Below are 216,090 nucleotides of genomic sequence, written 5' to 3'. Positions count from 1 at the left end.
CTGGTCAGGATGTGTGTCGCACGCCAGTTGCTTTCGACGACGCGTCCCTCGGTGCCGTCGCTGAGAAGGATCCAGTCGCCGATGATGTATGGCCGGCCGAGTGTCAGAGCGATGCCGGAGAAGACATCAGCGAGCGTGTTCTGCAGCGCCAGGCCGAGAATGATGGCGACCACGCCCGAGGTCGCGACGAGGGTTCCGATCGGCACGCCGAAGACGAAGGCCAGAACCGACAGGGCCATGCCGATATAGACGACGCCGATGACCAGATCCTGGAGCAGGCGGGCCTCTCGCGGACTGCCCTCCAGCACCAGATAGAGCCTGATAAAACCGATGACGGCCCATGCCAGATGGATCCACCAGAGGGTTTTTGCGACGATGACGAGCAGGGCCCGCGGGTCCTCGGACTCATATCCTTGAAACCGGTGGGGTTCGATGCCGCTGCCGACGAGGATCAGCGTCATCACTGCAAAGAAGAGGATCTGCACCACCAGCCGCGTCGTCGGCCGATGACGGGAGAGCAGATGCCAGACGACGATACCGGCGAACCCGACTGTTATCAGGGATATCAGAGGTTTGCCGAAGAGGGCGTCGTCAATCATCTCTCTGTCTCCGGGTGCTGGCCGCACATGATTCAGCATCTCGGCCGCCCGCGCAAGCATCAGGCCCGTGCGGGCGGTATCGCATCGTGGGTTGAAAGTGTTACAGCGTCCTTTGCGCGTCTGAAAGACGCGCGGCGCTGTAATGCGGATCGTCACTTCTTGAGCGGATAGGTCAGCTCTTTCTGGTTGGTCTCGACGACGAAGACGGCGAGCAGGCGGGCGGGCTTGGTCTCGCTGCCGTTGGCGCTGACGCCATGACGGTCGCCCGGCATTTCGGAGAAGCTCTCTCCGGCATGATAGACCTTGACCGGGCCGTCATTGACCTGGCTGCGGATCGCTCCTTCGAGCACGGTGGCATAGATGAAGGCGGTGTCGGGATGGGTGTGGCCTTCGGAGAAGCCGCCCGGGCCGTATTCGACCAGCACGCCTTTGATGCTCTTACCCGGCACGTTCGGAAGCTCGTGCTCATAGACGAGTGTCACCTTCGCAGACTCGCTGCTGTCATGGGCGCTGACGCCGGTGGCAGCCGGAAAGGCGAGGGCGGCGGCGAGGAAAAATGTTCTGATCATCGGTATCTCCATGGTTGCTGGGTCGGGGGAAGACGCGCCCGAGCGGTCGCGTCTCGAGGGCACGTCAGTCATGTCGGCTGGATGGACTTTGCGAACCACTGCTCGAAGGTAATCGAGCCGAGCCGCGGGTTGTTGTCGGAAACGAGCGACTGATCATTCAGTCTTGCGCCGAAATATCTCGCCTCGACATCAGCCTCGGTGGTGCGCGGGTCTTTCATGGCCTTCAGATAGCGGGCGACGAGCTCGCTGAGGCGCGCCCGTTCCGGACCCGCGATCTCGAGCGTCGCGTTGGCGGGAGCAGAGAGGGCCACGTCCGCCATGGCGTCCGCCACGTCGTCGGAAGCAATCGGCTGCACATAGGCCGGCGACAGGTGGACCGTCTGGCCGACCGTTCCCGATCGGGCGATGCCACCGAGGAATTCCATGAACTGCGTCGAATGGACGATGGTGTAGGGAATGCCCGATGCCTTGATCAGTTTTTCCTGGGCAAGCTTGCCGCGGAAATAGCCGCTTTCCTGCAGACGCTCGGTGCCGACGACGGAGAGGGCGATATGGTGCTTGACGCCGGCGAGTTTTTCGGCGGCGAGAAGATTGCGGCCCGAGGTCTCGAAAAATTCGAACACGGCCTTATCCTCGAAGGACGGCGAATTGGCGAGGTCGAGCACGACTTCGGTGCCCGAGAGCGCCTCCGCCAGTCCTTCTCCCGTGATCGTGTTGACGCCGGAGTTCGGCGAGGCGGCAATCACGTCATGGCCGCGTTTGCGCAGGCGTTCGACAGTCTTCGAACCGATTAGGCCGGTTCCGCCGATGACAACGATTTTCATAATGGATCTCCGTTCGCTGCCGTGGTACGGCAGCGTCAAAGGTGAATCTTCTCAATGAATTGCGCGGTTTAGTTCAGGCCAGCCTTATCGAGGCCGTAGGCCTTGTCGGCCGTGCCGGGCACGGTCTTGAAGCCGACATTGACGCGGTTCCAGGCGTTGATCGCCATGACGACGAAAGTCAGATCCGAGATCTCCTTCTCGGAAAGCTGGCCGCGCACCCGTTCGTAAATCTCGTCGGGAATGCCGCCCTCGGGAAGCTTCGTCAGTGCTTCGGTCCAGGCAAGGGCTGCACGCTCGCGGGGGATGAACAGGTTCGATTCCCGCCAGATGGCGACGTGGTAGAGCCGCAGTTCCGTCTCGCCGAGGATCTTGGCCTGCTTCACATGCATATCCAGGCAAAAGCCGCATCCATTGATCTGCGAAGCGCGGACCTCGACGAGGGCCTGCAGCTTCTCGTCGATCACGCTGCTCTTCAGCGCCATGCTGAATTCCATGAATTTCTTGAAAAGCTCGGGGGACTGTTGGGCGTAGTTCAGTCGCTGGGTCATGTGCCTCTCCTTTAATTAAGGATATTAAATATCCTTATGGATAGAAGATATCCTTAATTGCTGGACTGTAAAGCCATTCTCGCTTAGTCTGGCTGCATAAAGCCTATGCGCAAAAGTATGAGGGACAGGGGATGGATATCGTTTCGGCATTGCGGACCTTTCAGCGCGTTGTGGAGACGGGTTCGTTTTCGGCGGCGGCGCACGATCTCGACGTGACGCAGCCGGCGGTCTCGCGACAGGTTGCAGCCCTCGAGGGCCATTTCAACACCCGCCTCCTGCATCGCACGACGAGCGGCCTGTCGCTGACGGCAGAGGGGGAGCGGATGCTGCCGATGGCGCTGCGGATTCTCGAAGCGGTTGAGGAGCTCGGCGATGCGGCCGGATCTGACGGAACCACGGCCTCGGGAAAGGTCAGGCTCAGCGTTCCAGCACCACTCGGCCTCTATCTCAGCGAGCGGCTCGGCGATCTTCTCGCCGCCCATCCGAAGCTCTCGGTCGAACTCATCTTCAGGGAGCAGGGCTCGGATATGATCGAGGAGCGCCTGGATCTCGAAGTGCGCTTGGGCCAGGTCGCCGACAGCAGCCTCGTCTGCCGGCGGATCGGCTGGACGACCGCCTTCCTCGTTGCATCTCCCGCCTATCTCGCACGCAGGGCGGCTCCCCGCGCACCGAAGGAGATCAAGGACCATGAATGCCTGTGCTACAACAGGGCAGGCGAGGCCAATACCTGGTCCTTCTCGAACGGTTCGGAAGACATATCGGTCCGGATCTCGCCGCGGCTGACCGCCTGCAATGCCGTCGCCATTCACCGGGCAGCCCTTGCCGGCGCGGGTCTTGCGGTGCTTTCGCACATCATCGCGATGCCCGATATCGCCGCCGGCCGGCTGGTCCCCGTGATGAAGGATTTCCAGCCGAGCCGGCTGCCGGTTACCGTCGTCTATCCCTCGCGGCGCAACATGCCGCTGCGCGTCAAGACGGTTCTGGATTTTCTCACCGGAGCTATGGGGCAGGACCCGTCGATGTGCGCCAGCGGCGCGGACCGGCAGTGGAACTGATGATCGTCCGGCCGGGCGATTTGCCGTTTTCCGCCTTGCCTAAATCCCGCGAATCCTGCCAAGTCCTGCGATCATGCAATTTGCGCCGCAACAAGATGAAGCCCTGAAGGCTGTTTCGAAATGGCTGAAGGAAGGGCGCTCGCCGCTCTTTCGCCTGTTCGGCTACGCCGGAACGGGAAAGACGACGCTTGCCAAGCATTTTGCCGAAAATGTCGACGGCGACGTGCTGTTTGCCGCATTCACCGGCAAGGCGGCGCAGGTGCTGCGCTCGCGCGGCGCCTCCAACGCCCGGACGATCCATTCGCTGATCTATCGGCCGCGCGGCGAGGAGGCCGTGGAAGACGAGGAAACAGGCAAGACCTCGATCGCGCCGATGTTTTCGATCAACCGGCAAAGCCCGGTCGCCAAGGCGGCGCTGATCATCGTCGACGAATGCTCGATGGTGGACGAGGCGCTCGGCAAGGATCTGATGAGCTTCGGCACGCCGATCCTGGTGCTCGGCGATCCCGGCCAGCTGCCGCCGGTCACAGGCGGCGGCTACTTCACCAATCAGGATCCGGACTACCTGCTCACCGATATCCACCGGCAGGCGCGCGACAATCCGATCATCAAGCTCGCCATGCAGGTGCGCGAAGGCAATGAGGTGATGTACGGCGATTACGGCACGGCCAAGGTGATCTCGAAGAACGAGGTGACGCAGCAGCTGGTGCTCGATGCCGATCAGGTGCTCGTCGGCACCAATCGCACGCGGCGGCGCTACAATCAGCGCCTGCGTGAGTTGAAAGGCTTCAATGCCGATTATCCGCAGACCGGCGACAAGCTCGTCTGCCTGCGGAACGATCCGGCCAAGGGCCTGCTCAACGGTTCGCTCTGGCAGGTGATGACCTCGTCCAAGGAAACGACGAAGCCCGGCATCAATCTGCTCGTCCGCCCTGAGGATGACGACATGGACCGGGGAGCGGCCAAGATCAAACTGCTGAAGCAGGCCTTTGAGGATGTCGAGGGCGAGATTCCCTGGAACACCCGCAAACGCTACGACGAGTTCGACTTCGGCTACGCGCTGACCGTTCACAAGGCGCAGGGTTCGCAATGGAACGATGTCGTGCTCTTCGACGAGAGCTGGGCGTTTCGCGATACCCGGGAACGCTGGCTCTATACAGCAATCACGCGCGCGGCAGAGACGCTGACGATCGTCCGCTGATCTCGATCACACTCGTGATCCCAGTCGCACCCGCGCGAGGTCTCATTCGCCATCTGGAGTGGTGTGGAAGAAACGGTGGCGGCCGTATCTTGGGCGGATGGTACTAAGCCTGCACGATGCCGAGCAGAACTGCCTTGGCGATGGCCTGGAAGCGGTTGTTGGCGCGGAATTTCAGGATGATTCCGGCCTCCAGGTCACGGGTTTCGTCATGCTTCAGGTCGAGCGCCCGGGCGATGCGCTGGGTGGAATAACCCTCGGCCATCAGTTCCAGGCAACGCCGCTCCTGTGCGGTCAGGCTTGCACTGTCCTGATTGTCGTTTAACGGCGGCTCCTCGATGCTGCCGTCGTAGTCCAGGAGGTCGCCGACCTGCTGGAGCTGGCGGTGCAGCGTCGACATCTCTGCCGTCAGTTCGCGCTTGCGCACCTGCAGGGCCTCGCGGAACATTGCCTCGGCCGTCTCCTGCGAATCAGCGTTGCGGAGTTCGCCCATCAGTTCCTGGATGACGGCGATCGGCATACCTGTATCGCGGCAGACCGTGATCACGGCCATGCGCATCACATCGTCCTGGCCGTAGACCCGCATCAGGCCGATGCGGTTGGCTGAAATCAACCCTTTCTCTTCATAGAAATGCAGTGTCCTGTGTGTGACGCCGAATGCGTTTGCCATGTCGGCAATAGGCACCGGGCCATCAGGTAGATCCGGCGGCAGCGCGGCTGAAGGCAGGAACCGATATCTCGATCGGGCCTCCGAAGCGATACCGGCGGTGGCAAACAGGCGTTTGGAACCGTCTGGCATGAACCCTCCTGGGGCATGTTGTTGCACCTCATGCGGCTTTGCCAGTTGCTTCCCATGCGCGGCGAGTGGGGTTTCCTCTAGGCGTTCTTCTCATTGGGAAAGAAGCAGTACGCGGCGTACTCTACGCAATACGATCTCCACGTTATGCGTGAACGATCTTTTTTATAAGTGCTAAAAATAATCTCTTTTAAATGGGATAGCAACTTTACCGGCATATTTTGCCGGGTCCTTGGGTGTGTTGCACAAAAACCTGTGCTGCACTGCGGGATCTCGCGGTTCTCTTCAAAGGTGACGGGATTTACTATCTGCGGTACGCGTGCGGCAAATGCTCAGCGTAATTTCGGTGCCCATCAGCGATTGGCATCGCATCCATTTGTGAATCTCGTTGGCCATCGCGGAGCACTTGGCTTAAAAGCAGGCCTCCCATTTCCGTGACCGATGGATCTCGCCATGCCCGCCAAGCTCTCCGTGAACCTCAACGCCGTCGCGATGCTGCGCAACCGGCGCGACCTGCCCTGGCCGAGCGTCGAAGCGCTCGGGCGTATCGCGCTGAAATCCGGTGCGAGCGGGCTGACGGTGCATCCGCGCCCCGACCAGCGGCACATCCGCTTTTCCGACCTGCCTGTGATCCGCAACCTGATCGACGACGAATTCCCCAAGACCGAGTTCAATATCGAGGGTTATCCCACAGAGGAATTCTTCGAACTCTGCGCCGGCGCGGCACCCGAGCAGGTGACGCTGGTGCCTGACGATCCCGCCCAGGCGACCTCCGATCACGGCTGGGATTTCCGCAAGCACCAGGCGTTCCTGACCGATGCCGTCGCGCGGCTGAAGACGATGGGATGCCGGGTGTCGCTGTTTGCCGATGGTGACGGGGACGCACAGGCGGTTGAGATCGCCAAGGCGGTCGGCGCCGATCGGATCGAACTCTATACCGGCCCCTATGGCGGTTGCTTCGACGCACCGGAGCGGGCAGGCCCGATCCTTGAAGCGCTTGGACGGACGGCGGATGCGGCCCTTGAAATCGGCCTCGCCGTCAATGCCGGCCACGATCTGACGGTCGAAAACCTGCCGGCGCTGGTCAGGCGCATTCCCCAGCTTGCCGAGGTCTCGATCGGTCATGGGTTGACCGCCGATGCGCTGGAATACGGCATGGCGGAAACGGTGCGGCGCTTCTGCCGGGCTTGCGGGCAGGTGGTTTGAGGAAGGTCGTTTTCTTCAACGCTTTGACTGGAAGCGGGTTATTACGTTTTGGGCCCTGAGTCAGACAGTGCGTCTTGAAGGAAGAGTCTCCCGCGCCCAAGGACTTGGGCGCGCTGGATTCCTATGACAGGCACAGGAATGAGGATGGGAGAGGTAGCGCTTCCCATCAACCGTTGTCTCAATGTCGACGGGAAATTTTGGCGAAGGCGTTTAATTCACCCTCCCTCATTCCTGTGCCTGTCACAGGAATCCAGCCACGGCGCGGCTGCGCCGTGAGCGACTCATCTGACCTGATGAGGGATCCAGAATCGGAGTTCGCTCATCCCTGCGACTAGCGCAGGGACACAGCGAAAGGCTTCAATGCGCAGCATTGCCTGAAGTCGTCAGCGCCGCCTTGTGCTCCACGAAGAAATCCTTCAGCGGCTGCGGCTGTTTGCCGGTCAGCTTGGTGAAGTCTTCGGTGACGATGTCGAACTTGCCGGCGCGGGTGTTGGCGTCGGCAGAGACCAGCATGTCAGCGACAAAACCGGGGAGGCCGGCGCCGCGCATGCCCTGACCGAGCTGCTCATCATTGACGTCGACGACCGCGAGCGGCTTGCCGGCGACGTCGGAGACGATGGCGGCGATCTGCCGGTTGTTCAGCGATTGCGCGCCGGTCAGCGTATAGGTGGCGCTCTCGGATGTGCCGGAGGCAAGGGCTGCGGCGATCGCCAACGCGCAGTCGTCACGCGAGATGGTGGAGATCTTTCCGTCGCCGGTGGCGCTGTACCATTTGCCGCCCTGCAGATTGTGCGGCATCCCGTGCAGATAGTTGTCGTGGTACCAGGCATCGCGGATGATCGTATGGGCGATGCCGCTTGACTTGATGGCGTTTTCGCTGCCGAGATGATCGGGCGCGAAGGTGACGAGCGAATTGTCCGGCGCCGGCATCGAGGTGTAGGCGATGTGCTTGACGCCTGCTTTGACTGCCACCGCGATGGCACCCTGGTGCTGGGCAAGGCGCTTGCCGGGGGTGTCGAGCGCATCGGTGCTGATGATCAGCAACCGGTCGACGCCGGCGAAAGCCTCCTCCAGACCAGCCGCGTCATCGAAATCGGCCTTGCGGGTGACCACCCCCTTTTTTTCGAGTTCGGAGAGCTTTTCGGGGCTGCGGGTTGCCGCAACGATGCTGCCGGGAGCGACCTTGTAGGTCTCGATGAGGTGATGGATGACACGCTGTCCGAGCTGCCCAGCAGCGCCGGTGACCAGGATGGTTTCGCTCATACGTCGTTTCCTTCTGTGTTGTGCTGGTGGTCTCAAAAAGAGAGTAACACTAGAATAGGAATTGACTTGACGGTGTAAAGGAGGCAGTTTTTCGGCTGTACGTTACCAAAAGGGAACCAGCAGATGAGCGGTGCAGTCCTCAGTTTGAAGAACAGGATGCCGGGGACGCGGCGCGAGATCGATCTTGCCGGCCTCGATTTCGGCAACTGCCCGGTCAGGGACATGATGCAGCAGATCGGCGGCAAATGGTCGACGCTGCTCCTCGATGTGCTGGCGGATCGGCCTTATCGGTTCGGCGAGCTGCGGCGGATGATCCCTGATATTTCGCAGCGCATGCTGACGCAGACGCTGCGCGACCTGCAGAGGGACGGTTACATCCACCGCGAGGTGTTCCCGACCAAGCCGCCGAGTGTGGAATATTCGATGACCGAACTCGGCCGCTCGCTTTACCAGACGCTGGCGCAACTGTTGAACTGGGCGGAAGCAAACCATGATGCCGTTCGCGCCGCCCGTTCGCATTTCGATTCCGTCAGCGGCTAGTACCGTTGATAAAAGCGAATTTGGCGTTTCTGGAAACGGAAACAGCGATTATTTGGTTGGCCGCATAAACAGAGCGCGGAATAATTCCTCCGATCGTCGCAAACCTTCGTCGCTCAGAACCACAGACTTGGCCTTGCCTGCGGGATTTGCAATCAGACCTTTCTGATGCAAACGGTCCATCACGCCCCAGTCAAAACCCTTCCAGGCGCGGTCTCCGTCATACAGCGTCAGCCACAACAATGCGAGCACAGCATCGTCGATTTTCTCTTCGTCTATCTCCATGCCGGAATCCCATGCAAAAAGGCGAAAATTCTGCAGCTCTCAAACGGACGAATACGCTGCCTCCTGGAGGAGGGCATCCAAAAGTTGGCTCTGTCAAGGTCTTAGGTGTTCGATCCTGCATTCTGATGGCGCCTTACTTGCCGCGCCCTTCCGTCAGGAACAGCAGGAAGGCCAGCGCCGGGAAGCAGAAACCGATCCAGGCCGTCATCGTCCAGCCGCCGGTCGCGTAGGCCCAGCCGCCGAGTGCTGAGCCCAGCGCGCCGCCGGCAAAGAAGGTCGCCATGAACAGGCCGTTGAGCCGGCTGCGGTGTTCCGGGTTCAGCGCATAGATGGCGCGCTGGCCGCAGACGAGATTGGTCGTCACGCCGAAATCGAGAAGGATCGCCGCTGCCGTCAAGAGCAGCAAAGCGCCAAGCGAGCCGTCGCTAGCGAAATGGCCAATCAGGAAGGCAGCCATGCCGAGCAGCATGGCAAGCGTCGAGGCGATCTTCGTCATACCGCGATCGGCAAGCCGGCCGGCAATCGGCGAGGCGATGGCGCCGGCAGCACCTGCGAGGGCGAAGAGGGCGATGCCGTTCTGCGTCAGGCCGAAGGCGGGACTTGCGAGCAGCAGCGGCGTCGTCGTCCAGAACAGGCTGAAGGCGCCGAACATGCCGGCCTGATAGAGCGCCCGGCGCTGCAGCACCCGCGAGGTCAGTGCCAGGTGGCCCATGGAGGCGAGCAGTTCGCCGTAGCGTAGCCTGGTCGTCGGCCGGCGGACCGGCAGGTTAGCGCGGAGCACGACGGCGAGCACGAGCATGACGCCAGCAGTGACGTAGTAGACCACATGCCAGGAAGAGGCCTCGGCGACGAAGCTTGCGAAGGGGCGGGCGAGCATGATGCCGCAGAGCAGGCCGCTCATGACGTTGCCGACGACCTGGCCACGGGTGGCATCAGGCGCCATGTTGGCGGCAAAGGGAACCAGGACCTGAACTGCGACCGATGAAAGACCGATAGAGAGCGAGGCGACGAGGAAGGTTGTGGGCGTCGAAGACAGCGCCGCGCCGATGAGCGCGACGGCGGAGACGGCGATCAGCATCAACACCAGACGGCGGTTTTCGGTGAGGTCGCCGAGCGGCACGATCAGCAGCAGGCCGAGGCCGTAGCCGATCTGCGTCAGTGTGACGATCAGGCCGGTGGCGGCAGGCGTGAAGCCGAGATCGGCGCTGATCGGGCCGGCGAGCGGCTGGCCGTAATAGAGATTGGCGGCCACCAGCCCGCAGGCGGCGGCGAAAAGGAAGGTGAGCCAGGGAGATAGCGCCCTGGGAATGGCCTCGTCCGGCGTGGTGGCTGAAATGCTCATCAGAAGCTCCGGTATTCAAAGATTGAAAGAATTGAATGCAAAAAAGCTGGCTGCGGCCACCCGATCCTTGACCGATGCCGGTATTTCTCTCGTCCACGGTGCGGACTTTTCAGGTCACGAGCTTCATCGCGGCCTCGGCCGCGGACAGCATCTCTTCCCTGCTGCGTCCTGTTTTGCCGATGACGCGTAGGCCCTTGGTAAAGCAGAGGAAGGCGAGGGCGGCGGTATCCGGGTCTACCGTCTTCGGAATGGTGCCGTCTGCCTGGCCGATGCGGATAAGATCAGCCATCAGCTTTTCGTCCGCGGCAAAGGCAGTCACGACGTGGGCAGCGGCTTCCTCGTCGAGTAGGGCGAAGTCGTTGGCGCCGCCAACGACGAGACAGCCTTTGCGGCCGGCTTCGCCATAGGAGAGCTCGGTATAATACATCACCATCTCGAAGACCTTCTCGCGACCGGTCTTCGCAGACGCGATCATCGCTTCCAGCCGCCGTCGGCCGAGTTTTCTATAATGGGCGAAAGCAGCGAGGAAGATCCCGCGCTTGTCCTTGAATGCCTTGTAGATGCTCCCCGAAGCAAGGCCCATTGCTTCGGTCAATTCGCTGATGGCGGCGGCGTGGTAGCCGCGTTCGGAAAAGACGCGCAGCGCCGCATCGAGTGCTGCGTCCATATCGAACTCGCGCGGACGGCCGCGGCTGCGGGTCTTTGCTTCGGATGTAAGGGTGGCGTCGGTCATGGCGCCCTAATTAGGGAATGACCGTTTCCAAATCAAGTGAAATTTCTGCGACGCAACAAATTCAGAGATCGAGCACCCAGTTCTGGCCGTTCGCCTCGGGGCCGAACATGCGATGTCTCTCCTCGGAGACAAGGCGGAATCCTGTCTTGACGTAGATGGCGCGGGCGGTCTCCAGCATGTCGTTGGTCCAGAGCGAGAGTTCGCGATAACCCTTCTCTCTGGAGAAGCGGATGCATTCGTCGACCAGCAGTTTGCCGAACCCGAGGCCGCGGGCTGATTTGTCGACATAGAGCAGGCGGAGCTTGGCGATGCCGTCGCCGCCATTGGTGACGAGGACGGAGCCGACATTGACGCCGCCGCGTTCGGCGATCCAGCAATATTCCTTGGCCGGATCGAAATTGGCGAGGAATTTTCCGGCGACCTCGGCGACCAGCGCCTCGAAGCGCAGGTCCCAGCCATATTCCTCGGCATAGAAGCGGCCCTGGCTCTGAACGATCCAGCCGATATCGCCGGCGCGGTGGGCGCGGATGATGGCCGGTGCGGGCTTTGCCGCCGGGTCGAGCAGGGCGCGGATCGTGTGCATGGCGGAGACCGCTGCCTCCGGTTCGCCAGTCGCCAAGCGATCGAAACGGGCGGCGATCTGCGCATTGGAGCGTCGGCCGAGTTCCTCGAACGTCTCTCGTCCCCGATCGGTGACAATGATGACCTGGCTGCGAAGATCTGCCGGATCGGGGCTGGTTTCGATCAGCCCTTCCGCGCGGAAACGCTTGAGGATGCGGCTGAGATAGGCCGGGTCGAGCTGCAGGTCGCGGGCAAGCGCTACAGCGCTGATGCCCTCATGCGAGCCGACCTCGAAGAGGATGCGGGCATCGGTCAGCGTGAAGGGCGTGTCGAGATAGGCCTTGTTCAGCAGGCCGAGGAAGTTCGTATAGAAGCGGTTGAAATCGCGGGCGGTTTCGATGAGGGCGATATCGGGCATGGCAAAGATCTCCAGATGGAGATCTTTGCCAGTTTGTTGACAAACCTCGCTCTTTACTCGGCGTCATCCTCGGCCTTTGTGCCGAGGATCTGCTGCACCGGTTGCAGATGTTCGGGACAAGCCCGAGCATGACGAAAGAGGAGTTGGCCGACGTTGTCAGCAGTCCGGCAAAGCTCTCCAGATGGAAATCTTGTCCTGCATTTAGTGGACTGAGTCAACTAACGTGGCAATATCAGGCGGCTTCCTCTTCTGCTGCCTCGTCCATTCCCAGCGCGAAATCGACCGCCGCCCGCGCATGGATCGCTGTGGTGTCGAAGCCCGGCAGCGGCAGCTGGTTGGGGTCGAGGATCAGGCAGATCTCGGTGCAGCCGAGGATGATGCTATCGGCGCCGTTGTCGATGGCGCGTGATATTACCGCCATCAGCTTGTCGCGCGAGCTGTCCAGCACCTTGCCGGCGCAGAGTTCGTCGAAGATGATGTCGTGCACGGTGGTTCGGTCGCCGGCATCGGGAACCATGATGTCGAGGCCGAGGCTCTTCATGCGGTCGCTATAGAAGCCGTGCTCCATCGTGTAGCGGGTAGCAAGCAGCAGCGGGCGCTTCCGGCCGGCCGCATGCAGCGATTTCGCCGTCTCGTCGATGATGTGGATCAGCGGCACGGAGATCTTCTCCGCGACCTTGTCGGCGATCAGATGCATGGTGTTGGTGCAGATCAGGATGCAGCCGGCGCCGGCGATCTGCAGGCGCAGAGCCACGTCGGCGAGGCGACGGGCAGCCATATCCCAGTCGCCGGCCTTCTGAAGCGCGACGATCTCCTCGAAATTGACAGAATGCAGGATGAGTTCGGCCGAGGCGAGGCCACCCTTGCGGTCACGCACCATCTCGTTGACGACACGGTAATAGACCGCCGAACTTTCGAAACTCATGCCGCCGATAAGGCCGATCGTTTCCATTTCTTCATGCTCTCCATGCTTCTGAACTTTCGAAAATGATGTCGCAATCCCGACGCGACGTGTTTGCTTTGTTTGTCCCTCGCGTCCTATAAGTGATAGGATTTTGCGTCATTTTATGGAATCCTGCAAAAAAGACGCGAGAGGTATATGTTCGACACATGCTTGATGATCGCGACAGACGCATCCTAGACATGCTGCAGAAGGATGCGGGCATATCCGTGACCGATCTTGCCGAGCGCGTGGCACTTTCGATATCGGCCTGCTCGCGGCGTATCCAGCGGCTTGAGGAGAGCGGCCATATCGCCCGGCGCATCGTCGTGCTCGACCGGGAAAAGATGGGCGTGCCGACGACGGTCTTCGCGCTGGTCAAGACGGCGCACCATTCCGACGAATGGACGGAGACCTTCCGCCGGATCATCAGCGACATTCCGGAGATCGTCGAAGCGCACCGGCTGACCGGCAACCACGATTATATCCTGAAGATCGTGCTGCCGCGCGTCGAGCATTACGATGTGATCTACAAGCAGATCGTGCGCAAGATCGAACTCTTCGACGTCTCGGCCTCGATCTCGATGGAGCTTCTGAAAGGCGGCACGGCAATTCCCGTTGGGTATGCCGATTGAGCCAGCTCCACCGACCGGGATGCAGGGGAGCTATGCCGAAACGGCAGTTGCAACCATCGCGGCGAAGGCCACATTGGCTTTGAGCGAAATGGCGCAAAAGGGGTAGGTCATGAGCGATCATCATGTCGTCGTTGTCGGCGGCGGTTTCGGCGGGCTGCAGCTCGTCAACGGCTTGAGATGTGCCGGCGTCAAGATCACGCTGGTCGACCGGCGCAATCACCATCTCTTCCAGCCGCTGCTCTATCAGGTGGCGACCACCATTCTCTCCACCTCCGAGATCGCCTGGCCGATCCGGCGCCTCTATGCCGACCGGCCTGACGTAACGGTGCTGCTCGGCGAGGTCACGGGCGTCGATAGTGGCGCCAAGACGGTTTCCCTACGCAACGGCATGACTCTCAGTTATGACACGCTGGTGCTGGCGACCGGGGCGACGCATGCTTATTTCGGCCATGACGAATGGGAGCCGGTGGCGCCGGGCCTGAAGACGCTGGAGGACGCGACGACGATCCGCCGGCGCCTGCTGCTCGCCTTCGAGAAGGCGGAAATGGAGAGCGATCCTGCCGTGCGCGACGCGCTGCTGACCTTCACTATCGTCGGGGCCGGGCCGACCGGCGTCGAGTTGGCCGGCATCATTGCCGAGCTCGCGCATTTCACGCTGCCCAAGGAGTTCCGCAACATCGACACGCGCAAGACCCGCGTCGTGCTGGTCGAGGCCGGCCCGCGGGTGTTGCCGACCTTCGCCGAGGAGCTTTCGGCCTATGCGCAGAAGGCGCTGGAGAAGCTCGGGGTCGAGATCCATCTCGGCAAGCCGGTGACCGAATGCAACGCCGACGGCGTGAAGATCGGCGAGACCTTCGTTGCCAGCCGGACGATCGTCTGGGCAGCCGGCGTCACCGCCTCGCCGGCGGCAAGGTGGCTCGGCGTTGCGGCGGACCGAGCGGGCCGCGTCGTGGTCGAGAAGGATCTGAGCGCGCCGGGGCTGCCCGAGGTCTTCGTCGTCGGCGATACCGCATCGGTCATGCGCGAGACCGGCAAGCCGGTGCCAGGCATTGCGCCCGCCGCCAAGCAGCAGGGCGGATACGTCGCCAAGGTGATCCGCGGCCGCATATCCGGCAAACCGGCGCCGGCGCCCTTCCGCTACTGGCATCAGGGCAGCTTGGCGACGATCGGCAAGAGCGCTGCGATCATCGATTTCGGCCGGATCAAGCTGAAGGGCTGGCTCGCCTGGTGGATCTGGGGTCTTGCCCATATCTACTTCCTGATCGGCACCCGCTCGCGCTTCTCCGTCGCCTGGAGCTGGCTGTGGATCTATCTGAGCGGCCAGCACAGCGCCCGGCTGATCACCCAGCGCGAGACGATGCGGGAGGAGGGGTAGGCTCTTCTCGGTCCACCAGAGCCTAAGCCTCGAAGCAGCGATATAGGCAAACTTGACATATCTTCGGATCCGCCTTTAGGATTTGCCCGGCGGCTTCCGGATACCACCGGGGGTTACGCATCCAGCCGTAGCTACAGCGAGTAGAGGTTCCAATGCGCCGATTCACTTCTCACGAAAATCACATTCGAAATTCTGAGAAGTTGGTGGTTCATGCGCACTTTGAATCTGGGCATCCTCGCCCACGTGGATGCAGGCAAGACTAGCCTTACTGAAAGACTGCTTTTTGACGCCGGCGTCATCGACAAGCTTGGCAGCGTCGATACCGGCAATACACAGACGGACACTCTCGAGCTCGAACGGCAACGCGGCATCACGATCAGAGCCGCGGTGGTGTCGTTCACCATCGGCGACAGGATCGTCAATCTCATCGACACGCCCGGTCATCCGGATTTCATCGCCGAGGTCGAGCGGGTGCTCGGATTGCTGGATGCCGCGGTCGTCGTCGTTTCGGCGGTCGAAGGTGTGCAGGCCCAGACACGGGTGCTGGTGCGGGCGCTGCGGCGGCTTGGCGTTCCCTTCATCTTCTTCGTCAACAAGGTCGATCGTCTCGGTGCGCAACTTGAGGACGTGCTGAAGGCTATTGCCAGCCAATTGCTCGTTCGCCCCATCGCCATGTCTTCCGTCATCGATGCCGGCAGCAGGCTTGCCAGGGTGGAGGCTTTGGCTCCCGGATGCGAACCGCTTTTCACGCCGCTCTGCGAAGCTCTCGCGGAGAACGACGAGGCGCTGCTGGACGATTACGTCTTGGCGCCCGATCGCCTGACGGCGGATAGGCTTGGACGCTGCCTGAGCGATCAGGTCGCGAGCGGCCTGGTGCATCCAGTCTTTGCAGGTGCGGCAACGACCGGCGTCGGCGTGTCGGCCCTGACATCGGCCATTGCGACGATATTGCCCGGCCGGCGCCTCGATGCGGACGGGCCGATTGCCGGAACAATCTTCAAGATCGAACGCGGCTGGGGCGGTGAAAAGCTCGCCTATATGTATCTGACGTCAGGCACAGTCCGGCTGCGGCAACATCTGGATTTGCCCAAAGGCCCGGAAAGAGTGACGGCGATCGAGGTTTTCGGGGCCGGCCGGGTTCATGGCGCCGCAATCTTTTGCGCCGGGCAGATCGCGCGCGTAAGCGGCCTTGCCGGCGCTCGCATCGGGGATGTGGTGGGCACCGACCTGCTCGCGGGCGGGCAGGCGCAGTTTGCCCCGCCCAGCCTCGAAACCCGCGTCCTTGCCCGGCGGCCCTCCGACAAGGCGGCCCTCTGGCTGGCGCTGAACCAGATGGGCGAGCAGGATCCGTTGATCAATCTGCGCCGGAACGATGATGCCGACGAAATCTTCGTATCGCTCTATGGCGAGGTGCAGAAGGAAGTCGTTCAATCGACCCTGCTGACGGATTTCGGTCTCGAGGCTGGGTTCGAGGAAAGCACGGTCATTTTGGTGGAAAGGCTTATGGGAACCGGGGAAGGCCTGCAGATCCTCTTCAAGGAGCCCAATCCATTTCTCGCCACCGTCGGTCTACGCGTCGAACCGCGTCCAGAAGGGGCAGGCAACAGCTTTGCACTTGATGTGGAGGTGGGCCAGATGCCCGCCAGCTTTTACAGGGCAGTCGAAGAAACCGTGTTCGAAACGCTGAAACAGGGCGTTTTCGGCTGGCAGGTCATCGATTGCCACGTCGCGATGACGGCAGCCCGGCACAGCTCGCCTGCAAGCACCGCCGCCGATTTCCGGCAGCTGACGCCTTGGGTGCTGGCAGATTCACTGTCGGCCGCACAAACCGTCCTATGCGAACCGATCGACCGCTTTCATCTCGAAGCGCCCGCGGAGAGCTTGAGCGGCTTGCTGACCCTGCTTGCGAAATCTGCCGCGACGATGACGGGTTCCGTGATTGCCGACGGCATGGCCTGGGTGGAAGGCACCATGGCGTCCGCGATGATCCAGAGCGTCCAGCAGCAATTGCCGGGCCTGACGAGCGGGGCGGGGACCATGGAAACCTCTTTCGACCATCATGCCCCGATGGCCGGCCCGCCACGTTCGCGCCAGCGTTCAGGCCCCGATCCGTTCAAACCAGTCGAATATCTGCTGCGGCTGCAGTCCACGAGAGCCTCAGCATGAGGACGGATGGAGGATGCCGTTATCAAAAAGGCGGCTCTCGCGAGCCGCCTCTCATTTTCTCAAGCTGCCAGCGAGGCGATGTCGATGACGAAGCGGTAGCGGACGTCGCTTTTCAGGACGCGTTCATAGGCTTCGTTGACCTGCTGGATGTTGATCTTCTCGATCTCGGAGACGATGTTGTGCTCGCCGCAGAAGTCGAGCATTTCCTGGGTTTCCTTGATCGAGCCGATCATCGAGCCGGAAATGCTCTTACGGCCGGGGATGACCGAGAATGCATGCACGGGGATCGGGTTTTCCGGCGCGCCGACCACCACGAAGGAACCGTCCACCTTCAGGAGGCCGAGATAGGCGTTCCAGTCGATCTCGGCGCTGACGGTGCAGATGATCAGGTCGAAAGTGCCGGCGAGTTTCGTGAAGGTTTCCGGGTCGTTGGTGGCGTAATATTCCTTGGCGCCGAGCTTCAGCCCATCTTCCTTCTTGGAAAGGCTCTGGGAGAGAACGGTGATATCGGCGCCCATGGCGGCGCCGAGCTTGACGCCCATATGGCCGAGACCGCCCATGCCGACGATCGCGACCTTCTTGCCGGGGCCGGCATTCCAGTGGCGCAGCGGCGAGTAAAGTGTGATGCCGGCGCAGAGCAGCGGCGCGGAGGCGTCGAGCGGCAGATTGTCCGGAATGGACATGACATAGCCTTCCCTAACGACGATCGAGTCGGAATAGCCGCCCTGGGTCCGTGTCTTGCGGTCGGCTTCGAAGTCGTTGTAGGTGCCGGCGAGCCCCGGCATATACTGTTCGCGATCGATGTCGCGCTCGGCGCAGCCGATGCAGGAATCGACGAAGCAGCCGACGCCGACGCGATCCCCGACCTTGAATTTGGTCACATCGGAACCGACAGCCGAGACGATGCCGGCGATCTCATGGCCCGGCACGATCGGATAGACGGCGTTCTTCCATTCGTTGCGGACAGTGTGGATGTCCGAATGGCAGATGCCGGCAAACTTGATGTCGATAACGACGTCATCGGGGTTCGGGTTGCGGCGTTCGAAGGTGAAAGGGGTCAACGGCTTGGAAGCGTCGGTCGCGGCGTAGCCTCTTGCAATAGGCATGGGAACCATCCTTTTCGATTGTGGTGGGGGTTGAAAGAGATGGTGGACTATTGCCCGGAACTGCGTCAGAGGGTTAGAGCGATCCTCTCAGCTTTTTGCACGATCCTGCAAAAGTGAGGCGTCGGCCTGTTTGCGAAATGGCCAGGGCACTCTAGATAAGAGCGGTATCGCTGGCGTCAGACAGTTGACAGAAAGAGTTACCGCATGACCTTGCCCTTCAGCCCCTATCAGGAGATTGTCGATATCGCGATGCGCTTCGCGGCTGGTGACGGCGAGTTCGCGACTGATATCGGCAATCTTCACATCAGCCGTCGGTCCAAGCCCAGCGATCCGCTGCACAGCAGCTACCGGCCCTGTTTTGCCTTTGTGCTGCAGGGAGCCAAGAGCCTGCGCCTCGGCACGGAACTTATCAGCTACGGGACCGGGGACTACCTGCTGACCTCGCTCGACCTGCCTGTCGCCTGGCGCGTCACGGAGGCGAGCCCTGAGGTTCCGCATCTCTGCCTGGGACTGGCAATCGACTCGGAAAAGCTGCTGGAGTTGCTCAGCCGCATCGATATTCCGAGCCCGGCCGCCCATACTGACGGGCAGCGCGGGATGGCGGTGAACGTCGCTCCGCCGGAGCTCCTGGATGCTGCCGTCCGCCTGCTGCGCTTGCTCGATCGTCCAGGCGACATTCCTGCCATGGCGCCGCTGATCGAACAGGAAATCCTCTACCGGGTGCTGACCGGGCCGGATGGCGCGCGGCTGATCAACATCGCCACTGCAGACAGCCACAGCAACAGGGTCGCGCGCGCCGTCGCATGGCTGAAGGAGAATTTCGCGCGGCCATTGCGCATCGAAGACCTTGCCGACCGCGTCAGCATGAGCGTGTCGTCCTTCCATCATCACTTCAAGTCGGTCACGGCGATGACGCCGGTGCAGTATCAGAAGCAGCTTCGCCTGCACGAGGCGCGCCGTCTGATGCTCGTGGAGCGGCTCGATGCGGGCACGGCCGGTCACCGCGTCGGCTATCAAAGCCCGTCGCAGTTCAGCCGCGAATATAGCCGCCTTTACGGCGCCTCGCCGGCCCGCGATATCGACGGCGCCCGCGAGGTCATGGCGGCGGAATAGTCGGCCTTGCGACGGGCAGCCAATCGTTAAAGGATGTTTGACCTTTCGTCGCTAGTCTGGTGCCAAACATCAAGCAGGCACCGACGTCAGCATGACGCAAGTACCCATTCTTTCCATCGTCGCGCCTTGTCACAACGAGGAAGAAGGGCTGCGCGAGTTCTGTCGCCGCGCTGCCGCTGCTGCGAATAGCGTTGCCGGCGATGCCTTCGAGCTCATTCTCGTCGATGACGGCTCGTCCGACCGTACCTGGGAGATCATTTCGGATCTGGCGGCTGATGTGCCGCAGGTGCTCGGTGTTCGTCTTCTGCGTAATCACGGCCACCAGCTGGCATCGACGGCGGGTCTTGCCGCGTCGCGGGGCGAGCGCGTGCTTTTGATCGATGCCGATCTTCAGGATCCCCCAGAGCTGCTTTTGATGATGATGCCGATCATGGAGCGCGGCGCCGACGTCGTTTACGGTCAGCGCACGCGCCGCCAGGGCGAAACCTGGTTTAAACTCGCCTCCGCTTCGCTTTTCTATCGGGCTCTCTCCAAGCTAGCTTCTGTGACCATCCCGCGCGATACCGGTGATTTCCGGCTGATGCGGCGCCGCGTCGTCGATATCCTGCTGGCGATGCCGGAGCGCGATCGCTTCATCCGCGGCATGGTCAGCTGGATCGGCGGCAGGCAGGTAGGGCTCCCCTACGAGCGTGACGCCCGTTTTGCCGGCACGACGAAGTATCCGTTGCGCAAGATGATCAATTTCGCTCTCGATGCGATCACCAGCTTTTCAACGACACCGCTGCGCATCAGCACTTGGCTTGGCATGATGAGTGCGGGCGTCGCGATCGTGTTGCTCGTCTACACCTTCGTTCGCTGGCTGCAGGGCGAGACGGTCACCGGTTGGTCGTCGATCATGGCCGCCGTCAGCGCCTTCAGCGCCATCCAGCTGATCTGCATCGGCATCATCGGCGAGTATCTCGGTCGTCTGGTACAAGAGAGCAAGAAGCGGCCGATGTTCATGGTCGAGACGATCGCGCGCGGCAGTGAACAGGCAGAATTGTCGATCGCTTTCTCGGAGATGAGCGCCAGCGACAAGCGCACGGCGCTGGATGCGGCCTTTGCATCCGAAGAGCCGCCGCGCTCGCAAAAGAACGGCCGGATCGGATAATGGAGCGGATTGCCGCGCCTGCTGTGGCCGCAGCCGGGCCTGAGGTATCGATCGCCAGGCAGGATTCCACCGTTGCGATCGTCGCATTCGTCGGACTTGCCGCGGCTTTGGTCCTCCTGTTTCCCTTTCCGCCGGTTCTCGATTACGCCAATCACTACGCCCGTATATGGCTCCTTTCGGGCGGGATCGGCGAGCAGCCGTTTCCTGAGATCTATGCGGTCGACTGGAACCGCACCTTCACCAATGTCGGGATCGACGTTCTGGCCACCTGGCTGGGGCCGCTTGTCGGCGCCGACAGGCTTGCGCGGGCTTTGCTTTTCCTGGCGATCGTGCTGCCGCCACTCGGGGCAATCGGCCTGCACCGCGCGCTTTTCGGTGGTCGGCATCACTGGCAGACCGCCATGCTGTCGCTTAGCTGGTGCGCCACCATGATCGGCGGCTTCATCAACTTCCAAATCGGCCTCGGCATGGCCTTGTTCTTCGCCTGTGTCGATCTGCGGCTGCAGCGCAGAAATCCCGCCCTGGTTTTTGTCTGGCGGCTCGCCGCCGCGCTGCTGCTCACAGTGATGCACATCTTCGCGCTTGGCTTCTATATGGCGATCGTCTGCGGCCTCGAATTTTCCTGGCGCATCGATATCGTGCGATCGAAGGTGGGCCTGATGAGGCTCGCCGGCCGGTTGGTGCTGGCGTTTGGCGCCTGCGTCTTGCCGCCGCTCGCGCTTTACCTTCACACGGCAGCTTTGCCCAACGCCGGTGGCGACGGCCTTGGCCTTGTCTGGAACGACGGCGTCGTCCTGATCGTCATGAATCTGCTCTCCGCCATCACGACCTATGTCCCGGTAGTGGATGTCGTGCTGGTTCTGCCGCTGATCCTCATCTGCACACGCGCCATACGCGCGGGCGACATCCGCATCCATGCGGGGCTTGCCGTCGCCGCCTGCGGCCTGCTGCTTCTGTCCTGTGTTTCGCCCCGCCACATGCTCGGCACCGGATGGATCAGTTGGCGCTTTCCGATCATGACGGCGCTCGTCGCCATGGCGATGGTGAGCCCGTTAGACAATCTCACGCGCCGGCATGCGCTGCTGCTAGCGCTCGTCATCAATTTCGCGGTCTTCGGCCGCACCGGCTGGGTCGGCTGGAACTGGTGGCTGGCACAGAAGGATGTTGCTGCCGTCGAGGCTGTGCTTAAAAAGGCGCCGGCCGGTGCCGCCGTTCTGCCTCTGGGACATGAACCCGAGACAGTGAGCGGTCTTGCCCACTCCAACCGGCATTTTGCCTGGGGGCTGGATACTTTCCGGCACCTGCCGACGCTTGCCGTGCCCTTCTCGCATGCTTTCGTGCCGACGCTCTTCACGGCAAAAGGCAAGCAGCCGTTATCCGTTCTGACGCCCTGGTCTGAGATTGCGGTTCCCGAGGGCAATCTGCTTTCGATCGGCGTGCTTTCATGCCCGGCAATGATGCAGCAATATCGAGACTTCACACCCTATCTGTCAGATTGGCGCAGTCGTTTCGATTTCGTCCTCGTCGCCAATGCCGATATTCCCGACCGCTATGTTGGCACCTTTATGCCGGTCGGCCTGACGCTCGTCGAGGATGCCGGATTCGCCAAGCTTTACAGGATCAACAAGGCGGTGCCGGCAGAGCCTTTCGCCATCCCGGCAGGTTGCGCCACGGCGTTATAAGCCGCGGCTCATCAGCCGGGGAATTTCAGCGCCTTGTCGGCACGGCATTTGGCGAGCTTTAGCTGGCGGAAGGAGAGGATTTTCGTGATGCGCTGCTTGCCGTCCGTCTCCACACTCATGCAGGCGCAGGCGTAGCCGTAATTGCCGTTGGTTCTCACATACTCATGTTCGGATATGTCGGAGATCAGCTCCATGCCTTCCACCTCGCCGGCATCGTCGCCCTGGGTCATGATCGTCCAGGTGTTCTCCGCATCCTCCAGCCACCAGTTGGCGGGCGTCGGATTTTCAATCCAGCCGCAGCGCGTTTCGGCCGCCTGTGCGTTTGCGGCGATGGTGAGAGCTGCGGTGATGACTGCGGCTGTTATATGGTATTTCATCTGCTTTTCCTCATCGCCAGATTTCAGTTATTGATCGCGATGATCGCCCAATGGCTCGCCTCGCAGGCGTTGTCCTCACAGATCGCGCCCATCCAGACGGCGCCGCCGGCGAGCATGACGCCGTCGCTGTTGACAAAGAGATCTTCGTATTGCTGGCGCCCGACGGCGCTGCGCGTTTCCGGCGTCACGAGATCATCGAAATTGTCGATGAAATCCTCTGCACTCTCGACGTCGTAGCTCTCGCCATTGGCCTTGACCGTCAGCGGGTATTCGGCAAGGCCGGCGATGGTCTCGGCTTCGCCCGAGCGCATCGCCCCGACGAGCTGGCGCAGCGGCCGGTCGAAGCCAGCGGCATCGCCGTGCAGCTCTTCGATGCGATTATAGACGTCGCTGTCGGACTGCGCGAAAGCGCTTGAGCCGCAAAAGAGGATTGCTCCGAGCAGGAGAAGAGCTGCTGACAGGCGTGACATCGAAACCTCCGGGCAAATGGTAGAGCGCGACATTATGCGATCGCCGAGGATTCGCGCCTATCCAATTCTGGTGTTTCGTCGCGGTTTCACGTATTAAAAAAATCTATCCAGGCTTCTTGACGACCTGATCGGTTTATTGCATAAACCTCACGAACCGTACCGTACGGTACGTATATGGGAGCCATGATCGTGTCCGTCGATACCGCAGAGCCGAGCGAATTTTCGCCGCGCCAGAACGCCGTTCTGGAGCAGGCGCTGCAGTTGCTCGTCGATGGCGGCGAGAAGGCGCTGACGACCTCGGGTGTGGCGCGAGCCGCCAATTGCTCGAAGGAAAGCCTCTACAAGTGGTTCGGCGATCGCGACGGGCTGCTATCGGCGATGATCGCCTATCAGGCGAGCAAGGTGCGTACCTTCGAGCGCAACGGCGAGCGGCTGACGGCGGCGAGCCTGCATGACCATGTGGTCATTTTTGCGCGTGACCTGCTGGAAGTGCTTGCCGGCGACGTCTCGCTGGCGCTGAACCGGCTAGCGATCGGCCAATCCAACCGCGACGGCTCGAAGCTCGGCAAGCTGCTGCTTGAGCGCGGCCGCCGCCAGATCGACCGGCGCGCCATGGCGCTGATCGATGCCGGGAAGAGGGCAGGGCTCCTGCGTTTTGCCGATGCCGACGAGGCCTATCACACGCTTTACGGCCTAGTTGTCTCCGACCTGCATGTGCGCATGCTGCTCGGCGAACCAGGCCTCAAGGATACCGCGCGCCAGGCGGAGAGGGCGGTGACCGCCTTCCTCAGGCTCTATGGCACGGACAAGGTTTTGGCGGAGATGCCGGTTCTCGGCTGATTCCGCTTTAATGACAGTCAACAAGACAAGCAAAGGGAAGGAACTTCAAATGCGCGTCTATTACGATCGTGATGCCGATCTCAACCTCATCAAGGCCAAGAAAGTCGCCGTCATCGGCTACGGTTCGCAGGGCCGTGCCCATGCGCTGAACCTCAAGGACAGCGGCGCCCAGAACGTCGTCATCGCACTCAAGGCCGGTTCGCCGACCGTCAAGAAGGCCGAAGCCGATGGCTTCAAGGTCATGACGGTCGCCGAAGCTGCCGCCTGGGCGGACCTGATGATGATGGCGACCCCGGACGAACTGCAGGCCGACATCTACAAGGCCGACATCGCGCCTAATATCCGCGATGGCGCCGCGATCGCTTTCGCCCACGGCCTCAACATCCACTTCGGCCTCATCGAGGCGAAGGCTTCGGTCGACGTCGTGATGATCGCGCCGAAGGGCCCGGGCCATACGGTTCGCGGCGAATACCAGAAGGGCGGCGGCGTTCCCTGCCTCGTGGCCGTTCACCAGAATCCGTCGGGCAACGCCCTTGAACTGGCGCTCTCCTACGCGTGCGGCGTCGGCGGTGGCCGTTCCGGCATCATCGAGACCAACTTCCGCGAAGAATGCGAAACCGATCTCTTCGGCGAACAGGTCGTTCTCTGCGGCGGTCTCGTCGAGCTCATCCGCGCCGGTTTCGAAACGCTCACCGAAGCCGGTTACGCGCCTGAAATGGCCTATTTCGAATGCCTGCACGAAGTGAAGCTGATCGTCGACCTGATTTATGAAGGCGGCATCGCCAACATGAACTACTCGATCTCCAACACGGCCGAGTGGGGCGAATATGTCTCCGGTCCGCGCATCATCACTGCCGAGACCAAGGCCGAGATGAAGCGCGTCCTCAAGGACATCCAGACCGGCAAGTTCACGTCCGATTGGATGCAGGAATACCGCGCCGGCGGCTCGCGCTTCAAGGGCATCCGCCGCCTGAACGACAGCCACCCGATCGAAGAAGTCGGCGCCAAGCTGCGCGGCATGATGCCCTGGATCGGCAAGAACAAGCTGGTCGACAAGTCGGTCAACTAAGCGGTTCCGGTGAAATAAAACAGGGAGGCCGGAGTGAAAACTCCGGCCTCTTTTGCTATTGGTGCGTCTGTTGTCGAAGCTGCTATATCGGATTTGATGTGTTTGAAGCGATCATGCGGTCGGCAAAACAAGACCTGGAAGATAGCCTTGGGGCGCTCTACCCAGCATTTCTGGAATATCCGTTCCCATCTTCGCTGGACGCTTCGCCCTTACGCGACGCCGAGAAAATTCTCGCTGCACTCAAATCGGCGCCTTTGCGGGAGATAGATGCGACAGAGCTGGGTCGGTATGCGGCAAGCGCGATAACGACAGTTGGTTCGGCTGATGACTTCAAGCACTTCCTGCCGCGTATCCTCCACTGTGCCGTCCTCAGCCCTTCCGCGTATGGTTTCGAGCCGCCGATCATTGCTTCCAAGCTTTTATTGTGCGACTGGCAGCATTGGCCGATACCTGAGCAGACAGCAGTCGCGAATTTTGTCTATTCGGCCTGGGCTTTCAAAAGGCTGCAGGATCCCGATTTCGATGCGTCGGCTTGGGATTGGATAATGGCGATGGCAAAGCTCGATCTTCAGTTCGAGGCATGCCTCAGTCTTTGGGTGAAGCAGCCGACACCCAATGCTTTCATTCAGCTCGCCACCGCCGATCTTAAAAGCCTCTACAGGGGCAGCTGCTTCTGGCAGGACGTCGCGCCGGAGAAGCGCCATCTCGTCCTTGAGTGGCTCAAGGGTGATGTCATTGAGAATGGGTTTATCGAACTGATTGATGCGATACCGCCTCAGCGGCACTGGATTGTCGATCGCTTGCTCGATGAAATGAGAGAATTGCGGCGTTTGCCTTCTCGCGTTGAGGCGCCGGAGTGAGAAAATAGGCGTGCTGCACCGCCGGGGCGAAAGCTCCGGCCTTTACCGTTCTGCGCCGACGATCAGCCAGCGGGTCGGCTTGCCGTCATAGCCGCCGCCGTCGCTTTCGCTAATGGCGATATTCCGCCAGCCGCCTTTCGTCAAAAGCTCCGAAAGCCATTCGGCGGAGGGATAGTTGTAATAACGCCCGAAGCCGTCATGGCCTTCCACATCGCCTGCCTTGAAGGTCGCATGAATGATGCCGCCTGTCCTCAGGGCGCGCCGGATGCGGGCGAAGACATCGGGCAGCTCTGGCCTCGGGACGTGGAGAAGGCTTGCCTGCGCCCAGACGCCGTCGAAGGCGCTGTCGGCGTCGAGTTCTTGAAACAACATGACCCTGACCGGCCGGCCGATCAGCACTTCCGCCTGTCTCGCAAGCTCGGTCGAGCCATCCGTCGGCGTCACGTCGAAACCCTGCGCCAGCATGTAGGTGCTGTCCTGTCCGCCGCCGCAGCCGAGTTCGAGGATTGCCGCACCCGGCACAAGCCCGGCGAGGAAGGCATCGACCTGCTGCTTCGGCAGGCTGCGCGCCCGCTTGGCGTATGTCTCGGCATTTTCCTCATAGAAGGCGGAGGTGCAATCAAGAGGCATGCTGTTCGGCCGATCGTGGGCGTCGGTTGGATTGAAGATGTCTTTCGGGGAGCCGGTCGGCGTCGATGATGTCAATGACGACAATCCCTTCCGATGCCACCCGGTAGAAGGCGACGTGGCGCATGTGGAGGAGGCGGCGAAGGCCGGCGCCGAGTTCGTCGCACTCTTCTCCCATCGAGGGAGCGTGCGAAAGAAGCACGAAAATCCTGTCCCAGTCGAGAAGATAGGCGTCCGCCTGCGCCTCGCCGAAATTGAGGCAAGCATATTCGTCGATGCCTGATAGCACGGAGTCTGCGGCTCGGGTTAGCCTATAGGTTGTTGTCACGCAGCTTTGCCTTCGTTTCCGACAGGATGTCGGGAATGCGTCGACCGCTCGGGCCGCTTTCCTCAGCCTGCCTCAGGATGTTGCGCAGTTCTTCGTCGTCAAGCTTGTGATGGAGCTGATCCTTCAGAATAAGCTCCGCCAGGAATGCGCCGGCACTGCTGTATCTGCCGCTTGCGACACGGTTTTCGACGTATTCCGCCAGATTATCCGGAAGCGAGATCGTCATTTTCGCCATTGGATTCGGTGCCGCCTGCACATGCCGGTTTTCAGCCATTCCAGATGCCAGATTATCATTTCCCAGTTTGTGATAGAAGCGTTGTGCCGCGCCGTCGAGGGCTTGGGTCACATGCGGATCAGTCTTTTTTATCGATATAGATGACGCGTTCGAGATCCTTAAAATGGGCATCGCAGGTCAGGATGTCGGCGTCGTGGCGCTCCGCGGTCGCATAAATGATCGCATCGGCGGTGGCGAGTTTATGGGCTGCCGATATTTCGGCAGCACGGCGAGCAAGCGTCGTGTCGAGAGAAACAACCATGCATGTCGCGGTATAAGCGATGAAGCTGTCGACGGCTTCCTCGTCCTTTTCGCGTGCCAGCCATTTGGAAAGCTCAAGCTGCACGATCGTCGGAACGATGCATTGATCGCGTTCCGGGATTTCGGCCTGCAGCCTGGTTCCGGCAGCACTTTTCGTCAGCCATTCTATCCATGCGGAGCTGTCGATCACGCGCATTAGAAACGGTCGTTCCGGTCGCGGTAGTTTTTGTTGTCTGCGCCTTCGGCGAGGCCGCGAAGATCGGCAAGCGTCGGGACCGGCATCAGCAATACGCCTTTGCCTTTGGGTATGAACACGAATTCCTGTCCCGCCGACCAGTGCTGTTGTTCGCGCACTTCCTTGGGAATGGAGATCTGGAATTTTGTAGAGAGGGTTGCGGTTGCCATTCTTACCTTTCCTCTATCGATTAGGAGATAGTAAGAATTCACTTCGCGTCGGTCAATGGCGAACCGTTTTTGGCGTTGGTGCTATTCCGGTCGCCAAATGGGACGTTGACGATGGTCTTTCCGGCTGACTCGGCCACAAAAAAACCGGGCGACGCCCGGTTTCGAAAGAGATCCGCGGATTGCTTAATGGCTGTCGGCTCGAAGAACATCGTATCGTGCAGATTGAAACGAACTCCAGGGCCGAATAGATCGCCAGCCCGACGGCTTTTCCGGGCGAGGCGGAAAGCGGCGTCCACCAAGTCGGTGTTGACGCCGCCATTCGCTTGGAAGGTCCGGAGTTCAGGCCGGGATAAGGCGCGTCCAGCCGCGCTCATCGTTCGTTACGCCTTTCTGCAGACTGACGAGCTGCTGGCGCAGTTCGCTGGTCAACTTGCCGGTCTGTCCGTCTCCGACCAGAAACTCGCCGCCGGCATGTCGAACCAGGCCGATGCCCGCCAGGACCGCGGCAGTGCCGCAAGCGAAGGCTTCGACGAGCTTGCCGCTGGTTGCGTCCTGCTGCCATTCCGCGAAGGAGTAGGGACGCTGCTCGACGCGGAGGCCCTTTTCTCCAGCGAGTACGATCACCGAGGCCCGGGTGATACCCGGCAGGATCGTGCCGCCAAGAGGCGGGGTCACCACCGATCCGTCATTCATGACGAAGAAGACGTTCATGCCGCCGAGTTCCTCGACCCAGCGATGCTCTGCTGCGTCTAGGAAGACGACCTGATCGCAATCCTTCTTTGCCGCCTCGGCTTGCGCCACGAGGCTGGCTGCGTAGTTTCCGCCGCATTTTGCAGCACCAGTGCCGCCGGCGGCAGCACGGGTATATTCGGTCTCGACCCATAGGGAGACCGCCTTCGCGCCGCCTTTGAAGTAGGCGCCGACCGGAGAGGCGATGATGCAGAAGACATATTCCTGAGCCGGACGAACGCCCAGGAACGCCTCGTTGGCGAACATGAAGGGGCGAAGGTAGAGACTGGCGTCGCCGGATGGAATCCAGGCCTTGTCAACGCGGACCAGTTCTTCGACCGCCTTCAGGAAGAGTTCTTCGGGCACAGGAGGCATAGCCATGCGGGTCGCCGATTGCGCGAAGCGGCGGGCGTTCTCTTCGGGCCGAAAGAGCAGAATCCGGCCATCGTCCGCCTTGTAGGCTTTCATGCCTTCGAAAATTTCCTGAGCATAGTGTAACACGGCGCTTGCAGGATCGAGCTCGAGAGGACGCCTCGGCGTAACCTTCGCATCGTGCCAACCCTTGTCGGCAGTCCATCGTGCCAGGACCATATGATCGGTGAAGACCTTACCGAAGCCGGGCGTCTCCAGTGCCTGGATGCGGTCGGCGTCGGAGACGGGAGACTTGTGCAATTCGATTTTGATTTCAGGAGAGGTCGTCGTCGCGGTCATTGCTGGCACCTTGATAGTACATTGAATAGTGGCGGCGACACTACTGCCGCCGGGCTGGTTTTGGAAAGGCCTGAATCAGCCGGTTTCGGCATCGATCAGAGGAATAATCGCTTGATGTAGCTGACGTCGAGCAGCAAAATCGGATTGAGCGCCTTCGATATTGGATGGCATCCGCCTCCAGTGAAATCCCGATATCAGCGGCACTCAAACGGATTCGATTGGTTCGGGAAATTTCATTCCTATCGAAGACGTTCGCTAATCTCCCACCAAGGCTTTGGAATATAAGATCTCCGAACTTGTCACAGGGACAAGAAAGTAGGTCAGCATTGTTGACATAAATTCTCCGGCATGGTCTGCTGGGGGAATAGAAAAATACGAGGAAACCCCATGCTGAACTGGGACACCATGTTTGCGTCGCGCTCGTCGCGCATGCGCGCATCCGAGATCCGCGAGCTTTTGAAGCTTCTCGACCGGCCCGACATCATCTCCTTTGCCGGCGGAATTCCGGATCCGGCACTGTTTCCGGATCAGGAATTCAAGCAGGCCTATGCCGATATCTTCGCCGCCGCCGTCAATTCGGCGCTGCAATATTCGGTCAGCGAGGGCTACAAGCCGTTGCGCGAATGGCTGGTCGGGCAGATGGCGGCTCTCGGCATCCCCTGCGAACTCGACAATGTCTTCATCGTGTCCGGTTCGCAGCAGGGCCTCGATTATCTCGGCAAGCTCTTCCTGTCGCCTGATGACACCGCGCTCGTGACGTGGCCGACCTATCTCGGCGCACTGCAGGCCTTCAATGCCTATGAACCGGCCTACGACCAGCTGACGCCGAACGGCAACCGGACGCCCGACTCCTACCGCTCGGCCGCTTCCACTGCCGGCGGCAAGGTGAAGTTCGCCTATCTCTCCACCGACTTCTCCAATCCGACCGGCGAGACCGTCGATCTTGACGGCCGCAGGAAGGTCCTGGCACTGGCAGAAGATCTCGACATCGCCGTCATCGAGGATGCGGCCTACCAGTCGCTGCGTTACGACGGCGATCCGATCCCGCCGATCCTGGCGCTCGAGATCGCCGAGAAGGGCCATATCAACGATACGCGCACGATCTATTGCGGCAGCTTCTCGAAGACGCTGGCGCCCGGCCTTCGGATCGGCTTCATCGTCGCCAATGCGCCCGTCATCCGGAAGCTGGTGCTGATGAAGCAGGCGGCCGACCTGCATTCCTCGACGATCAACCAGATGGCGATATCAGATGTCGCCGCGCGCGGCTTCGACGCGCAGGTCGCCAAGATCAAGGCCGCCTACAGCCAACGTCGTGACTGTATGCTGACAGCCCTCGATAAATACATGCCTGAAGACACCAGCTGGACGAAGCCGGAGGGCGGCATGTTCATATGGATCACGCTGCCGGAAGGCATGGACGGCGCCAAGCTGCTGGCGAAATCGCTCGAAACCGCCAAGGTCGCCTTCGTGCCCGGCAAGGCTTTCTTCGCCGACGGTTCCGGCGCCAACACCATCCGCCTCAGCTTCTCCTGCGCCAACGAGCAGATGATCGAAGATGGTATCGGCCGCCTGAGCGCACTGATCTCGGCCGAGATCGGCAGCTGATCCAGTCGCCCGGCCGACTGGGAAGGGCAGGGCGCCGATCAGAAGATCGTCGTCCAGCCTTCGTTCGCCGTCTCGCTCTTGCCGTAGCCGACCCGATCGGCGACGGCGCCGTCGGCATTGCGCAGGATGATGTCACCGCCCCGGTTGGCAAGCTGCGGGCCGCCGGCTGCGGCATCGAGCGCTATGGTGCGCAGCTCGCCTGCGCTAAGCGATCCCGACAGCGTCTGGGTCCTGCCGTTTTCGTCCTCCAGCTTCCAGCCTTCGAGCGATGCCTCCATGTCGGAGCGGTTGATGATCGTCACCGTTTCGGCCTCGGTGCCGCCTTCGCCGTTGACCGGGTTGATCAGCGCGGCGACGATGCGCAGCGACGAGGCGACGATCGGCTGCGGCCGGCGTGTGCCTTCGCCGCGGCCCCGGCCGCCACGGCTGTCGGAAACCGGATGGCCGGTCGTCGCATCGGTGTTCCAGTTCTGCGACTGAAAGCAGAGGAAGATCGCCGCCCATTCATCGGTATCGTTGAAATGGACGAGCAGCGCGCCGTCCTGGTTCGGCCCGTTGGTGGCCTTGAAGCTGCCGCCGTCGCCCTGGTTCATGTGGATGTCGTGGATACCGTTGCCCGGTTCGAAGTCGAAATATTGGTCCGGCTTGTTGTTCTCTGGCCCCCAGGCCTCGCCGAAGGCGTAGAAATGCACGTCGGAATCGGCAATGCCCTCCTGGACGATCGGCTCGATGAAATCGCGCAGGTCGTTCTTCGGGCCGGATAGCTGGAAGGGCGCGACATTCATGTCCTCGCGTTCGATCAGTCCGCCGCGGACATAGTCGATCGCAAGCTCCGGCCGTTCCTTGCGGATATCGGTCAGGCCCATCGCCAGGGCTTCGAGCGCCTCCGTCAGCACCGGGTGCTTGAAATCGACGATATTGGCGTAGAGCAGGTCGTGCGGCGATTCCTTGGAGCGAACGTTGAGCGCGATACGGTAGCTGACGCCGTTCGCCTCGATGCGGATTTCGATATGGGGATCGTTGTCGTCGTCAAGGGCAACGGCGCTCGCCGTACCCTTCAGGACCTTGTAATTTTTCAGCATGGGGAACCTCGCGGGTTAGCGGGGCTTTCACGATAACACGGCGAAAGTGCATCTTTTATGACGGCTAATGTATGACGCGATCTTTCAGATTCGCCTGCCACACTTTAGGTCTTTGATTTGAGCATGTCGTGGTCGCAAAACCGCTGCACACTTTTGCGACCACGACATGCTTTGTCTTTCGCCGTGCAATGCTTGATCCGCTATCGCCTATTGCTGGACATGCGGGCCAAACAGCTCGAGGTCGGCTTCACCAAGCCTGTCGCTCACCGTGTTCAGCTGGTGCCAATAGGGATAGATCACTGGCGGCAGGCTGACTGCGTCGAGGCGCTTGCGCTCCTCGTCCGTGAGTTTCAGCTCGGCGGCGGCGATGTTGTCGCGGAACTGGGCTTCGGTGCGGCCACCGATGATGACCGAGGTCACCGCCTTGCGGCCGATCAGCCAGGCCAGAGCCACCTGTGCCGCCGAAACGCCGCGCTCTTCGCCGATTGCGACCAACGTCTCGACGATGTTCCAAAGGCGGTTCTCATCGCGGATCGGCGGTTCGGTCCAGCCGGCGAACTGGCGCGTGCCTTCGGGCGCCGCCTGGTTGCGGCGATGCTTGCCGGAGAGCAGACCGCCGGCGAGCGGGCTCCAGACCAGCACGCCGAGGCCCTGGTCGATCGAGATCGGCAGCAACTCGTATTCGGCGTCGCGGGCTTCCAGCGTATAGTGGATCTGCTGGCTGACGAAGCGCTGGTACCTGTGCTCGTTGGCGAGCCCAAGCGCCTTCATGATGTGCCAGCCGGAATAATTCGAGCAGCCGACATAACGCACCTTGCCCTGCCTGATCAGGGTGTCGAGTGCTTCCATCGTCTCTTCAAGCGGCGTCTGGCCATCCCATTCATGCACCTGGTAAAGGTCGATGACATCGGTCTTCAGGCGCTTAAGGCTCGCCTCGCATTCGCGGATCAGGTGGTAGCGCGACAGACCCTGGTCGTTCGGGCCGTCACCCATGCGAAAGCGGGCCTTGGTGGCGAGCAGCACGCCTTGCGGCCGCTTGCCGGAGAGTACATCGCCGATGATGTTTTCGCATTCGCCGTCGGAATAGGCATTGGCGGTGTCGATCAGGTTGATGCCGGCATCGATGCACATATCGATCATCTTTTTCGCCTCGGAGACGCCGAGATCGCCGACGGTCTTCGCCCAACCGACGCCGCCGAAGGTCATCGTGCCCATGGTCAAAGTCGAAATCTTCAGGCCGGAACGGCCGAGCAAACGATATTCCATTGAAACTCCTCCCTTGAAACAAGACTGACGTACCTCAACGCTCCGAGATAGCAATGGGTGCGTATTCACGGCTGCGTGAGGCTTAGGCAAGATTCTGAGCGCCGGTATGTTCCGGCCATGCAGCGGCTATGGCCGATCACGAGCCGAGCGGCAGATCGTACAATATGACATCGGCTTGTCGACGGAAATTGTCTTGGCGCAGCGTCGACGTGGTGAAAGCCACGTCAGCTCTCGTGCTTGTCCTTCTTGTGAATATTGTCGCGAAGCGAAGCGATCGTGTCCCGAATCTTGTTGACAGCCTCGGCGTCAAGACCGACAGCCTTGCCGATGCAGTCGAACACATGGGAGGCACGACTCTTGAGGGCCAGTCCCTTCTCCGTCAGGCGCAAGAGCACCTGGCGCTCATCGGCGGGATTTCGGTTGCGGGTGACGAGACCGACATTTTCCAGCCGCTTCAGCAGCGGAGTGAGGGTGCTGGAGTCGAGAAAGAGCGTCTCGCCGAGATCCTTCACCGTGCGGTCGTCGCGCGCCCACAAAGCGGTCATGACCAGGAATTGCGGATAGGTGAGTTCAAGCTCGTCGAGCAGGGGACGGTAGAGCTGGTTAAAGGCGTGGCTTGCCGAATAGATTGAAAAGCAAAGCATTTCATCGATCTTGGGCACGTCAGCCAGATCATTTGATGTGGTGTCTTTCATCACGCTCTCCTTTGATCTCAATATAATTTGTGCGCGATCTGTTTGCAAGCTATTGACTCGGCAGACGAGACCACCTATTTAAATCGTGCACAAAGAAATCGCTCACAAAATACAAACCCAACACGGAAAGCTGCAGAGGCTTGCTGCGTCAATAGATGCGCAAGCAGGGGAATTCCCTTGTGGCTCCCAATTGCTCCTTTGAAACTCAACCGATGAAAGGAAATGACCAATGTTCAAGTTTGCTGCTGCCGTCGCCCTGGCGGGGGCTCTTCTTTCCGGTGCTGCCGTTGCCCAACCGGCCAAGCCGACCGTTGTCCTCGTCCATGGCGCCTTTGCCGATTCATCCAGCTGGAACGGCGTCGTCGAAATCCTGCGCAAGGACGGTTTTTCTGTCGTGGCAGCCGCCAATCCGCTGCGCAGCGTTTCTAACGACGCTGCCTATGTCTCCGACGTGGTTGGCAGCATCGCCGGCCCTGTGGTCCTTGTCGGTCACTCCTATGGCGGCCAGGTCATTTCGACCGCGGCCAACGGCCACGACAACGTCAGGTCGCTGGTCTATGTCGCGGCCTTCGCGCCGGATGCCGGAGAATCAGTCGCAGATCTCGCCGGCAAGTTTCCGGGCGGTACGCTGAGCGGAGCGCTTGCGGCCCCGGTGAAGCTCAGCGCCGGCGGTGTCGATCTCTATATCGATCAGGCCAAGTTCCATGATCAGTTCGCCAGCGACGTGCCGGCCGAACAGGCGGCCTTGATGGCGGCTGCCCAACGTCCGGTCACCGAGGCTGCCCTGACCGAAAAATCCGGCGAGCCCGCCTGGAAGAAGCTGCCGTCGTGGTTTGTCTACGGCACCGGCGACAAGAACATCCCGGCCGCAGCCCTTGGCTTTATGGCCGAGCGGGCAGGCTCCAAGCGGACCGTGGTGGTCGATGGCGCCTCCCACGTCGTGATGGTGTCGCATCCCGAGAAGGTGGCTGAACTGATCGAAGAAGCTGCAAAGTAGTACTCGATCCGAGGGGCCCAGGCGCGTGAGCGCCGTGGCCGGCCGCCGCGGAGGTTTTGTCCGCGGGCCATGACCGGCTCTGCCTGCGCGACGTATCGGCGGGGCAGGCCCCGCTGGTCAACCATCTGCTGCAGTTGATCCTCAGTGAACTGATCGAGGCGAGCGTGGCGAGGTCACGACTGGTCGATGGGAAAGCTGTGGCGCAGGGCGTGGACCAACCGCCGTGCCCTGTCACATCTCTGTCAACGACCCCTAATAAGGGAGGGGTATCGAAATCGAGGACCCTCCCATGAAAACGATCGTTTCTGCCGCAGCACTTGTCGCAGCGAGCCTCTTTGCCATTCCGGCTTCGGCCGCAAACCTCGTTCTCTACACCAGCCAGCCGAACGAGGATGCGCAGGCGACGGTCGACGGCTTCATGGCCGCCAATCCCGATATCAAGGTCGACTGGGTGCGCGACGGCACGCCGAAGATCATGGCGAAACTCCAGGCCGAGATCCAGGCCGGCAACCCGGTTGCCGACGTTCTGCTGATTGCCGACGTGGTGACGCTGGAGCGCCTCAAGGAAGACGGCAAGCTCCTGGCCTACAAGTCTCCGGAAGCCGCCCAGTATGACGCCGCCCTCTATGACGCCGAAGGCTATTACTATTCCACCAAACTGATCACCACCGGCATCATGTACAATACCTCGGCTGCGATGAAGCCGACGAGCTGGAAGGACCTGACGAAGCCGGAAGCCAAGGGCCTCGTCACCATGCCGAGCCCGCTTGCCTCGGGTGCGGCCCTCATCCATGCCCAGACGCTGGCCGCCGTTCCCGGCCTCGGCTGGGACTTCTACAAGTCGCTTGCGGAAAACGGCGCGATTGCTGCCGGCGGCAACGGCGCCGTGCTGAAGTCCGTCGCCTCGGGCGAAAAGGCTTATGGCATGGTTGTCGATTACCTGCCGATCCGCGAGAAGGCCAAGGGCGCTCCCGTCGAATTCGTCTTCCCGAGCGAAGGCGTTTCGGCCGTCACCGAGCCGGTCGGCATCCTCGCCAGCAGCAAAAATGCCGATGCCGCCAAGAAGTTCGTCGATTACGTGCTCTCCGAAAAGGGCCAGGAAGGCTTCCTGAAGCTCGGCTACATCCCGGCCCGCAACGGCATGAAGCTGCCGGAAGGCTTTCCGGCGCGCGACACCATCAAGGTCCTGCCGATCAAGGCGGCCGAAGCATTGAAGAATACCGATCAGGATCTCAAGACCTTCTCGGGCATCTACGGCTCGAACTGATCCTTTCATGCACGGATACATCAAAACCGGAAACAGCCAGCCCGCCTGGCTGTTTCCTTTTGTCGTCATCATCGTCCTGATCCTCAGCGTGCTGCCGCTCGCCCGCCTTGCCATGGTCGGAATAGCGGCCTTTGCTGATGGCGGCGTGATGACGGTTCTCGGCGAAACCTCGCTCTGGTCGGCGACCTATTACACCGTCGTCACCGCCATTCTGGGCACGATCATCTCGCTCGTCATCGGCTGCCTCTTTGCCTTCCTGCTGACGCTGACCGATATCCGCGCCAAGGGGCCGCTCAGCTTCTTCTTTGTGCTGCCGATGATGATCCCGCCGCAGGTGACGGCGCTTGCCTGGGTGCAGATGTCAGGCCCCTCCAGCCCGCTGTTGAAGGCGCTGCATATCGCCCCGCCGATGGGTACGCCGCAGCCGCTCTATTCGGTCGGCGGCATCGCGCTGCTCTATGGTGTGCAGCATGCTCCGCTGGTCTATCTGGCGCTCCGGGCCGGGCTGATGACGCTGCCGCGCGACGGCGTCGAGGCCGCACGGCTTTCTGGCGCCTCCAGCCTGCGGGTGTTCCGCGACATCATCCTGCCCCTGTCGCTGCCCGGCATCATCGCGGGAGCGGCAATCTCCTTCGTCTCCTGCACCTAATTTCGGCATTCCCGCCATTCTCGGCATTCCTGCCTCGATCTTCACGCTGCCGACGCTGATTTTCACCAAGTTTTCCGCCTTCACCAGCCGCACCTTCGGCGATGTCGCCGTGCTCTCGGCGATCATCGCCATCATCTCCGTCGTCGGCCTCATGATCCAGGACCGGGCGCTGCGCGGCCGCGACTACCGCGTTATCGGGCTATCAGGAGCGAGCGCCGCCTTCGAACTCGGCGCCTGGCGCCTCTTCTTCACGCCGCTGCTCTGGGTGATCCTGTTCTTCATGCTGGCCGCGCCGTTTTTCGCGCTGGTCGCCGGCGCGCTGGTGCCTGCTTATGGCGTGCCGCTCAACTTCAAGACCATGTCGCTGCATGCCTTCGAGGAGATCCTGTTCCGGCAGACGGTGACACGCACCGCCTTTATCAATTCGCTGTCGCTCGCCGGCGCGACCGCGCTTTGCCTCCTCGTGGTGACAGTGCTCGCGGCCTACACGCTGACGCGGCGCAAGGATGCGGCTTCCCGCATCGTCTCCAGCCTGATCGAGATACCCTATTCGCTGCCCGGCATCGTCATGTCGGTCTGCTTCATCCTGGTGTTTGCGGCACCCATCCCGATCCTCCACATCTCGCTGTACGGCACGATCTGGATCATCCTGATCGCCTATTTCTCCTCGTTTTTCGCCGTCAGCCTGAAACCCGTAGTCAGCGCCTTCCACCAGCTCGATCCAGCGCTGGAAGAGGCCGCACGGCTTTCCGGCGCCGGCTTCTTCCGCCGGCTCGCCGATATCATCGTGCCGCTGATTGCACCGGCCGCCGGCGCCTCCGTTATTCTTGTCTTCCTGATCGCCTGCAACGAGCTGACGATCTCGGCGCTGCTCTGGTCTGCCGGCACCCAGACACTCGGCGTCGCCATCTACAATCTCGACGACAGCGGCAGCTCGGATCTTGCTTCGGCGCTCTCGGTGCTCGTCGTCCTCATGGTTGTCGTGCTGATGCTGCTGCTCGAACTTCTGGCGAAACGACTGCCGAAAGGGGTGATCCCATGGCGAGGCTGATCCTCAACCAGCTCGGCAAGGATTTCGGCACCGGGCGCGCCGCCCTCAGCAGCTTTTCGCTCGATGTGCGCGAGGGCGGCTTCCTGGCGTTGCTCGGGCCTTCGGGTTGCGGCAAGACGACAGTGCTGCGGATGATCGCCGGTTTCGAGACGCCGAGCGACGGCTCGATCCATCTCGGCGAGAGATTGCTTGCCGATGCCGCGCAGTCGCTGCCGCCGGAAAGGCGCAACATGGCGATGGTCTTTCAGTCCTACGCGCTGTGGCCGCATATGAGTGTTGCCGACAATGTCGGCTATCCTCTCAAAGTGCGCGGCATCTCGGGTGAAGCCTACCGGGCGAAGGTGCGCGACGCGCTCGGCACCGTCAGGCTCGCCGACTACGCCGAACGACGTCCGGCCGATCTTTCCGGTGGCCAGCGCCAGCGCGTGGCGCTCGCCCGCTGCCTGGTGACATCGCCCGACGTCGTGCTGCTCGACGAGCCGCTTGCCAATCTCGACCGGCACCTGAAACAGGAGATGGAGGAGACTTTTCGCGAGTTCCACCAGCGCTCGGGCGCGACGATGATCTATGTTACCCACGACCAGAGCGAGGCGATGGCGCTCGCGACCGACGTCGCCGTCATGTCGGAAGGGCGGCTGCTGCAGGTGGCGCCGCCGGCGGAAATCTATGCACGGCCGGAAGGGCGCATCGTCGGTGGGCTCATCGGGCGAGGGGCCATTCTCACGCTGCCGCTCATGGGCCGTGAACGCCATCTGGAGTGGGACGAGCTTCAGGATGCGCTTCATGCTGCCAATAGCGATGACGCCGATGTTCTGGTGCGGCCGGAAGATGTGGTCATCGGCGGCGAGGGGGCTCCAGCAACTGTCGAATCCGTACTCTTCGAGGGCGAGCGTTATGCTGTGAAACTGACGCTCGGCAACAGCCAGACACTGCGCGCCTTCAGCCGCGTGGCTGTCGTGCCTGGCGAGACGGTGCGCGTCGTCATCCGCGCCGGCTGGCGGCTTTGAGGAAGGCGGGGCTAGACTTCTACGGTGACACCAATCGAAGCCCGACGATATGAGGTTGAAGTCGCCGGTGCCTTCTTTCGAATCGCCAAAAAGTTGAATATCTTCGGTCTAGTAATCCGTGATGGAAGCAAACGGCTAAATCACTACGCGCGCGATGGGTCAAGTAAAGCCCGCGCGACAATCATTTATTGAGGGACCATACTCGCATGCCAATTCAAGTAAGGCGTATCCGATCCGTTTTCGTGCTTTCAGCTGTTCTTTTAAGTGCCGCGAGCGTTCTTCAGGGATGCCCATCTTTAGAGCGGCAGAAACGGGGCGACGGATGGAAAACCCGAACTTTTAGGCCAAGTGAATTACATGGCGGTTCGAGCAACGGGAGTTCGTCGAGCAGTTCTGATGGTGGGCATAGCCAACCTCACGATGGCGCCACCTCAAGCCCGCCCGGCGGGATCTGAAGCCAACGCCGTTAAGTAATGCGTCTAGGCAGTCGGTTCGCTTGATCGTCTCGCCTCCGGGCTTGCCCGGGTAAACGGCGGGTCTTCGTCAAGCCTTTTGCCTCATTCGGCCTGTCGGTCGGTCGCTCCGGTTTTCCGGCGTCGAGAAAACAGCCTTGTCCGAGATGAAGAAGCCGCCCGCTTAAAAAGCGCTTAAAACTGGAATTTCGATTGCCAGTTCGCCGGCATGCATCGCGTTGTGGTTTAGCCGTATCATTCGCTGCCGGAACATTGCCAGCGGATGACGTGGCAGCTGCCGGTTTGCTTTCTGCAGCTGCGGATCGCCTGGCGCTGGGCCTCGCGGCCATCATAACCCCAGCCGGAGCCCCAGCCGCTGCGATGGCCGACGGCCACCGCGCCACAGCCGTTTCGGAACCAGATAGCGATGCGACAATCGTTGGCGCTGCTGTCGCAGTTGCGCCGGGCAACGGTTTCGGCGTCGCCGCGGTTGGCATGAGCATAGGACCAGCCGATGGCGCTGGTCGACGGCGAGTAGGCGATGGCGCCATAGGTGTCGGCAAGGGCCGCGCCGGCGAGGGACGTCAGAACCGCAAACGATGCAAGAACCCGCTTCATGAAATGCCCCCGCGCCGGAACGGCGATTATCCTCTGAGCAGAACTATCCGAGGCTTGCGGCGGAATGTCTGCCGCCCAAGTCACAAGCAATCGCCTCTGGGGATCCAGGAGGAGTGATTATTCGCATATTTCTTCACCCTGCCATCTTTTCCCGCGGCTATTGCCGGATAAGGTACTGCCCGCAACCGGATCCTTCCCATGTCGCTTCGCCTCGCCACCTTCAATGTCGAAAATCTTCTCACCCGTTTCGATTTCACCGGCTTCCGCAACCAGCTGCGCCAGGACCGGGTCATCAAGCTTTTCCAGGTGTCGAGCGAGGGTGTCTATCAGCAGCTTGAGCAGGCGCGGGTGATTGCCGCGACCGACGACACGCGGCAGATGTCGGCCCTTGCGATCGCCGACGCTGACGCCGATATCCTCTGCCTGCAGGAAATCGACAACATGGCTGCCCTTCAGGCCTTCGAATACGGCTATCTCTTCCGCATGGTCGGAAACGGCTACCGCCAGAAATACCTGGTCGAGGGCAATGACAGCCGCGGCATTGATGTTGCCGTGCTGATGCGCGAGGAAACGCGCGATGGCCAGAAGATCGAGCTCAGGGATATCAGAAGCCACGCGATGACGACCTATCGCGATCTCGATCTCTTCGACGAGGAACTGGCGCTCACCAACCGCATCGACGACAAGATCTTCAAGCGCGATTGCCTGGAGCTCGACCTTCTGATCGGCGGACGGCCGTTTTCGCTCTACGTCGTGCATTTCAAGTCGATGGGCAATCCGCGCGACGGGTTGGACGGGCGGCAATCGACCATGCCGATCCGCCGCGCCGAGGCGCGCGCCGTGCGCGGCATCATCGAGGATCGCTTCGGGGCGGAGCAAGCCGGCACGAAGAGCTTCGCTATCTGCGGAGACATGAACGATTATCAGGAGCGTGTCGATGTCATCGGCCGCCGGGGCACCGGCTATCGCTTCGAACATCAGAACGAGACCGCAAGCGCGCTCGACGTTTTCAGCAGCGACGGCTTTGCCGAAAATGTCGTGCGCCGCCGCGAACCCCTCGACCGCTGGACGCTCTATCACGCGCGGGGCCTACAGGAGCAGTGGCTTTGCCAACTCGACTATCTCTGGCTTTCGCCAGCACTCGCCGCCCATAATGCCGGGTGCCTGCCCGAAATCATCCGCAGCGGCCAGCCCTACCGCACCGTCTTCCCGCCCGGGCAGGAGGTGGAGCGTTATCCGCGCACTGGCTGGGACAGGCCGAAGGCGTCCGATCACTGCCCCGTCGTCATGACACTGGATCTCCCATGAATGCAAATTTGAACGCGAATTTCACCAACATCAATTTTTCCGATGATTTCGCCGGCTGGCCGCCGGAGGCGACGGTCTTCCCGATTGCCGGCGTGGATCTGCGCATTCTGCCCGGTCCCCATCCCCTCGTCGCCGCCGAAGAAGCGGCGATCCGGGAGAACTGGGTCAGGGAGACTGCTGCCAATCCGGCGCTATTCGACGGGCGCATGGTGTTCCAGCGGTTGGTATCGCTCGGTGAAGACGGGATTGCCGGCGAGGGCCACGTCATTCCCTTTTCGGCCTTCATGTGGTGGCGCCGGCAGCCGCGGCGTCAGGGCGGCATTCACATCTTCGCCTATCCGGTGCTCGAGACCTCCGATGGCGCACTGGTGGCGATCCGCATGGGCGCCCATACCGCCAATCCCGGCCAGGTCTATTTCGCCGCCGGCTCGCTGGAGCCGGAGGATATCGTCGACGGGCGCTGCGACATCGAGGCGAACATGCGCCGCGAGGTCCATGAGGAGACCGGGCTCGATCTTGCCGAATCCGTCGCGGGCGAGGGGCTGTTCGCCACTCATAACAAGCGCACGGTGACGCTGCTGCGGCTATTCCGCTTCGACATGACGGCGGACGAGATGATCGAGCGGATCGAGCGGCATATGCTCGTCGCCGAGGACCAGGAGATCGCGGGCGCGGTGGCGATCCGCTCGGCTGATCCCTCCGCCCATGCCTATAACATCGCCATGTTGCCTGTGATCGAGTGGTATTTCGGTAAGGCCGAGCGGAGTTGATCTATGCCGCCCAAAGCCATGTAGCGTTTCGGGATAACGACACGCATCACGTAACGATCGAAAGCGCGTCGTGCGAATCCGGTTGACGTGACGCGTTTTAGCGCCTTGCACTCGCTCGCGTGGTCGGGCAGGTTGGCGGCGCGATGACGATTCAAGGAGGCCGATGTGGCGCGAAGCTACAGCGTCTATGACGTGTTCACCGATCGAAAGCTTGCGGGCAATCCGCTGGCGGTGATCTTCGACGGAGACGATCTCAGCGACGAGGCGATGCAGGCGATCACCCGGGAGATCAATCTCTCCGAGACGGTTTTCGTGCAGCCTTCGACCAATCCCGCCTACGCGGCGCGGCTCCGGATATTCACGCCGGGGCGCGAACTGCCCTTTGCCGGCCATCCGACGGTCGGCACGGCGGTGGCGCTGGCCGAACGGGCGCATGGTGCTGCGACGCGCGATCTCGTCTCGGTGCTCGAGGAAAATGTCGGGCCGGTGCGCTGCGCCGTGCGGCTGAGAGAGGGGGAGGCGAGCTTTGCCGAATTCGACCTGCCGCGCAAATCGCAGCCGGCCATCATGCCGCTCGACAAGCTCGGCATCGCCGACGCGCTATCGCTGAAGGTGACCGAGATCGGCTTCGAAAATCACGTCCCGTCGGTCTGGAGCGCCGGCGTTCCCTTCCTGCTCATTCCGGTGCACGATGTCGGAGCCACGCAGCGGGTGGAATTCGATCCGCAGCTCTGGGAAAAGATCGTGCCCTTCGTCGATGGCGCGCTTGCCTCGGCCTATGTCTATTGCCGCGGTGGAATCAACCACGTGGCAAAGTTCCATGCACGCATGTTCGCAAGCGGCATGGGCATCGTCGAAGATCCGGCCACCGGCTCGGCGGCAGCCGCGCTCTCCGGCGCGATCCACCATTTCGACCGGCTGACGGACGGGCATCACCCGATCATGATCGAGCAGGGCGTCGAGATGGGCCGGCCGTCCTTCATCCACCTGCATATCGATGTCGACGGCGGGGCGATCTCCAACGCGCGGATCGGCGGCCAGGCTGTGCGGCTGGCCAGCGGCACGCTCGACCTTTGATTTGATCAGCGCTAAGAACGATCTATCACTTTGAATCCGCGCATAATCCTTTCCGAAAATCGATTCCGACTTTCGGGATCGTGCGCTGCATTTCAGCCATGCCGAAAAATCTTCGCGATTAACCAAAGAAATTTTGCCTATGTGCTGGACAAGCCTGCCGATCCTGTTTATACGCCCCGTCACACCGCGCAGCCAAGCGCGGACGGGTGATTAGCTCAGTTGGTAGAGCAGCTGACTCTTAATCAGCGGGTCGTAGGTTCGAGCCCTACATCACCCACCAAATCTCTTGAAAAGATTGATGTATTTGAACTCAGGCCGGATTTTCCGGCCTGCCGGAAACCGTTCTCGAAGCGAGCGGCACGGTTCGCGTTGTCCGCAGGGCTGGCCGCGCCGGTCCGTGCGCCCTATCTCCCTCTCGCGTATCGGGAGGGATCTATGAGAAGCGTTATTTTTGTCGTCGCATTGTCTCTGCCGTTTCCTGCCTTTGCCGCAGCCGTCATGAACGTCAAAGCGAGCGAGCATAGCTGCAGCGAGCTTACGCAGATGATCCGCCAGAACAAAAAGGTCTTTGTCCGCGTCGGTTTCGGCGGCCGCAGTTTCCGTTATCCGCCCGCCCAATGCAGCATGGGCGATAAGCGCACTACGACCAGTTTGCGCGATGCAGGTGGAAAGCAGTGCATCCTTGATTATGCCTGCGTTTTCGACCCCGCGTCGCCCTATAACTTTCCCTAGACGCTTCCGGTGAGAGAGGGAGGGAGCGGGAAGTGCGGGTGGCGGTCAACTTCAGACGGCGCCAACCGAGGTTGCCTCAATCGCCGCCGCTCAGTTTCATGCCTGCGAGCCAGAGAGCTGCGACGATGAAAAACGACAGTGCCGCCATCACTGCGATCGGCGCTGCGTATTCCTGGAAGGAATGCGAGGCGTTTAGCCTAAGGACGTAAATAGTCGCAACCGAAAGTTTGGTAGCAATCAACAGGACCAAGGTCGCGTTTTTGGTGTAACGCCTGATTTTCGGCCAATCGAAACTTCCGGCGGGCGACGCATCGACCTTCCGTGCTGGAACGGCCCTGGTCCGCTCCGGCTCTGCCAATGCAAGGTGTCTGCGTCCAAACGTCGGTTTCATGGCCGGCAGCGTAGACCAAACATCTTAATGGATCGGGATGTAGCGATGCCCTCGCCGGGGCAGTAGCGAAGGAGTGCCCGTCCACCTGGGTCTTGCTGCCTTCAAAGAGCTCGTGCCTTAGCTGACTTCTCAAGCGTGCCGGGAAGTAAAAGGCACGGCTGTGCTCAGGCGTACAATTCGTAGGGTTTCCGGACTGGCGGCACGCGGTGGGATGCCCTACCTTGGCTCTCTCCAATTCAGGAGTTTCCATGAAAAGCGTTGTTCTGGCCGTCGCACTGTTGTTTCCGTCCGCAGCTCTTGCCATCGAGGCGGTGGAGGTCAATGCAAGGGATCACAGTTGCGAGGAGCTTGCGCAGATCATTCGCAAGGACAAGGCGGTTTTTGTGCGTATGGGTTTTGGCGGCCGCAGCTTCCGTTATCCGCCGGCCAGGTGCAATCTCGGCGACAAATACGACAGCGCAAGGGTAAGGGATGCCAACGGCAAACTCTGCCTTCTCGAATACGAATGCGTGTACGATCCGCAGTCCTTCTATAACAGGATCCCGAAATAATATCCCGATCGAGGCGTTGCCAATAGGGTCAAGAAAAAAGGCCGGGCGAAACTCGCACCGACCTTCCTCGATCAGTCTCGATAACGGCTGCCAGTACCTCCGTGGTCAGCCGTCAGAGACAGATTTAGTATCCCTTAAATAGGGTTTGCTTAAAAATCTTCAAGAACTCGCGGCAGAAAGGAAGCCGGCACTGGGCCGGCTTCTTCTGAACGAGCAGCGATTACTGCTGTGCAGGGGCAGCCGGCGGAGTGGCCGGTGCTGGTGCCGGTGCAGGCGCTACGCTGTTGTCGGTCGGAGCGATCGGCTTGGCCGGCGCCGGCTCTGATTGGGTCGTGGAGGCTGTCGTGTCCGGGGATGTGCCGGGGGTGCTCCACTGCGAATAGGCGAATGCAGCGACAGCGATCACGGCCAATGCAGCGACCCAGACAACCCACGTATTACTGCTGCGCGCGCTCGGCGTGGTGCGCAGATCCAGATTTGGGTTCAGCGGGCGGTTCGGGTCGTTGGCATTATTGGGGTCGTACGTCATGGTACTTTCTCCTCTTTCGGTGACAGAAGAATGCAGAAGTGGGCATTTTGTTCCGTTCTGGGCCGAAGCGCTTGTGCTGACTGGGTTTTCGTACTCACTTTTCGCGCTTTACTGGCGTTCCGCGCATTCGCGGCTTTGCCGCTCACCCATCATATGCTTGCGGGCGACCGGCAGAAGACCCGGTGGTAGAGCTGCCGGCTGATCGGATGCGGTGATGGATGGCGGCCCGCCGGTGCGGACGGCAAGCCGCCTGGGCGCAATGCGCTTGACACCACGGAGTCTGTTTGCGAATGATTTCTGCATGGGGTCGCGATCACCCCACGAGGCGTCATGCTGAAGAATCGCGTCCAGTAAAACCGATCAACGGAGGGACGCGTCATGCCGTCATTTCTCGAAATTTCTCCCGACAAGCTCAACCGCCTCATTGGAACCCCCGGTGCGCCTTGCATTATCGACGTTCGCACCGAGGAGGACTTCGCGCTCGATCCGCGCCTGGTGCCCAGCTCGATCCGGCGAAGCCATGCCGAGGTCGGGTCCTGGGCGGGCAGCGTCGATGCCGATTCCGTCGTCGTGGTCTGCCAGAAGGGCAGCAAGCTCAGCCATGGCGTCGCCGCCTACCTGCGCCATGCCGGGATCGACGCCGAGAGCCTCGAAGGCGGCTTCGAAGCCTGGATCACAGGTGGACTGGCGGTGCCCGAGGAAAAGCTGCCGCGCCGCGACGCTGAGGGACGTACCGTCTGGGTGACGCGGGCGCGGCCGAAGATCGACCGCATTGCCTGTCCCTGGCTGATCCGGCGCTTCGTCGATCCGAGCGCCGTATTCCTGTTCGTGCCGGCGCCTGAGGTTTTAGCCGTCAGCGAGCGCTTCGCGGCTACGCCCTTCGATATCGATGATGTGTTCTGGAGCCATCGCGGCGAACTCTGCACCTTTGATGTCATGGTCGAGGAGTTCGGGCTGGCATCGGAGCCGCTCCTGCGCCTGGCGCGGATCGTCAGGGCGGCGGATACCGCAAGACTCGATCTCGCGCCCGAGGCGGCGGGCCTGCTGGCCGCCTCGCTCGGCCTCTCCAGGATGTATTCCGACGATCGGGAACAGCTCGAGGCCGGGATGCTTCTCTACGACGCCTTCTTCCGCTGGTGCCGCGATGCGACCGAGGAAACCCACAACTGGCCGGCGCTGAAGAAGAGAGCATGAGATGGTCGAGATGACGGATAATGCGCCCAGTGGCAAAATGGCGGAGGAAGACACCGGAGAGGGGCATCATCACGGCGTCTCGTTTGGCGATGCCTTCAGGGTGTGGCTGCGCGTCGCCGCCCTGAGTTTCGGCGGCCCTGCCGGCCAGATCGCCGTCATGCACCGGATCATTGTCGACGAGAAGCGATGGATCGGTGAGCACCGTTTTCTGCATGCGCTGAACTATTGCATGCTGCTCCCCGGACCCGAGGCGCAGCAGCTCGCCATCTATATCGGCTGGCTGATGCATCGGACAGCAGGCGGTCTCGTCGCCGGCCTGCTGTTCGTAATGCCTGGGTTCCTGTCGATCCTCTGTCTCAGCTATATCTACGCGGCTTACGGCAATGTCGGCATCGTCGCCGGCCTGTTCTTCGGGCTGAAGGCGGCGGTGCTTGCCGTCGTCGTGCAGGCCGTCATCCGCATCGGCGGTCGTGCGCTCAAGAATCGCGTCATGGTCGGTATCGCGGCCGCGGCCTTCATCGCCATCTTCTTTCTCCATGTGCCGTTCCCGCTGATCGTGCTCGCGGCCGGCATTGCCGGCTTCCTCGGCGGCAGGTTCGGGCTTGCCGCCTTTCAGACGGGCGGCGGCCATAAGGCCGGAAGCGGCCCGGTGCTGTCGGATGCGGAGTCGGCGCTCGGCGAAGGCATACCGGCGCATGCGCGCCCGAATCTCGCCTGGTCGCTGCGCATCTCGGCCGTGCTGCTTGCCCTCTGGCTCGCGCCGCTCGCGGCGCTCTACGCAACCTTCGGTGCTGACAACGTCTTTACCGAAATCGGCCTTTTCTTCAGCAAAATGGCGGTCGTCACCTTCGGCGGGGCCTATGCGGTGCTTGCCTATGTCGCACAGGAGGCCGTGCAGCATTTCGGCTGGCTGAAACCCGGCGAGATGTTGGATGGTCTCGGCATGGCCGAGACGACGCCGGGGCCGCTGATCATGGTCGTCCAGTTCGTCGGCTTCATGGGCGCCTACCGGGATTCGGGAGCGCTGAACCCGATGCTTGCTGCGACCCTTGCGGCGATACTGACGAGCTGGGTCACCTTCGTGCCCTGCTTCCTGTGGATCTTCCTCGGTGCGCCGTTCATCGAAAAACTGCGCGGCAACATAGCGCTCGCCGGCGCGATGTCGGCCATAACAGCGGCGGTGGTCGGGGTTATCCTCAACCTCGCTATCTGGTTTGCCCTGCACACGCTGTTTGCAGAGGTTGCGACCGTCCAGCTTGGCGGCTTGCGGCTCGATATTCCCGTGCTGCAATCGGCCGTGCCGGCGGCAATGGCGCTGTCTGCCGCCGCGGCGATAGCGATCTTCCGCTTCAAGGCTTCCGTCATCGCGACGCTGCTAGCCTGCGCAGCCGCGGGAATGCTCTGGACGCTGGCGGTGAACTAGAGCCTTTCTTTGGCCCTAGGCCTCCGCCCCATCCGCGGGAATGCGCGTCGCGAGCATCTTGTCGATACGCATGCCGTCCATGTCGAGCACTTCGAAGCGCCAGTTGTCGAAGACGAAGGTTTCGCCGGCTTCGGGGATGTGCTGGAGCTGATGCAGCGCAAAGCCCGCCAGCGTATGGAAATCGGCATCCGGACGATCGCGCAGGCCCAGCCGTTCGAAGGCGTCGAAGGCCGGCATCATCGCATCGATCAAGAGCGACCCGTCTTCCCTGACGACGATGTCGGGCTCTTCGTTGGATCCCGGCAGGTCGCCGGCGATGGCTTCGAGCAGGTCGGTCTGGGTGACGATGCCTTCGAGGCTGCCATATTCGTCGATGACGATGGCGAGGCGAACGGGTGAGGCCTTGAAACTGTCGAGCACGCGGACGACCGAGGTGCCCTCATGCAGCACCAACGGCTGCTTGATCACCTCCATCGGCCGGACCTTGCCGCCGTCGAGAACCTGATCGAGAAGGTCCTTCTTCAACACCATGCCGATCGGCTCGTCGATCGAGCCGCGGGCGACCAGTAATTGCTCGTGGCTGCATTCGCGGATGGTCTTCAGGATCTCGGCCTCGCTGTCGTCGGCGTCGAACCATTCGATGTCGAGACGCGGGGTCATGATGTCGGAGATCGGTCTGTCGCCGATGTTGAACACCCGCTCGACGAGCTGCTGCTGCACCTGGTTGAGAAGGCCGGCCTCCTGGCTCTCAGCGACCAGCAGCTTGAGCTCCTGCGGCGAATGGAACGACGATTCCCCGGTTCCGGCGCGAAGACCGACGCCCCGCAGCACCATGTTGCCCATGCCGTTCAGGACAAAGATCGCCGGCTTAAACAGCACCAGGAACAGACCGAGCGGGCGCACCACGGCAAGCGAAGTGGCCTCGCTGCGTTGAAGCGCCAGGCTCTTCGGCGCGAGCTCGCCGAGCACGATATGCAGGGCCGTGATGATGACGAAGGCGATGACGACGGCAACAGTATGCGCGCCCGCCGTCGCCCATTGCCCGGGCAGCCAGGACAGCAGCGGCTCGATCAGATGGGCAAGCGCCGGTTCGCCAACCCAGCCGAGGGCGAGCGACGAGATGGTGATGCCAAGCTGGGTGGCTGCAAGGTTGGAGTCGAGATTGTCGACGGCGCGCTGAAGTGCCGAGGCGTTCATGCGGCCTGCCGCAGCGAGTTCGGCGACGCGGCTACGCCTGACTGACACCAGGGCGAATTCGGCGGCAACGAAGAAGCCATTGGCGGCGACGAGAAGAAACACGGCTAGTATCCCGATATAGTCGGAGAGCCCGCCGGCGGAATCGGACATGTTTTCCCTGCCTTCGAATTGATAGGAATCCGAAACTACACGCTCGCACACTGGTGGCAAGGCGTTCCGGCCAGCCTCGCGGCGAGAGATGCCAACGCCGGCAGCCGTGATCGAAATACTGCGTCGGTTTGCTGATGACTGCAAATGCGTGGCAACCGCATGACCGGCGTCGCGCCATTCACCGCTTGGGTGCTTCGAAGAGCTCGATCGGGTTTCCGGCCGGATCATCGAGCAGGATCTGCTTGCCGCCGATGCCCTGCACGATCTCGTTGCGGAAGCGCGCACCGGCTTGGCGCAGCGCGGTGACTTTCGCCTCCAGGTCTCCGACCTCGATCTGGATACGATTCCATCCGCCAGGCTCCGGCTTTCGCCCGTCGGGCATTGCTTGAGATGCTCCGCCCGGTCCCGTCATGCCGCTGACGAACAGACGAAAACCGTCCCTGGTCAGGATGGCGAAACTCGGCGCGGGGCGAAGCGCGACGGAGAAGCCGAGATGTCTTGTGTAGAATTCCACCGCGGCGTCGACGTCGTCGACGATATAGCGCATGCTGATACCGGGCATGTTTTCCTCCATTGTGGTCTTCGTTGTCTTGATCTGATCGTCCCCTCACGGGACATGCAGAATTCTCCTGTTCCTAATGCGTCGCTTCGAACTCGATTATGCGCCCGTTTCAAGTTTATGCATCTCGCTATGCCAATCGCGAGCACCTTTAGGCGATAGGCAAGATATCGAATCGAGGGCATGCCCGTCGGCCGCCATCCGCAGCGACCCTCCACGGCGGCGTCTTCCAGGCGATGGGCACAGGAAGGGCGCGCCGCCCTAGGCTCATCCTCGGATGCCCCGCAACTGTCTTTTCTTCAATCCCGCCCCGATGTGCTGCCAAGGGCTTCCAAGGACGAACTGGCCGGCCGCGCCGATGCCCCGTCTGCGGCGATAGAATATTTGTTACCATGTATAAGATTAATCTAAAATATAAACTTCGACCCGTAGCTATTGGATTTGATTACAAAAGTTTAATTTTTATTTCAGTTTCGGTTCATCTTTTCGGCCCTAGTTTGGTCACGTGCCCAACATGAGGAATCCCACATGAAAAAGATTTTTGCAGCTCTTCTTTCCGCCTCCTTCCTTCTTTCCCCGATGGTTGTTTCCCAGGCCAGCGCCGACGATCACCGCCGTCCCCACGTCGAGCAGAAGAAGGTGGTCGTCCGGTCGCATTGGAAGAGGGGATACCGCGTCAACGCCAGCGAACGTCGCCGGTTCTCCGATGTCAACGACTACCGCCGCTACCGGCTGGCGCCTCCGCCCCGCGGTTATCGCTGGGTGCGGGCCGACAATGACTACCTGCTGATTGGCGTCACCAGCGGTATCATCTCCAGCATTATTGCCGGTCGCTGATCGGTCGATAGATCAGGAAAGGGCGGCTTCGGCTTTGACTCTGCGGCGGCAAGCGCTTCCGTCTCGGATAAGATCGTCGTTCTCTCTATCCTTCCTCATTCCTGTGCTCGTCACAGGAATCCAGCCACGGCGCGTCTGCGCCGTGAATGACTCTCATTCGGAAGGAAGTCTCGCGTGCTCAAAGACTTGGGCACACTAGATTCCTGTGACAAGTACAGGAATGAAGGAGGGTGAGGCGGCGTTCGCGCCAGACTCGCTGCGTCGGTTGTGATCGCTTAGTCCTGCCGACGCAAAGCTACCCGGCCGGCGATGATGCCGAGAAGTCCCTTCGGTTTGCGGGCTTCAGTCTCTGTGTCCGGTTTATACGTCAGCGGATGCAGCCCTTCGATCGGTGGCAAAGGATCGCATTCCTGGCAGACGCAGAGATAGCGTTTGATTGCCTTCGCTGTCATGCCGCCTGCCTGTTCCAGCTGGCGAAGGGGTCGGGCAGGTTGCGCCAGCGTTCCGGTGTAAACACAGTGGCGTCGACCAGACAGGCGTCGAGTTCCTTCCTGATCCAGGCTTCGTCCATCGGATCGGCGCCGATGAAGACGATTTCCTGGCGGCGGTCGCCCCAGACGGGGTCGAGATAGGGGCCGATGGCGCGCATGAAGGCCGGTTCCTCAGGCCATTGTTCGCGTGGCACTGCCGCCCACCAGAGACCCATCTTGCCGGTGCGCACGATCGCGCCCGCCTGGCTGATCTCGCCGACATGGTGCGGGCGCGTCGCCAGCCAGAAGAAGCCTTTGGCGCGCACCACGCCTGGCCATGTCCTGTCGAGGAAGTCCTGCAGCTTAGCCGGATGAAAGGGGCGTTTTTCGCGGTAGACGAAGGAGCGGATGCCGTATTCTTCGGTCTCCGGCAGGTGGTCGCGGAAGCCGTGCAGTTCCTTATACCAGAGTGGATGGGTCTCGGCCTTGTCGATATCGAAGCGGCCGGTGCCGAGCACGTCTTTCAGGGCGACCTTGCCGAAATCCACCTCGATCAGCCGTGCATCCGGGTTGAGGCCGGTGACGATCTTGCGGGCGGCGTCGCGCTCTTCCTCGGCTGCCGTGCCGATCTTGTTCAGCACCACGACATCGGCGAATTCGATCTGCTCGACCAGCAGGTCGACGATGGTTCTGTTGTCGCCGTCGCCGGCCGTTTCTCCCCGGTCGGCGAGGAAATCGGCCGAGGCATAATCGGCAAGCAGATGTGCGGCGTCGACGACGGTCACCATCGTATCCAGCCTTGCCACATCCGAGAGGCTTTGGCCGTTCTCGTCTCGGAATTCGAAGGTGGTGGCGACGGGCAGGGGCTCGGCGATGCCGGTCGATTCGATCAGGAGGTAATCGAAGCGGCCCTGATCGGCGAGCTGGCGCACTTCCTTCAAGAGGTCGTCGCGCAGCGTGCAGCAGATGCAGCCATTGGTCATCTCGACCAGTTGCTCTTCGGTGCGGGAGAGGTTGGCGCCGCCGTCGCGCACCAACGCGGCATCTATATTCACCTCGCTCATGTCGTTGACGATAACCGCGACGCGCAAACCCTCGCGATTGGTCAGCACATGGTTGAGCAGCGTCGTCTTGCCGGCGCCGAGGAAGCCGGAGAGCACCGTGACGGGAAGTCTGTTGTCCATGGGAACCTCATCAAATCATTATAATGTTATATCATTACGTTCAGTGTGCTGAAAAAAGGCGGAACGGGGTTGTCCGCCTCTTTCCGCCTCAGCTGTCTCCGGAGCGGCGCATGACAGTCATGCGCTGGAGAGGCAGTCCTTCATGCTGTCGGCGATGCCGCGCATGAGGGTGAAGTAGAGATCGGAGCCGGCCTTCAGTGTTGCCGCTTCGGGATCGAGTACGCCTGACTTGGCGCGCGTGCCTTCGATGACCACATTGACGAGGCGCGGCTCGAACTGCGGTTCGGCAAAGACGCAGGTGGCGCCGAGTTCACCGACCTTGCGGTGGATTTCCGAAACACGCTCGGCGCCCGGAATGGTTTCCGGGCTGACGGTGATCGAGCCGGCGACGCGGATGCCGTAGCGGTGCTCGAAATACTGGTAGGCATCATGGAAGACGATGAAGGGCTTGCCCTTGACGGGAGCGACAATGCCCTTGATCTCGGTATCGAGTGCATCCAGCCTGTCGTCCAGCGCCTTGGCATTGCCCTGATAGGTCAGTGCATTGGCGGGATCGGCGGCAACCAGTGTCGTGGTGATCATGGTCGCCATGGCCTTGGCATTCATCGGGTCGAGCCAGAGATGTGTGTCGAAGGCACCGTGGTCGTGGTCGGCTTCGGCGCCGTGCGTGGCTTCGGCCTTATCGTGCTCATGACCGGAAGCGCTGTCGTGCTCGTCGCCGTCGTCATGCGGCTCGAAGGCGCCGCCTTCGCGGAAAGGCAGCTTGACGAGGCCGGGGGCATTGTCGAGTTCGGCGATGCTGGCATTCCGACCCAGCGCCTGCAGCGGCTTTTCGAGAAAGGCCTCGAGGCCGGGGCCGACCCAGAAGATCACCTTGGCCTCCTGCAGGGCGCGGGCATTCGATGGCTTCAGATTGTAGGTATGCGGGGAGGCCGCGCCATCGACGATCAATTCGGGTTCGCCGACACCCTGCATGATCGCCGAAACCAGCGAATGGATCGGTTTGATCGAGGTGACGACGACAGGCGCATCGGCTGCCCGCATGGTGCCGGCAAAGAGTAGGGCGGGGATCGCCAGGGCCGGGATTGTGAAGGCCGGCATTCGGAGGGCCAAGATTTTAAGGGCAGGCCCCAAGGCGCGTTTCATCAATATGCTTCCCTTGAATTGCAATTGTTATGTTATTACATCAATTGCGTTATGCTATAACGTGTGCAATAGCAGGACGCAACAGCACTTTCGGAAAATTTGATGCTCTCTCCCGCAAGGACCCCCGCTGGTATCAGGGCCGAACCGCTGGTTTCGCTTGAAAATGTCGGCGTTCTGCGCAATGGCCGCTGGCTGGTGCGCGGCGTTGACTTTTCCGTTTCGCGCGGCGAAATCGTCACGCTGATCGGGCCGAACGGCTCGGGCAAGTCGACCAGCGCCAAGGCGGCGATCGGTGTGTTGAAGCCTGATCAGGGCAGGGTGGAGCGCAAGGCCGGCCTCAAGGTCGGCTATGTTCCGCAAAAGCTCACGATCGACTGGACGCTGCCGCTTTCGGTGCGCCGGCTGATGACGCTGACCGGACCGCTGCCCGAGCGCGATATGCTCTCGGCGCTCGAATCCGCCGGTATCGCCCATATGCTCGATGCCGAGGTCCAGCATCTCTCCGGCGGCGAGTTCCAGCGGGCGCTGATGGCCCGGGCGATAGCGCGCAAGCCCGATCTGCTGGTGCTCGACGAGCCGGTGCAGGGGGTCGATTTCTCCGGCGAGATCGCCCTCTACGATCTGATCAAATCGATCCGCAATGCGACGGGCTGCGGCATCCTGCTGATTTCGCACGATCTCCACGTCGTCATGGCCGAGACCGACACGGTCATCTGCCTCAACGGCCATGTCTGCTGCCGCGGTACGCCCGAGTCGGTCAGCCGCAGCCCGGAATATGTGCAGTTGTTCGGCAGCCGGGCGGCGCAGACGCTTGCCGTCTATAGCCATCACCATGATCATACGCATCTGCCTGATGGACGCGTGCAACATGCCGACGGCACGGTGACCGACCATTGCCATCCCGATGACGGGCATCACGCGCATGACCACAGTCATGAGCACGACGATGGTCATGATGGGCACCACCACGAACATGACCATCCGCATACCCATGCCACGGAGGACCGCCATGCTTGACGACTTCTTCGTGCGCGCCATTCTTGCCGGCGTTGGTCTGGCGCTGACGACAGGGCCGCTCGGCTGCTTCATCATCTGGCGGCGCATGGCCTATTTTGGCGATACGATCGCCCATTCGGCGCTGCTCGGCGTCGCACTGTCGCTGCTCTTCGAACTCAACCTGACGCTGGCTGTCTTTGCCGTTGCCGCGCTCGTGTCGGTGCTGCTGCTCTTCCTGCAGAAGCGCCAAGCGCTGTCAGCCGATGCGCTGCTTGGCATCCTCTCACATGCCACACTGGCGATCGGCCTCGTCATGGTCGCCTTCATGAGCTGGGTGAGGATCGATCTCATCGCCTTCCTGTTCGGCGATATCCTTGCCGTTTCCACGACCGACATCGCGCTAATCTGGGGTGGCGGGCTGTTCGTGCTCGTGGCAATGGCCTGGCTCTGGCGGCCGCTCCTGGCTGCGACCGTCAATGCCGAGCTCGCCGAGGCCGAGGGGCTGAGGCCGGAGCGGGCGCGGCTGTTCTTCATGCTGCTGATGGCCGTCGTCATTGCCATTGCCATGAAGATCGTCGGCATCATGCTGATCACCTCGCTGCTGATCATTCCGGCGGCTGCGGCGCGGCGCTTCTCGCCGACACCGGAAATCATGGCAGTGCTCGCTTCGCTGATTGGAGCGGTCGCCGTCGTCGGCGGGCTGTTCGGCTCGCTCACCTACGACACGCCCTCGGGCCCCTCGATCGTGGTCGCGGCGCTGATCCTCTTCATTCTCAGCCTGCTTCCGGTCAGGCGCCACCGCGCGGTCATGCAAGGACAAGGCTCATGACGACACCGCAATTGACCAAGAACCAGTCGCTGGTCTTCGACGTGCTCGAAAAGGCCGAAGGGCCGCTCAGCGCCTACACCATCCTCGATAAGCTGCGCGACCACGGTTTTCGCGCGCCGCTGCAGGTCTACCGGGCGCTGGAGAAGCTGCTCGAATATGGCGTGGTGCACCGGCTTGAAAGCATCAACTCGTTCGTCGCCTGCGCCCATCCGGGCGACGATTGCCACAGCCACGGCATCGTCGCCTTCGCCATTTGCGAAAGCTGTGGCCAGGTGACGGAGTTCCACGACCACGAGGTCGATCACCGACTTATGGAATGGGTGCGCGGGCAGAAGTTCAAGCCTGAAAAGACGACGATCGAGATCCGTGGGTTGTGCGAGGCCTGTGCGGCATAAGCTTCCTCGCCTTCGCTAGACGATCGCCTCGCGGGCTATTGCGATGGCAGAACCCGTAAGATCCCGACGTTATTAGACGCCGATCACAAAGCGGCGATCAAAAAGGGCGAGGCCGGTAACCCGGCCTCGCCTCTCACTTTCTTTTGCCCCGATCGGGTTAGTCCGGCTTAGATTCAGAGCCGCCCTTGCCGGGGCCGTCATTGCCGCCCTTGCCGGGACCGTCGTTGCCGCCCTTGCCGGGGCCGTCATTGCCGCCCTTGCCGGGGCCGTCGTTGCCGCCCTTGCCGGGACCGTCGTTGCCGCCCTTGCCGGGACCGTCGTTGCCGCCCTTGCCGGGACCGTCGTTGCCGCCCTTGCCGGGGCCGTCATTGCCGCCCTTGCCGGGACCGTCATTGCCGCCCTTGCCGGGACCGTCATTGCCGCCCTTGCCGGGGGCGTCATTGCCGCCCTTGCCGGGACCGTCATTGCCGCCCTTGCCGGGGCCGTCATTGCCGCCCTTGCCCGGACCGTCGTTGCCGCCCTTGCCCGGACCGTCGTTGCCGCCCTTGCCCGGACCGTCATTGCCGCCCTTGCCCGGACCGTCATTGCCGCCCTTGCCCGGACCGTCATTGCCGCCCTTGCCTGGGCCGTCGTTGCCGCCCTTGCCTGGGCCGTCTTTGCCACCTTTGCCGTGATCGTGATCTTCTCCGCCCTTGTCGTGGTCGTGATGATCGCGGTCCTTGCCGCCGTGATGGTCTTTTCCACCGTGGCCCGGACCGTCCTTGCCGTGCCCGTGATCTTTCCCGCCCTTGCCGCCGTGATGACCATGGCCCTTGCCGCCGTGATCGTCCTTTCCGCCATTGTCGCCGCTGCCGCTGCCGTCGCCATTGCCGTCGCCGCTGCCGTCGCCGTCGCTATTGCCGTCGCCATTACCATCATCGCCATTATTCCCATTGCTGGCGACGGAGCCGGTGCTGGATGTCTTCTTGCCGCCGCCAATGTTCTGGCTGCCGCGATCGTTATCGTTCGGATTGAACCTGCTATCGGACTGAATTGCTCTGGTCGGCATGCACAGCCTGTATTCGAGTGTTCCGCGAACTGCGGCCTTGCAATTAACGACTGCCGGCGCTGCCGTTGCCAAGCTGCTGCTTGCCAGAAGGGAAGCAACGGCGATGCTGAATTTCGCTGCTCTGCTGATCATTTCAATCCATCTCCCAAGGTTAACCGAATGTTAATGGGGAGAACTCTTACACTAACAATAAATTAATACGAAGAATAGATGATGGTTAATCTGTCTAATTCATCTAATACAGTTAAATTCGCAAGTATAAAATTTTACTAAATTTTTATTGTGCCTATGTTATTGTTTCGCAACAAATAAAAGGAATCGGCTATGAAGCGCCTCTTTTCGCTCGCTGCCTTTTTATTCATTCTTCTGCATTTTCAAGCGGTTGCGGGATCATCGCTTCCTGTGACGCGAAGCATCGGCGCACCCGTGGGATTCGCCGCAGCCTGCGCCAAGTACAAGTGGCTGTGCGGCAGGATGGCGGCGCAACAGCTGAATGATCAGGCAGGAACAGCGCTACTTCAAAAGGTCAATCGTGCCGTAAATGGACGTATCATTCCCGCGGAAGATCGCCCGTCTTCCCGAAATAAGGATGTTTGGTCTCTGCCGGTTGCCGGCCGTGGGGACTGTGAGGACTACGCTCTCCAGAAGATGAAGGACCTGATCGAAGCTGGTTTTCCATCGAACAGGTTGGCGCTTTCCGTGGTGATTGGACCGCACGATCAAAACCATGTCGTTCTCATTGCCCGGACGGACGGCGGCGATTATGTGCTCGACAATCTGACCAGCGCCGTCAGGCTCTGGCGCACCACGGGCTATACGTTTCTGGCCACTCAGGATTTCCAATCGCGAACGGGCTGGCGCGTGACGCTTGCTGGTCCCCGTGCAGGCGAGTTCTCTTGAACTGAAAGTCTCGAGGCGGCGCGCTCGCCGCTGGCAAGTGCAGATGCCGGCGCGATCTTTGCCTGAGAATCCAAGCCAGGGACGATCGCGTGACGAAAACCGAACTCGCGAAGATATACCGCGGCTACATCGCCTGCCTGAACAGGCAGGACTGGCCCAATCTCGGGCAGTTCGTCGGCGACGATGCAGTTCATAACGGTCGGCGCCTCGGGCTGTCGGGTTACGTCGCAATGCTCGAGCGGGACTTCGATGAGATTCCCGATCTCTATTTCAAGGTGCTGATGCTTCTTTGCGATCCGCCATACATCGCCTGCCGACTCGGCTTCGATTGCAGGCCGAAGGCAAAATTCCTCGGCCTCGATGTGAACGGCAGGCGCCTTTCCTTCACCGAGAACGTCATCTACGAATTTCGCGGCGGCAAGATCGTCGAGGTCTGGTCGGCCATCGACAAAGTGGCAATCAAAGCCCAGCTTCGGGGTGGGGAGAGGCCCAACAAGATGGAGTGATTGGCGTGTTCGATGCAAGGAGCCTCGTCCCTCGTGACAAGCACGACGTTGCCGCTCTTTCTGGTATCGAGAGCGCTGGTTATCCTGCGATCGCTCCGATCCTGGATGACTTGCTGGCGTGGACGGCGGACGGCAACTGGCCTATTGCTCCACCTCTGGCTCGTTTTCTCGTCTCACTCGGAATGCCAATTGTTGACCCGGTGTCGCGCGTTCTCCGAGGAGATGACTCCCCTCAAAAATATTTCTGCTTTCAACTGATCGTCGAAAAGCTGTCGATGGAGGTTGTTGAAGCGCTTGAGGGCGACCTCCGGAAGCTGGCGGATCAACCGAGCAAGGCGGACCAGTTGGAAGGGGTCGACGAGTTGGCACGTGAAGCGCTTCAGCGCTTGCATTCGTAGCTTCCGGCAGCGCTGTTGCTGATCGTCTGCTCGGGGCCAAGTTGAAGATGAATGCCATCAATGTGATGTGGAGGCGCGATTTTGGTGCGCTTTTGATCAGATGATGTCGACGCGCTCGCCGAAGGGCGTGTCGTCGTCGAAATTGCGGGTGCCGATCCGATCGCTTTCGCCTGACAAGGCCGGCTGTTCCGCCTGTTCGCCGGCCTCTTCCCCTTCTTCCGATGCCGCATGCCGGTGCCGCTTTTGCGGATGCTCCTCGTCGTCGACGATCAGATCCGCGTGCGGAATGAGATCGGCTGCGGCTTCCTTCTCCACGGCCCTCTTTGCTGCCAACTGATCGGCGGTGATCTGCGACTGGCGGGCGGCGACCCAGGCGTTGTCTGGTTCGGAGTCGATCGAGGTGCTGGTGCCGACCTTGGTGGGTTCGGGCGCGGCGGTGGCGGAGATGGGGTTGATCGCGTCGACCATGAAACTCTCCTGCGGTGACCAACTAGCGAAGCAGTCGGCCGCTTCTTGGGATGAAAAACGGTGCGTTCTTCGGACCAATCAGGGAGACATATCGAGCCCGCGCCGAAAAACACAAGGGGACATCGACGTGACTGCCACCTCGGAATGACGAAATCGGTAGCAGGTAGCGGGAAATTCGACGAAGAATTGTGTGCACAAGGGGTGATCGGCGCGTGGTTAATGTAAGAATCGGAAACACTTTGTGACTAAGTGTCTCCAAAAGCAGCGTTTTTTGACTTGCTGCGCGCGAAGACATGACGGATATTGTTTAAACGTTGAGGAAGCCGTCATGATTAGAATGATTGAAAACCCTGCCGAACTGGCTGGCGAAGATATCACCGGCAAATATATACTCCGGAGGCTGAACTATCACTGGTTCGCCTACGGCAAGGCGGCTATCGTGACCGCCTGCAAGGGAACGATTCTGCAGCTTGAGCGGGAAGAGACGGTTTATTCCGAGCGTTGGGGACGTCGCGCCTATACGGGCACCGGCAGACGCTATCCCGGCGGTATCTGTCCGATTTCTGCGGTCGCCTGCGTTTGCGATACGCCCGACGACGTCAATGCCGTCATTCAATTGGACGTCGAAGCGCAGGACGAATTCTATCAACTGATCGCCAAGGCGGAAGCCAGGGTTCAGGCACTTGCCTCATCTTCACGAAACAGCCTGTTTCTCGAAGCCGCCGAGTAACGTGATTTTTTGAACGAAATCCGCCATGTTCAGCGTCCTTCTGCGCGTCTAAGAGGATGCGCGGCGCTCTAATGGAACGGAGAGCGATCATGACGCAGCGGGACACTCGGCCCGGTCACTCATTCGCCGCGGCGCCATCTCTCGGATCGCTTGCCATCACCATTTCTGTCATGTTTGCCGCGCTGTTCTGGCCGGCGGGCACGCTCGACTGGCCGCGCGGGTGGATTTTTCTCGGCCTGTTCCTTGTGCTGACAGTTGTCGCAATCATCTGGATCTGGCGGACGAATCCAGAGCTGTTTACGGCGCGCAGCCGATACCAGAAAGGCACCAAGCCTTGGGACGCGGTGGTGGCGACGCTGACGATCATGCTCTTTGCCGCCATTCTTCCGATCGGGGCGCTCGACGACGGGCGTTTCCATTGGGCGCTGCAGCCCGAGTGGGTCGTGCTGATCGGTTATATCCTGATGATATCAGGTTATCTCGGCCTGACCTGGGCGCAGTCGGTCAACCGCCATTTCGAGACGACGGTGCGCATCCAGACCGATCGCGACCACAAGGTGATCGACACCGGCCCCTATGCCATCATCCGCCATCCCGGATACGCCACCGCCCTCGTGCTGGTCTTCGGCATGGCGCTGTCGCTCGGCTCTCTCTACGCGCTGATCCCCGCCGGCCTGATCGTTATCGTCCTCTTCGGCCGGACGCTCGGCGAGGAAGCCGAACTGCGCAAAGGCCTCGAGGGCTATGCGGACTATATGGAGCGAGTGCGGTGGCGGTGGATTCCGGGAGTCTGGTAAGCGCCGCCTTGGCGGACAATGGGTTCGATACCTAATTCGCTTTCGGTTCGACGATGACGAATTTTTCGCCGACTAACGTAATGAGCGAATTTGCTCCACGGTGCTTGATGTGCCCGACCGCCTGCTTTTTACATTGACGGTCATGGTTGATCCAATGGTTGCACAGCCGCCGCCAACCTTGATGTGAGAGCGCGATCTTTTCGGCCTCGAAGAGGTCCAACCCTGAGGCAGCCCTTATCTCCTTGATAAGTTCCTCCCACGTCGCATTTTGGTGGAAGAGCCGGTCGAGCAGTTCCGCAAGGTTCTCTGATATTTGCATGACGGGCAGTCGCTCCGGCTGACACGAAACAATTCTGATCAAAACTTCGACCGTGCGTCAATATTCTTGCCTGAGGCAACGGAGTTGCCCGATTATCCGATCTGCTCGATCAACTCAGTTGATGGAGATCCCGAGCAAATCGTTGCCAATTGGCGATGTAGCTTTCGGCCGAGCGGCGGATGCCTGCGACCGCCGCTTCGTCGAGTACGCGCACTGCGCGGGCAGGTGCGCCGACGATCAGGGAGTTATCGGGGAATTCCTTGCCCTCCGTCACCAGCGCATTGGCGCCGACGAGGCAGTTGTTGCCGATCTTCGCACCATTCAGGATGGTGGCGCCCATGCCGATCAGCGTGTTGTTGCCTATGGTGCAGCCGTGAAGGATGGCGTGGTGGCCGATGGTGCAGCCGTTTCCGATCGTCAGCGGGAAGCCCATGTCCGTATGGGCCATCACACCTTCCTGGATGTTGGTGCCTTCGCGGACGGTGATCTTTTCGTTGTCGCCGCGCAGCACGGCGCCGAACCAGATGCCGACATTCTCGCCGAGTTCGATCTGGCCGATGATGTTGGCATCCGGGGCGATCCAATAGAGGCCGGCGGCGGGCAGTTTCGGCGTCGATCCGCCAAGCGCGTAGACAGTCATTGCTTTCTCCTCAGACGACCTCGACCGATAGGGTGGCGACGCCGTCGATGCCGCAATTGATGCGATCGCCCCTGGCCACCGCGCCGACGCCGGCGGGTGTGCCGGTCATGATGATATCGCCGGCTGCGAGAGTGAAGAGCTTCGACAGTTCGGCGATGATCTCCGGCACCTTCCAGATCATCTGGTTGAGATCGCCGTCCTGCACGCGCTTGCCGTTCTGTTCCAGCCAGATCTTCGCCTGCGCGGGGTGGCCGAGGCGGCTTGCCGGAACGATTGGGGAGATAGGGGCGGAATGTTCGAAGGCCTTGCCGACCTCCCAGGGGCGACCAAGCTTCTTTGCCTCGCCCTGGAGGTCGCGGCGGGTGAAATCGATGCCGACGGCATAGCCATAGACGCAGTCGAGCGCGTCCGCAGCCTCGATGTTTGCGCCGCCTGATTTCAGCGCCAGCACGCATTCGACCTCGTAATGCACGTCTGATGACAGCGACGGATAGGGAAAGGCATCGCCCGCCGGCAGCAGGTTGTCGGCATTCTTCTGAAAGAAGAAGGGCGGTTCGCGACTGGGATCATGGCCCATCTCGATGGCATGGTCGGCATAGTTGCGCCCGACGCAATAGACGCGGCGCACCGGAAAACGCTCGGCGCTGCTTTCGACCGGCAACAACACCGGTTGCGGAAGCGGGATGACGGTGGCGGGATCGGACATTGGCGGGCTCTTCCTTTTTCGAGTCTTGCTTTGCGGGTCATCTTAGACGGAAATCGGCGCGCCGGGGAAGCGTCCTTGGCCGGCGCCTGGTGCATTGACGCTATCACTATCCAGCGGTATCGTTACCGCCATGAGCCTGATTTTTGCAGTTTCGACGATGTCTACGACCACCGCGCCGCGGTGGGTGGTAGACGCGTGAACTGAATTCAGTTCATTGCTGCTGAAACCAACCCGCCGGAAACGAGCGGGTTTTTTGTTCCCGCTCGTCTCCCGTATTCGAGGACGAGATCGTGGACGATATCCAGAAACATCTTCTTGCGGAGTGGGCGCTGGCCGTCGCCCGCCACTGCATCGCCAGCCGTTATGCCGGGGCCGCATTCGCCTATGTCGCCGGCTCCATCATGCGCGGCGAAGGCAGCGCCTTTTCGGATATCGATCTGGTCGTGGTGTTCCCATCGCTCGAAAGAGCCTGGCGGGAATCGTTCAGCGCGGATGGGTTTCCGGTCGAGGCCTTTGCCCACGACCCGCAGACGCTGGCGCATTACCTCCATCAGGACGCAGACAGCGGCTATCCGATCATGGTCAACATGGTGGCGACGGGCTGTATAGTGGGATCGGATATCGACAGCGCGCGCGTCATCCAGGCAATGGCGGCAAGTATGTTGGCGGCAGGACCGAAACCTCTTGCCGGGGCAGACTACGACATGCTGCGCTACCAGGTCACCGATCTGGCCGATGATCTGCGCGGCACCCGCCCGCCTGAGGAGGTCGCCGCCATCGCCGCGCTGCTCTATCAGAAGCTGGCCGATCTGATCCTCCTCGGACGCGGCGCATGGACCGGCCGCGGAAAATGGGCGCCGCGCCTCATGAAGAAGCTCGATGCGCAACTGGCAGCCGAATTCGACGCGGCGTTCAGACTGGCGGTAGTGGGCGACGGCACCCGATTTCTGGCTTTGGCCGATCGGGAGCTTGCCCTGCATGGCGGCCGTTATTTCGAGGGGTTCAGACAGGACGCGCCGCTGGAAGCGCGCCGCCTGGAATAACCGCGGTCAAGAAAGGGAAGCTGCGGCTTCTTGCTTGCTCCGGCGGCGTTCACGCTCGCGAGGTCATCCAGACGCCCACCAGTGTCACCGCCAGCCCGATGAACATCGTTGCCGTCAGCGGCTCGGAAAATAGAGCCCAGGCCCATAACATGGTGACAGGCGGGCTGAGGTAGATCGCGGCGCTGACCTGCGCCACGGGGAACAGTCGAAGGCTGGTGTAGTAGACCGAATAGGCAGCGAAGGTCGCAATCAGCACGAGCCATGCCATGCCGATGGCGAAATCGACGCTCATCGGCGGGATCATGTTGCCCTGCATGAAGGCGCAGAACGAAAACAAGGCCGAGCCGGTCAGGGTCTGGATGCAAAGGCTCTGATGGACAGGCATATGCGCCTCGCGCCGCCGTCTGTAGAGAACGGAGGCGAGGGCAAAGACCAGCATCGAGCCGGCCGTCAGCCCGTAGGCCCAGAGCGGGGCCTCGCCGAAGCTCAGGCTTTCGAGCGAAACGAGCAGAACGCCCGCCACGGCGATTGCCGTCCCCAGCCATTGTCGCTGCGTCAGCCGTTCGCCCAGGAGGGGTTGCGACAGGCACGCAATCGCCAGCGGCAAGAGGTCAGAAATCAGTGCGACCAGCCCCGTCGGCACGCGCTGCTCGATGGCGAGAGCGAATCCGCCGAGATAGAGGAAGACTGACATCACGCCGAACAGCATCTGGCCCAGCACAATGCGCAGATGCATCCTCGGCCCAATGGTCAGCGCGAAGGGCAGCAGTGTCAGTCCCGACAGAAAGGTGCGCCAGAACAAGACCAGGATGACGCTCGCCTCCTCGCTGGCGTAACGGATGCCGACGAAACCGGAACTCCAGCTGATCACCAGAAGCGTCGCCAGAACGGGCCATAAGAAGCGGTGATTTGGCGCACGCCGAGCGAGAACTTCATCCGTCATGGGATACTCATTTTGATTTCGTTCTGCTCAGCCATAGGCCAAAGGGATCGACCTCGCACATGACAAATTTCGATGACGACATGACAGGATGATTGATTTATCGATGGTGGCTTGCCAACGTCACCACCTCCATGCATAGGCTTTGCAGCATAGTCAGCGGAGAGTGCCTGCCTTGACCGAACTCAACAGCCGACGATTGGAAATAGACGCGCTACGGGTCCTTTGGTCCGTTCGCCGTCATGGCGGCATCACTCGCGCTGCCGAGGCGCTGGGTCTGTCGCAATCGGCCGTCAGCCACAAGATCAAGCGGCTTGAAGTCAGCCTCGATTGTGATCTTCTCAGCCGCAAGCCGGGAGCGCCTGTGTTCACAGCCGCCGGCGAGGATTTGCTGGTTTACGCCGAACGCATTCTCGGTCTTCATGACGAAGCGCTTCTCAGCCTGACGAAAACGCCGCTCGCAGGACGCATCGCCCTCGGGCTGACCGAGGACACCACGTGTACCGATCTCGCCCGCATATTGGGCCGGTTTCGCCGCCTCCATCCTGATGTCGCCGTGCGCACCAAGGTCAGGATGAGTTTGGTTCTACGGGCGATGCTGGAGCAAGGAGAGCTCGACGCTGCGATCGTGCAGATCTTTGCCCATGAGGTTCGCCCGACCGATATCGTGCTTTTCCGGGAGCAGCTCTACTGGGTGAAACATTCCGACCTGGCTCTGCCACCGAGTGGTCCGATTCCATTCCTGTCTTTCGACGACGAATGCTTCTATCGCCAATGGGCACTCGATATCGGCCAAGATGACGACACCCTTTTCGAGACGGTGTTTGAGTGCACCAGCGCCGCCGGAATCGTCTCGGCAGTCACCTCAGGCCTGGGTGTGGCGCTTCTGAACGGGCGCCACCTGCGTCCCGCGATGGATATCATTACCAACCGGCTGCCCACGCCTCCCGCCCTGGCCTATGTGGTGCGTCGGGCCCGTAAGGCGCGAAATCCTGCGCTCGATACTCTGGTCGCAGAAATCGAAAATGAAGTCAGTCGTTACGGCGGCCTGACCTTGGCGAGCTGATTTGCCGCCCTTAGGACGCAGAGCTGCCGGTGGCATTCGCCCCCCGAAAGTGATGGTCATTCCTCACCGGATCCGGCCAACGCATCCCGCATGATCGCGTAGTAGCCGGAAAGCCCTGGGATATCGGCGGCCAGCCTGTCGAAAGCGGGGTCGGATGGCGCAAGCGTGCCGGTGTATTTCGCCTCGAGAAAAGCCCGATGGGCGGCGAGGGCTTCGGCTTCGGCCTTGTGCACGACGGTATAGACAGGCGAGGGCGCGGTGCGGCCCTTGACGATGATGCGGTCGAGCTCGACGACGGTGTAGATGCTGGCGACCAGCCTTGCGGTCTCCTCGCCGAGTAGCAGGGCCACGCCATAATTCTTCGAGGCGCCTTCGAGGCGGGAGGCGAGGTTGACGCTGTCGCCGAGGCAGGAATAGTCGAAGCGGCGGGTCGAGCCCATATTGCCGACGATGCATTCGCCGGTGTTGATGCCGACGCCCATCTTCAACACATGCGGCCTGCCGCCCCGCATCGCCGCCTCTTGCTCGAGCTCGCGGTTAAGGCTCGATATCGCCGCCTGCATGGCAAGCGAGGCTTTGACGGCGTGCAGGGCATGATCGGGATCGTCGAGCGGCGCGTTCCAGAAGGCCATGATGCAATCGCCCATATATTTGTCGATCGTCCCGCCATGGTCCATCACCACGTCGGAAAGCGGCGTCAGCAGCCGGTTGATCAGGCCGGTCAGCTGCTCGGGGTCGTCCTTCAGCGTCTCGGCGATGGTGGTGAAGCCGCGTACGTCTGAGAAAAGCACCGAGAGGGTGCGCCGCTCGCCGCCGAGCTTCAGCTGCGAGGGATCGCTCGACAGGCGCCTGACTAGATCGGGCGAGATATATTGGGCAAAGGCGCGGGTGATTTGGCGCTTGTTGCGGCGCTCCTCGGCAAAATCGAAGGCGGCCTGGCCGAAGACGACAGAGATATAGGCGACCGTCGGCCCAAGCGGCGAGACGAAGATATGGGTTAGCCGCATACCGGCGGCACTGACGGCGGCGAAGGCGAGCAGCGCCGCCGCGCTCGTTACGATCGTCAGCCATCCCGTCGAGCGCCAGACGGTGGTGGCGGCCAGCAGCACCGATATCAGGATGCAGGCAGCGACCGTCGGCAGCCGGGCTTCCGCGATCGACAGGCCGCTGCGGATATTGTCGTAGATCGTCGCCTGGATCTCGACGCCGGAGACGAGCTTGCCGGTATGAACCGTGTAGGGCGTCGCAAAGGCATCGACGCCACCTTTGTCGATCGCCGGCGCATTCTGCAGGCTGAGGCCGACCAGCACGACACGGTCCTTGAAATAATCCGGCGGCAGCAGCTTCTTCGGGTCGAGCGCCTGGTAGTAGGAGACGGTGGGATAGCTGCGGGCGGGGCCGAAGGACTGGATGAGCCGGCCGGCGGGCAGAGTCTCGGGGGCCACGCCGGCGACCTTGGCCAGCATGGCGGCAAAGCCGTCCTCATAGCCCGGAATACGCCGGAAGGTGCCGTCGCCACTGAGTTCGACGGAGGCGATGCCAGTCACGGCACCTGCCTCGGTCAACTGCGGCAGCGGTGTCGCACGGATCAGTTGCGAGGCCTGCGGCGTCTCGATCAACGTCTCGTCGCCGGCAAGGACGACATCCGGGCCGACGGCGTTAGTGATCGCGTTGTCGTTCTCCGGCGTCGAGGGTTCGGCCAGGATGATGTCGAAGCCGATGACGCGGGCGCCGGCGGCGCGCAACTGGGTGACGAGCTGGGCATGAAGACTGCGCGGCCAGGGCCATTGCGCGTTGATATCGGCAAGCGAGGGTTCGTCGATCGCGACGATGACGGGTCCGCCGGGTGGCGGACGGGGATCGTCGACGGTCGAGAGATAGTCGAAGCTTCTGAGCTCGAGCAGTGACCAGGCGGGCAGGCGCGACAGCAGCGAGATGGCGATCAGCGTCGTCAGCGACAGCACGAGCAGCCTGAGATGGCGGCCCCTGGTGTGACTGGCCTGCCGAGGTTTGTCCCGCAGCCGCATCAGAAGCGGACTTTGAGCGTGCCCTTGAAGGCGCGGCCCCAGCCGGGCACACCGGGGGTGATCTCGAAGTCCTCGTCGAGCAGGTTATAGGCGGCCGCCTCCAGCTCGATGCGCTTGTCGAACGGTTCCCAGATCAGGTGGGCGTCGAGGCTCCAGTAATCGTCGAGCTTGGTGCCGAACCGATCGCCGTCGCGCTCGCCGATATAGTTGGCGGCGACCGTCGCCTTGACCTTGGCTTCGTTGACCCAGGTCAGCGCAATCTGCCCTGAATTCTGCGGTATGAAGGGAAGAGGGCCGCCATAGATCGGCTCAAGTGGATCCCGGTTTTCCGAATCCATGTAGGCATAGGTAGCCGAAAGGCCGAAACCATGGCCGAGCACGACGTTTGCTGTGACGGCAGCCCGATCGATGCTGCCGCGCGAGATCGGCAGGCTGCTATCCGAGGGAAGCGAGATCAGCGGAAAATCGATCGAGAAATCATGCAGCTCCTGGTGCTGGTACTCGACCGAGGTGAAGAAGCGGTCGGTCCATTCGGCATCCCACTGCAGGGCGACCGTATCCGTGTAACCTCGCGGATTGGTGGAAAACTGGTTGGCTTGCAGCCCGAGAACGCCGATGGGGGCAAGGGTCGGAATCCCAATATCAAAGCTCTGACGCATGAAGGCAGCACGCAGCCAGTGGTTTGGAACCGGCGCCCAGGCGAGGCCGAAGCGCGGCTCCAGCCGGGTGATATCGATGCCGTCGCCCTCCAGGCGCGTGGCAAACAAGGCGTATTCGCCCTTAAGATCCGGCGTGATCTCATGTAGCACATCGACATAGCCGCGGCCGATATCGATGGTGTTCTCATTGTGATCGAGGGGCGCCGTCAAGCCCAGAAGCGTCGTATCGACGGTGCTGCTGGCATCCATCCAGCCGCCTTCGATGCCGTAGCGAAATGTCAAAGGCCCGGCACCTATGGAATGGCTCAAAGCGCCGATATAGGTTTGGGATTCGCTTTCCTGAGTGACGCTGGCAAAGGGAATGATGAAGGGAACCCCTCTGCCGATAAACACTGGGTCCAGGTCGACATCAAGCACGCTGCTGGTATTCGATTTGCTTCCTGAATAAAGCAGCGCTCCATTCAACACGTTTTCATACGCAAAAGTGTGGCTCCAGCCGATGCCGGCATATGTGCTTTCTCGTACAGTCTCCTCTGTCGTGTAGAGAGGCAGAGGGATAGGGACACGGAACACGAGTTCCATGAACCCGGTGTTTGACGACAAGGCGCTCAGCGCTCCATCATTCTTGCCGTGGTTGACGAAGGCTACCACGCGATCATCAGGTGTGACCGTTGCCGTCAGATAACCGTTGGCGCTTAGCAGCTTGTTATCCGTCTGGACACCGCCGAAATCCTGGTAGTCGCGGTCGAGCGCCAGCTCTTCCCAGGTCAGGTTGCCATAGAAGCTGATTGGGATCGTCGCGTTCGAATAACCTTGGATATCGGCCTCGCCGATGCGTCTCGTGTGGCCGTCGACGCTGTTGATGCCGCCGCCAAGCGAGCCTTCGATGAAGGGGACATCGAACAGCGTTGCCGAGCGCGAGCGGCCGGAAAGCATGTGCGGCGAAAGCAACAGGCCCTGGATGAAGGATGAGTAGCTCGACGCGTTGCCGCGGTTTTGGATGATATTGTCGTCGCTGAAGCTGGTCGCGTTGACGAAAGGAAAGATGCTACCCTTGATCGTTTGATCGATATAACCGGTGCCGCTGAAGGGATCGAAGACGGCATCGCCGTAATAGCGGCCCCAGGCATCTAGGCCCTGCAGGCGGAAGGCGTTGTTGAGCGTAGAACCAGCACTCGCATTGGCGCCGAGCGAGCTGTAATCGCCGCCGCGGGCGCGCGAGCGGCGCAGGAATTCCTGCGCGTTGCGGATCGCGCCGTCGGCGTCGTAATCGTCGATATCGACGGCGGTGCGGAAGGCCGAGATAACCGGGTCGTTCTTGTCGAGCCGGTCGGCATTGTCGAGCGCCTGCTGGGAAGGAATGCGGTCGCCTTTTTCGTAATGGGCGGCGGCGAGCATCAGCTGTGATTGCGAATGCGCCGGGTTGGCGGTGCTGGCGGCGAGCAAATCTTGCAGCGCCTTATCGCGCTCGCCAGTTTGCAGGTAGTATCGGCCGCGGGCGAGCAGGGCGATATCGAAGGATGGATCGAGCGCAATTGCCGTGTCGATCTCGTGCTTGGCTTCCTTCATGCGCCCCTGATCGAGATAGAGGATTGCGAGATTCGCGCGCAGCAAGGGGTCCTGCGGATCGAGCTCGATCGCCTCCTTGAAGGCTTTTTCCGCTTCGCCATTAGCATCGCGCGAACTCTGCAGCAGGCCGAGCGAATTCAGCGTGCCTGAACCGCCGGGGGCAAGTTCGATGGCGCGGTTCAGATCGGCAAGCGCGCCGTTGACGTCGCTCTGATAGACCGCCTTGTAACTCGCGCGGGCGGAGAGCGCCATCGGATGGTCAGGGTCGAGCGACAGCGAGCGTTCTATCGCTTCCTTCATCTGCTCACGGTCGTCGGTGAGCTCCGCCAACTGGGCGCGGACCGCCGGCAGGGTCGGATCATCGGGATAGCGTTGCTCCGCTTTCTTTATGATCTCGAGCGCTGCGTGTGGGTTTTTTAGGAAGCCTGTCGTATAGGCCTGCATGATCGCGCCATAGGGGCCGGTGGTATTCGCGGGCGGCTGTTCGGCATGGGCAGGCTCGGCCAGCGAGCGGGCGAAATAGCCGCCATATTGCGCCATGTTGCGGCGTGTCGGGTCGAGATGCGGCAGGGCCTTCTGGAAGAGCTTGGCGGCATCGCCATAACGCTTTTCCGAGCCGGCGATGGTGGCGTCGATCAGGTCGACGCGCGCCTGCTGGGCTGCCGTCAGTTTGCGGTCGCGGATATTCGTCAGCGTTGCCGCTGCAGCCCGGCGTCCGTCGAAGGCGCTCTGAACTTCGGCAAGTGCCAGCCAGTCTTCGGTCGTGCGGCGTTCCGGCGGCAGCGCCAACAGGCGGCGGCGTTCGGTCGCCATGCGGTCGGCCCGTAGCGGCGAAGTCGGCATCAGGTCGAAGCCGTCGCGCAGGTCAAGATAGAAGAGCATCTGTTCTCGGTCGTCAGGATTGACGCTGATGATCTTGCTCGGCGCCTGGCCGATGGTCGCCACAGCCCCTTCGCCCTCGTTCACCTCGACGCTGCCCTGCGGGTTGCTGAGCGCGACGCGGCCCTCGAGCACAATCATCGAAGTCTTGTTGCCCTCGACCGTCATCGTCCAGTCGGTGCCGCGGATTGCGGCCGCGGCGGCCGGCGTTTCCACCGTCAGGCCCTGGCCGCCGCGCTCGGCGCGCGCCCAGATCGTTCCCGATTGCAGCTCCAGCGTCGTGTCGCCGCTCGCGGCCATCTTCTTGACCTGCAACGAGGAATTGCGGCCGAGGCGAACCTGGGTGTGATCGGAAAAGACGATGGCGAGCTGGCCGTTGGCGTTGGTGCGCAGCACGTCGCCGGTCAGCAGATCCTGATTGATGTCGACGACACGCCAGTTCGACACGTCGATGAAGCGGACTTCTTCGCCGGTCTTGCGGGCGATGACGGAACCGGCCACCGGTGTTGCACGCTGCACCGGGTCAGCCGCGGCCGGCGAAAAGCCCGGCACGGCAAGCGCAAGCGCCACCCCGGCGCGACAGATGTTTTTCCAGCGACCCAGCATGACCCAACCCCAACTCCCGCTTCCCCTTTGTCCATGTAGAAAAGAAAAGTCAAGCACATTGCGCACGTGTTCTTGAATTCTCTGTGAAGTGTAATATCAGGGAAACACTTGTTGGGTGGAGTATTCATGTGAGCGAATTCGAGAGTGCAACTGAACTTATGCCAAGCGAACCGTCGACAGGTGACATTGGTGTCGGGTATTTTGACCATATCAAGAAAATCAACGACATATTCTACGATCAGATCAAGATCTCAGACCAGAAAGCCGCCTATATCTTTACTTTTATGCTGGCCTTCCTGGTGAGTTCCAGCGAGGTGAGGGCGGTCTTCAGCCTGGCGCGTTACGCGACCGGGACACCAGGGAGCATGCTCTTCTCGGGCCTGCTTGCCGCCGCCTCGGTCTTTTCCATCCTATCGGCGATCCTCGTCGTGCTGCCGCGCCGTTTGGACACATCTACCTCGCTGTTCTGGGGCGCCTGGCAGAACCATCGCGACCTGTTCTTCGAGGCGGCACTGCGGCGCGACGAGCGCTACCTCTTCGACCAATATCTCGAAAACGCCAACATCCTCTCTGCTATCGCCCGCAGCAAATACCGCTGCGTCACCTTCGCGTTCCGCGGGCTGATGGTGAGCGTGATCGCCTATGTGCTGCTGTTGGTGGCGGTGTGAGGGTGTGATGCTTTGAGCTTATCGGTCGGCCGCGGCCGCGCTCACGAGAGCCTCATCCTGAGGCGCCCCGCAGGGGCCTCGAAGGACGAGGCGGGTGCGCCGGCGGTCGGTAGATGCAAGGAGCAGTGCCGGAGCGTGTCCTTCGAGGCTTCGCCCTGCGGGCTACGCGCCTCAGGATAAGGGACCTCGGACGATGCCGCGCCGGTACCGCCCCCATTCAGCCCTCGACCTCAAGGACAAGTTCAAGTTCGATCGGCACACCTAAAGGCAGGCTAGCGACGCCGAGCACGACGCGGCCGGAGAGCTTCTCCTCGCCGAAGACCGCAAGCAGCATTTCGGATGCGCCGTCCGCGACCTTCGGATGGTCGCGGAAATCGCCTTCGGTCGCGATATAGATGCCGAGCTTGACGACCCTGACGACCCTGTCCAGCGAGCCGAGATAGTCCCTGGCGGCTGCGAGCGCGCTCAGCGTTGCCGTTTCAGCCGCCTGCCGGCCGTCTTCGGCCGTCAGCGCGCCGCCGACGCGGCCTATATACCGCGGCTCGTGGCCGACGACCGGCAGCATCCCGCTGAAGAAGACCAGGTTGCCGGTCCTTATCGCTTCGACATAGGCCCCAAAGGGCGTCGGCGGCGGGGGAAGTGTGATGCCGAGTTCCTGCAGCCGTCGTTCCGCGCCGGCTGCCTGCGCTTTCGCATGGTCTACCATCTGCCCAGATGTGCGCCGCCGTCGACGTGCAGCACCTCCCCGGTTACGCGCGGCGCTTCGGTGAGGAAGACGACTGCGTCGACGATCTCCTCGACGTTTGATATGCCTGCCATCGGCGACAGCGTCTTCAGAAAATCCTTCGGATTGTCCTTGTGCAGCGGCGTGTCCACCACGCCAGGAGCGACAATGTTGAAGCGAATTCCCTCGTTCGCATATTCCATCGCCAGGTTCTTGGAGATGGCGTTGATGCCGCCCTTTGTCATCATCGAGACTGAAGCAGAGAAGCCGGCGATCGGATGATCGGTCAATGGCGTAGTGATGCTGACGACGCTACCGCCCGTTTTCTGCGCGAGCATCTGTCCGACGACCAGTTGGGTCAGATGGATGAAGCCCTCGAGATTGGTCGAGGACAATTTCTGGAAGTCGGCCATGGTGAACTCGACGAACGGCTTGGCTAGAAAAATGCCGGCATTGTTGACGAGTGCGTCGATCGAGCCGAACCGGTCGATTGCTGTCCTTGCCACCCGCGCTGCGGTTTCGGCATCGCCGATGTCGCCATCGACAAGCGCCAGTCTGTCCGAGGCTTGGAAAGCCTCCGAGACGCTGACCTGGCGCGAGGTAGCAACGACATTGTAGCCGCGCTGGATGAAAGCGTTGACGAGGCCCGCTCCGATACCCTGGGAGGCGCCCGTCACGATGACTGTTTTTCTCGTAGTCATGCTGATCTCCATAATCTGGTTCGGGCAACGCGGGCCTTGCGGTTGCAAAGGCGGGGTCGCTCGAGATGGGGCTGCTGCGAACGCGCCTCCATCGGGTTGTCTTGTTTTCGCAAGGTGAATATGGCGAAAACTCCATTACTCGATTAGATGGAAATATCTGGATTCTCTTTTGCATCCATGCAAAAATCAGAACATGGCTGATCTGAACGACATCGCGGTTTTCGTGAAAGTGGCGCAGTACGGTAGCTTCAGCCGTGCTGCCCATTCCCTCGGCATGCCGGTATCGACCGTCAGCCGGAAGGTGACGTCGCTGGAGGAGCAGCTCGGCGTGACGCTTATACAGCGCACGACCCGCAAACTGAGCCTGACCGCGCAAGGCCGGGCCTATTACGACAGGTGCAGCGAACCGCTCGCCCATCTTCTCGACGCCGAGCACGCGCTCACCGAGACACAGAGAAAACCGGAAGGTCTGCTGAAGATCTCCGTGCCAGTCATCTTCGGACAGGAGGTCTTCTACGAATTCGTCTCGGCTTTCCAGAAGACCTATCCGAAGATCCAGGTTGACCTCTTCGTCACCAACCTGTTCCTCGATCTGATCGCGGAGAACATCGATCTCGCCATCCGCTTCGGCGACCTCAAGGATTCAACCATCGTCGCGCAGCGGCTCGGCAAGAGCGTGCGTTATCTGGTCGCCGCACCGGACTATCTGAAGGGCAGGGTGCTTCCCTTGAAGCCCGAAGAGCTGAAGGACCATCAGTGCGTGCTCTTGAATGGCCGCAACGGCGAGGCGGAATGGCATCTGGTGAGCGGTCGCAAATCGGTTCACCTGCATGTGTCGGGGCCGATATCGAGCCGGGATTTCGACGCGGTAAGCGCCTTCACCTATCGCGGACACGGCATCGGCCTGCTGCCTTCGACCTATTGCGACGAGCAGATCAGAAAAGGCGAACTCATCCGCCTGCTGCCGGACTGGTCGTCCGAGGAAATTTTCGTGCACGCCGTCTATCCCACACGCCGCTTCCTGCCCTCCCGATTGCAGGTCTTTCTTGAGGCGCTGAAGGCATGGAATACTCCCTTGTGGCTTCCCTTGCATTGAAGGCCTTCCGATCCATCACCGAAAATTGAAGCTGCACGCGCGGGCGAGCGTCCAGCGTCCGCCAAGCTGTGTTAGAGTTCTCCCGCTTGGATGGCGCAGGGATTGGATTGCCAATGCTGACGACACTTGCGGTGCTTATGGGTCTTTCCGGCCTCGTGCCCATCGCGCAGACGGGGGGAAGCGAGGTCGATGTGACCCTCGTGCTTGCCGTCGACACCTCGCGGTCGATGGACTTCGAGGAGATCGGCATCCAGCGCGAGGGTTATGTCGAAGCGCTCAAGCACAAGGAATTCATCGACGCGGTGAAGGACGGGCTGACCGGCCGCATCGCCATCAGCTATTTCGAATGGGCTGGCTATGTCGTTCAGGATTCCGTCATCGACTGGCAGGTGATCGAGACGGAGGAGGATGCGATCGCTTTTGCCGATAAACTCGAAGCCCGGCCGATTGCCACGCAGCGGCGCACATCGATCTCCACCGCGATCGCCCAGGGCGCCAGCATGATCGTTTCCAGTCCCTTTCAGTCCAGGCGCCAGGTGATCGATGTCTCCGGCGATGGGCCGAACAATTCCGGCAATCCCGTCACCCCCGCCCGCGACAAGGCGGTAGAAGCCGGCATGATCATCAATGGTCTCGCCATCATGCTGCGGCCCTCCGATGCACCCAACGGGCTCGACAAATATTATGCGGATTGTGTGATCGGCGGTCCCGGCGCCTTCGTGCTGCCGGTCCGCAAAATCGAGGATTTCGCCGTTGCCGTGCGCCGCAAGCTGGTGCTGGAGATCAGTGGCCTATCCCCGCCGGCGACGGTGCAGAAAACAGCCGGCGTCGAGACGGGCGCCGACTGCCTGATCGGTGAGAAGCAATGGCGCGACATCTTCGACCGTTGATACCAGAACAGGATGATTTTAGGCCGGGGCGGCCTAAAATCTCAATCCTGTTCTGAATTAGATAGTTAGAGCATGATGTTGTCCGAAAACCGCGTACACTTTTCGGCATCATGCTCTACCGGGTCAGCGCGCCGACGTTATATCAGTCAGTATCCGGTAAGCGGCAGAGACGCGATCCTCGTTGGGATAGTTTTTGTTGGCCAGAATGACGATGCCGAGCCGCTCCTTCGGGATGAACGCGACATATGCGCCGAAACCATTCGTTGAGCCGGTTTTATTGATCCAGACATCCTCGCGCGGTTCCATTGCGGGCGTCAGTTGCTTGACGGGAATGGTCTTCAGCATCGCGCTGGAATTGTTGTCCAACAACGTCGTCAGCGTCGCCGGATAGGAATACTGCTCCCAAATAAGGTCTTGGGTCATCGCGCCGACATCGAAGTATCCCCTATGCGTGTTATTGATCGCCTGCTGGAGCTTATCGCCCAGTTCGACCAGTCCCATGTTCGCGTCGATGAACCGGATCATGTCGCTTGCTGTGGATTTCACGCCATAGGCCTCGGACGAAAGAATGGCAGGTGTCATCCGCGCCGGCTCGCCGTTCCGCTTGTAGCCTTGGGCATAATCCGCCATCCGCGATTTCGGCACATCAATAAACGTGCTTTTCAATCCAAGGGAGGGAAACAATTTGCCTTCCATCAAAGCGACGAAACCGTCATTCATGCTTTTCGCCGTTATATATCCAAGCATCCCGATGCTTGGATTGGCGTATGTCCGGTGCGTTCCGGCGGCATATGAGGGTTTCCAGGTTGCGAGATACTCCATCAGTTGCTTCTCGGTTTTGACTTCATCGGGAACTTGAAGCGGAAATCCACCAGCCGTATGGGTGCCCAAATCCGTCAGGACGACATCGCCGAACGGCCTTCCCTTCATCGCCGGCAGATATTTGTTTGCCTTGTCCGACAGCGAAAGTCGGCCGGTCACGTCTGCGTAGGAGGTGAGGGTGACTGTAAAGGTTTTGCTGATCGATCCCAGTTCGAACATGGTCGCCGGGCTGACGGGCCTGTTCGTGTCCTTCGACTCGACGCCGTAGTTGAAGATGTGGTTCTGCCCGTCAACGGCGATGGCAACGGCCATGCCCGGAATGCCGTATTTATCCATGATTGGTCTTATCGCGGCGTCCGAGATGGCTTTCAGTTTCAGCGCGTCAGCCGCAAGGCCACTTGTGGAAATGCATGTCGAGACCAATGCGGCCGATAGAATTTTTATCCAATTACGATTCATTTTCATCCGCCGCAGGCAGCTTTTCATCAGCGCAAAGGCGCATGAGGACGGCATTTAATGGCACTGTTTTGCGGCAGCAAACGATGATATCTCGGAGGAGATCCAAGAAAATCTAGGGCTAAGATGGTTCGGCAATTCCTCCCCTTAAATGGCTTGAGGGCCTTCGAAGCATCGGCGAGACATCTCAGCTTCACCCGCGCCGCGATCGAGCTTTGTGTTACCCAGGCCGCTGTCAGCCAGCAGGTCAAAAGCCTGGAGAAGCGATTGGGGGCTGCCCTTTTTCAGCGTCTCCCGAGGGGCTTGAAAATCACCGCAGAAGGCGAAGCTCTTTTGCCGACCTTGACCAATTCCTTCGATCAGATGGCGATCATGCTGGACCGGATTGAAGCCGGGCAGGTTCGGGAATTGCTGTTCCTGGGCGTGGTCGGGACGTTTGCCGTCGGCTGGCTGTTGCCAAGGCTTTCGGATTTTCAACAGCAGCATCCGTTCATTGATGTGCGCGTTTCGACTAACAATAATCGCGTCGATATGGCGGCCGAGGGACTGGACTTTGCCATTCGCTTCGGCAGCGGCTCCTGGCACGGCACAGAGGCGCTGCGTCTGTTCGACGCTCCGCTCTCTCCTCTGTGCACACCCAAATTGGCCGAGCGTTTAAAGTCGCCTGCAGATCTGGTCGAGGCGACGCTTTTGCGGAGCTATAGGGCGGACGAGTGGAGCACGTGGTTTACCGCAGCGGACGTCCCTCCGGCGGCACAGATAAACGCCGGTATCGTTTTCGACTCTTCCCTCGCCATGATGGAAGCGGCCCTGCAAGGACTGGGGATCGCTCTGGCACCGCCGTCGATGTTTTCCAGACATCTATCCTCGGGGGCTGTTAGACAACCTTTTCCGACGACCATATCATTGGGGAGCTATTGGCTTACCCGGCTGCAATCGAGGCCGCCAACAGCAGCCATGCTTGCATTTTCCGATTGGATAACGTCGCAGAAGTCTCCCGCATCTCAATGAAGGCTTCCGGCGCACCCCAATATCCGACTTCGGTCTGCGCCCCGCGGATGGGGCCGGCGCGAAGCCGCAATGCGCGAGGCGGACTCATATCCGACGTCCGGGCCGATATAGCCGACGGGATAATCGGTTGACTGCAACAGCGAGAGGGTGGGGGACCTCCTGACGTCGGCAAGGAGACCGGTGAGATTGGTGAGGCGAAGACACGATAAAGCGTTTCGGTATGGCGCGCGCCATACCGAAGTTCCCTTACTTCTCAGAGGATGTCACCGCCTATAGAGGTAGCTGCTTGCCGGCCTGTTCGCTGACCATGTATTCGGCGTACCAGTCCGGCCAGTTGTCGTCGTGTTTGCCGCCGTTTCGCTTCTCGTGTTCGCCGTGCGCGGTCGCCGCACGGCGCATGGCTGACGCGAGATCGGTCGAGGTCGTGAATGTCGTCCCGTCGGCGTCGATGCGTCCTGGCAGGCGCGTGGTGACTTCCTGGAACAGCCAGCCGTTGCCATCGGGATCCTTGAAGGAGGCAAAGGAGCGATAGCTGCGGTGATCGGGATCGCGGCCGGCAATGCGGAGCCGCCCGAACAGATAGGGTTCGTCCTTGCCGGCATAGACGCCGGCCGCGTCATGAAACACCTCGCTCACCTCGACGCCGCGGGCGATGAGATCGCGGCGGGCGGCTTCGATGTCGGAGACGATAAGGTAAAGGCCTTGGGCCGAGCCGGGTGGCGCGGCGGTGACGTTCTTGCCGAAGATGATCGCGCAGCCGGAACCGGGCGGGGTAAACTGGATCACACGGAAATCGGCATCATTGGCGAAGTCGGCGTCGAGCCGCCAGCCCAGGCCGTCGTAAAAACGTTTGGCGCGGTCGACGTCGGAAACGGGGATGACGACCACCTCGAGCTTGGTGTCAACGGGCTGTGTTCTCGGGGTCTCAATGGGGGTTTCACTGCGCATGGCATTGCTCATCTTCAGCTCCTTGAGGTTTTGGATGCGTTAAGAATGGCGATACATGTCACCGGCCAGTGGACCACAGCGCGGTGAGGCCGTCGAATCAATTATTCTGTCCGATTTGGCTGATATTGGCGGATTCCACGCCCATTCCGGTTGAAGGGCAGATTCCGGCCTGGCCGCGCGAAGATCCCGCAAACGGCGCGTCACTGATGATCCGCCTTCAGCCGATGCCGGTGAGCTGCCTGTTTTGCGCGGTTGCCGCACATAGCCATACTGCACCAGCGCCGCCGGTGGCCTCGGGTGTGATCGGCAAAAAGCAACGTGCAGGCCGGCCCTTCGCAGGCCTTCACCGTGGAGAAATCCTCGGTGCAGACGAATTGCGCCAGCGCCTCGCCGACCGGCAGCAGCAGCGCATCGGGTGCGCGCCATTTGCGCATTGGTTGAAGTGCGAGTGTGGCATCGGCATGTCCTGCGATGATGCGGCTGAAGCCCTCGTTACGTTCGAGTAGGCGGTTCAGCGGCTCCAACTCCTCCAGGGCATTTGCCGGAAGAGGGCGGCCCTTGTGGCTGCGGACGAAATCCCGGAACCATTCGCGCAGGCTCCTTGCCTGGTCTGCGACCTTGTCGAGTTCGCCCGGCAACGCCTGCGCTCGCATTGCCTCCAGCGTCGCGTGGGGGACGAGCCCCGCCTGCTCCAGCCAGCGCAGCAGGCCTTCGCCATCATCGATCCAGTCGACTGGCGTATCGACCGGAGTGGCGATCGAATTCAAAAAATCCAATCCCAGCGCATCGCCGACGAAAAGGGCAGGTGAGCGGTTGTCCATCATAACTCCTGTTCCGGTCGCCACTCGCCACGATGTGCACCGCTGGCGGTCTCTCGAAGACATGAGTGACATGTAACCTCTTAAAAGACGCTTGACAAGTTACGCGCTCCAGGAGTAACCGTCATAAACACATTAGATAGGTTACTTTGGCAGAGAGCAAGGAGAACGCTGATGTCCCCCGAGAATGTGAATCTCGCGAACAGTGTGAATGTCGTATTTGTCCACGGCGCATGGGCGGATGGTTCGAGCTGGACAAAAATCATTCTGCCGCTCACCGCCGAAGGCTTGAGCGTGTTCGCGGTGCCGCTGCCGCTGACCTCCTTCAGCGACGATGTCGCAGCCCTTGAGCACACGCTGGAGCGGGTGACCGGGCCGGTGGTTCTCGTCGGCCATGCCTATGCCGGCGCGGTGATCGCTGCGACCCGGGACGAGAAGGTCAAGGCGCTGGTCTATATCGCCGCCCTGGCACCTGATGAAGGCGAGACGGTCGCCGATATCTTCTATCGCGGCGAGCCGCACCCCAAGGCGCCGAAGCTCGCGCCCGACAGTCATGGCCTGATCTATCTGCCGCAAGAGGCTTTTAGCACCGCATTCGCGCAGAATGCCGAGGCGGGTGAGCAGGCGGTGCTTGCCGCCGTACAGCGGCCGATCTCGCCGGCCTGCATCACTGTTCCCGTGCCGCGCCCGCTCTGGAAGGACCGTCCGGCCTGGTTCCTGATCGCGGAACAGGACCGGATGATCGTTGCCGACAATCAGCGCTTCATGGCCGAGCGCATGCAGGCGCGGGTGCGCTCACACGCCGCCGATCACACGCCAATCGTTACGGCGCCTGCCGCCGTGCTCGACATCGTCAGGGAGGCGGCCGCCGCGGTGGAGCCTGAATTCAACTGTCAAAACAAGGGATGAGGAGGAAATCGAGATGCACGGAGAGAAGATGACGACCGAGCGGGTGAGCGCCTTTTCAGACGCCATGATCGCGGTGATCATCACCATCATGGTGCTGGAGCTCAAGGCGCCCGAGGTTCCCGACATATCAGCCGTGCTTTCGCTCTGGCCGATCCTGGTCAGCTATGCGCTGAGCTACCTGTTCATCGCGATCATCTGGATCAACCATCATCACCTGCTGCGGCTGGTGCGCTTTGCCTCTACCCGGCTGATCTGGATCAACTTCGTGCACCTCTCCCTGGTGTCGCTGCTGCCGTTCACGACGGCCTGGATGGCGAGGACCGGCCTCGCGCCGATGCCGGTTGCCGTCTATGCCGCGGTCTTCGTGCTGGTCAATGCTGCCTATCTGATGTTCGAGCGCGAGATATTCGCGCAAGCCGAGGCGGGCGCCATGCCGGAACCCGCCTGGCGCGCCGGCGGACGCTCATCGGCCTGGCGATCTTTGCCGTGGCGGGGCTCGTTGCTCCCTTCGTACCGCTCCTCGGCTTCTTCCTGATCTGCTGCGCCCTCGTTCTCTATCTCCAGCCGGAGATCTTCAACAGCCGCCAGCAAGGGCAGGCGGAATAACCAGACCGGAAATACCAATCAAGTTATCACAGCAAAGGAGACTGTCATGTCCACCATCAGATACCGCACCGCCGACGTCGACGGCTTCAACATCTTCTATCGCGAGGCCGGTTCGCCGGATGCTCCGAAGCTGCTCCTGCTGCACGGCTTTCCGAGCGCCGGCCACATGTTCCGCGACCTGATGCCGCTGCTCTCCGATCGCTTCCACATCGTCGCGCCCGATCTTCCGGGCTTCGGACGATCCGACCTGCCGGCACGCGGCGCCACTTTCGACGGGATCGCCACGACCATCGATCGTTTCACCGAAGTCGTCGGCTTCGATCGTTACGCCGTCTATGTGTTCGACTACGGCGCGCCGACCGGCTTCCGGCTGGCCGTGAAACATCCTGACCGGATCATGGCGATCATCTCGCAGAACGGCAACGCCTATGTCGAGGGCCTGAGCGAGGGCTGGAACCCGATCCGGGCCTATTGGGAGGATGCGTCCGAGGAGAACCGCAATGCGCTGAAGGCGATGCTGCAGCCGGAAACGACGGTCTGGCAATATACGCATGGGGTTGCCGATCCGACGACGGTTTCGCCCGACGGCTATTCGCTCGACAATTTCTATCTGGCGCGGCCCGGCGTCGAGGACATACAGCTCGACCTCTTCGGCGACTACAAGAGCAATGTCGCGCTCTATCCTGCCTTTCAGGATTATTTCCGCACCCACAAGCCGCCGTTCCTGGCCGTGTGGGGCAAGAACGATCCGTTCTTCCTGCCGCCCGGCGCCGAGGCGTTCAAGCGCGATAATCCCAATGCGGTCGTCCGCTTCCTCGACACCGGCCACTTCGCGCTGGAAACGCATGCCGCAGAGATCGCGGCTGCGATCCGCGATTTTCTGGCCCGCTGAGAGCAGAACCAGGCGCTGCCCGCCGGAAGGGGCGGGCGGTCGCCCAAGCCAACAGGAGAGACGACATGTCTGATACAGTTGCCATCATCACCGGCGCCAGCCAGGGCATCGGCCAGGCGACGGTGCTGCGCCTCGCGCGCGATTTTTCCGCGCTGGTGCTGGTCGCGCGCAACCGCGCCAATCTTGAGGAGACCGCGCAGGCGGTGAGGGCGGGCGGCGCGCAAGCCCTCGTCATCGGCGCCGACCTCGCCGAGCCGGAAGCGGCGCAGGCCGTGGTCGATCAGGCGCTTGGCGCCTTTGGCCGCATCGATGCGCTGCTCAACATCGCCGGCGGTGTGCCGCAGATCGATCTTTTCGAGATGACCGATGCGCAGTGGGAAGACGGGCTGGCGCTAAAGCTGCACGGCGCGAGGCGCCTGACGGTTGCGGCATGGCCGGCGCTGAGAGAGGCGAAGGGCTCCGTCGTCTTGATGTCGGGCAATTCGGCGGTGTTTCCGAAGGCGCCGTATGCGGCGGTCGGTACCATCAATGCTGCCATCGTCGCACTCGCCAAGGCCTTTTCCGATCGCGGCATCACCGATGGCGTGCAGGTCAACAGCGTGCTGCCCGGTCCCGTCATGACCGGCCGGCGCCGCTCCTATCTTGAGCACTGGGCGCGGCTGCACGGTGTGAGCGTGGAGGAGGTGACCGCGCATTTCCCCGAGCAGGCGGGCATCGCCCGCTACGGCGAGCCGGAGGAAATCGCCGAACTGATGGCCTTCCTGGTGTCGCCGGGTGCCCGCTGGATGACCGGCTCGGCGCTACGCATGGATGGCGGCGAGGTGAAGTCGATCTGATGCGGTCGACGGCGGGAGTGCCCCGCCGTCTTCATCTCCTGCGTTCCTCTATTCGTCGAACCGCTGACTACGCGGCAAGAGCGGCGCGCGTTTTGCCGATCGTCAGAGCCGCTTTTGCTGCTTCGCGGCCTTTCTCGACGAAGTGCGCGCGGTAGATCTGCTTGTGGTGCTCGGTTTCTTGATACTGATGCGGCGTCAGTGAGACCGACAGTACCGGCACGCCCGTATCCATGCCGGCGCGCATCAGCCCATCGACGACGGCCTGAGCGACGAATTCGTGGCGGTAGATTCCGCCGTCGACGACGAAGGCGGCGGCAATGACCGCGCAGTAACGTCCGGTTGCCGCAAGATCGCGTGACAGCAGCGGCATCTCGAATGCGCCGGGGACGTCGAACACGTCGACCTGCTCGGGCGGAATAAGCTGATGGAAGCCATGAAGGGCGCGGTCGACGATGTCGGCGTGCCAACTGGCTTTGACGAAGGCGTAGCGGGTGGGTGTCACGGTAATCTCCTTTGGCGAACAGACACATCACCCAAGGCGATCACGAACGTTCCCGACAGCCGCAAGGGCGGCAGGAACGCACGTTCTCTTTCATCCGGACTATGACCGTCGGCTCAGGCATCTCACCTGATCTGCTGACCCTTCCTAAGAAGGCGCTCGCGGGCTCGCAATCGAAATTGCATACCGCCGGTAGGGACTTGCACCCCGCCCTGAGAACGGCGCGGACAATAGGGGGAAGGCGGCGGGCTGGCAATAGGTCGATATGCTTTCGCGGCCGGAGCTGGATCAGGCTCCCCAAGCGGCGATTTCGCTCGTTCGCCGATGGCGGCGGGCAATCCCTCTTGCGGAGGAGGAGCTTGCGCCTACATGCTCTCCGTGAGGACATCCACGTCAGAAGCACGACAAGACAGGACGCGCTGTCTCCGCCTGGGCGGGGCCGTGACAACCATGGGAGAGAGTGATGCCAGAATCTTTCGTCGTTCACCGCGAGGCGCATATTGCGGCGCCGCCGGCCGCGGTGTTTGCGCTGATGACCGATCCGGAGAAGATCCTGCGCTGGATGGGAACGGAAGCGCAGGTCGAGCCGCAGCCCGGCGGGCTCTATCTCGTCAACGTCACCGGCGCCCGCTTTGCGCGCGGCTCGTTTCGTGAGGTGGTGCCGGTTCATCGCCTTGCCTACAGCTTCGGCTGGGACGGCAGCGAAGTGGTGCCGCCGGGGTCGAGCCTGGTCGAGATCGACCTGATCGAACAGGAGGGCGGAACGCTGTTGCGGCTCACTCATAGCGGCCTGCCCAGCGCCGATCAATGCGCCGGCCATGCGGAAGGCTGGGCGCATTACCTGGGGCGCCTGACCGAAGTCGCCGCCGGGCGGGATCCGGGTCCCGACGCTTTTTACGGCCGGACATGAACAAATTTGCCGGCAGCGGGGCGTCTCTGATGCGCTTGCGGTTGTGACAACAACGGTCGGCGAGCGCCCAAGCGGGTCGTGCGGAAGCGCTTCTTTTGCTACCGCAAACATGAACGCGCAGTTCATCTCCAGTTCAATTTAGCGGTCCTAATCTGCGGACGGCTGGATTGAAAATGGAGTTCACGATGAAGGCACTTTCTATCGCGGCTGCCTTGCTTGCCGGCAGCCTCTCGATCGGTACCGCGGAGGCAATGCCGATGGGGACAATCAATGTCCAGAGCAGTGTCACAAAGGTCGACTACGCCTGCGGTCGCGGCTGGCATCTGACGCGCTGGGGCGAATGCCGGCGAAGCTGGAGACGCCCGCCGCCCGTCGCTTTCTACGGTGGTCCGCCCCGCTGGGGCTGGGAGCGGCGTCACCGCGATTGGGATGGGCCGCGCTGGCGCCATGAGCGGCGTTGGGATCGCGACCGTCGTTGGCGGGATGACTAAGGGTCTCGCTTAGATGCAAATGGACGAAGGCCGGAGCGATTTTCGCCCGGCCTTTTCTCATGAAACGGCGTCGCTGACGCTGACAGCCAGCGTTCTTGCGATTTGCCCGAGAGGGTCAGATCCTGCTGACGAGCCAGTGCTTGTCGTCGATCAACTCCTCGAGTTCGACGGGATCCTTGACGCCGAATTCGAACCATTCGACGAGTTCCTTCGCCTTGCGGCTGCTCTCCTCCGCCGTCAGCTCGACCTGATACCTTTCGCACCATCGCCGAAGGATCGACATCAGCAGCGTCATGTCATTCCCATCCAGCGGATCTTTCGGCCAGAATATCGTGCCCATCGTACCCCTCAATCACACGATGACGAATGGCCCTATAATGGAATCAAAGTTGCGCAAGTTTAAAGTGTTTATTTTTTGTTTTCCACCGCGGCGCATGGTTTTTCGACAGGGGAGTGGACGCCTTTTTCCGAGCCCGGGGATGACCGCAAGCGGTCACTCCGGGATGTCCTTGCGGCCGCCCCGGTGAGCGTGCGATGTTAAGCCATGGATCTGCCATCTCCCCTTGCCTGGCTGGTTGACGAGGCCGGGGCCTCGCCTGGTCCCGAACGGTTTCTGGCCGAGCTCGGGCGCCGGTTGCTGGCCGATGGCCTGCCGATTTCCGGCGGCGCGCTGACACTTTCGGTGCCGCATCCGATCATCGCGCGGCGCACCTGGCTGTGGCGAGCCGAGACCGATGCTGTCATCGAGGCTTTGGCCTTTGCCGCGGCGCCGCAGAGCGAGGCTGGGCGCGAGTGGCTGGCTGGGCTCGGACCGGTATGGGAGGAGAGAATCGGGCCTTCGCAGGATAGTCCGATACTCGGCTGGGCGGGGGTTGCAAACGGGGCAGGGGGCAGCGCATTCGGCCGGGTCGAGGCTGGCCTGCTGCGCGAAGTCGCGCGTTTTTCCGTAGCCCCGCTCGCCGCTTTGGCGGCGCGGGAGGCGCGGGCCGCGCTGCTTGAAGCCTATCTCGGTCGGCGCAGTGCCGCCCGGGTGCAGGCCGGCGCCCTTGCCCGCGGCACCGGCGAGACCATCCGCGCAGCCCTTCTCTGCGCTGATCTGCGCGACTTCACCGCGCTCTCCGAAGTGACCGAGCCTCACGTCATGATCACGGCATTGGACGCCTGGTTCGACCGTGTCGCAGGCGCCGTGCATGCCTTCGGGGGCGAGGTGCTGAAATTCATCGGCGACGGTGTGCTGGCGATCTTTCCGGTCACGGTTACGTCGGGTGAGGGCGACTCTGCCCGAGGGGATCGCGAGGCCTGCGAGGCGGCACTGCGCGCGGTCGCCGCCAGCCGTGCCGGCATGGTTCATCTCGACCAGGTGCGCCAAGCGCAGGGGCTGGCGCCGCTGCCCTTCGGCGCAGCATTGCATTTCGGCGAGATCCTGTGGGGGAATATTGGTGCTGCAGACCGGTTGGACTTCACCGCCATCGGCCCCGCCGTCAATCTGGTCAGCCGGCTGGAAGGGCTGTGTAAGCCGCTCGGCCGAAGCGTTCTGATCTCGGGCGCGGTGGCGGCGAATACGGCGACGACCCTGATCCCGCTCGGAGAACATCTATTGCGCGGCATCGCCCAACCTTGTGCGGTCTTCACCCCGCCGGAGGATTGAGCCGCGGGCAGGGTGCTCGCATTTATGCAAAGAAAGCTTTGCAAAGATATCTTTGCAATAGTAGGTTGCCCGCATGAAAAATCCGCGCCCGCAGCCTGTTCAATCCGTCACCACACCCCGCATCCTCAACCGCGTCGTGCCCGATCCGACCGCGCTGAAGGCGCTGACGCATCCTGTCCGGCTGCGCATGCTCGGCATGCTCAGGCTCGATGGACCTGCCACGGCGACGCAGCTGGCCGTGCGGCTAGGCCTAAATAGCGGCGCGACCAGCTATCACCTGCGGCAGCTTGCCCAATACGGCTTCATCGAGGAAGCGCCCCATGCTTCGCGGCGCGACCGCTGGTGGCGTGCCAGCCACGAGCTCACCTCGGTGCCGGCAAGCGAGGTTGAGGGCGAAGCGTTGGATCTCGATCTCGCCTTCAACCAGGCAATACTCTCTCTGCAGGTCGGCCAGATGCAGCAGGCGCTGGAGGAATATGGCGAGCTGCCGGCGGAGTGGCGCAAGGCGAGCACGGCCAGCGACATCATCATCCCGATGACGGCGGAACAGGCCGAAGCCCTGACCAGGCGGCTGACCGATATCATTCTCGAAGCGATGCGGGTGGCTCCGCCTTTGGGGGACCTGGCACCCCTGGATATGGTTCCTTTCTCGATCATGCTGCACGCCTTTCCCTATCCGGGCCGGCTCCCACATCGCGAGGGGGATGATGGGTCATGAGGAAGGGTGGGCCATTCCTGGCGCTTGCCGCTGCCGAGACGCTTTCGCTTTCCGGCACGCGGCTCTCGACCATCGCTATCCCCTGGTTGGTGCTGAGCACGACGGGCAGCCCCGTTTTAACCGGGCTGGCGGCAATGATGGAAATGCTGCCCTATGTCGCCGCCAAGGCGCTCAGTGGACCGTTGATCGACCGCGTCGGCCCCAAGCGCATCGCTGTCGTCTGCGACACCGCCTCGGTGGCCGTGGTGATGCTGGTACCGCTCCTCGATTGGCTCGGCCTGCTTGATATGCCGCTGCTACTGCCTGTTGTCTTTGCCATGGGTGTGCTGCGCGGTCCATCCGATGCTGCCAAGCAGGCGATGGTGCCCGATATTGCCGAATTGGCGGCTGTGCCGCTCGAGCGGGTGACCGGCCTCGTTGGCGCCATCGAGCGGCTGGCCTCGACGGCGGGTGCGGCCGGTGCCGGCGCGCTGATCGGCCTGATCGGCCCGGGCCAGGCGCTGGTGGTCAATGCCGTCACCTTTGCCGCCGCTGCGCTGATTGTGGGCGTAGGCATCCCCGGATTGCGGCGCGTCTCCGGGCCGCGCGGCCTGCCCGAAGCCCGGTCGGGCGGGATGTCCTCCTATCTCGGCGATCTCAGGGAAGGCTGGCGCTTTCTGCGCGGCGACGCGGTGCTCGTCAGCATCGTCATCATGGTGGCGACCACCAACCTGCTGGACCAGGCCTATCACGCGGTGCTACTGCCCGTCTGGACGCAGAGTTCAGGCCATGGCCCGGAATTGCTGGGGGCGATGTTTTCGGCCTTCACCGGCGCCTCGATCGCAGGCGCTGCGATTGCCGCTGCGATCGGCGAGCGGATGCCGCGCTTGATGGTTTATACCGTGGCCTTCCTGCTGACCGGATTTCCGCGCTTTCTCGTTATTGCGCTGGATGCGCCACTCCCCATCATCTTCCTCACCCTGGCAATCGCAGGATTTGCCTCGGGCTTCCTCAATCCGATCCTGTCGGCGGTGATCTTCGAGCGCATCCCCAAGCCGCTGACCGGCCGCGTCACCGCGATGAACGCCGCCCTCTGCTTCGCGCTCATCCCCTTCGGCGGCCTCATCGGCGGCGCCCTGATCAGCACGATCGGCCTCGCCGCGGCGCTCTCGCTCACCGGGCTTGCCTATCTCGCCGCAACCCTCTTTCCCCTGGCGCTGAAGAGCTTCCGCGGCTTCGACAAGCCTATCACCCAGACCTAGCGTCGCGGTTGCGTGCCTCGCTCTGGTCTCCAAGCTCCTCGACCATCAGATCGATGAAGCGTCGGACACGCGGTTCCAGCAGGCGCTTGTCGGGATAGAGAGCGACGATCTTTGCGTCGTCAGTTTCGACGCTGGGCAGGACCTGCCGGAGGCGCCCGGCGACGAGATCGTCGGCGACGAGAAAATCGGGAAGCAGCGCGATGCCCAGTCCCGCCAGGGCGGCGTCGCGGATCGCCTCTGTGCTGTCGAGCCTCAGACGGCTGCGCCCTTGCGCTTTGACCCAGGGACCGCCTTCACCGCGAAAGCGCCAACCCTGCCTTTGATTGCGGCTGGCAAAGATCAGGCAATCGTGGGCCGTGATATCGTCGATATCGCCCGGCTCGCCACGCTCGGTAAGGTAGGACGGCGAGGCGCAGAGCCGCGCCTTGTCGCTGGCGATGACGCGCGAGACCAGGCGGGTGTCCGACGTCGTCGCGCCGACCTGGATCGCCAGATCAAAGCCTTCCTCGACAATGTCGGCCGGGCGATCGGTGAAGCTCACTTCGACCTGGACCTCGGGCCAGGCCCGAAGATATTTTTCAAGCAAAGGCAGCACGATGAGCCGCCCGAAGGCATCGGGAACGGTCAGCCGGAGAACGCCTCGCAGCGTGCTGTTCTGCCCCGCCACGCTCGCCTCCGCCTCGTCGACCGATGCAAGGATATGCAGCCCGCGCTCGTAGAACATCCGGCCTTCGTCGGTCAGGTTCAGCGTCCTCGTCGTGCGGTTGAGCAGGCGCGCGCCGAGCCGGTCTTCCAGGCGGATGACCGCCTTGCCTGCCGCCGAACGGGACAGGCCCATGGCTTGGCCGCCGGCGATAAAGCTCCCCGCATCCACGACGGCCATGAAGATCAGGATATCGTTCAGGTTCGTACGCGGCATGAGGCAACTCGAGCGGTTCGGCTACGTCAATAAGTCGGGCAGTCATGGGATCGTTCAAGACCCGGACCATCAACGCCCATCGCGGCAGTAAGGTCCCCACGCTTCGCTTTTATGTAGACGTCCCTTCGCCAATCAACCTGCTATAGCAGCCATCGCACCGGATCGCAGGTCAAAGATGGGCACTGGAAAGCCGGGCTACAGCATGTCGCCGAGGCTCCAGTGGTTGTTCCATCGGACGTCGATCTCGTCGTCGACATTCTGATATCTGATGTCGGTGGAGAGGCGCAGCCGCCGGCTGCGGTCCTGATTGGTGGTCGAGGCGTGGATCATGTAGGGCGAGTGAAGCACCACGTCGCCGGCCTCATAATCGGCGGCGAGCCAGCGGGTGTCGAAGCGCTCGGCCATATCGGGCAGATCCTTCGAGATCCAGCCGCCTTCCGCCATGTGGCGGTTATAGGCATTGATCCGCTCCTCCGGCGAAAGATCGCCACTCGTGGCCTGGAACTCGGCTTCCATCTTGACGCCCAGCGCGTGCGAGCCTTCGAGGTAAACCAGGCCACCCATCTCGGTGGGGATGTCGCCGATTGGAATCCAGGCCGTCACCAGGCGGCTGGTGCCGCCGCGGAGATAGACGAGATCATAGTGGGCGGGCGTGGCCGTCGGCGATCCCGGTTGGACGAAACGCATGAGCTTGCGCTTGTGCAGATAGGAGATGCCTTGCATGAAATCGTCCATGAAGCGGGCGAGCGGCGGTTGCGCACAGAAGCCTTCATAGGCGGCTGAGCGGACGAGCGACATCAGGCGCCGGTCCGCCAGGCTCCTGTCGAAGCCACCGGCAGACGCGATGCCCAGAGAAAAATCGCTGCCGGGATCGACCAGGCCGGTTTCGGCGAGATGTTCAAAAACCCAGCGGCGGAAGTCGATCACATCGGCCCGCGGCAGAAGGCCTTTCAGCCAGACATAGCCATCGTCCTGGAAGCGGCGGCGGATGGCGTCAACGCCGATGGCGGGATCGGTCGGCGTGAGCCAGCCCGTCCGCTCTGCAGCCAGGGTTTTGCCATGGGCGGCAAGGGGAAATTCCGGCTTTCGGACCTGCATGACCTCCGCAGCAATTGACATTTCACTCCTCCATCGCTTGAGTTGGCTTGTCATCAATTACCTGATCCGGCGGGCCAACCGACATAGAGGAAATTCATAACTGGACTTTTCGCTCATCATGAGAGACACCGAGGCCATCTATAGAACGCCGCTTACCGCTGCCGGCGGACTTGCTGTCACGGGCAGCGGCAGGCAGCATGCCCGCCGTGCGGTGACGGACCGGAAATTACCGAGTTTCGCCGTCGTGCTGGTGGAGCGGGGGCAGGGCTGGCTAGAAACCGCCGCCAGCGGCCGCATGAGCCTGACTGGACCTGCACTGTTCTGGCTGTTTCCGAACCGAGTGCATTCCTATGGCCCCGACGAAAGCGGCTGGGACGAGCGCTGGGCGCTTTTCGAAGGATCGTTCACGCGGGACTTCGTGAGGCTGAGGATCATGACCGAGCGACACCCGGTCGTTGCCTTGCATCATCTCGATGAGGTTGTACGGCAGTTCGGCAAGCTTCATGCCGATCTGCTTGACGACACCAATCTCGGGCAGGCATCGGCGGCATTGATGCTGCATCATATCGTCATATCAGCCGCCAGACAGGCAAGCGGCGCGGCCGATCGACGCCAGGAAAGGCTAGATATGGCCGACATCGTGGAAACGCTACGGCGGCGGGCGATGCAACCGTTGGACCTCGCGGCCTTTGCGGCCGAGCACGGCATGTCGCCGGCTACGCTGCGCAGGCGATTCACGCTCGAAACCGGATTGCCTCCCAAGGCATTTCAGCTTCGGGCGCGCATGGACCATGCCAAACAGCTCTTGGCAACCACCGACGAAAAGATCGAAACGGTGGCCGCCATGATCGGCCTGGATGATCCGTTTTATTTTTCGCGTGTTTTTCACGAACGCGAAGGCTGCAGTCCTCGCGAATTCCGTGCGAGGTATCCGCGGGTTTGAGAGTCCGGCAGCAATGACAGCGCGTCAGCGCCAACCCATCGCAGGCGCGATGTGGGTCAGGATCGCTTCGATGACGTGGGCGTTATATTCGACGCCGAGCTGGTTGGGGACGGTGAGCAGCAGCGTGTCGGCCTCGGCAATCGCCTCGTCTTCGGCGAGCTGCTTGATCAGGGCATCGGGTTCGGCGGCATAGCTGCGACCGAAGATTGCCCGGGTCTTCTCATCGATGAAGCCGATCTTGTCGCCCTCGTCGTTGCCGTAGCCGAAATAGGCGCGGTCGCGATCGTCGACCAGCGCGAAGATGCTGCGGCTGACCGAGACGCGCGGCTGGCGCGTGTGGCCGGCTTCTTTCCAGGCCGCGCGGTATGCCCGGATCTGGTCGGCCTGCTGGACGTGGAAGGGCTCTCCCGTCTCATCGTCCTTCAGCGTCGAACTCTGCAGGTTCATGCCGAGCTTGGCCGTCCAGACGGCGGTGGCATTCGAGCTTGCGCCCCACCAGATCCGCTCACGCAGGCCCTCGGAATGCGGCTCGAGGCGCAGGAGGCCGGGTGGATTCGGAAACATCGGCCGAGGGTTCGGTTTGGCAAAACCTTCGCCGCGCAGCACTTCGAGGAAGACTTCGGCATGTTGCCGGGCCATGTCGGCTTCGCTCTGGCCTTCGGGCGGGGCATAGCCGAAATGGCGCCAGCCATCGATCACCTGTTCGGGCGAACCGCGGCTGATGCCGAGCTGCAGACGGCCGCCGGCGATGAGGTCGGCCGCACCGGCATCTTCGGCCATGTAGAGCGGGTTTTCGTAGCGCATGTCGATGACGGCAGTGCCGATCTCGATCCGATTGGTTCTAGCGCCGACGGCTGATAGCAGCGGGAAGGGTGCGGCCAGCTGGCGGGCGAAATGATGCACGCGAAAATACGCCCCGTCGGCGCCGAGTTCCTCGGCCGCCACCGCAAGCTCGATCGACTGCAGCAGCGCATCGCCGGCCGAGCGCGTCTGCGATTGGGGCGAGGGCGTCCAGTGCCCGAACGAGAGGAAACCGATCTTCTTCATACCGATGCCGCACCTTGATCCGTTGTATCTGGGGTCGATGGGTCATTGCACAATTTCGGCTCGAAAGACAATCGTAACCGGATGAGTTCGGCGTATCACTTCTGCGGCATTGGCGCGCTATCCGCTCCGCCGGGCGGCGGTCAGGCGGGTGCGCCCCAACGGCGAGATCAAATGGAGCGGTGACCTGATCTACATCGCCCAGGGCCTCGCGGGCGAACCGGTGGCGGGCGAGGAAACCGAGGATGGGCAGTGGGTCGTGCGCTTCTATGCTCATCCAGTCGGCGTCATCGATCCCATCCACGGGAAACTGCGCCGCTGTGGCTTCAACTGCGCCGGAACTGTAACCTATGTATCCGGTTCAATCTGTCACCCATCTTTCAGCTGGACAAGGCGGATGGGGGTGAGCGGCAAAGCCGCGAATGCGCTGAACGCAAGCGAAGAGTAGCATGAAGGGCGTAACGTGCGGCCCCTCACGACCCTTCGGGCGACCTTCTCCCCGGCGGGGAGAAGAGGGAACAAGCGGCGACCTCAGCCATTCCATAAATCACGCGCTGCCCACATCCTCCATCTGCTGGCGCACGCCGTTGAAGACCTGCGCCGGCACGCGCAGCCCGGCATCGCCCTCATAGAGCGCCCGCAACTCCCCGAAGCGTTCGTCCGCTGCCACCGTCAGGGCAGCGAGGCGATCGAAGCGGGCGAGACTATCCGCAGACATCTCCTCCTCGGGTTCCGGCATCGCTCCCCAATTGTCCCAGGGAAGCATCTCAATATTGTTAAGCGCGGCGAAGTCGCGGACGAGATTCATGGCGACGAACCAGAAGCCGGACTCGTTGAAGATGCCGAATTTCCCGGGGTCGGCGGTGCCGGCGCGGCAGCGTTGCCAGGTTTCGCCGGCGCTCTGGAATTTGCCCGGCGGCTGGTCGAGCGGGTCGAAATCGAGCTGCAAAGCGGCGCGCTGGAGAGCATCGATCTGGAAATCCGCGGAGACCCAGCGCTGTCCGTCCCAATATTCGGCGATCCAGTGATCGATGCCCTTGCCGGCCTCGAAATACATGCCGAAGCCGCAGCGGGCGCGTGCCGGCACGCTATGGGCCTTAAGTGCTGCGCAGGCAAGCACGGTGAAATTGCGGCATGTGCCGATGCTGCGCTTGTCAGGCGGGCGCGTGATGTCGAGGGGCGCGGGATCGATCGCCATGATCGTATCGAGTATCGCGCGCGCCGGCCGCGTGTGCGATTGCGCCCTTCGCTCCGGGGTCAGCACCTGATCGTAGTGTTGCGCCCAGGCATCATGCAGCAGCGTGCCATGCACGGCGGCGGCAACGGCGCCGACGCCCTGGAGCGCGGCAAGGGCGGGCGCATGCAGCCCGGCCGAGGTCATCGGGCCGGGTCGCGTGTAGAACTCGATGGGGCTCTCATGTCCGCTCATGCCGGGCAGTATGATAAAACCGGCGTCGCAGGGCAAGATCCCGCGGGCCATGCGTGAGGCCCGCGAGCGGCGTGGCTGGATTCCTGTGACCAGCACAGGACGGAGGAGAGGCGAGCGACCGTCAGGAATTTGCCAAGCGATTGGGGATGAGTTCCGACTGCATCCAATGCGTTTCACTCTGAACGTGGTTGTCCCGCACATACTTGCCCATCCGAGCTGGCATTTCGGTTTCCAGGAACGCATCAGCGATCCGAACGACAAACCCCTCCTGCTTGGTCTTATCCAGCGATGCCGCAGTATCTTCGAACAGGCCGGCTTTGTATGGTCCCCGATATAGTGTCGACACCGGAACGATGCCCAGTTCTTCGAACCGGGCTTGCGTCAGATCCCAGGATTGGACCTTATCGTCGATAATCCATGCAAAGCCGAGGAAGTATGACGGCAGATCTTCATAACCGATCGAGTGCCGGGCATAGAGGTTCTCACCCACGATGCGTTCGCCATCTGCAAGTTGCGGGCTGATGCTGGCAGCAAAAGCCTTAAGCCAATCGCGCGACGAATGGTAACGGCTATCGGGACTACGCGCATGAGACCCGTCCCGATAGATGGTCGTGTTCTCACCATCCATTTTCTCGGTGATGACAAGATCGCCAATCATCAGCCCGTCAAGCATCGCCATGACTTTGTCATCGCTCATCGCTCCTGGAGAAATCGGTAGGTGATAGGTTCGGCCGTATTTCTTCATGGTGATGAACGCATAACCGGTGGCGATTGCACAATGCAAGGTCGCCTTCGGGCTATAAGCTGCCCTTGATGGTACGTAACGCCTGGCTTTTATTGATGAGACAATCGTCCGTGGATCGGCATCTTCGGCGATTGTAACGGCGATCGCCGACGGGTGCCTGTCTAGTTGTCATCCTACGATCCATTGCGATTTCTTCGAGCGGTCTCTGCAGGCCTCGAATCGCGCCTGAGGAAATCGACGAAGGCGCGCAGGCTCGGCGGTGTGTAGCGTTGTGAGGGATAACAGAGGAACCAGCCAGGGAAGGTGCCACACCACTCCTCAAGCAGCGGCAGGAGCTTGCCGTCCTCGATCAGCGGACGCACGAGGTCTTCGGCCCAGAAGGCAATGCCGACGCCCTGGACGGCGGCGGCAAGGGCCATCTCGCGGTGCGAGACGATCAGCGGGCCGTTGACCGCGACGGAGAACCACGTGTTGTCTTTGAGGAATTCCCACTTGTAGAGACCTTTACCGCCCGGCTGGCGCCAGTTGATGCAATGGTGCTGGAGCAGGTCGCCCGGCACATTCGGGCGGCCGTACCGGGCGATGTACTCTGGCGAGGCGACGGCCAACTGGCGCTGCTCGCCGCCGAGCTGAACGGCGACCATATCGGCTTCGAGAAACTCACCCAGCCGTGCGCCGACATCATAACCGGCTTCGACGATGTCGGTGACTGAATCGTCGATCGTCACGTCAAGGACGATATCGGGATAGGCGGCGTGGAAGCGGCCGAGGGTTGGCTCGAGGAAGGTTGCGGCGGCGACACTCGGCAGATGCACCCGGAGCGTTCCCGCCGGCGTGTCGCGTGCGTCGACGACATTGCGGACCGCCGCCTCCATCTCGATCATGGCCGGCCTGAAGCGTGCATGCAGCCGTTCGCCGGCGTCGGTGAGTGATACGCTGCGCGTCGTGCGGTTCAATAGGCGAAGCCCCAGGCGGGCTTCCAGCGCGCGGATCGTCTGGCTGAGCGTTGATGCCGAAATTCCGAGCTCGGCTGCGGCGCGCGCGAAATTGCCGTGGGCGACGATGGTCACGAACGCCTTGAGCTCCGCATAGTCGCTGCCGCGCATTAGGCCTCCAAGTCCACATAGTCTGTTTGATTTATATAGCATTGTTGTCATGATCATCGCAGCCTAAATTGCCGATAATTTCGCCAACCCTGAACCAAAGGACGGGAGAGCCGGTATGCAGACAGACAAAAAGCTCAGTGGCAGGGTCGCCCTCATTGCCGGCGCTTCGTCTGGCATAGGTGCGGCGACCGCTCTGGCGCTAGTGGAGGAAGGGGCAAGCGTGGCGATCGCGGCCCGCCGCATGCCGCGCCTCGAGGCGTTGGCGGAGCGCATCCGCGAGCGCGACGGTGAGGTCCTAGCGATCGAGACCGATGTGTCCGACGAGGCACAGGCTGCGGCGATGGTGCAGCGGGCGATCGGCGATTTCGGCAGGCTCGACATGCTGCTCTGCGTCGCCGGCGTCGGCGTTGCCGCGCCGTTCCGGAACACGACCACCGCCGAGTATCAGGAGATGGTCGAGGTCAACTTCCTCGGGCTGCTCTACCCGATCCATGCGGCGTTGCCGGCGATGCAGCGGCAGGGGACCGGCCATATCGTCATCGTCTCCTCCGGCACCGGCCGGTACATTCATCCCTCGACGGTCTATTCCGGCACCAAGCATGCGGCGAGCGCTATGGCGGAATCGCTGCGGCGCGAGATTGGCCGGGATGGCATTCGCGTCACCTGCATCGAGCCTGGCGCCGTCAGGACCGAGTTTACCTCCCACATGCGCGCCAGTGTGCGCGAAGCGGTGGAACAACGGCTTGGCGACATCGAGCAACTAGAGGCCGCGGACATCGCCGCGGCCATTCTCTATGCGGTGACGCAGCCGCGCAGGGTCAATGTCAATATCCTGACGCTCTACCCCACTGAGCAGGCGTGAGTGTTGTGGCGATTGCCTCAAGCGGAAGGAGAGCCAACCGCCATAAATGCCGGAGATTGAGTCGGTTTTCGCGATGGCGGCGGGCTTTCGTTTGTTATGATGCGATGGACGGCGTGGGGCGTGAGCCTCGGCATAATGCCCTGGCGCGCCTTCTCGTCTTGGCCGCGCGCCATCGCACTGCAGCCGAGAGGGTCGAAGCATGCGCTACACGTTCGCCATAGGTGATATACATGGCTGTATCGATCCGCTGAACAGGATGATCGATCGGATCGCGGCCTATGCGCCTGGAGGGACCGTCGTCTTCGTTGGCGACTATGTCGATCGCGGGCCTGACAGCAAAAGCGTCCTCGACCGGATCATTGCCGGTCCATCGGACTCGTGGCGATGGATCTGCCTGAAAGGCAATCATGAGGACCTGATGGTCGCTGCCTATGCCGATAGCGATAGCGATAGCAGAGACGTGTGGATCGGCAGCGGCATCGGCGGACTTGAAACCGAAATGTCCTATGGCGGCAGAGTTCTGCCCCAGCATCTGCAATGGGCGGCCGATCGTCCCCTCATGCATGTCGATCGATATCGCATCTTCGTCCATGCGGGCGTCGATCCAGAATTTCCGCTGGAGCAGCAGAGCGAGCACGATCTTCTCTGGTTACGGTTCCCTTCCGGTGAGTCCAGCGACTATTGGGGCAAGCACCTGGTCCACGGCCATACACCGTCGCTGTCCAACCCGGTGACGACAGGAAACCGCACCAACATCGACAGCGGCTGCGTCTTCGGCGGCAAGCTTTCCTGCGCGGTCTTCGATGACGATATTGCCGGCGGGCCGATCGACTTTATCGAGGTGAGGGCATGAACTTGATCGCTTTGGTAAGTGGGTAAAGCCCGGCGCGGCTTGCTCCCTCTTCCCTGCGCTGGGGAGAAGAGGGAGCAGCGGCGTCGCGGAGCGTTATCGGGGGCTCAAGCCCCGCCAGCCGGCGGCGAGCCGCAGCCAGGGCGTCAGGTGGAAGCCGCTCATCAGCAGGTACATCGGCACCATGCCGCCGATCGGGAAGGCATCCGGCGTCGTCATGCAGATCATGTCGGCACTGCTGGTCGTGGCCATCAGCAGTGCCATGACCGCGAATGTCGGGGCGGCGGCGAGCGACAGCCAATCGGCGGTGTGGGCCGCAATCCGGCCGCCCGGGCTAGCGATGCCACTGCTCGGCTTAGCCGCTGATCCGTCTGCTGAGGCGGCCAGCGAGAGCCATTCGGCGGCGTTGAGAGCGGCGTTGCCGTCGGCTCTCTTTGGAGTGTGGGCGGAAAGCAGCATCGGCGTCACTCCTTGCCGTACCGGTCGTGGTGGCGCCACCAGATGCCGGTTTCGTTGCGACCCTTGGGGGTGCGGTCGAGCCATTGGTACATGCCCCATAACCCGTCCAGCCCGCGCGCATAGCTGGAATAGCTGTGGTAGACGGCGCCATCGATGAGCTCGAAGGCGCTGACACCCGGCCGGTCGCGGGTATAGGTTGGGACATCGGTGCCGGTCATGGCGGCGATCTGAGTGATCGGCGCCTCGCTGTCGCCCGGCTGCCATTCCTGGACAGTCCTGCCTGTGAGCGGTTCGGGGGCGGGCGGTTCACGGCGGTAATTATAGTCTACCTCGCCCTGGTGCTGCTGCTCGGCAGAGAACCAGACGCTGAAATCGCCGTTGAAATCGCTGCTGAAGGAGGAGGCCCAGGGAAAGCTCCAGTCCATCCGTCGCTTGAATGCTTCGAGCTTTGCGAGCGGCGCGCGCGAGACCGCCCAAAAGGCGACGTCGTGGTTTTCCAGGTGAACGAAGAAGCCGTTGAAGCCATCGGCGATCGAGGAGCAGGACGGGCATCCCGCGGTATAATCCGGCCCGAACATGAAGTGATAAACGAGCAGCTGCGAGCGCCCGCCGAAGAGGTCTTTCAGCGAGATGTTGCCGCCGTCGGTGTCGAAGCGATATTGTTTGTCGATCCTCACACGCGGCAATTGCTGGCGCTTGATCGCCAGCACGTCGCTCTGCCGGGTCAGTTCCTTTTCCTCTTCGAGCAGATCGAGGCGAGCCGCCAGCCATTGCTGCCGTGTTGCGTTCAGCTCTGTCTTCATGGGTCTTCTCCTTTGCCTGTTTCTCGTCGTAGCATCCGGCGCGGGGTTGCTTGCCGGTCGACGACAAAGCTACGACCGGGCAGGGCAAGGGTGGGAGTGACAAGTGTGACGGGATTTGAATGGACTCGCTGATCACGGCAGCTGCGCGGGCGCTGGCAGTGGGAGACGCGCTCGGCGCGCTGAAGCGGGTGGCGCTGCGCGACGATGCGCCGGCGCTGGCGCTGCGCGGCATTGCGATGGCGCAGCTCGGCGATCTCGTCCGCGCCAAGGCGCTGCTGAAGAGTGCGGCGCGTGCTTTCGGCCCGCGGGAGGCGGTGGCGCGAGCCCGCTGCGTGGTCGCCGAGGCCGAGATCGCACTGGTCTCGCGTGATCTCACCTGGCCGCCCAAAGCGCTGGAGGCGGCGCGCAAGGTGCTCGAAGCGCATGGCGACAGGGTCAATGCCGCCCATGCCAGGAATGTCGAGCTTCGCCGGCTGGTGCTGATCGGCCGGCTCGACGAGGCCGAGCGGGCGCTCGAAACACTCGACCCGACGCCACTGCCGCCGGCGGCAAGGGCCGCTCATGAGCTGGTGGTCACGGGCATCGCGATCCGGCGCCTGCAGACGAAAGCGGCGCGTGCGGCGCTTGACCGGGCGAGGCAGGCGGCGCGCGAGGCCGGTATGCCGGTATTGACGGCGGAGGTGGAAAATGCCGCCCAGGTGCTCAGCGCGCCGGTGGCGCGGTTGATCTCGCGCTGGCGGGAAAGCCCGCTGCTGCTCGAGGAGGTGGAAGAGCTGCTGGGTTCGGGCACGCTCGTTGTCGATGCCTGCCGCCATGTCGTGCGCGACGATCAGCTTTCGGTGTCGCTGGCAACGCGGCCGGTGCTCTTCACGCTCGCCCGGACGCTTGCCGAAGCTTGGCCGGCGGATGTGGCACGCGGCACGCTCATCGCGCGCGCCTTCCGCGGCAAACATGCCGATGAATCGCATCGTGCCCGGCTGCGCGTCGAGATCGGCCGGCTGCGTGCCGAACTGCGGGGACTGGCGGAGGTCTCGGCGACGAAACGCGGCTTTGCGCTTTCGCCGCGGCGCGCCGGCGAGACTGCCGTGCTGGCGCCGCTCGTCGAAGGCCAGTATGGGGCGGTGCTTGCCTTTCTCGCCGATGGCGAGGCCTGGTCGAGCTCGGCGCTGGCGATCGCGCTCGGCGCCAGCCCGCGCACCGTGCAGCGGGCGCTGGATTCGCTTGCCGGGGAGGGCAAGGTGCAATCCTTCGGGCGCGGGCGGGCGCGGCGTTGGATGAGCCCGCCGCTGCCCGGTTTCCCGACGGTCTTGTTACTCCCGGGACCTTTGCCAAGCGATTAGTATGGCCTGACTGATGAAGATGGCCCGACGGGCGAACAGGATGGAAGAGATGAAAAAATCGGCAGCGACGATCATCCGTGAATATGGACCCTTTCCCGGCGCCGAGCGCGTCAACGGCGTCACCTTCGATGGTGAGCACGTCTGGTTCGCCTCGGGCGACAGGCTGAACGCGCTCGATCCCGCAAGCGGCGAGGTGGTGCGCTCGATCGAGGTTGCGTCCCATGCCGGAACGGCTTTCGACGGCGAGTTCCTCTATCAGATCGCCGAGGATGTCATTCACAAGATCGATCCGAAGACCGGCCGCATCCTTTCCACCATCCCGGCGCCCGGCAATGGCGGCGATTCCGGCCTTGCTTGGGCCGAAGGCTCGCTCTGGGTCGGCCAGCACCGCGGCCGCAGGATACACCAGATCGACCCGGAAACCGGCAAGATCCTCCGCACCATCGAATCCAACCGCGTCGTGACAGGCGTCACCTGGGTCGACGGCCAGCTCTGGCACGGCACCTGGGAGGGCGATGACAGCGACGTCAGGCGCATCGATCCTGAAACCGGGGAGGTGCTGGAGCGGCTTGATATGCCCGAGGGTACCGGCGTCTCCGGCCTCGAATCCGACGGCGGCGACTGCTTCTTCTGCGGTGGCGGCGGCAGCGGCAAGATCCGCGCGATCAGCCGGCCGGCGCAGGGCAAGGAGGGGAAAGGGAAGTAGCCGATGCGACGCCGAAGAGGCCGATACGACATATCTCTCCCGGGCGACAGTCAGCTCGCCAGCAATTCGGGCGTCAAGTTGGAAGTCGATATCAAGGGGTCAAGTTGTTGGAATTTTAACCGAGTGGGAGATTGATTTCGGTACGTGACGAGCTACTTTCGCGGCAGTGTCGGTCGAGGTCTTTACGCAAAGCCGGTATGATCGCGGGGGAGAGATTTTGAAATATCTGCGCACCACGCTCGGGCCTAAGAGCAAATCCGAACTTGGGATGATCCTCCCGCACGAGCACGTTTTCGTCGACCTCAGGACGCCGGACCAGCCCGGTTATGCCGAGGCAGACATTGACGACGTCGTCCGTCTGATGGCCCCCGAAATCGAGCGGATCAAGAAGCTCGGGGTGACGGCACTGGTCGAATGCTCGACGGGCGGCGTTGGACGCCGTGCGGATATCGATCTTGCCGTGTCGCTCGCGACGGATTTTCCGATCGTCGTGCCCACCGGCAATTACCGTGAACCCTGGATTCCCGAATGGGTCCGCCAGGCTTCCGAGAAAGAGCTGGAGGCGTGGATGCTTCGCGAGCTGACGGAGCAGATCGACGAAACCGGGTTCCAGGCGGGCTGGATCAAGCTCAGCGCCGGCGATGACGGCATGACGGCGCTTGAGACGAAAATCCTGCGGGCAGCCGCACGCGCCGCGGCCCAGGCGGACGCCGTCATCGGCAGTCATACGATCAGGGGACGGGTCGTCATGGACCAACTCGATGTCATCGAGGCGGAAGGCTACAAGGCCGACAGGTTCATCTCCATCCACACGCAGGAAGAAGCGGACTTCGCCCTTAATGTCGCCGTCGCTGAGCGAGGCGCCTGGATCGAATATGACCATGTCGGCCGCAGCGGGGACAACGAGGTGGCGGAGCTGGTGATCAAGGCGCTGGAGGCGGGCTGCGGCGATCGCTTGTTGTTGAGCCATGACCGCGGCTGGTTCGATCCGGCGCAGCCGATGGGCGGGATACCCAAACCGTATACGCATCTTTCCACGGTTTTGCTGCCCGAGTTGAAACGGCGGGGCATAGACGACGACACCCTGGTGCGCCTGACACACGACAATCCGTTCGAGGCTTTCGCCCGATAGGAGAGTGGCCGGGCGAAAGGAGCCTGGGCATTCATGTCGCGATCCCCGGAATTGCTCAAGACCGGGTTCAGCCGATTGGTGACACCTCTGCTCCGCGGGAGCGGAGTTCGCTGAGAATGCTGTAAGGACCGTTCAAAAGGCCTATCGGCAGGATGACGAAAGCGTTGGTGCCTGCCGGCAGATTTGTGATCCGCTCGATCAGAAGCGCGCGCAACTTGTCCGCATCGATGAGGTCGGTGGGCGTCACGATGCCTCTGGCGGTGATTTCCTCTCCGAGGCTTGCAATCTCACCACTTTTTCGAGCCTTGTACCGCTCGTCGAAATAGGCGCCGATCGGTCCGATCCGGCGGCGCAGCTCGAGAAGGTAGATGATCGAGGCGGGGCCGACCGAATTGACCGTTTCGAGCGTCAATGGCTTCTGCATGGCCTGCATTTCCCCGTCGGCGGCAAGCGTCTCCACATCGCGCCCGATCGATGCGCCATACTTCGCAAGCGCCAGGCCGATGCTCGGCGCGTCTGGGGCGAAGGCATGCTGTCCTTCGCCGATGAGGAGCAGGCTCGCCTCGAAACCGGAAAGCTTTGCGATCGCTCCCTTTGCCGGGGATGTCGAAAGGATTGTCTTGAACTCGTCCTGACCGGATGGCGTCAAACCTGACAAGACCGGCGTGATATCGCTGTTCTTGAACTTGGTAGTAGACAGGATAAGGCTGGGATTGACGTCGATCAGCACCGTCTTCGATTGATCGATCAGGCGTTTTCCCTCGGTAACGATGTCAGGAAAAGCGTCGGCGCGGATGCGCACGTAGCCAAAAAGTACATGGTCATTCGCGGGGGATTTGGCGCGCCAGAAGAGGGCGTTCTCCTCGTCTGCTGCGCGTGGCATCCCTGGTAGGAAAACTACGGCTGCAAGCGCTGCAAATTGCCGGCGGGTGAAGTGCATGGCTGCCTCCTCGCTGAGCCCGATGCATGGCGGCGCATTCGCATGGGACTAATCGCGTGAAAGAGCATTTGTTCCAACTCCCGGTGGAAATGATGAACATCCGGGGCACGGGAGTCAGCTGGACTCGTTCAAAAATTCTCGGCGATACCTGGATCTATGCCGCGCCGCGCTCGTCGAACAAAAGCGCCATGCTGATCGCATCGATGAACCGACCGTCGATGCGTGCCGCATGTCGGACGATGCCTTCGCGGGCAAATCCCATCTTTTCGTAGAGAGCGATAGCACGGGCGTTGTCTTCATAAACATCGAGTTCAACCCTGGCAAACCCGCTTTTCTGCGCCGCTCTCAATGTGGTCTCGATCAACATGCGTCCGAGACCTTTGCCCCGATAAGCTGGAAGGATTCCCATTCCGAGGTTTCCGCGATGGGCGTGCGACGGGAAGAAATGCCGGCTGATATCGCACCAACCGACGACCTTGTCTTGAGCGGTGGCAACGAATTGCGGATTGCGTTTCGCAATCATGCCCATCACGAATTCACGCGTCTGCGGCAGCGGAGTCGCTTCCAGCATGGACAGGTATTTTTTCTCCCGCGCGACAACGTCGAGCGCATGATGAAAGCTGTCGATATGGGCGGCAGCGATCGGCTCGATCCTGATGCCTGAGGTGTCCGACGATGCTGCTGCATCCACGTGCTTCTCCTTCAACGATTGCGATACCTATGGGGACCTGCCACAGACCTTCACGGGAGCGCATAATTCATGGTCCGTCAACCTTTGCGTGTCAATTTCTCGGCAGCAGGCGCCATCAAAAGGTTGCAGATATTGAAGGTCGGGCTCACATCCCACATCACATTCGTCTTGGTGACGCTCACCTGCGCGGCGGCTGCGTTGCTGTGCGGATTTGCGTGGCTCGCCGCGGTGAAGGTCGATGATCTCTCGTTGCGCCGGCAGGCCGACTTCGTCCGCCAAGGATTGGAAGAGCAGATCGCGGCACTTCCCCGGGAACAGGAAAGCGTCACCAAATGGGATGACGCCTTCCTCTATGCCAAGCAGCGGAACCATGAATGGCTGCTCGACAATGTCGGTCGGTGGACGAGCCAGTATTTCGGGCACGACAGAACCTATATCTTCGACGATACCAATCGCCTGATGTTTGCGTTCCGCGACGGCGCGGATGCCATGCCGCCGCGGCTCGGTGACGACGACGGCCATGAAATGACCGCTCTTGCCGGAGAGATGCGCGCCGCTCTCGTCGAGCGGGCTGTAAAACCCGGCGCCGAAGCGCTTGGTCAACTGGCCACGGTTCGGACGATCATGATCGGCAACAGGCCGGCGATAACAAGCGCGCGTCCCATTCTGCCGAGCTCGGCCAGGATGCAGATCGAGGCGGGCCAGGAATTCATCGCCATCTCGGTCAAGTTCATCGATGGAAAGACCGCCGAAAGTATCGCGCATCATGCGCTGCTCGAAGGCTTGAATTTCGCGCCTTCGAAAGGTGAGGACGAGCGGGCGCAAGTGCCTGTGTCGTCCCATGACGGCGGCACGATCGGCTATTTCGTGTGGCCGCCTATCCGGCCCGGCTTCATGCTGCTGCAGCAGATCGCGCCGGCGGGGCTCGGCTGCCTGGGGCTGCTGATCACCGTCGTGTTCTGGCTCGGACGAGGTCTGCATCGCACCTCGCTGACCCTGCTGGACAGCCAGGCGCAGCTCACCCACCACCGCGACCATCTGGAAGAGATGGTGGCCGATCGAACGGCCGAGATCGAAAGGCAGAGAGAGGAACTGGACCGCCTGCTGGTGCACGAACGGCAGGTGAATGCGCTTCAGCGGCAGTTCGTCGCCATGGCCTCGCACGAGTTTCGCACGCCGCTCGCCATCATCGACGCCGCTGCCCAGCGGCTCTGCCGCTCGACGACCAATGTCAGCGGTGATTACGTTCACGAAAAAGCCGGCGTGATCCGCAGTGCGGTCGTGCGCATGGTGGATCTGATGGAGAGTATTCTCGCCAGCGGCCGGCTCGAAACCGGACAGATCACACTAAAGCGCAGCGAAGGCGATCTGAAAGCCCTGCTCGTCAGCTGCTGCGACAGGCAGCGCCACCTCAGCCGCTCGCATGTGTTCCATCTCGATCTCGAGCCCATACCTGACATATTGACGTTCGACCGCAGCGCCATGGAACAGGTCTTCACCAACCTGATTTCGAACGCCGTCAAATATTCGCCCAACGCGCCTGACATTCATGTTCGCGCCCGGGCCGACGAGAAAACGGTGGAGATCGCCATCTCCGACAGTGGTATCGGCATGGATGCGGAGGATCTGCCGAAGCTTTTCCAGCCCTATTATCGCGCCCGCAGCGCGACGGGCATTGCCGGAACCGGCATCGGCCTCAACGTCGTCAAGCAGGTCGTCGAACTGCATGGCGGCACCGTCGAGGTAACGAGCGAGCTCGGCAAAGGCACAACATTCACCATTCTTCTGCCAATAGAGTTTCTATTGTCGGATCAACAAGTCGCAGCTTAAGGAAGAGCTCATGGTTACAGTCCTGTGCATAGAAGACGAAGTCGAGATCCGGAACCTCCTCGTCGAAGAATTGAGCGAAGCCGGCTACAAGACGCTCGAGGCATCGAACGGCGTCGAGGGACTGGAAATGATCCTGTCGAAGTGGCCCGATATCGTCATCAGCGACATTTCGATGCCTGTGATGGATGGGCACCAGCTTCTGGCGGAAATTCAGATCAACCACCCCGAGCTTTCCAACATCCCCTTCATCCTGCTGACGGCACTGACCGACCGGGAAAACACGCTAGCCGGCCTGCGCGGCGGAGCGGCGGACTATCTGACGAAGCCGCTCGACTTCGATCTGCTGCTCGCCAAACTCGAAGGCTGCGTGACGCGCCTTGCTAACGACAAGGCGGTCCATCGGTCGTTTTGATGGTTGTTGGGCGGCGCCCAAGAGAGCCTCATCCTGAGGTGCCGCGCAGGGGCCTCGAAGGGCGAGGCGGGCGCGCCGGCGTGGACGCATGCAAGGAGCTGCGTTGCGGCGTCTCCTTCGAGGCTTCGCCCTCCGGGCTACGAGCCTCAGGATGAGGGACGTTGGTGAATACCGTTCCTAAACAATCAGCGTTGGTGGACGCCGCGAGAAGAGGGTGCTTGATCCGTTACCGCCCACTTTCCATTATCCTCTTCTTGCCAGCGCATCACCCAGCACCTCGAACACCCTTGGATCGAGCGTCTGAGACACGTTGAAGCGCATGAAATTGGTTGCCGATTGCGACAGGCTGAATGCGTTTCCGGGAGCCAAAACGATCCTCTCTTCCAATGCGGCGCGCGCCACATCAGCCGCATCGATGCCGTCGGGCAGCCGGCACCAGAGGAACATTCCGGCCTGGGGCTCCAGCCAGGGCGTTATGCCGAGGTGCTTCAGCTTGGCCGAGACCTCACTCATCGCTCGGGAGAGCCGGTGTCTCAGCGTCTCCATGTGTTTGCGATAGCTGCCGTCGCTCAAGACGTTCAGCACCAGTTCCGCTGTCAGCCGGCCGCCGCCGAAGGAGGTGGCGATCTTCAGGTCTGTCAGGCCGTCGATCCATTCCGGTTTCGCCACGACGAAACCGCAGCGGGCCGAGGCCGACAGGGTTTTCGAGAAGCTGCCGATGTGGATGACGCGCTCGAGCCCGTCGAAGGCAGCGAGGCGGGGTGCTGGCGTGTGCTCGAAATCGGCAAAGATATCGTCCTCGATGATGGTCAGGTCGAACTGGTCGGCGAGTTTTAGAACCCGGTGAGCCGTAACAGGAGACAAGGTTGCGCCGGTCGGATTGTGGATGGCGGAGTTGGTGATGTAGAGCCGCGGACGCTCATCGGCGACGACTTGCGCAAACAGCTCGATGTCGGGACCGGACGCGGTGTAGGGCACGCTGACGATCTTTGCCCGATGGGCGCGCAGCAATGCATGGAAATTGAAATAGCAGGGATCGTCGACCAGCACCGTGTCGCCGGGTTCCAACAGAAAACGGCAGAGCAGATCGATTGCCTGCGTGCCGGAATCGGCCAGCATGATTTGATCCGGGGAGGCTTCGATCCCCCGTTCGCCCATGCGGCGGGAAATCAGCTGGCGCAGTTGCGGCAGGCCGAGCGGCGAGCCGTAGTCGGCAAGCGCCGGCCCGTCAGCGCGCGAAAGTGTTCTGAGCCCGCGGCGCATGCCGTCCCCCGGCAGCCAGGAGGGCGGCAGCCAGCCGCAGCCGGGCTTCAGGTCGGCTTCGCCGGCCTCCAGCGATTGCCGCGATATCCAGAACGGGTCGACCGCGCGGTCGAGCTTCGGCCCGGCCTCGGCAAGCGCAAAGGGCGCTACCTGGTTGGCGACGTAGAATCCCGAGCCTGGTCTCGCCAGGATCGCGCCTTCGGCGATCAAGCGTTCGTAAGCGTCGACGACGGTCGAAGTCGAGAGCTTCAACGTCGCAGCCAGCCCTCGGACGGAAGGTAGCCTTGCGCCCGGCGTCAGGCTGCGCCCGGCGATGCGCTGCCTGATCGTCGCGACGACCATCTCTACGCGTGTGCGTCCTTCGCTCATCTGTATTGCTTTCTGAACCATTACAGTTTCGCAAAATCGTATCAGACTGTCACTGTCATGGCCATCCGTGTTGGCCGATAAGAGTGAGAGAATGAAGGAGTGCAGCGCATCATGGACCGCATGGCATCGGGATGGATCAATGGTTTTATCGGGGTGGTGATCTTCAGCGGATCGCTGCCGGCGACACGCGTGGCGGTGATGCAGTTCGATCCCGTCTTCCTCACCGTGGCGCGCGCGGCGATCGCCGGCTTCCTCGCCCTCGGCCTGCTGATCGCTTTCAGAGAGAAGCGGCCGAGCCGAGGTGATATTCTCTCCCTGGCCGTCGTCGCGCTCGGCGTCGTGGTCGGTTTCCCCCTGCTGACGGCGTTGGCGCTGCAGCATGTCACCTCAGCCCATTCGATCGTCTTCATCGGCCTGCTGCCGCTCGCAACCGCGATCTTCGGCGTGATCCGTGGCGGAGAACGGCCGAAGCCGGCATTCTGGGCCTTTTCCGTTCTCGGCAGCGCGCTGGTGGCGGGATTCGCATTGACACAGGGCCTGACGGCCTCGCCGGTCGGCGATCTGCTGATGCTGGCGGCGGTCATCGTTTGCGGCCTCGGCTATGCCGAAGGCGGCAGGCTTTCGCGCACGCTCGGCGGGTGGCAGGTGATTTCCTGGGCGCTCGTGTTGTCGCTGCCGGTGACGGTCGCAGTCGCGCTTTTTCATCGGCCGGAGACCTTCTCGGGCATTGAAGCGCCGGCGCTGCTCGGCCTTGCCTATGTCTCGCTGTTTTCCATGCTGATCGGCTTCATCTTCTGGTATCGCGGCCTGTCGCAGGGCGGCATCGCCGCCGTCGGACAACTGCAGCTGCTCCAGCCGTTCTTCGGCCTGGCGCTCGCCGCAACCCTGCTGCACGAGCCCGTGACCTGGGCAATGCTCGCAGTGACCGTTGCCGTCATCCTCTGCGTCGCCGGCGCTCGCAAGTTTGCGCGGTAGGGAGGATCATGACGCTCTCTCTGTCCTCAGATTTGATCGAGAACCTCGGGCTGCAATTTTCCAATCTTCATCAGATGCTGCAGCGCGTATGATATCGACAGAGCGTCGTCGAGCCCGTCATGTCCCCGCAATGGAGGATGTTCGACCTGGTAATAGTCGGCCAGCTTGTTGCTGGGCGTCTTTGCCAAATCCTCGATCGGCATGCCCGCAGCGACGAGAAGCTTGACGGCGTTGTCGAAGCGGCGAGCCGGGATGGAGGGCTGAATGCCTGCGACATAGCAGCTAATGGCCAACATGTTCAGCTCGTCCTTGCCCCACGACCAAAACCGGGCGCCGCCCGAGAAGCTGTCGACGCCGGAAAGGGCATCCTCCAAGACCACGCCATGGGTGTCGATATCCTCTTCGGTGATGCCGGTCAGATTGGTGAAATAGGGACCGAGCGGATACCGCTTGCCGAAACGGTCGATGGGCCGAACATAGGATCTATACGTATCGAGGATCGGAAACTCGCCCTCGAGGCCAAGCTTGACGGCTCCGATCTGCGCAATGATAGGATCGGGATCGTGGGCCGCGCACCAAAATCTGCGTTGCGAGCCTTCCAGGCAAAGAAATTCACAGTCGAATATGATGGCGGTCTTCATCGTCGACGTTACCCTCACGAATTTGGCCGATAAGCTTAAGGAGGAATCCAACACATGGAGCACTCCAAATAAAGGCTATGAGCCACGCAATCGCCGTCGCTCCCACACACTCCTGTTCATCAATCCGACAGCTAGGCTCGACGGCGAAGGTGTGTAGGCAGGTCGCCCCAACCAATATTGCTAAGCTCGCGATTGCGATGGATATCCAAAGTCTGATCCCTCGCTTCATGATCAAGGCGGCGATAAAGACTCCTGCGAAGGGCAACACGATCAGCCAAATCACGAACTGTCCCTCCTGGATAGTGGTCCCGAGCGTGGAGTTTATCCAACCAGCCTGACTATGCAAATGACGGGACTTTGGCCGAGGCGGCAAGTGCAGTGCTGTCGTAGGTGGCACCCTGCGACAGGAACTGCCCGGTGCCGGCGGCGAATTGACATTGACCAGCGCAAGCCGCAAGAACAAGGCAAGGGCCGCTACCGACGCCTGGCGGGTCGGGACGGTGGAAGAGTGAGCGAAAGTGTCAGGCGGGATGGAGCGACGGGTTCTCGAGGCGCTTGGAATTGCGGCAGGACTGGTCTTTGTCGCCGGTCTCGGCCTCATCGTGTGGTCGGGGTTCATCGCAAACGACCAAATCGACCACTGCTCGGACCAAACGTCCGGAAGCTACATCTTCGATGATGCAGCAAGAGCTAAAGCTTGCGACGGCGGTCCCTAAACGATATCGCGCCCGCTCGGATCGGTTTCGACCCGGCACGACGATCAGCTGCCCGAAACCAGCCTGAGGCCGATCACGCCAGCCAGGATGAGAGCGATGCAGAAGAGCCGCATCGGTGAAGCGGCGTCGCCCAGCGCGACCATGCCGAGGATCGCGGTGCCGGCCGCGCCGATGCCGGTCCAGACCGCGTAGCCGGTGCCGACAGGCAGCGTGCGGAGCGACATCGACAGGAGAAAGACGCTCGACAGGCCGGTTACGACGGTCAGCAAAGTGGGGATCAGCCGGGTAAAGCCTAGCGATGACTTCATGAAGAAGGCGAATCCGATTTCGAGGATGCCGGCGATGCCGAGGAGCGCCCAAGCCATAGTTGTGAATCCCTTGATGGGCCGAACCTTGCGGCCGGCGAGCTTTATTCTGAGGGGAGCAGGCGCCCGCATATGTGAGCGCCCGCCTGACAGCTTCAGGCCTTGGCGACAGCCGCCGGTGTCGAGCGGAAGGCGATGCCGAAGCGGTTGAAGGCGTTCATCAGGCCGATCGCATAGGTGAGATCGGCAAGTTCCTTGTCGTCGAATTCGGCGGCAGCGGCGGCATAATCCGCATCGGGAATACCGGTTTCGGCGACGCGCGTGACCGTTTCCGCCCAGGCAAGGGCTGCGCGTTCGCGGGGGCTGAACAGGTTGCCGGCATCGCGCCAGACCGCGACCAATACCAGCTTCTCCACCGTCAGGCCTGATTTCAGCAGATCGCGGGAGTGCATGTCGATGCAGAAGGCGCAGCCGTTGATCTCAGACACCCGGAGATAGGCGAGATCGACCAGTTCCTTCGGCAGGCCGCTTTTCTGGATGGCGACGTAGACGCCGCCGAAAGCCCGGTATCCCTCGGGAGAAGCCTTTGCGTAGTCGATGCGGTTGCTCATGACGATTGTTCCTTTCTGATTGAAGGACTTCATCGTCGTGCATCTTGGCCTATATCAGAAGGTCCATGAATGGCATTCTGCATTAGGCCATGACATCGGGTCACAGCAGTTTTAAAATCCGCCTTGCCAGTGTTTCGGCTGTGCGCTGAGAGTCGATATTGGTGAAGTTGAGAAGCAGGGCCGGGGCGGCTTCGCCCTCGATCATCCAGTCGGTCAGTGCTTCCGCATAGAGGCCTTCTCTGCGCATAAGGGCCACGAGCTCGCGGTCCGAACGCTCGCCTAACAGCCGCAGGATCAGGTGCATGCCGCCGGGCTGTGAATCGATGCTGACATGGCGGCGAGCACGCTTTCCAGGCCTGCCGCCGTCATCTCGCGGCGCTCGGCATAGAGCCTGCGCATGCGCTGGATATGCCTGACGAAGTGGCCCTCGGTGATGAAGGCGGTGACGACTGCCTGCGTCAGCTCGGGACTGCCGGCGGCCATCGCCTCGGTCATCTCTTCGAACCGCGCCACCTCGGCTTTCGGCACGATCAGATAGGCAAGCCGGAGGCTTGGAAACAGCACCTTGCTGAAGGTGCCGGCATAGAGCACGCGGCCCTCTCGATCCAGGCTCTGCAAGGCCGGCAGGGGACGGCTGACATAGCGGTATTCGCCGTCGTAATCGTCCTCGATGATCCAGGCGTCGTTGCCGGCAGCCCAGTCCAGCAGCGCCTGGCGCCGCGGCAGGGAGAGCGAGACGCAGAGCGGGCTCTGGTGCGCCGGCGTCACCACCGCCGCACAGGCCCCAGGCGCCTGCCTGATGCCGTCGGAGACGACCAAACCGTCGCGATCGACCGGCACGGGCACGGTCGCGATCTGCATATGCCGGAACAGCTCCCGGGTCGGCGGATATCCCGGGTTTTCAAGCCAGACCCGATCGCCAGCCTTCAGCAAGGTATGCACGATCAGCGCGATGGTGTGGCGATAACCTGAGGTGACGAACACCTGAGACGGCGAACAACAGATGCCGCGCGAGACCTGCAGGTATGCGGCGATCTCGGCGCGAAGGGCCGGCAGGCCGGAAACGGCAGGGTGAACCATGTCAGCCGGCTGCATGGCGCGGACGCAACGCGCGCCGAGCCGCGCCCAGATCTTGCGGGGAAAGGTATCGAGTGCGGGCAGGCCCATCTGGAAGTGCAGGCTCGAGTCGGGACGGAAACTCGTCGGCACGATGCCGCTGCTCTCGGCCGACAGGATGGGTTTCGACACCGGCATTTGCGGTTTGAGATCCGGCGTGACGATGGTTCCGGCCTGGCCGCGGGCCTGGATATAACCCTCGGCGGCAAGCAGGGAATAGGCGGCCTCGATGGTGCCCCGGGCGAGACCCAACTCCTTGGTCAGCGCTCGTGCCGATGGTATCCGGTCGCCCGGCTTCAGCACACCGCTGGCGATGGCGCCGCGGAAGCGATCGTAGATCTGCCGGTAAAACGGCGTGGCCGCCGCTGGATCGAGCGGCGGGATATTGCCAGGCCTTGCGCCGGTCATGGCTCGTCAACCTTTTTATATGGATGGGCAGGTGATGATGGCATGACGGTTCGGCCAGGGCAATCATGGCCCAGCTGTAAACTTCCTTCATGGATCTTTTGGATGGACCATAAGATTCGTAAAACCATTGCCACTTCCGCGCTTCAAATCGGATCGCGCTCTTTCAACGCGGCGAAAGGATTTGGACAGAACTTCGGAGTAGGTCAATGAAGACAATCCTACATGTGTGCTGCAGTCCGCGCGGGCAGGCGGCCGAGAGCTACAGGCTCTCCCAAGCGATTATCGGCTTCCTCCTGCGGAGGGAGCCGGGGGCGACCGTCGTCGAGAGGGTGATCGGCAATGGCACGATCGCCCATGTCGACGCGGCCTATGCGATCTCCCAGGCATCGGCGGCGGATGTCTCGCGCGAGGGCTCGATGGCCCTGTCCGAAGAGCTGATCCGCGAGCTGGAGGCTGCGGACTTCGTGGTCATCGGAACGCCGATGCACAATCTGACCGTCCCCTCGGCGCTGAAGGCCTGGATCGATCATGTCGTGCGGGCGCGGCGAACCTTCACGATCGGCCCGGCCGGAAAGGTAGGCACGCTACGCGACCGCCCCGTCTTTATCGCGATCGCCTCGGGCGGGCGGTTTTCCGGGGAGCGCGCCCGCCAGCCGGATTTCCTGACGCCTTATTTGAAAGCCATCCTCGCCACGATCGGGCTGCATGACCTGATCTTCTTCTCGGTGCAGGGGACAGGCGCCGGCTCCCATGCCACTGCGGAAACCAGGATCGGCACACATCGCGCGCTGGAGGAGCATTTTTCTTCGCTTACGCTCACTCGTAGCTCGGAATCGACTAGGTGTATGCAAATGCTTGTGAGGAGATAGAAGGCTCAGATGACGATACGTTCAATCAAGTCCGTCGCAGTGTTCTGCGGCTCCAATTTCGGCGCTTCGGAGGCCTTTGCCGACGGTGCCCGCGCCCTCGGCGGGGCGCTGGGGGAGGCGGGGATAACCATCATCTATGGCGGAACGGTCAAGGGCCTGATGGGCGTCGTCGCCGACGCCGCCCTGGAAGCCGGCGGCAGCGTGCATGGCGTCATTACCGAAAGCCTGCATCAGCGCGGCCAATCGCATGCCGGCCTGACCAGGCATGAGATCGTCGAGACGCTGCGCAGCCGCAAGGAACGCATGGTCGAGCTTTCCGATGCCTTCATCGCGCTGCCGGGCGGCATCGGCACGATCGAGGAATTGATGGAGGTCTGGACCATGAACCAGCTCTCGGAGATCGACAAACCCGTGGGGCTGCTCAACTCCGCCGGTTTCTTCGACGCCTTCCTCGGCTTCATCGACCATATGGTCGAGACGAGGTTCCTGCCGGCCGCGCACAGGCACTCGATCTCTGTCGACACGGATGCGAGCGCCCTGATCGACAAGCTGCGCAGCTATACGCGCGTCGAGGTGCCGAAATGGCTATAGCTTCCATCCGACAGTGCCGCCGGCCGGTTATTGGTGTTGTTGGGCAAGTGCGACAGGTACGCCGCAGCGAGCCGCGATGAAGGTTCGGGGGCAGCGCTTCTTGCAGCGGGCTGCTTCCGATCCGGCGAGGGGTTCTACGAAGTGTTCACTTGGCAGGCACGACGAGCGGCGCCCCTTTGCGGACGATGTAGGTTGCCAGCTCCGACGCCTTGCCGCTGCCGATGTTCTTCGCCGAGTGAACGACGCCCGACGGAATGAACAGTGATTGGCCGGCCTTAAGGGTAACCGGCTGGCTGCCTTCGAGCTGGTATTCCAGCGTTCCCTCGATGACGAAGGCGATCTCCTCGCCGGGATGCGAATGATTGGGTGCGAGAACGCCCGGCGCGAAATCGACGCGAACCTGGACGGCCTCGTGGCCGGGCACATCGATATCGTTCTTGATGAGATCGGTGCGCTGCAGCGGCTGTTCTGCGTGTGCTGCGGCTGCGCCGCCGAGAACAAGGGCGAGCGCGATAGCCTGGATCATTTTCATGTCGTCATCCTTCCTGAATTGACCATTTCCGACCGGTTGGCCGTATCGGGATTTAAGTCGATCATTGAACCAGAGATGTGTCGGCAAACTCGCATTTTTGTAAGCCAGTGTATCTGCGGCACGCCTATTTGGAGGGCGGCGCGGGGTTGGCGAGACCGTCAACCCAATCTCCCTCATCTCTGTGCTCGTCACAGAGATCCAGTATGCTCAGGTCCCTGGGCGTGGGAAATTTTTCTTGCAGCGTCAATCACGGCGCGGACGCGCCGTGGCTGGGTTCCTGTGACAAGCACAGGAATGAGGAAACGTGAGTGACGCCATTGACTGAATTAGGCCGCCGATGATGAGCCCGCGGTTCTGACGCCGACGAGACTGGCGATGTCCGTAATGCCGCCGGAGGATTCGAAGTCGAATATTTTTTGGGTGACAAGGGCGGCGGCACCCCGGGCCCAGGAATTGTCCTCCCAGTCGGGCAAGAGGGGCGGGGCGGTTCGGAAGGTCCGGGCGGAAAGCGCTTCGCGCAGCGGCGTCAGGAAAGGGTCGCCGAGGGAGACGGCTTCGCCGCCGGCGACGATGACTTCGGGATCGGTAATGTTGACGAGATTGGCAAGGGCGGTGCCGATGCCGCGGCCGGAATCGGCGACGAGGGCGAGGGCGTCGGCATCGCCTGATGCGAGCGCAGCCGACAATTCCGGCAGTCCCAGTTCCTCGCGGCCGGTCGCTTCCCGCCAGCGCCGGAGCATTGAGATTTCGGAGTGATAGGCCATCAGACAGCCGCGCTTGCCGCATTCGCAGAGCCGGCCATTCTCCTCGTAGAGAGTGTGGCCGAACTTGCCGGCCGCGCCGTTTGCGCCGCGGTAGAGCTTGCCGTCGATGACGAGTGCACAGCTGATGCCGACGCCGACGGCGAGAACCGCCATGTTGCGATGCTGGCGGCCGAGCCCGAAGAGCTGCTGCGCGATGGCATAGGCGTTGGTGTCGTCTTCCAGCCAGACCGGGACATGGACGCGGCTGGCGACCAGCGAGGCGAGGGGGACATTGTCCCACTTGAAGCGGTAGCTGCGCACGCAGGCCGTCTGTTCGTGGTTGATGACGCCGGGCATGGAGATGCCGATGCCGGCGAGTTTCGCGTTCGGCCGGCCGGCGAGCTTCACCAGTTCGGGCACGGTGCTCGCCAGCAGGTCGGCAACCTTGTCAGGATCGTGGCCGCCGAGGCTTACCCGCATGGCGGCGACGGGGTTGGTGGCAAGGTCGGTTGCCACGCACTCCACCGAATCCACCATCAGCTTGAAGCCGACGGCGAGCGCGTGCTCGTAGTTGATGTCCACCGGGATCGGGCGGCGGCCGGTGAGGCCGGGCACGGTCTTCCCTTCGATGACGATGCCTTCCTCCAGAAGGTCGGCGACGACGAAGGTGACGGCGGCAGGACTTAAACCGATCACCGTCGCGATGTCGGCACGGCTCCTTGGCCCCTCGCGCCGGAGAAGATTGAGGATGAGGCGTCGGTTCATGGCTCTCGCCGTGGTCTGGTCGCCTTTTAACTTCACGATGCATTCCTTAATTTTGTAAATTAATTATTGCGAGCTGCAAAGATCTATGCATAAGTTCGGCCGCGGATCAACTCAGCCAGGCGAATTATCGCTGGAATCGCCGAGCGGATCGCAGCGTTGAATGCCTGGTCGGTCGTTTCATGGAGGAGGCGACGGTCGGGAGATGTTGATCGATCAACTGGGAGGAATTCAATGACATTTTTGAAGCAATTTCCGTCGACCACCCGCAGACGCTTCCTGAAGGGCGCGGGGCTGGTTTCCGCTGCAGCGGTTAGCGGCAGCTTTCCGATCCCGGCGATCGCGCAGGCTCAGGAGGTCACGATGATCTCCGCCGAAAACAATGGTGCCGCCCTCGATGCGCTGAAGACGATTGCCGCGGGCTTCAGCAAGGAAGCCGGCGTCAACGTCGTCATCAACAATATGGACCACGAGGCCCACAAGACGGCCATTCGCAACTATCTCGTCGCCGGCGCGCCTGACGTCTGCTCCTGGTTTTCGGGCAACCGCATGCGCGCCTTCGTCAAGCGCGGCCTGTTCGACGATATCTCCGACCTTTTCGAGAAAGAGAAATATAAGGACGTGCTCGGCGCGACGGCAGGGGCCGTCACCGAAGACGGCAAGCAGTACGGCCTCCCCACAGGCGGCACGCTCTGGGGCATGTTTTATCGCAAGGATGTGTTCGAGCAGCATGGCCTGACCGTGCCGAAGACGGCCGAAGAGTTCATGGCCTACGGCGACAAGTGCAAGGCCGCGGGCATCACGCCGGTCGCGATCGGCACCAAGGAATTATGGCCGGCGGCCGGCTGGTTCGACCAGATGAACCTTCGCATCAACGGCCTCGACAAGCATATGGCGCTGATGAACGGCGAGATGAGCTATCTCGATCCCTCGCTGACGGCGGTTTTCGACCAGTGGGAGGCAATGATTTCGAAGGGGTTCTTCACGGAGAATCACACGTCTTTCGGCTGGCAGGAGGCCGCGGCGCTCCTGGCGCAGAAGAAGGCCGGCATGATGAACCTCGGCGCTTTCCTGCGCTCGGCCTTCACCGCCGAAGATCTACCGCAGCTCTCCTATGCGACCTTCCCGGTGCTCGATGCCAAGGTCGGCCACTTCGAGGAGTTCTCGGTCAATTCGATCCACATTCCCGCCAAGGCTAAGAACAAGCAGGGCGCGCGCGAATTCCTCGCCTACTTCTACAAGCCCGAGAATCTGGCGGCCTATCTGGAGCCGGGCGGCAACGTTCCGCCGCGCCACGACCTGCCGCCAAGCAAAGACCCGCTGGTCAACGTCGCTGTCGAGACGATGAAGACGGTGCAGGGCACGTCGCAATATTACGACCGCGACAGCGATCCCGATATGGCGCAGGCCGGCCTCGTCGGTTTCCAGGAGTTCATGGCCAAGCCCGACCGGCGGAAGGCCATCCTCACGCGCCTCGAAGGCACGCGCAAGCGGATTTACAAGATCTAGCAGCTCTCCCAGGGGCGGCGGCGAACCGCTGCTTCCAAGGGGTGGAGGCTGTATGCCTCCACCCCTTGGGGGAGGTGCGCCTCTGCTCCCGGAGCACGCATAAGTCTGCTCCTGTATTAATGAGGTTCTTGAGATGTTGATGTTATGGCGCCGCCAGCGTTGGTGGCTCACCCCGACTTTGCTCATCGCCCCTGCGATCGTGCTGTTCTTCACCGTCATCCTGCTGTCGGCCGTCAGGAGCCTCTGGATCAGCCTGCACGACTGGGATGGCTTCGGCCCGATGGTGTGGATCGGCTTCGGCAATTACGTCGAGCTTTACAACGATCCGCAATTCTACGTGTCGCTGAAGAACAACCTGATCTGGCTGGTGATGTTCATGGCGGCACCACCTCTCGGGCTCGCCATTGCGCTGCTGGTCAACCAGAAAATCCGCGGCATGCGCTTCCTGAAGTCGCTGTTCTTCATTCCGCTGGTGCTCGCCTCGGTGACGGTCGGCGTCGTCTTCACCTGGGTCTATACGCCGGAGTTCGGGTTGCTCGCGCTGATCTTCAGGGCATTCGGGGCGACGGCGCCGGCGGTTCTCTCCGACGAGCATTTCGTCACCTTCGCCATCGTGATTGCAGCACTCTGGCCACAGATCACCTTCTGCATGGTGCTTTATCTCGCCGGCCTCAACAATTTGAGCGAAGAGCTGATCGGGGCAGGGCGCGTCGATGGGGCGAGGGGCTGGAACATGTTGTGGCACATCGTGCTGCCGCAGCTGACCCAGGTCACCTTCATCGCCATTGCCGTCACCGTCGTCGGGGCACTCAGGTCCTTCGACATGGTGTCGGTGATGACGAACGGCGGCCCTTTCGGTTCGTCCTCGGTTCTCGCCTACCAGATGTTCGAACAGTCGATCTTCTCCTACCGCTTCGGTTACGGCGCGGCTATCGCCTCGGTGCTGTTCGTGATCATGGCCGCCTTCATCGTCTGGTACCTCAGCCGCATCATCCATACCGAAGAAAGGGGAGGCTGATGTATCCTCGTCCCATTCCCGATGCCGCCCTCTGGCAGCGCCGCCTCTATGTGCTCGCCGTCGTCATCGTCCTGCTGCTCTGGCTCTGCCCGCTGTTTGCGATCATCCTGACCTCGTTCCGCTCGACCGAGGATGTTATGGGCGGCAATCTGTGGGGATGGCCGACCGGGATCGGCGTCATCGACAACTATACTGATGTCTTCACGCAGACGCCGATGGCTCGCTACTTCCTCAACAGCCTGACGATCACCATTCCCTCGGTGATCGGCGTGCTGGTGCTCTCCACGCTCGCCGGCTACGTGCTGTCGCGCTACCGCTTTCCCGGCAACATGCTGATCTTCGCGCTGTTCGTCGGCGGCAATTTCCTGCCGCACCAGATCATGATGATCCCGGTGCGGGACCTGATGGTCCGGCTCGACCTGATCGATACCACGGCAGCGCTGATCATCTTCCACGTCGCCTTCCAGACCGGCTTTGCGACGCTGTTCATGCGCAATTTCATCGCGGCATTGCCCGACGAGCTGTTCCAGGCGGCCCGGGCGGAAGGGGCGTCTGCCTTCCAGACGCTATGGCATGTGGCGATCCCGCTGGTGCGGCCGGCGCTTGCCGCACTCGCCATCCTCATCTTCACCTTCATCTGGAACGATTACTTCTGGGCCGTGGTGCTGACCGTCAGCGACTCCGTCAAGCCTGTTACTGCCGGCCTTGCCAATCTCCGCGGTGAATGGGTCTCGGCCTGGAACCTGATTTCCGCCGGGACCATCGTCGTCGCCGTGCCGCCGGTCGTCATGTTCTTCCTGATGCAACGCCACTTCATCGCCGGCCTGACGATGGGAGCGGTGAAGGGATGAGCGATCTCCTAAAGTTCCAAGTTTCAACAGCAGAGAGCCAGGACGCATGACCAGTCTCGAACTCCGACAGATCAACAAGAATTACGGCGCCTATCATGCGCTGCGAGGCATCGATCTTTCCGTAGCGCAGGGCGAGTTCATCGTCATGGTCGGTCCCTCCGGCTGCGGCAAGTCCACGCTTTTGAAGTCGATCGCCGGCCTGGAAGAGATCTCCTCCGGCCAGATCCTGATCAACGGCCGCGACGTCAGCAACCAGGAGCCTGGGGACCGCGGCATCGCCATGGTCTTCCAATCCTACGCGCTCTATCCGCATATGACGGTGGCGGAGAACATGGGCTTCGGTTTGCGCATGGCCAAGCGCCCGAAGGCAGAGATCGAGGCGGCCGTGGCGCGCGCGGCCAAGATCCTGAGGATCACCGATCAGCTGGAAAAGCGGCCGAAGCAGCTCTCCGGCGGGCAGCGGCAGCGCGTGGCTATCGGCCGGGCGATCACCCGTTCGCCCGACGTTTTCCTGTTCGACGAGCCGCTGTCGAACCTCGATGCGGCACTTCGGACCCAGATGCGTGTCGAACTTAGCAGCCTGCACGCCGAGCTCGGCGCCACCATGGTCTACGTCACCCACGACCAGGTGGAGGCCATGACCATGGCAAGCCGGATCGTTGTCTTGAACCAGGGGGTGATCGAGCAGGTCGGCTCGCCGCTCGAACTCTACCGCAACCCAGACAATCTCTTCGTCGCAGGTTTTCTCGGCGCGCCGCGGATGAACTTCCTCGGCGTTACCGTCGATGAGGTGTCCGGCCGCAATATCACAGTTTCGGCGCCGGGCCTCGTGCCGGTGACGGTGGAACTGGCGGAGGCGACGGTGCTGCCGAAGGGCGCCAGCCTGACGCTCGGTGTAAGGCCGGAAAACATATCGATGGTCGCCGACGGGGCGCAGGGCGGAGCGATCAACGGTCAGGTCCGGCTGGTCGAGCATCTCGGGCGCGAAACCATTCTCTATATCGACGCCGGCAACCTGAGGACCATCGCCTCGGAAAGCGGCACCGGTAACATCACGGTGCAGCTCAGCTACGTCGCGCCTTTTGCCGCCGACCAGAACGTGGCGCTAAAGCTCGACGCCAGCGAACTCTATCTCTTCTCGCCCGATGGCGGACGCACGATCAGCGCCCGCAAGACGATCCTCGACCGATAATCACAGGAAACATCACCGTGTCCGACAAGACCGCAAGCCTTTCCGTATGGAACCCCGTCAAGACCGACCGCTTCCTCGTCGGCGCCCCGCATTATCCCGAACATGTGGATGAGAGCTACTGGGAGCGCGACGCCGAGCGCATGGCAAAGGCCGGCTTCAACGTGGTCAGAATGGCCGAATTCGCCTGGCATATTCTCGAACCGAAGCTCGGCACCTTCGATTTCGATCTGTTCGACCGCGCCATCGCCATGCTCGGGCGCTACGGCATCGACACGATCATGTGCACGCCGACGGCAACACCGCCGCGCTGGCTGACCGTGGCGCATCCAGAGATTCTAAGAGTCGACGGTAAGGGCCGGCCGATGAGCCATGGCTCGCGGCAGCACTGCGACACGGCAAGCCCGGTCTTTCGCGAACACAGCCGGCGCATCACCAAAGCGATGGCCGAGCACTATCGCGACAATCCTTTTGTCGTCGGCTGGCAGACCGACAACGAGCTGAACACCAGCATGCCGGAAAGCTTTTCCAAGGCGACGCTCACCGAATTCCAGGCCTTTCTCGCTGGCAAATACGGCGAGATCAGCAAGCTCAACACAGCGTGGGGCGGCGATTTCTGGGCGACGGCCTATGACAGCTTCGACCAGGTCGTGCTGCCGATCGAGTTCGGCCCGACCTTCCCGAGCCCCGGCCATCTGCAGGATTATCATCGTTTCCTCGCCTTCTCGACGGCGCGCTTTCAGCACGACCAGGTGGAGATCCTACGCGCCGTCAAATCCTCCTGGTTCGTCTTCCACAATCTCGGCGGTCTCCGGGATATCGACTTTCGCGGCCAGTTCACCACCGATCTCGATTTCGTCGGCTACGACATCTACCCGATGCTCTACGACGAGTTCCAGCGGCTCGGAAACCACGCCAAGGTCCAGGCGCTGCATCTCGATATCTGCCGCGGTTTTTCCGGCAACTATATCGTTCCCGAGCAGCAATCGGGCTTCGGCAGCCAGCCGGGTTTCTGCACGCTGACGCCGGAGCCGGGCGAACTGCGCCGCATGGCACTTTCCTCGGTCGCCCATGGCGCTGACGGGTTGATGTTCTTCCGCTGGCGCCCGGCCCATTTCGGCGCCGAGATTTACTGGATGGGCATCATCGACCACGACGACGTCGCCCGCCATCGCTATGACGAGGCGAAGCGCTTCGCAACCGAGATGACCGCGCTGGCGCCCAAGATCCTCGGCACCTATGTGCGCATGGATGTCGGTATTGCCGGGTCCGATTTCGACAATCAGGAAGCCCACAAGACCTATCCGATCGGCCTGCCGAGCCCGCAGGACGATGCGATCCTGCTGCACCAATATTGCTACGACCGCGGCATTGCCTGCGGCTTCATTCATCCCGAGGACGATCTTTCCAAGCTGAAGCTGCTCTATGTCCCCCACTGGGTGATGTGGAAGGACGAATGGACCGAAAGGCTGAAATCCTTCGCCGAGCAGGGCGGCACCGTCGTCATCGGCGCGCGCACCGGTACCCGCAACGAAGACAACCACGTCATCCGCGAGACCGCTCCCGGCACCTCGCTGTCGCAGCTCACGGGCGTGCGCGTCGAGGATTTCGGCCGTCTCGCCGCCCCCGGCGCCAACGGGCTCTTCGACGTGATGGAACGTTCCGGCGGGCTTGTCATTCCACCGAACAAGCCGGCGGAATCGCACCGGCGTGAGCGCCGCTTCAAGATCGGCAACCGCGAACTGGTCGGCGGCTATTTCTATGAAAACCTGGCGATCGCAAGCGATGTCGACGTGGTCGCGGCCTGGTCCAACCGCTATGCCGAGGGCCAGCCGATGGCGACGTCGCGCAAACTCGGCAAGGGGCAGGTGGTCTATGTCGGCACCTATCTCACCCCGGATCTGACGGCAGCGCTTGCCGAGCGGCTGTTTGCACCCGTCGGCATCGAGCCGCTGATCGGAGAGCTTCCCGAGGGCGTCGAGGTGACCATGCGGATGAACGAAGAGCGCCGGCTGCTGTTCATCCAGAACTACACCGACCAGCCGGCCGCCATCGGCGGCGTTCCCACTGGCCGTGATCTCCTCGATGACGAAAAGCCCGTTGCCGGTAGGCTCGATCTCGAAGGCTACGGCTGCGCGATCATCGAGCTCGCTGAGTGACGCGGCTTTCACGTACAAGGCAGGGGCCGCAGGCCGGCCTCTGTCCGATCAAGGCGGGTTCGCGAACGACAGATGGTTCTCAATACAGCGACACCATCGCCCGAAAACGGGATCGGTCGACGGCGATGACGTTGTCGAGACACGAAAAACGTGACCGCAGACCTGAAACGAATTATCCGAACGCTCGAAGGCTCATCACGACACAGGGACTTTGAGGTGGTGGGTGATCGACCGCCATCTTGGAGCAATTCGAGCAAAGGGTTCTGCGTCTGAAATTGATAAAAAAAGAGCATCTCCGTACTCAAACAAAACGGAAATGCTCTTCGTAGTTTAGTGTGGAGCCATACGTGTCGGCTCCACACCGCTCGCAACTGATTTATCGGCTATTCGTCTGATGTCGCCGGCGCAGCGTTCTCCAGAGAGGTGCGGATTTGATCGATCTTCCCGTTTGCGTCGCCAACCCCCAAGATGGTTTTGGCCTGGCTCAGAACCGCCGGACTGACTTCACCGGTTTTCGTGGCAGAAGCCAATGCGTCCTCCAGCGCCTGATCTCCCAACAGAGGGTCATCGGCTGCGGGCTCGATTCCATTGTCGAGTTCATACTGGGCATAAGCCACGGCATAGGCCGCGATGGCCGTCATGCGTGGGTCCGACGTATGCATCAACGCCTTGTAGTTTCGCTTCAAGGAGTTCAGGCCCGCAAGTTGCGCCGACAGGTTCTTTTGTTTGGTGCTGACTTTGGTCTCGTCTGCCTTGACGGACTTGGACTTGCTTGCCGCCTCGGTGGATTTGCCTTTCACGCCTTGAGATTTGGAGTTGCCATGGGTTGAACCGCTACCCTGGCTGCTGCTGCCATGGTTGCCGCTGTTTCCACTGCCGCCGTGACCGCCGCCATTGCCCCCACCGTTGCCGCCACCGTTTCCACCGCTCTTTGCCTGTGCGGTCATGTCGATTCCGGCAATCGTTGCCGGGCTTGCTGCAAGAGCCAGCGAAAGCGCGGCCAGGGACGCTAAGGTTGCTATCCGCATTGTTTTCCTCCAAGTCGGATCAAGCGCCGTGCAGATGCACGGCTTGAACAGATACGAGAGGTTAGACGGCGATCGCGCGTTGCACATCGGACCGAGGTCCGATGCCGCTCCCGGCAATGGTCCTACACGGCTTCATATACTTAACGATTCCTGGTCGGAACGGCCGACGGAACGGGAAGGCGGGAGACCGAGGAACCGGGGCGACATTCTCCCTAGGTGTTTAGTCCGGTCGGACCCGAGGCTCTCTGGCGCATTTTCGATATTCTAGATGTTAATTTGCCCCCGGGACCGGGCAGTCCAGGTCCCCCTCATTGCACTTCAGGTAAACCTTGAGCGCTTCCGTGCGGCTTTGAGTCGGGCCGTCGTGGCACGAACTGTTGACGAACGGATAGGCGGTATCTCGGCCACACCTTGGCATAACTGGAAGCAGCTCGCCGATCCGGTTCTCAATCAATTCCCATTTAAGGATTTGTGCAGGAGCCGCAGGTCCGTTATCGAAAACATGTCGGCTTGATGCAGGACGCCTCGCTGAGTTTCACGAGAGCGTCGAACGGCATTGGATAGAGAATCACGCCAAGCGCAAATCGAGAAGCGGGTGTAACTTCTTGAGATTCGGCAGCGATTTCGCTTGCCAAGGATATTGGCTGGTGCCTTTGACGACGAGCAGGAGGTCGCCCATCTTTCTGGCTTCAATCGTCAGCTTGGCCAGGAGATTTATGCCGGAGGAATTGAGGAACTCGAGACCCGTCAGGTTGAACGTCACCTGCTTGTGCCCCTCATGGAGCAGGCCTGATATCAACGAGTAAATGGGGGCATAGGCGTCCGGTCCTGCCAGCCGGAATACGCCATCGAAATAGACCTCGTTTTTCTCAGCCCATACGCGGAAGTTTTCGTCGCTGATTTCCATTCTTCGCTCACAGATTGGAGGAGGGCGGCATCGCCACGGCTGCAGTCGTCGTCAGTATGATACGCTGGTTATCTTTCCCTTCGAATGCCCATGCCATTTTTGCATCGTAATCGCTCAGAAGGGTCAACAACCCCAAGCCCGAACCGCTTTCTGCCGATATGGCATTGGTTTCGATTTGCTCAATAAGAAGTTCCCCGGGGTCCCTCGATTGAAGGCGATGCAGCAGTTGCTGAAAGCGAGAGGATGTCACGCCATCGATCGTGTTTTTCACCCTTATTAAAAAAGTACCGTCGAATATGCCGGCTTCAATGAGGATCTCCCCAGGCTGTCGAAACTTGACGGCATTTTCGATCAACTCATTGCTGAGATATCCGATGTCATGATGCGCCTGCACGTAGTCTTTCCTTGAACGTGAATACCGCAGAGCCATGACTTCCGCTATAAAGTCCGAAGTCATTCCGGAGTGCTTCCAACCAAGCTGAAGCGGTCCGTCGCTTAACTTGAGGCGAGTGCTTGAATCCAGGCTTATGCCCGCCAGAGATTCGATACCATATACCGTTGGCGTCATGTCTCACCTATGTCGCACTGCGAGAAGCGTGATGTCGTCGTAAATCTTCTGCGATCCAATGAAGAGCATTAATGTCGCTATAATTCCGGCGACGACTTTCTCAGCGCTCTGGTCCTTCAAGCGCAGTGCTTCGCGGCACAGACGTTCTATGCCAAAGAGTTCTCCAGCGTCGTTTTCGGCTTCTGTTACGCCGTCCGTATGCAGGAGTATGAGGTCGCCCGTCTCGAAGGTTATTTCGCGGGTTTTAATAAAGGCAGAAATATCGGCTTCCAGCCCGATCGGTATACCCAGATCCATGGTGTCTATGCGCTCGACCTCGCCGTTCGCCCGCACGACGACAACTTCCTCGTGTTGTCCCGACAGGATCATCTCTTTGCCGTCATAGTCAAGAAACGCCAGAGTGAGATGCTTGTCGATTTTGGTTCTCACTATGTTTTTGAACAGGGCGCTGTTCAGGTCTGTGAGAAATTTGACGGCATCGGTGTTTCCTGCTTCCTGCAGGGCGCGGGCGACGGACTGAACCATCAACATCAGCACGCCGCTTTCGAGCCCGTGTCCGGTGACGTCGCCGATGCCAATCTTCAACCGATTTCCGCTCTTCAATACGTCGTAATAATCGCCGCCGACTTCTTCTGCAGGTCTCATATAGGCTGCGATCTCAAGGGCCTGAAACTCCTCAAGCTCCTGGTGCAGCGGAAGAACCATGAGCTGGATCCTCTCGGCGACGGCCAGCTCTGTTCCGAGACGTCTATTTTCTCGCTGGAGCTGTGCGTTCAGCGTCGAAATCTCTTCCTTTGCATCTTCGATTTGAGCTGTTCGCTCTTCGACAAGCTGCTCGAGATTTTCCGTGTGATAGCTGATCTGTTCGGCCATCCGGTTGAATGCTTCACCAGCCTCGCCGACCTCATCTTTGCTTGTTATGGCCACCCTGACCGAATAATCCTTCGCCTGAATCCGTTTGGCGGCATCTGCAAGTGCACTAATTCCGCTCGTTATTCGTTTCGAAGCCGCAATTACTGCTATAGCCACAACAAGCAGTGACATTAGGATCGCCAGGATTTGGTAGATCACGATCCGGTTGGTAGCTTCCGAAATTTTGGCTTGGGCCGCATAAAGGGAGGCCTGGATTTCTCGTTCAGGCACAACCACTCCAAGAGACATCGCCTCTTGCCGAACCGGGCCGCTGGACCAAAGATTGGTCGCGGGGAGTTTCTTGACGATAACGATATAGGGGACCTCGTTACCCTCCTGCTGCAACAACAAATGTTGGATGCCCAGTTCGCGATCAAGGGCCAGTTTTGCAATCGCAGGCTGGGAGCTTCCCTTCAGGGAGCGCTCCAGTCCGGTCACTCCGCTTCCGCTCGCATCGCTCGCAGAACGCAGACCGAGCGTTTTTTCGCCTGTGCTGTTGATCGCCACAACGTTTCCGTCGGACATTGCGAGAAATCCAAAGCCGGACTGAGCCACTTTCACATTTTCAACAGTCTGCGCGAGCTGGTCGAGTGTGATGTCCGCGCCAGCCGTCCCGGCGACATTCTTCCTGTCGGCTGTCCATAGTGGTTGAAAGAAAGAAACGATCAGTTTCCCGGTAATGGCGTCCGTATAGGGCGCTGTCTGGGTTATATCGTCCGCGACCGGTCGCGTTTTCATATCCTTGGCCCAGCCCTGCCAGGACTCATAAAGTCCGGGAAAAAAGAAGTCCCAGAAATTGGCCTCGTTATGACCAGGATAAAGGCGGTCGAAGGTCTGAGCCTGGTCGGTATAAGGCGCCGTTCTGAAGATTGGTCGTTCTTTCGATCCGATGTAATACATCTGCAGCTTTGAGGCCCCGTGCTGCAGCAAGCTCGGTGCGACAAGGTCCAGAACCGCGCTGGTCTGGATATCGGTCTGAACGTCGGGTCTCGGGTTGTGGTCTTCTCCGAGCAAGTAACTCCAGACGCTGACAACTGAGACTGAGCCCGGAGCGTTCTGAGACCAGTTCGCCTTTTGATCGTAGGACAGGCTGACGCTGCCGGGAGACGTGCGGGCGATCGCCGCGCCGACATCGGAATTACGCTCGGGATCGTCGATCTGCGCCTGGAGTACACCCGCCAAGGTGCTGACGTCGTTGTGAACCTGCCGCAGGAGCAAACTCACCTGTGCTGCGGTGGAATCGGCGTATGTGCGGATGTATTCCTGGCTTGCTGCTTCAAGACCCTGTCCGACTTCGAGCGTGGCGTCGCGCGACAGCCTCTGAACATTCCAAAGCGCCAGTCCACCGCTGACCAGCAGATCAAAGAGGACAGCTCCACCGACGACCAAGATGAACTTTGCCCGAAATGAGCCTAATCTTGCCGGTCTCTTCGACGAACTCTGGTCCATCACAGCGGCTTTCGGCCGGAAGCTGCCCAGATCGGCCAGCCTGCATAACCCTTGGGATGAAGAGCAGCAAAGACATGATCTTTGAATCCTTGCCGGAACCTGCGAATGAAATCTGATGAGTCGCCCCGTCGAACGGCCATCTCACCCGCGTAGACATTTTCCCATGCTTCGATGATGTCTGCGAAGTCTTGGGGATCCCCATCAAGATTCGTGACCATAAAGGAATCGACCTTGATGTTATCGAAGCCCGCGTCGGCGAGGAGGTGGCGGCTTTTCGGCCCCATCTCGACATCCATGTCGAAGTGCTTGAACAGTTTGGCGACTTCTTCGTAAGTCCATTTTATGGATTCAGCATGTGGCTCGCCCAGACAATGCGAGTTTTTTTCGTTGGTGATGTAGACACGGCCGCCAGGCTTGCAGATGCGGTAAAGCTCCCTGAGCAGCATCTCGGGCCGGTCGAAAATCTGCAGCGAATGCCGGCAGGTCACAAAGTCAAATTGATTGTCTCGCAGTAGCATTTGGGAAGCGTCGCCATAGGTGTACTCGATTCCCTGCAGATCGAAGTCGGCCGCGACCCTGCGAGCATATTCGAGGCTGCGCACGGAATGATCCAGCGCGACAAGGCGTGCCGGTCTAAATTCCCGTTGAACCAGGGCGGCGAAATCACCAATTCCGCAACAGATATCCGCGATGACAAGACCGCTGCGCAGGCCGTGGCGAGGCAACAGTTCGCGTTCGTGCCTCCATGTCATTTTCGTCTGGGTGCGCAGAATGGGAATGAAAGTCTCATCCTCGACAAAGCTCTGGCCCGGATAAAACGCCGAATCGTAGACTTCGACCGATAGGCTTGGTTGTGATGCCGACAGCGTTTGGAATAGCGAGGTCGACCATGCCACCACGCTCGACGTAATGATGACGATCTTCCGTTCCGGTCTGATCCGGCAACTTGCCGCGAGTATATCGGCCAGGGCCGCGAAGGCAGTCATGTTGATGTGTGTCAGACGTTTGACATTGACGTAAACGACCCCGCTGTATTTTTCTAAACTTTGCTGCACCAGCCTGAGGGCGTCGGTGATTTCAGCGGCGCTTTCGGGGCGCATCTTGCCAGACAGCAACAGCTCTTGATTTGTCGGATCAAAATGAACAGTGAAGGGTAGGGGAAGCAGGGTCATTGGAAGTCCTCGGTCGAGGGGAAATCCGCAATGATTTGAATCCCTTGTCTGCCGTCTTTCTCAATTCGGATCGTGGCGCGGAATATTGCTGCCAAATCACTAAGCAAAACCGTCCCGTCGGATTTCATCACCACGTATGCAGAGCCGGCGCGGGGGACAGGCTGGTGTTCGCTTGCTCTTGCACTCGTGTGCTCTGGGCTAGATGCTTCCTCGCACGGAAACGTAATTCTCAGCCGATTGAATGTGGAATTCCGGTAGAGACTGAAACTGATCCTTCCCAACTCGCTCGTCGAACGGAAAGCAAGTTCGATGAGCTCGTTCGTCGCGACGGAAAGAAAATTGGAATATCGAGCGGGATCGCTGTGACCTTGGCCGAGAATGTCTGAGAGATATTCCGTAATCTTGTCGCAAAACTGCCATCGGGATTTGAACATCGCAACGTTCAGTTCCAGCGATACCATCGGCGCAAATGCATGGTCATCGAAGCTAGCTGCTTCCTGTTCCAATACACCCTCCCTTCTGTTGCCTGGGGCGTCAGGTTGATGCATGCGTAGCTAAAGGCACGGCGAAAATCGGTTGTTCACTGTGGTAGCGCCGGGCTTACGGCTGTTTCCGCCCGGGTGATGAATTCGCCAATCGCCTGGACCGGAAGCGGCCTGCTGATCAAATAGCCTTGAAGTCTGTCGCAGCCTACACTGCGCAACCATTCCGCCTGACCTGGCGTTTCAACTCCTTCGGCTGTCACCCGCATGTCGAGGTCATGTGCGAGGTTAATGATGCAGCGGACGATTGCCTGGCTTTTCAGATCGCTTTCGAGGTCGGTGATAAAGTATTTGTCGATTTTGATCGTGTCGAAAGGGAATGTCTTCAGATAGCTGAGCGAAGAATATTCGGTCCCGAAATCATCAAGCGAGATTCGTATCCCTAGCACGTTGAGCGTATTCAGTGTGTCGATATTGTTGACGGTCCGCTCAAGCAGCACGCTTTCGGTTATCTCAAGCTCCAGACGGTCGGGCGGCAACCCGATCAAGTCCAGCGTCTGGGATACCCGATCAGTGAGGCCGCTCGTCAAGAATTCCGCCGCGGACAGATTGACAGCGACGATGTAGTTTTGCGGCCACTTCATCGCCTCGCGACATGCCTGCTCCAAAACCCATGCGCCTATTTCCGGCATCATTCCATCGGCCTCGGCCATCGGAATAAATGCCGCTGGTGGGATTTTTCCAAGGAGAGGGTGGTGCCATCTGAGCAATGCTTCGAAGCCGACTATGCAGCCACCCTCGGCGATGGGTTGGTACTCGACAGAGAATTGCTGTTGGACCAACGCCATGCGAAGGCTGCGGCGCAGCAGTTCGCGTTGTTCCAGCAATGCAAGCATCGAGGGATCAAACGGTTTCGCGCGGCCGCGTCCTTCCTTCTTCGCGGCATAGAGTGCGACGTCCGACGCCTTCATTAGCTGCTCCGGGCTTGTACCGTCCGGAGGAGAAGCAGATATGCCGATGCTGGCACCGACAAACAGTGCGATGCCATCTATCGTGAAGGGCTTTTTGAAAGCATCAACCAAGACTTCTGCTAGCTGATGCCCTTTGGCGGGATGTCCCGGGCCCATGGAAATGACCGTGAATTCGTCGCCGGCCAGTCGATAGGCTCTGTCATCGCTGGAAAGGCACGCTTGAATGCGGCTTGCAGCGAGCTGAAGAAGCTTGTCGCCAGCCGGATGCCCAAGCGTGTCGTTCACAGGCTTGAAATCATCAAGGTCGAGTTGCATCAGAGATAGAGCTTCATCCGAGCCCTCCGTCTCCTGTAAGGACACAGCGAGATCCTCACTGAACTGGCGTCGGTTCGGCAGTCCAGTGAGCGGATCGTGGGTGGCCAGATGCAAAAGGGTTGCGCGCTCATCGTCGATAGTCTCCTCGGACCGAACCACGGCAAACAGATCTCCGATCCGATAGATCGTCAGTCCGTGCGACGCTGGCGTGCCAAGATCACCCGATATTCGCAAAGGCTGGGCACTGTCGCCCAATGAACGGAGGGCGAGCGTGATCGCCGATTTGTCCAATTCCGGAAAATGCTCCCAAAACGACGCTGCTGGTTTGACAGAGGCAGGCAGCTCATTGCCCAACAAATTCTCGACGGGATTGAAGTCGCGGTCAAAGAACAAAAGCCGGTCGATCGAGCTCGAAGCTTTTGCCTCCGTTTGTCCGAGGGCCGAGCGGGCCGCACGAATTTTCCGCATGTCCGAGGCTCTCCCTAGTCGCATGTCATAACCAGATATCGTAGCAAATCAGCTCCAACACAACTTGTGCACGCCAAGATTTACATTAGGCATTTCTGATTAACAATCCCCAACTTCTGGCCAATTCGCGCACAGACGGGCTATGCCACGCCTTTATTACCGCGACCCATTTGCACCCATTGTCTCGGCGTCGACCCTTCGATGGGCTGCGGACGCGGGATCTACGCGCCCGATCTGCACTCCGTCATGAACCAGTCGATAAAGCGGCGCACCGGCTTTTTCGCCCAGCTGTTCGATATGACATAATAGCCGTGGTTTTCTGCCGTCGCGACGCCGGAAAGCACCAGCAGATCGCCGCGTTCGATCTCGCGGCGGAACACCTCGACGGGGCAGAGCGCCACACCGTGGCCGGCGATTACGGCCGTCGCCAGCATGTTGAAATCCTGGAATATCGGGCCTCGAAGCGGCCCTGGCGCTTTCTGGCCGGCCTTGCGGAACCACTCCTTCCAGCCATCGACGGATTCGTCGTGCAGCAGATCGGCGCCGGCGAGCGAGACGTCATCGATCGTCCAGTTGCGTTTGGCAAGGTAATGGCCGCTGGCGACGGGCTGGTTGCGGCGCGAGAAGAGCAGGCGGCTTTCCCTGCCGCCGCTCAGATCCTCGCCCATGGTGATCAGTACGTCGAGGCTCTCGTCGTCGAGGCGTTCTTCGGCGCGGGCATAGACGATCCTGACGTCGAGATCGGGGTCGCTTTCCTGGAAGGAGGGCAGGGCGGGGACGAGCCAGCGCGATGCGATTGAGGGAATGCAGCCGACGGTGATGGCGCGCATGTCGTGATCGCGCCGCATATTGCCGGTCGCATGCGCGATCGCCGCCAGCGATCCGGAGACGGCCCGGTAATATTCGCCGCCGGCTGCGGTCAGCGTAATACCGCGGCCCGCTTTCTGCAGCAGCTTGCGGCCGAGCCAGGTTTCCAGATGCTTTATCTGATGGCTGATCGCCGCGTGGGTAACGTGCAGCTCGTCGCCGGCTTTCGAAAGGCTCATCAACCGAGCCGTGGCTTCGAAAGCACGCAATGCGTTTAACGGCGGCAATTGCATTTGTAAAATTTCCTCACAGATGATGCAGAAATCATCATTTGAAAATGCCAGCCATTTCAATAGCTAAATGTTGCCGGCGATGAAAATGAATCATCGCCATATCTTCAATTATTTATCACGGGAACCGGCGATGTTCGTTAGAAATCTGAAAGAGGTGGAGCTCACCGAGCGTTTCGTCGACTGGGGCAACGGCACGAGCCACCGGCTGCTGACCAAAGACGACGGCATGGGCTTTACCGTGTGCCATACCGTCGTTCGCGCCAATAGTGAGGCCTTGCTTCAATACCGCAATCACCTGGAGGCCTGCTATTGCATCAAGGGCGAGGGCGAGGTGGAGGATATGGACGGCAACGTCTTTCCGATCCGCGCCGGCGATATCTACGTGCTCGACAAGCACGACCGGCATTATCTGCGCGGCGGCAAGGATCAGGATCTCGTTCTCGTCAGCATTTTCAACCCGCCGCTGACAGGCACCGAACGGCACGACCTGAACAATAAGAGCGGGTCGCAATACTGAACCAGAGCACGATGCCGAAAAGTGTAAGCGGTTTTCGGACGACGTCCTATTCTAGCCGATCTCTTCGTCGACTGCCGAGATGGAAAGCAGAGCCCGGCAATTGGCGGGCTCTGCTGCCGGCGCGAACGGCAAGACATCCGCAGCCTGTTCATGGCGACTTAAGCGCTACACTGCCTATTGCTGCGGCTGCTGCTGCCCCTGCTGCGGCTGCTCCTGGCCCGGCGGCGGCGTGCCTATCTTTTCCAGAACCTTCTTGGCCAGAGCCGGGTCGCTCTGCGCGGCCGTCAGGATCGACGAATATTCCTCGACAGAGATGTCGGGAGAGGCTTGGACGGTATCGACCATCTGCTTCTTGGCCTCCTCCTGCAGCTGTTGCTTGGTAGTCTCGTCCTTCGTCGCGCCGATCTTGGCCGAATATTCCTGTCTGACCTTGTCGACCTGCAGATAGGCAACGGCGAAGGCTTCGATTTTCTGATCGCTGACGGCTGCCGTCGGACCGTTGCCGCCGGGCTGTCCCTGCATCGGCGGCTGCGCCTGTGCCGGGGGCTGCGCTTGTGCCGGCTGCTGTTGCGCCTGGGCCATGTCGACAGCGGATGCCGGGCTGAAAGCAAGCAGACTGAAGACTGTCGCGCTCAATGCTGCGACAGATGTGTAACGAGTGATCATATTCATTCCTCTTCAAGTGCATGATTTGATTGGCAGCAAGACCGCCTCGGTCGATCGCTCAGCCACTTAAAGGCCGGGCGAGGTCGCGACGATGGAACCTTTAAGAGGGCACGGTGCGGCGGTAACGGGGCGATTTGCTGACGATTGAGCGGCGGCTTTGTGACCGCCGGCCTGTTGGCACGTGCGGAAAATTCAAGTCATTGCCGCTGTGATACCCGGACTTTCGGTGGCGTTCACCGCTTCTCTGGATGCAGAAATGCCGCCAGGAACGTGGTGACGGCCCCCTCGGCGTGGCGGTGAATCTGCTGCTTCGTCGGGATGGCCGCATCGCCCAGCATCATGACCCGGTTGACGGGGTCGGCCATTACCAGCCAGTTGAACTGTGACGCGGCCACCGTTGCATCGGAGAACTGCAGCAGCTTCTTGCCGGCCAATTGTTCGAAAGCGCTGCCCATGACCTCGAGCGCCCGTGCAGGCCCGCGCGCGTAAAGCAGCTTGGCGAGTTCCGGGAAGCGTTGCGCCTCCGCAATCACGAGCCGGCGCAATTGCATCAGCCCGGGCGTCAGGACGATGGTGAGCTGGCGGACGGCGTAGTCAAGGAGGTAGGCTTCCAGCTGAGCGCGATTCTCCACCTGGGGGAGGCCGGTGTGAACGGCGGTATCTGCCTCGCCCATCATCTGGGTGAGCACCGCGACGAACAGTGCCTCCTTGCTGGAGAAGTGTTTGTAGACCGTCTGCTTGGACACGCCGGACCGACTGGCGATCTCGTCCATACTGGCTCCGGCATAACCGGTGCTCAGAAAGACTTCGGCCGCGGCACCGACGATCGCCGCCTGTTTGCGCTCTGAACGAGTGCCAGCCCGCCCATGGGCCAGGTCGGCTTCCATACCCGGTATCAACATTCTCGATCTCCGCTCCAACCCTACTTGACACGATCAAACTGAACCGTCTAGTTCTTATAACGGAACCAAACGGTCTAGTTTGATTTTGCGGCTATCCAGCGATCCTCAACAGCGAGCGATGTCATGAACAACAAGACAACCCATCTGACCTGTGCCTGCGGAACCTTTCACCTCGAAGTGCGCGGCGCCCCGATCATCAGCGCGGAATGCCACTGCAAGAGCTGCAGTGACGCGGCTGGCAGGCTGGAGTCGCTTCCCTTGCCGAAGGCGATCCGGACGATCCATGGCGGTACGCGTTACGTGCTTTATCGCAAGGATCGGATCAGCCTTTTGGCCGGAACCGAAAACCTGCAGGAGTTCCGCCTCGGACCCAATGCTTCAACGCGACGTGTCCTGGCGTCCTGCTGCAACACGCCCATTTTTCTGGAGTTCAAGGGCGGCCACTGGCTTAGCTTCTACGGCAATCTCTGGAAGCAGGACGAGCTTCCACCCCTCCAATTGCGCACGATGACCCAGAATGTGCCCGATCGCGCGAGTGTGCCCGATGACGTGCCTTCCGGCGCACTGGCGACGGCCGGCTTCTATGGCAGACTTCTCACCGCGTGGATTGCGATGGGCTTCAAAGTCCCCGACATCACTGTCAAAGGAGCTATCGATGCCTGACGACGAAAAAATCCTCATTGAAAGCATAACCTCGCCGCACCATACGGAGCGGGTCAACAAGGCCAAATACATGGCAATGCGCCACGCTTTGCTGGCCGCACTCCCCGCGCAGGCACCCGGATTGACTGTGGCAGAGGCAAATATCGCCATCCTGCCGCACCTCTCCGAAGTCGAATTCCCCGGCGGTTCCAAGGCCGGATGGTGGTTGAAGGCCGTTCAGTTGGATCTGGAAGCCAAGGGCATCATCCGGCGTGGGCCGGGAAAGCCGGTCAGGCTTTTCAAATGCCTTTGATACACCTGTCGGCTCAGCCCAGCGAACGGATGTCGCGGGCGACCTCCGTTGTCTGGTTAGGCTTCGGCTAAAGCAATTCTAGCAAACGCCGCGCGGGAGAGCTTGTTTCGCAGCGCAGCCGCTCTATGTCCTCTCCCGTTTCAGCATGAGATTGCAGGCAGTATTTCACCGTAAATCCGGGTGCCGACGGCGTTGTCCGCCGGCCGGCTTGAAGGAGCTGAGCAATGAAAATTCTCATGGTTCTCACATCGCATGATCAGTTGGGAAACACCGGCAGGAAGACGGGATTCTGGCTCGAGGAGCTTGCTGCTCCTTATTTCGTTTTCCGCGACGCCGGGGTCGATATCACACTCGCTTCGCCGAAGGGCGGCCAGCCTCCGCTCGATCCGAAGAGCAATGAGCCGGCCTTCCAGACGGAAGACACGAGACGGTTCGAACGAGACGCGGCCGCAATGGGGGCGCTCGCCAACACGCTGAAGCTGTCCGACATCAACCAGGCGGACTATGACAGCGTGTTCTTCCCCGGCGGGCACGGTCCGCTTTGGGACTTGACGAACGACCGCAATGCGCTGTCGCTCATCGAGGACATGCTTTCGGCGGGAAAACCTGTGGCGCTCGTTTGCCATGCACCCGGTATCCTGACGAATGTGAAAGCGCCGGATGGAAAGCCCATCGCCAAGGGCCGGGCCGTCACGGGATTCACCGATTCGGAAGAAGAGGCTATGCATCTGGTCGAAGTCGTTCCCTATCTGCTCGAGGACGTGCTGAAAGAGCAGGGCGCAAAGTTTTCGAAGACGGCGGATTGGGGTGTGCATGTCGTCCAGGACGGCCTGCTGATCACCGGCCAAAACCCGGCCTCGTCAAAACAGGGCGCCCGGACGTTGCTTGATGCCTTGAGAAAGCAGGCCGCGGCTTAAGCGCTTCAGCCCTTGGAAACGATTGCTGCCCAGGGAGGTCGAGATTTCCTCATTCGGCTTGTGCCAACCCCCGGTCGCAGGCGCGTCTCGACGACGTCTGCGCACGACGGGAGGCAGAGCCAATCGCAAACGTTCGAACACAGGATGGGAGGCACGGGAGATGACCAGGAAATATACGGGGCAATGCGCCTGCGGCGCAGTGAGATTTGCCTTCGACACCGACCCGAACTTTGTCGCCAACTGCCATTGCCTGGACTGCAAGAGGGCGACGGGCGGCGAGGCCGCCACGTTCTTCGCCCTGCCGCAGGACGATTTCACCGTGATCAGCGGCAGTCCGAAGGCGTTTCATTACATCGCCGATTCAGGCAAAGGGCTCGACCGCAACTTTTGCCCCGATTGCGGCGCCCGATTGTTCAGCAGCAACCTGGAGAGCTTCCCCGGCCTCGTCTTCGTGACGCTGGGCAGCCTCGACCGGCCCGAACTGATCAAGCCGGGGGTCGAAATGTTCACCCGGCGGCGGCTCGCCTGGGCAAGGCCGCTCGATCTTCCGCAGTTCGATGGTATGCCTGGCTGAGCGGCGATACCCCTAAAGCGCGTCGCAATCTTTCAGATTCGCTGCTTGCGCTTTAGGTCTTTGTTTCCGCGCATATCGTTATCGCAAAACCACTGGGCACTTTGCGCGACATGCTCTGGAGCAATTTTTCTTGAAGAAAAATTCGATCCGGTGTCGGATCGGCCAAGCCACGCCCGTCCTAGGTTCGTCCATTCCGTAAATCCAAAAAGGATCACGACCATGCCGAGTACCATACGCCTGCACCGCGTTCTGGCGACCAGCCCGGAGAAAGTCTATCGCGCATTCCTGGAGGCGGACGCGCTTGCCAAGTGGCTTCCGCCGAACGGCTTCCTCTGCACCGTGCACCATTCGGAGCCGGTTGTCGGCGGCACGTTCAGAATGTCATTCCGCAACTTCACGACGGGCAATAGCCACGCCTTCGGCGGCGAATATCTCGAGCTCGTCCCGGGCGAACGCCTGCACTACACCGACAGGTTTGACGACCCCAATCTGCCTGGTGAGATGGAAGTCACCGTGACGCTAAAGAAGGTTTCGGTCGGCACCGAGGTGGATATCGTGCAGGCCGGCGTGCCTGATGTCATTCCGCCCGAGGCTTGTTATCTCGGCTGGCAGGAGTCGCTGCGAAACCTCGCCAAGGTCGTCGAACCAGACATCCAGGAATAGCACAAGATTGCGCCGGCCGGGCGACAAGCGCTGGGCATTTGGCGCGCGGCATTGGTGCCCGACATTGGCGACATCAATCAATCCTCATGCCGCGTTTGGCCAGGGCGTTGCGGGCGGCCGCAGCGCCCCAGTCGTCGGAAAGGTCCTGCCCGTCGATTTCGGTTTCGGCGATCGGCGTTGCACGGATCAGCGGTACGGGGCCGAAAGGCAGGCCGTCGATGCGCCCGGGGTCGCGGCTGAGCATGATGCGGGTCATGGGGCGGTAATCCTCGGTCAGCCGGCAGAACAGAATGCAGCCGTGCTTCTCGACGTCACGGGCGACGCGATAACCGTCTGCCACGAGGTCGCCGATGTTGATCAACAGGTTCGCCCAGTTTTCGATCCCGGCCGCCTCCAACGTCGCGGCGTCGAATTCCATGAAAAGCTCGCATTCGACGCCGTTCTCCGGCTCGGATATGCCGGCCCAGGGGGTCGACAGCCCGTCGGTAGCAAGTGTCAGCCTTCCCGGCGCATGGATGGCGAGGATGCGGCGATGCGGGCCGAACCATTTTGTCTGGGCGTGAATGTTGGCCGTTCCGCGCTCAGCGGCAAAGTCCTCCTGCACTGTACCGCGGCTCTGCCAGAAGGCGCGCCGGACAGCGGCGGTGGTTTCGTAGATCGGGTCGTCAGGCCCTCGCGGCACGATCGTCCGGTCATAGCTAGTTTCGAGCGTGATCTCTCCCCGCATGAAGGGAAACTTCGGCTTCTTCCACTGGATTACTACCTTGTTAAAGCGGGGCACCCCTGATTCCCCCAGCTTTTCGATGACATCCGAGATGATATCGAGCGGATGCCTGGAGGCCTCCGGGACATAATTTTCCTCGGCATCGCGGTAGCCGCCCGTCCGGGAGGAATGCCCCGCCTGCATCGTGGTGGCTGTCCATTCGCCGCTGACCGCGCCCGCCGGCGCTTTGCCGAGAGCTGGCGCAAGTTCCCGGATCGCATCGTCAATCGAATAGGATGCCACGTCGCCCCTCCACCTTCGCCCAAAGATTGTATCCCCCGCGCCCGGTCGGCCGCGAGCAGAAGCTAGCGCTGAGGCGTCGCCGATCAATAGCGAGGTGGATGGCGTGAGCAGGGGAGGCGCCCAGATCCCTGGGCGCAGGAGAATTCTTTACTTCGGTGAGGTGAGGCCTGCGGCGCTTATTTGGTTCCGTCGTTCGGCCGCGCCTTGGCGCTGTCGTTGCTGGTCGACGAGGCGGTTTTTCCGTCCGGTTGCTGCCCGAAATATGTGCCGCCGAGATGGCCGCCGGCGCTGGTGTTCCTCACCTGCCGTTCGGCGCGTTTCTGAAGTTCACGAGCGTTGGTCTTGCTCATTTTTCGGCTCCATGTTTGAGGTGGACCTCTGATCAACCGATGGCGGACGACACGGTTCCATATTTCCTGCCGGCGCGGTGCCCTTTGCGCAGGCAGCGGGTTTGAGGGAAACGCTCACTCACCCGCCGTCGGCGCCCCGCTTCGCTGCCGCGCACCCGATGGGACTGCCGCTGGTTCTCCTCACGAGCCAAGCCGGCAGGCATTTCCGTTTTCTCCAGTGACGGAAATGCTCCATTTTTATATGTGGACACGGTTCCTACCCGCCGAAATAGGCGGGATGATCGATATCGGCGAGGAGGCCGGGCTGTTGCGGCTGCCAGCCGAGCAGCGTTCGGGCATGCTCGCTCGATGTCGGGATGTCGATGCCGGCGAACATGGCGAACCAGCCGAAATGCTCGGCCGCTTCTTCCCGTGAGAGCGAGACAGCGGGCACATCGAGCCGCCGGCCGATGACCTCGGCGATCTGCCTGAAGGCAACTCCCTCTTCGGCGACTGCCAGGAACGGGCCGCCGACGGCGCCGCGCTCCAGCGCCAGGCGATAAACCCGGGCGGCATCGAGCCGGTGCACGGCCGGCCAGCGGTTCTGCCCTTCGCCGATATAGGCCGAGACACCCGTGCGCCGGGCCAAATCGATCAGGATCGGCACGAAGCCGTGGTCGCCATGGCCATGCACCGAGGGCGGGAGCCGGACGGTGGAGGCGCGCACGCCACGCGCGACAAGCGATACCGCGGTGATTTCGGAGGTGCGAGGGTAGGTCTCCGACGTCGGCATGGGCGGATCCTTCTCGGTGCCAACACGTCCGGGGGCAAAGCCGAGACCGGCTGTGACCAGCAGCGGACGATCGGAGCCCTGGAGGGCTTCGCCGAGCGCCTCGATGGCGCGCCGGTCGGCGGCGCAGTTTTCGGCGAATTTCGAGAAATCATGGTTGAAAGCCGTGTGGATCACGGCGTCCGCCTCAGCCGCACCGCTCTTCAGACTTTCGAGATCATCGAGCGTACCGCGATGGACCTCGGCCCCGGCGGCAGTCAGTTGATCCGCTCCCTTGTCCGAGCGGGTGAGCCCGAGCAGCTGATGGCCGGCGGCAACCAATTCATTGACGACGGCTGAGCCGACCCAGCCGGTGGCTCCAGTGACGAATACGCGCATCTGATATCTCCGTTTTTGCTGGAGACACATATCTGCTCTGCCTCTATCATGGTAAAGTAGTGACATTATCATGGTATAAAGGCTAACAGGATGGGTGAATTCGTCACCTCGGACAATCGGCTCGGCGCCTATCTGAAGGGGCGCCGCGTCAGGCTCGATCCCGCCGCCCTCGGCTTTGCGGGGGAGAGGCGGCGCACACCGGGTCTGCGGCGCGAGGAGGTGGCGAGCCGCGCCAATATCAGCCCGACCTGGTACACCTGGCTGGAGCAGGGTCGTGGCGGCGCGCCGTCTGCCGACGTGCTCGACCGGATCTCTCGCGCGCTGATGCTGACCGATGTCGAGCGCGAACATCTCTTCCTCATCGGTCTCGGTCGGCCGCCCGAGGTGCGCTACCACAGGCAAGAGGGCGTGACGCCGAGGTTGCAGGGCGTGCTCGATGCGCTCGACCCGAGCCCGGCGCTGATCCGCAACGCCATCTGGGACGTGATTGCCTGGAACAGGGCGGCGACTGTGCTTCTAACCGACTACGGCGCGTTGCCGCCGGAAGAGCGCAACGTGCTGCGCTTCATCTTCCTCGATCCGCGCGTGCGCGCCGCCCAGTACGACTGGGAAAGTGTCGCCCGCTTCGTCGTCGCCGCCTTCCGCGTGGATGCGGCCCGCGCGGGTGCTGCGGCCGAGGTCGAGCCCCTCGTCGACGAACTCTGCCGCAAGAGCCCCGAATTCCTGGCGATGTGGCGCGACAACGACGTGCGCACCCACGGCGAGGGCGCCAAGCACATCAAACACCCCATCCTCGGCCCACTCGCTTTCGAATATTCCGCCTTCCAGGTGGATGGCCGGCCGGACCTCAGCATGGTGGTGTACAATCCGGCGACGGCGGAGGATGCGGCGAAGATCAAGGGGTTGGTGGGGTGAGGCGAGGGCGGTTGGTCGATCGATGATATAGCGATCTTCATCGCCTCAATCCGGACAAATCTGCCGTCATGCTGTGCATCGATGAGTGCAAGATTTGAGCCGTGCGGATGGGGGATTTCAATGAATTCATATCGTGCCGTGGCCTTGGTCGCCGGGTTGGTCTTGATGGCGTTGTCGGCTTCGGCGGCATCCGCCTGCAGTTGCAAAGAAATGTCCGATAAGGAGAAATTTGCCAGTTCCGATCTGGTCGTAAGGGGCCGCATGAAATCGGTGACAATTGGCGTCGGTATGCCGGATCCGCAAGCGAGGCGTGAAATACCGCGGATAACAAGCGATGAGTTTGAAATCGAGAGGGTGCTGAAGGGGACCTTCAAAGGTAATACAGTGCCGATTTACACGGGTTTCGGCACCGGAGACTGCGGCAGGCTCGGGGAGTTCATCGGGGCGGGCCTATATTTATCCCGACAAGAAAATGAGCGTTGTCGAATTCGGGCTCTCAAAGTCTGAATTTGAAGAGCAAACCTTCTATTTCACCGGGATCTGCGACTATGCGAAGTTTCCCGAGCAGTAACGGCGGGTTTGGGCCTAAGGGATCGCTGCCGTCCGCCTCGTCCTTCGAGGCTCCAGCCTTCGGCTTCCGCGCCTCACGATGAGGCTCTCTTGAGCACTCGCGCGGCATCCTCCATCCTCCCTCATGCTGAGGTGCTGAGCCGGCATGGCGAAGCCTCGAAGCGCGCGCCGCAACGCTGCTTCTCGCATTTAGCCGATCGCCGCACACCCAGCCTCACCTTCTAGGCCGCTGATGGGCGCCCACTTATCTTCCCTCATTCCTGTGCTCGTCACAGGAATCCAGCCAAGGCGCGTCTGCGCTGCGAATGACTTTCTTCCAGGCAAGGAGCCTTTGCGCCCAAGGACTTGGGCGTACTGGATTCCTGTGACGAGCACAGGAATGAGGGAGTTTGGAATAGCGCCCTCGCTCATATTCTCCGCCTCTTGTTAGGGCGAAGCCCCAAAGTATAACAAAATTGTAAAAACCTAAAATACTACTCTTGATAGAAAATTTATTGACCAATCCGATCTCAGCTGCTTTCCTCCGATAGACTAAGGCGAATGGATCTTGAAGGAGATATCCATGACAGAGCTTGCAAAACCTGTGGCGGTCGATGATGTCAGCAGCGCTTCTGAGAATGACGTGATCTCGGGCAATCTGCTGGATAATGATCTGGCCGGGGGTTCCGGCAACATGTTCCTCAACTTCTTCGATGGCGAGCGAGTTCTTGCCAAGACGGCCGGGCAGGTCACCGATATCGAGGGTGAATACGGCACGTTCCACGTCAGCGCCGACGGCTCTTATACCTATACGCTGAACGAGGCTGCCAAGGCGGGCTTCGTTGAGGGGATGACGCTGACGGAGACGATCGGTTACAAGATCTCCGACGGCGCCGGCAACACGGATGTCGGCCATTTCACGCTCGACATTCACGGGGTCACGACCCCGCCGGTCGCGGTCGACGACGCCTTCTCCTTCCGCGAAGGAAGCGAGATGGCAGGCAACGTGCTTGCCAATGATCACCCGGGAGAGGCGGGCGCGCTCTTCCTGCGGTCGGTCGAGGGCACCAGCATTCCTGCCGGTCAGGGGCAAGGGCAGACGACCGACGTGGCGGGCGAATTCGGCACCTTCCATTTCGCAGGCGATGGAAGCTTCACCTACGATCTCGACCCGGCCGTGAAGGCGGGCCTCGATGATGGCGAGCATGCCACCGAGAAACTCCAATATTACAAGGTCTCCGACGGCGCTGGTCACGCGGATGCCGGCGTGATCACCCTGACCGTCGACGGCGTGACTGATGGGAAGTCGTTGAACACCAATCATGTCGAGGCCCAGGCGGATGTGGTGCGCCCCTTCTTGGACCATTACGAACTCCAAGGGGTCGCGATCGATCCGCTAACCGGCCAGTATTACGTCAGTTCCGGCCATGGTTTCCCAGATGGTCCCATGGTGAGCATTTACGACAACGTCTCGGCATTTGAAGCCGACAACGCCAGCGGCGCCATCTCTCTCGGCGACTATGACAAGGGTGAATATGACATCGGCGGAACCTATTTTTCTGTCCGCGGCGGCGAGATCATCGGAAGAACCAACGAGGCGAGAGGCGAGGAGGACCCTTTCCCCGATCAGACCTATCTCGCAAAATGGGATGCCGCCGACGGATCGTCCGATCAGAGGGGCGACCCGATCCCGGGTCTTATCGGCGAGAATGGGGCGGGTACGTTCGACTGGGGTGGATTCACGGCCGTCAATACGATGCAGGATTCGACCGGCATTTACGTCGTCGGCCGCATCAATGACTCCACCTGGCAGGTCTCGAAGATCGACCCCGAAACGTTGAACCCGATCGAATCCAAGACCTTCGCGGCGGGCGGGCTCGGATACGGCTTTGCCGTCGACGGCACGTTCTTCTTCGGCGATTCCTCCAGCAGCGAGCATATCGGCACGGCCTTCGACTTCGAAACTGGGTCAAGACAACGGTTGACGTCAACATAGCCATACCGGGAGACGACTTGATCACCAACGTGGTCTATGACTCAGCGGCGGATAATCTCTACATCACCAACACCGGGATCGACGAAATCTCCGTGGTGCACAATATCTCGGACATACTCTTCGCCTGACGGTCTTTGCTGGCCGAATGCCGACGCCGCCCCGCCCGTTCTTCTTACGGCGGGGCGTTTAACCGGCCGGAGCCTTCGTAAACACAAATCAGCGAAATTGCAGCCACGCTACTGCAGCGTGCGCGTCTGGATCTGTTCGGCGGCGTGAGGCGCGGATGCAGGCAGAGGGCTGCCTTCCAGACCGGTCGCCACCACCGAAACGCGGAACTTGCCGTCGAGGCTGCGGTCGAAGATCGCCCCGACGTATGCAGTCTTGCTGTTCCGGACAAGGCCGCTCTTCAGCCAGTACGAGGCGTCTCCGGCTGTCCCGGCGGGCCGTGTGGAACATGGATGGCGGCCGACGCCTTCAGCCGGCCGCGTGGTCCGGTTTCGGCCGATGATTTGGAACCATGATCCCGCCGCACTGTTTAACTGGAAGGCGCGGAAGCGCCGATAACGGGGATGCCGATTGCCAGCCAACCCGGTAATGACGATCGGCCTTTCGGTTCGCCTATGGAGGAACACGACATGCAAACGACCCGATCGAAACAACTGGCGGACGAATACCTGCGGCTTGGCGGTAAACGGCTGGCCAAGATCGATGACAATATTGTCAAGATCCGCCACTGGGATGATGACACGCCGGAGGCCGAGGCTTTCTGGCAGAAGCACATTGAGCCGTTGGATGACAAGCGCCGCGTAGAGGTCGAAACGCACCTTCCCACGATCAACGACAGGTGATCGCGAATCAACGACAAGTGATCGCGGCGATTTCCCCGGAGCGCAGGACATTGAAGCACGATAGCGCCGCGCGCCCGAAAAGACGCGGCACGCTGTCGTGCTCGGATCGCGCCGCTACGCTACTGCAGAGTGCGCGTCTGAACCTGCTCGGCCGCGTGAGGCGCGGATGCGGACAGCGGTGCGCCTTCCAGGCCGGTCGCTACCACCGAGACACGGAACTTGCCGTCGAGGCTGCGGTCGAAGATCGCGCCGACGACGATATCGGCGTCTTCCTGCACTTCGTCACGAATGCGGCTTGCCGCTTCGTCCACTTCGAACAGCGTCATATCCGAACCGCCGGAGATCGAGATCAGTACGCCCCTGGCGCCCCGCATCGAGATGTCGTCCAGAAGCGGGTTGGCAATTGCAGCTTCCGCCGCCTTCATCGCGCGGCTTTCACCGGAGGCTTCGCCAGTGCCCATCATGGCGCGGCCCATACCTTGCATGACCGACTTCACGTCCGCAAAATCGAGGTTGATCAGGCCTTCCTTGACGATCAGATCGGTAATGCAGCCAACGCCCGCATAGAGCACACGGTCGGCCGTCATGAAGGCATCGGCGAACGTCGTTTTCGCATCAGCGATGCGGAAGAGGTTTTGGTTGGGAATGACGATGACCGTATCGGCCGCCTGGCGAAGCGCCTCGATGCCGATTTCCGCCATCCGCATGCGGCGGTTGCCTTCGAAGGTAAAGGGCTTGGTGACGACGCCGACCGTCAGGATGCCGGCGGCACGCGCAGCGCGGGCGATGACAGGTGCGGCACCCGTACCCGTTCCGCCGCCCATGCCGGCGGTGACGAAGCACATGTGCGAGCCGGCCAGGTGATCCATGATCTCATCGAGCGACTCTTCGGCAGCCGCATGGCCGACCTCAGGCAACGAACCGGCTCCGAGACCCTCCGTCACATTGGCGCCAAGCTGGATGCGGCGCGTCGCCTTGGAGGTGGCCAGCACCTGCGCATCCGTGTTTGCGGCGACGAATTCGACGCCCGCCAGCTTTTCCGCGATCATATTGTTGATCGCATTGCCGCCACCGCCACCGACGCCAATGACTGTAATATGCGGCCGTAGTCCAGAAATGCCGCTCTTGGCGTCCGTCATCGCGCTCTCCTTTGATGCTTCGTTCATGCCCACCCTCGTATGCGGACGGCGAATCGGGCGTCAGGATACGCGAGCAACAAGGCAGAGGCGAGGCGAAAGACGTCTCGGCGGGAGCGGTTATCGGGAAGGGGGCTGGGTTGTGGCTTTGAGGAAGGGAGCATTATGCCGGGAGCTGAGAATTACGCTTCAGGGATAGGTCGCGAAAGCAGCCTTGCGCCAAAAGCGGGCATCCCATCGAGATAAAACGCTATCGTGCGTTTCCTGCCCCATCGGCGAGGTGGCGGCCGTGACAGGACTCCCTTACGCGAACCGGACCGCTTTTCTCGCGCGCGCCTTTGCGACGACTTCCTCGCGATCGCGAGCCGACCCGCGGTGGAAAGCGCAAAACTGGAAGACGCAGAAGCACCGATGACAGGACGCGGATCGCAGGACAGCCGGCCTTGTCCCGGCAATGACGATCGGTCGCTAGGGAAACGCGTCAATGAAGTTTTGATACACAATATAGAAGTGTTCGCCAACCTTGCTGACGCTGAAAGGCCAGTCCGAGCCAGGATAGAGATTGACGCATTCTTTCTTTTCCGAGCACAATTTTTGGGTTCGCTGTTGCCAGGCGGCGGATTGCTCGCCGCTGGGCAGGGCAATTTCATCACTCTCATCGTACACAAGCGTCGTGGATGTTGTCGCCTTGAACATACTGTCCAATGCAAATGTCCTGAATCGCGGCTCACCGCTCGTCACATCGGTTCGTTCGATCTCTGCCAGATACGCTTGCTTGTTCAAAGCAAATCGAACGCTGTCGGGCGTTATGCCGGTAACAGCAACGATGTAAAAAATGACTAGCCACGGAAGGGGTGTGATCAAGAGCGACACGACACGCCACCAGCGCCGCCGCGCCAAGTTGATGCAGATGGAACCGGCGATGGCGATCACGGTCAGCGCGAGAGTGATAAGGCCGATGATCCACCAGTCCCATTTGGGGGCCAGCCACCATAGCCAAATTTGCGACAGGTACGGCAAAAACCAGATTGCATATGTCCAAGTAAACTTGTCATCACGTTTTTCCGACTCTGCCACGTTTAGCTACCGGTCATTTTTTGATTCCCTGATCAACAATAACACGCAGGATAGATGGCGATTTGAAGAAGAGGGGTGGCACTGATGACCTATCTGAAACACGACCAGCTGATCGCGGCCGTGATGCTGGCGGCAACGATGACATCCCTGCGTCAGGCCGATGCCGCGAGTGCGGCAGGAAACCTTCGAAGAGGCGGGATATGTCGGCTGTACTGCGGACGCTGACAAAGTCGACCCCTTTGCGAAACGTTGGCCACATGAAAGTTCTGGATGTCGCGGATCGGGTTATCGGCTTACAGCCTTCTTACGTGCCCCACGAACTTCCAGCATTACTGGCGGATATAGCTGAAGCGGCCCCGGCCCTCCGAAGCACGATCGCTTGGCGCCGCCTCCACAGCCTTGTCACGGGTTGAGCTCATCTGAACGAATGATGCCATTGGTTAGCTTGTCGTCATCACGCAGGACCAGCCCCACCGCCGCCGGCAAACACAACACACACCGCAACCCCATCGCCCCGTTCGCCTCCAGCACCAGCGACCCGCCATACAACCCCGCCAGCTCGCTGACGATACTCAGCCCAAACCCATTGCCCGGCACATGCTCGTCCTCGCGCACACCCGGCAGCAGCACAGCAGCGAGGCGGTCCGGGGGGATGCCGGGGCCGTCGTCCTCGATGGTGATGCGGGCGGTCGGGCCGTTGCGGCGGGCACTGACTTTCACGTGGGAGGCGGCCCATTTGAAGGCGTTGTCGATCAGGTTGCCGAGCATTTCCTCGACATCGCTTTCGTCGCAGGCGACGCGCAGGCCCGGCGCGATATCGGTGTCGAAGGCGATGTTGCGCTCGGCGTGGATCTGGCCGATCGCCCGGTGCAGATCGGCGACCGAAGTCGCCACGTCGGTGCTGGCGACATTGTCCGACGAGGCCATCACCCGGCGGGCGGCGGCGAGGTGGTGTTTGATCCGGTTGTCGATGCGGGCGGCGAGGCTGCGCAATGCGCCCTGCGGATCGTTTTGCTCGTCGAGCGCCAGCAGCAGGCTCGCCACGGGGGTCTTAAGGCCGTGGGCGAGATTGGCGAACTGGATGCGCGTTGCCGCGAGCCTCTCTTCGTTGGCTGCCAGCAGCGCATTGGTTTTCAGCGAGAGCGGCGCAAGCTCGACGGTTGCCTCATCGGGCAGGCGGGCGCGTTCTCCCCGGTTGATGGCATCGATATTGGTTGCCATGGATTTCAGCGGGCGCAGGCCGAAGCGGATCTGCCAGAGCGTGCCGGCCATTAGCACGAGGCCGAGCAGCAGCATGCAGGGCACCAGCCAGAAGAGCGCGCGGAACGCCGGGCCGACGAGGGCGATCATTGGCGCCGTCGCGGTGATCGTCAGCGTCATGCCGTCAATGCTGCGCACGGCCTGGCGAAGATAGAGCGGCCCTCTTCCTCGATCGCCGCCACTGCCTGATGTCGGCATGCCCATCAGCACATGGCGCAGGTCCTGCCGGGGTGGCGGCGCGTCTATCGTGCCGTTCATCAGGGAGCGGGAGGTCAGGCGCTGTTGCCCATCGTCAATCTGCCAGTACCAGCCGGAGGAGGGGCGGTCGAAGGGCGGCGCGTCGAGCGGGGCGGACAGCGCGATCCTTCCCTCGGCGTCGCGGGTCACGGCAGCGGCCAGGGCGCCGATCTGGATGTCCAAACGCTGGTCGACCTGCTCGCGCACCACCGTTTTCAGCGCCAGCCAGAGCACGATGGCAGCAACGACAAGCGCCAGAGTCACGAAGATGCCGGAGAACATCAGCAGCCGGCCGGCGATCGATTTCGGTTTGAGGGAGGGGGCCTTCATGATGCCGACGTCAGCATATAGCCGCGGCCGCGCACCGTCTCGATACGGCCACGCATCGTCTCGATGCGTTCACCGCCGAGCTTCTTGCGCAGGCGGGCGATGATGACCTCGATGGAATTGGAGTCGACTTCGGCATCGCCATCATAGACGCGCTCGGTGAGTTCGCGCCGGTCGACGATCATCTCCTTGCGCAGCATCAGGCAGGAGAGCACCCGCCATTCCAGCGCCGTCAGCTTCAGTGGCAGGCCGTCGAGCTCGAAGGTGCCGAGCTGCGCATCGAAGACCAGCGCGCCGCAGACGAGCCGCGAGGCGGCGTGACCGGACGCCCGGCGCACCAAAGCGCGCAGGCGCAGCACCAGTTCCTCCACCTTGAAGGGTTTGGCAAGGAAATCGTCGGCGCCGGCCTTGAAGCTCGAGACCTTGTCCGGCCAGCCGTCGCGCGCCGTCAGCACCAGAACCGGCAGGTTGCGGTCGCCCTCGCGCCAGCCCTTCAGCACGCTGACCCCGTCGATCTTCGGCAGGCCGAGGTCGAGGATTGCGACATCGAAGAGTTCGGTCAGCCCCGCATGGAGAGCGTCCTCGCCGTTGCGAGCGATATCGACGACGAAGTTCTCCGATCGCAGCACGGCGGCGATCCGGCCGCTCAGGTCTTCGTCATCTTCGACGAGCAGTACGCGCATGGGAAGAACTTTCATCTACGGGAACGGCCCGAAACTATCGGGCCGAGCTTAACTCAATCTGAACGGAGAGGTTCAGGCAGGCGAGGGGGTGGGGCGGCTAGATTGCGGCCATTACTGAAGCAAGGAGCAGATATATGCCGAACGAAGACCAGGACAACGCGCATCCCGAGGGCGCAGCCACGCCCGTGCCGCCAGGACAGCGCCGTCGCCGGCTGGCGATCCCTGTGATCGCGGCCGCCGTGGCGCTTGTCATCGGGGCTGCCGGAGGCGCGAGCGCCGTGAAGATGATGCGTCCCGCGCCCGAGATGGCGCCGCTGACGCCGGTGGCGATTTCGGCCATGCCGGCCACCAGCCTCGTTACCATCAAAGGCAAGGTTGCCGAGATCTACGGCAACAAGTTCGTGTTGCAGGACGAGAGCGGCAAGGCGCTTGTTGAAACCGGCCGGGCTGGCGAGGATGGGGATCTTGTCGCGAAGGACGAAGCCGTCACCGTCCAGGGACGCTTCGACGACGGCTTCGTGCATGCGAGCTACCTCGTTCGTCAGGATGGACGAACGGAAGCGCTGCGTCCGCCGAAAGGTCCGCCGCACAGACGATTTGCAGATTTCGATCACAGGCCGTGACGGGCGTGAACCAAAGCCGCGCTGCGGTGTTTACAGACACGCCTCCTAACTCCGAAAGGAACGCTTCCATGCAACGACTTCTCCTATCAGGCCTTGCCCTTGCAGCACTCGCCGGCACAGCCTTCGCCCAACAGCCGCCCGCTCCGCCATCCGCCGGGACTCCACCGGCAGCGGCTGAACCCGGCTCGCCGCCTCCGCCGCCGTCTCCGTCCACTCCTGATGACGATGAGCAGATGACGGACCGGCCGGATGCGCGGCCGGGAGATCGCCCCGAATACCGCTGGCATGGTCGGAGAGGCGACATGGGCTTCCGTGGTTTCCGTGGTCATCGCCCGCCGCCGCCGCCGTCCAAGGCAGCGCATTTCCGGATCGAGGATGGGAACACCCGGATCGACCTGAAGTGCGCCGAGGACGAACCGATGAAGGTCTGCGCCGATCTGTTGCTGCAAGTGATGGACCGCCTGCAGGGCCAGGACTGATCATCTGCGCTCGAGGCGGATGCCACACGATGATGCCGCCGCCCGCGTTTTCTCGCGGGCGGTTTCAGTTTGGCGCGAACGCCGCCTCGCTCTCCGTCATGTCAGCCTTGTGCCGAGGCTCTGCTGCACCGGTTGCAGATGCTCGGGACAAGCCCGAGCATGACGGAAGAGGGGTTGCCGCGTCCACTCACGCCTGTTGTTGGGTATGCGGCAGCCTCCAACGGCCCTCATCCTGAGGCGCGCAGCCCATAGGGCGGAGCCTCGAAGGACACGCCGCAACGCTGCTCCTTGCATCCATCCAACGCCGGCGCACCAGACAAGAACGTTCGTGCTGTTGCATCGAACGATCGGTGTCGTCGGCTCACCGCGTGACGCGGGCTGCCGATGTTGCGGAGTAGCGGTCGCCGTGGATCTCGATGCCTGAGAAGACCGCGTCGATCTCGGCCAGTTCCTCCGATGTGAAGGTGATGTCGGCGGCAGCGATATTCTCTTCCAGCCGGTGCAGCTTGGTGGTGCCGGGAATGGGGACGATCCAAGGCTTGCGGGCCATCAGCCAAGCAATGGCGATCTGGGCCGCGGTCGCGTTTCTGCGAGCGGCGATGACCTCGATCGCATGGACCACCGGCTGGTTTGCCTTGCGGTTTTCGGCCGAGAGGCGCGGATTGGTCTTGCGGTGATCGTTGCCGCCTTCGAAACTGGTGTTCTCGTCCATCTTGCCGGCGAGGAAGCCGCGGCCGAGCGGGCTATAGGGCACGAAGCCAATGCCGAGCTCTTCGACGACGGGCAGGATTTCCTGTTCCGGGTTGCGCCACCACAGCGAATATTCGCTTTGCAACACGGTGATCGGCTGGACGGCATGGGCGCGGCGGATTGCTTCGACGCCCGCTTCTGACAGGCCGAAATGCAGCACTTTGCCGGCGCCGATCAGATCCTTCACCGTGCCTGCCACCTCTTCGATCGGTACGGCCGGGTCGACCCGATGCTGGTGGAAGATATCGATGCGATCGGTGCGCAGCCGCTTGAGGGCTTCTTCGACGACCACACGGATGCGTTCCGGCCGGCTATCCAGACCAACTTCCGGCCGGCCATCCCTAAAGCCGAATTTCGTCGCGATCACCACCTCATCACGGATCGGCGCCAGCGCCTCGCCGACGAGTTGCTCGTTGGTAAAAGGCCCGTAGGCTTCGGCCGTGTCAAAGAAGGTGACACCCCGGTCGTGGGCCGCCCGCAGGAGCGCGACGGCATCACCGCGCTCCATCGCCGTCCCGCGATGATAGTTCAGCCCCATGCAGCCGAAGCCGATCGCCGATACGTCAGGGCCTCTTTGGCCGAGCTTGCGCTTGATCATTTCAAGTCCTCCTTCCCAGGTTTGATCCCAAGATAGGGCAAAGCCCGGCGGCGATTAGCCGGAGATATCGGCATGAACTCATGAGGTCCGCTCATGAATTTCCCGACTCGCTCGAACCGGGATCGGGTAAGAGAATCCCGGCAATGTCTGCCGCTTGCGCCGAAAGCTGAGGGGCTTGCGTTATGACGCCAGGCGAAACATGCCGCTGTGCGTAGCCTCGATCACCTTGCGCAACGTGTCTTCCCTGTCGTGCCCCTCCGTCGAGACGACATGTTGCTCGAACGGGCCAAGTGATGAGAATTGCTGATGGAGCGCCGCAATAGGGCCGGGATCGGTCAATGTGTCGCCGCCGCGCTCCCGGCAGCGCCGGATGGCGACATCGAGCGACGGGCGCAGAATCACGTAGTGGAGGGGTGCCGCGATTTTCCGGAATGGTTCCAGGAACCACGGCCCGACGATGCCGTCGACGACGACGAAGTAGCCGCCGCCGGCATAGCCTGCCGCCGCCTTCGTCAACACGTCGACGACAACGATATTCTGTTCATGCGCTTCCGGCAGATAGGGCGGGATCACGCCGTTCTTGATGAAATGCCAGAAATCGTCGGAATGAAGATGGACCTTCGGCGAGCCGGGCTCGCGGGCGAGCGCCTCGGCCGTCGTGGTTTTTCCCGAGCCCGGCGGCCCGGTGAGAATGAGAACTTCGCCCGTGTGATCCATCGCGTGGCATTTTCGCACGAAGCAGCATCGTTTCGCAATTAGCCGAAAGGGGGCGGTAATAGCCCGGCATGCCCCCTTCGTTCCGAAGAAGCCGCTGAAGCGGCAGCTACTCCGGCAGTGGCAGCGGAGCGTCGCAAGACGGAGGCATTGGCAGACCTGACGCCCGACCAGCTGAGGGACATCGGTTATCCCCTCCCGTCCATCCCCGCCCGGGACCTTAGGCTGATATTGATGCCGATGTCGAGCGGCCGGAAAGAGTTCATCGCGGGCGGCGTTGGCAGGGTATCGGGTGGGCTTTGTCGGCTTTTCCGCTGCCGGGATTCAACTATGATGGGACGCGGAACGATAGGGAGGGCACGGCATGATCGATCATATCACCATCCCAGTGAGTGACCTGCAGAAGAGCAAATTGTTCTATGAACGCGCTTTCGAACCTCTGGGTTATCGCCTCTCCTTCGGAAAGGAGGGTGTATTCTGGGCCTTCGACGTCGGCGGCAGCCTGTTCGAGATCCAGCACACCGACGACAAGCCGCCTCTGACGCGTTTGCACGTTGCCTTCCGGGTCCAAAGCAGAGCGGAAGTGGAGGCGTTTTATCGGGCCGCGCTCGAAGCCGGCGCTGGGGACAATGGGGCGCCCGGTCCGCGGCCGCAATATAGCGAGAAATACTTTGCCTGCTTCGTTCTCGATCCCGACGGATACAATATCGAAGCCATGATCGACGTGCCTGCGCCGCAAGGGTGACGACGTGAGCGTGGCCCAAAGCCCGTAATCAAGGGGGAGGTGGATATGTCGAGTTTCAGGAACGTCGTCGTCTCTTTGCCCGGCAAGGAGCGCGTGGCGAGGACGCCGTTTGGCGCGAGGATCGTCATCCATGCCACGGCCGCCGAGACCGGCGGCGCGCTCGGGATGTGGGAAACCTTCACGCCGCCCGGTCACGGTCCGGCTCCGCACACGCACACCCGGGAGACGGAAGTCTTTCGGGTCATCCGCGGGCTCTATCGATTCCAATGCGGCGACGAGGCGTTCGACGCGCCTGCGGGAACCGTCGTCGTTCTGCCGCCACATGTACCGCACAGCTGGCGAAACATAGGCGAGGAACCCGGCCAGATGTTCGGACGGTCACGCCAGGCGGCTGCGAGCAAATGTTCATCGATATCGAGGCTTTTGGTGCCGATACGCCCGAGAAAGTCGCGGTGATCGAAGCGCGACTGGGAATCATCAACGACATCACGCTGGCCCTCGGATTGACAGGCCCGCAACCGCGCTGATCGTCCATCAGGGTGTCGATCGGATCCTCAGCCCTGCGCCATCGCCCGCCACAACACGTCTCATTGGGGCGGCTCTTGGACTTGGGCGTCGGCCCCTCTTGGGTCTCAGCCGACACTTTCGATGACAGCGGCAAGGTCGGCAGTTGTGAACGGCTTGGTCAGCACTGGCCGGCCGGCAAAGGCGGGATCGATACCCGCTGGCCCATATCCGGTTGCGAAGGCAAACGGGATACCGCGCTGCTGAAGGACTGCCGCCACCGGGAATGACTGATGCCCGGCCAGGTTCACATCGAGAATGACGAAATCAAGATTTCCATCGGCCGCAACCTCCAGCGCCGAGGGCAAACGCGCGGCTGTCGCGACGACCTCGTGACCGAGGTCCACGAGCATATCCTCGATCATCATGGCGATGGTCATTTCATCTTCGACGACAAGAACACGCTTGGCCATGTCATTCGTTCCGAAGACGGTCTGCCGGAGCGTCGAGGCTGAAGGAAAAACCCCTTTCGGCAAACGAAATCTCCACATTGCCTCCCGTCTCCGCGGCAAGGCCACGCTGTATGAGGACCGTGCCGAAGCCCTTCCGCTTCGGTTGTTCGACAGGCGGTCCGCCATGTTCGTTCCAGTCTATGCGGTAGCGTTGCTTTCCGTCGATGATTTGGAGGGAACATTTGACGCTAACGGCGCCGCCATCATTCGACCATGCGCCATGGCGGACGGCATTCGTGCCGAGTTCGTGAAAGGCCATGGTCAGCGCCAGCGCCGTCTTTGCGGAGACCCGGATTTCGTCTCCGGTCAACTCCCACCGCCCGCCGTCCGGCCGATGCGGAACGGTCGCTTGGTCGAGTGTCTGTTTCAAGGAGGCACTGCTCCACAATTCGCCTGTTAACAGATCATTGGCACGGCCGAGCGACACCAGCCGCGCCGTGAAACTGTCCAGGGCACGAGGGATGTCTTCGGCATCCCGGAAGGTGCGGAATGCGAAAGCCTGCACCATCGCCAGATTGTTCTTAACGCGATGGTTGAGTTCATGAACGACAAGTTCCAGCTGTTGCTGCTTGCGTCGCCGCTCGGTGATATCGGTCGCGGCCCCAAACCATTCGACAATGGCGCCTGGGTCGTTCAAGAGTGGAACAGCCCGTGACAGCACCCACCCGGTGCTGCCGTCGGCGCGGCGGACGCGATGCTCGCATTCGAAAACACCCTTGCTTGATATGGCCTCGTCGATCACCGCCTGGATCGCCGGAATGTCCTCGGGAAACAAATAGACCTCCTGCCACGCGACAGTCGGATTGGCCGTGTCGGCGAGAACGTTGCGTCCGTCGAGCTGCTGCATCTCCTGCCAGTCGGCGCTCATACGGTAGACGATGTCGGTCGTCGCGGTCGTGAACGCCCTGAACCTCTCTTCGCTCTCGCGCAGCCGGCGCTGGGCAAGGACGCTTTTCGTCGTTTCGACAACGATCGCGATGACGCCGGCGGGTTTTCCGCTTTCGTCGAGGACGGGCGAATAGTCGAGGTTCATCCAGACGGGAGCCGGACTGCCGTGCCGCAACAGCGTCAGCTCCTGGTTCTCGTAGGCGAGTGTTTTCCCGGACAGCCCGACTTTCATCACATTGTCATTGAAGTCGGCAATTTCGCTCCAGCCCTCGCGGACCTTGGAACCGAGAAGATCCGGATGACGGCTGCCCGCGAACACGGAGTAGGCGTCGTTGTAGATCATCACCCCGTCTTCGCCCCATAAGAGAACGATCGGCACGGGTGACAGCAAAAGCATATTGGTGGCCGTCTTCAGGCTTTGCGGCCAGAGGTCAAGAGGACCGAGGGGCGTCTTGCTCCAGTCGCGAGCCTGGATCAGTCGGCCAATTTCCCCGCCTCCGACAGGAAAGCGAGCTGTGAGTGGCTGAGGGGATTCCGAATCCAAGGCTCGCTCCAGATTTTGATGGTGGATCTAATTAGCGCATCCTTTGATTCTTTCCACCCATGGATGTCACGGCATCTTCCTGCCATCCTCTCTTGAGCATTGGCGCTTGTTGAGCCGATCACCCTCTACGCCCGCGCCGTCGCCCGCCAGGCCGCTGGTGGGGTGGTGAAGGCGCGGGAGAAGGCGCGGTTGAAGGCGGCTTCGGTGGCGTAGCCGGCGTCATAGGCGATCGACGCGATCGGCTGGCCCGAGGTGGCGAGCGCCACGCTTGCGAGGTAGAGCCGCCAGTCCCTTATATAGCGGATCGGTGATGTCGAGAGCATCGCCTGGAAGCGTTCGGCCAGCGCGCTGCGCGACATTCCCGATGCCGCCGCCAGTTGCTCCAGCGACCAATCACGCCTGGGATCGTCGTGAATGAGGGAAAGGCAGCGCGAGAGCGAGGGGTCGGCGAGGGCTGCCAGCCAGCCGACCGAGCTTGGCTCTGCCATCATGATCTGGTGGCGCAGAATTTCGATGAAGATGATTTCGGTCAGCCGCGGTAGCATCGAGACGCCACCGGCACGCGGCCTGTCGACCTCCTCGACCATCTGGCGGATGGTGGCGCGCAGCCAGTCACCGTCATTGGCGGCCCGCGTCCTGACATGGATCAGTCTGGGCAGGGCCTGCCGAAGCGGTGCGAAGCTCAGCCCGTCCCACTGCAGATAGCCGCAGAGCAGCCGTACGCCTTGTGTCTCGTCGCCGTAACGCAGCACGGGAATCTCACGCCATGGCTTCTGCGGCAGGTCGCGGGTCGGCAGCACCAACATGCCGTCTCTTCCCGCGCCGAGCTGATGTCCAGTGCCGAAGGGAAAGACCAGCACGTCGCCGGCTTCCAAATCGGTCTCTTCGTCTTCCGTCTTCAGCCAGCAACTGCCGGCGACGACGATGTGAAACGGCATCGTGCCCGAGGCCTTGGCCGAAAGGCCTGCCAGCGACGGCGTGGCATCGGTCTGCCAGTCGCCCGTCGGCATGAAGCAGAACTGCAGCGACCCCGAAAGGCGGATCGTCGACAGCAGCGCCGACAGCACGTCGTCGCGCGCAACACCCGCAGCGTCTGGATTTTCGGACAAGGCTTCACGCATTCCGGCCAAATACGCGCGCCGCGCGTCCTCCTATCATCAGTGCGTTCAAACCACTGAAGGAGAATACTATGCAAACTCAAAGCGACAAACTGGTGGTGCTCGTGACCAAGGGCATCGAATCCGAACTGTCCTCCGTCGCCTTCACCATTGCCAATGGCGGCATCACCGCCGGGCTGAAGGTCTCGGTATTCCTCACCAGCACCGGGATCGACCTGGTGCGCAAGGGCGGCCAGCGCATGACGCATGTGCCACCGCTCGATCCGCTGTCGAGCCTGATCGAGAATTTCCAGCAGCGCGGCGGCACGATCTGGGCTTGCCCACCCTGTGTGACCTCGCGCGGTTATACGCAGGAAGACTTACTCGACGGGATCGTCATCGTCGGCGCCAGCGCCATGCATGCCGAGATCAAGGAAGGTGCGGCAACGCTGTCGTTTTGACGGTACACGGCTCGGCCGAGGGGGGGGTTGGGCGGCGTCTCCCGCTGGCGTCCTCAGGCTTTTCAGGCCGGCGACAGGCACGGAGGAATACCAAGCGCCTATTCTTGCGTTCGGCAATATACTTGTGAGATTGTATCGATATACGTGCGACAATGCCTGGTGCGGGCAGCGCGGGGGCTTCGATGACATCCGTGAGGGTCAATGAGCTGATATCGGTGGCGGGGCAGCCCGACGCCGCAGGTTTTGCCGCCTTCGCGGCTGATGGTTTTGTCGCCGCCATCAATGCCCGACCGGATGGCGAGGAGCCGGGGCAGCCGGGCAATACGGCGGAAAAGGCTTCCGCCGCTGCCGCCGGGCTCGCCTACAGCTTCGTGCCGGTGAAGGGGACCGAAATCACCGAGGCCGATATCCGCGCCTTCCAGACGGCGATGGCCGAGGCCAAGGGACCGGTCGTCGCCCATTGCAAGAGCGGCACGCGGGCGTTGACGCTTTATGCGCTGGGCGAGGTGCTCGACGGGCGGATGAAGCCCGGAGATGTCGAGGCCTTCGGTCAAAACCTCGGTTTTGATCTTGCCGGCGCGCGACGCTGGCTGGAAAAGCGGTCAGGGCAGGTGGCTGATGTGAAGGCCTTCTTCGAGCCCCGCACCTGCAGTGTGCAATATGTCGTTTCCGACCCGGCAACGAAACGCTGCGCCATCATCGACCCGGTGCTCGATTTCGACGAGATGTCGGGGGCGACGGGAACGGCCAATGCAGATGCCATCCTCGCTCATATCGAAAGCGAAGGGCTGACGGTCGAGTGGATCCTCGACACGCATCCGCATGCCGATCATTTCTCCGCCGCGCATTATCTGCATGAGAAGACCGGCGCGCCGACGGCGATCGGCGCCCATGTCATCGACGTGCAGACGCTCTGGAAGGAGATCTACAACTGGCCGGGGCTCGCGACCGACGGCTCGCAATGGGACCGGCTGTTTGCCGATGGCGACACGTTCGAGATCGGTGCGCTTAAAGCCCGCGTGATTTTTTCGCCCGGGCACACACTCGCCTCGATCACCTATGTGATCGGTGACGCCGCCTTTGTGCACGACACGGTGTTCACGCCGGATTCCGGCACGGCGCGCACGGATTTCCCGGGCGGCAGCGCTGCCGCCCTCTGGCACTCGATCCAGGCCATCCTGTCGCTGCCCGAGGAGACCCGTCTCTTTTCCGGCCACGATTACCAGCCCGGCGGCCGGCACCCGCGCTGGGAAAGCACGGTGGAGGCACAGAAGCGCGCCAATCCGCATATTGCAGGCATCGACGAGGCCGGCTTCGTGGCGCTGCGCCAGGCGCGCGATCGCACGCTGCCCAAGCCCAAGCTGATGCTGCACGCGCTGCAGGTGAATATCCGCGGCGGGCGGCTGCCCGAGCCGGAGGGGAATGGCAGGCGGTATCTGAAGATACCGCTGGATGCATTGTAGGGCCGGCCGGCGCTGGCAATCGCCGCATCGTTCAAAGCGCGTTTTCTATATCGGTCCTAACGAAATCATCCCCCACAAATAGCAGCCGGCACCCATGTTCCCTAGCCACCTCGTAGGCGAAGCAGTCGCCGAAGTTCAGACTTGCAGGATGGGCGCCTTTGCCCCAGGTGCGGTAGGCTTCGGCGATGCGGCGGGCGGAGGCGGGGGTGACGGCCACGATTTCGAAGCCGAGGCCGTCGATCAGTTGTTCCATTTCATCGCCGACGTTGCGACGGGCCGAGACGATCAAGGCTTCGGCGACCGTGCCGGCGGAGATCAGGAGATCGTCTTCGGCTTCGAGGACGGCAATCAGGGCATCGGCTTGTGGTTCGCCAAGCACGATCGCCATCAGGGCGGATGTGTCGACGGCGATCATTCGGGCAGGCCGTCGTCGGCGTAGAGGAAATCCTGGCTGCGTGCGGCCGGCGGCCCGTCGGCGGCTTTGGCTATGGCGGAGGCCCGCACCGCTTCCATCAGCGTCCGGCGGGATTTCCGATCGGGCGCTGCCCTCACCGGAACCAGTTTCACGGCAGCATGACCGTGCCGGGTGAGGATGACCTCGTCACCCGCCTCGGCACGCCGGACCAACTCGGTCAATTGCCCCTTGGCATCCGTCACAGACACTCGCATCGTTCGCACTCCCCAGGACCAGTGCAGCCTGGTTTCCTCCAGAAAATTAGACCATTCACTGGACCGTATCAATGGGTAATTTTCGAAGGTCAAGAATGGCGCGGGGACTGTACCTGTCGCAAGGAGGCGCTTTCCGAGGTCATATCCGAGACTGACCGCGACCGGCAGTTCGTGCACCGAACGGCGGCGTGAAGCTATGTGCGCGATATATTTATCCGCTGGCGGCATGGCGCCTTCGGAATATGCATTGACGGCGCGCGTGCAGGCGACGTAACTGGGTGCGACGGTTCCCTGAAGATGACTCCAAGGGGATTAATAGGGAACACGGTGAGGACGACCCAGTAGGGACCGAGACCGTGGCTGCCCCCGCAACTGTAAGCGGATTGTCGATCATCTCAGGAGTGGCCAGCGACTGGCCATCTCTGAAGGGCTCATAGCCCTGCCACTGCGAGATATCGCGGGAAGGAGGATGAAACGACGGATATCCGCAAGCCAGGAGACCTGCCGTCAATCACGATCCAATCAACCGGGCGGGGATGCCCGGACAAGGAACAGATATGATTGACCTGCTGAACCTTCGCCGAATTCCGGCATGCATCCGTCTCGATTGGGCCTCCTGCGGCTAGTGCGCGCCTAAGCGTGCTTTCGGTCCGCGCATATGCGCGGAACGGCCGTGATTTTTCCCTTCATCGAGGTTTTCCATGCGCCAGATTCTCGCCACCATGACATTCGCCTTCGGGCTCGCCGGCCTTGCGGCACCAAGCCTTGCCGCGACCCGATATCCCTTGACCATCACCAATTGCGGCCAGCAGGTGACCTTCGAAAAGGCGCCATCCAAAGTGGTTTCGATCGGTCAGGGCATGACCGAAGTGCTCTTCTCGCTCGGCCTTGCCGACAAGATCGCCGGAACGGCCGTCTGGGTCGGTCCCGTCCTGCCGCAATATGCCGAGGCCAACAGCAAGATAAAACGGCTCGCCGACAATGATCCGAGCTTCGAATCTGTCGTCGGGCAGGAGCCCGACCTGGTGACGGCCGAGTTCGAATGGCATGTCGGCGCACAGGGCTCGGTCGGCAAGCGGGAGCAGTTCAAGGATCTCGGGATCAATACCTATCTCGCGCCGGCCGATTGCGTCGCCAAGGTCAACACCGATGGCGGCGACGGCGTGCGCAAGGAGCTGTTTACGATGGACCTGATCTACCGGGAAATTACCGAGCTCTCGGAGATTTTCGATGTGAAGGAGCGCGGCGATGCGCTGATTTCGGAGCTGAAGAAGCGCGAGGCGGATGCCGTCGCTTCGATATCAGGCGCTTCGGGCAAGAACCTGCCCGTCGCCTTCTGGTTCTCCAGCAAGGAGGTCAATGGCGACGCCTTCATCGCCGGCAAGAACAGCGCGCCCGCCTATATTCTCAAGACGATTGGCGCGAAGAACGTCGTCACGACGGAAGAGGAATGGCCGCTGGTCGGCTGGGAAACCATCGCCCAGGCGAACCCTGCCGTGATCGTTCTGGCGACCATGGACCGCCGCCGTTACGCCGCTGACGATCCCAAGGTCAAGGTCGATTTCCTCGAGAACGATCCTGTGACCAAGGAGCTGGACGCGGTCAAAAACAAGCACTTCGTAATGATGGACGCGCAGTCGATGAACCCGACGATCCGCACGATCGACGGTATCGAGACATTGGCGAGCGGCATCAAGTCCTTCGGTCTGGCGCAGTGAAGGCAGTGTCGGTCAGGCAACAGGGATGGTGGGCGCTTGCCGCGCTCACCATTGCGGCATTTCTCCTGCTCGGGATGATGATCAGCGTTGCCGTTTCGACCGGCGAGATCGCCATCCCGCTTGCGACGACGGCGGAGGCGGTTTCGAACCGTCTGTTCGGAACGGATTTCGAGCTCAGCCGCATCCACCAGGGCATCGTCTGGGATTATCGTCTGAGCCGCGCGCTCGTCGCGGCCAGCGCCGGCGCATCGCTCTCGCTTTCTGGCGCGATCCTGCAGGCGCTGCTGCGCAATCCGCTGGCCGAACCCTACGTGCTCGGCATCTCCGCCGGTGCCTCGACGGGGGCCGTCTGCGTGATGATCCTCGGTTTCGGCTACGGTGTTCTCGGCCTGTCGAGCGGCGCCTTCATCGGTGCGGTCATTGCCTTTTTGCTGGTCGGCATCCTGGCGACGGGTGCGGCGGGAACCGGTGAGCGCATCATCCTATGCGGCGTCGCCGGTTCGCAGCTCTTCAATGCACTGACCTCCTACATCGTGACGACATCGGCGAATGCCGAGCAGGCGCGCGGCATCCTGTTCTGGCTGCTGGGTTCGCTCAGCGGCGTGCGCTGGCCCGATGTCTATCTGTCGGTGCCGATCGCGCTTGCCGGCTTCGTCATCTGCATGGCCCATGTGCGGGCGCTCGACGCCTTCGCCTTCGGCACGGATGCCGCCGCCTCGCTCGGCATTGCCGTACGCCGCGTCCAGATCGTGCTGTTCGCCATGACGGCGGCGATGACGGCAAGCGTCGTCAGCATGGTGGGTTCGATCGGCTTCGTCGGCCTCGTCATCCCCCATGCCGCCCGCTTCCTCGTCGGGCCGGCTCATAGGCGGCTGCTGCCGGCAACGGCGCTCGGCGGCGCGATCTACATGGTCGGCGCCGACATCATTTCGCGCATCATCATCCCGCAGCAGATCCTGCCGATCGGGGTCGTCACCGCGCTCTTCGGCGCACCGGCCTTTGCCGTCATCCTCTATCGCGTGCGGGGGAAGGCATGAGCATCAGCATCGACGCGGTGAGCTTTGCCGCCGGTGACACTGTCATCGTCAACGGCGTCAGCCTTACGGTGGAAAAGGGCAAGGTGCTCGGCCTGCTCGGGCCGAACGGTTCCGGCAAATCGAGCCTTCTCAGATTGATCTGCCGGCTGCGCAAGGTTCGCAGCGGCATCATCAGGTTGGGTGACGACGACATTTCATCGCTGCCGCGCGCAGCCCTTGCGCGTCGCGTCGCCTTCGTCGAGCAGCAGTCGACGACCGATACGCAATTGACCGTGCGCGACGTGGTGCGGCTCGGCCGCACGCCGCATCGCGGGCTGTTGTCGTCCTGGGGCGCCGGAGACGATGCCGCCGTCGACGAGGCCCTGTCGCGGACGGGCATGCAGGAGAGAGCGGGCCAGCTCTGGCAGACGCTGTCGGGCGGCGAGCGCCAGCGCGTCCATATTGCCAGATCGCTGGCGCAGGCGCCGAGCGAACTGCTGCTCGACGAGCCGACCAACCATCTCGATATCCAGCATCAGCTCGACATTCTCTCGCTGATCTCGAAGCTCGGCATCACCTGCATCGTCGCGCTCCACGATCTCAACCTGGCGGCGATGTTCTGCGACAGGCTGGCGGTGCTTCAGAAAGGCGAGGTCGTCGCCTCCGGCGCGCCGGAGGAAGTGCTGACGGAGGATATGATCGGCCGGGTCTTCGGCGTTCGCGCCCATGTCCAGAAATCGGCCGTGCACGGCCGGCATCATATCCAATACGTCATGGATTGACGGACGGCCGGGAATTTCGATCTCAAGGAGGCAATCCGCGATTATTGGTCGAGACGGTCGGAGACCTTCGACCTCGCTTTCGGCCATAGGATCGCCAGGTTCACGAGGCAGGCGTTGTCTTGGGCCCTTCTCTTGGCGCATGCCGTCTTGCCAAAACCACCGGGCATTTTCGGCGACATGCATGAGCTCAAAGATCTAGAGCGGCGGAAACCGCATTGCCTCCCGCAGCAACTCAATAGCCTCTGAGACCGAAGGCCCTCTGATCGGCGGTGGCTCTGCGCGTTCGCAGAACTCGCGCCAGACAAACAGCGTCAGTTCCGCGCCATCCATTGCTGTTTCCCCCGGTCCTTCTGCGAAATTCTCGAGCAGACGATAGCGAGCGTCCTTCCAAAACAACTCCTCCACCCAGTCATATATCGGGATCACATGGAAATGGATCGGATAACCGGGCGTGTGTCCATACCGGCCGATATAGACGCGCTGAGCATTCAATTGCCGTTTCAGCGTACTCTGAGCCCTTGCGAGCAATGGGCCGAATTCGGCCAAAGCGTCTTCGGGCAGATCCGACAGATCGTTGGTGTCGGTCTTGGAACTGATCATGAGGTAACCGGGAAGGGTGGAGTTTATGCGGTGGTTCACAAGCCATCCGGCCGTCTCGACAACGTGAAAGTGCTGAGGGATCTCCACGGACTGCCTCTTACTCCTGATGCACCCCTCAGGGGTTTCGATGAATCCAGCTAGAGGCCGGTATCTTGGCGACGTGCGAAAGGACGCTGTAACACATTGAATTGCTGGATCATTTTATTCTTAAATCGATTCCGATTAAGGTATGGGTTGAGATAGCAGCCGGCAACGGTTATTTGGTGCCGACCTGCAAGCGGACTCTCCGCGAACGACAAGGCGCATAACTCCCATGATCCCCGATTTCCTCGTCACCCATTCCGGTGGCTTTCATGCCGACGAATTGCTGTCGAGCGTCATCGTGACCCGGCTTTTCCCGCAGGCGCGTATCGTCCGCAGCCGGGCGCCGGAGTGGATCACGCCGGGCGAAGACCGGATCATTTATGATGTCGGCGGAGCCTATAATCCTACTATCGGGATATTCGATCACCATCAACGCGGCGCGCCGTTGCGCGATGATGGCCAGCCCTACAGCTCGTTCGGCCTGATCTGGAAGCATTACGGCCGTGATTATCTCATAGCCTTCGGGCTTCCCGAAGCGCATATCGAGACGCTGCATGGCTCTTTCGACGCCAGCTTCGTGCTGCCGGTCGATCTGACTGATAATGGCGCGCTCAGCCCCTCGGGGCCGTTGGCCGGGCTGACGCTGCCGGCGCTGCTGGAAACCCTGAAACCAGTTTTCGACGAAGCGGACCCCGAGGCCGATAACCGCGCCTTCCACGCGGCCCTCGCCATTGCCCGCAGTTTCGTCGAGGCCAGGATCGCCCAGAGTGCCGCGAAATTGCGGGCCGAGGCGATCGTGCATCGGGCAATCGAGGCTGCGGGGCAGGGGCGTGTTCTGGAATTGCCGAGGGGCATGCCCTTCCGTCCCGCCATCCTCAAGGCGGGCGCCGATCACCTGCTGTTCGTCGTTCACCCGCGCGAAAAGGATTGGTGCGTGACCGGCATTCGCCGCGCCGAGGAGGGGTTCGAACTCAGGGCAGACCTGCCGGGGGCCTGGGCCGGGCTCACCAATGGCGCACTGGAGGCGGTTTGCGGCATAGAGGGCGCGAGCTTCTGCCACAACGGCCGCTTCATCGCCGCAGCCGGGACCCGCGAGGCGGCGCTTGCCATGGCCGAGCTGGCGGTAAAAGAGGCGCTTTCGATCCGGGGGTAGGTCAAATGGCGGCAGCCGAGGATAGCTGGCCGGATTTTCGATATCAAGGCGGTTATCCCCAGGCCACCGGACATCAGATGGCGTTCAACTGGCCCCAATTTTGGAGCCGATTGACTTGCTGCCGCGAAGGACTAAGCTTTATCCCATAACAACCACTACTCCCACGCGAGAGATTGCGGAGGGTGCAAGTGGCTGGCAACCTTGAGGAGGATGAGGTTTGCCATGGATTACCGTATTGTTCTGCTGATCGCCACATCCGTCATTGCTCTTTCCTCTGGTAACGCCGGAGCGCAGGAGGGCGATGCGACGGCGGGTGCCACTGTTTTCAAAAAATGCGCGACCTGTCATGTCGCCGATTCCGATACGAACAAGGTCGGCCCGTCGCTGAACGGGCTGTTCGGCCGGAAGGCCGGAACGCATCCTAATTTCGCCTACTCGGCCGGGATGAAGGCGGCCGGCGAGGGTGGTCTCGTCTGGGACGAGACGGTGCTGCGCGATTATCTGCACAATCCGAAGGCGAAGGTGAAGGGCACGAAGATGGCCTTCGTCGGCGTGAAGGACGACCAGGAGATCACCGATCTCATCGCCTATCTCAAGCAATACTCGAAATGACGGGCAATACTCCAAATGACGGGCTGCGGCCGGTGGTGCATGCCTAAATTGCCGTAATTGCCGATATTTTCTATCTGTGCGATAATAAACACGGACTTTTTTGCGGAATGCGGTTTCACGGGTCGACCTGCTCGAGGAGGAGCGGACATGGCTGTCGTGCTGATCCTCGTCCTGATTGTCGTCGGCTCCGTGCTGTTCCATGTGCTGAGCCCGTGGTGGTGGACGCCGATCGCGTCCAACTGGACCTATATCGACAGCACCCTCGTCATCACCTTCTGGATCACCGGCGTCGTCTTCGTGGCGGTGGTTTTGTTCATGGCCTACTGCGTGTTCCGCTTCCGGCACAAGCCGGGCAACAAGGCGCATTACGAGCCTGAGAACCGCAGGCTGGAATTGCTGCTGGGAGGGGGAACGGCGGTCGGCGTTGCGGCGATGCTGGCGCCCGGCCTGATCGTCTGGAACCAGTTCATCACGGTGCCTGCCGATGCCGCGTCGGTCGAGGTCGTCAGCCAGCAATGGCTGTGGAGCTTCCGGTTGCCCGGAGCCGACGGAAAGCTCGGCCGCGCTGAGACGCGCGACGTCACCCCCGAAAACCCGCTCGGCCTTGATAAAAACGACGCAAGCGGCCTCGACGACGTCATCATCGAGGGCGGCGAGCTGCATCTGCCGATCGGCAAGCCGGTCCACATATTGCTGCGCTCGGTCGATGTGCTCCACGATTTCTACGTGCCGGAATTCCGCGCCAAGATGGACATGATCCCCGGCATGATCACCTATTTCTGGTTCACGCCGACGCGGACAGGGACCTTCGAGATTCTCTGCGCCGAACTCTGCGGCGTCGGCCATCCGCAAATGCGCGGCACCGTCGTCGTTGACGAGGATGCGGACTACCAGACCTGGCTCGGGCAGCAGCAGACATTCACCCAGTTGACGGCGTCATCGGGAGAGCTACCGCCGGCAAACTGAACCGGCCGGAGGCCGCGTGCCGGTTCAAGGACCGGCGGGAAGGGAAGAGAGATCATGGTCGAGATTCCATCCGACAGCGCAGGCGCCATCCCCTCTGCCGAAGTCGAGGATGTCGAGCTTTATCATCCACACAGCTGGTGGACCAAATATGTGTTCAGCCAGGATGCCAAGATCATCGCCGTGCAATATTCGCTGACGGCGATCGCAATCGGCCTGGTGGCGCTGGTGCTCTCCTGGCTGATGCGGATTCAGCTCGCCTTTCCCGGCTATTTCGCCTTCATCGATGCCGATCACTATTACCAGTTCATCACCATGCACGGCATGATCATGGTGATCTATCTACTGACCGCGCTCTTCCTCGGCGGCTTCGGCAATTACCTCATTCCGCTGATGGTCGGCGCGCGCGATATGGTGTTTCCCTACGCCAACATGCTGAGCTACTGGATCTATCTGCTCGCGGTGCTGATCCTCGCTGCGGGCTTCTTCGCCCCCGGCGGCCCGACGGGGGCGGGCTGGACGCTTTATCCGCCGCAATCGGTTCTGTCAGGCACACCAGGCGGCAAGGACTGGGGCATCCTGCTGATGCTTTCGTCGCTGATCGTCTTCATCATCGGCTTCACCATGGGCGGGCTGAACTATGTGGTGACGGTGCTGCAGGGACGCGCGCGCGGCATGACGCTAATGCGGATGCCGCTTACCGTCTGGGGCATCTTCACCGCGACCGTGATGGCGCTGCTCGCCTTTCCCGCGCTCTTCGTCGCCTGCGTCATGATGATGTTCGACCGCGTGCTCGGCACCAGCTTCTTCATGCCCGCCATCGTCGAAATGGGCACGCAACTCCAGCACAGCGGCGGTAGCCCGATCCTGTTCCAGCACCTGTTCTGGTTTTTCGGGCATCCCGAGGTCTATATCGTAGCACTGCCTGCCTTCGGCATCGTTTCGGATCTGATCAGCACGCATGCGCGCAAGAACATCTTCGGCTACCGGATGATGGTCTGGGCGATCGTCATCATCGGCGCGCTCAGCTTCGTCGTCTGGGCGCACCACATGTATGTCAGCGGCATGAACCCGGCCTTTGGCTTCTTCTTCGCCACCACGACGCTGATCATCGCTGTGCCCACGGCGATCAAGGTCTATAACTGGGTGCTGACGCTGTGGCGCGGCGATATCCACCTGACGCTGCCGATGCTCTTTGCGCTCGCCTTTATCGTCACCTTCGTCAATGGCGGTCTGACCGGCCTCTTCCTCGGCAACGTCGTCGTCGACGTGCCGCTGTCGGATACGATGTTCGTCGTCGCGCATTTCCACATGGTCATGGGTGTGGCGCCGATCCTTGTCATCTTCGGGGCGATCTATCACTGGTATCCGAAGGTGACGGGACGCATGCTCGACGACATGCTCGGCCATATCCACTTCTGGATCACTTTCCTCGGCACCTATGCGATCTTCTTTCCGATGCATTATCTCGGTCTGCTCGGGGTGCCGCGCCGTTACTTCGAGATGGGAGAGACGGCTTTCGTTCCGCCTTCGGCCCACACGCTGAACATTTTCATCACCGTCATGGCGCTTGTTGTCGGAGCCGGGCAGATGGTCTTCCTGTTCAATCTCGTCTGGAGCCTTTTCCGGGGCAGGGAGGCCGGCGGCAATCCGTGGCGGGCAACGACGCTCGAATGGCAGACGCCGCAGACGCCGCCGGCCCACGGTAACTGGGGCAAGGATCTGCCGGTCGTCTACCGCTGGGCCTATGACTACAGCGTGCCGGGGGCGGCTGAGGATTTCATCCCGCAGAATGTGCCGTCAAGCGACGGCGTCACCCGGGAGGTCCACGCATGAACGTCATCCTGGTCTTCCTTGCTGCAATCGGCGCCATCATCATCTGGTGGCTTTCCGGGCAGCGGCTGACCTCGAAGCCCTGGCTGGAAACTGGATCGGTGCAACTGCCGGATCATCACAGCACTGAGCGGCGGCCGATGCCGGCGGTGAAGATCGGCCTCTTCGTGTTTCTCGGCGTCGTTGGCGCGCTCTTCAGCCTTGCCGTCAGCGCCTATTTCATGCGTGCGGCGTCCGCCGACTGGTGGGCGATGCCGGTTCCCCGGCTGCTCTGGGTGAACACCGCGGCACTTGCCTTGAGCAGTGCCTCGCTGCAATGGGCGAAACGAGAAGCGGGGCAGGGCCGCATGGAAAACCTGCGGCCGGCGCTTGCCGCCGCGTTTGTCCTTGCCGTCGCTTTTCTCGTCGGACAGGTCCAGGCATGGCGGGAGCTGGTGGCGGCCGGCTACGTGCTAGTCGACAATCCCGCCAACAGCTTCTTCTACATGCTGACCGGCCTGCACGGGCTGCATATCCTCGGCGGGCTTGCCGTGCTCGCGCACACGACGGTCAGAGCATTTTCAACCGACGTCGCGCCGGAGAGGCTGCGCCTCAGCGTCGATCTTTCCGCCATCTATTCGCATTTCATGCTCGCCGTCTGGCTCTTGCTCTTTGCGCTCTTTGCCGGCTGGGCGAATGATTTCGTCGATCTCTGCCGCACACTACTGAACTAAGGGGTTTGCAGATGGCACAGACTATCGAGACACATGGCGGGGCAGACCTCAGGCCGGCCGGTCTGCGCGGTGTCGCGTCCGATTTCAGCTCCGATCAGCGGGCCTTCAAGACCGCCTCCTGGGGCAAGGCGATGATGTGGATCTTCCTGCTCAGCGACACCTTCGTCTTCGGCTGTTTCCTGATCGCCTATATGACCGCCCGCATGTCGACGCCCGTTCCATGGCCCAATCCGAGCGAGGTCTTCGCGCTCCATATCGGCGGCCAGGACGTGCCGCTGATCCTGATCGCGATTATGACTTTCGTGCTGATCTCGAGCAGCGGCACCATGGCGATGGCGGTCAATTTCGGCTATCGCCGCGACCGCCGCACGACTGCGATCCTGATGCTGCTGACGGCGGTTCTCGGGGCATGTTTCGTCGGCATGCAGGCCTTCGAATGGACGAAGCTGATCACCGAAGGTGTGCGCCCCTGGGAGAACCCGTGGGGGGCGGCACAGTTCGGATCGACCTTCTTCATGATCACAGGCTTTCACGGCACTCACGTGACGATCGGCGTCATCTTCCTCCTCATCGTCGCCCGCAAGGTCTGGCGGGGCGATTTCGATGAGGAACGGCGCGGCTTCTTCACCAGCCGGAAAGGCCGCTACGAAGCCGTCGAGATCATGGGCCTCTACTGGCACTTCGTCGACCTGGTCTGGGTCTTCATCTTCGCGTTTTTTTATCTGTGGTGAGGTCGTCATGAGCGAGACAGCAGCGCACGCACAAACCCAAACGGTGCATGTACAAGCACACACCGGACAGCAGCATCCGCTCCGGCTCTATTTCCTCGTCTGGGGCCTGCTCTTCGTGCTCAGCGCGGCGTCCTACATGGTCGATTATCTCGGCGTCCAGAGCTACTTGAGGTGGACGCTGATCCTCGTGTTCATGATGCTGAAGGCCGGGCTGATCGTTGCCGTCTTCATGCATATGGCCTGGGAACGGCTGGCGCTCGTCTACGCCATCCTGCTGCCGCCGCTGCTGGTGCTGGTTTTCGTGGCGCTGATGGTATCGGAAGCGGACTACACGATCTTCACGCGGCTGGCCTTCTTTGGTGCGGCGCCGTAGGCCAGCGTTCGCCGATGTCTCACACGGCAAATCGGGAGAGCGTCTGCTCTGCCGGGCTGCTGTGATGAAATCGGCCGACTGGCAGATCAGCGCATCTCCCTCACGTCAGACCTGGCATAAGCGGCATTCCCCCGCCGTAAGGGCTTCTCCGTCAGGTCAGACCTTCAGAAGAGCATATCTTCTGTTGCCGATCGATCGCCCGGCGGCTATGTTGCCGTTGTCGGAAAAGGCATGATTTGGTGTGGTTGGCCCAAGTCCTTTCGGAAACGAAAGCTCTGTTCCTTGCCTCGTGCATGAGTTCTCCACGACGAACACGGACGCTGCTCAAGCGTCCCACTGTTCGTCCGTGTGGTTCTCGAAACGACGAACTGCTCCGGTCGAACGACCGTAAAGGAGTAGTTCATGCCCGATTTTCTTGTGATTCATGATGTTGTGATTTCAGGTGCAGGCCCGGTCGGTCTGTTTCTGGCCTGCGAGCTGCGGCTGGCCGGCCTCTCGGTGTTGGTGCTGGAGCAAGCCGAAGACCCGCATTCGCCGTTGAAGCGGCTAGCGTTCGGCATGCGCGGCCTTTCCGCGCCGACCATCGAAGCCTTCTATCGTCGCGGGCTGCTGGATGACATCATGGCTCCGCAGCGCGAAAAAGATCAATGGACTTCAGCGCATTGGATGCAGCAGCCGCGTCGCCCGGGCGGCCATTTCGCCGGCATTCAGTTCTTTCACGACACCATCGACACCTCGACGTGGCCCTATCGCCTGCCAGGTCCGGCCGGCACCAGCATGGCGGTCGAGATGGAGCATCTCGAATTCGTCCTGGCCGCCCGCGCAAGCGCGATGGGTGTCGAGATCCGGCGCGGGCTCGGTGTCGATGGCTTCGATCAGTCGGGCGGAGGCGTGACCGTTCGCGCGGGTGGCGAGATCTTTCTCGGACGATGGCTCATCGGTTGTGACGGCGGGCGCAGCACCGTGCGCAGGGCAGGCGGGTTTGAATTCGTTGGCACCGATCCCGAGTTCACCGGCTATTCCGTTCAAGTCGAGATGGCCGATCCGGAGAAGCTCGTCCCAGGCCGCCATTACACGCCGACAGGCATGTATACCTACCAAAAGCCCGGCACCATCGCGATGGTCGATTTCGATGGGGGCGCGTTTCACCGAACGCAACCGATCACGCCCGAGCATGTGCAATCGGTGTTGCGGCATATTTCCGGCGCCGATGTCACGGTGACGGGCCTTGAGCTTGCCACCACCTGGACGGATCGCGCCTACCAGGCGACGGCTTACCGCAAGGGCAGGGTGCTGCTTGCGGGTGACGCTGCGCACATCCATTCCCCGTTGGGCGGCCAGGGCCTGAACCTCGGGCTCGGCGACGCGATGAATCTTGGATGGAAGCTTGCAGCGACGATCCGCGGCGATGCGCCGGAGGGCCTGCTCGACAGCTATTTCTGCGAACGGCATCCAGTGGGAGCGCAGATTCTCGACTGGTCGCGCGCCCAGGTCGCACTGATGCGGCCGAGCCGGAGTTCGCGCGCGCTCGAAGGCATCATCCGCGACCTGATCGACACGCGTGACGGCGCGACATACTTTGCCGAGCGCGTCTGGGGTGTTTCTCTCTGCTACGATCTTGGCGGCAGTCACCCGCTGGTCGGCCGCAGCGCTCCTGATTTCGAGCTGGCCGACGGCACGAAGCTCGGTGATCACTTCAGGCAGGGCAAAGGCCTGCTTTTGGACTTTGACGCCGGTGCACCGCTGCAAGCGCTGGCAAGCCGCTGGAATGTGATCACCTATGTCGCCAGTGACGCCAGGGATCGGCTGGGGTTGAGCGCGCTGCTCGTGCGCCCCGACGGCTTCGTGGCGTGGGCTGGTGAGGCTGTGCCTGACAATGAGGAAGCCGCGCAGGCCGCATCGCGGTGGTTCGGCAAAGCCTGAAACTATGAATGGAGCAATCGATGTACAGCTCTCGGAAAGGTTCTTCAACCTTATCAGTCCGGTAGAGCGTCAGGAGGTTTCCCGCCTATCGGTTTCCGACGGGTTTTCAGATGTTGTTTCGGCAACGTGTCCGCACTCTTTCCGGCGAGGCGGCGACGCTGTAGAGTGGCGATGCGCCCGACCGTCCCGCCCGGAGGCTCCTTATGGCTGAGATCCTGTTGTTCCATCACGCACAGGGGCTGACCCCGGGTGTGCGTGCGTTTGCCGACGATATCAGGGCAGCCGGTCACATCGTGCACACGCCCGATCTGTTTGACGGGCGCACATTCCCAAGCATCGAAGCGGGGATCGCCTATATCGGCGAGATCGGATTCGACGCCGTGCGGGAGCGCGGCGTGCGCCTCGCCGACGACTTGCCTGCCGGGCTCGTCTATGCCGGGTTCTCGTTCGGTGTGCTGCCGGCGCAGAAGCTGGCGCAGACGCGTCCCGGCGCCCGCGGGGCTCTGCTCTTCTATTCCTGCCTGCCGATCAGCGGCGAATGGGCCTTCGGACCCTGGCCGGCCGGCGTCGCGGTGCAGATCCACGGCATGGACAACGACCCGATCTTCGTCGGCGAGGGCGATATCGATGCCGCCCGCGAGATCGTGGAGAAGGTCGAGGACGCGGAGCTTTTCCTGTACCCAGGCGATCAGCATTACTTCGCCGACAGCTCACTGCCCTCCTATGATGCGGATGCGACCGCGCTGCTCACCCTCCGCGTGATCGAGTTCCTGAATCGCGTCTGATCCAGACATTCCGCGGGAGATCCGGTTGGTTCTGGTTAGCAGTCCGGAGATGGGTGCCGTTCATCCTGTAGCGCGCCTTTCGGCCCGGATCGGACTATTCGGACGCCACGCAGAAATTGTTGCCTTCGGGATCATTCAAGACCGTGTAGCCATCCGCTTCGCGGACGAAGCTCGCTCCCAGGGATAGAAGCCGTTCTACCTCCCTGGTCCGATCGGGGGTGGCAATATCGAGATGAAGCCGGTTGCGGGCCGGACGCTCCCCCTGGCGAAGGTGGAAGCAAAGGCGGGTTCCGGGACCTTCGACCATCACGGTCGGGTCAGTCTCGGGTGTCAGTCCGACCGCGGCAAGGCGGGCCAGTTCTTCGTCGTCATATGGCATCACGTCGTAACCATCGAGCGCTTCCGCCCAGAACCGGGCGACACGCGAGGGGATGTCGCAATCGATGACGATTTCTTTCAGCCTTGCCATGGAACCCTTCAAGAATTGTTGGGCCGGCGACAGCAAACGCGTTCGACGAGAGCGCCACCGACGGCCGGCAGCAATGCGAAAAGCACGAGCTGCGGTGTCTCCGTCAGCTCCAACAGGCCAGACATGAGGAAGGCGACCAATAATCCTGCCAGCACCCCGGCTGCATAGGGCAGATAATCCTTCAAGAAAGCCTCCGTCTTGTGCTGATCTCAAACAGAAGGGGCATTATTGGCTTGAGATAGAGATCTTTGCGGTATCGGCAATGGCTGGTTGCGGCCGAACCTCACGTCGTCCGATCCGGCTTATGTGGAATGCCACCGCGTTGGTTTACGGGACAGGTCGACCCAAACGACGTGAGCCGGTGCACGTGTTTTGCAGGAGACGACCGATTTCTTTCGCGCTATGAAGACTGACCGCATATCCCGCCACATCCGACACCGAGGTCCTTCCCATGGCTTTGAAAATCCTTTTCGTTGGCGGTACCGGCCAGATTTCCTATCCGTGCGTCGAACGCGCCGTGGTTCAGGGCCACGATGTCAGCGTCTATAACCGCAGCTTGAGAGGCGACCCATTGCCTGCGGGGGTTACCTCGATCGTCGGCGATCTCGCGGCGCCCACCTATGCGGACTTGGCCAAGGCCAATTATGACGTCGTGTGCCAGTTCATTGCCTTTACGCCCGATCAAGTCGCGCGTGACATCAATGTGTTTGCCGGGCACTGCGGCCAGTACATCTTCATCTCTTCGGCTTCGGTCTATGAAAAGCCGCCGCGCCATTATGTGATTACCGAGCAGACACCGGCGATCAACCCCTACTGGCGCTATAGCCAGGACAAGATTGCCTGCGAGACGCTGCTCAAGAATTCCGAGAATCTCGCCTGGACCATCGTTCGTCCCAGTCACACCGTTCGCACGGGCCTGCCCATCATGATCGGCGACAGCGATGTCATGGCGAGACGCATGCTGGATGGCGAGCCCACCATCGTGGCGGGCGATGGCCACACGCCCTGGACACTGACCCGCTCGGTTGATTTCGCGGTGCCCTTTGTCGGGCTTTTCGGCAAGCCGGCGGCGTTGAACGAGATCTTCCACATCACCTCCGACCGCGCCCATATCTGGAACGATATTCAAACGACGATCGCCAGATTGCTTGATGTCGAGGCCAGGATCGTGCACGTGCCGACGGACACGCTGGTCCGGTACAATCCGGAGTGGGTTGGCCCGCTGCGTGGCGACAAGGCATGGTCGGCGATCTTTGACAATTCAAAGGTCAAAAGCGTTGCGGGCGACTTCACCTGCGCCGAGAGCCTTGATGAAATTCTGGCGGAGCCGATCATGCATCTCAAGCAGCGCCTGGCCAAGAACCGTCCGCCAAAGGGCGATCTCGATGCTTTGGTCGATCGGATCTGCGCAGCACAAAGCGATCTCGGGTAGGCAGGCCCCTCGAAGAGCGCGTGCATGGTATTTTATGATCCGCGCTCGCCTGTCGGGGCGCGCCACTGCGGAATGCCAACCGGCGCACGGTTCGCCACAATGAATCGCCGCCACTTGTCCTCGACGCAGAATCTGCAGGGCGGCCCCGGACCGTCGGACGAGGGATGGCCCGGCATATCGCTCACAAAAAATCCCAGCCTAACGCGTCCTAAAACATGATGGAGGTCGCGCCGGGTGAGGATCTCGGCAATGATGGCCATCCATTCGCCACTCCGATCCTATCAGGCCATGCTGTTCATTCCGCTTCCCTTCGTCGTTGCCCTTCTGCTGCTCATCCTCTTCGTCACCGTCCTCAGGCGCGACGAGGAGGCGCAGCCCAACCTGCCGTTTCTGGCATTGATCCTGCTTGCCGTGCTGCAATCCGTCCTCTCCGGCCTGCGCTGGGGCTACGGAGTGCAGGCGGTAGGCGTGATCGCGCCGGTCACCGCGGCGATGGTGCCGCCGCTTGCCTATGCCGGGGTTTCCAGGCTGGTAAGGACGAGCCGGCGGCCGCTGGCGGCGCGGATTGCGCTGCATGCCGTGCCCACTGCCGTCATCCTCTTATTGATGGTGGTCTGGCGGGATGTGATTGATATCGCGCTGGTGCTTGTCTTCGTCGGTTATGCCCTGGCGATCCTGCTTCTGATGCGGCCGGGCGCGGATGCGCTTCGGCTTGCGCCCTTCGAGGGAGCGGTGCCGGCCTATCGGGCCATCATCTTCGCGGCGGCGGCGCTATGCCTGTCGGCCTCGGTCGATATCTTCGTCTTTTTCGATTTCACATGGGCGCATGGTGAGCATGCGCTGACGCTGATCAGCGTCAGCAATCTCGCGGTTCTCGTCATCCTCGGCATTGCGGCAGCCGCCGCCAGCCGAAGCCGGGCGCCGGCCGAGACGATGGAGGCGGTGCTGAAGTTCGAAACGACCGAGGACAAAGAGACGATCGCCACCGTCGATGCGCTGATGGAGGCAAGGAAACTCTATCGCGACGCCAATCTCAATCTCGACCGGCTGGCCCGCAAGGCCGGCATTCCCGCCCGCCAGATCTCGACGGCGATCAACCGGGCGATGGACAAGAACGTCTCGCAATATGTCAATGACTACAGGATCGGCGAGGCCTGCCGGCTGCTTGCCGCTACCCAGAAATCGGTGACCGAGGTGATGTTCGAGGTCGGCTTCCAGACCAAGTCCAACTTCAACCGCGAATTCCGCCGCGTGACCGACATGACGCCGCTTGCCTGGCGGGAGAGGAAGGGCGGGGCGGGGGGCTCTCCGGCCTCGTCCTGAGGTGCGTCCTCTCAGCTCCCACCTCCGCAATCACCCGCCCTCGTGGTTCGAGACGGCCCCCCGGGCCTCCTCACCATGAGGGCTAATCGCAGGTGTCTTTCCGCGCTGAGTGATTGGTGTATCTCAGATCGTGAGAGGAGGCCTCCAGGCTCATCCTGAGGTGCCCCCGCAGGGGCCTCGAAGGATGGGCTGGCCACCGCGTCGCTCTAACAATGCGCCACCCGCCCTCGTGGTTCGAGACGGCCCTTCGGGCTTCCTCACCACGAGGGCTGACCGGTGTGCCTTGCCGCGCCACGTACACAATCGCGATCGAGGACTGTCAGAAACGTGTTCGAGGTCGCGGTTTTGCCGCTGTTGGTCATTGTGGCGGCATGAACACGACATCAGAACATGACCGAGACCTTGCCGCCAAGCTGAGATCACTTTCGATCAGGCTCGCGGCTTTCAAGACAGAGCCGCCGGAGCCTCGTGCCCGACGGTGGGTGATCCCTGGAGCAATGCTGGCCCTTGCCACGACGGCATCGCTGGCGGTGGTTCTTTTCTATCGGCCCGATACGCTGGAGCGCATCGAGACTGTGCTTGCGGGTTTCATAGGCAAGGACGAGGCCGCAATATCCGTCGATGGAACAGACGTGCCCGCCGCCGATCCGATCCGGGCTCTGCCCTCCAATAACCCAGCGGACAGGGCATGGCCGCCCCGGGAAGTCACCGGCTCCGGCTACGTCGTGGCATCCGACATCGCCACCGTCTTCTCCAAATATGAGGGGCGGATCGTCACTGTTGAAGTCGAGGCCGGCGACCGGGTGGCGGTGGGGCAGGTTCTGGTGCGGCTCGATGATGCAGGTGCGCGCTTTGCGCTTGAGGGCGCCGAGATTGCCAGGCGGTCGGCGGAGCTAGCGCTGGCGGCGAAGAGTATTGATCTCTCGCAGGCGCGGTCTTCGCTCACGCGGATCGAGCGGCTGGCCGGGCGCGATGCGATGTCGGCGCAGACGCTGGAGGAGGCGAAGACGGCGTTCGACACTGCCGAGAATGCCGCCCTGCAGGCACGGCAGGACGTGGCCAAGGCCGATCTCGATATCGACAGGGCGCGCGAGCAGGTGGAGGCGCTGACCGTCCGGGCGCCGATATCAGGCACAGTTACGCGGCTTACCGCGCATGTCGGCGACACCGTGCTGTCGCGCGAGGACAGCGTGCGGGAGAATGAAAGCCTGCTTGCGATTGCCGACATGGCAAACATGGTCATCGATGCCGATGTGGCCGAGGCGAATATCGCGTTGATGCGGCCAGGCTTGCGTGGTGAGGCTGCGCTCGACGGCTTTCCCGACCTGCCCTTTGCGGTGGAAGTATCGAAGATCGCTCCGGTGATTTCGCGCGAGAAGGGGACGGTGACGCTTCGCCTGTCGCTCTCCTCGCCGCCGCCAGACGTGCGCCCCGCCATGGCCGCGCGCATCCGCCTTGTGGTGGGTGAGGCCGCAACCTCTGTTCCCACAGCCTCTAATCCCCCGGGCACCGGCGCACACACGGGCGGACCTACGACCTTTCGGCCGCAGGCCGGGGATACCAGAGACCAGAAGCAAGGAGCAGAGCGATGACCGACACTCAAGAACCTTATATCGCGCTTCGCGGCGTCAGGAAGGCATTCAGGATCGGCGCGGAGACGATCCCGATCTTTTCCGGGCTCGACCTTTCCATAGCACGCGGCGATTTCGTCGCCGTCATGGGGCCGTCGGGCTCGGGGAAATCGACACTGCTCAATATGCTCGGCGGCATCGACAGCCCCGACGGAGGGGAGATCAGGATCGGCCGCAGCCATCTCGAGCAGATGGGCGAGGGCGCCAGAGCCGCATGGCGGGCACACAGCATGGGCATCGTCTTCCAGTTCTACAATCTGCTGCCGATGCTGAATGCGGGCGAGAATATCGAGCTGCCGCTGCTGTTGAAACCGCTCAAGCGCAAGGAGCGGCGGGCGCGCGTCGAAACCGTGATGGATCTGGTCGGGCTCTCCGGGCGGCAGCGGCAGTTTCCATCCAGCATGTCCGGCGGGCAGCAGCAGCGTGTCGGCATCGCCCGCGCCATCGTCAGCGATCCTGATCTGCTTCTCTGCGACGAGCCGACCGGGGATCTGGATCGGAAATCGGCGAATGATATCCTGGAGATGCTCGGCTTTCTTAATCGAGAACTGCGGAAGACCATCATTATGGTGACGCATGATCCCGAGGCGGCTTCCTTTGCCCGGCGCACGCTGCATCTCAATAAGGGCGAATTCGTTGAGCAGGAAAGGTTGGCCCAATGACCTTCTTCCAGCTGATGCGCCGCAATGCTTGGCGCAAGCCGCTCAGGGCCACGCTTCTGATGTTCTCGGTCGGCGTCGCCTTCCTGATCTATGGGCTGACGGCGAGCTTTCTCAGCGGCTCGCAAGGGGCGGCCGGGGCGAGCGATACGCTGCTCGGCGTCTTCAACAGATCGGGGCGGGCGCAGCCGCTGCCGCTTGGCTATCTCAACAGGATCGCCGCCGATAGCGATGTCGCCGCCGTCGCCTACATGACGCGCATGCGGGGCTTCGTCGATGTCGAGAAGAATGTCGTGATGACGAGCGCGGTCGATCCACGATTGATCGCCGCGGCCAATGGCGACGAGCTCAGGCTGACGCCGCAGCTGATATCAGCGCTGGAAGAGGGCCGTGACCGGGTGCTGGTCGGCCGGGCGCTGGCGGAGGCGCAGGGCTGGTCGGTCGGCCAGCGCATCGGCGTCACCAGCCACCTGACAAGGGAAGACGGCAGCCGCAACTGGAGTTTTGAGATCTCCGGCATCTTCGAGGGGGCCGACGCCAGCACCGACACCTATTTCATGATCGCCCGCTATGATGCCGTCAATGCGGCGCGCGCCCGCGGCAAGGATACAGTCGATGGCTTCGTGGTGCGACCGCGATCGGGCGTTTCATCCGCCGTGCTGGCGGCAAGAATCGACGCGCTGTTTGCCAATTCGGCGGCACCGACGCGCACTCAATCAGAAAAGCAGTTCCTCGAGGCTTTCTTGCGGCAGTTCGCCGATATCGGCCTGATCGTCAGCCTCGTCGTCGGCGCCGCCTTCGTGACGATCCTGATGATCGTGGTCAACACCATGCTCTTTGCCGTGAGGGAGCGCAGCTTCGAGATCGGCGTCATGAAGGTGCTCGGCTTTTCCAGGGGGCGGATCATTGCGTTGATCCTCGGCGAGACACTGTTCGTCTTCGCCGTCGGCGGGGCGGGTGGGCTCGTTCTCGCCAAGCTCGCGACGCTGTTTGCCGGGCCGGAATTCGGCCTCGCCTTCACCTCGTCCGTGCTGCTGAAATCCGTCGCCATCATCGCCGGTCTCGGCCTCCTGACTGGATTGCTGCCTGCCGCCAATGCCATGCGCCTGCCCATCGTCAACGCTTTCAGAACGAGATAGTCGAATGTCATCAACGCTCAAGCAGATCTTTCTCATGATCAGAGTCAATCTCGGCAGCCTGCCGCGGCGGCTGTGGATCTCGCTGTCGATGGTACTCTCGGTGGCGCTCGTGGTGGCGGTGCTTGCGGGTTTTCTCGCCATGGCCAGGGGCTTTGAGGCAGCCCTTCAAGGCGCGGGTTCGACCGGCATCGCCGTCATTCTCGGCGGCGGCACCAACCAGGAGACCGGCTCGGATGTGCCGGCCGAAGCGATCCGCAGCCTGACCGCCGCAACCGGCGGGATCGGCGTGGCGCGGAATGCCGCGGGCGGGCTGGCGCTGTCGCGCGAGATCGTCGTTGCCGTCGATGTCACCAGGGCAAGCGACGGCGCCGATCAGACGCTGTCGCTGCGGGGCATGGATCTGGCCGGCCCCGGCTTGCGCGAACGCGCCACGCTGTCGGCGGGCAGGCTGTTTTCACCAGGCGCCCGCGATATCGTCGTCGGCGCCCGCATCGCCGATGAATTCTCCGGCTTCGCCGTCGGCGACAAGGTGCGGCTCGGTGCGGTGGACTGGACGGTCGTCGGGCATTTCACGTCAGGCGGCAGCGCCTTCGAATCCGAGATCTGGGCGGATCTGGAGGCGGTGCAATCGGCCGTCGATCGGCAGGGGCAGGTGCAGAGCCTGCGCGTGCGGCTTGCGGGGGCAGGCGGGTTATCGGCGCTGCGCGAGCATCTCTCCGCATTTCCCGGCGCGCCGCTCACCGCCGTCTCCGAGGCCGATCTCTATGCGACGCAATCTGAGCGCATCAGCAGCCTCATCCGCCTGTTCGGTTGGCCGCTGGCACTGTTGATGGCGGTCGGCGCCACCGCTGGCGCGCTGAACACGATCATGAGCTCGGTCTCCGACCGCACCGTCGAAATCTCAACGCTCCGCCTGCTCGGCTTCGGCCGCCTGCCGGCCTTCACTGCCACCTGGGTCGAGGCCGTGGCTCTCTCGATCACCGGCGCCGCCCTCGGCATCCTCGCCTCGTGGCTCGCCTTCAACGGCTGGCAGGCCAGCACGATGGGCGCCAACAACACCAAGATGGCCTTCCAGCTCGACGTCACCGCCGACGTCGCGCTCACCGCCGGCCTGCTGGGGCTTGCCATCGGCATCATCGGTGGAGCGTTGCCGGCGCTTGCTGCGACGAGGCTGCCGTTGACCTCGGCTTTGAGGGCGAGGGGGTAGAGGCTGGCTGCATGAGAACTCTCCGGGTAGGTGAAATGATCACTGCGACCCATCCGTCCGCCATCGACCCATTACGATTATTCAGACCGTCGAATAGTAACCACACATGCCCTCATCGACGCAATCCCTTGCCGACCATTGGGGAGCTTCGCGGGCGCTCTATGTCGGTACGGTCTCCGGTTTCGCGGCTGCCTGTGTCGGTCTTTACGCGATGTATCGAAAGGATCATCGCGCGCCAGGGATAGGAAGAGATGGCTAAAGCGTAGTTTGGCGTTATCCCAAGGCTGCTTTTGAGAGGCTGTTGCATTATGAATACCTGCCCACCTATATCTTCATCCCGAAAACAATGAGGATAGTTTGATGGACTGGGGCGCAGCGGAATGGGGTGCAATCGCGAGTGCAGCCGCAGCGATAGCGACAGCCGCGGCAGGGTATATGGCTCTCGTGGCGGCAAATCGGACTATCAAAGCCACTAAAGAAGCAGCAAGCGAGAATGCAGCATTGCTGCGTGATCAGATTGAGGTTCAACGTCAGGAGCTTGCGGAAATCAAATTGGCAGCGATCGAAGCTGATAGGCGCCAGAAACTCCTTGCTGCCTACTCAATCTTTAGGCTTACCGGTGAGGTTCACGCCGTGGTTTCTTTCGCCACGAACAATCATCAAGGCGAGAACCCTATCATCCCACACTTCTCCGATAATCTTATAAGGAGAGTTGAAGCGTCCTATCCCCTTCAGAGCTATCTGAACAGGGAAAATCACATTGGTTTTCAGCTTCTAGACGCAGTCGTTCATGGCGAGACCCTGAATAACAAAGAGCAGGCGCTATACATCATCAATAGATTAAATGCGCTTCGCCAGGCTCTTACGCCTGCTATTGTCGGTTTGCCCAAAGGAGATGGCAGCCGAATTTACGGCAGTGATGGCATTACGCCTCTCGTTGCCACCCCTGACGCCGATATATAAGCGGGTGATTAAGGCGATGTAGTCAGTTGCAGAGGCTTGATGTTGGGGTGTCGCGCTGATCGCCGGCCGGGGGCTCCCCGCATGACCGGCAATCGAGACTTCAATGCAGCCGTGTGGCGTTTATGCTCTCGACCATAGAAAGGCCTGTGTTTCCGGGCGACGTCATCACGGCGACCCGTCCCTGATCGGCCCGAAGGAGACATCAGCTTATTAATCCGGAAATGCCGCAAAGCGGCGGGGCACGCTCTGGCGGCAAATGGAAATCCTTCGTTTGCCCTTGCACGGCGGTGGCGAGGACTCCGGACCAAGGTGAACGGCATCCAGGGGGTGTTGTTCTCACAACAGGCGGAGCGCCGCCGCCCATCTGTGCAGCCCACGGAAACTGTGGCATAACTGAGCCATGGCAATGAATGTCTTGGCGGTCCATCGCGACACGGTCGGGACGGAACAGGCGGCAGGCAATTCGCTTGCCGCCGCCTATTCCGTGGGCGTTCTCTGCTGGCTGCTGTCGGCCGGCGTCTATATCGCGGCGAAACGGGTTTCTACTGAGATGCCGCCCTGGGCGCTCTGCTTCTGGCGCGTGCTGATCGCCTTCGCGATCCTGATGCCGATCGTGCGCCGGCATTTCGGCGACATGGTCGCGCTGGTGCGGGCTCGCGCCCTCGAACTGCTTGCGATTGGCGGTGTGGGACTGGCGATCTGCCAGGGCATGATTTTCGTCGGCCTCGAACATGCCGATGCCACCACTGCCGGCATCATCATCGCTCTGATCCCGATCATCACCATGATCCTTGCCCGCTTGATGCTGGCCGAGCCGATGGGACGCTGGCAGGTGATCGGATCGATCCTGGCCTTTCTCGGGATCGTGGTCATCATCATCAAGGGCAGTCCGGCCGCGCTGATGCGGCTTGACTTCAACCCGGGTGAACTGTGGATCGTCGCCGGCGCGTTCTGTTTCAGTCTCTATACCGTCCTGCTCCGCCGCGCGAAATTCGATATGAATCGCCTTGCGCTCCTCGTGCTGCTGCTCGGTGCGGCGGTGCTGACGGCGCTGCCCTTCTACCTGTCCGAGTTATTCTCAGACGAACGCTCGACGCTCAACGGCAGCGGGCTTATCGCGCTCGCCTATGTTGCGATCCCCGGCGGGGCGGTCATGTACTACCTCTTCAATCGTAGCATCGAGGCGCTGGGGGCGGCTCGGGCTGGCGTCCTCCTCTACATTCAGACCATCTTCATCGCCGTGCTCGCCTATCTGATCCTCGGCGAGCAGTTGCAACGCTATCACCTCGAAGGCGCGGCACTCATCATTGCCGGCTTGCTTCTCATCATCCTGCTGAAGCCGAAGATCAAGGCCGAAGCGGCTACTGCATAATTCCTAAATCGGGATCGATTTAAGGATAAAATTATGCAGCAATTCAAAGTGCTACAGCGCCGCGCGTCTGAAAAGACGCGCGGCGCTGTAGGGCCTGAGGTCTCCCCATCGCTGCGACATGGTTGCCGCTGACCTCGGCTTTGAGGGTGAGGGGGTTAGGGTTTCACCTTGGAGTGCGCCTTTCGCTTACGCTCAAGGCGTTCGTCGCTGGCGCTCCTCACGCCTTGAGCGCAAGCGAAGGCAAGAATCACATGGCGTACAGACCGAAGGCGACGTGCGCCTCGCGCAAACACGCCGCGATTTATTCACCTCGAAGTCGCCGATTTCTCGGCCCAAGTTGTAACTTTCGTCACACCAGGCAATTGCCTGTGGAATGAGGCTCGCGAACCCGCCCGCTGCCCCATTGACAACATCTTATCGCCTTCTTGCCGTGGCCGGTTGCCCCCCGCCGCATCCGATCGGCCGATCCTGGACGATCCCGGCGGCGACATAGCGATCCGACGAACAGGGCAACATGGCGATATGACAGTCTACTATGTGAACTCAGCGAGCGGCTCCGACCGCAACAGCGGAACGGGCCAGACATCGGCTTTTGCGACTTTGTCCAAAGTGGAATCCTTGAAGCTGAAACCGGGCGACAGCGTGCTTCTTGCCAAGGGGAGCGTGTTCAACGAGCAGTTCGATATCAAATATTCCGGCACCGAGAGTGCGCCGATCAAGATCGGCAGTTACGGGACGGGTGCGGCACCCGTCATCCACAGCAGCGGCGACGGCATCCACAGTCTCTATGCCTCGAACATCGTCATCGAGAACGTGAAGATATCGAATACCGGGGGTGCGGGCATTTATGGCGGCAGTGTCACGAACTGGACGGTCCGCGACGTCGAGATCGCCAAGACGGGATTGTCGGAAAACGCAGGTGCCGTCACCTTCCGGAGCAGCAAGAACGTCACGGTCGAAGACAGCACGATATCGGGCGTCAAAGGCGACGGCTTCTGGATCGAGAAAGTCAACGGCATCAAGATTCTCAACAACACCGTCACCAACGCCCATGGCGCGACGGCCGATGGCGTGCAGGTGAACGACAGCAGCAACATTCTGATCAAGGGCAATCATCTCGACCAGACGCATGCCGATAGCCCGAAGGGCGTCATCGCGCTCGTCAGGCCGGTGAATGCCGTGGTCGAGGACAATGTGATCACGGGCGGCGGCTTCGGCGTCAGCGCCCAGGCGGGCAAGAACGTCGCCATCCGCGACAACGACATATCGGGATTTCACGGCTACAGCTGGTCCTTCGCCGTCGGTCTCGGCGACACGGGCAATACGCGAGACTACGATATCGCGGGCAACCACATCCATGACGGCGCTTGGGGCGTGGTCATCAGCGCCGCTGGCAGCCCGAGCTATGTCCGCACGAATATCAAGGTCCACGACAATGTCTTCGACGACCTCTCACAGGCGGCGTTAAAGGTCGACAGGCCGGCATCCGGCTCCTTTTCCAACAATACGATCGAGACCGGCACCAAGGCCACCAGCATATCCCCTTCCATCGTCGACGCGCACACCTTCTCCGTCAGCAACAACCATACGATCGCCAATGTCGAGACGGCGCTGGCGAGCCCAGTTGCCAAGACTGCCGCAGCGACGGAGGCGGTCGTGGATCCGGCGGTTGTCGCTGTCCATGACAATTTGAAGATCCTGACCGATACGGGTGCTGCCCATCACGGCAATCTCCTCGAAAACGACAGCTCGGACAATGACACCCTGGTGCTTCGTCGCTTCGGGGACGAAACCGTCGGCAAGCACGGCCTGACGCTGACCGGGGAATACGGTGACATCCACGTGGACCGGGAAGGCAACTATGCCTACACGCTCGATGAAACGAAGCTCCCTGACCATAGCGGACATGTGAGCGAGTCGTTCAGCTACGGGATCAACGATGGAACCTCGCATCACAGCGACGGGGACACGCTGACCGTCTTCATCCACCTGGATGGTTTGCTGAGCTGAGGTGAGCGTGCCTCGGCACTACGCCGGGGAGGCGTTGCTTCCGGGTAAGGCTCCCTGGGGAAGCGTTGCTCCTGCCACCAAATGGCTCCCCAGCGCCCCTCATCCGGCTGCCGCCGGGCGAGGGTAAGGGGCATGCCACACGGCCTCAACCTTTCTGGCTTGCGACTGACCTGAAACAGGACGCTGCTCCTCCCACGACCATTCGTCGCCGAGGCGTACGATACCGTTCGTTCACCTTTCGGTCGTTGTTGTGTAGATTGTTTACGTATAAGTTGTAGTCTCGAGGATGCAGCCACCGCCAGGCGCTTCTCGGGACCAAGGCAGGCCCACAGGGTCTGCCAACCGCCGTGAAGGCAATATCGAAGACCTTCTTGAACATGGCCTTTAGCCCCGACCGCATCCGATCCACGCGTCGCAGCCGATCCAGACGGCTGCGCGGCAATTCGAGAACAAGGCGATATGGCAATCTATTATGTGAATCCGGCAATAGGCTCCAACGGCAACAGTGGAACGAGCGAGGACACGCCGTTTGCATCGTTCTGGGCGGTTGAAAACCTGAAGCTGCAGCCGGGCGACAGCGTGCTGCTCGCCGCCGGAAGCGTGTTCAACGACCAGCTCGACCTGAAATATTCCGGCACAGTGAATGCCCCGATCACCATCGGCAGCTACGGGGTCGGCGATGCGCCGGTCATCCATAGCCCCAACGACGGCATCCACAGCCTCTATGCATCGAACATCGTCATCGAGAACATCAAGATCTCCGACACCGGCGGTGCGGCCATCTATGGCGGCTCTGTTTCGAACTGGACGGTCCGCAATGTCGAGGTCGATCACACCGGACTGGCGGGCAAGTCAGGATCGATCACCTTCCGGACCGGCTCGAACATCACCATCGAAAACAGCACGATCAACGACGTCAACGGCGATGGCGTCTGGATCGAAAAAGTCAACGGCGTCAATTTTCTCAACAACACCGTCACCAATGCCCACGGCACCGCGGCAGATGCCGTCCAGATGAACGACAGCAGCAATATTGTGATCAGCGGCAATTACCTTGACCAGACGGGCGCAGCTACGCCGAAGGGCGTAATCGCGCTCGTTCGGCCCGTAAATGCCTTGGTCGAGGACAACGCGATCATCGGTGGCGGATTTGGGATCGGCGCGCAAGCCGGCACCAACGTCGCTATTCACGACAACGATATTTCAGGTTATGGCGGCTACAGCTGGTCCTATGCCATCGGTCTCGGCGATCAGGGCAATACGCGGGACTATGATATATCGGGCAATTACATCCATGACGGCGTATGGGGCGTGGCGATCAGTGCCGCCGGCACGACCAGTTACGTTCGCGAAGATATCAATATCTACGGCAACGTTTTCGATGACCTGTCCTCAGCGGCGCTGAAGGTCGACAGACCGGCATCCGGCTCCTTCCACGACAATGTCATCGCCAGCGATGTCACGCCCTACAGCATATCGCCTGCCATCATCGCCGCGAACACCTTTCCCGTCAGCAACAACACGACGCTCAACGAGGCCCAGGCGACGATGCTTGCGAGCAGCGATAGTCTCGCGGTCGGCGATGTGACGCACACGGACACGGCGCCTGCGCTTGTCGCAACCCATGACAGCCTGAAAATCACCTCCGACCTGGACGCCGCCCATTACGGCAATCTCCTCGAAAACGACAGCTCGGCCAATGGAACCCTGCTGCTTCGCCGCTTCGAGGGCGAGTTCGTCAACAAGGACGGCGTGACGCTGACCGGCCAATACGGCACCATCCATGTCGACGGTGATGGCGACTATAGCTATACGGTCGACGCGGCGAAGCTCGCCGGGCTTAGCGGAGAGGTGAGCGACACCTTCCACTACAAGATCTCCGATGGGACTTCGCTACATTTCGACACGGATACACTGAGCATCTCCATCCATGTCGATGACCTGCTGATCTGATAGGGACGCCGGCAGCAAACGGCTTGCATCATCGCTGCGGCAGTCCGCCCAGCCCTTGCGAAGTCTCATTGATCGCCGAGCAGGATACTAATGACGTCGACTTCGATTTCCGCGCAGATGATCTCGTATTCGGTGATGACTGCGGGATCGGCCGATCTATCCCGGCGCATGCGATCGAGGACGGTGCAGGCTTCGCCGTAGGCGCCGCACAATTCATAAAAATGGGGCTGGCTCGCCGCAACTGCTCTGATCGTTGCCCGCGTCGCAGGCAGCCTCATCATCAGCCTGGCCAGCCCCTGTTCCGCGGACTGCCGGGTGAGGTGGGCTACGCCTTCGTTCCTGACCATGCCGTCATTCCTTGCTGCGTGTGTTTTCCGATCCAAGGGGGTACGCAATACTCATCCCCCGACTAGTACGCAGGAATGCTGCATCTGGTTTCATGCCGGATGAAGGATTAGTGGCGCAGTGCCGCAAACAGCCGGTGCTACCAGCGCAGGAGGCGGGGGCCGAGCAGCGCGCCGATTGCGCCGGTCAAAAGGATGCCAAGCGAATACCAGAGGGTGACGAAGGGCAGGCCGTTTTCCGTGCAGAACCAGGAATAGACCCAGGCGCCGGATGCGCCGGCGGCAATGCCGGCGATGAAGCCTGCGATGCCGAGGTTGCTCGGGGCGCCGCCACGGAGAACCCAGGTATTTGCGATCAGGATCGGCATGGCAAAGGCAAAGATCAGCAGCGGGCAATGCAGGGCGGAGGAGCCAAGCACCAGCACGGGATAGCTTGCGGCCGGCGACAAAGCGAGCTGGACGGCCGCCATGACGGCGAGGGCGAGTATGATGGCCGCGGCAATCCCGAAAAAGCGCCCCTCCGAGCCATCCGGCCGGGACAGGCGGTAAACGGCTGCGAAGGCGGCGATTGCAAGCAGGGCATTGTAGGCGGACTTAATCCAGAAGACCGGCAGCATCAGCGCCTGCGCCATGTCGGTGCGAAGGCCGAGGACGATAAGCATCAGCAGCAGCGAGACTGCTAAGGCCGGCAGGATGGCGAGCGCGAAGCGGCGTTCGAGCGCATGTCTCGGCACCGGCTTCAGATCCCGGACAAGGCTGTCGATCACGTCCTCAGTCTCTCTCACATCCCACCTCGCAATCTTGCCGCCAGCGCCTTGATACCTCTGTGTACGCCAACCTTGACCGCCGATTCCGACTGTCCGGTGCGGCTTGCCGTATCGGCCACCGACTGCCCCTCGAGCTTGATCTGACGGATCAGTTCCTGCTGGTGCTGCGGCAGGCCGTTCAACAACCGTTCGACATCCATGCGCGCTGCAATCGCATCCTCCCTGAAGTCGTCTTCGATCTCCTCGTCCAATTCCATTTCCGCCTTGTACCGGCCGCCATGCTTTCGGTGGTGGTCGATCAGCTTGTAGCGGGCAATCGAGAAGAACCACGCGGTGAACGGCCGCTCCCTGTCATAGGTCGCCCGGCGCGAATGCAGCGCCAGCAACGTCTCCTGCACGAGATCTTCCGTGTCGGATTTCGCGGTAGTGCCGATCCGCCCGCCATAATAACCGACGAGCAGGGTTCGCAACGTCACGAGCAGACGCCGATAGGCTGCCTCGTCTCCGTCTAGGGAAAGAAGCATCAGCATCTTCAGTGCTTGTTCCGAATGGGCGCTCGTCATGTCGTCTGCAATATCATTCGGGTGGATGACGCTTTGGTTACAGGCGGGTTCAAAAAATCTTCCGGCGGCAATTCAAAGTGTACAGCGTCCTTTGCGCGTTTCGAAAAGACGCGCGGCGCTCTAGCGCTATCACATAAGCGTGAGGCTGTAACCGTCTTCGCAAGGGGATCGAATTCAGGACTGTGAGCCGTCGGCGGGTGCCGGCGGACATGTCAATCGATCCGAGGAGACCCTCATGACCAAGATCCTTTCCAGCCTTGCCGCCTGCAGCTTCGTCATCGGCCTGTCGCTTGCCGGTGCTGCCAGCGCCCAGAGCAGCGATGCCATGAAGAAAGACAGCATGAAGACCGACACGATGTCGAAGGATGCGATGTCCAAGGATGCAATGAAGAAGGACACCATGGCGACCGGCAGCACCAAGGCCGACTGCATGCACAACGCCGGCATGGAGAAGGACACGATGAAGAAGGACACGATGACGAAGGCCTGCGACGCGATGAAGTAAGCTTTGGGCGCGGCCGCTGAAAACTATTTGGCCGGCGGCCGCGTCCTTTTCTCGCGAAGACCTTTCATATCGATCCGGAGGAATTACCATGGCCACGACTGATGCCGGCATGGCGAGCGGAGGCACGCTCTTCTACCGCCATGGCCTGCTGGTGCGCCTGTCGCACTGGGTAAACGTGCTGTGCATGACGGTGCTGCTGTACAGCGGCCTGCAGATATTCAACGCCCATCCGGCGCTCTATTGGGGCCAGTACGGCGCCGACAACGATCCGTCCTTTATTTCCATGGAAGCGGAACAGGAAGGCGATGCGCTGAAGGGCGTGACGCGCATCGGCGGATTGAGCTTCGACACGACGGGCATACTCGGGGTTTCGAATGTCGACGGCGAGGCTGCGGTACGTGGTTTTCCGAACTGGCTGACCTTGCCGAACTACCAGGATCTGGCATCGGGCCGGCGCTGGCATTTCTTCTTTGCCTGGCTGTTCGTCATCAACGGCTTCATCTATCTCGCCTATGGTTTTATCAGCCGGCATTTCCGCCGCGATCTGCTGCCGGCGGCCGTAGAACTGAAGCCTTCGCATCTCGGCCATGAGATCGTCAGTCACGCCCGGCTGCGCTTTCCCAAGGGGGCCGAGGCACGCCATTATAATACGCTGCAGAAACTCGCCTATGTCGCCGTGATCTTCGTTCTGCTGCCGCTGATGATCGGGACGGGGCTTACCATGTCGCCGGGCTTCAATGCGGTTGCGCCTTGGCTGCTGGATCTGTTCGGCGGCCGGCAATCGGCCCGCACGCTGCATTTCCTGACCGCTTTTTCGCTCGTCGCCTTCGTCGCCGTGCATGTGGCGATGGTGCTGGTTTCGGGCGTGTTCAACAATCTGCGCTCGATGATCACCGGTTACTACGATATCGAGCAGGGAGGAAAGTCATGAGCCGCATCATCACCAGGCGTCGCTTCCTGATCGGCGCGACCATGACGGCATCGGCGCTGGGGCTCGCCGGCTGCGATGCGCTCGTCGAAAGCGATCGGACGAAATCGGTGCTGAAGATCGCCGAAGGCTTCAGTATGAAGACGCAACGCTTCTTGCTCGGTGACGACGCGCTCGCCCGCGAATTCACGGAAGCCGATATCTCGCCGACCTTCCGGGCCAACGGCACGAGCATGCCAGATAATGCCCGCTATATCGACTGGATGAACCAGCGATTTTCAAGCTGGAAGCTCGAGGTCGGCGGGCTGGTCGACAGGCCGATGCAGCTGACGCTGGCGGATCTGAAAGCCCTGCCGGCCCGCACGCAGATCACGAGGCATGACTGCGTCGAAGGCTGGAGCGCGATCGGCAAATGGACCGGCGTGCCGCTCGGTGCGCTGCTTCAGACGGCGGGCCTCAAACCCGAAGCCCGCTACATCGTCTTCCACTGCGCCGACGAATATGAAAAGACGCTCGACGGCAGCGGCTGGTACTATGAAAGCATCGATCTCGTCGATGCGTTCCACCCCCAGACGATCCTTGCCCATACCATGAACGGCCGCGATCTCGAAGTCGCCCATGGCGCGCCGCTTCGGCTCCGGGTCGAGCGCCAACTCGGCTACAAGCAGGCAAAATACCTGACCGGCATCGAAGCCGTCGCCGATCTCGGCCAGCTCTACGGCGGCAATGGCGGCTTCTGGGAGGATCGCGGTTATGAATGGTATGCGGGCATATAGTCCCCGACCGATATGCCGACCTTGACGCTTTCCTCGTCTCGGGTTCCACGGCCGGAGAGGTCGTCGTGATCGAGGGTGTGGAACCTCGCCGCTGCCCCGCTCAGGTAGAGAGGCCGATGGTGATGGTAGCGGACAGCACGCCGCTATCGAGCTTTTCGAAATCGAAGATGTGGTCGGCCGCATCCTCCGGGATGAGGCCGTCCTCGTCGTTGCGCGTATCGCGGGCAGGGCGTCCAATATAGTCCGGATGCTCGCCATAGATGATATCGCTCAGCACATCATCGAAATAGATCTGGCTGACGAGAAGCTCCTTGCCCTCGACGAGGATGAGGCAGTGAACATGCGGCGTACGGCCCTTGTACCATCCGGGATAGGCCGTCAAAAAGCTTGCCTGCCCCTTGGCATCCGTCAGTTGGCGCCCGCGGAAGGCAAGCCCGCTGATGGCCTCGGCATCGCCAAGTGTACACATCTGCGCAGCCTCGCGGCCGGAATAGATGCCGCGGTGATCGGTATGCCAGATTTCGATATCGGCATTTTCGACCGGCCGGCAATCGGCTGCGTGGACGATCCGAACGGCCAACCGCAAAGGCAGCCCGGCCTTTCCTTCCGAGATGTCCTGACGAGCCGGGACATTGTTAACATGGCAGGGGCCAAGGGTCTGGGCGACGGTTACGACGCAATTCGGACGGCTGCGGAAGAGCGGCTCGGGCAGCTTTTCCAAGGTAACCGATTTCGTGCCGCCGCTCACGAAATCCGTTCCCTTCCAGTCGAATGTCCTGGCGGCAACAACGACATGCCGCCGTGGCCAGATCGCCACCGCAGCCACGGATGATGCGACAATGGCCGCACCTCCAAGTACAAGGGTTCGCCTCTTCATCTGTCTTCCTTTGCCTCAAGACGCAGGATTTAAGGAGGATGCGCGGAAAATTCCAATTAAATCCAGGCAATGATCGGCGCCAACGAGATCATCGGCATCAGATGCCCGCAGAGCCGTTAGCTGGGTTCGAAGTGGCCATTCCAGTTCGCGCAACGTATTGACGAGAAAGCGTATTCTGCCGATGTTAGCAAGTGGACGGTTGCTCAAAGGCGTCTCGTCGATTCAATCGCGCAAAGACTGCTGTAACGCGTTGAATTGCTGGATAATTTTGTCCTTGAATCGATTCCGCTTTGAAATATGCAGTAGGCATCCAAAATTCGTTTCCGAGCCGGGGCAGAGGCATATGGAACCAACACACTTGTTCGAGCTCGTCATCGCGATGTTTCTTGCGATCATCGCGCTGCATTATGCCGCCCACCGGCTCGGACTGCCGCCGTCCGTCGCGCTGCTGACCGGCGGCGCCTTGCTGGCGTTTGTGCCGGGGTTGCCGGCGATATCAGTCGATCCGGAGCTGGTGCTCGTCATCTTCCTGCCGCCGCTCCTCATGGACGGCGCTTGGGCCATCGCGCTGGCGCGGTTGCGGCGCCATATGATCGGCATCGCCTCGCTGGCCGTCGGCGCGGTGTTGTTCACCTGTGCGGTGGTGGCCGTCGTGGCCCATCTTATCTTTCCGTCGCTTCCCTGGGCCGCCTGCGCGGCCCTTGGCGCGATCGTTGCACCGCCGGACGCGGTCTCGGCGCGCGCCGTGCTCGAGCGCGTCAGGCTGCCGCGGCGGCTGCAGATTTTATTGGAAGGCGAGAGCCTGCTCAACGATGCGAGCGGCCTGGTTCTTTTCCGTTTTGCCGTTGCCGCCGTCGCAACCGGAGCCTTCAGCGCGGGGGAGGCGGTCGGCAGCTTCTTCGTGCTGGCGCTCGGCGGCGCCGTCGTCGGCGTCGTTGTGGGGACGGCATGGGTCAAGCTCGCCCGGCGTCTCGGCGACGAATATCTGATCATCGCAGCCACGGTGCTGCTTGCCTGGATTTCCTATCTGCTCGGAGAGTTGCTGCATGTTTCCGGCGTCATCGCCACCGTCACCACCGGCCTGATCGCGTCCTGGCACCAGCACACCGTATTTTCGGCCGCAACGCGCATGCGCGGCACGTCGTTCTGGACCGTGATGACCTTCCTGATGGAGGCTTCAGTCTTCACGTTGATCGGGTTGTCGCTGCGGGATGTCGTCGAACGCGGCGGCGGCTTAACCACCGTGATCGCGACGATGGGACTAGCGATGCTGGCGATCCTCCTCACGCTGGTGGTGGCGCGGTTTGCCTGGGTTTTCGCCTCCGATCTCATCATCAAGTTCTGTGCGGCCCTGGGGGTGACGCGAGCTCAGCCGCTCGGCGTCGGCGGCGCGACGGTTCTCAGCTGGGCAGGTGTGCGCGGCGTGATCACGCTCGCCCTGGCGCTCAGCCTGCCCGAGGGGTTCCCGGGCCGTGACTTCATCCTTGCCACATCCTTCGCCGTCATTCTCGGAACCGTGCTGGTGCAGGGCACGACATTGGGGCGGGTGATTGCCTGGGCGCGGCTGGCACCGGAGACGGAAAGAGCGCGCCTCACCATGAGCCAGGCCGAAGCCGCCATGGCACAGGTGCAACTCGGGATCGTCAAAAACCTGGCATATGACGCAGAGGGAACGCTCATTCACCCGCAATTGCTGGAGCGCTATCAGCGCAGGGCCACAGCGATCGTCGACTATGCCGAGAGAACGGAGCATTACGTACCGGTGCTCCATGCTCATTTCGACGTCGTTCTCGAAGCCGTTGCCACTGGACGCCGGGAGCTCATTCGCCTCCATCGCGCCGGCGACATCGACGACGAAACATTAGACGAGCTGGAACGGGATCTCGATCTCGAGGAACTGAGCGCGATCTCAGCCAAGGCGTGAGGTTCAGCGCTTTGCGCCTTCGGCTTCATCGTCAACGCATTGCGATATCTAGACTGATACCTGCGCGATCCTGATGTCGCCGCCGGGTGGCGTCCTACCCTAAATGGCGATTTGTTCGCCGAGTTCGACGACGCGGTTGGAGGGCAGGTTGAAATAGTCGGAAGGGTCAATCGCCAAGCCTTCCAGCGCCATGAATATGCGCTCCTGCCAGGCGGGCAACCCGGTGTTCGGCGTCCTGACGAGGTTCCGGCGGCCGAGATAGAAGGAGGTCCTCATGATCTCGAACTTGAAGCCGCCCTCCCGGCAAAGAGCCAATGCCCTGGTGACGTCAGGGTCGTCCATGAAGCCGAAGGTGATGTCGAGGCGGACGAAACGCGGCGAGAGTTGGCTGATCTTGATGCGGCGGCTGTCGGGAACATAAGGTTCGTCCTCGGTCCAGACGGTCAGGATGACGTTCTGTTCGTGGAGCACGTGGTTGTGCTTGAGATTGTGGAGCAGAACGTTCGGCGTCCGATCCGGGACGCTGGTCAGGAAGACTGCCGTTCCCGGAACGGTGACCGGCGAATGGTCCGACTTTCGCTCGATCGACCTGATGAAGGAATCGAGCGGGATCTCGTTGTTGGCCCGCAGTCTCTTCAGATAGGCCTGGCCTCGGGTCCATGTCCACATCAGGATCATGATCGCCAGCGCAAGGGCGACCGGAACCCAGCCGCCATCGTAGATCTTCAGCAGATTGGCCGCCAGGAACATGACTTCGATGGTGAAGAGCGGCAGCAGCCAGGCGGCGGCGAGCACGAGGGAGTAGCCCCAGACGACCCGAAGGAACTGGAAGACCAGCATGGTCGAGATGACCATGGTTCCCGTCACGGAGATGCCGTAGGCGGTCGCCAGCGACTCGGAGTCGCCGAAGGAAAAGATCAGCATCAGCACGCCGACCAGCAGGAGAAGATTGACGGCCGGCACGTAGATCTGGCCGGTGTTGGTCTCCGACGTGAACTTGATCCTGAGCCTCGGCAGGAAGCCGAGGTGAACCGCCGAGCGGGACAGCGAAAATGCACCTGTGATCACCGCCTGGCTGGCGATGATCGTTGCCATCGTCGCCAGGAGAACCATCGGCGGCAAGGCCCAGTCGGGATACATCAGAAAGAACGGGTTGCCCGCCGTTTCGGGATGGGCGAGAACCAGCGCGCCTTGCCCGAGGTAATTCAGCAGCAATGCGGGAAAGACAAGCACGAACCATGCCATTTGGATCGGGCGGCGTCCGAAATGCCCGAGATCGGCATAGAGTGCCTCAGCACCCGTCACCGTCAGAAAAACGGCGCCGAGCACGATGAGGCCGACGCTGCCGGCATGGGTGAGGAACAGGAATGCATTGGCCGGATTGAGCGCGGCCAGGATCCTCCAGTCGTCGCCGATATGGATCAGGCCGCCAGCCGCCATGGCTAGAAACCACAACACCGTGATCGGCCCGAAAAGCTTGGAAACGGCGGCCGTTCCCCTCGACTGGACGGCAAACAGAACGATCATGATTGCCGCCGATGCAAGCGGGACGTATTCGGCAAAGGCGGGTGTGATCAGTTTCAGGCCTTCGAGCGCCGACATGACCGACAAGGCAGGCGTGATCATCGCATCGCCGATGAAGAGGGCGGCGCCAATCAGGCCGGCGAAAAAGAGCACCGGCACGTTTCGTCCCATCTTCTTCATCAGGAGGGCGAGGAGCGAAAGCGCGCCGCCTTCGCCGTCATTGTCTGCCCTGAGAAGGAAGAGCACATATTTGAAGGTCACGATGATCGTCAGCGTCCAGACCATCAGCGAAATCAGACCGATGACCTCGGCCTCATGCACGCCATCGGCGGCAAACGGCCTCAGCGCCTCGCGAAAGGCATAGAGCGGGCTGGTGCCGATATCGCCATAGACGACGCCGACCGCGCCGATGACCAGTCCGACAAAGCCCTTCCCGCCGGCGCCATCCCCCGTCTTATCCATATGCGTCGACGTCATGGTTCCCCGCTCATGCCACTTGCCTATGAGAACAAACATATGCCGCATTGCAGAACGGCAAGCAAATTGATGCGGGTGCGAATTTTTTGTGAGGGACAGATGCGGAGATGGGAGGGGCGTTGCGATCCGTTCAAATATCGCCAGTTCGCATCCCCTTGTGATTGCGCTGTCGCATGATAAAAAGAATACATGACCTGCGCCCTGAACCTTTCGAGCTTGTATTACACGCTGCTCCCATAGAGCGGCGCAAGGTCATATTCCTGACACTTGAGACGCCGCACGGTCGGCGGCACGTGTGTCAACAGATGGTCTCCGGCCTCATCGGCCCAAATGGAGACCCTCGTGATACTATCCCCCCAGCCCACCGGACCTAGATCCGACTTTCTTCGCACTTTGAGCGAGCGCGGCTTCCTGCATCAATGCACCGACTTGGCAGCACTAGACATCTGGCTTTGTTCAGGGGCCGGCACGGCCTATAACGGCTTCGATCTTACCGCCGACAGCCTGCATGTCGGGCATCTCATTCCGATCATGATGCTGCGGTGGTTCCAGAAGACCGGTAACAAACCCATCGCTTTGCTCGGCGGCGCGACAAGCCGCCTGGGCGATCCGAGCTTCCGCGACACGTCGCGTCCCCTTCTCAGTCAAGAGCAGATCACGAAAAACCTGATCGGCATCCGGCGTGTCTTCGAGCGGTTCCTCGCTTTCGGGGACAACCCGACCGATGCTGTCATGGTCAACAATTCCGACTGGTTGGGCGGGCTCAACTACCTCGATTTCCTGCGCGATATCGGGCCGCATTTTTCAGTCAACCGGATGCTCACATCGGAGAGTGTGCGCCAACGGTTGGAACGAGAGCAATCGCTGTCATTGCTGGAATTCAACTACATGGTCATGCAGGCCTACGACTTCCATATCCTCGCACAAAGCTGCGGCTGCCTGCTTCAACTGGGTGGCTCCGACCAGTGGGGCAATATTGTCAGCGGCGTCGATTTTGGACGGCGGATCGGTGGACGCACCCTGTTTGGATTGACTGCTCCGCTACTGACGACGACGTCGGGCGCGAAGATGGGCAAGAGCGTTTCAGGGGCGGTTTGGCTCAACGCCGACCGGTTGTCGCCCTATGAGTTCTGGCAATTTTGGAGAAACACCGGGGATACCGATGTGGGGCGTTTCCTCAGGCTGTTCACCGAGTTACCCTTAGGCGAAATTGCACGCCTCGAAGTGCTTCGGGATTCCGAGATCAACGAAGCGAAAAAGATCCTTGCCGACCAGATCACGAGCCTGTGCCACGGGCTCGATGCGGCAGTTTCCGAAACTTCCCGGCGCATCTTCGAAGCGGGCGAGGTGCCGGCGGGTCTTCCGACGGTCAGGCTCCCGCATAGCCTTCGCGGTGCCTTTCCGCTCGTTGACGCCATGGTCGTTGCCGGGCTCGCCAAGTCGAAAAGTGAAGCACGCCGATTGATCGTCGGCGGCGGTGTGCGGGTGAACGGCGGCAGCGTTAAAGACGAGGCATTGCGGCTTGGCGACTCCGACATCCAGAACGGCGTGATCCGGCTTTCGGTCGGCAAGAAGCGACACGTCCTCCTTCAGCCGGTTTAGCGTGGTCTGTTCAATTCGGGGAGCGGGCAACCTCGAACCTCCTTGTCGCGCTCTCTGCGGGTGCCGTTGACAAGGTGGCCCTTCGGCGCGACTTATTTTGCAGCCTTCAATTGGAGCGGCTGCTCGGCATTGAATTGTGAAATCAGCGGCGGCGGCATCATGCTGACAGGGAATGTCAGCAGCGGTGGTCGATAATCCTGAGATCGCGGGTTTCTCAGCCAGTCGCCATTTCGTCGGAATGTCCGGTTATGCCGCCGATATCCCGCCCCAATCGGAGCAGAGTGCCGAGATGAAGCCGCACCACCGCATTTTCTTCATCCAGTTTGCCGTGGCCCTTTCCTTAGGCGCGTTTGTTTCGCGGCTGCCCGATCTTCAGCTCAAGTTCAGCCTGACCGAGGGAGAGCTGGGCCTTTTGCTCGCTGTCATGTCCTCCGGGGTTCTCTGCGGGTTGACGTTCTCGGTGAGGTTGATCGAGAGGCTCGGTGCGCGCACCACGGCTTTCGTCACCGTCTTCGGTGCGGCGCTGTTTTTCGCGCTGATCCCCTGGATGCCTTCAGCTCTCCTGGCGGTGCCATTGTTCTTCATTGCCGGCGTTTTCACCGGCGCGTTCGAGATCAACGCCAATATCGAAACCGATCGCCGTGAGGCGCTGCTTGGGTACCGCATCATGAGCCGGGCTCACGGCATGTGGAGCCTCGGCTTCTGCATCACCGCCCTCGTTGCCGCCGGCATGCGGCAGGCTGCCGTCTCCATCGAACTGCATAGCTTCATCGTCCTGGTGACGGTCTTGATTGCCGGGTCGATCGTTTTCTCCGGGATCGAGAATGCGCCCCGGCGGCAGGACGCTCACCCCGGAGATACGCCGATCATCGCTTTTCCCACGATCGGACTGCTCCCGCTTTGCCTTGTCGCCGCAGCTCCGCTTCTTGCCGAAGGCGCAAGCGTCGATTGGTCGGCGATCTATATGCGCGACGTGTTCGCGGTCGAACCCTTCGTCGGCGGGCTCAGCGTGACCATTTTCTCCTCGTTCATCGCCATCGGACGGCTCGGCATGGACCCTGTCATCGACCGCTTCACTCCGCGGCCGGTCGCCATCACTCTCCTTGGGATCGCGACCATCGGTGTTGTCATGGTTGCGACGGCGACACACCCTGCTATCGCGCTCGCAGGCTTTGGCCTGACAGGTATCGGCTGCTCTTCAGTCTATCCGCTTGCCATCTCGGCTGCGGCCCGACGCACCGATCGACCCGCACCCGTCAACGTTGCAGCGCTCGGGCAGACGACGTTCCTTGTGTTTTTCGCCGGGCCGCCACTACTCGGTTTCGTTGCCGAACACTTCGGCATCCGCTTTTCGTACTGGGCGGTCGTCCCTGTTCTCGCCGCAGCACTGCTGGTCACCAGGGCACTTGCTGCTGATCCTGCACCGGTCACAGGCCAACCCGAACCGGCGCAACCACACGGTTGACCCGCCACGCCGGCCTGCGCTGTCGTAAGCTCGTTCACGTCCGCAACCGGAGGGGCAACCTCCGGCTTTCGCTGGTGAATTTGGCGAACTCAATGTATTTCCTATCGCGCCGAAGTATTATTGGCGGTTATCGGAAATATAGCTCGTATAGGTGAGGGGTTAATTCCGCGCCCTGTCGTCAACTCTTGGCGAATGGTTTTGCTGCTCAAGCATTGCGGACACAGTCCATCTCCTTTGAATGGACCTGGTTGCGATGGCGAGACTCCAGCCTTTCGGCCTAGCAAAACATATGTATTGCGGGGTTTGTGATGGCGGTCTCCGGCCGCAAGGGGAGGCTCGCCCACGGTGCTCTGCGCCTCGCTTCGGACAAATTTCCGCCGCCAAAATGCCAGTATTAGTTGTTTCTAAATCATGCCATAATTCGCATCTACGTTGCCGCGCCTGTTTTATTCTTCGCCACATTTCGGAATTTCAACATTATACAAACAATGGTGGGTAACTATGAAGGTTATTCTCGTCATCGTCCTCACGGCGCTTGCCGTGCCCTGTGAGGCGGACATGCTCGGCACGGCGTCCAAGTACAAGAGCATGCACGAACGCTCCATCTCCTTCCTCAGCATCAATCCGCGCAGGGTATCGTGGTGCGGCGCGTTCCTGGCCTTTGTCGCCAAGCGATCTTCGCGGCAACCGCCGCCCAACCCCAACATGGCGGCGTCCTGGAGGAAGTTCGGCAAGCCGGTCGGCGTCCGCTCCGCCAGGCGAGGGGATGTCGTGGTGATCCGCACCGGTCGGCGCTTTCATGTCAGCCTGTTCGATCACATCGACCAGCGCCGGCAGTACGTCTACCTGTTCGGCGGCAACCAATCCAATCGAGTCCAGCTCTCGCGCTATCGCGCCAGCTCGGTGGTCGCCGTGCGACGATGATGTTGGGTGAGAACCCGGGTGAGAACTCACCCTCCATCCAAACCTCGGTGGCGGCGGGAAAACAGGCCTTACGCCTTGCGCGCCCTGATGTGGAGGAAGATCGGCGCGATGCGGGTATCGGCGACCATTGGCTCGGCGAGCGCCACCTCGACTGACGCCATCGGCTCGCCGAAAGCTTCGATCGTCAGTCCCACTTCGACGATCATCGACACCCAGGTCGACAGCGTCCGGTGAAAACGCGGAACGGCGAACGGCGTCAGTGTCGCCCGTTCGGCCTCGGCGATGGAGGAAAAGATCCAGCGATCGATCCGGCCGTCGCTTTCGTCGAAATAATCGGCGATCTCGACCGCGACGGGCTCGCCGGCCTGATTGCGGATATTGCGGCGCGTCGGCGGCACAAAACAGGGGTGCAGGATCGAAAACTGCAGGAAGCCGCCCGGCTTCAGGACCCGGTGGATGCCTTTCAGCACCTCGCGCTGGTCGGCCATGTCCATCATCGACATGAAGGCGGTGACGAAATCGAAGCTCGCCTCCGGGAAATCGATGCTCTGGCCGTCGCCGAGCACGTAGTCGATGCCGAGCGGCGCTTCTGCCTCGCTCTCGCGGGCATAGCGAATGAAGGTCGGGGCGATGTCGAGCCCGGTCATGCGGGCGCCGAGACGGGCGACGGCGCGGGTATTGGAACCTTCGCCGCAGCCAAGGTCGAGCCCAGCAAGGCCTGCGACCGGCGGCAGCATGTCAAGAAAGGCCGGCGTGTTCAGCGCGTCGCGATATTTGTCATAGCCGGCGCGGCTATAGATCGTCCAGGTCTCAGCATTGCTCTCCCAATGGGCGGCGACATCTTTGGCGTTCATCACTCTCCTCCTTGTCCGATCTGAACGGGCGGGGAGCTATAAGCGCAGTCTGTGGCAATGGGAAGACCGGTGGTCCACTGTAAGCGATTCACGCCTATGGATCATGATCAAGTTCGCGTGCACAATCATGCGATCGAGAGGATAGGGGGCTGCTGTGTCCGACGAAGTGATCATCCGCGAACTGGCTGGCCTCGATCAGATGATGACAATTTTCCCGCTGTACAGCCAGGTTAGTCGCCTGAGTGAGGCCGTGGTTTGCCAACGACTTTCAGCCATGTTTGCACAGAACAACTACCGCTGCATAGCAGCATACATCGACGAACGGATGGTGGGTGCGTCGGGTTTTTGGACTGGCACTCAGTTGTGGTGCGGCAAGTATGTCGAGGCGGACAATGTGGTGGTAGACAGCGCCCTGCGCAGTCAGGGCATCGGCGGCAAGATGATGGCGTGGATCGAGGCGGAGGCGGAGCGGACTGAATGCGCTGTGGTCCGTATCGCCATGGTTCTGGGAAGGGAGCGTACGCACCAGTTCTACGCGAGAAATGGCTACTTCGACGACGGCCTGTTGATGGTGAAAGCCCTAAGTCGCGGTGCGGCCGAGTTTCCGGAATATGTCTCTCAACAAGTTTGACATCGGCCCCCGCAGCTCGGCGCAAGTTGCCACCATTGGCGCGCCCGCCTTCTGTTCGGGGCGGCGATTTTGCGGTCGCATGAGCGAGCTCAGAGATGCCGGGGCACCTTTGCCTTCAGCAGTTGCACGAGCGCGGGGGTCCATAAAATCGTAGTTGTCAGGAATATGAAGGCAGATCAATCGCTTGTCCTTGAGAGCTGACCTGTATTTGCCCTGGACTTTCGTGCGGTGAGCTTTCTCCATGACGAAGACGATATCGGCCCATTCGATCAGCTCGTTCGATAGCGGGTTTTCGGCATCGTTATTGGTGCCGGCCGAGGAGACTTCGATATCAGGCCAGCTCGCGAAGACCTGTTCGGCCGTCGGGCTGCGAAGTTTGTTCTGACTGCAGACGAACAGGATGTTTTTCACGTTTCGATCTCTCTTGGAGTGAGCGAGGCCGGCGATAGCACAATTCCGTGCCGGGGCGAACCAAGGGAGTTGATGCGTCACCCCAGGCTCACACTCTTGAACGCGGCGATGATGCTTTGTGCGGCGAGTTGGGCCTCATCTGACGTCGTCTGGAAATTGCTGACGGAAAGGCGCAGCACGTCGCGGCCGCGCCATTTGGCGCCGCCGGCGAAGATCATGCCGTCAGCCTGGATTTTTTCGATCGTCTTTCGCGTCAGCGCGTCGCCTTCTTCGGAGGGCAGGTCGGCGCCGAAGCGGATGACGAGCTGGTTCAGCGTCACCTCGTTGAGAATGGCTATGCCGGGCTCGCGTGCAAGCAGGTCGGCCACCAGCCGCGCCGAGGTGCAGCACTGGTCGATGAGGGCGGCCACACCCTCGCGGCCGAGATGTTTCAGCATCGCCCAGGTGGCAAAGCCGCGCGCCCGTCTCGAAAGCTCGGGCACGTAGTGGGAAGGATCGCGTTCGCCTTCGCCGGCGAGCGGCAGATAGCTCGCGGCGATCGTCATGGCGCGGCGATGGGCGAGCTCGTTGCGGACGATGGCATAGCCGCAATCATAGGGCGTCTGCAGCCACTTGTGGCCGTCGGTCGCCCAGCTGTCGGCCACTTCGATGCCGCGGCTGAGGTGGCTGGTCTTCGCTGATGCCTGCGCCCAGAGGCCAAAGGCGCCATCGATATGCACCCAGGCGCCTTTCGCCTTCAACAGCGGGATGATGGCGGCGAAGCCGTCGAAGGCGCCAGTATTGATCTGCCCCGCCTGTAGAACGGCGATGACGGGCCCAGAGACAGTATCGAGCGTGCCCGCCAGCGCGGCCGGGTCTATCCGTCCCATCGCGTCGGTGGGCAGGCGCAGCACGCGATCATGCCCGAGGCCGAGGAACTGAAGCGCGGAGAAGACGGTCGTGTGGGCATCGTCGCCGATCAGCACGGTAATCTCAGGCGCTCCGAACAGGCCCTTTGCGTCGGCATCCCAGCCCACCTGGCGCAGCACCTCGCCGCGGGCGGCGGCAAGGCAGGTGAAGTTCGCCACCGTTGCGCCGGTGACGAAGCCGACCGAGCTTTCGGCCGGCAGCTTCAGGAGATCGAGAAGCCATCTCGCCGCGACGGTCTCGACGGCGGACGCGGCCGGGGCAACGGCATGGTTTCCGGCATTCTGGCCCCAGGCGCTGGTGAGGAAATCAGCCGCGACGCCGACCGGATGGGAGCCGCCGATGACCCAGCCGAAAAAGCGCGGGCCTGTGGTCGCATGCAGCCCGGGTTCGGCGCCGTCCGAGAGACGCCTGATGACATCGAGCATATCGGAACCCGCCGCCGGCAGCGGCTCGTCGAAACAGGCAAGCGAGGCTGTGTAGTCGTGGGTGGGCATATGGCGGGCGGGCGCCGCCTGCCGGAACACCGCCGCAAGACGCGCGGCTTCCTGAAACAGAGATGCGATTGCGGACATACGGATCCCCTACCGCCGCCGATCCTGGAGGGACACACCCCCGAAAGCAGGCTGCCGGCACACGCAATCTAGCCCATATCGGCGGGTCTGTCTTCGCCCGGCAGACCCGGATCTGGGCTCCGGGCCTTCCTTGTGCTTGCCGAGACCTCAAGACAATTTGAGCATCGAGGAGGTGCTTCCTAAATATCTACAACAACTACCTTATCCCGTTCTGTCCATTTTTGAAATTCGTGGCTCTTGTTGAAAATGATTGCCTTCTCTTCAAGTATCGTTCAATAATGCGGAAATATCATTTGCACCATTGTCAAGTTGGTGCCGCCAATCAGCGAGGGATATGCACTGAAATATTTCCTTCTCTACGCGCTGACGTGCACGTTGGTCGGGATAGTTCTTCTCTTCATTACCCATGAAGTTGTACCGTTCACGATCGACAAGCCAACCGATCAATCGGTCGCCGGACCAACTGATGAGCCAGTTGCCGGACCAGCCGAGCAATCAGCGGCCCGACCAACCGGTGAGCCGTTGAACGCGGCAACCGGCAAGCCGGTGCCGGGGGCAACAGCCGATCAGGCCGCCGTCCAGCCAGCCGATCCCTTGGTCGTCCGATCCACCGGCCAGCCGGTCGACGGGCCAGCCCGTGAACCTGCGATTGGACCAACCGGCGAACCGGCAGCGAGGCCGACCGATCAATCGGTGGTCGGTCCGCCCGGTGAACCGGTCGTTCGGAAGGGTGGCCGGCTCGGAAGTCCGGCGCAGTGACCGGCGCCTGAGACGACGGATTTCCGTTCGATCTCGTAACTTCGAGCATATGCTGAACTAGGAAGCTTCCTGACACCGGTTGCATCGGCTGAGTCCATCTGTATTGACAGTACCTCTCATCTCGCAGGAGGTCCCGATGGATGGAAGTGGCACGACGATCAGGCATGTCAGAGCAGACGAAGTGGAGGCTTTCCGGCGCATCCGTCTGGAAGCGCTTCGCACCGAACCGTCCCTCTTTGCAAGCCGATACGAAGACTGGGCGGTTCTTTCTCTCGAGGAGTGGCGCAATCGCCTGAACGAGCCGGTTTTCATCGCCTTCCAGGGTGACGAACCCGTCGGCATAACCGGCCTAGTTCGGCAGCGGTCGAGCAAGATGGCCCATCGCGCGACGATCATCATGGTTTACGTGAGAAGGAGCCTGCGCGGATCGGGCCTTGCCGGCAAGCTGCTCGGCGCGGTGGCCGATCATGCGCGCGATATTGGCATCCTGCAGCTGGAACTCTTCGTCAGCGCGGAGAACCCGGCGGCCATACGCTTCTATCAGCGGGAAGGCTTCTCCGAGATAGGCAGGATTCCCGGCGGGGTGCTGGAGGAGGGCAGGGAGATCGACGACGTCATGATGGCTCGCCGTCTGGTCGGTTAGCTAGGGTTCGATATCATGCGCTGGCGTGACGCTGAAGCTCACAGCGTATTCGAAAAGATAAATGTTTGGCATGACGATACGCGCATATTTCAAGTTTCTGCTGACCGACTTCGAGACGATAATGCCGGATACGTCCTTGTCTCGCCCAATGGTCTGTTTGATCCAGCCCATATATCGCGCGATTTGGCCCAAGGCACGGTCCGCGCTTTGCGCGCGTTTCAACTCGAAAACGAAAAATGCCCCATGCTCATCGATTGCAAGGATATCGATCGGTCCGACGGCCGACGGATATTCGATGCCATCCCGTCCCATCGGGTCCACGTAAAGGCGCAACTTGCGCCCGCCGAAATCGATGGAGCCAAGGTTGGCCGCCAGGAAATCGCGCAGCTGATATTCGAGGGAAAAATATGAAGAGCTTTCCTCGACTTCGCCGATGCTGTCCTCGGCGCCGCCCAATAGCTCTTCCACGACGTGCATGCCACCGGCAGAACTCGGGGAAATCATGCGAACTTCATCTGGCGTCTCCTGCATCGCCCACCCGGCTTGCTTGAGAGCACCTCGCAACTGATGCGATGTACTTCGTGTCGCGTCGAAGCCAGCAGGCAAATATTGCGGGTTTTGTCTGAGCCAATCCTTCAGCGGATATATTTCCAGACCGCCGTCGTCCTTCGGAATGACCACGCTATGCCGCTGAACCATTTCATATTCCCACAAAATATCTTCAGAATGCGGTCAATGTAACCGGCGGTGCTTACGGACATGTTACGATATAAAACTGCGTCGCTTGGTTGCTTCATGCGACGACTTCAGGAGAGGCGAGTGGGGAACGGGACGCCGACACTCCAGAGAGCCTCATCCTGAGGTGCCCCGCAGGGGCCTCGAAGGGCGAGGCGGGCGCGCTGGTGTCAGATGGATGCAAGGAGCAGCGTTGCGGCGTGTCCTTCGAGGCTTCGCCCTTTGGGCTGCGCACCTCAGGATGAGGGACGTTGGAGGATGCCGTGCCTTAGGACTGGGGCGCAGTGGTTTGCTGGGATATCACTTGGGTCGGACACCCGAACAGACGCTCGCCTATGCTTCGACCTTTTTCCTCGCCGGCTCGGGCAACGAAGATCGCATGGCTGACCTGGCCGATATCATTGCCGGAAAGGCGGCCGGTCGGGGATCGCCCGAGGATACGACCCTGTTTTGCTCCGTCGGGCTGGCCGGAACCGAGGTCGTCGTCGCCTTGGCAATCCTTGATATCTTGTAAGCCAGTTTCTCAGGCCAGCCCCAGAACATGTCCCATTGTGTATTCGCCGGGTGAGCGCCCTGCGATCCAGCGGGCGGCGGCAAGCGCGCCGCGGGCGAACATGCCGCGATCGAGAGCCGAATGGGAGAGCGTCACAACTTCCTCGGCGGCGGCAAACAGCACGCTGTGTTCGCCGACGAGCCCGCCGGCCCGCAACACGGCAAAGCCGATTTCACCGGGCGGCCGCTCGCCGGTGATGCCGTCACGCCCGCGCCGCTCGACGGATGCGAGGGAAACGCCACGGCCCTCGGCGGCGGCTTCGCCAAGCATCAGCGCCGTACCCGACGGCGCGTCGATCTTCCTGTTGTGATGGGCTTCGAGGATTTCGATATCCCAGCCATTCGCGGGAAGGGCGCGGGCGGCCTGGGCGACGAGGCCGACCAGCATGTTGACGCCGATGGAGAAATTACCGGAGCGCAGGATCGGAATCGCGCGGGCGGCCTCTGCGATCCGTTCGAGCTCATCCGGCTCGAAACCCGTCGCCCCGATCACCAGTGCAGGTCCGCCGGCGGAAGCGCACAGGCCGGCAAGTTCGGCGGCAGCACGTCCCGTCGTGAAATCCAGGATCACGTCGGCGGCCTTAATCGCGGACGAACGGTCAATCAGCCCGGCGCCTGCGGAGCCCTCGCGGCCGATGCCGCCGACGAACGCAAAATCCGGATCGGCCGCCAGCAGCGGCAGGATGGCACGACCCATGCGGCCATTCGCGCCGGCGACGGCTATTTTGATTGGTGAGGTCACGGACTTTCCTTGGCTGGCGATATTCCCGACGGACGGCTGTTTGCATCGTCATTACGCCGGCGAACGGGATCTGCAACTACCGCACTTGCGCTCCCGGCGCAAAGCAGGGATCTCTTCTGGTCGTCAGGTGCTTACCAGTTGCCGGGGTCGGCGGTGTGATCGATGCTAGCGAAGTCGTCTGCCTTTTGCCGGTCCAGCTTCACCTCCGTGGCAGCCTTCGTCTCGTCGGTGACCGAGTAGCGGTCGGGGATCGGTCCCCTTGATAGTTCCTGATACAGGAGCAAGGCGGCCTCCTCGGCAGTGTCGGCCTCGATTTCCCGAATGATTGTTACGGTGAACTTGTGCATGGCTTCGGCCCTCTCGATCGGTGCGCCGGCGTGTGCGTGGCTTGCACAGTCTGACACGAGTTTTGTGTCGATGACACTAAAACTGCTCGCTTAGAATTTGATTCATGCGACGGCTTCAGGTCTTTGTTTTTATGAATGTCGTGGTGCCAAGCCGCCGCACCGTTTTGGGCGAACTCAGCCGAGGAGATAGATCATGCGCCTGAATCAAGTAACCGTTACGATGCCTGACCTCGATGCGGGCTGGAACTTCTACTGCGCTCTCGGTCTCAAGCCCGTCGTCGACGCCCGTCCTCGCTATGCGCGCTTCGTCTGCCCGGACGGGGACAGCACCTTCTCCCTGCATCAGGGCGAAGGCGGCGGTGGCGGCACCACGGTGTATTTCGAGTGCGAGAAGCTGGACGAGACGGTCGGCAGTCTCAGCGAGGCCGGTCTTCGTTTCGTCACCGGACCGGAGGATAAGAGCTGGCTCTGGCGCGAGGCGGAGCTTTTCGACCCCGGCGGTAACCGCATCATCCTTTATTTCGCCGGATCGAACCGCACCGATCCGCCGTGGCGCGTGGATAAGGTGGACCGCCCGAAGTAGGCAGCCTCGGCGCCGGCCTATCCCGGCCATTCCCCGAATTGACGAATCGCGGTCGCCTCGGCATCTTTGTGTCGGCGTGGCCTAACGCCGAACCTCCCAGGACCTTCCCCAGCAGGGTCTTCAACCGGAGGCAAAGGGACTTTCGTCTCGGGTCGTGATCCTTGGTCCTGATGTTTCGGGCCTGTTGCTGGGGAACGATGTCCGGAACGTGAGAGGCCCTGATATGACTGAGAATGGAAATTTCAAGCGGCGGGTGCGTGCGCGCGCCGCCAAGACGGGTGAATCCTACACCGCCGCCCGCATGCATGTTCTTCCCAGGTCGGCGAACGATGCACTGCCTGAGGCAAGGCGCTTGCGTCTTGCCGTGGCCCAGACCACCCATGCCGACGATCCCCGCGATGCCGACAAGCTTCGCCAGAGCGGACAGGAGATGCGCCTGCTGATGCGGCAGGCGCGAGAGGCAGGGGCGCGGCTTATTCACTTTCCCGAAGGAACGACATCATCGCCGAACAAGCGCATCATGTCGGAAATCGGGCCAAGAGAGATCGGGCCGTCCGATTGGCGGCGGTTCGAATGGGCCGTGTTGCGTGAGGAGCTGGATACAACGCGCAAACTGGCGCACGAACTCGGCCTCTGGGCGATCATCGGCTCGGTGCATCCGCTGACGCCGCCGCACCGGCCGCACAACAGCCTTTATGTCGTCTCCGATCGCGGCGAACTGGTGACGCGCTACGACGAGCGGCTGCTGTCCAACACCAAGATCTCCTTCATGTACACGCCGGGTTCGATCCCCGTGACCTTCGAGGTCGACGGCATCCGCTTCGGCTGTGCGCTCGGCATGGAGTGCAACTTTCCTCAAATTTTCACCGAATACGAGCGGCTCGATGTCCACTGCGTGCTGTTTTCGTCCACTGGGGGGACGTCGGCCAATGATACCTCCTTCGCCGCCGAGGTGCAGGGGTATGCGGCGAGCAACAGGTACTGGGTGAGTTTCTCCATACTGGCACATCCCGGTTTAGCCGATCCGGCCTCTTCCGGGATTGTCGCTCCCGGTGGCCGGTGGGCGGCGCAATGCCCTGCGGATGGAACGGCCGCGATATCGCTCGCCGATATCGACGACAATCACGGCGATATTGCCCGGCCGTGGCGGCGCAAAGCGCTGAGCGGCCTCTACGAGCCGCACCGCGTGGCCGGCGACCCGCGCAGCGACGGGCGGGATATGTTTTAGAGCCGCGTCGCGTCGGCGGCATTCCGGTAAAGTGAATGCAGCCGATGCTATATGCACGCGCGGAACCGTGCCCACGGTTCCGCCATCTCCTCATACCCGCTTGTCCCGAAGTCCACGCATCGAACCCGACCGGTGGCAACGGTCACCGCAGGGACCTCGACCATTTAGCAGCGCCGCGCAATCGTCCGCGTGAAATCGCTCGGACTGGGCTGGAGAAAGACGGCTTGCCTCTTATTTCAGTTGGGAATTGAAACGAAGAGCGAAAGGATCACGCAATGGCAAAGAACACGATCTGTGTATGGTACGACAAAGATGCTGAGGCCGCTGCCCGCTTCTATGCCGCGACTTTTCCCGATAGCGCCGTGGGTGCCGTCATTCGGGCACCGGGAGATTATCCTGACGGCAAGCAGGGAGACGTCCTGGTTGTTGAATTCACCGTTGCGGGCATTCCTTGCATCGGCCTGAACGGCGGTCCTGCGTTCAAACACAACGAAGCCTTCTCATTTCAGATCGCAACGGACACTCAGGAAGAAACCGATCGCTATTGGAACGCGATCGTCGGCAATGGTGGCCAGGAAAGTGAGTGCGGCTGGTGCAAAGACAAGTGGGGAGTGTCCTGGCAGATTACGCCGCGCGTCCTCTCCGAAGCGCTCTCGGCAGGCGGTGGCCAGGCAAAGCGTGCTTTTGACGCGATGATGACCATGAGGAAGATCGACATTGCGGCGATCGAGGCCGCCAGGCGCGGCTGAGGTAGCCTTGCGCAGAACGATCTTTTACCAGGGCTCGCATCTGGCGCGATCCGGCCGTGTGGCGATCTTCGCAGTCGGCTCAGAACCAGAGATCGCGCACGCAGCGCCCCTTGGATGGAAGGTCTTCAAACGTGTCCAGGCCGTCGAAATGATCGATAGGCAGATGCTGAACGAGATCCGGCGGCGCAAGCCGCATGTTGACGGCCATGCGCCGGCGGCCATCCTTTGGAAGCCGCAGGCCGCGCCAGCTCAAGACACAGGCGCAGGATGGGCAAAACAATATTTCGAGAGACGGCTCGTCCCTGTCGGCGCGGGCGTAGGAGGCGGTCTCACCGGTGAGAGCGATGCGCTCACCTTCGTAATCATAGGCCCATAGCGTACCGTAGCGTCGGCAGAGCGTGCAGTTGCAGGCGGTGATCGAGCCCGGATCACCTTCGAGTGTCCAGCTTGCCTTGCCGCAATGACATGAGCCCGTCAGCATGAGCGTCGGTTCGATCCTGCTCTCTGTTCAAGGATGGCATCCTGCCTCAATCGCGCGATGACCGCAATTGGGCGATCCAGGCGCCAGGTCTTATGCTATCGGCGGCTCAAGTGCCTGCCTTTCTCCGGGCCGGACGACTTCCGCTGTGAGCTCGGGTTTTATCTATCGCGTTATCCATGGATGCCTGCAGGAGTCTTACCAGCCAGGCCACGCCTTCGTCACGTATTGCCGCCTTTGGCGCAGTCGCGTTTATGGCGAAGCGTCCGAGTGGCAGGGGAGGATTGACGCTGACGACGCCGAACCGCGCGGCATGGATTTCGACGAAACGACGTGGCAAGGCGGAGATAAAGTCGGTTTCCGCAAGCACGGCGAGCGCGAACATGAAGTTCGGGACAGTCAGCGCCACCCGCCTGGAGCATCCATGGCTGGCCAACACATTGTCGACAAAGCCATGTGTATCGCCCAGATGCGAGACCACCAGGTGCCGCATCGCGCAGTAGGTGGCCAGCGTCTGATCTATCAGAAAAGGGTGACCCTGACGCGCAGCGATGACGAAATCCTCCTCGTAGAGCAGCAGGCTCGCAAAACGGACTGGAAACTCGGCCTGGGGAATGATGGCGATGTCCATGTCACGGGCTTCCACTGCGGCCAGCGCATCGCGCCAAGCCAGATCAGGCGATGGCTCGCCCTGTCTCGGCAGCAATTGCCGGATGCTGATTGCGATGCCGGGAGCGGACTTGGCCAACAGGTCGAGCAATGGCGGTAAAAATACAGACGAAACGCCATCGGGCGCGCCGATCGTAAATCGTCGCTGAGAGTGGGCCGGATCGAATGGCTCCGCTGTCGCCACCACGCTGCGAACGCGCGCCAATATATCGGCGATGGGTGCCGCAAGTTCTTCGGCCCGATCTGTCGGAACGACGCCCTTCGGTGTTTTAAGAAAAAGCGGGTCACCCAGCAGCATGCGCAGCCGGCTAAGGCCGTGACTGATCGCGGATGGCGAGAGGTTCAACCGCTGCCCCGAACGGCCGACATGGCGCTCCTCCATGACAGTCTCGAACAACACGAGCAGGTTGAGGTCGATTCTGGAAAGATCAATTTGGTTCAGCATATTACTGAAATCATATCATTGGATTCATTATCCTGAAAGTGGGAGATAACAACCATTCCGGTACGGCCGGTCACCAATAGGAAGATCCGATGTCCCTTTTCAAAGGCAAAACGGCGCGCGGCGACAAGTCCGTGCAAGAGGCCGCAACCCTTTCCCGGCGAGCTGCCCTGGCAATGGCGGTCGCGGCAACAGGGCGCGCCGCGCATGCCGCTCCGGCATCCGATGCGGCATTGCTTGGCATCATCCGTCGCACAGAACAACAGGCGGCGGCTTTCATGGCCGGCGACATGACACGGTGGGCGAGCCTCATCCGGCTCGACGACGATTTCACCCTGATGCAGCCTTTCGGTGGTTCCGCCAGCCATGGCTTCGACGACAGTCCCGAGCGTCTGGCCGAGCTCGCCCGGTTCTTCCGTAACGGCGGTGGAACCCTGGAGGTGGAAAAGTCCTATGTCAGCGGCGACCTGATCGTCCTGGTGATGATCGAGCGCCAGCATGGTGAGGTTGGCAGCCTGCCGGACCAGAACTGGTCGCTGCGCGTCACTCAGGTCTATCGCCGGCATGGATCAGATTGGCGGCTCGCCCACCGTCATGCCGACCCCCTGGTTAGGAAGATCTCGCTGGAACAGGCCGCAGCCCTGGCCCGAGCCGAATGATGTCCGTCCGGATTTGAAAACGATCGACTTGCCGTGGACCGGGCTCTCGCGGCAACGCCCCTTTCATAGATTTTCTGAAATTTATAATTGAGATTGCAGTCTGGAGATGGTTTTCTGCGACCTTGCGTAGCTGAGTCCACGCCTCCTCCCGATTTTAATCCGAGTGGCCCATGTCGATTTCAGATGCGATCTATCGTCCTTTCGAAAGCCTGATCCGGCCGCTCGATATTCCCTACCGGCCACTGCCGTCCAAGGGGCCGGTGGCAGTGCTCCTGCATTTCATCTCGATGTTTCGCGGCGTGCTGATTGTGGTGACGCTTTGCACCATGGCGAACGAGGCCATGAATCTAAGCATTGTCTGGGGGCTGTCGGTCATCGTCGACGGTGTTACGCAACAGGGTGCATCCGCTTTCCTGGCGAGTGAATGGCCGCTGCTGACCTTCCTCGGCCTGCTGCTCTTTCCGGCCATGCCGATCGCCTCGTTCCTCGTCAACACGCTGACTTCGCATACGCTCGGCATCGGCATGCCGGCCGCCATCCAGTGGCAGGGCCACAAGGCGGTGGAGCGGCAGGATCTCGGCTTCTTCCATGATCTCTACGCCGGCCAGGTCGCCTCGCGCCTGCAGCAGGTGGCCTCTGCTGTCCAGCAGCAGCTCATTTCCGCCTTCCAGTCCATTCCACGCTTCGTGATGCAGATGGTGGGCTCCGTGATCCTACTCAGCGCCTTGTCCTGGCAACTCGCCGTGCCGACCGTCATCTGGATCACGCTCAACGTCCTGCTCGCCGTCAGGCTGGCACCGATCTTTACCGAGCGCGCTCGCCGCTCCGCCAAGCGGCGCAGCCTGATCGCCGGCGCCATCACCGATCTCTACACCAACATGCAGATGGTCAAGCAGTTCGCCGCTGAAGACAGCGAGGCGGGCACCATCCGCGGTACTATCGGCAAGTCGATCGAGACGCAGCAAAGCGAACAACGCATTTATCGCACAGCCGAGCTGACGGTCGTCGTCCTCAACGTGCTGCACTGGCTGTCCATTCTGTCGATCGGCTTTACCGGCCTCGTCGAGGGGTTCGTGACGATCGGCGAATTTACCGGCGCCGTCTATGTCCTCCAACGGCTGTCCGGCCACACCTTCACCTTCCTGCAAATGGGCCAACAGATCTTCCAGGCGATCGGCACGATCAAGGATGCCATGCCTGTTATGACGACACCGCCCACTATCACCGACCGGACGGATGCGAAGAACCTCGTGGTCGAGCGTGGTGAAATCCGTTTCGAAAATGTCGGCTTCGCCTACAAGTCCGGCAAGCCTGTTATCGATGACCTGTCGCTGACGGTTCGGCCCGGCGAAAAGGTCGGGCTCGTCGGCCTCTCCGGTGCCGGCAAGACGACGCTGGTGAGCCTGCTGCTGCGTTTTTACGACATAGAGGATGGTGCGATCTTCATCGACGGGCAGGATATCCGCGCCGTCACCCAGGCGAGCCTGCGCCGCTCCATCGGGGTCATCGCGCAGGACGTCGCGCTGCTGCACCGTTCGGTCGGCGACAATATCCGTTACGGCCGGCCTGAGGCGACGAAGGACGAGATCGAAGCGGTGGCGAAGATTGCGAGTGCCGATGTCTTCATCGCCGATCTTTCCGACGGCGAAGGCCGCAAGGGCTACGAGGCCTTCGTCGGCGACCGCGGCATCAAACTGTCAGGCGGCCAGCGCCAGCGCGTAGCCATCGCCCGCGTTCTCCTGAAGGACGCGCCGATCCTGGTGCTCGACGAGGCGACCTCCGCCCTCGACAGCGAATCCGAAGCCGCCATCCAGGAAAGGCTCAACCTCGTCATGGAGGGAAAGACGGTGATCGCCATCGCCCACCGGCTGTCGACCATCGCCAGAATGGACCGGATCGTCGTGATCGATCACGGGCGCATCGTGGAGGAGGGCAGGCCGGATGAACTGGTCGAACAAGACGGCTTGTTCGCGCGCCTATGGAAACGCCAGACCGGTGGTTTCATTCCTGAAGATATCGATGAGCCCTTGCCGGCCTCGCCTGCGACCTGAGTGGCTGGTCCTCACGTAAACCGGGATAACATCAGCGGACTAGAAGCAGGCGGCCGGGACCTTCTCCATCGCCGCGCCCCTTGACGATGGCGGCGACCGTCCTGCTTATTGCCGGCAAGGGAATCGGGGGCAGGCTGGTCATGATGAATCCGTCGAGCAGGTCGGGCAGGCGCGACCCCGATGTCACCATCCGTCGTATCCTGAAGGTCAACCATGCGGGCGAGTTCGGTGCTATCAGAATTTATGGCGCCCAGATCCTGGTGGCCCGGCGGCTGTTCCCCGACATCGTGCCGGCGCTTGAAGAGATGCGTCGGGACGAGATCGACCATTGCCGCCTTTTTCGCGAGGCGATGCCTGCAAGGAGCGCCAAGCCCTGCCGTGTCATGTCATTCTGGAGCCTCGGCGGTTCTGCCCTCGGCTTTCTGACGGCGCTTGGCGGGCGCAACATGATCTGGATTTGCACCGAGGCGGTCGAAAGCACGGTCCATCGCCATCTCGAAGACCAGCTGGCTTTCCTTCCGCAGCGCGATCCCGGGCTTCATGCCCTCATCGCGTCGATCCAGGAACAGGAACTGGCGCATCTCAGGACGGCCGAAAACAGCCAGAAAGGGCGGGGCCTCAGCCACGCCCTGCTCTTGCCCGTCGTTGGTGCCCTTACCGATTTAATGATCTGGCTCTCCACATGGGGAGATTCGAGTTGGATGCGCGCCGAAATGGTGCGTGCGGGGAGGAGCTAGCTTTGTGGAGGACGGCGGCTTCCGCTGCCGGGTCTTGCTGTGATCGGATGACGGCTGGCTCACATGAATTAGGAACTTATCCTCAAGTTTGAGAAATAGGCCTGCGTTCCGATGTCGACGAACAGGCCGATGCGGCCGGCCGAAGGCGGTGACTTGGCCTTCGTTATCTCCAGAACCGTCTCGCCGTTTACGGACGCGGCGACGTGTTCATCCTGAATCCGAAGTGTCAACTCTATCCATTCGCCGGGTCTGATATCGGCTCCGGCCTCATAGCGTCCGTCTGGATATTCCTCGCGCAGACGCTCGAACCGCCAATCAGGATAGGAGAAATACTGGACGGCCCGACGCGAGCGCGGAGGATTAGGCTCAAGCCGGAGACCATTCAGAGGCCTTAGGTAAACGGCTTCGAATCCGATTTCGGTTATGCGATAGGCGACCCCGGCGAATGCTCTTGCGTAGTCGGGCGCATCTGCTCGGAGCTCGCCCAGGATGTCGACCGAAATCTCGCCGTTCTCAAACTCGATCGGCAGTTCGAGAAACGTCGGCATGTCGATGTAGTCGATATTCGGGGTGCCTCTGGCCGTGCGCTCATCGAACGTCACGCTCAGAGCCGTCCGTCCGACCTTGTCTGCCGTCGCGACCTCGACTGATCTTGCTTTGGAACCCTGTGGCACCGTGGCGAGAACAAGGAGCATCGAAGCTGGATCACTCACACTCATCTCCTCCTGAGGACTTCCAATCGATCAGCCGATCGACGTTAGAATCGCCGCGCAAAGAAAGACATAGGATCGTAGCGATTGCCGCAATTGATTTTCAATGCGCCTCTTCCAGATTTTGTTTGCATATCGGGCGGAACAGCGGCCGCTCCGCGTCCGGCCAGATCCAAAGGCCCGCTGACGGGATCGCGGGCTTTGATGAAGACGACTCCCTCATGCGCTATTCGACAAGCCCAAAGATAGGGCCGTAGCCGCCGTGCCAGGACCAGTCGTTACGGCCCATTTCAGGATTGTAAAGTCCGACGCCTCGTCCGCCGTCGAGAAACAAGGCATCAGGGCATTTCAGGTGGTCGCGGAAGAGGCGTGCGAAATCGTGGAAATTCACCCCGTCTTCGCTGATCGCGAAACGAACAGTGCCACGCTCGCAGACGCCGACACCGCTGCGGCGGGTCCGGTCCGTCGAGCCGACGATGAAGATCGGGTTCAGTTTGTTAGCGATGACAAGCACCGGGCCGGATTGCGTGGCGAACCGCACTTTGGGCCGACGCTTCAGAAATTCATCGGTCGGGAGTATGCCGGCGCTTGCTTCACCCAGAAAGAACTCGCCGTTCGGCTTCTTATAGAAATTCGGCACCTGACCGGTGGAGCTTTCGACCTTTGTCGTATTGGCGGGGTTCAATTCCCTGCCGTTTTCGACATAAAGTCCCATCGGCGAAAAATCCGCCCGGTACATACCGGCGTTGACGGCAAAAATCAGTGTTCGCCCCTCAGCGCGAACGGCTTCGGCTAGGCTTGAAAAAGCGCGATATGGCGCGCCATCGGCATTCTTCCAGAACAATCGCAGGTCGGCTTTACCTGGTTCAAGCGTACAGACAACGTATTTTGCCTCTTCGAAGCTTTCCTGCTCACACGGTTGCGCATGCGCCGGATGCGGGTATGTCATCGTTGCTGCCAGCATGATGGCCGCGGCGAGTATGCCATGTTTGAGATGGGTCATTGGTGCAGGACTCTCGTTCATATATCGCCAATGAAGCGTTTATCTATGAGATTGCAATAGTTTGGTGCGGCGAGTGGGGAGGGGTTTCGAGCTCGCAGGTAGCAAAGAGATCCACTATCGCCGCCCTAGTTAGTTTTCGACCTGCTGCAGCGATCCGCTAATTTTTCGCATGACCTCAATCGAGTGTTCTTTTTATGTTCTCATGTTTGCAATGTGAATTCACCCGATCTTGGAGCAGCAAAAGTGAAGACCATGCGTGTCTACGCAACCGTCGGCGCAATCGATTCCGTCAAATCGAATGGCTTTTATGACGCGACCTTGGCAACGATCGGGTGGAGCAAACATGGGGAATTTCCCGGATGGAGCGCCTATTCCGAAGGCGGGAAGGGTGACGGTTTCGTTCTATGGGTTTGCACGCCGTTCAACGGCGAACCGGCGAGCGCCGGAAATGGCTCGATGGTTGCTTTCATGGCCAAGTCCCGCGCCTAGGTGGATGCTTTTTACGATGCTGCCGTGACCAGCGGCGGAACGGACGAAGGCGCACCTGGTTTACGTCCGCACTACGGGCCGAACTGGTATTCCGCTTACGTGCGTGACCCCGCCGGAAACAAGATTGCTGTCGTCTACGATAGCTGAGGCCAGCTCGATTGCCCCAACTCGACGTCTCGGGGATTTCCCTATTTCCCGGCGAAAATGACGTGGGGACCGGCGCTGCGATCCGGCGCATCCCGAGGCAGGCCGAAGAAGCGTCTTGCCATTTCGGTCGGGCCGATATCCTCCAGGGATGTGAAGCCCAGGCTCAGCAATCGGTTCGCAAGGTCCTCGGGATCGAAATGCGTCAGCCATGGCTCGCCGGCTGCAGCCGTGCGCGCTCCCATTTCCGCGACGCGAGCGCGGCGTTCGGGCGAATAGTTTTCGAGGGGCTCACTGTAGTCGAAGACGATGGATGCACTCGGCAGGCCGGCGACGAAGCGCAACAGCGTAAAGACCGACGCCTCCCTGAGATATGGCACGACGCCAAGCCAGATGAAGGAGGACGGTGCCTCGGGCTCGAAGCCGGAATCGACGAGACGCGTTTTCAAATCCTCATGTTCGAAATCGACGGGAACGAATGTCGGCAGGCTTTGCGTCAGTCCGGTCTCGCTGAGCCGCATCTGCTTCCAGCTCTGCGTGGCGGGATGATCGACTTCGAAGACCTTCAGGCCGGCATGGGGATTGCGCAGTGCAAAGGTGTCGAGCCCGGCGCCGAGGATGACGGCTTGCCTGTCGCCCCTTGCGACGGAGAGGCCAAGGCAATCTTCGGCATATCGGCTTCGCACCGCCATGAAAAGGCGAAAGGATCGCGTGGCGGGGTCTTGCGCTTTCAGATCGGCCTCGGCGCAGGCCGCCTCGCCGAGGATGCGGCGGGCATAGGGGTCTGAGAAGATGGCACCGCCATCCACGCTCTGGTGCGCCGCTCGATAGGCTGCCGCACCCATCGCGGTGCGGCTTGGTTCGGATGCTCGCATGAAGGCCTCTTTCTCTGTAAATGTTTTGCAGTGCCCGGACGCGGTTCGGCGTTGGAGATGTCGCAGTTTCGTTCCGACTTCCGTTGCGCCATCGCTCTCGCAGCGCCGGAGCTCAAGAGAGCCTCACCCTTGTACGTTGCCGTTGCTGTATAAAGGGGCTGTGCGGCGGGGATGCGTGTCATCCTTGGGTCTTGAACTCGTACCTCAGCAAGCATCTCCGTCGCCATGTCTTCGCTCGAACGGTTGGTTGGGCT

Annotated in this window: 226 protein-coding genes, 1 tRNA gene, 7 pseudogenes and 2 riboswitches (1 of these 236 only partly in view); of the genes and pseudogenes, 124 read left to right on the top strand and 110 right to left on the bottom strand. The window is 61.3% G+C overall.

What is annotated here, in order from left to right:
- The 4 genes from ACM5SV_RS14940 to ACM5SV_RS14925 all read right to left on the bottom strand — a co-directional run.
- A protein-coding gene (locus ACM5SV_RS14940; RefSeq protein ID WP_026157422.1) for a cyclic nucleotide-binding domain-containing protein crosses the window boundary here: on the bottom strand, positions 1–599 show its start. 883 nt of this gene lie to the left of the window's left edge; the window shows 599 of its 1,482 coding nt (coding positions 1–599); the start codon lies at positions 597–599; its stop codon lies off the left edge, out of view.
- 152 nt (positions 600–751) lie between these two features.
- Positions 752–1,168: a cupin domain-containing protein gene (locus ACM5SV_RS14935; protein ID WP_017994668.1), complete on the bottom strand. Its 417-nt coding sequence runs from the start codon at positions 1,166–1,168 to the stop codon at positions 752–754.
- 68 nt (positions 1,169–1,236) lie between these two features.
- Complete coding sequence (locus tag ACM5SV_RS14930) at positions 1,237–1,992, bottom strand: SDR family oxidoreductase (protein WP_222014167.1); 756 nt, start codon at positions 1,990–1,992, stop codon at positions 1,237–1,239.
- 68 nt (positions 1,993–2,060) lie between these two features.
- Complete coding sequence (locus ACM5SV_RS14925; protein ID WP_012758208.1) at positions 2,061–2,540, bottom strand: carboxymuconolactone decarboxylase family protein; 480 nt, start codon at positions 2,538–2,540, stop codon at positions 2,061–2,063.
- 131 nt (positions 2,541–2,671) lie between these two features.
- Between ACM5SV_RS14925 and ACM5SV_RS14920 the strand changes: the two genes are divergently transcribed.
- Positions 2,672–3,595 carry a LysR family transcriptional regulator gene (locus ACM5SV_RS14920; RefSeq protein WP_012758207.1) on the top strand — a complete coding sequence of 308 codons (924 nt, stop codon included), beginning with the start codon at positions 2,672–2,674 and terminating at the stop codon, positions 3,593–3,595.
- 73 nt (positions 3,596–3,668) lie between these two features.
- Entirely contained in the window at positions 3,669–4,796 is a 1,128-nt protein-coding gene (locus ACM5SV_RS14915; protein ID WP_003560862.1) for an ATP-dependent DNA helicase, read from the top strand.
- Positions 4,797–4,899: 103 nt separating this feature from the next.
- On the opposite strand, the gene ACM5SV_RS14910 is transcribed toward ACM5SV_RS14915, so the two are convergent.
- Positions 4,900–5,592 carry a MerR family transcriptional regulator gene (locus ACM5SV_RS14910; RefSeq protein WP_012758206.1) on the bottom strand — a complete coding sequence of 231 codons (693 nt, stop codon included), beginning with the start codon at positions 5,590–5,592 and terminating at the stop codon, positions 4,900–4,902.
- A gap of 450 nt (positions 5,593–6,042) precedes the next feature.
- Here ACM5SV_RS14910 and ACM5SV_RS14905 point away from each other — a divergent pair, with 450 nt between their 5' ends.
- Positions 6,043–6,795 carry a pyridoxine 5'-phosphate synthase gene (locus ACM5SV_RS14905; protein ID WP_012758205.1) on the top strand — a complete coding sequence of 251 codons (753 nt, stop codon included), beginning with the start codon at positions 6,043–6,045 and terminating at the stop codon, positions 6,793–6,795.
- Positions 6,796–7,152: 357 nt separating this feature from the next.
- Here the strand turns inward: ACM5SV_RS14905 and ACM5SV_RS14900 are convergent, their stop codons facing one another.
- Positions 7,153–8,058, bottom strand: coding sequence for an SDR family oxidoreductase (locus ACM5SV_RS14900; RefSeq protein ID WP_180691116.1), 906 nt, complete (start codon positions 8,056–8,058; stop codon positions 7,153–7,155).
- A gap of 123 nt (positions 8,059–8,181) precedes the next feature.
- Between ACM5SV_RS14900 and ACM5SV_RS14895 the strand changes: the two genes are divergently transcribed.
- Positions 8,182–8,598, top strand: coding sequence for a winged helix-turn-helix transcriptional regulator (locus ACM5SV_RS14895; protein ID WP_180691117.1), 417 nt, complete (start codon positions 8,182–8,184; stop codon positions 8,596–8,598).
- Positions 8,599–8,646: 48 nt separating this feature from the next.
- Here the strand turns inward: ACM5SV_RS14895 and ACM5SV_RS14890 are convergent, their stop codons facing one another.
- The 5 genes from ACM5SV_RS14890 to ACM5SV_RS14870 all read right to left on the bottom strand — a co-directional run bounded on the left by ACM5SV_RS14890 (position 8,647) and on the right by ACM5SV_RS14870 (position 12,886).
- Entirely contained in the window at positions 8,647–8,880 is a 234-nt protein-coding gene (locus tag ACM5SV_RS14890; RefSeq protein WP_180691118.1) for a DUF6429 family protein, read from the bottom strand.
- Positions 8,881–9,013: 133 nt separating this feature from the next.
- Positions 9,014–10,222 (bottom strand): MFS transporter, encoded by a 1,209-nt coding sequence (locus tag ACM5SV_RS14885; RefSeq protein ID WP_128438160.1) that lies wholly within the window; start codon positions 10,220–10,222, stop codon positions 9,014–9,016.
- Between the two features lie 109 nt (positions 10,223–10,331).
- On the bottom strand, positions 10,332–10,955 hold the full coding sequence (locus ACM5SV_RS14880) for a TetR/AcrR family transcriptional regulator (protein ID WP_222014166.1): 624 nt from the start codon (positions 10,953–10,955) through the stop codon (positions 10,332–10,334).
- Between the two features lie 61 nt (positions 10,956–11,016).
- Complete coding sequence (locus tag ACM5SV_RS14875) at positions 11,017–11,934, bottom strand: bifunctional helix-turn-helix transcriptional regulator/GNAT family N-acetyltransferase (protein ID WP_419425331.1); 918 nt, start codon at positions 11,932–11,934, stop codon at positions 11,017–11,019.
- A gap of 232 nt (positions 11,935–12,166) precedes the next feature.
- On the bottom strand, positions 12,167–12,886 hold the full coding sequence (locus tag ACM5SV_RS14870) for an aspartate/glutamate racemase family protein (protein ID WP_222014164.1): 720 nt from the start codon (positions 12,884–12,886) through the stop codon (positions 12,167–12,169).
- A gap of 158 nt (positions 12,887–13,044) precedes the next feature.
- Between ACM5SV_RS14870 and ACM5SV_RS14865 the strand changes: the two genes are divergently transcribed.
- The 3 genes from ACM5SV_RS14865 (at position 13,045) to ACM5SV_RS14855 (ending at position 17,050) form a co-directional block, all read left to right on the top strand.
- Positions 13,045–13,509 (top strand): Lrp/AsnC family transcriptional regulator, encoded by a 465-nt coding sequence (locus tag ACM5SV_RS14865; protein ID WP_003541227.1) that lies wholly within the window; start codon positions 13,045–13,047, stop codon positions 13,507–13,509.
- A gap of 109 nt (positions 13,510–13,618) precedes the next feature.
- Positions 13,619–14,884 (top strand): NAD(P)/FAD-dependent oxidoreductase, encoded by a 1,266-nt coding sequence (locus tag ACM5SV_RS14860; RefSeq protein WP_222014163.1) that lies wholly within the window; start codon positions 13,619–13,621, stop codon positions 14,882–14,884.
- A 210-nt stretch (positions 14,885–15,094) separates the two neighbouring features.
- Positions 15,095–17,050 (top strand): elongation factor G, encoded by a 1,956-nt coding sequence (locus ACM5SV_RS14855; RefSeq protein WP_222014162.1) that lies wholly within the window; start codon positions 15,095–15,097, stop codon positions 17,048–17,050.
- Positions 17,051–17,109: 59 nt separating this feature from the next.
- Here ACM5SV_RS14855 and ACM5SV_RS14850 read toward each other — a convergent pair whose 3' ends face one another.
- A complete protein-coding gene (locus tag ACM5SV_RS14850) occupies positions 17,110–18,156 on the bottom strand; it encodes an NAD(P)-dependent alcohol dehydrogenase (RefSeq protein WP_221971344.1) in 1,047 nt (348 codons plus the stop codon).
- Positions 18,157–18,360: 204 nt separating this feature from the next.
- On the opposite strand from ACM5SV_RS14850, the gene ACM5SV_RS14845 reads away from it, so the two are divergent.
- The 3 genes from ACM5SV_RS14845 (at position 18,361) to ACM5SV_RS14835 (ending at position 22,101) form a co-directional block, all read left to right on the top strand.
- Positions 18,361–19,269: an AraC family transcriptional regulator gene (locus ACM5SV_RS14845; RefSeq protein WP_003541220.1), complete on the top strand. Its 909-nt coding sequence runs from the start codon at positions 18,361–18,363 to the stop codon at positions 19,267–19,269.
- Positions 19,270–19,360: 91 nt separating this feature from the next.
- Positions 19,361–20,419: a glycosyltransferase family 2 protein gene (locus ACM5SV_RS14840; RefSeq protein ID WP_221971345.1), complete on the top strand. Its 1,059-nt coding sequence runs from the start codon at positions 19,361–19,363 to the stop codon at positions 20,417–20,419.
- On the top strand, positions 20,419–22,101 hold the full coding sequence (locus tag ACM5SV_RS14835) for a hypothetical protein (RefSeq protein ID WP_221971346.1): 1,683 nt from the start codon (positions 20,419–20,421) through the stop codon (positions 22,099–22,101). The genes ACM5SV_RS14840 and ACM5SV_RS14835 overlap by 1 nt, the downstream gene beginning before the upstream one ends.
- A gap of 11 nt (positions 22,102–22,112) precedes the next feature.
- On the opposite strand, the gene ACM5SV_RS14830 is transcribed toward ACM5SV_RS14835, so the two are convergent.
- Positions 22,113–22,478: a DUF4087 domain-containing protein gene (locus tag ACM5SV_RS14830; RefSeq protein ID WP_012758191.1), complete on the bottom strand. Its 366-nt coding sequence runs from the start codon at positions 22,476–22,478 to the stop codon at positions 22,113–22,115.
- A 23-nt stretch (positions 22,479–22,501) separates the two neighbouring features.
- The gene (locus tag ACM5SV_RS14825) at positions 22,502–22,981 is read right to left on the bottom strand and encodes a hypothetical protein (protein WP_221971347.1); all 480 of its coding nucleotides are present in this window, start codon (positions 22,979–22,981) and stop codon (positions 22,502–22,504) included.
- 141 nt (positions 22,982–23,122) lie between these two features.
- Between ACM5SV_RS14825 and ACM5SV_RS14820 the strand changes: the two genes are divergently transcribed.
- The 3 genes from ACM5SV_RS14820 to ACM5SV_RS14810 all read left to right on the top strand — a co-directional run bounded on the left by ACM5SV_RS14820 (position 23,123) and on the right by ACM5SV_RS14810 (position 25,717).
- Positions 23,123–23,788 (top strand): TetR/AcrR family transcriptional regulator, encoded by a 666-nt coding sequence (locus ACM5SV_RS14820; RefSeq protein WP_020050738.1) that lies wholly within the window; start codon positions 23,123–23,125, stop codon positions 23,786–23,788.
- Between the two features lie 49 nt (positions 23,789–23,837).
- Positions 23,838–24,857, top strand: a complete 1,020-nt coding sequence (gene ilvC / locus ACM5SV_RS14815; RefSeq protein ID WP_012758188.1) for a ketol-acid reductoisomerase — start codon at positions 23,838–23,840, stop codon at positions 24,855–24,857.
- A 98-nt stretch (positions 24,858–24,955) separates the two neighbouring features.
- On the top strand, positions 24,956–25,717 hold the full coding sequence (locus ACM5SV_RS14810) for a hypothetical protein (RefSeq protein ID WP_012758187.1): 762 nt from the start codon (positions 24,956–24,958) through the stop codon (positions 25,715–25,717).
- A 42-nt stretch (positions 25,718–25,759) separates the two neighbouring features.
- On the opposite strand, the gene ACM5SV_RS14805 is transcribed toward ACM5SV_RS14810, so the two are convergent.
- The 7 genes from ACM5SV_RS14805 to ACM5SV_RS14775 all read right to left on the bottom strand — a co-directional run bounded on the left by ACM5SV_RS14805 (position 25,760) and on the right by ACM5SV_RS14775 (position 29,052).
- Positions 25,760–26,347: a class I SAM-dependent methyltransferase gene (locus tag ACM5SV_RS14805; RefSeq protein WP_012758186.1), complete on the bottom strand. Its 588-nt coding sequence runs from the start codon at positions 26,345–26,347 to the stop codon at positions 25,760–25,762.
- Positions 26,337–26,672, bottom strand: a complete 336-nt coding sequence (locus ACM5SV_RS14800; RefSeq protein ID WP_012758185.1) for a type II toxin-antitoxin system RelE/ParE family toxin — start codon at positions 26,670–26,672, stop codon at positions 26,337–26,339. Before ACM5SV_RS14800 ends, ACM5SV_RS14805 begins: the two co-directional genes overlap by 11 nt.
- Positions 26,656–26,907 (bottom strand): ribbon-helix-helix domain-containing protein, encoded by a 252-nt coding sequence (locus ACM5SV_RS14795; protein WP_012758184.1) that lies wholly within the window; start codon positions 26,905–26,907, stop codon positions 26,656–26,658. The genes ACM5SV_RS14800 and ACM5SV_RS14795 overlap by 17 nt, the downstream gene beginning before the upstream one ends.
- Positions 26,908–27,025: 118 nt before the next feature.
- Positions 27,026–27,403 (bottom strand): type II toxin-antitoxin system VapC family toxin, encoded by a 378-nt coding sequence (locus ACM5SV_RS14790; protein ID WP_012758183.1) that lies wholly within the window; start codon positions 27,401–27,403, stop codon positions 27,026–27,028.
- Positions 27,403–27,612, bottom strand: coding sequence for an AbrB/MazE/SpoVT family DNA-binding domain-containing protein (locus ACM5SV_RS14785; protein ID WP_012758182.1), 210 nt, complete (start codon positions 27,610–27,612; stop codon positions 27,403–27,405). Before ACM5SV_RS14785 ends, ACM5SV_RS14790 begins: the two co-directional genes overlap by 1 nt.
- 38 nt (positions 27,613–27,650) lie before the next feature.
- A complete protein-coding gene (locus ACM5SV_RS14780; RefSeq protein WP_041935554.1) occupies positions 27,651–27,986 on the bottom strand; it encodes a hypothetical protein in 336 nt (111 codons plus the stop codon).
- The gene (locus tag ACM5SV_RS14775; protein WP_012758181.1) at positions 27,952–29,052 is read right to left on the bottom strand and encodes a branched-chain amino acid aminotransferase; all 1,101 of its coding nucleotides are present in this window, start codon (positions 29,050–29,052) and stop codon (positions 27,952–27,954) included. The genes ACM5SV_RS14780 and ACM5SV_RS14775 overlap by 35 nt, the downstream gene beginning before the upstream one ends.
- Positions 29,053–29,439: 387 nt before the next feature.
- On the opposite strand from ACM5SV_RS14775, the gene ACM5SV_RS14770 reads away from it, so the two are divergent.
- Positions 29,440–30,657, top strand: coding sequence for a PLP-dependent aminotransferase family protein (locus ACM5SV_RS14770; RefSeq protein ID WP_222014161.1), 1,218 nt, complete (start codon positions 29,440–29,442; stop codon positions 30,655–30,657).
- Positions 30,658–30,695: 38 nt separating this feature from the next.
- Here the strand turns inward: ACM5SV_RS14770 and ACM5SV_RS14765 are convergent, their stop codons facing one another.
- From ACM5SV_RS14765 to ACM5SV_RS14755, 3 genes are all read right to left on the bottom strand, one after another.
- Positions 30,696–31,739, bottom strand: coding sequence for a DUF2278 family protein (locus tag ACM5SV_RS14765; protein WP_222014160.1), 1,044 nt, complete (start codon positions 31,737–31,739; stop codon positions 30,696–30,698).
- 207 nt (positions 31,740–31,946) lie between these two features.
- Positions 31,947–33,005, bottom strand: a complete 1,059-nt coding sequence (locus tag ACM5SV_RS14760) for an aldo/keto reductase (protein WP_222014159.1) — start codon at positions 33,003–33,005, stop codon at positions 31,947–31,949.
- 224 nt (positions 33,006–33,229) lie between these two features.
- Entirely contained in the window at positions 33,230–33,700 is a 471-nt protein-coding gene (locus tag ACM5SV_RS14755; protein ID WP_222014158.1) for a MarR family winged helix-turn-helix transcriptional regulator, read from the bottom strand.
- A 229-nt stretch (positions 33,701–33,929) separates the two neighbouring features.
- Between ACM5SV_RS14755 and ACM5SV_RS14750 the strand changes: the two genes are divergently transcribed.
- From ACM5SV_RS14750 to ACM5SV_RS14735, 4 genes and pseudogenes are all read left to right on the top strand, one after another.
- Positions 33,930–34,697 (top strand): alpha/beta fold hydrolase, encoded by a 768-nt coding sequence (locus tag ACM5SV_RS14750; protein ID WP_011652698.1) that lies wholly within the window; start codon positions 33,930–33,932, stop codon positions 34,695–34,697.
- A gap of 289 nt (positions 34,698–34,986) precedes the next feature.
- The gene (locus ACM5SV_RS14745; RefSeq protein WP_113545160.1) at positions 34,987–35,964 is read left to right on the top strand and encodes an ABC transporter substrate-binding protein; all 978 of its coding nucleotides are present in this window, start codon (positions 34,987–34,989) and stop codon (positions 35,962–35,964) included.
- A 7-nt stretch (positions 35,965–35,971) separates the two neighbouring features.
- Positions 35,972–37,664 (top strand): annotated as a pseudogene (locus ACM5SV_RS14740) (ABC transporter permease).
- Positions 37,652–38,671, top strand: coding sequence for an ABC transporter ATP-binding protein (locus tag ACM5SV_RS14735; RefSeq protein ID WP_222014157.1), 1,020 nt, complete (start codon positions 37,652–37,654; stop codon positions 38,669–38,671). Before ACM5SV_RS14740 ends, ACM5SV_RS14735 begins: the two are co-directional and overlap by 13 nt.
- Before the next feature lie 707 nt (positions 38,672–39,378).
- On the opposite strand, the gene ACM5SV_RS14730 is transcribed toward ACM5SV_RS14735, so the two are convergent.
- Entirely contained in the window at positions 39,379–39,741 is a 363-nt protein-coding gene (locus ACM5SV_RS14730) for a DUF4189 domain-containing protein (protein ID WP_012758174.1), read from the bottom strand.
- A 198-nt stretch (positions 39,742–39,939) separates the two neighbouring features.
- On the opposite strand from ACM5SV_RS14730, the gene ACM5SV_RS14725 reads away from it, so the two are divergent.
- The 5 genes from ACM5SV_RS14725 to ACM5SV_RS14705 all read left to right on the top strand — a co-directional run bounded on the left by ACM5SV_RS14725 (position 39,940) and on the right by ACM5SV_RS14705 (position 43,628).
- A complete protein-coding gene (locus ACM5SV_RS14725) occupies positions 39,940–41,049 on the top strand; it encodes an endonuclease/exonuclease/phosphatase family protein (RefSeq protein ID WP_222014156.1) in 1,110 nt (369 codons plus the stop codon).
- Positions 41,046–41,819, top strand: coding sequence for a DNA mismatch repair protein MutT (locus ACM5SV_RS14720; RefSeq protein ID WP_012758172.1), 774 nt, complete (start codon positions 41,046–41,048; stop codon positions 41,817–41,819). The genes ACM5SV_RS14725 and ACM5SV_RS14720 overlap by 4 nt, the downstream gene beginning before the upstream one ends.
- Before the next feature lie 165 nt (positions 41,820–41,984).
- Entirely contained in the window at positions 41,985–42,896 is a 912-nt protein-coding gene (locus tag ACM5SV_RS14715) for a PhzF family phenazine biosynthesis protein (RefSeq protein ID WP_012758171.1), read from the top strand.
- 204 nt (positions 42,897–43,100) lie between these two features.
- A tRNA-Lys gene (locus ACM5SV_RS14710) sits at positions 43,101–43,176 on the top strand.
- A gap of 155 nt (positions 43,177–43,331) precedes the next feature.
- The gene (locus ACM5SV_RS14705; RefSeq protein ID WP_012758170.1) at positions 43,332–43,628 is read left to right on the top strand and encodes a hypothetical protein; all 297 of its coding nucleotides are present in this window, start codon (positions 43,332–43,334) and stop codon (positions 43,626–43,628) included.
- Positions 43,629–43,704: 76 nt separating this feature from the next.
- Here ACM5SV_RS14705 and ACM5SV_RS14700 read toward each other — a convergent pair whose 3' ends face one another.
- On the bottom strand, positions 43,705–43,986 hold the full coding sequence (locus tag ACM5SV_RS14700; protein WP_041935553.1) for a hypothetical protein: 282 nt from the start codon (positions 43,984–43,986) through the stop codon (positions 43,705–43,707).
- A gap of 281 nt (positions 43,987–44,267) precedes the next feature.
- On the opposite strand from ACM5SV_RS14700, the gene ACM5SV_RS14695 reads away from it, so the two are divergent.
- Complete coding sequence (locus ACM5SV_RS14695) at positions 44,268–44,570, top strand: hypothetical protein (RefSeq protein WP_012758168.1); 303 nt, start codon at positions 44,268–44,270, stop codon at positions 44,568–44,570.
- A 220-nt stretch (positions 44,571–44,790) separates the two neighbouring features.
- Here ACM5SV_RS14695 and ACM5SV_RS14690 read toward each other — a convergent pair whose 3' ends face one another.
- Positions 44,791–45,099 (bottom strand): hypothetical protein, encoded by a 309-nt coding sequence (locus ACM5SV_RS14690; protein ID WP_222014155.1) that lies wholly within the window; start codon positions 45,097–45,099, stop codon positions 44,791–44,793.
- Between the two features lie 108 nt (positions 45,100–45,207).
- On the bottom strand, positions 45,208–45,402 hold the full coding sequence (locus ACM5SV_RS14685; RefSeq protein ID WP_017994637.1) for a hypothetical protein: 195 nt from the start codon (positions 45,400–45,402) through the stop codon (positions 45,208–45,210).
- Between the two features lie 75 nt (positions 45,403–45,477).
- On the opposite strand from ACM5SV_RS14685, the gene ACM5SV_RS14680 reads away from it, so the two are divergent.
- Together ACM5SV_RS14680 and chrA are read left to right on the top strand one after the other, a co-directional pair.
- Positions 45,478–46,293, top strand: a complete 816-nt coding sequence (locus ACM5SV_RS14680; RefSeq protein ID WP_012758166.1) for a chromate resistance protein ChrB domain-containing protein — start codon at positions 45,478–45,480, stop codon at positions 46,291–46,293.
- Position 46,294: 1 nt separating this feature from the next.
- On the top strand, positions 46,295–47,716 hold the full coding sequence (gene chrA, locus ACM5SV_RS14675; protein ID WP_012758165.1) for a chromate efflux transporter: 1,422 nt from the start codon (positions 46,295–46,297) through the stop codon (positions 47,714–47,716).
- Positions 47,717–47,731: 15 nt separating this feature from the next.
- Here the strand turns inward: chrA and ACM5SV_RS14670 are convergent, their stop codons facing one another.
- Positions 47,732–49,063, bottom strand: coding sequence for a hemolysin family protein (locus ACM5SV_RS14670; RefSeq protein WP_012758164.1), 1,332 nt, complete (start codon positions 49,061–49,063; stop codon positions 47,732–47,734).
- Positions 49,064–49,241: 178 nt separating this feature from the next.
- On the bottom strand, positions 49,242–49,625 hold the full coding sequence (locus ACM5SV_RS14665; RefSeq protein WP_012758163.1) for a VOC family protein: 384 nt from the start codon (positions 49,623–49,625) through the stop codon (positions 49,242–49,244).
- 525 nt (positions 49,626–50,150) lie between these two features.
- Here ACM5SV_RS14665 and ACM5SV_RS14660 point away from each other — a divergent pair.
- Positions 50,151–50,459, top strand: a complete 309-nt coding sequence (locus tag ACM5SV_RS14660) for an RcnB family protein (protein WP_012758162.1) — start codon at positions 50,151–50,153, stop codon at positions 50,457–50,459.
- Between the two features lie 275 nt (positions 50,460–50,734).
- Here the strand turns inward: ACM5SV_RS14660 and ACM5SV_RS14655 are convergent, their stop codons facing one another.
- The 3 genes from ACM5SV_RS14655 to ACM5SV_RS14645 all read right to left on the bottom strand — a co-directional run bounded on the left by ACM5SV_RS14655 (position 50,735) and on the right by ACM5SV_RS14645 (position 53,259).
- On the bottom strand, positions 50,735–50,911 hold the full coding sequence (locus tag ACM5SV_RS14655; protein WP_012758161.1) for a hypothetical protein: 177 nt from the start codon (positions 50,909–50,911) through the stop codon (positions 50,735–50,737).
- Entirely contained in the window at positions 50,908–52,113 is a 1,206-nt protein-coding gene (gene zigA / locus ACM5SV_RS14650; protein ID WP_113545151.1) for a zinc metallochaperone GTPase ZigA, read from the bottom strand. The genes ACM5SV_RS14655 and zigA overlap by 4 nt, the downstream gene beginning before the upstream one ends.
- Before the next feature lie 117 nt (positions 52,114–52,230).
- Positions 52,231–53,259: a zinc ABC transporter substrate-binding protein gene (locus tag ACM5SV_RS14645; protein WP_017994633.1), complete on the bottom strand. Its 1,029-nt coding sequence runs from the start codon at positions 53,257–53,259 to the stop codon at positions 52,231–52,233.
- A gap of 102 nt (positions 53,260–53,361) precedes the next feature.
- On the opposite strand from ACM5SV_RS14645, the gene znuC reads away from it, so the two are divergent.
- From znuC to ACM5SV_RS14630, 3 genes are read left to right on the top strand one after another with little or no spacing between them, the layout of a single operon-like run.
- The gene (gene znuC, locus ACM5SV_RS14640; protein WP_222014154.1) at positions 53,362–54,276 is read left to right on the top strand and encodes a zinc ABC transporter ATP-binding protein ZnuC; all 915 of its coding nucleotides are present in this window, start codon (positions 53,362–53,364) and stop codon (positions 54,274–54,276) included.
- Positions 54,269–55,084: a zinc ABC transporter permease subunit ZnuB gene (gene znuB / locus ACM5SV_RS14635; RefSeq protein WP_012758157.1), complete on the top strand. Its 816-nt coding sequence runs from the start codon at positions 54,269–54,271 to the stop codon at positions 55,082–55,084. Before znuC ends, znuB begins: the two co-directional genes overlap by 8 nt.
- A complete protein-coding gene (locus ACM5SV_RS14630) occupies positions 55,081–55,479 on the top strand; it encodes a Fur family transcriptional regulator (protein WP_011652680.1) in 399 nt (132 codons plus the stop codon). Before znuB ends, ACM5SV_RS14630 begins: the two co-directional genes overlap by 4 nt.
- Positions 55,480–55,636: 157 nt before the next feature.
- On the opposite strand, the gene ACM5SV_RS14625 is transcribed toward ACM5SV_RS14630, so the two are convergent.
- Positions 55,637–56,659: a hypothetical protein gene (locus ACM5SV_RS14625; RefSeq protein WP_419425330.1), complete on the bottom strand. Its 1,023-nt coding sequence runs from the start codon at positions 56,657–56,659 to the stop codon at positions 55,637–55,639.
- A gap of 192 nt (positions 56,660–56,851) precedes the next feature.
- Between ACM5SV_RS14625 and ACM5SV_RS14620 the strand changes: the two genes are divergently transcribed.
- The 3 genes from ACM5SV_RS14620 (at position 56,852) to ACM5SV_RS14610 (ending at position 58,331) form a co-directional block, all read left to right on the top strand.
- Positions 56,852–57,427, top strand: a complete 576-nt coding sequence (locus ACM5SV_RS14620) for a transglutaminase-like cysteine peptidase (RefSeq protein ID WP_012758155.1) — start codon at positions 56,852–56,854, stop codon at positions 57,425–57,427.
- Between the two features lie 89 nt (positions 57,428–57,516).
- The gene (locus ACM5SV_RS14615) at positions 57,517–57,933 is read left to right on the top strand and encodes an ester cyclase (RefSeq protein ID WP_222014152.1); all 417 of its coding nucleotides are present in this window, start codon (positions 57,517–57,519) and stop codon (positions 57,931–57,933) included.
- Positions 57,934–57,938: 5 nt separating this feature from the next.
- On the top strand, positions 57,939–58,331 hold the full coding sequence (locus ACM5SV_RS14610) for a DUF5071 domain-containing protein (RefSeq protein ID WP_245459789.1): 393 nt from the start codon (positions 57,939–57,941) through the stop codon (positions 58,329–58,331).
- A gap of 96 nt (positions 58,332–58,427) precedes the next feature.
- Here the strand turns inward: ACM5SV_RS14610 and ACM5SV_RS14605 are convergent, their stop codons facing one another.
- Positions 58,428–58,799, bottom strand: coding sequence for a hypothetical protein (locus ACM5SV_RS14605; protein ID WP_222014151.1), 372 nt, complete (start codon positions 58,797–58,799; stop codon positions 58,428–58,430).
- Positions 58,800–59,127: 328 nt separating this feature from the next.
- Here ACM5SV_RS14605 and ACM5SV_RS14600 point away from each other — a divergent pair, with 328 nt between their 5' ends.
- On the top strand, positions 59,128–59,529 hold the full coding sequence (locus tag ACM5SV_RS14600; RefSeq protein WP_003560747.1) for a hypothetical protein: 402 nt from the start codon (positions 59,128–59,130) through the stop codon (positions 59,527–59,529).
- Between the two features lie 89 nt (positions 59,530–59,618).
- On the top strand, positions 59,619–60,326 hold the full coding sequence (locus ACM5SV_RS14595; RefSeq protein ID WP_222014150.1) for a methyltransferase family protein: 708 nt from the start codon (positions 59,619–59,621) through the stop codon (positions 60,324–60,326).
- A 31-nt stretch (positions 60,327–60,357) separates the two neighbouring features.
- On the opposite strand, the gene ACM5SV_RS14590 is transcribed toward ACM5SV_RS14595, so the two are convergent.
- The 3 genes from ACM5SV_RS14590 to ACM5SV_RS14580 all read right to left on the bottom strand — a co-directional run bounded on the left by ACM5SV_RS14590 (position 60,358) and on the right by ACM5SV_RS14580 (position 61,991).
- The gene (locus ACM5SV_RS14590) at positions 60,358–60,645 is read right to left on the bottom strand and encodes a hypothetical protein (protein ID WP_222014149.1); all 288 of its coding nucleotides are present in this window, start codon (positions 60,643–60,645) and stop codon (positions 60,358–60,360) included.
- Between the two features lie 109 nt (positions 60,646–60,754).
- Positions 60,755–61,285, bottom strand: a complete 531-nt coding sequence (locus ACM5SV_RS14585; protein WP_222014148.1) for a gamma carbonic anhydrase family protein — start codon at positions 61,283–61,285, stop codon at positions 60,755–60,757.
- 10 nt (positions 61,286–61,295) lie between these two features.
- Positions 61,296–61,991 (bottom strand): fumarylacetoacetate hydrolase family protein, encoded by a 696-nt coding sequence (locus tag ACM5SV_RS14580; protein ID WP_222014147.1) that lies wholly within the window; start codon positions 61,989–61,991, stop codon positions 61,296–61,298.
- A gap of 290 nt (positions 61,992–62,281) precedes the next feature.
- Between ACM5SV_RS14580 and ACM5SV_RS14575 the strand changes: the two genes are divergently transcribed.
- On the top strand, positions 62,282–63,034 hold the full coding sequence (locus tag ACM5SV_RS14575; RefSeq protein WP_222014146.1) for a nucleotidyltransferase domain-containing protein: 753 nt from the start codon (positions 62,282–62,284) through the stop codon (positions 63,032–63,034).
- 49 nt (positions 63,035–63,083) lie between these two features.
- On the opposite strand, the gene ACM5SV_RS14570 is transcribed toward ACM5SV_RS14575, so the two are convergent.
- Positions 63,084–63,977, bottom strand: a complete 894-nt coding sequence (locus tag ACM5SV_RS14570; RefSeq protein WP_012758148.1) for a DMT family transporter — start codon at positions 63,975–63,977, stop codon at positions 63,084–63,086.
- A 172-nt stretch (positions 63,978–64,149) separates the two neighbouring features.
- Here ACM5SV_RS14570 and ACM5SV_RS14565 point away from each other — a divergent pair, with 172 nt between their 5' ends.
- Positions 64,150–65,040, top strand: a complete 891-nt coding sequence (locus ACM5SV_RS14565; protein WP_113548035.1) for a LysR family transcriptional regulator — start codon at positions 64,150–64,152, stop codon at positions 65,038–65,040.
- A gap of 56 nt (positions 65,041–65,096) precedes the next feature.
- Here the strand turns inward: ACM5SV_RS14565 and ACM5SV_RS14560 are convergent, their stop codons facing one another.
- Entirely contained in the window at positions 65,097–67,067 is a 1,971-nt protein-coding gene (locus ACM5SV_RS14560; RefSeq protein ID WP_012758146.1) for a CHASE2 domain-containing protein, read from the bottom strand.
- Positions 67,067–70,780, bottom strand: a complete 3,714-nt coding sequence (locus ACM5SV_RS14555) for a FecR domain-containing protein (protein ID WP_128407679.1) — start codon at positions 70,778–70,780, stop codon at positions 67,067–67,069. Before ACM5SV_RS14555 ends, ACM5SV_RS14560 begins: the two co-directional genes overlap by 1 nt.
- Positions 70,781–70,908: 128 nt before the next feature.
- Here ACM5SV_RS14555 and ACM5SV_RS14550 point away from each other — a divergent pair, with 128 nt between their 5' ends.
- Complete coding sequence (locus ACM5SV_RS14550; RefSeq protein ID WP_012758144.1) at positions 70,909–71,448, top strand: Pycsar system effector family protein; 540 nt, start codon at positions 70,909–70,911, stop codon at positions 71,446–71,448.
- Positions 71,449–71,665: 217 nt separating this feature from the next.
- On the opposite strand, the gene ACM5SV_RS14545 is transcribed toward ACM5SV_RS14550, so the two are convergent.
- Positions 71,666–72,154 (bottom strand): RidA family protein, encoded by a 489-nt coding sequence (locus ACM5SV_RS14545; RefSeq protein WP_012758143.1) that lies wholly within the window; start codon positions 72,152–72,154, stop codon positions 71,666–71,668.
- Positions 72,148–72,873, bottom strand: coding sequence for an SDR family NAD(P)-dependent oxidoreductase (locus tag ACM5SV_RS14540; RefSeq protein WP_113548037.1), 726 nt, complete (start codon positions 72,871–72,873; stop codon positions 72,148–72,150). Before ACM5SV_RS14540 ends, ACM5SV_RS14545 begins: the two co-directional genes overlap by 7 nt.
- Before the next feature lie 193 nt (positions 72,874–73,066).
- Between ACM5SV_RS14540 and ACM5SV_RS14535 the strand changes: the two genes are divergently transcribed.
- Together ACM5SV_RS14535 and ACM5SV_RS14530 are read left to right on the top strand one after the other, a co-directional pair.
- Positions 73,067–73,969, top strand: a complete 903-nt coding sequence (locus ACM5SV_RS14535; protein ID WP_128407677.1) for a LysR family transcriptional regulator — start codon at positions 73,067–73,069, stop codon at positions 73,967–73,969.
- Positions 73,970–74,082: 113 nt separating this feature from the next.
- Positions 74,083–74,859 (top strand): DUF1194 domain-containing protein, encoded by a 777-nt coding sequence (locus ACM5SV_RS14530; protein WP_017994613.1) that lies wholly within the window; start codon positions 74,083–74,085, stop codon positions 74,857–74,859.
- 123 nt (positions 74,860–74,982) lie between these two features.
- Here the strand turns inward: ACM5SV_RS14530 and ampC are convergent, their stop codons facing one another.
- Positions 74,983–76,140 (bottom strand): class C beta-lactamase, encoded by a 1,158-nt coding sequence (gene ampC, locus ACM5SV_RS14525; protein ID WP_128440344.1) that lies wholly within the window; start codon positions 76,138–76,140, stop codon positions 74,983–74,985.
- A gap of 123 nt (positions 76,141–76,263) precedes the next feature.
- Here ampC and ACM5SV_RS14520 point away from each other — a divergent pair, with 123 nt between their 5' ends.
- Complete coding sequence (locus tag ACM5SV_RS14520; RefSeq protein WP_017994611.1) at positions 76,264–77,148, top strand: LysR family transcriptional regulator; 885 nt, start codon at positions 76,264–76,266, stop codon at positions 77,146–77,148.
- A 270-nt stretch (positions 77,149–77,418) separates the two neighbouring features.
- Here the strand turns inward: ACM5SV_RS14520 and ACM5SV_RS14515 are convergent, their stop codons facing one another.
- Together ACM5SV_RS14515 and ACM5SV_RS14510 are read right to left on the bottom strand one after the other, a co-directional pair.
- On the bottom strand, positions 77,419–78,108 hold the full coding sequence (locus ACM5SV_RS14515; RefSeq protein ID WP_222014144.1) for a VOC family protein: 690 nt from the start codon (positions 78,106–78,108) through the stop codon (positions 77,419–77,421).
- A gap of 188 nt (positions 78,109–78,296) precedes the next feature.
- On the bottom strand, positions 78,297–78,917 hold the full coding sequence (locus ACM5SV_RS14510) for a CGNR zinc finger domain-containing protein (RefSeq protein WP_222014143.1): 621 nt from the start codon (positions 78,915–78,917) through the stop codon (positions 78,297–78,299).
- A gap of 171 nt (positions 78,918–79,088) precedes the next feature.
- On the opposite strand from ACM5SV_RS14510, the gene ACM5SV_RS14505 reads away from it, so the two are divergent.
- The 4 genes from ACM5SV_RS14505 (at position 79,089) to ACM5SV_RS14490 (ending at position 82,157) form a co-directional block, all read left to right on the top strand.
- A complete protein-coding gene (locus ACM5SV_RS14505) occupies positions 79,089–79,823 on the top strand; it encodes an alpha/beta fold hydrolase (RefSeq protein ID WP_222014142.1) in 735 nt (244 codons plus the stop codon).
- 13 nt (positions 79,824–79,836) lie between these two features.
- Positions 79,837–80,358, top strand: coding sequence for a TMEM175 family protein (locus ACM5SV_RS14500; RefSeq protein ID WP_260689131.1), 522 nt, complete (start codon positions 79,837–79,839; stop codon positions 80,356–80,358).
- Between the two features lie 117 nt (positions 80,359–80,475).
- Positions 80,476–81,321: an alpha/beta fold hydrolase gene (locus ACM5SV_RS14495; RefSeq protein ID WP_012758133.1), complete on the top strand. Its 846-nt coding sequence runs from the start codon at positions 80,476–80,478 to the stop codon at positions 81,319–81,321.
- A gap of 65 nt (positions 81,322–81,386) precedes the next feature.
- Entirely contained in the window at positions 81,387–82,157 is a 771-nt protein-coding gene (locus ACM5SV_RS14490) for an SDR family oxidoreductase (protein ID WP_222014141.1), read from the top strand.
- Between the two features lie 67 nt (positions 82,158–82,224).
- Here the strand turns inward: ACM5SV_RS14490 and ACM5SV_RS14485 are convergent, their stop codons facing one another.
- A complete protein-coding gene (locus ACM5SV_RS14485; protein ID WP_012758131.1) occupies positions 82,225–82,659 on the bottom strand; it encodes a 6,7-dimethyl-8-ribityllumazine synthase in 435 nt (144 codons plus the stop codon).
- A 78-nt stretch (positions 82,660–82,737) separates the two neighbouring features.
- Positions 82,738–82,880, bottom strand: a riboswitch (FMN riboswitch).
- Between the two features lie 239 nt (positions 82,881–83,119).
- Between ACM5SV_RS14485 and ACM5SV_RS14480 the strand changes: the two genes are divergently transcribed.
- Complete coding sequence (locus ACM5SV_RS14480; protein WP_128440338.1) at positions 83,120–83,566, top strand: SRPBCC family protein; 447 nt, start codon at positions 83,120–83,122, stop codon at positions 83,564–83,566.
- A gap of 185 nt (positions 83,567–83,751) precedes the next feature.
- Positions 83,752–84,057, top strand: a complete 306-nt coding sequence (locus tag ACM5SV_RS14475; protein ID WP_222014140.1) for a GCG_CRPN prefix-to-repeats domain-containing protein — start codon at positions 83,752–83,754, stop codon at positions 84,055–84,057.
- Between the two features lie 115 nt (positions 84,058–84,172).
- On the opposite strand, the gene ACM5SV_RS14470 is transcribed toward ACM5SV_RS14475, so the two are convergent.
- Positions 84,173–84,397, bottom strand: coding sequence for a hypothetical protein (locus tag ACM5SV_RS14470; protein ID WP_222014139.1), 225 nt, complete (start codon positions 84,395–84,397; stop codon positions 84,173–84,175).
- Positions 84,398–84,601: 204 nt separating this feature from the next.
- Between ACM5SV_RS14470 and ACM5SV_RS14465 the strand changes: the two genes are divergently transcribed.
- The 3 genes from ACM5SV_RS14465 (at position 84,602) to ACM5SV_RS14455 (ending at position 87,664) form a co-directional block, all read left to right on the top strand.
- Positions 84,602–85,705 carry an adenylate/guanylate cyclase domain-containing protein gene (locus ACM5SV_RS14465; protein ID WP_222014138.1) on the top strand — a complete coding sequence of 368 codons (1,104 nt, stop codon included), beginning with the start codon at positions 84,602–84,604 and terminating at the stop codon, positions 85,703–85,705.
- A 73-nt stretch (positions 85,706–85,778) separates the two neighbouring features.
- Positions 85,779–86,423, top strand: coding sequence for a winged helix-turn-helix domain-containing protein (locus ACM5SV_RS14460; protein ID WP_222014137.1), 645 nt, complete (start codon positions 85,779–85,781; stop codon positions 86,421–86,423).
- Positions 86,420–87,664 carry an MFS transporter gene (locus tag ACM5SV_RS14455; protein ID WP_222014136.1) on the top strand — a complete coding sequence of 415 codons (1,245 nt, stop codon included), beginning with the start codon at positions 86,420–86,422 and terminating at the stop codon, positions 87,662–87,664. The genes ACM5SV_RS14460 and ACM5SV_RS14455 overlap by 4 nt, the downstream gene beginning before the upstream one ends.
- Here the strand turns inward: ACM5SV_RS14455 and ACM5SV_RS14450 are convergent.
- Positions 87,651–88,583 (bottom strand): LysR family transcriptional regulator, encoded by a 933-nt coding sequence (locus ACM5SV_RS14450; RefSeq protein WP_222014135.1) that lies wholly within the window; start codon positions 88,581–88,583, stop codon positions 87,651–87,653. The genes ACM5SV_RS14455 and ACM5SV_RS14450 overlap by 14 nt on opposite strands.
- Positions 88,584–88,778: 195 nt before the next feature.
- Positions 88,779–89,702, bottom strand: a complete 924-nt coding sequence (locus ACM5SV_RS14445) for a phytanoyl-CoA dioxygenase family protein (RefSeq protein WP_128440335.1) — start codon at positions 89,700–89,702, stop codon at positions 88,779–88,781.
- A 97-nt stretch (positions 89,703–89,799) separates the two neighbouring features.
- Here ACM5SV_RS14445 and ACM5SV_RS14440 point away from each other — a divergent pair, with 97 nt between their 5' ends.
- Complete coding sequence (locus tag ACM5SV_RS14440; RefSeq protein WP_128440334.1) at positions 89,800–90,624, top strand: helix-turn-helix transcriptional regulator; 825 nt, start codon at positions 89,800–89,802, stop codon at positions 90,622–90,624.
- A gap of 24 nt (positions 90,625–90,648) precedes the next feature.
- On the opposite strand, the gene ACM5SV_RS14435 is transcribed toward ACM5SV_RS14440, so the two are convergent.
- Positions 90,649–91,671 (bottom strand): LLM class flavin-dependent oxidoreductase, encoded by a 1,023-nt coding sequence (locus ACM5SV_RS14435; protein ID WP_128440333.1) that lies wholly within the window; start codon positions 91,669–91,671, stop codon positions 90,649–90,651.
- A gap of 148 nt (positions 91,672–91,819) precedes the next feature.
- Between ACM5SV_RS14435 and ACM5SV_RS14430 the strand changes: the two genes are divergently transcribed.
- Positions 91,820–92,116 (top strand): hypothetical protein, encoded by a 297-nt coding sequence (locus ACM5SV_RS14430; RefSeq protein WP_164903054.1) that lies wholly within the window; start codon positions 91,820–91,822, stop codon positions 92,114–92,116.
- A gap of 99 nt (positions 92,117–92,215) precedes the next feature.
- Here ACM5SV_RS14430 and ACM5SV_RS14425 read toward each other — a convergent pair whose 3' ends face one another.
- The 3 genes from ACM5SV_RS14425 to ACM5SV_RS14415 form a co-directional block, all read right to left on the bottom strand.
- Positions 92,216–93,097 (bottom strand): transglutaminase-like domain-containing protein, encoded by an 882-nt coding sequence (locus ACM5SV_RS14425; protein WP_222014259.1) that lies wholly within the window; start codon positions 93,095–93,097, stop codon positions 92,216–92,218.
- Positions 93,098–93,218: 121 nt separating this feature from the next.
- Positions 93,219–93,842, bottom strand: coding sequence for an RNA ligase family protein (locus tag ACM5SV_RS14420; RefSeq protein WP_222014258.1), 624 nt, complete (start codon positions 93,840–93,842; stop codon positions 93,219–93,221).
- Between the two features lie 173 nt (positions 93,843–94,015).
- Positions 94,016–94,948: a LysR family transcriptional regulator gene (locus tag ACM5SV_RS14415; protein WP_222014133.1), complete on the bottom strand. Its 933-nt coding sequence runs from the start codon at positions 94,946–94,948 to the stop codon at positions 94,016–94,018.
- A gap of 115 nt (positions 94,949–95,063) precedes the next feature.
- Here ACM5SV_RS14415 and ACM5SV_RS14410 point away from each other — a divergent pair, with 115 nt between their 5' ends.
- Positions 95,064–95,810, top strand: a complete 747-nt coding sequence (locus ACM5SV_RS14410) for an SDR family oxidoreductase (protein ID WP_128440330.1) — start codon at positions 95,064–95,066, stop codon at positions 95,808–95,810.
- A 199-nt stretch (positions 95,811–96,009) separates the two neighbouring features.
- Positions 96,010–96,663 carry a metallophosphoesterase family protein gene (locus ACM5SV_RS14405; RefSeq protein WP_222014132.1) on the top strand — a complete coding sequence of 218 codons (654 nt, stop codon included), beginning with the start codon at positions 96,010–96,012 and terminating at the stop codon, positions 96,661–96,663.
- A 93-nt stretch (positions 96,664–96,756) separates the two neighbouring features.
- On the opposite strand, the gene ACM5SV_RS14400 is transcribed toward ACM5SV_RS14405, so the two are convergent.
- Positions 96,757–97,119 (bottom strand): hypothetical protein, encoded by a 363-nt coding sequence (locus tag ACM5SV_RS14400; RefSeq protein ID WP_222014131.1) that lies wholly within the window; start codon positions 97,117–97,119, stop codon positions 96,757–96,759.
- Positions 97,120–97,124: 5 nt separating this feature from the next.
- The gene (locus tag ACM5SV_RS14395) at positions 97,125–97,922 is read right to left on the bottom strand and encodes a DUF899 domain-containing protein (protein ID WP_222014130.1); all 798 of its coding nucleotides are present in this window, start codon (positions 97,920–97,922) and stop codon (positions 97,125–97,127) included.
- A gap of 119 nt (positions 97,923–98,041) precedes the next feature.
- Between ACM5SV_RS14395 and ACM5SV_RS14390 the strand changes: the two genes are divergently transcribed.
- The 3 genes from ACM5SV_RS14390 (at position 98,042) to ACM5SV_RS14380 (ending at position 101,100) form a co-directional block, all read left to right on the top strand.
- Positions 98,042–99,262, top strand: coding sequence for a helix-turn-helix domain-containing protein (locus tag ACM5SV_RS14390; RefSeq protein WP_221970811.1), 1,221 nt, complete (start codon positions 98,042–98,044; stop codon positions 99,260–99,262).
- A gap of 49 nt (positions 99,263–99,311) precedes the next feature.
- Positions 99,312–99,968, top strand: coding sequence for a PQQ-binding-like beta-propeller repeat protein (locus tag ACM5SV_RS14385; RefSeq protein WP_026157418.1), 657 nt, complete (start codon positions 99,312–99,314; stop codon positions 99,966–99,968).
- A gap of 217 nt (positions 99,969–100,185) precedes the next feature.
- The gene (locus ACM5SV_RS14380) at positions 100,186–101,100 is read left to right on the top strand and encodes a phosphotriesterase family protein (RefSeq protein WP_222014129.1); all 915 of its coding nucleotides are present in this window, start codon (positions 100,186–100,188) and stop codon (positions 101,098–101,100) included.
- A gap of 67 nt (positions 101,101–101,167) precedes the next feature.
- Here ACM5SV_RS14380 and ACM5SV_RS14375 read toward each other — a convergent pair whose 3' ends face one another.
- Together ACM5SV_RS14375 and ACM5SV_RS14370 are read right to left on the bottom strand one after the other, a co-directional pair.
- Positions 101,168–102,040, bottom strand: a complete 873-nt coding sequence (locus ACM5SV_RS14375) for a hypothetical protein (RefSeq protein WP_222014128.1) — start codon at positions 102,038–102,040, stop codon at positions 101,168–101,170.
- A gap of 154 nt (positions 102,041–102,194) precedes the next feature.
- On the bottom strand, positions 102,195–102,731 hold the full coding sequence (locus ACM5SV_RS14370; RefSeq protein WP_221970814.1) for a GNAT family N-acetyltransferase: 537 nt from the start codon (positions 102,729–102,731) through the stop codon (positions 102,195–102,197).
- Between the two features lie 84 nt (positions 102,732–102,815).
- Between ACM5SV_RS14370 and ACM5SV_RS14365 the strand changes: the two genes are divergently transcribed.
- Positions 102,816–104,561 carry a sensor histidine kinase gene (locus ACM5SV_RS14365; protein ID WP_050563538.1) on the top strand — a complete coding sequence of 582 codons (1,746 nt, stop codon included), beginning with the start codon at positions 102,816–102,818 and terminating at the stop codon, positions 104,559–104,561.
- A gap of 10 nt (positions 104,562–104,571) precedes the next feature.
- Complete coding sequence (locus ACM5SV_RS14360) at positions 104,572–104,973, top strand: response regulator (protein WP_222014127.1); 402 nt, start codon at positions 104,572–104,574, stop codon at positions 104,971–104,973.
- A 243-nt stretch (positions 104,974–105,216) separates the two neighbouring features.
- Here ACM5SV_RS14360 and ACM5SV_RS14355 read toward each other — a convergent pair whose 3' ends face one another.
- Complete coding sequence (locus ACM5SV_RS14355) at positions 105,217–106,626, bottom strand: PLP-dependent aminotransferase family protein (protein ID WP_222014126.1); 1,410 nt, start codon at positions 106,624–106,626, stop codon at positions 105,217–105,219.
- Between the two features lie 90 nt (positions 106,627–106,716).
- Between ACM5SV_RS14355 and ACM5SV_RS14350 the strand changes: the two genes are divergently transcribed.
- Positions 106,717–107,580, top strand: a complete 864-nt coding sequence (locus ACM5SV_RS14350) for a DMT family transporter (RefSeq protein ID WP_012758108.1) — start codon at positions 106,717–106,719, stop codon at positions 107,578–107,580.
- 26 nt (positions 107,581–107,606) lie between these two features.
- Here the strand turns inward: ACM5SV_RS14350 and ACM5SV_RS14345 are convergent, their stop codons facing one another.
- The 5 genes from ACM5SV_RS14345 to ACM5SV_RS14325 all read right to left on the bottom strand — a co-directional run bounded on the left by ACM5SV_RS14345 (position 107,607) and on the right by ACM5SV_RS14325 (position 111,377).
- Positions 107,607–108,221 (bottom strand): 3'-5' exonuclease, encoded by a 615-nt coding sequence (locus ACM5SV_RS14345; protein WP_222014125.1) that lies wholly within the window; start codon positions 108,219–108,221, stop codon positions 107,607–107,609.
- Between the two features lie 760 nt (positions 108,222–108,981).
- Positions 108,982–109,302: a DMT family transporter gene (locus ACM5SV_RS14340; protein WP_017994584.1), complete on the bottom strand. Its 321-nt coding sequence runs from the start codon at positions 109,300–109,302 to the stop codon at positions 108,982–108,984.
- A 95-nt stretch (positions 109,303–109,397) separates the two neighbouring features.
- Positions 109,398–109,853 carry a carboxymuconolactone decarboxylase family protein gene (locus tag ACM5SV_RS14335; RefSeq protein WP_026157414.1) on the bottom strand — a complete coding sequence of 152 codons (456 nt, stop codon included), beginning with the start codon at positions 109,851–109,853 and terminating at the stop codon, positions 109,398–109,400.
- A 100-nt stretch (positions 109,854–109,953) separates the two neighbouring features.
- Positions 109,954–110,157, bottom strand: coding sequence for a hypothetical protein (locus ACM5SV_RS14330; RefSeq protein ID WP_260689120.1), 204 nt, complete (start codon positions 110,155–110,157; stop codon positions 109,954–109,956).
- A complete protein-coding gene (locus ACM5SV_RS14325; protein WP_419425329.1) occupies positions 110,148–111,377 on the bottom strand; it encodes a PLP-dependent aminotransferase family protein in 1,230 nt (409 codons plus the stop codon). The genes ACM5SV_RS14330 and ACM5SV_RS14325 overlap by 10 nt, the downstream gene beginning before the upstream one ends.
- A gap of 206 nt (positions 111,378–111,583) precedes the next feature.
- Here ACM5SV_RS14325 and ACM5SV_RS14320 point away from each other — a divergent pair, with 206 nt between their 5' ends.
- Positions 111,584–112,246, top strand: a complete 663-nt coding sequence (locus ACM5SV_RS14320; protein WP_222014124.1) for an FMN-dependent NADH-azoreductase — start codon at positions 111,584–111,586, stop codon at positions 112,244–112,246.
- A gap of 9 nt (positions 112,247–112,255) precedes the next feature.
- The gene (locus tag ACM5SV_RS14315; protein WP_012758102.1) at positions 112,256–112,837 is read left to right on the top strand and encodes a TIGR00730 family Rossman fold protein; all 582 of its coding nucleotides are present in this window, start codon (positions 112,256–112,258) and stop codon (positions 112,835–112,837) included.
- Between the two features lie 145 nt (positions 112,838–112,982).
- Here the strand turns inward: ACM5SV_RS14315 and ACM5SV_RS14310 are convergent, their stop codons facing one another.
- Together ACM5SV_RS14310 and ACM5SV_RS14305 are read right to left on the bottom strand one after the other, a co-directional pair.
- A complete protein-coding gene (locus ACM5SV_RS14310; protein WP_012758101.1) occupies positions 112,983–113,369 on the bottom strand; it encodes a cupin domain-containing protein in 387 nt (128 codons plus the stop codon).
- Between the two features lie 326 nt (positions 113,370–113,695).
- A complete protein-coding gene (locus tag ACM5SV_RS14305) occupies positions 113,696–114,913 on the bottom strand; it encodes an ROK family protein (protein WP_018074321.1) in 1,218 nt (405 codons plus the stop codon).
- Between the two features lie 195 nt (positions 114,914–115,108).
- Between ACM5SV_RS14305 and ACM5SV_RS14300 the strand changes: the two genes are divergently transcribed.
- From ACM5SV_RS14300 to ACM5SV_RS14280, 5 genes are all read left to right on the top strand, one after another.
- Entirely contained in the window at positions 115,109–116,383 is a 1,275-nt protein-coding gene (locus tag ACM5SV_RS14300; RefSeq protein WP_024320896.1) for an ABC transporter substrate-binding protein, read from the top strand.
- 133 nt (positions 116,384–116,516) lie between these two features.
- Entirely contained in the window at positions 116,517–117,401 is an 885-nt protein-coding gene (locus tag ACM5SV_RS14295) for a carbohydrate ABC transporter permease (protein ID WP_012758098.1), read from the top strand.
- Entirely contained in the window at positions 117,401–118,252 is an 852-nt protein-coding gene (locus ACM5SV_RS14290; protein WP_222014123.1) for a carbohydrate ABC transporter permease, read from the top strand. The genes ACM5SV_RS14295 and ACM5SV_RS14290 overlap by 1 nt, the downstream gene beginning before the upstream one ends.
- Positions 118,253–118,298: 46 nt before the next feature.
- Positions 118,299–119,444, top strand: a complete 1,146-nt coding sequence (locus ACM5SV_RS14285) for an ABC transporter ATP-binding protein (protein ID WP_018074324.1) — start codon at positions 118,299–118,301, stop codon at positions 119,442–119,444.
- 17 nt (positions 119,445–119,461) lie between these two features.
- The gene (locus ACM5SV_RS14280) at positions 119,462–121,600 is read left to right on the top strand and encodes a beta-galactosidase (protein ID WP_222014122.1); all 2,139 of its coding nucleotides are present in this window, start codon (positions 119,462–119,464) and stop codon (positions 121,598–121,600) included.
- 383 nt (positions 121,601–121,983) lie between these two features.
- Here ACM5SV_RS14280 and ACM5SV_RS14275 read toward each other — a convergent pair whose 3' ends face one another.
- From ACM5SV_RS14275 to ACM5SV_RS14240, 8 genes are all read right to left on the bottom strand, one after another.
- A complete protein-coding gene (locus ACM5SV_RS14275; RefSeq protein WP_012758094.1) occupies positions 121,984–122,628 on the bottom strand; it encodes a hypothetical protein in 645 nt (214 codons plus the stop codon).
- A gap of 568 nt (positions 122,629–123,196) precedes the next feature.
- Complete coding sequence (locus ACM5SV_RS14270) at positions 123,197–123,535, bottom strand: slr1659 superfamily regulator (RefSeq protein ID WP_012758093.1); 339 nt, start codon at positions 123,533–123,535, stop codon at positions 123,197–123,199.
- A 7-nt stretch (positions 123,536–123,542) separates the two neighbouring features.
- A complete protein-coding gene (locus tag ACM5SV_RS14265; protein WP_012758092.1) occupies positions 123,543–124,103 on the bottom strand; it encodes a slr1658 superfamily regulator in 561 nt (186 codons plus the stop codon).
- Between the two features lie 3 nt (positions 124,104–124,106).
- The gene (locus ACM5SV_RS14260; RefSeq protein WP_113548060.1) at positions 124,107–126,467 is read right to left on the bottom strand and encodes a SpoIIE family protein phosphatase; all 2,361 of its coding nucleotides are present in this window, start codon (positions 126,465–126,467) and stop codon (positions 124,107–124,109) included.
- Positions 126,464–127,636 carry a class I SAM-dependent methyltransferase gene (locus ACM5SV_RS14255; RefSeq protein WP_113548061.1) on the bottom strand — a complete coding sequence of 391 codons (1,173 nt, stop codon included), beginning with the start codon at positions 127,634–127,636 and terminating at the stop codon, positions 126,464–126,466. Before ACM5SV_RS14255 ends, ACM5SV_RS14260 begins: the two co-directional genes overlap by 4 nt.
- On the bottom strand, positions 127,633–128,142 hold the full coding sequence (locus tag ACM5SV_RS14250; RefSeq protein ID WP_113548062.1) for a hypothetical protein: 510 nt from the start codon (positions 128,140–128,142) through the stop codon (positions 127,633–127,635). Before ACM5SV_RS14250 ends, ACM5SV_RS14255 begins: the two co-directional genes overlap by 4 nt.
- 74 nt (positions 128,143–128,216) lie before the next feature.
- A complete protein-coding gene (locus ACM5SV_RS14245; protein ID WP_222014121.1) occupies positions 128,217–129,872 on the bottom strand; it encodes a putative bifunctional diguanylate cyclase/phosphodiesterase in 1,656 nt (551 codons plus the stop codon).
- Positions 129,873–130,093: 221 nt separating this feature from the next.
- A complete protein-coding gene (locus tag ACM5SV_RS14240) occupies positions 130,094–130,972 on the bottom strand; it encodes a LysR substrate-binding domain-containing protein (RefSeq protein WP_012758087.1) in 879 nt (292 codons plus the stop codon).
- Between the two features lie 130 nt (positions 130,973–131,102).
- On the opposite strand from ACM5SV_RS14240, the gene ACM5SV_RS14235 reads away from it, so the two are divergent.
- Positions 131,103–131,489, top strand: a complete 387-nt coding sequence (locus tag ACM5SV_RS14235) for an ectoine synthase (RefSeq protein WP_003541014.1) — start codon at positions 131,103–131,105, stop codon at positions 131,487–131,489.
- A gap of 174 nt (positions 131,490–131,663) precedes the next feature.
- Here ACM5SV_RS14235 and ACM5SV_RS14230 read toward each other — a convergent pair whose 3' ends face one another.
- Together ACM5SV_RS14230 and ACM5SV_RS14225 are read right to left on the bottom strand one after the other, a co-directional pair.
- Positions 131,664–132,161: a DUF4168 domain-containing protein gene (locus ACM5SV_RS14230; protein ID WP_041935548.1), complete on the bottom strand. Its 498-nt coding sequence runs from the start codon at positions 132,159–132,161 to the stop codon at positions 131,664–131,666.
- A 227-nt stretch (positions 132,162–132,388) separates the two neighbouring features.
- Positions 132,389–133,057 carry a TetR/AcrR family transcriptional regulator gene (locus ACM5SV_RS14225; protein WP_012758085.1) on the bottom strand — a complete coding sequence of 223 codons (669 nt, stop codon included), beginning with the start codon at positions 133,055–133,057 and terminating at the stop codon, positions 132,389–132,391.
- A gap of 123 nt (positions 133,058–133,180) precedes the next feature.
- Here ACM5SV_RS14225 and ACM5SV_RS14220 point away from each other — a divergent pair, with 123 nt between their 5' ends.
- The 5 genes from ACM5SV_RS14220 (at position 133,181) to ACM5SV_RS14200 (ending at position 136,166) form a co-directional block, all read left to right on the top strand.
- Positions 133,181–133,720 (top strand): GFA family protein, encoded by a 540-nt coding sequence (locus tag ACM5SV_RS14220; RefSeq protein WP_012758084.1) that lies wholly within the window; start codon positions 133,181–133,183, stop codon positions 133,718–133,720.
- Complete coding sequence (locus tag ACM5SV_RS14215; protein ID WP_113548066.1) at positions 133,713–134,012, top strand: DUF6958 family protein; 300 nt, start codon at positions 133,713–133,715, stop codon at positions 134,010–134,012. The genes ACM5SV_RS14220 and ACM5SV_RS14215 overlap by 8 nt, the downstream gene beginning before the upstream one ends.
- A 224-nt stretch (positions 134,013–134,236) precedes the next feature.
- Positions 134,237–134,929 carry a type 1 glutamine amidotransferase domain-containing protein gene (locus ACM5SV_RS14210; RefSeq protein ID WP_222014119.1) on the top strand — a complete coding sequence of 231 codons (693 nt, stop codon included), beginning with the start codon at positions 134,237–134,239 and terminating at the stop codon, positions 134,927–134,929.
- A 160-nt stretch (positions 134,930–135,089) separates the two neighbouring features.
- A complete protein-coding gene (locus tag ACM5SV_RS14205) occupies positions 135,090–135,503 on the top strand; it encodes a GFA family protein (protein ID WP_222014118.1) in 414 nt (137 codons plus the stop codon).
- A gap of 219 nt (positions 135,504–135,722) precedes the next feature.
- Entirely contained in the window at positions 135,723–136,166 is a 444-nt protein-coding gene (locus tag ACM5SV_RS14200) for an SRPBCC family protein (protein WP_222014117.1), read from the top strand.
- 73 nt (positions 136,167–136,239) lie between these two features.
- Here ACM5SV_RS14200 and ACM5SV_RS14195 read toward each other — a convergent pair whose 3' ends face one another.
- From ACM5SV_RS14195 to ACM5SV_RS14185, 3 genes are all read right to left on the bottom strand, one after another.
- Positions 136,240–137,172, bottom strand: coding sequence for a hypothetical protein (locus tag ACM5SV_RS14195; protein WP_222014116.1), 933 nt, complete (start codon positions 137,170–137,172; stop codon positions 136,240–136,242).
- A gap of 176 nt (positions 137,173–137,348) precedes the next feature.
- Positions 137,349–137,522, bottom strand: coding sequence for a hypothetical protein (locus tag ACM5SV_RS14190; protein ID WP_165402045.1), 174 nt, complete (start codon positions 137,520–137,522; stop codon positions 137,349–137,351).
- Positions 137,523–137,778: 256 nt separating this feature from the next.
- Positions 137,779–138,669: an SDR family oxidoreductase gene (locus ACM5SV_RS14185; protein WP_222014115.1), complete on the bottom strand. Its 891-nt coding sequence runs from the start codon at positions 138,667–138,669 to the stop codon at positions 137,779–137,781.
- A gap of 90 nt (positions 138,670–138,759) precedes the next feature.
- On the opposite strand from ACM5SV_RS14185, the gene ACM5SV_RS14180 reads away from it, so the two are divergent.
- The 3 genes and pseudogenes from ACM5SV_RS14180 to ACM5SV_RS14170 all read left to right on the top strand — a co-directional run bounded on the left by ACM5SV_RS14180 (position 138,760) and on the right by ACM5SV_RS14170 (position 142,257).
- Entirely contained in the window at positions 138,760–139,584 is an 825-nt protein-coding gene (locus ACM5SV_RS14180) for a helix-turn-helix transcriptional regulator (RefSeq protein WP_164022448.1), read from the top strand.
- Positions 139,585–139,704: 120 nt separating this feature from the next.
- Complete coding sequence (locus ACM5SV_RS14175; RefSeq protein ID WP_260689103.1) at positions 139,705–140,091, top strand: hypothetical protein; 387 nt, start codon at positions 139,705–139,707, stop codon at positions 140,089–140,091.
- A 625-nt stretch (positions 140,092–140,716) separates the two neighbouring features.
- Positions 140,717–142,257 (top strand): annotated as a pseudogene (locus tag ACM5SV_RS14170) (Ig-like domain-containing protein).
- A gap of 108 nt (positions 142,258–142,365) precedes the next feature.
- Here the strand turns inward: ACM5SV_RS14170 and ACM5SV_RS14165 are convergent.
- Positions 142,366–142,503: pseudogene (locus tag ACM5SV_RS14165) on the bottom strand (cell division protein FtsZ); the annotation flags it as partial.
- A gap of 195 nt (positions 142,504–142,698) precedes the next feature.
- Here ACM5SV_RS14165 and ACM5SV_RS14160 point away from each other — a divergent pair.
- Positions 142,699–142,977: a hypothetical protein gene (locus tag ACM5SV_RS14160; RefSeq protein ID WP_138334815.1), complete on the top strand. Its 279-nt coding sequence runs from the start codon at positions 142,699–142,701 to the stop codon at positions 142,975–142,977.
- Positions 142,978–143,096: 119 nt separating this feature from the next.
- Here the strand turns inward: ACM5SV_RS14160 and ftsZ are convergent, their stop codons facing one another.
- Together ftsZ and ACM5SV_RS14150 are read right to left on the bottom strand one after the other, a co-directional pair.
- Entirely contained in the window at positions 143,097–144,116 is a 1,020-nt protein-coding gene (ftsZ, locus tag ACM5SV_RS14155; protein ID WP_105008187.1) for a cell division protein FtsZ, read from the bottom strand.
- Positions 144,117–144,581: 465 nt separating this feature from the next.
- On the bottom strand, positions 144,582–145,190 hold the full coding sequence (locus ACM5SV_RS14150; RefSeq protein ID WP_012758069.1) for a hypothetical protein: 609 nt from the start codon (positions 145,188–145,190) through the stop codon (positions 144,582–144,584).
- Between the two features lie 84 nt (positions 145,191–145,274).
- Here ACM5SV_RS14150 and ACM5SV_RS14145 point away from each other — a divergent pair, with 84 nt between their 5' ends.
- Complete coding sequence (locus ACM5SV_RS14145; RefSeq protein WP_164902762.1) at positions 145,275–145,415, top strand: hypothetical protein; 141 nt, start codon at positions 145,275–145,277, stop codon at positions 145,413–145,415.
- A 177-nt stretch (positions 145,416–145,592) separates the two neighbouring features.
- On the opposite strand, the gene ACM5SV_RS14140 is transcribed toward ACM5SV_RS14145, so the two are convergent.
- Positions 145,593–147,017: a sensor histidine kinase gene (locus ACM5SV_RS14140; protein ID WP_222014114.1), complete on the bottom strand. Its 1,425-nt coding sequence runs from the start codon at positions 147,015–147,017 to the stop codon at positions 145,593–145,595.
- Positions 147,014–147,697 (bottom strand): response regulator transcription factor, encoded by a 684-nt coding sequence (locus tag ACM5SV_RS14135; protein ID WP_128438441.1) that lies wholly within the window; start codon positions 147,695–147,697, stop codon positions 147,014–147,016. The genes ACM5SV_RS14140 and ACM5SV_RS14135 overlap by 4 nt, the downstream gene beginning before the upstream one ends.
- A 134-nt stretch (positions 147,698–147,831) precedes the next feature.
- Between ACM5SV_RS14135 and ACM5SV_RS14130 the strand changes: the two genes are divergently transcribed.
- Entirely contained in the window at positions 147,832–148,320 is a 489-nt protein-coding gene (locus tag ACM5SV_RS14130) for a hypothetical protein (protein WP_128438366.1), read from the top strand.
- A gap of 68 nt (positions 148,321–148,388) precedes the next feature.
- A complete protein-coding gene (locus ACM5SV_RS14125) occupies positions 148,389–148,799 on the top strand; it encodes a hypothetical protein (RefSeq protein ID WP_128438367.1) in 411 nt (136 codons plus the stop codon).
- A gap of 361 nt (positions 148,800–149,160) precedes the next feature.
- Here ACM5SV_RS14125 and ACM5SV_RS14120 read toward each other — a convergent pair whose 3' ends face one another.
- Positions 149,161–150,147 carry an aldo/keto reductase gene (locus ACM5SV_RS14120; RefSeq protein WP_128438368.1) on the bottom strand — a complete coding sequence of 329 codons (987 nt, stop codon included), beginning with the start codon at positions 150,145–150,147 and terminating at the stop codon, positions 149,161–149,163.
- A gap of 180 nt (positions 150,148–150,327) precedes the next feature.
- Positions 150,328–150,864: an ATP-binding protein gene (locus ACM5SV_RS14115; protein WP_128438369.1), complete on the bottom strand. Its 537-nt coding sequence runs from the start codon at positions 150,862–150,864 to the stop codon at positions 150,328–150,330.
- 361 nt (positions 150,865–151,225) lie between these two features.
- On the opposite strand from ACM5SV_RS14115, the gene ACM5SV_RS14110 reads away from it, so the two are divergent.
- Both ACM5SV_RS14110 and ACM5SV_RS14105 read left to right on the top strand, forming a co-directional pair.
- Complete coding sequence (locus ACM5SV_RS14110; protein ID WP_128438370.1) at positions 151,226–151,606, top strand: VOC family protein; 381 nt, start codon at positions 151,226–151,228, stop codon at positions 151,604–151,606.
- Between the two features lie 45 nt (positions 151,607–151,651).
- Positions 151,652–152,133 (top strand): annotated as a pseudogene (locus ACM5SV_RS14105) (cupin domain-containing protein).
- 105 nt (positions 152,134–152,238) lie between these two features.
- Here the strand turns inward: ACM5SV_RS14105 and ACM5SV_RS14100 are convergent.
- The 3 genes from ACM5SV_RS14100 to ACM5SV_RS14090 all read right to left on the bottom strand — a co-directional run bounded on the left by ACM5SV_RS14100 (position 152,239) and on the right by ACM5SV_RS14090 (position 155,175).
- Entirely contained in the window at positions 152,239–152,583 is a 345-nt protein-coding gene (locus ACM5SV_RS14100) for a response regulator (protein ID WP_012758060.1), read from the bottom strand.
- A gap of 1 nt (position 152,584) precedes the next feature.
- Positions 152,585–154,054 (bottom strand): sensor histidine kinase, encoded by a 1,470-nt coding sequence (locus ACM5SV_RS14095; protein ID WP_128438371.1) that lies wholly within the window; start codon positions 154,052–154,054, stop codon positions 152,585–152,587.
- Between the two features lie 125 nt (positions 154,055–154,179).
- Positions 154,180–155,175, bottom strand: a complete 996-nt coding sequence (locus tag ACM5SV_RS14090) for an AraC family transcriptional regulator (RefSeq protein WP_128438442.1) — start codon at positions 155,173–155,175, stop codon at positions 154,180–154,182.
- A 68-nt stretch (positions 155,176–155,243) separates the two neighbouring features.
- Between ACM5SV_RS14090 and ACM5SV_RS14085 the strand changes: the two genes are divergently transcribed.
- Positions 155,244–155,612 carry a DsrE family protein gene (locus ACM5SV_RS14085; protein WP_017994543.1) on the top strand — a complete coding sequence of 123 codons (369 nt, stop codon included), beginning with the start codon at positions 155,244–155,246 and terminating at the stop codon, positions 155,610–155,612.
- 182 nt (positions 155,613–155,794) lie between these two features.
- The gene (gene blh / locus ACM5SV_RS14080; protein ID WP_026157409.1) at positions 155,795–157,075 is read left to right on the top strand and encodes a bifunctional sulfur transferase/dioxygenase Blh; all 1,281 of its coding nucleotides are present in this window, start codon (positions 155,795–155,797) and stop codon (positions 157,073–157,075) included.
- A 31-nt stretch (positions 157,076–157,106) separates the two neighbouring features.
- On the opposite strand, the gene ACM5SV_RS14075 is transcribed toward blh, so the two are convergent.
- Both ACM5SV_RS14075 and ACM5SV_RS14070 read right to left on the bottom strand, forming a co-directional pair.
- Positions 157,107–157,490, bottom strand: a complete 384-nt coding sequence (locus ACM5SV_RS14075; protein ID WP_012758055.1) for a type II toxin-antitoxin system VapC family toxin — start codon at positions 157,488–157,490, stop codon at positions 157,107–157,109.
- A complete protein-coding gene (locus ACM5SV_RS14070; RefSeq protein WP_012758054.1) occupies positions 157,487–157,744 on the bottom strand; it encodes a type II toxin-antitoxin system Phd/YefM family antitoxin in 258 nt (85 codons plus the stop codon). Before ACM5SV_RS14070 ends, ACM5SV_RS14075 begins: the two co-directional genes overlap by 4 nt.
- A gap of 267 nt (positions 157,745–158,011) precedes the next feature.
- Positions 158,012–158,268, top strand: a riboswitch (cobalamin riboswitch).
- Positions 158,269–158,445: 177 nt separating this feature from the next.
- Here ACM5SV_RS14070 and ACM5SV_RS14065 point away from each other — a divergent pair.
- The 3 genes from ACM5SV_RS14065 to ACM5SV_RS14055 are packed head-to-tail and all read left to right on the top strand — an operon-like array spanning position 158,446 to position 161,260.
- The gene (locus tag ACM5SV_RS14065; protein WP_113548081.1) at positions 158,446–159,462 is read left to right on the top strand and encodes an ABC transporter substrate-binding protein; all 1,017 of its coding nucleotides are present in this window, start codon (positions 158,446–158,448) and stop codon (positions 159,460–159,462) included.
- Positions 159,459–160,499: a FecCD family ABC transporter permease gene (locus tag ACM5SV_RS14060; protein ID WP_128438372.1), complete on the top strand. Its 1,041-nt coding sequence runs from the start codon at positions 159,459–159,461 to the stop codon at positions 160,497–160,499. The genes ACM5SV_RS14065 and ACM5SV_RS14060 overlap by 4 nt, the downstream gene beginning before the upstream one ends.
- Entirely contained in the window at positions 160,496–161,260 is a 765-nt protein-coding gene (locus ACM5SV_RS14055; protein WP_113548083.1) for an ABC transporter ATP-binding protein, read from the top strand. The genes ACM5SV_RS14060 and ACM5SV_RS14055 overlap by 4 nt, the downstream gene beginning before the upstream one ends.
- A 195-nt stretch (positions 161,261–161,455) precedes the next feature.
- Here the strand turns inward: ACM5SV_RS14055 and ACM5SV_RS14050 are convergent, their stop codons facing one another.
- Positions 161,456–161,947 (bottom strand): HIT family protein, encoded by a 492-nt coding sequence (locus ACM5SV_RS14050; RefSeq protein WP_128438373.1) that lies wholly within the window; start codon positions 161,945–161,947, stop codon positions 161,456–161,458.
- A gap of 226 nt (positions 161,948–162,173) precedes the next feature.
- Here ACM5SV_RS14050 and ACM5SV_RS14045 point away from each other — a divergent pair, with 226 nt between their 5' ends.
- The 9 genes from ACM5SV_RS14045 to ACM5SV_RS14005 all read left to right on the top strand — a co-directional run bounded on the left by ACM5SV_RS14045 (position 162,174) and on the right by ACM5SV_RS14005 (position 171,030).
- Positions 162,174–163,097, top strand: a complete 924-nt coding sequence (locus tag ACM5SV_RS14045) for an MYG1 family protein (RefSeq protein WP_012758049.1) — start codon at positions 162,174–162,176, stop codon at positions 163,095–163,097.
- A 222-nt stretch (positions 163,098–163,319) separates the two neighbouring features.
- A complete protein-coding gene (locus ACM5SV_RS14040; protein WP_012758048.1) occupies positions 163,320–163,709 on the top strand; it encodes a c-type cytochrome in 390 nt (129 codons plus the stop codon).
- Positions 163,710–163,856: 147 nt separating this feature from the next.
- On the top strand, positions 163,857–164,675 hold the full coding sequence (locus tag ACM5SV_RS14035; protein WP_012758047.1) for a cytochrome c oxidase subunit II: 819 nt from the start codon (positions 163,857–163,859) through the stop codon (positions 164,673–164,675).
- A 54-nt stretch (positions 164,676–164,729) separates the two neighbouring features.
- Positions 164,730–166,508 carry a cytochrome c oxidase subunit I gene (gene ctaD, locus ACM5SV_RS14030; RefSeq protein WP_222014113.1) on the top strand — a complete coding sequence of 593 codons (1,779 nt, stop codon included), beginning with the start codon at positions 164,730–164,732 and terminating at the stop codon, positions 166,506–166,508.
- A complete protein-coding gene (locus ACM5SV_RS14025) occupies positions 166,505–167,218 on the top strand; it encodes a cytochrome c oxidase subunit 3 (protein WP_012758045.1) in 714 nt (237 codons plus the stop codon). Before ctaD ends, ACM5SV_RS14025 begins: the two co-directional genes overlap by 4 nt.
- Positions 167,219–167,229: 11 nt before the next feature.
- Positions 167,230–167,949: a heme-copper oxidase subunit III family protein gene (locus ACM5SV_RS14020; RefSeq protein WP_012758044.1), complete on the top strand. Its 720-nt coding sequence runs from the start codon at positions 167,230–167,232 to the stop codon at positions 167,947–167,949.
- A gap of 7 nt (positions 167,950–167,956) precedes the next feature.
- Positions 167,957–168,322 carry a cytochrome C oxidase subunit IV family protein gene (locus ACM5SV_RS14015; protein WP_012758043.1) on the top strand — a complete coding sequence of 122 codons (366 nt, stop codon included), beginning with the start codon at positions 167,957–167,959 and terminating at the stop codon, positions 168,320–168,322.
- 402 nt (positions 168,323–168,724) lie between these two features.
- A complete protein-coding gene (locus ACM5SV_RS14010; protein WP_222014112.1) occupies positions 168,725–170,245 on the top strand; it encodes an FAD-dependent monooxygenase in 1,521 nt (506 codons plus the stop codon).
- A gap of 203 nt (positions 170,246–170,448) precedes the next feature.
- Positions 170,449–171,030, top strand: a complete 582-nt coding sequence (locus ACM5SV_RS14005; RefSeq protein WP_128407457.1) for a dienelactone hydrolase family protein — start codon at positions 170,449–170,451, stop codon at positions 171,028–171,030.
- 94 nt (positions 171,031–171,124) lie between these two features.
- Here the strand turns inward: ACM5SV_RS14005 and ACM5SV_RS14000 are convergent, their stop codons facing one another.
- Together ACM5SV_RS14000 and ACM5SV_RS13995 are read right to left on the bottom strand one after the other, a co-directional pair.
- Entirely contained in the window at positions 171,125–171,499 is a 375-nt protein-coding gene (locus ACM5SV_RS14000; RefSeq protein WP_221973630.1) for a VOC family protein, read from the bottom strand.
- Positions 171,500–171,507: 8 nt separating this feature from the next.
- Positions 171,508–171,684: a hypothetical protein gene (locus tag ACM5SV_RS13995; RefSeq protein WP_012758039.1), complete on the bottom strand. Its 177-nt coding sequence runs from the start codon at positions 171,682–171,684 to the stop codon at positions 171,508–171,510.
- 266 nt (positions 171,685–171,950) lie between these two features.
- On the opposite strand from ACM5SV_RS13995, the gene ACM5SV_RS13990 reads away from it, so the two are divergent.
- The 10 genes from ACM5SV_RS13990 to ACM5SV_RS13945 all read left to right on the top strand — a co-directional run bounded on the left by ACM5SV_RS13990 (position 171,951) and on the right by ACM5SV_RS13945 (position 185,188).
- Positions 171,951–172,931: an SDR family oxidoreductase gene (locus tag ACM5SV_RS13990; RefSeq protein WP_222014111.1), complete on the top strand. Its 981-nt coding sequence runs from the start codon at positions 171,951–171,953 to the stop codon at positions 172,929–172,931.
- A gap of 249 nt (positions 172,932–173,180) precedes the next feature.
- Complete coding sequence (locus tag ACM5SV_RS13985; RefSeq protein ID WP_222014110.1) at positions 173,181–174,254, top strand: helix-turn-helix domain-containing protein; 1,074 nt, start codon at positions 173,181–173,183, stop codon at positions 174,252–174,254.
- A 278-nt stretch (positions 174,255–174,532) separates the two neighbouring features.
- Positions 174,533–175,846: an efflux RND transporter periplasmic adaptor subunit gene (locus tag ACM5SV_RS13980; RefSeq protein WP_222014256.1), complete on the top strand. Its 1,314-nt coding sequence runs from the start codon at positions 174,533–174,535 to the stop codon at positions 175,844–175,846.
- Entirely contained in the window at positions 175,843–176,547 is a 705-nt protein-coding gene (locus tag ACM5SV_RS13975; protein ID WP_017994523.1) for an ABC transporter ATP-binding protein, read from the top strand. The genes ACM5SV_RS13980 and ACM5SV_RS13975 overlap by 4 nt, the downstream gene beginning before the upstream one ends.
- On the top strand, positions 176,544–177,683 hold the full coding sequence (locus ACM5SV_RS13970) for an ABC transporter permease (RefSeq protein WP_012758034.1): 1,140 nt from the start codon (positions 176,544–176,546) through the stop codon (positions 177,681–177,683). The genes ACM5SV_RS13975 and ACM5SV_RS13970 overlap by 4 nt, the downstream gene beginning before the upstream one ends.
- A 4-nt stretch (positions 177,684–177,687) precedes the next feature.
- The gene (locus ACM5SV_RS13965; RefSeq protein ID WP_222014109.1) at positions 177,688–178,890 is read left to right on the top strand and encodes an ABC transporter permease; all 1,203 of its coding nucleotides are present in this window, start codon (positions 177,688–177,690) and stop codon (positions 178,888–178,890) included.
- A 360-nt stretch (positions 178,891–179,250) separates the two neighbouring features.
- Complete coding sequence (locus ACM5SV_RS13960) at positions 179,251–179,853, top strand: hypothetical protein (RefSeq protein ID WP_222014108.1); 603 nt, start codon at positions 179,251–179,253, stop codon at positions 179,851–179,853.
- Between the two features lie 400 nt (positions 179,854–180,253).
- Positions 180,254–181,225 carry a DMT family transporter gene (locus tag ACM5SV_RS13955; protein WP_222014107.1) on the top strand — a complete coding sequence of 324 codons (972 nt, stop codon included), beginning with the start codon at positions 180,254–180,256 and terminating at the stop codon, positions 181,223–181,225.
- Between the two features lie 522 nt (positions 181,226–181,747).
- Complete coding sequence (locus tag ACM5SV_RS13950) at positions 181,748–183,235, top strand: right-handed parallel beta-helix repeat-containing protein (protein ID WP_221992400.1); 1,488 nt, start codon at positions 181,748–181,750, stop codon at positions 183,233–183,235.
- 459 nt (positions 183,236–183,694) lie between these two features.
- Positions 183,695–185,188 (top strand): right-handed parallel beta-helix repeat-containing protein, encoded by a 1,494-nt coding sequence (locus ACM5SV_RS13945; RefSeq protein WP_012758027.1) that lies wholly within the window; start codon positions 183,695–183,697, stop codon positions 185,186–185,188.
- 65 nt (positions 185,189–185,253) lie between these two features.
- On the opposite strand, the gene ACM5SV_RS13940 is transcribed toward ACM5SV_RS13945, so the two are convergent.
- The 3 genes from ACM5SV_RS13940 to ACM5SV_RS13930 all read right to left on the bottom strand — a co-directional run bounded on the left by ACM5SV_RS13940 (position 185,254) and on the right by ACM5SV_RS13930 (position 186,862).
- On the bottom strand, positions 185,254–185,535 hold the full coding sequence (locus tag ACM5SV_RS13940; protein WP_012758026.1) for a hypothetical protein: 282 nt from the start codon (positions 185,533–185,535) through the stop codon (positions 185,254–185,256).
- Positions 185,536–185,672: 137 nt separating this feature from the next.
- A complete protein-coding gene (locus tag ACM5SV_RS13935; RefSeq protein ID WP_012758025.1) occupies positions 185,673–186,317 on the bottom strand; it encodes an NrsF family protein in 645 nt (214 codons plus the stop codon).
- Complete coding sequence (locus ACM5SV_RS13930; protein WP_012758024.1) at positions 186,314–186,862, bottom strand: sigma-70 family RNA polymerase sigma factor; 549 nt, start codon at positions 186,860–186,862, stop codon at positions 186,314–186,316. Before ACM5SV_RS13930 ends, ACM5SV_RS13935 begins: the two co-directional genes overlap by 4 nt.
- 235 nt (positions 186,863–187,097) lie before the next feature.
- Here ACM5SV_RS13930 and ACM5SV_RS13925 point away from each other — a divergent pair, with 235 nt between their 5' ends.
- From ACM5SV_RS13925 to ACM5SV_RS13915, 3 genes are all read left to right on the top strand, one after another.
- On the top strand, positions 187,098–187,367 hold the full coding sequence (locus ACM5SV_RS13925; protein WP_222014106.1) for a pentapeptide MXKDX repeat protein: 270 nt from the start codon (positions 187,098–187,100) through the stop codon (positions 187,365–187,367).
- 88 nt (positions 187,368–187,455) lie between these two features.
- Positions 187,456–188,298, top strand: a complete 843-nt coding sequence (locus ACM5SV_RS13920; protein ID WP_221992399.1) for a cytochrome b/b6 domain-containing protein — start codon at positions 187,456–187,458, stop codon at positions 188,296–188,298.
- Positions 188,295–189,071 (top strand): molybdopterin-binding protein, encoded by a 777-nt coding sequence (locus tag ACM5SV_RS13915; protein ID WP_012758021.1) that lies wholly within the window; start codon positions 188,295–188,297, stop codon positions 189,069–189,071. The genes ACM5SV_RS13920 and ACM5SV_RS13915 overlap by 4 nt, the downstream gene beginning before the upstream one ends.
- A gap of 100 nt (positions 189,072–189,171) precedes the next feature.
- Here ACM5SV_RS13915 and ACM5SV_RS13910 read toward each other — a convergent pair whose 3' ends face one another.
- Positions 189,172–189,948 carry a protocatechuate 3,4-dioxygenase gene (locus ACM5SV_RS13910; protein ID WP_113545936.1) on the bottom strand — a complete coding sequence of 259 codons (777 nt, stop codon included), beginning with the start codon at positions 189,946–189,948 and terminating at the stop codon, positions 189,172–189,174.
- A gap of 343 nt (positions 189,949–190,291) precedes the next feature.
- Between ACM5SV_RS13910 and ACM5SV_RS13905 the strand changes: the two genes are divergently transcribed.
- A complete protein-coding gene (locus ACM5SV_RS13905) occupies positions 190,292–191,872 on the top strand; it encodes a Na+/H+ antiporter (RefSeq protein ID WP_419425328.1) in 1,581 nt (526 codons plus the stop codon).
- A gap of 99 nt (positions 191,873–191,971) precedes the next feature.
- On the opposite strand, the gene ACM5SV_RS13900 is transcribed toward ACM5SV_RS13905, so the two are convergent.
- On the bottom strand, positions 191,972–193,873 hold the full coding sequence (locus ACM5SV_RS13900) for a potassium transporter Kup (protein WP_012758018.1): 1,902 nt from the start codon (positions 193,871–193,873) through the stop codon (positions 191,972–191,974).
- Positions 193,874–194,215: 342 nt separating this feature from the next.
- Between ACM5SV_RS13900 and tyrS the strand changes: the two genes are divergently transcribed.
- From tyrS to ACM5SV_RS13885, 3 genes are all read left to right on the top strand, one after another.
- Positions 194,216–195,475, top strand: a complete 1,260-nt coding sequence (tyrS, locus tag ACM5SV_RS13895; RefSeq protein ID WP_221992448.1) for a tyrosine--tRNA ligase — start codon at positions 194,216–194,218, stop codon at positions 195,473–195,475.
- A gap of 289 nt (positions 195,476–195,764) precedes the next feature.
- Positions 195,765–196,940 carry an MFS transporter gene (locus tag ACM5SV_RS13890; protein WP_221970874.1) on the top strand — a complete coding sequence of 392 codons (1,176 nt, stop codon included), beginning with the start codon at positions 195,765–195,767 and terminating at the stop codon, positions 196,938–196,940.
- A gap of 501 nt (positions 196,941–197,441) precedes the next feature.
- Complete coding sequence (locus ACM5SV_RS13885) at positions 197,442–197,864, top strand: TIGR02594 family protein (RefSeq protein ID WP_012758016.1); 423 nt, start codon at positions 197,442–197,444, stop codon at positions 197,862–197,864.
- Positions 197,865–197,932: 68 nt separating this feature from the next.
- Here the strand turns inward: ACM5SV_RS13885 and ACM5SV_RS13880 are convergent, their stop codons facing one another.
- Positions 197,933–198,718, bottom strand: a complete 786-nt coding sequence (locus ACM5SV_RS13880) for a class I SAM-dependent methyltransferase (RefSeq protein ID WP_222014105.1) — start codon at positions 198,716–198,718, stop codon at positions 197,933–197,935.
- Positions 198,719–198,872: 154 nt separating this feature from the next.
- On the opposite strand from ACM5SV_RS13880, the gene ACM5SV_RS13875 reads away from it, so the two are divergent.
- A complete protein-coding gene (locus tag ACM5SV_RS13875; RefSeq protein WP_221992396.1) occupies positions 198,873–199,349 on the top strand; it encodes a GNAT family N-acetyltransferase in 477 nt (158 codons plus the stop codon).
- A gap of 89 nt (positions 199,350–199,438) precedes the next feature.
- On the opposite strand, the pseudogene ACM5SV_RS13870 reads toward ACM5SV_RS13875, so the two are convergent.
- Together ACM5SV_RS13870 and ACM5SV_RS13865 are read right to left on the bottom strand one after the other, a co-directional pair.
- A pseudogene (locus ACM5SV_RS13870) lies at positions 199,439–199,760 on the bottom strand (low molecular weight protein tyrosine phosphatase family protein).
- A 77-nt stretch (positions 199,761–199,837) separates the two neighbouring features.
- Positions 199,838–201,241, bottom strand: a complete 1,404-nt coding sequence (locus ACM5SV_RS13865) for a pyridoxal phosphate-dependent decarboxylase family protein (RefSeq protein WP_221992395.1) — start codon at positions 201,239–201,241, stop codon at positions 199,838–199,840.
- Positions 201,242–201,550: 309 nt separating this feature from the next.
- Here ACM5SV_RS13865 and ACM5SV_RS13860 point away from each other — a divergent pair, with 309 nt between their 5' ends.
- Positions 201,551–202,000, top strand: a complete 450-nt coding sequence (locus tag ACM5SV_RS13860; protein ID WP_221992393.1) for a hypothetical protein — start codon at positions 201,551–201,553, stop codon at positions 201,998–202,000.
- 136 nt (positions 202,001–202,136) lie between these two features.
- Positions 202,137–202,643, top strand: coding sequence for a GNAT family N-acetyltransferase (locus ACM5SV_RS13855; protein ID WP_221970842.1), 507 nt, complete (start codon positions 202,137–202,139; stop codon positions 202,641–202,643).
- Here ACM5SV_RS13855 and ACM5SV_RS13850 read toward each other — a convergent pair whose 3' ends face one another.
- Positions 202,644–203,342, bottom strand: a complete 699-nt coding sequence (locus ACM5SV_RS13850; RefSeq protein WP_221970843.1) for an endonuclease NucS domain-containing protein — start codon at positions 203,340–203,342, stop codon at positions 202,644–202,646.
- Between the two features lie 349 nt (positions 203,343–203,691).
- Here ACM5SV_RS13850 and ACM5SV_RS13845 point away from each other — a divergent pair.
- Positions 203,692–203,892: pseudogene (locus ACM5SV_RS13845) on the top strand (ornithine cyclodeaminase family protein); the annotation flags it as partial.
- A 9-nt stretch (positions 203,893–203,901) separates the two neighbouring features.
- Here ACM5SV_RS13845 and dapB read toward each other — a convergent pair.
- Positions 203,902–204,672 carry a 4-hydroxy-tetrahydrodipicolinate reductase gene (gene dapB, locus ACM5SV_RS13840; RefSeq protein ID WP_221992391.1) on the bottom strand — a complete coding sequence of 257 codons (771 nt, stop codon included), beginning with the start codon at positions 204,670–204,672 and terminating at the stop codon, positions 203,902–203,904.
- Positions 204,673–204,803: 131 nt separating this feature from the next.
- Positions 204,804–205,019, bottom strand: coding sequence for a hypothetical protein (locus ACM5SV_RS13835; protein WP_017994502.1), 216 nt, complete (start codon positions 205,017–205,019; stop codon positions 204,804–204,806).
- A gap of 193 nt (positions 205,020–205,212) precedes the next feature.
- Between ACM5SV_RS13835 and ACM5SV_RS13830 the strand changes: the two genes are divergently transcribed.
- The 3 genes from ACM5SV_RS13830 (at position 205,213) to ACM5SV_RS13820 (ending at position 207,579) form a co-directional block, all read left to right on the top strand.
- On the top strand, positions 205,213–205,602 hold the full coding sequence (locus ACM5SV_RS13830; RefSeq protein WP_012758007.1) for a VOC family protein: 390 nt from the start codon (positions 205,213–205,215) through the stop codon (positions 205,600–205,602).
- Positions 205,603–205,825: 223 nt separating this feature from the next.
- A complete protein-coding gene (locus ACM5SV_RS13825; RefSeq protein ID WP_012758006.1) occupies positions 205,826–206,830 on the top strand; it encodes a carbon-nitrogen hydrolase family protein in 1,005 nt (334 codons plus the stop codon).
- Between the two features lie 275 nt (positions 206,831–207,105).
- A complete protein-coding gene (locus ACM5SV_RS13820) occupies positions 207,106–207,579 on the top strand; it encodes a VOC family protein (RefSeq protein WP_029870550.1) in 474 nt (157 codons plus the stop codon).
- Positions 207,580–207,658: 79 nt separating this feature from the next.
- Here ACM5SV_RS13820 and ACM5SV_RS13815 read toward each other — a convergent pair whose 3' ends face one another.
- Both ACM5SV_RS13815 and ACM5SV_RS13810 read right to left on the bottom strand, forming a co-directional pair.
- On the bottom strand, positions 207,659–208,060 hold the full coding sequence (locus ACM5SV_RS13815; protein ID WP_012758003.1) for a GFA family protein: 402 nt from the start codon (positions 208,058–208,060) through the stop codon (positions 207,659–207,661).
- A 106-nt stretch (positions 208,061–208,166) separates the two neighbouring features.
- Positions 208,167–209,171: a LysR family transcriptional regulator gene (locus ACM5SV_RS13810; RefSeq protein ID WP_221992387.1), complete on the bottom strand. Its 1,005-nt coding sequence runs from the start codon at positions 209,169–209,171 to the stop codon at positions 208,167–208,169.
- An 89-nt stretch (positions 209,172–209,260) separates the two neighbouring features.
- On the opposite strand from ACM5SV_RS13810, the gene ACM5SV_RS13805 reads away from it, so the two are divergent.
- The 3 genes from ACM5SV_RS13805 (at position 209,261) to ACM5SV_RS13795 (ending at position 212,615) form a co-directional block, all read left to right on the top strand.
- Positions 209,261–209,827 (top strand): YybH family protein, encoded by a 567-nt coding sequence (locus tag ACM5SV_RS13805; RefSeq protein WP_221992385.1) that lies wholly within the window; start codon positions 209,261–209,263, stop codon positions 209,825–209,827.
- Between the two features lie 170 nt (positions 209,828–209,997).
- The gene (locus ACM5SV_RS13800; RefSeq protein ID WP_222014104.1) at positions 209,998–211,878 is read left to right on the top strand and encodes an ABC transporter ATP-binding protein; all 1,881 of its coding nucleotides are present in this window, start codon (positions 209,998–210,000) and stop codon (positions 211,876–211,878) included.
- Between the two features lie 140 nt (positions 211,879–212,018).
- Positions 212,019–212,615 (top strand): demethoxyubiquinone hydroxylase family protein, encoded by a 597-nt coding sequence (locus ACM5SV_RS13795; protein ID WP_113545945.1) that lies wholly within the window; start codon positions 212,019–212,021, stop codon positions 212,613–212,615.
- 68 nt (positions 212,616–212,683) lie between these two features.
- Here ACM5SV_RS13795 and ACM5SV_RS13790 read toward each other — a convergent pair whose 3' ends face one another.
- Together ACM5SV_RS13790 and ACM5SV_RS13785 are read right to left on the bottom strand one after the other, a co-directional pair.
- On the bottom strand, positions 212,684–213,310 hold the full coding sequence (locus tag ACM5SV_RS13790; RefSeq protein WP_221992447.1) for a family 16 glycoside hydrolase: 627 nt from the start codon (positions 213,308–213,310) through the stop codon (positions 212,684–212,686).
- Between the two features lie 241 nt (positions 213,311–213,551).
- A complete protein-coding gene (locus tag ACM5SV_RS13785; RefSeq protein WP_221992383.1) occupies positions 213,552–214,328 on the bottom strand; it encodes a phosphodiester glycosidase family protein in 777 nt (258 codons plus the stop codon).
- A 252-nt stretch (positions 214,329–214,580) separates the two neighbouring features.
- Between ACM5SV_RS13785 and ACM5SV_RS13780 the strand changes: the two are divergent.
- Positions 214,581–214,964, top strand: a pseudogene (locus ACM5SV_RS13780) (VOC family protein).
- A gap of 41 nt (positions 214,965–215,005) precedes the next feature.
- On the opposite strand, the gene ACM5SV_RS13775 reads toward ACM5SV_RS13780, so the two are convergent.
- On the bottom strand, positions 215,006–215,836 hold the full coding sequence (locus tag ACM5SV_RS13775; protein ID WP_222014103.1) for a class I SAM-dependent methyltransferase: 831 nt from the start codon (positions 215,834–215,836) through the stop codon (positions 215,006–215,008).
- Between the last annotated feature and the right edge of the window lie 254 nt (positions 215,837–216,090).

The organism is Rhizobium sp. CRRU65, assembly GCF_048551595.1.
GTDB classification, from domain to species: Bacteria; Pseudomonadota; Alphaproteobacteria; order Rhizobiales; family Rhizobiaceae; genus Rhizobium; species Rhizobium leguminosarum_J.
This window is presented reverse-complemented; position numbering and strand designations above follow the sequence as displayed.

What these genes read in the sequence shown, in the direction of transcription:
- ACM5SV_RS14570 (WP_012758148.1), bottom strand. Translation starts at nt 63,977, where the DNA reads ATGACGGATGAAGTTCTCGCTCGGCGTGCGCCAAATCACCGCTTCTTA.
- ACM5SV_RS14845 (WP_003541220.1), top strand. Translation starts at nt 18,361, where the DNA reads ATGACCTTGCCCTTCAGCCCCTATCAGGAGATTGTCGATATCGCGATG.
- ACM5SV_RS14435 (WP_128440333.1), bottom strand. Translation starts at nt 91,671, where the DNA reads ATGAAGAAGATCGGTTTCCTCTCGTTCGGGCACTGGACGCCCTCGCCC.
- ACM5SV_RS14290 (WP_222014123.1), top strand. Translation starts at nt 117,401, where the DNA reads ATGTATCCTCGTCCCATTCCCGATGCCGCCCTCTGGCAGCGCCGCCTC.
- ACM5SV_RS14590 (WP_222014149.1), bottom strand. Translation starts at nt 60,645, where the DNA reads ATGCAAATATCAGAGAACCTTGCGGAACTGCTCGACCGGCTCTTCCAC.
- ACM5SV_RS14460 (WP_222014137.1), top strand. Translation starts at nt 85,779, where the DNA reads ATGAAAAATCCGCGCCCGCAGCCTGTTCAATCCGTCACCACACCCCGC.
- ACM5SV_RS14285 (WP_018074324.1), top strand. Translation starts at nt 118,299, where the DNA reads ATGACCAGTCTCGAACTCCGACAGATCAACAAGAATTACGGCGCCTAT.
- ACM5SV_RS13910 (WP_113545936.1), bottom strand. Translation starts at nt 189,948, where the DNA reads ATGAAGAGGCGAACCCTTGTACTTGGAGGTGCGGCCATTGTCGCATCA.
- ACM5SV_RS14785 (WP_012758182.1), bottom strand. Translation starts at nt 27,612, where the DNA reads ATGGCAACCGCAACCCTCTCTACAAAATTCCAGATCTCCATTCCCAAG.
- ACM5SV_RS14850 (WP_221971344.1), bottom strand. Translation starts at nt 18,156, where the DNA reads ATGCCTATTGCAAGAGGCTACGCCGCGACCGACGCTTCCAAGCCGTTG.
- ACM5SV_RS14085 (WP_017994543.1), top strand. Translation starts at nt 155,244, where the DNA reads ATGCAAACTCAAAGCGACAAACTGGTGGTGCTCGTGACCAAGGGCATC.
- ACM5SV_RS14695 (WP_012758168.1), top strand. Translation starts at nt 44,268, where the DNA reads ATGAAAAGCGTTGTTCTGGCCGTCGCACTGTTGTTTCCGTCCGCAGCT.
- ACM5SV_RS14580 (WP_222014147.1), bottom strand. Translation starts at nt 61,991, where the DNA reads ATGTCCGATCCCGCCACCGTCATCCCGCTTCCGCAACCGGTGTTGTTG.
- ACM5SV_RS14125 (WP_128438367.1), top strand. Translation starts at nt 148,389, where the DNA reads ATGCAACGACTTCTCCTATCAGGCCTTGCCCTTGCAGCACTCGCCGGC.
- ACM5SV_RS14005 (WP_128407457.1), top strand. Translation starts at nt 170,449, where the DNA reads ATGGCTGAGATCCTGTTGTTCCATCACGCACAGGGGCTGACCCCGGGT.
- ACM5SV_RS14655 (WP_012758161.1), bottom strand. Translation starts at nt 50,911, where the DNA reads ATGACAGCGAAGGCAATCAAACGCTATCTCTGCGTCTGCCAGGAATGC.
- ACM5SV_RS13835 (WP_017994502.1), bottom strand. Translation starts at nt 205,019, where the DNA reads ATGCACAAGTTCACCGTAACAATCATTCGGGAAATCGAGGCCGACACT.
- ACM5SV_RS14790 (WP_012758183.1), bottom strand. Translation starts at nt 27,403, where the DNA reads ATGCGCGTGATCGACAGCTCCGCATGGATAGAATGGCTGACGAAAAGT.
- ACM5SV_RS13815 (WP_012758003.1), bottom strand. Translation starts at nt 208,060, where the DNA reads ATGCTGACGGGCTCATGTCATTGCGGCAAGGCAAGCTGGACACTCGAA.
- ACM5SV_RS14875 (WP_419425331.1), bottom strand. Translation starts at nt 11,934, where the DNA reads ATGCCCGATATCGCCCTCATCGAAACCGCCCGCGATTTCAACCGCTTC.
- ACM5SV_RS14330 (WP_260689120.1), bottom strand. Translation starts at nt 110,157, where the DNA reads ATGCACCTGATCCTGCGGCTGTTAGGCGAGCGTTCGGACCGCGAGCTC.
- ACM5SV_RS14855 (WP_222014162.1), top strand. Translation starts at nt 15,095, where the DNA reads ATGCGCACTTTGAATCTGGGCATCCTCGCCCACGTGGATGCAGGCAAG.
- ACM5SV_RS13880 (WP_222014105.1), bottom strand. Translation starts at nt 198,718, where the DNA reads ATGAACGCCAAAGATGTCGCCGCCCATTGGGAGAGCAATGCTGAGACC.
- ACM5SV_RS14300 (WP_024320896.1), top strand. Translation starts at nt 115,109, where the DNA reads ATGACATTTTTGAAGCAATTTCCGTCGACCACCCGCAGACGCTTCCTG.
- ACM5SV_RS13970 (WP_012758034.1), top strand. Translation starts at nt 176,544, where the DNA reads ATGACCTTCTTCCAGCTGATGCGCCGCAATGCTTGGCGCAAGCCGCTC.
- ACM5SV_RS13820 (WP_029870550.1), top strand. Translation starts at nt 207,106, where the DNA reads ATGGCAAAGAACACGATCTGTGTATGGTACGACAAAGATGCTGAGGCC.
- ACM5SV_RS14805 (WP_012758186.1), bottom strand. Translation starts at nt 26,347, where the DNA reads ATGCCTCTTGATTGCACCTCCGCCTTCTATGAGGAAAATGCCGAGACA.
- ACM5SV_RS14410 (WP_128440330.1), top strand. Translation starts at nt 95,064, where the DNA reads ATGCAGACAGACAAAAAGCTCAGTGGCAGGGTCGCCCTCATTGCCGGC.
- ACM5SV_RS13950 (WP_221992400.1), top strand. Translation starts at nt 181,748, where the DNA reads ATGACAGTCTACTATGTGAACTCAGCGAGCGGCTCCGACCGCAACAGC.
- ACM5SV_RS14345 (WP_222014125.1), bottom strand. Translation starts at nt 108,221, where the DNA reads ATGAAGACCGCCATCATATTCGACTGTGAATTTCTTTGCCTGGAAGGC.
- ACM5SV_RS13865 (WP_221992395.1), bottom strand. Translation starts at nt 201,241, where the DNA reads ATGTCCGCAATCGCATCTCTGTTTCAGGAAGCCGCGCGTCTTGCGGCG.
- ACM5SV_RS13850 (WP_221970843.1), bottom strand. Translation starts at nt 203,342, where the DNA reads ATGGTTCAGCGGCATAGCGTGGTCATTCCGAAGGACGACGGCGGTCTG.
- ftsZ (WP_105008187.1), bottom strand. Translation starts at nt 144,116, where the DNA reads ATGACGGACGCCAAGAGCGGCATTTCTGGACTACGGCCGCATATTACA.
- ACM5SV_RS14145 (WP_164902762.1), top strand. Translation starts at nt 145,275, where the DNA reads ATGACCTATCTGAAACACGACCAGCTGATCGCGGCCGTGATGCTGGCG.
- ACM5SV_RS14920 (WP_012758207.1), top strand. Translation starts at nt 2,672, where the DNA reads ATGGATATCGTTTCGGCATTGCGGACCTTTCAGCGCGTTGTGGAGACG.
- ACM5SV_RS14070 (WP_012758054.1), bottom strand. Translation starts at nt 157,744, where the DNA reads ATGCGAGTGTCTGTGACGGATGCCAAGGGGCAATTGACCGAGTTGGTC.
- ACM5SV_RS14465 (WP_222014138.1), top strand. Translation starts at nt 84,602, where the DNA reads ATGGATCTGCCATCTCCCCTTGCCTGGCTGGTTGACGAGGCCGGGGCC.
- ACM5SV_RS14480 (WP_128440338.1), top strand. Translation starts at nt 83,120, where the DNA reads ATGCCAGAATCTTTCGTCGTTCACCGCGAGGCGCATATTGCGGCGCCG.
- znuB (WP_012758157.1), top strand. Translation starts at nt 54,269, where the DNA reads ATGCTTGACGACTTCTTCGTGCGCGCCATTCTTGCCGGCGTTGGTCTG.
- ACM5SV_RS13800 (WP_222014104.1), top strand. Translation starts at nt 209,998, where the DNA reads ATGTCGATTTCAGATGCGATCTATCGTCCTTTCGAAAGCCTGATCCGG.
- ACM5SV_RS14140 (WP_222014114.1), bottom strand. Translation starts at nt 147,017, where the DNA reads ATGAAGGCCCCCTCCCTCAAACCGAAATCGATCGCCGGCCGGCTGCTG.
- ACM5SV_RS14090 (WP_128438442.1), bottom strand. Translation starts at nt 155,175, where the DNA reads ATGCGTGAAGCCTTGTCCGAAAATCCAGACGCTGCGGGTGTTGCGCGC.
- ACM5SV_RS14035 (WP_012758047.1), top strand. Translation starts at nt 163,857, where the DNA reads ATGGCTGTCGTGCTGATCCTCGTCCTGATTGTCGTCGGCTCCGTGCTG.
- ACM5SV_RS14445 (WP_128440335.1), bottom strand. Translation starts at nt 89,702, where the DNA reads ATGTCAATTGCTGCGGAGGTCATGCAGGTCCGAAAGCCGGAATTTCCC.
- ACM5SV_RS13925 (WP_222014106.1), top strand. Translation starts at nt 187,098, where the DNA reads ATGACCAAGATCCTTTCCAGCCTTGCCGCCTGCAGCTTCGTCATCGGC.
- ACM5SV_RS14705 (WP_012758170.1), top strand. Translation starts at nt 43,332, where the DNA reads ATGAGAAGCGTTATTTTTGTCGTCGCATTGTCTCTGCCGTTTCCTGCC.
- ACM5SV_RS13775 (WP_222014103.1), bottom strand. Translation starts at nt 215,836, where the DNA reads ATGCGAGCATCCGAACCAAGCCGCACCGCGATGGGTGCGGCAGCCTAT.
- ACM5SV_RS14255 (WP_113548061.1), bottom strand. Translation starts at nt 127,636, where the DNA reads ATGACCCTGCTTCCCCTACCCTTCACTGTTCATTTTGATCCGACAAAT.
- ACM5SV_RS14010 (WP_222014112.1), top strand. Translation starts at nt 168,725, where the DNA reads ATGCCCGATTTTCTTGTGATTCATGATGTTGTGATTTCAGGTGCAGGC.
- ACM5SV_RS14240 (WP_012758087.1), bottom strand. Translation starts at nt 130,972, where the DNA reads ATGCAATTGCCGCCGTTAAACGCATTGCGTGCTTTCGAAGCCACGGCT.
- ACM5SV_RS14860 (WP_222014163.1), top strand. Translation starts at nt 13,619, where the DNA reads ATGAGCGATCATCATGTCGTCGTTGTCGGCGGCGGTTTCGGCGGGCTG.
- ACM5SV_RS13805 (WP_221992385.1), top strand. Translation starts at nt 209,261, where the DNA reads ATGTCCCTTTTCAAAGGCAAAACGGCGCGCGGCGACAAGTCCGTGCAA.
- ACM5SV_RS14190 (WP_165402045.1), bottom strand. Translation starts at nt 137,522, where the DNA reads ATGAGCAAGACCAACGCTCGTGAACTTCAGAAACGCGCCGAACGGCAG.
- ACM5SV_RS14075 (WP_012758055.1), bottom strand. Translation starts at nt 157,490, where the DNA reads ATGATCGCCGTCGACACATCCGCCCTGATGGCGATCGTGCTTGGCGAA.
- ACM5SV_RS14390 (WP_221970811.1), top strand. Translation starts at nt 98,042, where the DNA reads ATGGACTCGCTGATCACGGCAGCTGCGCGGGCGCTGGCAGTGGGAGAC.
- ACM5SV_RS14320 (WP_222014124.1), top strand. Translation starts at nt 111,584, where the DNA reads ATGAAGACAATCCTACATGTGTGCTGCAGTCCGCGCGGGCAGGCGGCC.
- ACM5SV_RS13825 (WP_012758006.1), top strand. Translation starts at nt 205,826, where the DNA reads ATGACTGAGAATGGAAATTTCAAGCGGCGGGTGCGTGCGCGCGCCGCC.
- ACM5SV_RS13810 (WP_221992387.1), bottom strand. Translation starts at nt 209,171, where the DNA reads ATGCTGAACCAAATTGATCTTTCCAGAATCGACCTCAACCTGCTCGTG.
- ACM5SV_RS14585 (WP_222014148.1), bottom strand. Translation starts at nt 61,285, where the DNA reads ATGACTGTCTACGCGCTTGGCGGATCGACGCCGAAACTGCCCGCCGCC.
- ACM5SV_RS13930 (WP_012758024.1), bottom strand. Translation starts at nt 186,862, where the DNA reads ATGACGAGCGCCCATTCGGAACAAGCACTGAAGATGCTGATGCTTCTT.
- chrA (WP_012758165.1), top strand. Translation starts at nt 46,295, where the DNA reads ATGGTCGAGATGACGGATAATGCGCCCAGTGGCAAAATGGCGGAGGAA.
- ACM5SV_RS14220 (WP_012758084.1), top strand. Translation starts at nt 133,181, where the DNA reads ATGAACAACAAGACAACCCATCTGACCTGTGCCTGCGGAACCTTTCAC.
- ACM5SV_RS13965 (WP_222014109.1), top strand. Translation starts at nt 177,688, where the DNA reads ATGTCATCAACGCTCAAGCAGATCTTTCTCATGATCAGAGTCAATCTC.
- ACM5SV_RS14425 (WP_222014259.1), bottom strand. Translation starts at nt 93,097, where the DNA reads ATGAGCGGACATGAGAGCCCCATCGAGTTCTACACGCGACCCGGCCCG.
- ACM5SV_RS14510 (WP_222014143.1), bottom strand. Translation starts at nt 78,917, where the DNA reads ATGGACAACCGCTCACCTGCCCTTTTCGTCGGCGATGCGCTGGGATTG.
- ACM5SV_RS14660 (WP_012758162.1), top strand. Translation starts at nt 50,151, where the DNA reads ATGAAAAAGATTTTTGCAGCTCTTCTTTCCGCCTCCTTCCTTCTTTCC.
- ACM5SV_RS14350 (WP_012758108.1), top strand. Translation starts at nt 106,717, where the DNA reads ATGGACCGCATGGCATCGGGATGGATCAATGGTTTTATCGGGGTGGTG.
- ACM5SV_RS14915 (WP_003560862.1), top strand. Translation starts at nt 3,669, where the DNA reads ATGCAATTTGCGCCGCAACAAGATGAAGCCCTGAAGGCTGTTTCGAAA.
- ACM5SV_RS14540 (WP_113548037.1), bottom strand. Translation starts at nt 72,873, where the DNA reads ATGACTACGAGAAAAACAGTCATCGTGACGGGCGCCTCCCAGGGTATC.
- ACM5SV_RS14690 (WP_222014155.1), bottom strand. Translation starts at nt 45,099, where the DNA reads ATGACGTACGACCCCAATAATGCCAACGACCCGAACCGCCCGCTGAAC.
- ACM5SV_RS14735 (WP_222014157.1), top strand. Translation starts at nt 37,652, where the DNA reads ATGGCGAGGCTGATCCTCAACCAGCTCGGCAAGGATTTCGGCACCGGG.
- ACM5SV_RS14230 (WP_041935548.1), bottom strand. Translation starts at nt 132,161, where the DNA reads ATGAATATGATCACTCGTTACACATCTGTCGCAGCATTGAGCGCGACA.
- ACM5SV_RS14905 (WP_012758205.1), top strand. Translation starts at nt 6,043, where the DNA reads ATGCCCGCCAAGCTCTCCGTGAACCTCAACGCCGTCGCGATGCTGCGC.
- ACM5SV_RS14560 (WP_012758146.1), bottom strand. Translation starts at nt 67,067, where the DNA reads ATGCGGCTGCGGGACAAACCTCGGCAGGCCAGTCACACCAGGGGCCGC.
- ACM5SV_RS14680 (WP_012758166.1), top strand. Translation starts at nt 45,478, where the DNA reads ATGCCGTCATTTCTCGAAATTTCTCCCGACAAGCTCAACCGCCTCATT.
- ACM5SV_RS13790 (WP_221992447.1), bottom strand. Translation starts at nt 213,310, where the DNA reads ATGCTCCTTGTTCTCGCCACGGTGCCACAGGGTTCCAAAGCAAGATCA.
- ACM5SV_RS14215 (WP_113548066.1), top strand. Translation starts at nt 133,713, where the DNA reads ATGCCTGACGACGAAAAAATCCTCATTGAAAGCATAACCTCGCCGCAC.
- ACM5SV_RS14830 (WP_012758191.1), bottom strand. Translation starts at nt 22,478, where the DNA reads ATGAAATACCATATAACAGCCGCAGTCATCACCGCAGCTCTCACCATC.
- ACM5SV_RS14325 (WP_419425329.1), bottom strand. Translation starts at nt 111,377, where the DNA reads ATGACCGGCGCAAGGCCTGGCAATATCCCGCCGCTCGATCCAGCGGCG.
- ACM5SV_RS14910 (WP_012758206.1), bottom strand. Translation starts at nt 5,592, where the DNA reads ATGCCAGACGGTTCCAAACGCCTGTTTGCCACCGCCGGTATCGCTTCG.
- ACM5SV_RS14200 (WP_222014117.1), top strand. Translation starts at nt 135,723, where the DNA reads ATGCCGAGTACCATACGCCTGCACCGCGTTCTGGCGACCAGCCCGGAG.
- ACM5SV_RS14720 (WP_012758172.1), top strand. Translation starts at nt 41,046, where the DNA reads ATGAATGCAAATTTGAACGCGAATTTCACCAACATCAATTTTTCCGAT.
- ACM5SV_RS14355 (WP_222014126.1), bottom strand. Translation starts at nt 106,626, where the DNA reads ATGGTTCAGAAAGCAATACAGATGAGCGAAGGACGCACACGCGTAGAG.
- ACM5SV_RS14055 (WP_113548083.1), top strand. Translation starts at nt 160,496, where the DNA reads ATGAGCATCAGCATCGACGCGGTGAGCTTTGCCGCCGGTGACACTGTC.
- ACM5SV_RS14295 (WP_012758098.1), top strand. Translation starts at nt 116,517, where the DNA reads ATGTTGATGTTATGGCGCCGCCAGCGTTGGTGGCTCACCCCGACTTTG.
- ACM5SV_RS14160 (WP_138334815.1), top strand. Translation starts at nt 142,699, where the DNA reads ATGCCGATTGCCAGCCAACCCGGTAATGACGATCGGCCTTTCGGTTCG.
- ACM5SV_RS14545 (WP_012758143.1), bottom strand. Translation starts at nt 72,154, where the DNA reads ATGGTAGACCATGCGAAAGCGCAGGCAGCCGGCGCGGAACGACGGCTG.
- ACM5SV_RS14895 (WP_180691117.1), top strand. Translation starts at nt 8,182, where the DNA reads ATGAGCGGTGCAGTCCTCAGTTTGAAGAACAGGATGCCGGGGACGCGG.
- ACM5SV_RS14135 (WP_128438441.1), bottom strand. Translation starts at nt 147,697, where the DNA reads ATGCGCGTACTGCTCGTCGAAGATGACGAAGACCTGAGCGGCCGGATC.
- ACM5SV_RS13920 (WP_221992399.1), top strand. Translation starts at nt 187,456, where the DNA reads ATGGCCACGACTGATGCCGGCATGGCGAGCGGAGGCACGCTCTTCTAC.
- ACM5SV_RS14225 (WP_012758085.1), bottom strand. Translation starts at nt 133,057, where the DNA reads ATGTTGATACCGGGTATGGAAGCCGACCTGGCCCATGGGCGGGCTGGC.
- ACM5SV_RS14595 (WP_222014150.1), top strand. Translation starts at nt 59,619, where the DNA reads ATGACGCAGCGGGACACTCGGCCCGGTCACTCATTCGCCGCGGCGCCA.
- ACM5SV_RS14825 (WP_221971347.1), bottom strand. Translation starts at nt 22,981, where the DNA reads ATGTCGCGCTCTACCATTTGCCCGGAGGTTTCGATGTCACGCCTGTCA.
- ACM5SV_RS14120 (WP_128438368.1), bottom strand. Translation starts at nt 150,147, where the DNA reads ATGATCAAGCGCAAGCTCGGCCAAAGAGGCCCTGACGTATCGGCGATC.
- ACM5SV_RS14180 (WP_164022448.1), top strand. Translation starts at nt 138,760, where the DNA reads ATGGGTGAATTCGTCACCTCGGACAATCGGCTCGGCGCCTATCTGAAG.
- ACM5SV_RS14535 (WP_128407677.1), top strand. Translation starts at nt 73,067, where the DNA reads ATGGCTGATCTGAACGACATCGCGGTTTTCGTGAAAGTGGCGCAGTAC.
- ACM5SV_RS14235 (WP_003541014.1), top strand. Translation starts at nt 131,103, where the DNA reads ATGTTCGTTAGAAATCTGAAAGAGGTGGAGCTCACCGAGCGTTTCGTC.
- ACM5SV_RS13785 (WP_221992383.1), bottom strand. Translation starts at nt 214,328, where the DNA reads ATGACCCATCTCAAACATGGCATACTCGCCGCGGCCATCATGCTGGCA.
- ACM5SV_RS14885 (WP_128438160.1), bottom strand. Translation starts at nt 10,222, where the DNA reads ATGAGCATTTCAGCCACCACGCCGGACGAGGCCATTCCCAGGGCGCTA.
- ACM5SV_RS14605 (WP_222014151.1), bottom strand. Translation starts at nt 58,799, where the DNA reads ATGGTCGACGCGATCAACCCCATCTCCGCCACCGCCGCGCCCGAACCC.
- ACM5SV_RS14770 (WP_222014161.1), top strand. Translation starts at nt 29,440, where the DNA reads ATGCTGAACTGGGACACCATGTTTGCGTCGCGCTCGTCGCGCATGCGC.
- ACM5SV_RS13855 (WP_221970842.1), top strand. Translation starts at nt 202,137, where the DNA reads ATGGATGGAAGTGGCACGACGATCAGGCATGTCAGAGCAGACGAAGTG.
- ACM5SV_RS14015 (WP_012758043.1), top strand. Translation starts at nt 167,957, where the DNA reads ATGAGCGAGACAGCAGCGCACGCACAAACCCAAACGGTGCATGTACAA.
- ACM5SV_RS14475 (WP_222014140.1), top strand. Translation starts at nt 83,752, where the DNA reads ATGAAGGCACTTTCTATCGCGGCTGCCTTGCTTGCCGGCAGCCTCTCG.
- ACM5SV_RS14045 (WP_012758049.1), top strand. Translation starts at nt 162,174, where the DNA reads ATGATCCCCGATTTCCTCGTCACCCATTCCGGTGGCTTTCATGCCGAC.
- ACM5SV_RS14400 (WP_222014131.1), bottom strand. Translation starts at nt 97,119, where the DNA reads ATGCTGCTTTCCGCCCACACTCCAAAGAGAGCCGACGGCAACGCCGCT.
- ACM5SV_RS13945 (WP_012758027.1), top strand. Translation starts at nt 183,695, where the DNA reads ATGGCAATCTATTATGTGAATCCGGCAATAGGCTCCAACGGCAACAGT.
- ACM5SV_RS14025 (WP_012758045.1), top strand. Translation starts at nt 166,505, where the DNA reads ATGAACGTCATCCTGGTCTTCCTTGCTGCAATCGGCGCCATCATCATC.
- ACM5SV_RS14100 (WP_012758060.1), bottom strand. Translation starts at nt 152,583, where the DNA reads ATGGCCAAGCGTGTTCTTGTCGTCGAAGATGAAATGACCATCGCCATG.
- ACM5SV_RS14515 (WP_222014144.1), bottom strand. Translation starts at nt 78,108, where the DNA reads ATGAGCAATGCCATGCGCAGTGAAACCCCCATTGAGACCCCGAGAACA.
- ACM5SV_RS14530 (WP_017994613.1), top strand. Translation starts at nt 74,083, where the DNA reads ATGCTGACGACACTTGCGGTGCTTATGGGTCTTTCCGGCCTCGTGCCC.
- blh (WP_026157409.1), top strand. Translation starts at nt 155,795, where the DNA reads ATGACATCCGTGAGGGTCAATGAGCTGATATCGGTGGCGGGGCAGCCC.
- ACM5SV_RS14130 (WP_128438366.1), top strand. Translation starts at nt 147,832, where the DNA reads ATGCCGAACGAAGACCAGGACAACGCGCATCCCGAGGGCGCAGCCACG.
- ACM5SV_RS14625 (WP_419425330.1), bottom strand. Translation starts at nt 56,659, where the DNA reads ATGATCAGCAGAGCAGCGAAATTCAGCATCGCCGTTGCTTCCCTTCTG.
- ACM5SV_RS14840 (WP_221971345.1), top strand. Translation starts at nt 19,361, where the DNA reads ATGACGCAAGTACCCATTCTTTCCATCGTCGCGCCTTGTCACAACGAG.
- ACM5SV_RS14270 (WP_012758093.1), bottom strand. Translation starts at nt 123,535, where the DNA reads ATGGAAATCAGCGACGAAAACTTCCGCGTATGGGCTGAGAAAAACGAG.
- ACM5SV_RS14670 (WP_012758164.1), bottom strand. Translation starts at nt 49,063, where the DNA reads ATGTCCGATTCCGCCGGCGGGCTCTCCGACTATATCGGGATACTAGCC.
- ACM5SV_RS14455 (WP_222014136.1), top strand. Translation starts at nt 86,420, where the DNA reads ATGAGGAAGGGTGGGCCATTCCTGGCGCTTGCCGCTGCCGAGACGCTT.
- zigA (WP_113545151.1), bottom strand. Translation starts at nt 52,113, where the DNA reads ATGGACAACAGACTTCCCGTCACGGTGCTCTCCGGCTTCCTCGGCGCC.
- ACM5SV_RS14275 (WP_012758094.1), bottom strand. Translation starts at nt 122,628, where the DNA reads ATGCGGATAGCAACCTTAGCGTCCCTGGCCGCGCTTTCGCTGGCTCTT.
- ACM5SV_RS14765 (WP_222014160.1), bottom strand. Translation starts at nt 31,739, where the DNA reads ATGCTGAAAAATTACAAGGTCCTGAAGGGTACGGCGAGCGCCGTTGCC.
- ACM5SV_RS13975 (WP_017994523.1), top strand. Translation starts at nt 175,843, where the DNA reads ATGACCGACACTCAAGAACCTTATATCGCGCTTCGCGGCGTCAGGAAG.
- ACM5SV_RS13830 (WP_012758007.1), top strand. Translation starts at nt 205,213, where the DNA reads ATGCGCCTGAATCAAGTAACCGTTACGATGCCTGACCTCGATGCGGGC.
- ACM5SV_RS14930 (WP_222014167.1), bottom strand. Translation starts at nt 1,992, where the DNA reads ATGAAAATCGTTGTCATCGGCGGAACCGGCCTAATCGGTTCGAAGACT.
- ACM5SV_RS14835 (WP_221971346.1), top strand. Translation starts at nt 20,419, where the DNA reads ATGGAGCGGATTGCCGCGCCTGCTGTGGCCGCAGCCGGGCCTGAGGTA.
- ACM5SV_RS13905 (WP_419425328.1), top strand. Translation starts at nt 190,292, where the DNA reads ATGGAACCAACACACTTGTTCGAGCTCGTCATCGCGATGTTTCTTGCG.
- ACM5SV_RS14870 (WP_222014164.1), bottom strand. Translation starts at nt 12,886, where the DNA reads ATGGAAACGATCGGCCTTATCGGCGGCATGAGTTTCGAAAGTTCGGCG.
- ACM5SV_RS14725 (WP_222014156.1), top strand. Translation starts at nt 39,940, where the DNA reads ATGTCGCTTCGCCTCGCCACCTTCAATGTCGAAAATCTTCTCACCCGT.
- ACM5SV_RS14340 (WP_017994584.1), bottom strand. Translation starts at nt 109,302, where the DNA reads ATGGCTTGGGCGCTCCTCGGCATCGCCGGCATCCTCGAAATCGGATTC.
- ACM5SV_RS14620 (WP_012758155.1), top strand. Translation starts at nt 56,852, where the DNA reads ATGAAGCGCCTCTTTTCGCTCGCTGCCTTTTTATTCATTCTTCTGCAT.
- ACM5SV_RS14600 (WP_003560747.1), top strand. Translation starts at nt 59,128, where the DNA reads ATGATTAGAATGATTGAAAACCCTGCCGAACTGGCTGGCGAAGATATC.
- ACM5SV_RS14440 (WP_128440334.1), top strand. Translation starts at nt 89,800, where the DNA reads ATGAGAGACACCGAGGCCATCTATAGAACGCCGCTTACCGCTGCCGGC.
- ACM5SV_RS14110 (WP_128438370.1), top strand. Translation starts at nt 151,226, where the DNA reads ATGATCGATCATATCACCATCCCAGTGAGTGACCTGCAGAAGAGCAAA.
- ACM5SV_RS14500 (WP_260689131.1), top strand. Translation starts at nt 79,837, where the DNA reads ATGCACGGAGAGAAGATGACGACCGAGCGGGTGAGCGCCTTTTCAGAC.
- ACM5SV_RS14745 (WP_113545160.1), top strand. Translation starts at nt 34,987, where the DNA reads ATGAAAACGATCGTTTCTGCCGCAGCACTTGTCGCAGCGAGCCTCTTT.
- ACM5SV_RS13890 (WP_221970874.1), top strand. Translation starts at nt 195,765, where the DNA reads ATGAAGCCGCACCACCGCATTTTCTTCATCCAGTTTGCCGTGGCCCTT.
- ACM5SV_RS14205 (WP_222014118.1), top strand. Translation starts at nt 135,090, where the DNA reads ATGACCAGGAAATATACGGGGCAATGCGCCTGCGGCGCAGTGAGATTT.
- ACM5SV_RS14935 (WP_017994668.1), bottom strand. Translation starts at nt 1,168, where the DNA reads ATGATCAGAACATTTTTCCTCGCCGCCGCCCTCGCCTTTCCGGCTGCC.
- ACM5SV_RS14375 (WP_222014128.1), bottom strand. Translation starts at nt 102,040, where the DNA reads ATGCACTTCACCCGCCGGCAATTTGCAGCGCTTGCAGCCGTAGTTTTC.
- ACM5SV_RS14265 (WP_012758092.1), bottom strand. Translation starts at nt 124,103, where the DNA reads ATGACGCCAACGGTATATGGTATCGAATCTCTGGCGGGCATAAGCCTG.
- znuC (WP_222014154.1), top strand. Translation starts at nt 53,362, where the DNA reads ATGCTCTCTCCCGCAAGGACCCCCGCTGGTATCAGGGCCGAACCGCTG.
- ACM5SV_RS13915 (WP_012758021.1), top strand. Translation starts at nt 188,295, where the DNA reads ATGAGCCGCATCATCACCAGGCGTCGCTTCCTGATCGGCGCGACCATG.
- ACM5SV_RS14405 (WP_222014132.1), top strand. Translation starts at nt 96,010, where the DNA reads ATGCGCTACACGTTCGCCATAGGTGATATACATGGCTGTATCGATCCG.
- ACM5SV_RS13990 (WP_222014111.1), top strand. Translation starts at nt 171,951, where the DNA reads ATGGCTTTGAAAATCCTTTTCGTTGGCGGTACCGGCCAGATTTCCTAT.
- ctaD (WP_222014113.1), top strand. Translation starts at nt 164,730, where the DNA reads ATGGTCGAGATTCCATCCGACAGCGCAGGCGCCATCCCCTCTGCCGAA.
- ACM5SV_RS14360 (WP_222014127.1), top strand. Translation starts at nt 104,572, where the DNA reads ATGGTTACAGTCCTGTGCATAGAAGACGAAGTCGAGATCCGGAACCTC.
- ACM5SV_RS14490 (WP_222014141.1), top strand. Translation starts at nt 81,387, where the DNA reads ATGTCTGATACAGTTGCCATCATCACCGGCGCCAGCCAGGGCATCGGC.
- ACM5SV_RS14450 (WP_222014135.1), bottom strand. Translation starts at nt 88,583, where the DNA reads ATGCCGCGTACGAACCTGAACGATATCCTGATCTTCATGGCCGTCGTG.
- ACM5SV_RS14505 (WP_222014142.1), top strand. Translation starts at nt 79,089, where the DNA reads ATGTCCCCCGAGAATGTGAATCTCGCGAACAGTGTGAATGTCGTATTT.
- ACM5SV_RS13940 (WP_012758026.1), bottom strand. Translation starts at nt 185,535, where the DNA reads ATGGTCAGGAACGAAGGCGTAGCCCACCTCACCCGGCAGTCCGCGGAA.
- ACM5SV_RS14795 (WP_012758184.1), bottom strand. Translation starts at nt 26,907, where the DNA reads ATGGCGAAAATGACGATCTCGCTTCCGGATAATCTGGCGGAATACGTC.
- ACM5SV_RS13900 (WP_012758018.1), bottom strand. Translation starts at nt 193,873, where the DNA reads ATGACGTCGACGCATATGGATAAGACGGGGGATGGCGCCGGCGGGAAG.
- ACM5SV_RS14420 (WP_222014258.1), bottom strand. Translation starts at nt 93,842, where the DNA reads ATGAAGAAATACGGCCGAACCTATCACCTACCGATTTCTCCAGGAGCG.
- ACM5SV_RS14865 (WP_003541227.1), top strand. Translation starts at nt 13,045, where the DNA reads ATGCTTGATGATCGCGACAGACGCATCCTAGACATGCTGCAGAAGGAT.
- ACM5SV_RS14245 (WP_222014121.1), bottom strand. Translation starts at nt 129,872, where the DNA reads ATGCGGAAAATTCGTGCGGCCCGCTCGGCCCTCGGACAAACGGAGGCA.
- ACM5SV_RS13985 (WP_222014110.1), top strand. Translation starts at nt 173,181, where the DNA reads ATGATGGCCATCCATTCGCCACTCCGATCCTATCAGGCCATGCTGTTC.
- ACM5SV_RS14020 (WP_012758044.1), top strand. Translation starts at nt 167,230, where the DNA reads ATGGCACAGACTATCGAGACACATGGCGGGGCAGACCTCAGGCCGGCC.
- ACM5SV_RS14385 (WP_026157418.1), top strand. Translation starts at nt 99,312, where the DNA reads ATGAAAAAATCGGCAGCGACGATCATCCGTGAATATGGACCCTTTCCC.
- ACM5SV_RS14415 (WP_222014133.1), bottom strand. Translation starts at nt 94,948, where the DNA reads ATGCGCGGCAGCGACTATGCGGAGCTCAAGGCGTTCGTGACCATCGTC.
- ACM5SV_RS14555 (WP_128407679.1), bottom strand. Translation starts at nt 70,780, where the DNA reads ATGCTGGGTCGCTGGAAAAACATCTGTCGCGCCGGGGTGGCGCTTGCG.
- ACM5SV_RS14065 (WP_113548081.1), top strand. Translation starts at nt 158,446, where the DNA reads ATGCGCCAGATTCTCGCCACCATGACATTCGCCTTCGGGCTCGCCGGC.
- ACM5SV_RS14470 (WP_222014139.1), bottom strand. Translation starts at nt 84,397, where the DNA reads ATGGGCACGATATTCTGGCCGAAAGATCCGCTGGATGGGAATGACATG.
- ACM5SV_RS14520 (WP_017994611.1), top strand. Translation starts at nt 76,264, where the DNA reads ATGGTTCGGCAATTCCTCCCCTTAAATGGCTTGAGGGCCTTCGAAGCA.
- ampC (WP_128440344.1), bottom strand. Translation starts at nt 76,140, where the DNA reads ATGAATCGTAATTGGATAAAAATTCTATCGGCCGCATTGGTCTCGACA.
- ACM5SV_RS14335 (WP_026157414.1), bottom strand. Translation starts at nt 109,853, where the DNA reads ATGAGCAACCGCATCGACTACGCAAAGGCTTCTCCCGAGGGATACCGG.
- ACM5SV_RS14880 (WP_222014166.1), bottom strand. Translation starts at nt 10,955, where the DNA reads ATGACCGACGCCACCCTTACATCCGAAGCAAAGACCCGCAGCCGCGGC.
- ACM5SV_RS14210 (WP_222014119.1), top strand. Translation starts at nt 134,237, where the DNA reads ATGAAAATTCTCATGGTTCTCACATCGCATGATCAGTTGGGAAACACC.
- ACM5SV_RS14315 (WP_012758102.1), top strand. Translation starts at nt 112,256, where the DNA reads ATGACGATACGTTCAATCAAGTCCGTCGCAGTGTTCTGCGGCTCCAAT.
- ACM5SV_RS14685 (WP_017994637.1), bottom strand. Translation starts at nt 45,402, where the DNA reads ATGCAGAAATCATTCGCAAACAGACTCCGTGGTGTCAAGCGCATTGCG.
- ACM5SV_RS14775 (WP_012758181.1), bottom strand. Translation starts at nt 29,052, where the DNA reads ATGACCGCGACGACGACCTCTCCTGAAATCAAAATCGAATTGCACAAG.
- ACM5SV_RS14040 (WP_012758048.1), top strand. Translation starts at nt 163,320, where the DNA reads ATGGATTACCGTATTGTTCTGCTGATCGCCACATCCGTCATTGCTCTT.
- ACM5SV_RS14780 (WP_041935554.1), bottom strand. Translation starts at nt 27,986, where the DNA reads ATGAGCGCGGCTGGACGCGCCTTATCCCGGCCTGAACTCCGGACCTTC.
- ACM5SV_RS13885 (WP_012758016.1), top strand. Translation starts at nt 197,442, where the DNA reads ATGAAGGTTATTCTCGTCATCGTCCTCACGGCGCTTGCCGTGCCCTGT.
- ACM5SV_RS14750 (WP_011652698.1), top strand. Translation starts at nt 33,930, where the DNA reads ATGTTCAAGTTTGCTGCTGCCGTCGCCCTGGCGGGGGCTCTTCTTTCC.
- ACM5SV_RS13795 (WP_113545945.1), top strand. Translation starts at nt 212,019, where the DNA reads ATGATGAATCCGTCGAGCAGGTCGGGCAGGCGCGACCCCGATGTCACC.
- ACM5SV_RS13960 (WP_222014108.1), top strand. Translation starts at nt 179,251, where the DNA reads ATGGACTGGGGCGCAGCGGAATGGGGTGCAATCGCGAGTGCAGCCGCA.
- ACM5SV_RS14900 (WP_180691116.1), bottom strand. Translation starts at nt 8,058, where the DNA reads ATGAGCGAAACCATCCTGGTCACCGGCGCTGCTGGGCAGCTCGGACAG.
- ACM5SV_RS14760 (WP_222014159.1), bottom strand. Translation starts at nt 33,005, where the DNA reads ATGGAATATCGTTTGCTCGGCCGTTCCGGCCTGAAGATTTCGACTTTG.
- ACM5SV_RS14495 (WP_012758133.1), top strand. Translation starts at nt 80,476, where the DNA reads ATGTCCACCATCAGATACCGCACCGCCGACGTCGACGGCTTCAACATC.
- ACM5SV_RS14175 (WP_260689103.1), top strand. Translation starts at nt 139,705, where the DNA reads ATGAATTCATATCGTGCCGTGGCCTTGGTCGCCGGGTTGGTCTTGATG.
- ACM5SV_RS14000 (WP_221973630.1), bottom strand. Translation starts at nt 171,499, where the DNA reads ATGGCAAGGCTGAAAGAAATCGTCATCGATTGCGACATCCCCTCGCGT.
- ACM5SV_RS14755 (WP_222014158.1), bottom strand. Translation starts at nt 33,700, where the DNA reads ATGAAAGACACCACATCAAATGATCTGGCTGACGTGCCCAAGATCGAT.
- ACM5SV_RS14890 (WP_180691118.1), bottom strand. Translation starts at nt 8,880, where the DNA reads ATGGAGATAGACGAAGAGAAAATCGACGATGCTGTGCTCGCATTGTTG.
- ACM5SV_RS14630 (WP_011652680.1), top strand. Translation starts at nt 55,081, where the DNA reads ATGACGACACCGCAATTGACCAAGAACCAGTCGCTGGTCTTCGACGTG.
- ACM5SV_RS14185 (WP_222014115.1), bottom strand. Translation starts at nt 138,669, where the DNA reads ATGCGCGTATTCGTCACTGGAGCCACCGGCTGGGTCGGCTCAGCCGTC.
- ilvC (WP_012758188.1), top strand. Translation starts at nt 23,838, where the DNA reads ATGCGCGTCTATTACGATCGTGATGCCGATCTCAACCTCATCAAGGCC.
- ACM5SV_RS14395 (WP_222014130.1), bottom strand. Translation starts at nt 97,922, where the DNA reads ATGAAGACAGAGCTGAACGCAACACGGCAGCAATGGCTGGCGGCTCGC.
- ACM5SV_RS13955 (WP_222014107.1), top strand. Translation starts at nt 180,254, where the DNA reads ATGGCAATGAATGTCTTGGCGGTCCATCGCGACACGGTCGGGACGGAA.
- ACM5SV_RS14645 (WP_017994633.1), bottom strand. Translation starts at nt 53,259, where the DNA reads ATGAAACGCGCCTTGGGGCCTGCCCTTAAAATCTTGGCCCTCCGAATG.
- ACM5SV_RS14730 (WP_012758174.1), bottom strand. Translation starts at nt 39,741, where the DNA reads ATGAAGCGGGTTCTTGCATCGTTTGCGGTTCTGACGTCCCTCGCCGGC.
- ACM5SV_RS14925 (WP_012758208.1), bottom strand. Translation starts at nt 2,540, where the DNA reads ATGACCCAGCGACTGAACTACGCCCAACAGTCCCCCGAGCTTTTCAAG.
- ACM5SV_RS14820 (WP_020050738.1), top strand. Translation starts at nt 23,123, where the DNA reads ATGGGAGCCATGATCGTGTCCGTCGATACCGCAGAGCCGAGCGAATTT.
- ACM5SV_RS14310 (WP_012758101.1), bottom strand. Translation starts at nt 113,369, where the DNA reads ATGAAAATGATCCAGGCTATCGCGCTCGCCCTTGTTCTCGGCGGCGCA.
- ACM5SV_RS14115 (WP_128438369.1), bottom strand. Translation starts at nt 150,864, where the DNA reads ATGGATCACACGGGCGAAGTTCTCATTCTCACCGGGCCGCCGGGCTCG.
- ACM5SV_RS14665 (WP_012758163.1), bottom strand. Translation starts at nt 49,625, where the DNA reads ATGCCCGGTATCAGCATGCGCTATATCGTCGACGACGTCGACGCCGCG.